Genomic DNA, 226,318 nt, shown 5'->3' with positions numbered 1-226,318 from the left:
CTGGGCGTTGCGCGCTGGGCTGAATACATGGGCGGGGAGAACGAGACACTGGCCTTTCCGTTCGTGCGGCGCGCCGGGCCCGTCGCGCTCGTGGGGTTGAATTCCGCCGTTCCGACGCCGCCCTTCGTCGCCAGTGGCCGGCTTGGCGCGCATCAGCTCGAGATCGCAGGCGAGCAGCTGGCCAAGCTCGGCGAGGAAGATACCGTCCGTGTCGTGCTCATCCATCATCCCCCGCTGCCGGGTCTCGCGCCGCCGCGCCGGGCGCTGAGCGATGCGGCCCACTTCGCGCATCTCTTGCAGCGTGGCGATGCTGAGCTCGTGCTCTACGGACACAATCACGTGTCGCGCGTGGATTGGGTGCAGTCGCGTAGCAAATCCATTCCTGTTGTGGGCGTTGCGTCCGCTTCAGCCGGCATCACGCATCGCGAGGAGCCGCTCGGATGCTACAATCTCTTCACGTTCTTCAAAAGCGAGACCGGGCTGCGCATCCGCCATGTCGTGCGGGGGATTGACGAAGCGAGCGGTGAGATAAAAAAAATCAGCGAGAGTGTTCTCACGCCGTCCTTGCCGTGATTGCGTCGCTGCTTCGGCGCCGTGCCGTTAGCGGCCAAATGCCACGCGCACGCTCATAGTAGCCGTGCTGCACGCTGACGCACGAACGCGAACAGCAATCACAATTGTGCATCTCGCGAGTTGACGCTTACACGCTGAGCACATCGGCGGCACTTAGCGCACAACCGTTGAGCAGAGATGCTTCAACAGGCACATGTAACATTTACACGCTAGTGACCGATCTTTGCGATTGCGTCAGGCGTTCTGCCGCGGCGTCTAGGTCACAAGCTTGCCTCGGGCGTTAATGATATGGAATCGCTGGCTGCTGGTTCAGAGCGGCCTCGCGGGGAGCAATGCAGTTTGCCAAAATCTGCCTACATCAATCTTGCCCTTCAGGGCGGTGGAGCGCATGGCGCCTTCACGTGGGGCGTTCTCGACCGCCTCTTGGAAGATGACACGCTTCAGTTCGGCTGGATCAGCGCGACGAGTGCTGGCGCCGTCAACGCCGTTGCACTTGCGGCAGGTCTCGCTGAGGGGTCGCGCGATAAGGCGCGCGAGAAGATGTACAAGATCTGGCACGCGATTCATAACGCGGCCATTCCCGACCTCACGCGGCTCAATCCCTTTCTCAATGGGCTCGTGCGGCCGTCGCAACTGACGACGCATTTCGCGACGATGCTGTCGCCCTATGAGTTCAATCCGCTGGGCTTCGATCCGCTGCGGCGGCTCCTCACCGAACATGTCGATTTCGAGCTGATCCGCGCCAAGTCGCCGGTCGATCTGCTGATTGCGGCAACGCATGTTGCGACGGGACGGGCGCGGCTTTTCCGCGAAGACGAAATTACGGTGGATGCGGTGCTCGCATCGGCCTGCTTGCCGGTCATGCATCACGCCGTGGAGATCGAGGGCGCGCCCTATTGGGACGGCGGATTTTCCGCCAATCCCGATCTCGTGACGCTCGCCACCGAAAGCCCGGTCAGTGACACGCTGCTCGTCATGGTCGCGCCGCGCGTGAACGAGAAGCTGCCGACGACGGCGCGCGATATTTCGAACCACGCCAATCGCCTGACGTTCAACGCGCCGCTGCTCCGAGATATCGAAGTCATCCTGGCTGCGCGCGAGACGTCGGGGCCGCTGCTCGCCAAGGGACGCTTGGCGCCCATTTGCAAGCACCGCTTTCATCTCATCGATGGCGGACCGGTGACGGGCTCGCTCAATCCCGAGACGACGGTGAAGCCCGACTGGGACATCATCACGTATCTGCACGGCGCAGGCCGCGAGTACGCGCAGAAGTGGCTCGAGGTTGCGCGCTCGGCTGTGGGACGGCTCGAGACGGTCGATCTCGCAAGCCACTTCTTCCCACCGGTTGAAGACGGCGTGAACTTTCGCTCGCCTCTCACGTCGAAGCGGCAGGTTCCCAAGCGGGGCGTCGGCGGGAAGCGGGCGAAGTAAAGCGCAGCGCGTCATCGGATGAAAATCGCAGAACCGGATTAGCTGACGAGCTTGGCGTAACCTTCGGCCACCGTCTCATCGAGCTGGCGCTTGTATTCGGCGTAGGCCGGGTTCTTCGGCGTGATCTCGCCGAAGGCATCGGCGTTGAAGCTTTCGCGCTGGGCGTAGAGGATGGGCGTCGCGACGGGAATGAACGTCGCGCGCTGCTTGTTCAGTGTCGTGATGATCCCGCGCATTTCTCCTGCGCGATCGAGCTGCGAGACGACGACCATCCGCATCGCGCCTTTCGTCAGCGAAACGAGATGGATGAAGCTCGATGACGCCGGAATATAGAGGCGGCCGCGGTGGGCGTAGGGTGCATCCGGGCGTTCGCGCTCCTGGAAGAGCAGGCTCGGCCATTCGGCGTCCCAGCTGATGTCGGTGCGATAGGCGATGATCGTGTCGGGAACGGAGAACGCGCGTCTCAGCGTCAGGTAGCTGCCGATGTAGTGATCGACAGCTGCGCGCGTGTAGGCGCCCATGTAGACGGGAGCAATGCCGCCGCCGTTCCCCTTCAGCTCCAGCGGTCCGCCCGCGCTTTCAAGCGCCACGGATTCGCCGTGCCAGGCATCGCGCAGACCGTGGAAGTCGAGCCCCAGCACCATGCAGACATCGAACAGCGTTTGATCGCGTACGGAGCGTCCGCCGAGCAGGTTCTGGATCGTCTTTTCGTGGCAATCGGCAGCGTCGGCGAGTTCCGCCTGCGTCAGCTTCTTCTCGACCATCGCCGTCTTGATGCGATCGAGCGCATCGGGACGGCTGGTGACGGGCGCAGGTTGGGCGACAGCTTTCTTCATTGGCCGCTTGATGCTGAAACCCGGTGACGAACGCCGCCGGTACCGGAAAATACCGATTTTTTCCGTTCGGACGCAATCGGAATTGAGAGGCAATAATCCGGCTGCGCACCATTACCGGGAGGTGACGCCCGACGGCCTCACGTTTCCTAACGGCTTTGCGCATTCTCAGCCCTGTCACCACGGGGTGGCGGGGCGCTGATGAAGAGCGCCGAGACTTTTCGGAGATGGGCACATGTCGGACACTGGAAGCATGAAATTGGCAGCAGGCGTGGCAGCTGGGTCATTGTTGGCGCTGGCTTTATTCGCAAGCGCGGTGCGCCCCGCCGCGGCGCAGGAATTCGACTGCCGCCGCGCGCAAACGACGTCGGAACGCATGATCTGCCGGAGCGACCGTCTGGCCGGGCTCGACGAGCGCATGAGCTCGCTCTATTCGGAACTCAAGTCTTCATATGGCAATCGCTCGCAGCGAAACGAGCTGAAGAACTACCAGCGGCGGTTCCTCGACGCGCGCGACAGCTGCGGCCGGGATACCGAATGTATCCGTGGCGCCTATCTCGATCAGATCAGCGTCTTGGAATCGCGGCTGGAGCGGTCTTACCGGGCCTCGGAGCGCTGAGCGACAGTTTCGGCGCGCTGAGCGTTCGCTTGGTCGAGGACCTCGAGCTTCACGGCGGCCAAACCCATGCCGGTCATGCGGAGGTCCTCGGCGGCCTTCGTCGAGAGGTCAATCACGCGGCCCGGCTTGAAGGGGCCGCGGTCGTTGATGCGGACGATGACGCTCTCGCCGCTATCGACCCTCGTCACGCGTACGCGGGTGCCGAAGGGCAGGGTTTTGTGGGCTGCCGTCAGGTCTCGGGGATTGAACGGCTCCCCGGTCGCGGTGCGGGCGCCCTTGCCATAGAACGAGGCGATGCCCTTCATCGCGTGGCCGTTCCCGGGTGAGGCGGGTCCATGCAAGGCGTAGGTTGGCTGCGGATGCGCCGCTTGGTTCGCGGCGACCTGCTTCGGAGCGGGAATTTTCGCCTTTGCGGCGACTGTCTTGGACTGCCAGTCTTTGGCGGGTACTGCCGGCGGCGCGATGGCGGTCGTCGTGCTCCAGCTGCCTTCGGTTGCCGCCCTGTTTGCGGGACCGGCTAGGGCTCCGGATAGAGACTGAGCTTCGGCTGCCGATTGAGCGCCGGAAACCGGCTCGGAGCCCGTTGAAGACGGGTCCGTGGCAACTGGCTGGTTCTTGGGAAGGGGCTTGGGGTCAGAGTAGGCCGCGGCGTCGGACAACGACTGAGCCCCGGCAGGACCGCTGACAATAGGCGCAAGCAAAGTGGCCGACACAGCCACGAAAGCGCAACTCAAGCTTCGGCGCACGCATATCCCCCCGGATACTCCCCAATCGCGAGGACTATGCCGATTCGCGATGGCGAAAAAACGTCGGGAGGTATTGGTATCCCCAACACCTCCCGAAGTTTGGTCGTCCGGCCTTCAGGCTTAGCTGCGGCCGAGAACCTCGAGCGAGACGCGGGCGAGACCGGCGCCGGTCATGTTGATCTTACGGGCAGCGCCGCGCGACAGGTCGATGACGCGGCCGCCGATGAAGGGACCCCGGTCATTGATGGTCACGACGACCGACTGGCCGTTCGACTGGTTGGTGACGCGAACGCGCGTTCCGAAGGGGAGGGAGCGGTGAGCAGCGGTCAGACCCTCGGGATTGAAGCGGGCGCCCGAGGCGGTCTTCTGGCCCTGCCAGTAGTAGGAGGCGATGCCGCCCGAAGCGCTGCCGCTGTGGGCAACCTTCGCGTGGGTCTTCTTCTTGTAAGCGGTCTTCTTGTAAGCAGCCTTCTTGTAGGCAGCCTTCTTGTAGTAGGTCTTCTTATACGCAGCTTTGTGGGCTTTGCTGCAGTGATACCCCGTGCCTGCGCATTTCGAGGCCGCGGTTGCGGGAACGGCTGCTGCCGTCATCCCAGCAAATGCTAGCGCGGCGATCGCGATCGTAGAACGCATTAGTGCACTCCTATCAAAGGAGCAGCAGTGGTCCGGATCGAATGAGCGGTTTCCCCCGCCCGCGGTCCGCATCGATGGCGACCACGGGGCAACCGCTTCGGAGCGGCACCGTCGTTAAGATTGGGAGAAAGTAGCTCGTAAGGCAGATGACCCCTATGACCCGTAACTGAACTCCAGAACCCAGTTCTTCCTGCTGCCCGGTATGACTGGGGTTCCCCCCGTCCTGGCGCGCCCAACCAGCATCCTGTGGATAGGAGGTCAACCCATTGCTGTTACCACCTTTTAACCATAATTTCTAAGATGCGGAAATTTCTAAGTTATTTTAAATGCATCTTTTGGTTGCGCGACGCCACGTCGCAGAAGTGAACGGCTATTAACGGAACAAAAATCCTGAGGCGAGCCGCGCCACAAAATGTTTACCGTTCAGTCCGTTAGCGCGCCGATAAAAAGATCCGTCCGCATACGCCCTTTTCAACGGAGCCCGCGATGTGGATCGCATAGCTTGCAGAGCGCGCGCGATCCGGCCAAGCGATGAACGCCCTGTCGTCCGATTGCGCTCTAGCGAGGTCCCATGACTGAAAGCAGGCCAGTGCCTGAATCGGCTGGCCGTTCGGCCGATCCGGCCTTCGGCGAGGCATTGCGGGTATGGGCGCAGATCGGGCTGATGTCGTTTGGCGGACCGGCCGGTCAGATCGCGCTGATGCACCGGGTGCTCGTCGAGCAGAAGAAGTGGTTGGACGAAGCGACCTATCTGCTCGCTCTCAACTTCTGCACGCTGCTGCCGGGACCCGAGGCCATGCAACTCGCGACGTACGCCGGTTGGAAGATGCATGGCACGCGCGGCGGTCTGGCGGCGGGCCTGTTGTTCGTCGCGCCGGGTGCGCTCGTCATCCTGGCGCTTGCGGCCCTTTATGCGTCCTTCGGGAATGTGCCTGTCGTCGCTGCCGTCTTCACCGGCATCAAGGCCGCCGTTCTGGCGATCGTGATCGAAGCGTTGATCCACATTGCCCGGCGCGCGCTCAAGGGGCGGGTCGACTGGGGAATCGCGGCGGCGTCCTTCCTCGCGATTTTCATTTTCAACGTGCCGTTCCCGCTGATCGTGCTTGCGGCCGGGCTCATCGGTTACTGGCGTGGGCGTTCGGCAGCCGATGACGGTGCGCTACAAACTGCAAGGACAGCACCGGTGCCGTTTGCCGAGACGGCGCAGACGATCGGCATCTGGCTCGCGGTCTGGCTCGTGCCACTCTTCGGCGTGGCCGCGGTCTTCGGGTTCGATCACGTGCTCACGCAGCTGGCGGTGTTCTTCTCCAAGCTCGCGGTCGTCACGTTCGGCGGGGCCTACGCGGTTCTTGCCTACATGGCGCAGCAGGCCGTTTCCGGCTACGGCTGGCTGACACCGAACGAGATGCTGGATGGCCTGGGCCTTGCCGAGACGACGCCGGGGCCTTTGATTTTGGTCACCGAGTTCGTCGGCTTTCTTGCGGGCGCGCGGCATGGCGGGGAGCCCGCGATGCTGTTCGGACTGCTCGGGGCCATCGTTACGCTGTGGGCGACCTTCGCGCCGTGCTTCCTCTACGTGTTCGCGGGCGCCCCTTACGTCGAATGGCTGAGATCGGTCCCGCGGCTGCAAGCCTCGCTATCGGCAATCACGGCAGCCGTGGTCGGCGTCATCTTCAACCTGTCGGTCTGGTTTGCGCTGCACGTGCTGTTCTCGGCACGTTCCGAGCTGGCGATCGGGCCGCTGCATTTTCAAGTGCCGGAGATCGCGAGCCTGGAGCCGGTGCCGCTCGCGCTCGGCATTCTCGCCGCGCTTCTCCTCTTCGTGTTGCACGCTGGGATTATCACCACGCTCGGCGTCGCGGCGGCCGCGTCATTGCTGCTGACGCTTCTGCATTGAGGCCGGCGGCGATCAGAGCCAGCCTTTCTTCTTGAAATAGAGGTAGGGAACGAGCGCCGCCACGAACATCATAATGATGGCCATGGGATAGCCGTAGGGCCAATCGAGCTCGGGCATGTGCCGGAAGTTCATGCCGTAGATGGAAGCGACGAGAGTCGGCGGCATCAGCATCACCGCCATGACCGAGAACAGTTTGATGATCTGGTTTTGCTCGTTGGAAATCATGCCGAGCGTCGCGTCGAGCAGGAAGCTCGTGCGCGCGGAGAGGAAGCGCATGCTTTCCATCAGCGAGAGGATGTCGTGGTTGGCCGCTTCGATGCGGGTTGTGATGCGCTCGTCGTCCTTGCGTTCGCGGGCGGCGTTGGCAAAAAACAGCGAGAGCCGGTGTAGCGACATGGCGCTTTCCTGCGCTCTCGCCGTGATGTCGCCTTCCTTGCCGACGGTTTTCAGAAGGACCTCGAGGCGGCGGCTGTGTGGCATGGTTGCCGTGCTTTTCTGACCGAAAACGAGCGGCGCGATACGCTCGACCTCGTCCTGGACGCGCTCGATGAGATCGGCTTCGCGCTCGATCAGCATTTCCAGAAGACCGATCATGACACCGGCGCCCGTGCCGCAACCGACATCGCCTTTGGACGCGCGGGCAACGTAGAGGGGAAACGCGCGCGGCGACGCGTAACGGACGGTCACCAGCTGGTTGCCGAACAGGATGAACGTCACCACGGACGTCAGGGGAACGTCCTGATCGGTGTTGTGCAGAATGATGCCGGTCATGTAGTAGGCGCCATTCTCCGTATAGAAACGGTTCGACGCCTCGATTTCGCGCATCTCGGAGCGCGTCGGCACCTCGATGCCAAGCGCCTCTTCGATGAACTTGTCCTCGTCCTCTTTGGGGTCGGTCAGATCGATCCAGACGGCGGTCGAGAGATCTCCGACGCTGCTCCGCTCGACCAGTTTGTCACCATCCGCATCATAGACCGTAATCATTGTAGGTGGACCTTCGGATTTGCTCGTCGCATCGGCCTCTCGCGTGTTGCGCCTCGAGGGCGCAGGCTGCAAGCGGCTCGACGCCGGCAGAGGGGGCAGGCCTCACGTTCAGGACGATACGGCCGGTCTGTTGCGAGGAGACGCGCGAAGTGTGACAATCGTTTCAGAGGAGATCACAGATGGCTTTAGCAACGAGGACCACTTTCGGAGCTGTCGTCACGCTGCTGGCTGCCGGCCTAGGCTTGCCGGCGGAAGCGGGCGTCGTCTGCAAAAAGGGCTTTCAGATGGTGCAGGGTGCGCCGCTGGCAACGCCCTATTGCCAGGATCAGTACGTTGCGCAGGTTGCCCGCGAGTACGGGTTCAAAGCGTCGCCCGAGCGCGGGCGCCAGGATCCTATCTACAAGCAGACGCTGTGCCGGTACATCGGCCAGGATATTCGCATCAAGGAGTCTTGCGACGAGGTGAACCCGTCGGGGCGTGGCATCTTCTAAAATCTGAAGGACCATCGGAGCGGTGCGGTGATGATCGCTGCGCTCGCGGCAGTCACCGGCATCGTTCGGAAAAGGTATTGCGGACGGCGGTGCCGCCGGCCGCGCTCTCGAGATTTCAGTTTCAGCTCGGAGCTCAGCCGAGGTCGGGAGTAACTTCGGCCGCGTCTTTGGCGCGGCGGACGCTACCGTCGAACTGCGCGCCTTCGTCGATGGACAGCGTCTGCTTGATGATGTCGCCGTCGACGCGCGAGGTGGCGTTCAGGTTCACCGAGGTGCCTTTGAGCGCGCCGCTGACTTCGCCTTGAACCGTAATCGTGCGCGCCGTGATGGTGCCTACAACGCTTCCCGTCTCGCCGACGGTCACGGACTCGCCATGCACGTCGCCCTGGATGTGTCCGGCGATAAGGAGGGAGCCCTTGGTTTTGATGACGAGCTGCTGGCCGGAAATCGTAATGTCCTGGCCGAGCACCGAGGTCGGCGCGTCAATCGCCTGAGCGGACTGCTGGACCGGTGAGCCGAAGAGCGGCGGTGCTGGCGTCTTCAATTGCGGCATTGCAGGCTGCTGTGGCGTGAGTGTCTTGACCGGCTCAGGGCCACGCGAATCCGGCGTCGCTACGCGGTTGAACATAATGACTTCCCCCAAAAAGAACTGCTATCGCCCGTCCCGCTGATGGCGATTTTAAGCAGTGTACTTTGGGTACATTATGGCCAAGTTGTCATAACTGCCAGTCTCTCCCCACCGCGATGCGACAAGGATTTTGGGGAAGATTGTTAATGCGCATCTGCTGCCCAAAAGCTGAGCGGTTCGCCCCATTGGGCGCCGCGCGCCGGGCCGCATCGCGCGCAGTGCACTACCTGTGGATATCGACGAACGGGGCCACGATGTGCTTGCCGCGACGGCCTTCATGGACGTGAACGAAGGGCGCATCGACGACCGTCCGGCGCCCGCTTTCCACCCGGGTGAACGGTGCGCGTACGACATTTTTGCGATGGCGGCGGTGATAGTGCCGATGCCCGTCGCGATCATGCCTGACTTTCGCGACGCTCGACGGTGTCTCGCTCACCGGCTTTGGCATCTGCAGCGCATTGGCCGAGGAGGCGATCATCGCACCCGCGCCCAGAACGGCGCCAATCGTTAGCGAGGAGCGGAAAAATGCCAGCATAAGATACTCTTTTCGTTTCCGTTTGTAGGGCATTGAAATGTCTAAGAGCTGGACCCGGTTTCGCAATGCCCGCTGCGGCATAGTGCGACTCATGCAAACTTATGCTGAGCAGGAGTTCGGCGCAGGTGACGCCGGAAAGCGACGTGTGCGCCGCAATTTCATGAGCCGGGCTGTTGATGCGACTGGAGTCTGCTAGGTTCGGTTAATAAGAAAAGGGAGGACAACATGCTGTTCGTTCGGCGGGTTGGTTTCGTGTTCGGTCTGACGGCCGTTCTTGCCGTCCCGGCTGCCCGCGCGCAAGACGAGCAGGCATGTCCTCGTGCCGGCACGCTCGGCGTCTCCCGCACCGTTGAGATCGACACCACCGGCGGCCCCGGTTTCGGCACGGCCAACTACAAGGCTTACGACTTCCTGCAGGACAAGGAAGTCATCCTCACGTTCGATGACGGTCCGCAACGGCAAACGACCGAGGCTGTGCTCAAGGCACTCGCAGACGAATGCGTAAAGGCGACGTTCTTCTCGGTGGGGAAGATGGCGCTCGAATATCCGCAGATCATTCGCGAGGTCTCAAGGGCAGGGCACACGGTTGGAACACACACATGGAACCACAAATCGATTCCTAAGCTGAAGACTCCCGAAGAAGCGCAGGATGAGATCGAGCGCGGCGTCAGCGCTGTCCATCGCGCCGTGGGCGGGCCGATTGCGCCGTTCTTCCGCTTTCCGACGCTTGCGGATTCACCCGAGGCTGTTGCCTATCTCGGCCAGCGCAACATCGCGATGTTTTCGACCGATATCGACAGCTTCGATTTCCGCCGGCAGACGGCCGAGCACCTCGCCAAGACGCTCATGCAGAAGGTCGACAAGCGCGGCAAGGGCATCCTGCTGATGCACGACATTCATAAGGTGACGGCGAAGGCCTTGCCGATGATCCTCGCTGATCTGAAGGCCAAGGGATACAAGGTCGTTCACATGACGGCGAAGGCCCCGGTGGTAACGCTGGAGAAATACGATCAGGAGATCGAGAAGGACACGAAGGGCCTGCCGCAAGTCGGCGCGGAGCGGCCGGTTTCCAGCATCGTGAAAACGATTGAGGGCGCCGAGCCGCCGAAGCCAGCTGCAGCGAGTGGCGGAGCGCCTCAAGATCTCGCGCCAGCGCGTCCCGATAGCTCGATGAATAAGGGTTCGGCCGCTGCTACGCCTCCCGCTGAAGCTGCACCCGCCCTTCCTACGTTCCCCTCATTGCCTTCGCGGGAACCTGCCGCGCATTCCGTGCCGGACAAGCAGTCCGCCGCGCCGCCGATGACCTCGGTTGCAGACAACGCAGCGCATTCGTCTCCGCCGCTTCCTCCAGCTCCGGCGGCTCCGGCAACGGGCAGCCTTGCCTCAGATTCCGCAGCACCGCCTTCGTCCGCCACTGCGCCGGAAGCTCCGTCGCCGGTGAAAACCGTTGGAGGGGAGGGAGATCAAATCGCCGCTGCGAATGCGCCGGCCGCGCCGATCATGCCGATCGAGACTGCCCCTGAGGCACCGCAGGCGCCGCCGAAATCGATTTCACAGCGGGTGAAGGAAGCCTGGCAATATTGGTTCGGCGAATAGCGCGTGTTCTCGAATTGCGTTGCCGACACTCCTTTCGTCGCGCCGGCCGGCAGCGCATGAGCGCTCACAAAAAAGAAATGGGCAGCGTATCCGCCACCCATTTCTTTTTGGACGCCCTGTTAGGCCCCCCCGGGCCCGCCGCAAACCAAGTTCACAGCCTTGAGCGCAATACAGCGCAGTGGCTTTTCCTTGGGCGTTCGCTACGGCCGACGATGCACATCGGCGTGTAGCGTTTCCGGCTTTAGGTGGGACTTTTGACTCCCCCAGTCGATCCCCCGATCGGCTGCCCACCTGACGCAAAGCTATGCGGGTTACCGCGCCTCTACCAGACAAAAGGAATCATCTTGCTCTGATTTCAGGCAGCTGTGGCGTCCCGGATACAACTCAGCGAATTATCAGCGTACGGTTTATAATGCTGTGGATAGGCTCACGTGCGTGCGATGCGGATGCCCAAGAAAAAGAAAAGGGCCGCTCGTGAGAGCGGCCCCGTGAGATCATCACGTTTAGCGGAGTGCAATGTCTACCGCTTCAGGTCTCAGCTGCGATCCAGGAGAGTTCCGGATGCATGCCCGAGCGACCTCGACATCGTCCACTTCAAGATCCCACTCGACATCGGATCACCTCCTTTCGGTTGTTGAAAGATGAACTCAAGCTGGCATCGTTGACCGGCTTTGAAAAGACCCTGCGCGCAGGTGTCTCAATCTGAGCGCTCTCAGCGAAGCTTGGCTGTAAATCCGCTGCGCTCGTCCGAGAACCTTCGCCCTAGCCGTGCTTGCCCGTTCGCATCTCCATCGCGCGGCCAAAGCCTGCGAGCAGCGATCCCACCGCAAACAACGCCAGCGTGATGAGCTGGAGGTAATCTTCAACCGGCTCTTTCGCCATCATGTAATCGGAAATGTTGGCGTCCGCCGTGCGGAAGCGTTCGATTGCCTTATCGCGCTCGGCTTCGGCTTCCTTGATCTTGTCGGCGGATGTGTTGAGCGCCTGGAGCAGCACGATCCGCGTTTCGAGCGTCGCCGTCGTTTGAACCTGCGCCGATTGCTGGATGCTGAATGCGGCCAGCCGCCATTCGATCTGGCGCTTCAGCGGGTCGAGGTAAAACATTTGCATCGCCGTCGCGCCGAGCAGAAGCACAATGCCGAACAGTTCGCCGAGCTGGTAAATTTTGAAGCGCATTCCCGTTCCCCCGTTTTGCGCACTCCCGTTTGTCTTTGATGCGATAAAAGCGAAAATCGAGCCAACGGTATTTTGGCTGACGATCCGTGTGCGTTGCTCGCGGATTGGCCACCGGCTGCGCAGCGGCAGGGAACTTGATCACCGGCCCCCGGTAGAAATCGTATCTCTGCGAGGAGCGCCAGGATAGGAGTTGTTCCAATGACCACGTGTGCGTGCTCGAATTGCCAGTACTTCGACACTCAAAGAACGGCTGCCGCAAAGCGCAAGGAGACCGACACCGGATTGTGCCGGTTCAATCCTCCGCTTCCGCAATCTGGGTCTCATGAGACTCGTGGGGCATGGCCCGTGGTCGAGAAGAACGACTGGTGCGGACACTTCGCGGCCACGATCGAGCGGATGGCCTCGATCGCGGCTTGAACATCCGCAAAGCAGCAGCTCAGTTCGCTAGAAAGGCGCGAGCTGCAGATCCGCTCCTTGACTCGCCTCAAAAATCCTGACGGCAATCGTGAGGCCGCGCTGCATCTTCGTGCGCGACGCGCCGGGGACCGGCAGGCGCCGAGAAGTCAGGGCTTCTTATTTGATAAGTTCTCGCGAATCACTCAGTGAAACTAACCATCGTTCACTGAGGGTTTCTTATCTCAATGAAGTCGACGTTCTTCGCCGCCGCGGCGCTCATTGTGACCGCGACACCTTCGTTTGCCGCCGATCTCGGAAAATTCGGCGCGACGCCGCCCATTTCGCCGCTTTACAACTGGTCGGGCACGTACGTCGGCTTGCAGGCTGGGTATTCCAAGAATCATCAGGACTACGCCTCTCTCGGATACGGCGAGGAAGCGGGCGACAATTACTTCATCCACGACAGCGTGTCCGCCTTCGTCGGTGGCGGCCATGCCGGCTACAACGTCCAGCGTGGGAGGTTTGTCTACGGCGTCGAAGGCGATATCGAATACGATAGCACCGACAACTCCGTTGAATTCCCGATGGACTTGTGGGGCTACCACGCGAAAACGGGCCTGCAGGGCTCTGCGCGCGTGCGGCTTGGCTATGCCTTCGACCGTTCGCTGATCTACGCTACTGCCGGTTTGGCGGTTGGCGAATTCTCGTTCAAAGAGTTTTGTGACTGGTGTTCGCCCCCGGAAGTCTCGCGTTCATGGGACCAAGTCCGCGTCGGCTGGACGGTCGGCGGTGGTCTGCAGTATGCGCTCAATGACAGGTGGTCGGTCAGAACCGAGTATCGCTACACAGATTTCGGAAAGCAGACTGAAGACGTTTCCGAGTTCTGGGACTCGAACTACAGAAGCACTTTCTCTTTGACATCACACGATGTTCGCTTCGGCGTCTCGTACGCGCTCGGCAAATAAGCGGCGCAAGCGCGATAGAGCTGAAATTGAAAAAGCCGGGCATGCGCCCGGCTTTTTTTGTTTTGCTCGGTGGATGGGGATTCAACCGTCCGTCGTCCTGGCGGCGTCCACGTAGAGCTGTTCGCCCATGGCTTTGAACTTCTCGCTCATCTCGGCCATGCCAACTTCCTTGTCGTTCAAGGTTGCCGCGTAGTCGCGGACGTCCTGCGTGATTTTCATCGAGCAGAACTTCGGGCCGCACATCGAGCAGAAGTGGGCAACCTTGTGCGCGTCCTTGGGCAGCGTCTCGTCATGATAGGCAACCGCCGTGTCGGGATCGAGGGAGAGGTTGAACTGATCTTCCCAACGGAAATCGAAGCGTGCGCGTGAGAGCGCGTCGTCACGCAGCTGCGCCGCCGGATGTCCCTTGGCGAGATCGGCCGCGTGTGCTGCGATCTTGTAGGTGATGACGCCGACCTTGACGTCGTCGCGGTTCGGCAAGCCTAGATGCTCCTTCGGCGTCACGTAGCAAAGCATGGACGTTCCGAACCAGCCGATCATCGCCGCGCCGATGCCGGACGTGATGTGGTCGTAGCCCGGCGCGATGTCGGTCGTCAGCGGTCCGAGCGTATAGAACGGCGCCTCTCCGCAGGATTTGAGCTGCTTCTCCATGTTGACCTTGATCTTGTGCATCGGCACGTGGCCGGGGCCTTCGATCATCACCTGGCAGCCCTTTTCCCAGGCGATCTTCGTCAACTCGCCGAGCGTTTCGAGCTCTGCGAACTGCGCGGCATCATTCGCATCGGCGATCGAGCCCGGCCGCAAGCCATCGCCCAGCGAGAACGAGACATCGTACTTGCGCATCAGATCGCAGATCTCGTCGAAGCGCTCGTAGAGGAAGCTTTCCTTGTGATGGGCGAGGCACCACTTCGCCATGATCGAGCCGCCGCGCGAGACGATGCCCGTCACGCGGTTCGCCGTGAGCGGCACGAACGGCAGGCGCACGCCGGCGTGGATGGTGAAGTAATCGACGCCTTGCTCGCACTGTTCGATCAGCGTGTCGCGATAGAGTTCCCAGGTCAGCTTGACGGGATCGCCGCCGCATTTCTCCAGCGCCTGATAGATCGGCACGGTACCGATGGGCACGGGGGCATTGCGGATGATCCATTCGCGCGTCGTATGAATATTGCGGCCCGTCGAGAGATCCATCACGGTGTCGGCCCCCCAGCGGATCGCCCAGACCATTTTTTCGACTTCCTCTTCGACGGAAGAGGTGACGGCCGAGTTGCCGATGTTGGCGTTGATCTTCACGAGGAAGTTGCGGCCGATGATCATCGGCTCCAATTCGCCGTGATTGATGTTGGCCGGAATGATGGCGCGGCCGCGCGCGATTTCGCTGCGCACGAATTCCGGCGTGATGTGCTCGGGCAGTTCCGCGCCGAAGCTTTGGCCATCCGCCAACGCTTCTTTCGCGCGCTCGAGCACGGCTTGGCGGCCGAGATTTTCGCGATGGGCAACGTAGATCATTTCTTTGGTGATGATGCCGGCGCGCGCGTATTCGAATTGCGTGAGCGGTTGCGAGGTGTCGCCGCGAATTTCCCCTCCCCCTTGCGGGGAGGGGTTAGGGGTGGGGGTAAGGGGCTGGCGCGATGCCTCGGCGTTTCCGCTTTGGTCCTCACCCCACCCCCGACCCCTCCCCGTCGAGGGGAGGGGAGAAGAGTGCGCCCGCATCGGGCGGTAAACGGTTGGGAAAACGCGGGCGGCGTGGGCGCCCGAGACGTTGCCGTTGTCTTCGGGCTTGATCGTGCGGCCATCGTAGCTCTCGATGCCGCCGCGTTCTGCGATCCAGGCATCGCGAATGCGCGGCAGCCCTTTCTCAACGTCGATCTTGGCGGCTGAATCTGTGTAGGGACCAGAGGGATCGTAGACGCGGAAGGCCTTCTCGTTGACGTCGCTCAGCGCGATTTCGCGGAAGGGCACGCGGATATCGCTGTGGCCTTCGGGCGAAGAATAGACCTTCGTTGAGGCTCGATGCGGTCCCGTCGTGACCTTCGGTGTTTTGATATCGGCAGCGCGCGTCAGCTCGTTCATGGCAGTTCTGCTCCTTTCCCGCCGCCCCCTTTTGGCAGGGAGAAGCTTTTTTAGCGTTGCAGCGCGCGCGAAAACGCGTGCTGAAAATTGCGTTGCCTGGAAAGGTGCGGAATGGTGGCGCTGTGATTGCCAACCGCGTGCTCCGTCCCTTCGCCGGCATAACCCGGATCAGGTTCGAAGGGTGCTCGCGCTTCATTACGCGATCTCAGCCGGACAACCGGCGCCCCTCGGAAACGCGATCATTGTCGCTCCGTTATGCGCGGATGGCAAGTCGTTTGGTGACGGCGATGCGCGGGCACACGTCAACGCGGCTTTGCCGCGTGTGCTCACGAACTTGTCTAGAAAGGCTTAAGCCGCGACCGCTTGTTTTGCGAAATCGACCCAGCTTTTGATTTTCTCAATGTCGGGCGGGCGGCCTTCGCGCAGTACGCGCTTTCCTTCCGATGTCATGGCGAAGCGCAACACGTCTGCTGACAGCGCAATCGGATCGGCGTCGGCAACCGCTTGAGCGGTGCGGTATCCGGCGCCGACGAGCAACTGTGCGTGCGTGCCTCTGAGGCCTGGCACGTCGATCACAAGGCGCGCCTGCTCCTGCCATTCGAGAAGCGTTTCGGCATCGAAATGCGGATCGTCGAGGACGTGGGCCAGTTCCTCGGGATTTTGCTCGAGGAAGTCGCCGACGGTGAAGATGCCGGCGGCAGCGATGCGCTCCGCGGTCTTGGCGCCAATGGATGGCGCGGCTTCCAGATCGTCGGTGCCACTGAGGTAGGGACGGGCTTCACGGGCGCGCACATCCCACTGGCGCGTTGGACTGGACGCGGTGACGCGCATCTGATCGGCTTGTGCTGCCATCGTCTCGGCACGCGGACGTGGCGGCGGAGGGGACTGAGGAAGAGCGGGCGGCTGCGCGGTCACGGATGTCAGCGCCGCTGCCGATTTGGCGACGGCAATTTCGAGCGGCGTATTGTCGTGGCCTTCAATGCGGGCGGCGCGCGCCTGGCTGCGTTGAGCCATTTGCGGGGCCAGAACTTCCGCGTAATGCAGGTCGCGAATGGTTTTGTCGTCTTCTGTCAGCGCGTGACGAACGGTGCCCGTCGCGCGGAGTTCGTCGTAAATGGCGGCGACGCGTTGTCTGTCCTCGGCGTTCGTCAGCCGCTTCTCGATGAACTTGCGCGGGATTTGGGTGAGGCTGAGGAATGTCTCCGACGTCAGATCGACGGCCGGCACAAGGACGTTCGCTTCCGCGATCGCGCGGTCGAGAACCTTGCCGAAGCCAACGGACGCATAGATCAAAAGCTCGGCAACGATGTTCCGGCCAATGGTGTCGAGCCCTTCTTCGGGCCGTGTCGCGCCCTTGTGAATGTCGTAATGCGCGATGAGCTTCTCGTAATAGCCATGGGCGAATTCGGCATTATTGCAGACGAATTCGGAGAGCCAGTGCGGACCTGTGGGAACGCGAATGGCGGGCGCTCCATAGCGCCGTTCGCCGATCGCGCGCAATTCATTGTACGAGCGGCTGATGCTCCACTCGGCTGCGCGATGCACGGCGTTCTCGGCTTCGGTCTGTCCGGTGTGGAAGGGCATGACCGGGTCGGTAAAGTAGTGGCTCAGGACACCCGCTGCGTAGACGGCTTGCGGCCAGTTGTTGGCTTTGAGTTCAAAGACCGTGCGGCCGTACCATTCGTTGACCTTCTCGAGCGCGCCGCCCCAGTAGTTCTCCGAGACGTGGAGAACGTGGTTCTTGAAATCCTTGAACGTCACGTCCGGCGCTTTCGCGCCGTCGAGATACAACTCGACGTGCTTCAGAAAGAGCCGCGTCCACTCTTCCCGGTCGTCGCGCGCCATGGCTTGCAGCGCATCGAGGGCGAGCTTGTGGTGCGTGCCATTCGCGTGTGTGGCGTAGACAATGCGATAAAGGAGCGACATGGGAGCCTCGGGGTGAGCAACCGCTCCCGCCGATCTACGTGAGTCGCACCTCCCACTCGATTGATTCGCTCCCCGGCAATGCCGGTCATCAACGATTTTCGCGATTGCGCGCGTGTTTTTCGGCCGCGAGATTGATGATTTCGGCGCTGCCGCTTGGGTGGCGGGACATCCGGCCGGCCATCGCGGCCCGCCGCGCCAGCTGAACCACATTCAAGTCGCGCGCTGCGCTTTCATCCGGGAGGACGCGCTTCAGTGCCTCCGGCGCCAAGCCGCAGGCTGCTCCAAGGGCGAGCGCTTCCTCGTGCGCGATGGTATGGGCGGTTTCGATGTAGCCCATCAGCGCGGCGGCTGAGTGCGCGCTGCCGAGCGGCCCGGTGCGCTCGACCGTTCCCAAAAGCGCGAGCACGCTTTCTGCGATTTCCACCGGCGCGGGCTCGCCGCCGAGCAAAATCTTGGCATGCCCGTGCATGGCCGCGCCGGCACCGCCGATCAGCGCGGCATCGACAAGCGCGACGTCCTGCTGTTCCAGAAGTTCAAACAGGCTTTGAGACTCGCGCGACGTTCGGGAGCCGAGATCGACGAGCACGGTGCTTCGCCGCGGTTCAGCCGTGCGGCGTACTTCGGCGCCGATCGCGAGCAGCTTCTTGAACGTATCGGTATCTTCGATGGCCGCGAGCACGACGGGGCATCTGATCGCGAGGCTCGTCTGGTCTGCCTGCTCCAGCATGTCGCCGTAGGGCACAGGCGGAGAGCCTTCGAGGCCTGCGTACATCGTGTGGAAGTGACACGCAGCGATACGCCGGGCGATCGCTGCGCCGAATTCATCGTTGCCGATTACGCCGATTGGCCGATTGTTGAATGCGTGACCCATGGCGCCGTGCCGTTCCTTATTCCGCTATTTCCTATCTTCCCTCACGCCACCAGGCCAAAGCGATCAGGGCGAGCAGCGCCGAGAGCGCCGCGAGGCCCGTGAACATCGGCGTCAACTTCACGCCGCGGGTCAGGAAGGCTTGCCGGTCCTTGAGGCCGAGCCAGCCGGACCCTGCCATCACTTTGGCTGCCGACATCATGGAGATACGCGGCACATCGATATCGGTTGCAGACGAGAGTGCGCCTGTCGCCTTCGTCCAGAAAACGCCACCGCCCGTCGCATCCGCAATCGGCTTCATTTTCTGATCCGTTGCGGTCACTTCGCTCATTTCGCGCGGATCTTCGACGCCGGCGTTGGCAACGGCGGTCAGTTCGCCATCGGGGCCAGCGGTTTCAATTTTATAGAGTCCGGGGAGCTTCACATCGATGGCCGAGCGCCAAACTCCCGGTTCAACGGGAACGGCATCGAGCGTAATCTCCGATGTGTCGCCGCCGGGACCAAGCACCTTCACCGGGCCGACCTTGTCTTCCATCGAGCGGCGCTCAATCGTGAGCTTCAAGCCTTTGGCCGACGCGAGAAGACGTTCCTCCTCGAGATCCGGTTCCTTCATCAGCCAGTGCGACAGACGGCGCAGGAGATCGGTGTGCGGGCCGCCACCGTCATAGCCGCGCGCCCAGAGCCACGCGTGATCAGACGTCAGCAGCGCGACGCGGCCCTTGCCTTTGCGGTCCAGAATGAGGAGCGGCTTGTCCTCCGATCCATTCATGACCACGCGGCCGCGCTGAGGGGTCACCTCGGCCTGACGGTACCATTTTCCCCATGAGGGCTCGGGAGCCGCATCGGCCACCTGCGCGGCGTTCCAGCCGGGAAGGTCCTTAGTGACGGGGTGCTTCTGCCCGTCGCCCGTGACCTTCGCCTTGAACGGCATCTCGAGCACGCGGCCTGTCGGCGTCGCGGGCAGTACGGGCGCGAGCGGCGTCTTGTAGATGGAGTAGGGGCTCGCGAAATCGTCGCCCGCCGCGACCAGCAGCGCGCCGCCGTGCTCGTTCACGTAGCGGGCGATGTTGTCGTAGTAGAGCAGCTGCAGGATGCCGCGATGCTCGTAGCGGTCGAAGATGATCAGGTCGAATTCGTTGATCTTCTCCGAGAACAGTTCGCGCGTCGGGAAGGCGATCAGCGACAGCTGATTGATTGGCGTGCCGTCCTGCTTCTCGGGCGGGCGCAAAATCGTGAAGTGCACAAGATCGACAGCGGCGTCGGATTTCAAAAGGTTGCGCCACGTGCGCTCGCCGGGATGCGGCTCGCCCGAGACGAGCAGCACGCGCAGGTTCTCGCGCACGCCTTCGGCGGCGACGACGGCGCGATTGTTGGCGGTCGTCAGCTCTCCGTCGACAGGCTGGAGTTCGATTTCGACGATGTTGGTGCCGGTGTGCGGGATCGGCATGTCGACTTTGACGGTGCGGTTGATCTCGGTGCGCACGGTCTCGTCGGGCTGGCCTTCGCGGCGGATGTTCAGGGTCGCTGCGCCGGAGTTTGCCGATGGCGAGCTTCCCGTCTCGCGCACGGCGACCTGGATCTCGCGCGACTGGCCGACGAGGCCATAGCGCGGTGCTTCGATCACTTCGATGCGGCGGTCGAATTCGGTGGGCTTGCCGGTCAGCAGCGTATGAACCGGCGCGTCGAAGCCGAGCGCGGCTGCGGATTTCGGCACATCGTGGACTTGGCCATCCGTCACGAAGAGAACGCCGGCGATGCGGTCGGGTGCGGTATCGTTCAGCGCGGCGTTTAGATCGGTGAAGAGGTTCGTTCCGGCTGCCGCGGAATCCGTCGGCACACCGCCCGTCACCCACTTGATGTCGAGGTTCGGGATCTTCGCAAACTTCGTTTCGAGATCCGAGCGGATCGCTTCCATCTGCTTGCTGCGGTCGGCGAGCTTCTGACTCGGGCTTTCATCGAGCACGACGATGGCGACGTTGGCGAGGCTCTCGCGCTGCTCTTCCTTCAGGATCGGATTGAAGAGCGCGCCGAGAAGCGCTGCGAGCGCCGCGGCGCGAATGATGGCTCCGCGCGAGCGGCGGAACAGCATCACCAGGATCAGCGCAACGGCCAGCACCGTCAGGCCGATGAGGACCGGCGTCGGCAGCAGGGGCGCGAATGTAATCGACCAGTTCAAAGACTATGCCTCTATTGACCCAGCCTCTCGAGGAGGGCGGGGACGTGAACCTGATCCGCTTTGTAGTTGCCGGTCAGCGCGTGCATCACGATGTTGATGCCGCCGCGGAACGCCATCTCGCGCTGCATCTCGCCGCCGGGCACCACGGGGTACGTCGGGCGGCCGCGCTCATCGAGCGCCCAGGCGGCTGCGAGATCGTTCGACGTGATCATGATCGACGTGACGCCGTCCGACACGCGGGCCTTGTGGGTATCGTTTTCGTTGTTCGACGAGGCCTCGACCCACAGCTGTCCGCCATCCCAACGGCCGGGGAACGAGCGCAGCAGGTAGAACGATTTCGTCACCACGTGATTTTCAGGAACGGGTTCAAGACGCGGCACGTCGAGCTTGCTCAAAAGGCGCTGCAACGCCGTGCCGCCGCGGCCTGCGAGCGGCAGCGTGTTGGCGCCGCCCTGGCCGTAGTCGCGCGTGTCGAAAATGATAAGGCCGCCTTCCTTCATGTAGGCGTCGATCTTGGCGATGACCGCGTCGGGCAGCGCTTCGGCGGATTCGAGCACCGGCCAATAGAGCACGGGATAGAACGCGATCTCGTCCTTGGTGATGTCGACGGCTGCGGGCTCGCCCGGCTCGACGGCGGTGCGCGTTTGCAGAACGCGGCCCAGGCCTTCGAGACCGGCGCGGCTCGTCTCGTCCGTTTCGCGGTCGCCGCTGACGACGTAGGCGAGCGTCACCTTGCTGGTGGCGTCGATGGCCGCTTTGTCGGCCGGTGTCGGCGCGGAGCGGACGATTTCGGGGCCCGACTGCTGCGTGCCGAGTGGGGCGAAATTGTCGAGCTGCGGGATATCGCGGAAGTCGGGTTGGAAGTCCTGCGCGCGTCCGTCGCCGGCTCCTGCGAAGGCGAAAGCCGACACAACGGCAAACACGATTGCCGCCGTTCCCGCGCCCGTGGCGCGTGGACGGCCTCCGGGGCGGCGGGAGAAGAGCCCGCGCAAGCCGCCGGCCTGCAGCAGCATCACGGCCAGAATATCGAGGAAGAGCAATGCCAATGCCGCACCGAGCAGGTCGGGCTTCAAGGCGGTGCTTGCAGCGTTCTCGTAGTTCAATCGTGTGACGCCTGCGGGCAGCGACGGGAAGGGCTTTAGCGTACTCTTCACGTCGAGCACGTTGAGGGCGCGCGGGCTTGCCGGCTGACCATAGTAGCCGGGCGGATGTTCGAAGCCGGGCTTTGCCGACTGCAGCTCGGAGGATTTCAGCGGCTCGGCGGTCGGCGGCGGGAAGCCGAGCGTGCCCGATCCGTTCAATGTCTTGAGCGGCGGGAGCACGCCTGCGGCGCTGTTTGCCGGGGCGGTGTCGGTCTTCGCGGATGTCGTCGTGGTGCCTTCTCCCTGGCCGGAGTTCGACGCGCCGACGACGCCCATGGTGGAGAGACGGCACAGCATCTCGACGAAGAGACCAGAGATCGGAAGATTCGACCAATCGGAATTCGCGGTCACATGAAAGAGCACCAAGCGGCCGTTGCCGCGTTTTGCCGACGTGACGAGCGGCGTGCCGTCCTTGAGGCGCGCCCAGATCTCGACGTCCGGCGTCAGTTCCGCCGGGTCGGCGAGCACCTGCCGGTTGACCGTGACGTCCTTCGGGATCGCGAGGCCCGCGAACGGGCTGCTCTCGTCGAAGGCCGCCAAAGGCTGCGGCGAGGACCACGAGAGCGCGCCGCCGAGCGAGCGTCCGCCAGAGCGGAGCGCGACGGGGAGGAGATCGTCACCGGCCTTTTCGAGCCGTGGGCCCGCGAAGCGGACGAGCAGGCCACCGCGCTTGATGAAGTCATCCACCTTCTCGGCGGCTTCGCCCGTCAGCGTGCCGATGTCGGCCAGCACGAGCACCGACACGTTCTGCTTCAGAACCGAGTTGAGGCCCTGCACGAGGTTTGAATCGCGCGTCACGACCACGTCGGCGTAAGGCTTGAGCGCTTTTTCCACGTAGTAGAGCGGCGCCAGAAGCGGCTGGGCTTCTTCGCGGCTTTCGCCGGAGAGCAGGCCGACGCGGTGCCATTGGGTCATCGCATCGATGAGACTGACGGCGCCGGCGGAGCGTTCGCCTGCGATCTCGATGCGGGCCACCTGGTTGCGCAATTCGAGCGGCAGTTCGAACGTCGCCTTGGCGGACGCGGCGCCGGGCCCTAGCGAGAAGGGTGCGTCGCCCAAACGTTCGCCGCGCGCGGAATAGGCGTTCACGGTGCCTTCACGCGCGGGGCCGCCCGGCGACAGGACGGTGGCTTCGAGCTTGCCCTTTTCGGCCAAGTTGGCGGTGAGGCCCAGCGGCTCGCGCCCGTTCGTCTCATCGAGCACGGCGAACGTGCCGTCGCCTGCCAAGTCTTGCAGCTTCTTCGCAACGCTTCCTGCGTGCCCTCTGTGATCGATGCCGTCGTGCAGCCAGACGATGCTCGGGTTCTTCACGCCCGCGTTGGAGAGGGCCGTCTGCAACGCGCCGAAGGCTGCTTCCCGATCGGGATCGAAGGGTTCGGGCGTCAGCGCGGCGGCGGTGCTGCGGGCTTCGCGCGGCGGTTCGATCTTGACGCTGTGGAGTTTGCTCGCGGCCGCCGTCGGCACGATGACGACGGGGCGTCCGGCGCTTTCGGCTTCGCCGATGATGCGGTCGATCATGCTGGCGCGTTCGGGCCAGCGCGAGGCCGCCGCCCAGCCGTTGTCGGCGAAAACGACGACGGGGCCGGTGCCGGCGAGGTTCGCGTTCTTCGACGGATTGAGAATGGGTTCGGCCAGCGCGATGATGACGAACGCTGCAGCGAGTAACCTGATGAGCGTCAGCCACCAGGGCGTTTTCTCGGCAGTCTTCTCGTCGTTCTCGAGACCCTGCAGAATCCGCGTCGGCGGAAATTCGACCTGCGTCGGGCGCGGCGGCACGGCGCGCAACAGCCAGTAGATGACGGGAAGCGTGATAAGCGCCGCGAGCAGCCAGGGATTGAGGAAGGCGAGCGGGCCGAAGCTCATCGGGCGCGCTCCTTGATGTCGGTCGAGACGGCGTCCGAACTCGACGACATCCAGCGATAGCCTTGCGCCGATCCATTGAGCCGCATCAGGAGCGACAGCAGCGGCTCGGAGGCCGGCCGGTCTGTGTGATGGGTCAGCAGCGACCAGCCGAAGCGTTTGGCCATTTCGGCTAGCTCGGCGCGGTGCGCTTGGAAGCGCTCCTGATACTTTGGCCGCAGGGCTTCGACGCGATCGGCGGTCCAGCGTTGATTGCCGGACGGCGTCATGAATTCAGTGCGGCCGTGATAGGGCAGCGTCTCTTCCGCGGGATCAATGATCTGCACGAGGTGTCCGCCGACGCCGTGGCCCGCGTACCCTTCAAGGCGTTCGCGCAGCGCATGCACGGGCGCCAGAAAATCGCTGAAGAGAATAAGCCCGGCGAAGCGGTTGAGCCCGGCATTCGGCGGCAGGCTCTTCTGCACATGCTCGGACTTGGCGTTGACGGCGATGGTCTCGGCGATGCGGGTCGCGGCGTTGCGGTTGGCCGTCGGCAGCGTCTGGCCGAGGAGGGCGACGCGTTCGCCGCCCCGCACCAGCATTTCGGCCGAAGCCAAGGCGAGGACCAGCGCGCGGTCGCGCTTCGTCACGTTCGACAGATGGCTTTTAAAATCCATCGAGGGCGAAATATCCGGCCAGAGATAGAGCGTGTGGGCGGCTTCCCATTCGCGTTCGCGGACGTAGAGATGGTCGGAGCTTGCCGAGCGGCGCCAATCGACGTTGCTCGCGTTCTCGCCGGGCTGATATTGCCGGAACTGCCAGAACGTTTCGCCGGGACCTGCGCGCCGCCGCCCGTGGATGCCCTGCGCGACCGTCGATGAGATGCGCGCGGCTTCCATCAGCAACTCAGGCATGCGGTCGACGAGCGATACGGCTTCGCGCTCAAGCGCAAGAACGCGCCGGCTCTCGGAGCCCGCGCCGTCGCTTCCGCCGCCTGCTCGCCCTTGAGGGCCTGCCATTCGCGCTCCTTATTCCACGGCCGCGGCGAGGCGCGCGATGATGTGCGTGAGATCTTCGCCTTCGGCGCGGGCTGCGAACGTCAACGCCATACGGTGCTTGAGGATCGGTTCGGCGAGCGCCACGACGTCATCGACCGAGGGTGCGAGGCGTCCGTCGATCAGGGCTTTGGCGCGCACGGCCAGCATCAGCGCTTGGCTGGCGCGCGGGCCTGGACCCCAGGCGACGAAGCGGTCGGTGTCGGCATTCTCGCCGGTGCCGGGACGCGCGGAGCGCACGAGCTTCAGGATGGCTTCGACGACCTTGTCGGGCACGGGGATCTGGCGCACGAGGCGCTGCGTCGCCATCAATTCCTGCGCGGAGATCACGGCTTCGAGCTTCGGCGTCTCGGTGCCGGTCGTCGCGTACAGCATACGGCGCTCGGCGACGAGATCGGGATAGCTGACGTCGATCTGCAAGAGGAAGCGGTCGAGCTGGGCTTCAGGCAGCGGATACGTCCCTTCCTGCTCCAGAGGGTTCTGCGTCGCCAGCACGTGGAAGGGCGAGGGCGTATCGTGGCGCTGGCCCGCAACCGTCACGTGATGCTCCTGCATCGCCTGCAGCAGCGCCGACTGCGTCTTGGGCGAGGCGCGGTTGATTTCGTCGGCCATCAGGAGCTGCGTGAAGATCGGACCCTTGATGAAGCGGAACGAGCGGCCGCGGCCCGGCTCGTCCTCCAAGACTTCCGAGCCAATAATGTCGGAGGGCATCAAGTCCGGCGTGAACTGAATACGCTTGGCGTCGAGCCCCAGCACCTTGCCCAGTGTTTCGACGAGCAGCGTTTTCGCCAGACCCGGCACGCCGATGAGCAGCGCGTGCCCGCCCGAGAGAATGGTGATGAGCGTGCGCTCGATCACCTGATCCTGCCCGAAGATGACGCTCGCGGCGGCCTTATGCGCGCGCTGCACGCGTTCGGCGGCGGCTTCGAGCCGCGGCACGATATCGGTGTGGGTTTCGACGACAGTGCTCATAAAGGAGGCCTCGCGCAGCAGCTTCTTGTCATTCTTGTTTGCGGAAACGCCATTGAAAACAATGGCCGAGCAGCGGTGTTCCCGGCAATGGAGTGAACCTAGACGATCCCGCCCGGCCCTCATAGGGTCAAGTGAACGTTACGTTAGGATATTGCAGTCTTTGAGGCTCCCTTTGGGAGCGATTGTAAATGGCGGATGAAAAACCAGCACTTGTGCAGCTTGACAGCAAAACTGACGCACATCCGCGCGCGCACGCCTCCGGTCTCGAAGCCCTGATGCGGGCGGCGTCCGAAGGCGGGCCGTCAGGCGCCAGGCCTGTGGACAAGTGGAACCCGCCGTACTGCGGCGACATCGGAATGGCGATCCGCCGCGACGGCACGTGGATCTATCAGGGCAGCCCGATCGGGCGCATGGCGCTTGTCAAGCTCTTCGCATCGATCCTGCGAAAGGACGACGACGGGCGCACCTATCTCGTGACGCCGGCCGAGAAGGTGGACGTCGCGGTGGAGGACGCGCCGTTCCTCGCCGTCGAGATGGCGGCGACGGGCGAGGGCCGCGAACGGACGATCACGCTGCGCACGAACGTCGACGACGTCGTGACGATCGACGCGGAGCATCCCCTGCGCTTTGCGGCGTCCGAGCCCGACGGCGGGTTGAAGCCTTACGTGCGCGTGCGCGGACGACTGGAAGCGCTCTGCACGCGTGCGGTCTACGCGGAGCTTGTCGAGCTTGCCGAGCCGCGCGACATCGACGGCGACGAGGTCGGCGTGTGGAGCGGCGGCGTCTGGTGGCGGATGGGGTGAGGGCGCGAGCGCGCTATCAACCTCGCCGCCAGAGGGTTTCGACGTTCCAGACTTGGCTCTCGGAATCGCGCGCGGTGGCTTGGCCCGGGGCGATGGCTGAGATCCAGGCGAGGTCCAGGCTTTGCCCTTCCAGCCATGGAAACGTCGAAAGCCCGATGGTGTACGCGCCGGACCCGCCATGGCGCACCGCGTACGAGAACTCGCAATCGAGCATCTCGCGAATGGTCTCGAGATCGTCGCCCAGTCCGCGCACTACCTCGACAAGCGGCAGCTTCTGCGCAATCGGGTGCTTGCGGTTGCGGGCGCGCACCGCGTGGTTGCCGGTTACGTAGAGGCATTCGGTGACACCATCCACGGTCCGCATGAGATGGATCGCGAACGCGGGGTTCGTCTCGAGCAGACGCCAATCCTCTACATACGCGCCGCTCGGTGCGTATTCGATCATCAGGCTGCCGTTGTCTCTCCACTCGAGCCAGCCGGGCTCGGGAAAGCTCACGACGGGCTGGAAGCGAAAGAGATCGAGCGAGATCGGCCAAATGGCGGTCGGGTACGGCGTCGTCGTGGGATCGAACAGCGTCGTCATGCAGAAGCAGTCCTGCCCGGCCAAGGCGAGCAGCTCATCGCGGCTGCATTCCGCGAGCCCTGTGCGATGGCTGAGATCCGGACGTTCCACTGAGATGCGCATGTCGGCGACGCCGGAGGCCGTCTGCAGCCAGATGACGCGCGTGGTGAGGTCCACCGTTCCGTCTTGCAAGGCGATGCTGTGCCTCTTCCAGCAGCCGATCAGCTGCTCCGGGACCGTCCGCGTGCCGGTTCCATTGTCTTCGACCAGTGACAGGCACGCCATTCAAGGGCTCTCCGTGGTGTTTGTTTTCGTGCACGCTCAGGATACGCGGGAGCCCCTCAACGCCGAATGCTGCGCGAGCATCGCGATGTGATCGCCTTCAGTGCTGGCCATCATTGCTGGATGGAGCGCACGTCCAAACTAAAGCCCAAGACTATGCGTGGACACAAGCATGGTTCGGCTTGCTTTGGCGATGGATTGCGGGGTTGTCCGCACGGGTGCGAGTTCGGGACGTCGTGCCTGCGGATGTGCGTGAGGGTGAGGGGGGATGGGGCGGATGGGGGGCATTGTTCCTACACGTAACATCGATGACGACATTGTATTAAATGAAATCGCAGCGTAAAGACGTGTCATTGGGTATCCATATGCGATTTGCTTCGGAATACATCAGTGGCCATTCGTCTTCCTTCCCGATATGAAGATCTCGATGTTGCCTTTAAGGGCGACCTCCGTCCCAATCAGAGCCTACTGGAACAGGTACAGCGCGCTTTCCGATCTATGTCGGTCAGTGGCGGGATTCGCTTTTTGCCGATCTATGGGAAGAGCGGAAGCGGTAAGTCGTCCGCTACCTTTGAATTGGGTACGCACCTACCCGAGGTTAAAGTCTTTGCTCTTTCTCGAGACTCTATAGAATCGCGCGACCGGTTGATTGACGAGATCCAGGACAGCACGCTGCAATATTCAGGGTCGCCACTTATTGCAGTCATCGACCAGTATGAGGAAGTAGCTGCTCACCAAAGCAGGATCCCAAAAGAGTTCGTAGAAAGTCTCGCCCTACTCGATCGGGGTAAGCTCAGGGACAATCCGGTACTATTCGTTTGGCTAACCACGGATCGAAGTTTTCAAGCCGATCTAGTGAATGCAACGTCGAGAAACAACCGTATTCTAGCAGCGCCCAATTTCGAGATTGAGGGCCCCCCGCTTTCTGAATGGCCTGCTATTATTGAGGAGACGTTTTCCTTCCACAACAAGGGGCAGGTTTTAGCTGACTACCAACTTCTCGCGCCTGACCTAGCTGCTTTAAGCAAGCAGGCGAAGACCCTCGGAGATGCGATAGAAGAGACAGGGCGTCGCCTTACAGACAAACAACCCGCACTTCAGGACATGTCGAAATATCAAGTGGTAATGCTATGGCCTGTCACCGATTCAACTCGCATTTCTCGGATCCAGCAATTTACAGATAGTCGACAGGGGTACAAACTTAATTGGTCCGCGTGGTTTCAAAGTCTAAATGGTGATGAGCAAAAATCCAGTGAGCTGCGGGAATTGAATCGGGCACGTCTTTACTTCGATGTGCGGCTTATACCGATCGCGGCTGCGGACCTGCGTATAATCTATCGCCCGACTGACACCAAGGAGATACCTCGCACGGTGTTGGATCGGTTTGGAAAAACCCACTTCTACACTATTTTGTCCGGCGCCTGGAATCCCGAGTCTTACGCTCCGCTACGCGAGCGTGACTCCAAACGCGCTGTCGAAGCGCGAGAGTGGTACGAGACTGTAACGCAGGATCCTACCGGGATAGGTAAAAGTATTGCCCAGGCACTTACAGCTCTGGGTCTTAAATCGCATTATGAAGCGAAGCTAAAAAGTCCCAATGGAAGTTTGCGTGCGGACGTATTGGTTGATCGCGGCGGCGGTCTACGGTCAGAGGTAATTGTTGAGATTAAGGCGTTTGCACCGGAGAATACGCGCCCATCCAGCATTTCAGAAGCAGTACGAGCGACGCTGCGGAAGCACGCAATATTTGCAGGTTTTCTGAAGCGGTAAGATTGCTGCAAGCCACCGCAACATTGATGGGCGAAAACGTGTGTATTTTCCACGCGCATCGGGGTTTGCGTTGGATTGGGCATGCCGAGTCGTCAGCTCTCCGCTCAACCTTCCTTCGTCATCCTCGAAGGCGTGAGCGCAGCGAGGCGCATTCGGGGATCCAGCGTTAGAAGCGCCGGAGGCTCGATATTGCGTCTGCGACGAGTCTCACGCTGGATCCCCGACCTTCGACGCGGTTTCCCCGCGCTCGGTCGAGGATGACGAAGGGGGAGTGCTCGCGTTCCGCGAGCCGGCCGCCAGCGCAGTCGCCGCGTTCGGTCGAGGATGACGTTAGGCGTCCCGCATCTGCGGTGTACTGCCTTCTCTGGGACGACGAGAACTTTGGGAGCAGCCATCTGCAATTTCAGCAACGTCATCCCCGCGCAGGCGGGGATCCGTCCAAGATGGATTTCATCGCAAATATCTGGTCTGGACAGATCCCGGTCTTCGCCAGGATGACGGGCTCAAAAAACTTATCCCCGCTCTTTCCGCGTACCCCATACTCCCTCGCATCCCGCCGCGCTTGCAAGGGCGCGCACCCAAGCATCGAGGTGTGCGTGCGGAGGGGAGCATGCCGGGCCGCCAGCGAGATCGGCGCGTTCTGGAGATGTCCTGCCGGCCGCGATCGGGCCTCTTAGGAGGCGTCGTAGTTCAACTCTCGCTCCGAACTCGGGATGCACGGGAGGATGGTGGGCTCAACGGCTCGAAAGGAAGTCCGCTTCCTTTCAGGTTGCGAGTGCCCCGGAATGCCGGTTCGGCCGCCGCTGGGTGCATGAACAAGACTTGGCACTGCACGGGGCGGCGATGGCTGCATCCGAAGCACATAGTTTTGAGAGCGAGGCCCCGCCGTCCCGGACCTTGTTTGTTGGCAATCGGCGACTCCCCTTCGGGGAGCCGGCCGCCGATTGCGCTTGCCGTATCGCGCCGGCCGCCGATTGCGTTTGCGGTTGCGTCGTTCGTGATCGTGGAGGGGGTGCGAGCGTCTAAATGGATCGCTGGTTGACGCGCTTGGAGAGTTCCTCGGCGGTTTCCTTGCGCTCGCTGTAGCGGTCGACGAGGTAGTCCGCGCGGCCGCGCAGGAGCAGCGTGAACTTCACGAGTTCCTCGGTCACGTCGACGACGCGGTCGTAGTAGGCGGAGGGCTTCATGCGTCCGGCTTCGTCGAACTCCTGGAACGCCTTCGCCACGGAGGACTGGTTCGGGATCGTGAACATGCGCATCCAGCGGCCGAGCACGCGCATCTGGTTCACCGCATTGAACGACTGCGAGCCGCCGGAGACCTGCATGACGGCCAGCGTTTTCCCCTGCGTCGGCCGCACCGCGCCGTCTGCGAGCGGTATCCAGTCGATCTGGGCCTTCATGATGCCGCTCATGGCGCCGTGGCGTTCGGGCGAGCACCAGACCTGGCCCTCGGACCAGAGCGCGAGTTGGCGAAGCTCGTGGACTTTCGGATGCGTCGCGGGTGCGCCGTCGGGCAGCGGCAGGTCGCGCGGGTCGAAGATCTGTGTTTCGGCGCCGAAGGCTTCGAGCAGGCGTTGCGCTTCGAGCGCGAGAAAGCGGCTGTAGGAGCGGTCGCGCAGTGAACCGTAGAGCAGCAGGATGCGCGGCTTGTGCGTGGAGAGCGATGGCTGTTCGAGCTTGGCCTGATCGGGGCGTTCGAACGCTGCTGCCGCGATGTTCGGCAAGTCGCACGCGAGATCGGATTTCCCGGCGGACATTATTTCACCTTCGGCGCTTTGACGACTTCGCCGTCTTCCTTGGTGAAGTCGCCGATGTTCGCGTTGGGCAGAATGTCGAGCACGGTCTCGGACGGGCGGCACAGCCGCGTGCCGAGCGGCGTTACGACGATGGGGCGGTTGATGAGGATCGGGTGCTGCAACATGAAGCCGATCAGCTCGGCGTCGGTCCATTTCGTATCGTCGAGGCCGAGCTCGGCGTAGGGCGTGCCCTTCTTGCGCAGGAGTTCGCGCGGGGTCAGCCCCATGTCGCGGATGAGCGTTTCGAGTTCGCTGCGCGTGGGGGGCGTTTTGAGGTACTCGACGACGCGCGGTTCCTCGCCGCTTTGGCGAATGATCGCGAGCGTGTTGCGCGAGGTTCCGCAGGCCGGGTTGTGATAGATCGTGATCGTCACGGCGTTATTCCGCGAGGCGCTGTCGCAAGACGCGCGTTATTTCCACAGTCCCAAATCTTCCCATTCGCTTTCGGGAATCTCGGGGCCGATTTCGAACTCGAACGACGTCGCCTTCATCTGGTCCTTGGTGACGGCGCAGGTGAACTTCACCTGATACCAGCGATCCTTGGCGCGTGCGGCGCCGCCCTTGGCGACAACGGTGGTGCCGTCGAACGTCGCGCGCGAGAGGATGCTCGTTTTCAGCCGGTCGACGCGCTTCAGCTTTTTCGAACGGTTGAGATCGTCGATGCCCTTCAGGATGCATACCTGATGCGCGCGCTCCTCCGGATCGAGCTTGAGGAGAGTCTGGTCGATCGACGCGGCGTTAGCCTGCGAGACCAGGCCCGCAAAAATCACAAAAAACCAGCGATACATTCCCCCTCCGTGGGCATTCTACATTGCATCCATCCTGCGGGAAAAAATCGGCTGGATGGAGGCTCTGTTTCTCGAATGCCCTTATGCCGAGAGAAGGTGGCAATTGCCACGCTGTTTTTCGGCGGCGCGCGCTTTCGTCTTGGGATTGCCGGGATTATTCGCGCGCACCGGCAGCTCCGCCTGAAAAAACGGAGCGCCGGTTGCGCTGCGAATGCGTGCTTATGCTTCGTCGCTGTTGACCGGCGCGTCGATGACGTCGTCGGTGCTGGGCTCGGTCTCGTCCTCTTCGATGAGGATATCGGCGGCGTCTGCGTCGTCGGCCACGTCCTCGACGTCGATACCGGCTTCGGCTGCTTCGTCTTGCTCAGCGGGGCCCTGCGTCAGCTTATAATCCTTGCCGCGCGTGCGCTTGCCGGCTTCCATAACGAATGTGTGGCGCGCGGTGACTGCGGCCGGGTCGAAGGTCTCACCGCAATAGGGGCAGTCCGTCGGCGAGCGGTTCAGATCGTAGAATCTCTCGCCGCAATCGTCGTTTCCGCACGTGTGCTTGGTGCCGCGTGCGGCATGCATGTGGGTTGCGCTGCTATACATCGTTTCAGTCCTCGCCGGGTTGATGGGTGCTTTCAAGCACCTGCAAAGCGAGATGCACACCGCGTGAAAAATTGGCCGTTCGCTCTGTCCAGTATTTCGGGACGGCTCTGTCAGCTGTCCGAAAGGGCGTTCCTTGCTGCCGCCGCGTTCCGCCTATGCCGATGCACAGCCGGTCCCTTCGAGGAACGGCCGCCCGTCGTGCGTCATTGATCGGTGTCGCAGCGGTATTTGATGCTGCAAGATGCTTGGCCATGCCTCGCGCGGATCAAGGCGAGGCGACAGAACTGCCGAACATTCGCACCCTATCGGAATTATCCCCGCAAAGCAAATTTAAGCTATTCAGTGCTAGCAGAGAGGTTGCCGAGCGCACCGGACCGCTGCGAGCGGCACATTTTGAACGAAGCGGGCGCAGTTGCGTTTCTCCGTCATGCAAAGGTGGATCTCCATAGTTCACCGAGCCGCTGCTGCCTCGCGGACAATCCCGGTCGGGCTGCGCTATCTTGTGACCGTCGCGCTGGTGTCTGGCGTCGTCTGGATCCAGCACAATTGGGCTCCGGAAGCGGCGCATCGCTATCCGTTCCTGGCGTTTTTTCCGATTATTTTCATTGCCGGCTCGTTCCTCGATCGCGGCAATGGTTTCTTCGCCACTGTCTTGAGCGCGTTGGCGGTCTCGTACTTCTTCCTGGAGCCGCGCTACTGGATCGAGAGCTTCAACCGCTCCGATCAAGTGGCGCTTGGCCTTTTCGTGCTGATCGGATTTGCGATTTCCTCGGTGGTCGAAGCGCTGCATCGTGGTCTCGTGTCGCTCGCCGTCGAGCATGAGCGCGTGAGCGAGGCGGTGCGGGACCGGGACGTGCTCCTCAACGAGCTGTCGCACCGCACGCGGAACGATTTCGCCAATGTCGTGACGCTTTTGAATTTGCAATCGCGTTCAGCGAACGCGGAGGCGCGGGAAGCGTTGGCTTCGGCTGCCGAGCGCGTGCAGACGATCGCGCGCGTTCACCGGCGCCTGGAGCTGCGCGACGAACACGTGTTCGTCGATACCAAATCGTACATCGAGGAGCTGTGCGCCGACTTACGGCTGTCGCGTCTCGCGATGCGGCCCATCGCGCTCGAATGCCGTGCGGAGAGCCATTCGATCAGCCTCGAAAAAGCAGTGCCGCTTGGACTGATCATCAACGAGTCCGTCACCAACGCCGCCAAGCATGCGTTCCCCGATCAGAAGCAGGGGACCATCCTCGTTCATTTCCAGAAAGTGGGCGAGGTCTACAAGCTCGTCGTCGCGGATGACGGCGTGGGGAGGAAAAAGGTCAGCGGTGAAGGCGGCGCGGCGCGGCCCGGGGGTGACGGTATCGGCAACCGCCTGATGGGCATGCTCGCCGCCCAGCTCGGCAGCAAACTGGAGGTTGAAGACCGTACGCCGGGCACGGCGATTGTCGTGACGATCCCCGAAAAGACCGTCAAATGAGGGAAATGGCGACACATAAAAAAGGCAGCGCTGGTGCGCTGCCTGCGAGTTTTAGGGGCCCTAGGCTACCCCAAGGGTTCCATAGACTAATGGCAATTCCGGCGCAGGCGGTACTTACAAATTCGTAAAGCCCTCCCTGATCGTCAAAGCCGTTTGGCGCGCTCAGAAAAGCGAAACCGCACTTATCCCCGTGCTGAAAATCGCTGCTAATGTACCTTCAGTTCGGCTCCCACAAGCCTCAGCTCCGCTGGGCGAATGAGTTTCGAATGCGTCACGGTCACTTTGTAGAGCTTGCCTTCGAGCTTGGCGGTCCAGAAATCGAGGAAGGACTTCAGCTTCGGAAAGCGAGGCGCTGAATCGTATTCTTGCCAGATGTAGCTTTGGAGAAGCGAGGGATGATCGGGCAGACGATAAAGGATCTCTGCGGTCGTCAAGCTAAAGCCGGCAAGCTGAGCTTTGAAGCCGTGGTCGTAAGACATTTCGCGTGCGGTCACGTAGCAATCTCCTTTCAACTAGGTGATTGGGCGCGCTCCCTTAACGACGATGATCCAGCGAGATTCGTTCCGTGTCCATATCGAATATTCGCCGAAAGCAATTGTTAGCAGCCGCATAAATCGAGTGCTTGCATTCGCGTTCTGGCAATGCGCTCCCTCGCTGCAGACGGCGGGGTTCCTCTGAGCTGACTTCAAAGGTGCACGACGCATGACGGAGATGGCGCTCAAAAGCTTCCTGACGTTTTTCGTGACCATCGGCCCGATCGAAGCGGCGGTGTTGTTTGCAGCTCTGACGCCGAAGATCTCCTACGAACTGCGCCGTTCGATCGCCATCCGTGCGACGGTGATTGCATCGGTGATTCTCGCTGTGTTCACGCTGTTCGGCGATCCGATCCTGGGCGAACTCGGGGTATCGCTCGCCGCCTTGCAGGTCGCCGGCGGGATCGTTCTGCTCGTTATTTCCCTCGACATGATTTTCGCGCGGCCGGGAGGCGCGATCAAACTCACGCCGCCTGAGGGCGCGGAAGCGCAATCCAAGGACGACATCGCAGTCTTCCCGCTCGCGACGCCGCTGCTTGCAGGCCCAGGTTCGATGAGCGCCGGCATTCTGCTCGCCGCCAATGCGCATGGCGAACCGCTCGGCCTCGCGGTCGTGATGGCGACGCTCGCCGCGGTGATGGTGATCACGCTGGTGCTGCTCCTGCTGGCTATCCCGCTCAACCATTTGCTCGGCATCACGGCGCAACGCGTGCTCATTCGCGTTTTCGGAATCTTGCTCGCCGCGATTGCGGTGCAGGCCGTTTTCAACGGCATCAAATCCTCGGGCCTGCTTCCCGAGGTGGTGGAAGCGCGCCGTCCGGCTAATTGAGCGTTAGCGCGGCCTTAACCCTTGGCTGTTTCAATCCCGCACAATTTGAAAGGTTCTGTTGTGTTTGTAGCGTAGGCTCAGGCGTTCCATGTTCGTGTTCCCCGGCGGCCGCTGGCCGCTTGAAGCGTTGCGCGCGAGGCTTGTGCCTTTGGCCGCGCCGGTTGCTGCTCTCGCGCTCGCCGGATGTGCGACGGACAATAACACCTACAACGCCGCTTATGCAGGCTCGCCCCCGCCGGCTTACGTCGCGCAGGGGCCCGCCGTCGAAATGGAAGCCGATGGCATGCCCGCTCAGGCGGCTCCGGCAGTGCGTATCCGCTCGTTGCCCGACGATCCCTCCGAGCCCTTCAGTCCCAACTACGGTGGGTCGAACCCGGCGAATGTGCGCGCGGAACCCGTAGCCCAGAGCGCATCGAACGAACCGGCTGCGCCTTCGTCGATTCCGGCGGATCTGCCGCCGGCGTTTCGACACCAACTCGTCGCCACGGTCGAGACGGCAGGATAAGGCGCGGTGCCTTCGGTCGCGTTTTCGTGCTACGTTGACGAATGCCAATAACCGCCGACATTTGCCGGTATCTCGAAGTCGATCTGACGCCCGAAATCGCGCGCGGGATCGACGCGATCTTTTATGAATCGAGCAACACGAAATCCTTCGAGACGGAGCGCTCGCGGCTGGCCTTCCGCGATCGCTGGCTCGGCCGCTATCTGCGGAACGATCCCGAATTCGCTTATCTTGCAATGAGGCCCGACGGTGCCGTCGCCGGATATCTGGTGGGCGCCGTCGACGATCCGGCTGCGCACTCGCGCTTCGCCGATATCGGGTTCTACGCAGACTTCAGTCTGCGGACGAAGCAATTCCCCGCGCATTTGCACATGAACGTCGCGGCGCAGTTTCGCGACAACGGCATCGGCCGGCGATTGGTCGAACGCTTCGCAACGGACGCGAAGGCGCATGGGGCAGCGGGCGTGCATGTCGTGACCAGCGCCGGCGCGCAGAACGTCCGGTTCTACAACCAAAACGGCTTCGAAGAGGCTGCCCGCACCGGGCCTGCCGGAGAGCTGGTGTTTCTGGCGCGGGTGCTCTGAGAAAACTTATCCACATGCCCGGGCGCCGTGGGATGATGCCCTGAACGTGACGGCCTTGAAGTTGACGGACGAAGCGGCGAAACCCTGGCCCATGACATTCCGCTTCATCCATTCTTCGGATTGGCACCTTGCAAAGCCGTTCCGCCGTTTTGCGCCTGGCCTTGCGGGTGAGCTGGCGGCGGCGCGGCTCGGCATTATCGAGCGGCTGGCCAAGATCGCGCGCGAGCGCGGCGCCCGGCACATCCTGGTTGCTGGGGACATTTTCGATTCCGAGTTGATCGCGACGAGTGAGATCCGGCGGGCGCTCGCGCAGCTGGCCGAAGAGAGCGATCTCGCGTGGCTGCTGCTGCCGGGCAATCACGATCCGTTACGGTTGAGCGGGGTGTGGGATCAGGTCTCGCGCCTCGGCGTGCCGCCCAATGTGACGGTGCTGTCGCAGGCCGCGCCGCTCGCGCTCGGGTCCGACGCCGTGCTGCTGCCCGCGCCGGTCACGTCGAAGGATCCGGGGCGCGATATCACCGAGTGGATGGACACGGCCGCGACACCGGCCAGCGCTGCCCGGATCGGACTGGCGCATGGGTCCATTCGCGGCTTCGGCAGCGACGACGATGCCTCGCTTTTGATGGCTCCGGATCGTGCGAAGCGGGCGGGGCTGCAATATCTGGCGCTGGGTGATTGGCACGGCGCGGCCCGTATTTCGGCAGACACTTGGTATTCGGGCACGCCCGAGCCCGATCAGTTTCCCGACAACGAGCCTGGATTTGCGCTCGCGGTGACGGTCGAGGGCACGCAGCTGGCGGGCGTCGAAAAGGTGCCGGCCGCAAATTTCACCTGGATGCGGCTCGAGCGGAACATCCATTCGCTTGCCGACCTCAGCGCCATCGAGCCCGATCTGCGGCCCGCCGGAGGGACGCTCGCGAAGACCCTCGTGCGTCTGTCTCTTGATGGCCACCTCTCGCTTGCTGATCGCGCCGCCCTCGATCTCTGGCAGGAGGATTGGAGTGCACGTCTGCGCGTGTTGGAGATCGACGACAAGCGGCTGACCATTACGTCGTGTTCGGGTGATTTCGAAAGTCTCGGTCTCAGCGGGCCGCTGCTTGAAGCTGCCAAGCATCTGTCCGCCATGAGTTCCGATCCGTCGAACGGTGAACGCGAGGCCGCCGCGACGGCGTTGCTGCGTCTCGCCGGCTTTACGGCGCAGGCCCGGAGCGAGGCGCCATGAAGATCCTCGCCGTGCGCCTCGCCGCCTTCCGGCGATTTGATGAGCCAGCCGCGATCGAAGATTTCGGCGACGGCGTGAACCTGCTCTGCGGGCCCAACGAGATGGGCAAGTCGACGATGTTCCAGGCGCTAGAGGCAGCCTTCCTCGTCCGGCACAAAGTGAGCGGTGGCGTGCTCGACGGCATGCGCCCTTATGCGGGTGGCGAGCCGCTGGTGGAGGTCGATTTCGAAGCGCAGGGCGGGCGCTGGCGAATCCGCAAACAGTTCGGACGCGGCAGCAGCGCAGTGCTCAGCGACCTGATTTCCGGCGGCGCCGTCGCGCGCAATGCGGAGGCTGAAGAGCGGCTTTCTGCGTTGACCGGCGCGAGCGGCGATCTCCCTGGCAGTCTCGGTCTGGTGTGGGTCCGCCAGCAGCGGACGCTGTCGCCGCCTGACCCCGATTTCGATCACGTCAGCGGCAAAACCAAAGCGCGCGGCGAGGGCGCCATTCTGCGCGACGTCATCAGCCGCGAGATCGAGACGGCAGCTTTCGACGCGACCTTCGAGGGCGTGCGGGATCGCACGAAGCGCGCGCTCGATCTTCTCGCCACGCCTTCGCGCAACGCCGCGAAGAAGGACGGGCCGCTCTACAACGCGGTGAAGCTTCGCGAGGAGTTAAAGGCCCGGCTGGATGAGACGCGGGCAATCGCGCAGGCCGCAGAGCAGCGGCTCAATCAGATCGCGGCGATGACCGCGCGGCTCGGCGAACTCGAGGCGCAAGCGCAGTCGCAGGTGACGGGTGAGGGCGTTGCCGAACTCGAAGCTCGGCGCGCGGCTGCCGTTGCCAATCGCACCGAGCGGGATCTGGCGCGGCAAGCGATGCTGAGGCACGAGGCGGAGCATGCCGCTGCGGCGGGTGCGCTCGCCGCGCGCAATAAGTCGGCGGAGGAACTGGCGGCAAAGCAATCGGCGTTCGCGGCGGCGTCCGAGATCGCTCAACGCATAGAAACATTGACGGCGGAGATCGCGCCCGATCTCGCCGCAGCGCGCGTCATCGACCGGCTGGGCGAACTCGAAAGGCAGCGAGCACTCGCCGAGGCTGAGCTTTCCGGTCATGCGGCGCACGTCGAGATCGCGCTTGAAGAGGGCGGGCGCGGGCGCGTCGAGGTCGGTGGCGAGGCCTTAAACGAAAGCCGCAGCTTTCAAGTCGTCGAGCCGGTGGAAATCCGCATCGCCGGCGTCGGCACGATCGGCATTTCGACGGCGCACGCGGTGCGTGGGGCAGAACTGCGCCGGGCGAGCGAAGCCGCGGGCGCTGAGATTGCACAAGTGCTCGCTGAAATCGGTGCTTCATCGATTGAGGAGGCTCGCGGGCGGAGCGCTACGGCGGCGAAAAAGCAGGTCGAGCTGTCAGGCGCCCGCGCGAAGCTTTCCGGGCTTGCTCCGCGTGGGCTGGATACGCTTGCCGACGACATCGCGCAGCTCGCGGCGTCGATCGCGGCTTCGGATGTGGGCGCCGTTTCCGAAATGGACGTCGAACGCTTGAGGTCGGCGGCTGTGGACGCGCGTCTGACGTTCAACGCGCTCAGCGCCCGGGCGATGAGCGACGATGATTTCCGCAAACTCGATGCCGAGATTGCAGCGGCGCGAAATGCGGAGGCTAGCCGCAAAAGCGAGATCGAGCGTCTGCGGCAGGAGCTTGCGCATACGAAGGGCGCGCAACAGGCGCTTGATGAGGAGGGGCGTGCGAGCGAGCTTGCCGCGCATCAGGGCGAGTTCGAGCGAGCGGATGCTGAGATGCAGCGCTGGCGGCATGAAGCGGAAGCGCTTCGTCTGCTCGAGCGAACGCTCGGTGAAATCGAAGCTCGTGCGAAAGCTGCTTATTCCGCTCCGATTTCGCGGCGCGTCGCGCGGCATTTGGAGCGGGTGTTCGGCGTATCGGAGCTGACGTTCCGGGATGATTTTGCGATCGATGCTTTGCGCCGCGGGGAGCGGCCAGAGACGGTCAGCGTGCTGTCGGACGGCACGCGCGAGCAGCTGTCGCTGCTGGTGCGGCTGGCGTTTGCGGAGATTCTTGCCGAGAGCGGCCGCGGTGTGCCGCTCGTCGTCGACGATCCCTTGGCTTATTCGGATGACGTTCGGCTTGCTGCCGTGTGCGGCGAGCTTGCGGCCGCGACGAGCGTTCCGCAGATCATCGTTCTGACGTGCCGGGAGAAAGCGTTCGAAATCCTTACCGGCCGTCGACTGAAGGTTACAAACTGGCGGCCGGAAAGGTGAGTTAGGCCCTCGGGGGGAAGGCCTGGGGCTTTTGGGCTGGGCTAGGGTTCAGGTGACTGAGGTGTTTGGGTGTGAGGTGTCAGGAGGCTAGTTCAAATTCGGCAAATCGGGTGGCAGCCGGGGCGGCACGACAAAGCCGATCGGCTCGGGCTTCGGTGCGGTGACCGTGCGCGGATCTTCCTTCGTGCGGCGCGACTTGCCTTCGAAGAGCGCGCCCTGTTCGATGGATAGCGACTGATGGAAAATGTCGCCTTCGACCTGGCTCGTCGTCTGCAGCATGACGCGGCGTCCACGGACCGATCCGACGACATGGCCACGAATGATGACTTCCTCGCCGGAGATGCTGCCCGTCACGGTGGCGTTCTCGCCGATGACGACGTTGCTGCCTTGGATGTCGCCCTCGACGATGCCGTCGACCTGGACTTCACCCTTGCAGATGAGATTGCCCGTGATCGTGAGGTCGGCGCCGATCACAGAGACCGATTTGGGGCCTTCGGTTGCAGCGGAACGCGGCATGCTGAGGAACGGGCGCGGCTGGAACGAGGGGGCCGGGCTCGCTTCGGCGGCGGAGCCGGTGGGCTGTGATTTCGTCTCAGCCTCGGAACGGCGGAAATTAGGCAACATGTCGGCTTCCCCTCTACACAACTTCAAGCAACGATCAGCACTCAGAGCGGTTCTAACGCATTACAACATACAAATCCGCGGCGACCACGTGTGATTCGGGTAGCACTTTTGGCGGGTCCGTCCATCGTAGTGGTGGACACTTTCCACCGGAAATTCGCTGCATCGCCACAGCCGGCGTGATTCTTCGTTGAGAAGTGTGGCGGAAGATCAACGGATGCCGGTCTTCGCGCCGGCTTGTTTAACTTTTGAGCGTTCGCACGGCTTCGAGGACCTCTTCGGCGTGTCCTGGAATGCGGACCTTGCGCCAGCTGCGGGCGACCTTCCCGGACTTGTCGATGAGGAAAGTGGAGCGTTCGACGCCCATGTATTTGCGGCCATACATCGATTTCTCGACCCAGACGCCGTAGGCCGTGGCGACCGTTTTTTCCTCGTCCGACAGGAGGCGCAACGCAAGATCGTGCTTGGTTTTGAACTTCTGATGGCTCTTCAGGCCGTCGGGAGAAATTCCGATGAGTTCGGCGCCCGCCGCCGCAAATTCGCCGGCCAAGCATGAGAAGTCTTTTGCCTCTTGTGTACAACCCGATGTGTCGTCTTTGGGGTAGAAGTAGAGGACGACGGGACGGCCTTTGAGCTTGGACAGGCGCACCTCGCCGCCGTTATCATCCGGCAGGACAAAATCAGGTGCTTTTTTTCCCTCGTAGATCATCTTGAATGTGCCTTTCTTTTGTCGTTTTTCGGCTCTGTAGCTGGCACGTTGGGAGGTCTGAGGCCAGAGGATTTAGACGTCCGTTTTGTGAAGGCATTTTCTGTCCGTTCCCGGCAACGGCACGGGGGACCGGGCCAGCTTGGCCCGCGGGGTTTTGAGGAGCGGAGTTGACGAAACTGGCAACCGGCGGGCGCCCTCCCTATCGGCGCGATGCCGACCACAGCGCGCAGCAAACCGGCGTGCGACGAACTGCGGTTTCGCAGCGCGTGGCCACGACACCGCCCGCACTCCCAATGCCCGACGAGGAAGACGGCGTGGCGGCCACCGGCCTGCGGCACTTCTTTGCCGGCTGCCGCGTGCTCTTTTATCTGATCGTGCCTCTGACGCTGCTCGCCATGATGGCGACCGGCCTTCTCTACGTGCGCCTGAGGCACGGCCCGATCGCGTTCGATTTCGTCGTCTCGCCGATCGAGCGTGGCATCAACGCGGAACTCGTGACGAGTGCGGTGAAGATCGACGGTGCCGAGCTTCGGCTTGGCGCAGAGGGCGAACTCGAGTTCCGGCTCAGGGACGTCAGCGTGCTGGAGCAGGGCGGGGATGTCGTGCTGTCGTCGCCGCTCGCCGCCGTCAGCCTTTCGTGGGGCGCACTGGCGCGCGGGCGCATCGTGCCTGCCCGGATCGAGTTGATCGATCCGATCATTGCTCTCGCCTATTCCGAGAAGTCCGGGTTCGTGTTCGAACGCGCGGTCCCGAAACCAACGCCCGTGCGTCCTGAAGGTGCCGGCCAGGCCCCGCCGCCCGTTGCTGCTGCTCCGGCCACGACGGTCGCGATGCCGCATTCCGTCGAAGATGGCACGAAGGTGAACCTCGCCAAAATGCTGAGCGACTCGTCGCGCCGGGCGCGCAAGCGCCTCGACGCGACGTCCTACCTGACGGAATTCGGCCTTTCGAATGCGACGGTCGTCGTCGACTACGAGGGGCAGCGCAGCTCCTGGCGCATCGACGAGGCGAGCGTCGATTTCAATCATGCTGCCCGGCGGAGCGTGATCTCGGGGCGCGCCAGCGTGGCCTCGCCGCGTGGTGCCTGGTCGTTGTCGTTCATGACGGATGAAAGTGTCCAGACCGGCAAGCTCGATGTGAAGGCGACGATCCGCGATCTCGTGCCCTCGACGCTTGCCGCCGCGGCGCCGCCGCTCGCCTTGCTCGGCAATTTCGAATTCCCGGTTTCGGGCGAGGCCACCGTTGAGCTTTCCAACGCTGGCGAGATCGAGAGCGGGGAGCTTGCCCTCGAAGTCGGCAGCGGCCGCGTGCGGCTTCCATATCTCGTCCAGCCCATGGATCTCACGGCCGGGCTCTTCAAGCTGACATTCGATGGCAAAGCCCGGCATTGGGAGCTGCAGCCGAGCCCGGTGAAATGGGCCGACGGCACGATGATGTTCACCGGCAGCATGCGGGACGTCGCGCAGGGATCGGACGCGCCGCAATGGCAGTTCGCGCTCGACGGCAAAAACGGTGTCTTCGAGGCCTCGGATTTCAACGTGCCGCCGGTTACGATCGACACGTGGACGGCGCGCGGCACCTTCATTCCGAGGCGAGGCTATATCGATCTTGCCGAATTCCGCCTTTCCGGCGGAGGCGGCGAGGCCACCATCAAGGCTTCGACGCAAGCGGGTCCGCACGGACAGAGCATGGCGGCGGAGTTCGCCGTTTCGCCGATGCCGCTCGCGACGCTGAAAGCGCTGTGGCCGCGTGCCGTGGCGACGGGAACGCGCGATTGGGTCGGCAAGAACGTGTCGGCCGTCAATTTCAAAGGCGGCACTTTGAAATTTTCCAACGAGGATGTCGGCGGCATCGAGCCCGGCACCGTGTCCACCGCGTTGGAGCGCGTCAGCGCGGCTTTCGAGGCAAGCGATGCCGTCTTTACGCCGCTGCCGGGAATGCAGGCCATTGCCGCGCCAAGCACATCAATTCACATCAACGATAACGCGCTCGAGATCATCGTTCCTCAGGGCGAGGTGGCGCTGCCCAGCGGGGGCCGGCTGCCGCTCAAGGACGGCCGACTGGCCGCCGACAACATCATGGCCGAGCGCCCTAATGGCGAGATCGGCTTTTCCGCCGCGGGTGAGCTTGCGCCGTTCCTGGAGGCCATGCAGCAATTGCCCGCCCGGGCGGTTCGGGATGCGTCGCCCTTGCCCAAGGCTGGCGAGGGCAAGATCGATGCACAGCTTCTGATCAAGCTGCCGTTCTTCCCCGGCGTCAGCGGTGACGACATGGCGATTACCGGCAAGGCGCGGGTGTCGGACGGGCGCTTCGGCAAGGTGGCGGGCCGCTTCGATATTCAGGGCTTCACGCTCGATCTCAATCTCACGGACACGTCGCTCGACGCGAAAGGTGACCTGCTCATCAACGGCGTTCCGGCGAAAGTCGTCGGCCAAAGGCTTCTGCGGCAGGATGCCGGCCAGCAGCAGCCTCCGCTCAAGATCGTGGCGAAGCTCGATGAGGCGGACCGCACACAGCTCGGCCTCGACATCAACGACATGGTTCGCGGCGTCGTGCCGATCGAAGTTTCCCTACAGAAGGGCGATCGGCCGGAGCCTGCGATCAAGCTTCACGCCGACCTGACGGACGCCGAACTGAATTTGGAGCACCTGCAATGGCGTAAGCCTTCGGGGCGCAAGGCGAGCCTTGATACCGAAATCGTGTCGAGCCCTGGCCGCGATACGGAACTGCAGAACTTCAAGGTGGTGAGCGACGACATTGCCGCCGACGGTCGCATCGTTTTCGGCACCGACAGCAAGATCAAAGAATTCAACTTCCCCGGACTGAACCTCAATGTCATTTCGCGGCTCGACATCAGCGGGCAGCGAAGCAAGGACGACTTCTGGACGGTAAAAATTTCGGGATCGAACTTCGACGGGCGCAATTTCTTCCGGTCGTTGTTCAACGTCGGCGATGGCCCGGGTCCGAAGACCAAGGATACGCCGGCTGGCGCGCACGTGACGGTCGATCTCGCCAACGTCATCGGCAGTTACGACGTGTCGCTGCGCAATCTGAAGATGGCGATCGAGAAGCGGAACGGAAACCTCTCGGCTCTTGACGCCAAGGGCACGCTCGACGGCGGCGGATCGCTCATCGCAAAGTTCGATCAAGGTCCCGGCGGACGGCGCTTGCTGGTCACGTCGAGCGATGCGGGCCAGCTGCTCAAGCTCGTGAACTTTTATCCGAACATGCAGGGCGGGCGCATGCAACTGGAAGTCGGGCTCGACGGGGCGGGACCGGCGGAGAAGACGGGCGTGCTCGTCGTCGACAATTTCCGGGTTCTCGGCGATCCGATCGTGATGGAAGTCGTCAGCAGCGCCGATGAGGGGCGTCCGGCGATTGGCGGCAATCGCAAGGTGACGCGCGAGGTTTTCGAATTCAACCGGATGCGCGCGCCGTTCTCGGTTGGATACGGGCAGTTCGTGCTGCAGGAGTCGTATTTGAAGGGACCGATGCTCGGCGCGACGCTTCGCGGCAAGGTCGATTTCCGGACGAAGCGCGTGAACATCGGCGGCACCTACATTCCGTTGCAGGGCCTCAACGGTGCGTTGGGCGATATTCCATTGCTGGGGCAGATTCTGTCGGGATCGCAGGGAGAAGGCATCGTCGGCATGACGTTCGCCGTGCAAGGGCCGACGTCCAACCCGCAGGTTATCGTGAACCCGTTCTCGCTGGTGGCGCCCGGCATCTTCCGGGACATCTTCCAGATGACGTCGATGGATCCGACCATTCAGGTCCGCGAGGACCGCACACCTCAAATTCCGATTGAAGATCGGGTCCGTGTGGCGCCCAGCGTGTCTGGCACGGGCGAGAAAGAGAAGAAGAAAGCTTCAACGCACAAGCCGAAGAAGGCAGCGCCGAAGCCGAGCGCGACGGCCATCGACGGCTGGTCTTCGACGACGACAAGTCAGTGAAGTTGCGAGCCGGCCGGGCATAAGGCCCCGCCGGTCGCCTCCATGATCAGACCGGTTTCAGAAGAACGTGCTTCTTCTTGCCGAGCGACAGCTTGATGACGCCGTTGGCATCGGCGTCGGCTTTGCTAAGCGTCGCCTTATCGTTCGTCACGGCTTGATCGTTGACCTTGAGGCCGCCGCCCTGCACTTGCCGCCGAGCCTCGCTGTTGGAGGCTACGAGCCCCGCTTTTACGAAGGCCGCCAGCACGCCGAGCCCGGCTTCAAGATCGTTGCTTGGAATTTCGACCGTCGGCAGATCGGCAGCAAGCGTTCCCTGCTCGAACGTCTTGCGAGCGGTCTCGGCTGCGGCTTCGGCCTTCTCACGGCCATGGAGAAGGGCTGTCGCCTCTGTCGCCAGAACCTTCTTGGCTTCGTTGATTTCGGAGCCCGACAAGCTTGCGAGTTTCGCAATTTCGTCCAGCGGCAGGAACGTGAAGAGCTTGAGGAAGCGGCCAACGTCGGCGTCTTCGGTGTTGCGCCAGAACTGCCAGTAATCGTAGGCGGAAAGCTGGGCCTCGTTCAGCCATACGGCGCCGGCCGCCGTCTTGCCCATCTTGGCGCCCGACGCCGTCGTCAGCAGCGGGCACGTCAATGCGTAAAGCTGTTCCTTGACGCCCATGCGGCGGCCGAGGTCGATGCCGGTGACGATGTTCCCCCACTGGTCCGAGCCGCCCATCTGCAAGTTGCAGCCATAGCGGCGGTTTAGTTCCACGAAGTCGTAGGCCTGCAGCAGCATGTAGTTGAATTCGATGAACGACAGTTCCTGGTCGCGCTCGAGCCGCAGCTTCGCGCTGTCCATCGTCAGCATGCGATTGACGGAGAAGTGACGTCCGACATCGCGCAGGAATTCGATGTAGTTCAATGGCGCGAGCCATTCGGCGTTGTCGACCATCAAGGCATCCGTCCGGCGTTCGCCGAAACGGAGGAATTTCGAGAAGACCTGCTTGATGCTGTCCTTGTTGGCTTCGATCTCCTCGACGGAGCGCATGACGCGCGTCTCGTCCTTGCCGGAGGGGTCGCCGATGCGCGTCGTGCCGCCGCCCATGAGCGCGATCGGCCGGCCGGCGCCGGATGATTGCAGCCACCGCAGCATCATGATCGACAGCAAGTGTCCGATATGGAGCGATGGCGCGGTGCAATCGTAGCCGACGTAGGCGACGATGCGGTTCTCGCACGCGAGCCTGTCGAGGCCTTCGATATCCGAGCCCTGGTGAATGAAGCCACGCTCGGTCATAATCTGGAGAAATTCGGATTTCGGTGTCGTCATCGCAGTTCTTGGCTTCCGCTTGGGTGGCCGCGGACATCACGTTGAGCCGTACCGCGGGCGGGCGGCACCATGCACGGGAAGGTGCTTATGAGCAAGTTGATGCGGGCGATTGGCCTCATGAGCGGCACATCGCTCGACGGCATCGACGCCGCGTTTCTGGAAACGGACGGGGAAGACATCGTCATCCGGGGCCCGGCGCGCACCTATCCTTACGACGATGGCATGCGGCGCCTGCTTCTGACGGCGATCGCCGATGCTGGCGGCCTTATATCGCGGGCTGAGCGTCCGCACGCGCTAGCCGAGGCCGAGCAGGCCTTAACCGAATATCATGCCCGTGCCGTTGCCCAGTATTTGGCGGATGTGGAGATTGACCCGGCCGCGATCGACGTCATCGGGTTTCACGGCCAGACCGTGCTCCATAGGCCGGAGGCGCGGCTCACCGTGCAATTGGGGCGCGGAGATTTGCTCGCGCATATGACGGGCTGTCCGGTCGTCTACGATCTGCGCGCGGCCGATGTCGCGGCGGGCGGGCAGGGCGCGCCGCTCGTTCCCGTTTATCATCGGGCGCTGACGGCCAAGCTGCCGCATCGGCCGGTCGCCGTCGTCAATATCGGCGGGGTTGCGAACGTCACCTGGATCGGCCGGGACGGCTCGCTGATTGCGTTCGATACGGGGCCGGGCAACGCAATGCTGGACGATTGGATGGCGCGGAAGACCGGCGCCTATCTCGATGCCGGTGGCGCGACGGCGGCTCAAGGCCTGGCCGATGAGGAGATCGTCCGGCGTTTCCTCAGCCACGCCTACTTCAACGCGCCGCCGCCGAAATCGCTCGACCGGAATATGTTCTCGTCTGACCTCATCGAGAATCTTTCCGCGGAAGACGGTGCGGCGACGCTTGCGGCGTTCACGGCGCGCGCGATCGCCAAGGCGCGCGAGCATATGCCTGTCGAGCCGGAGCTTTGGATTGTTGCGGGTGGGGGCCGGAAAAACCGCGCCATCATGCGCATGCTGGCCGAGCAGGTTCACAACGCGGTCGTGCCCGCGGAGACGGTGGAATTCGACGGCGATGCAATGGAGGCGGAAGCGTGGGCCTATCTGGCGGTCCGCTCCATTCGCGAACTGCCGATCACGTATCCGGGGACGACGGGCGTTCCGGCGCCGATGAGCGGCGGGGTGCATGCCGGCCCCACCGCGTATTTCGTTCGCTGAAGGCTTGTTCGCGAGCGCCGGCCAGCGGCGCGCCGCGAGATTATTCCTCTTCGCTGTCGTCCTCGCTGGCGGCGGCTGCCGCCGGGGCCTGCGATTCCATGCGCTCGAGTTCACGCTGGCGCTGACGTTCGCGCTCACGTTCCCGCTCGCGCTCCTTGTTGCGTTCGCGATCCTGCTCGAACTGGATCATGCGGTCGTCGAGGTACGAACCGACGATATCGGCCATTTCTTCGGTCTTGTTCTCGAAGAAGTGGTTGGCGCCCGGCACGACTTCGTGCGTGATCTTGATTCCCTTCTGGACCTTCACCTTCGCCGCCATTTCAACGACGGATGCCGTCGGCACGACGCGGTCCATGTCGCCGTTGATGATCAGGCCCGACGAGGGGCAGGGCGCAAGGAATGAGAAGTCATAAAGGTTGGACGGCGGCGCGACGCAGATGAAGCCATCGACTTCCGGGCGGCGCATCAGAAGCTGCATGGCAATCCAGGTGCCGAACGACACGCCGGCGATCCAGCACGTCTTGGCATCGGGCTTGACCTGCTGCAGCCAGTCGAGCGCGGATGCTGCGTCCGCGAGTTCGCCCGGTCCGCCGTCCCAGACGCCTTGGCTGCGGCCGACGCCGCGGAAGTTGAACCTCAGGACCGAAAAACCACGGGCCGCGAACGTATGGTAAAGAGAGTAGACCACCTGGTTGTTCATCGTGCCCCCGAACTGGGGGTGCGGATGCAGGATCAGCGCGATGGGGCTGTCGCTATTGCTCTCGTGGTGGTACCGGGCTTCCAGGCGACCGCCTGGGCCGTTGATAATGAGTTCGGGCATCGGAAACTACTCGGTCTTTCGGTAAATTGGCTTCAGGGCAGCAACGGAGGGCAATGGTGGATGGCCTCCGGGTGATCAAATCCTTGTGGGCTGAATCTCAATCCTTGACTCCGGCGCTCAGGATTTCCATAACTTTAGAACCGTTCGAAATGTAAGGTCCTGGCTCGTTTACAAGAGGCGTGGGATCAGGGCGGCTCTCTTAGCACAGTCCGGGGTGCCGGGCGCAAGGTTTGGATTCCGTCGCCACTTGAGGCGGCGATAGTCCGGAGATCGAAGACGTGGAATTGACGACCAAAGGCCGGTACGCGGTCATGGCCATGGCGGATCTCGCCGGTCATGCCGATGAAGGTGCCATCGCGCTGTCGGTCGTCGCTGAGCGGCAGAACCTGCCGCTGGCCTATTTAGAGCAGATTTTCGTTCCCTTACGCCGCGCCGGCCTCGTCGAGAGCGCGCGTGGCCGCTCTGGCGGCTACCGCCTTGCCAAGCCTGCCGCGGACATCTCGATCGCCGCGGTGATGGCCGCGGTTGAGGAAGACACGCGCTTCACCCGCTGCTCGCACAACGATCCGCGCTGCTCAGCCGCAACGCCATGCGTCACGCACTGGCTTTGGACGGCGCTGGGCGAATCGATGGGGCAGTTCCTGACGTCGGTGAACCTTTCCGACGTGATTGCGGGCGGGCGGTATTCGTCGGCTCCGGCGTTCGCGGCCGCAGCTGGCCGGATGACTGGCAAGCGGACCTATCTCGATTACAACGCCACGGCGCCGCTGAGGCCCGAGGCCAAGGCTGAGATGATTGCTGCGCTCGATGTCCCGGGTAATCCATCATCGGTGCATGCCGAAGGGCGCCGCGCGCGCTCCGTTGTCGAAAGCGCGCGCGAAAGCGTCGCGCGGCTGATCGGCGCCAAGCCGTCCGAAATCGTTTTCACGAGCGGTGCGACGGAAGCCAACAACTGGGCCATCGCGCAGCCGTGGGCGACGATTCTGACGAGCGGAACGGAGCACGATTCCATTCTCGCACCCGCTCGTGCGGCACGTGCCGAAGTCATCATGCTGCCGCTCGATCGGAACGGCGTGATCGACGTGCAGGAATTCACGGCGAGCATTTTGAGCCGCGAATTCGCGGGTTCTTCGCTGCTCGCGCTGCAGTTCGCCAATAACGAGACGGGCGTCGTTCAGCCGGTTGCGGAAATTGCAGCGCTTGCGCGTGAACGCGGCATCGCGGTGCATACCGACGCGGTTCAGGCCGCTGGACGCATGCCGATCGATTTTGCGGCGCTTGGTGTGGAGACGCTCGCGCTCTCCGCGCACAAGCTCGGCGGCCCGAAAGGTGTTGGCGCCTTGGTCATTCGTGACCATATAGACCTTGTGCCTTCGATTAGGGGCGGCGGACAGGAAAGACGGCGGCGCGCCGGCACAGAAAACGTCGCTGCCATCGCTGGTTTTGGTGCTGCTGCCGAAGCAGCGCTCCGCGATCTGGAAGCGGTTGCGGCCATCCAGGCGCTGCGGGATGAACTCGAGGCGGGCATCAAACGTATCAGCCCTGAAGCCGTGATCATCGGCGAAGGCGCGCAGCGTCTCGCCAATACGACGGCGGTAGCGTTGCCCGGCAAGCTCGCTGAAACGCTCGTCATCCGGCTCGATCTGGCTTGCATTGCGGTGAGCGCTGGGTCGGCTTGTTCGTCCGGCAAGGTCGGCGCGAGCCACGTTCTCGAAGCGATGGGGTTGGGTCACGATATTGCGGCTGGCACGATCCGCGTCAGCCTTGGACCCACGACGACGAAAGACGATATCGCGGCGTTTCTCACCGCGTGGACAGGAATTGCAGGAGCGCCCGCGCTCGCTGCTTGAGTGATGAATTTGGTTGTTAGGGCCGCCGGTTGGCGGCGTTGAAAGAGAGACGAGGAAATGGCTGCTGTTCAGGAGACGATCGATCAAGTCCGTAAGATCGATGTCGACCAGTACAAGTACGGTTTCGAGACGCTGATCGATAGTGTTCGGGCGCCGAAGGGCCTCGATGAATCGACCGTGCGCTTCATCTCGGCCAAGAAGGGCGAGCCGGAGTGGCTGTTGAATTGGCGCCTTGAAGCGTTCACGCGCTGGAAGGCGATGACCGAGCCCACTTGGGCGAAGGTCCACTATCCCAAAATCGATTTTCAGGATCTCTATTACTACTCGGCGCCGAAATCGACCGAGGGTCCAAAGAGCCTTGATGAAGTCGATCCGGAGCTGCTCGAGACCTATAAAAAGCTTGGCATCCCGCTCAAAGAGCAGGAGATCCTCGCCGGCGTGAAGAGCTCGAACGTGGCCGTCGATGCCGTGTTCGACAGCGTCTCCGTCGTCACGACGTTCAAGGACGAGCTGAAGAAGGCGGGCGTGATCTTCTGCTCAATCTCGGAAGCCGTCCGCGAGCATCCCGAACTCGTGAAGAAGTATCTCGGCTCGGTCGTGCCGCAGTCTGACAACTACTACGCGGCGCTGAACTCGGCTGTGTTCTCGGATGGCTCGTTCGTCTACGTGCCGGAAGGCGTGCGCTGCCCGATGGAGCTTTCGACCTACTTCCGCATCAACGCGAAGCAGACAGGGCAGTTCGAGCGCACGCTGATCATCGCTGATCGCGGTGCTTACGTCTCGTACCTCGAAGGCTGCACCGCGCCGATGCGCGATGAGAACCAGCTGCACGCGGCTGTCGTGGAACTCGTGGCGCTCGATGATGCCGAGATCAAATACTCGACGGTCCAGAACTGGTATCCGGGCGACAGCGAAGGCAAGGGTGGCATCTATAACTTCGTGACGAAGCGCGGCGACTGCCGTGGCCATCACTCGAAGATCTCGTGGACGCAGGTCGAGACGGGTTCCGCCATCACGTGGAAGTACCCGAGCTGCATTCTGCGCGGCGACTATTCGCGCGGCGAGTTCTACTCGATTGCGGTTTCGAACGGCTATCAGCAGGTCGACAGCGGCACGAAGATGATCCATCTCGGCAAGAACTCGTCGAGCCGCATCATCTCGAAGGGTATCGCTGCGGGGTTCTCGCAGAACACCTATCGCGGTCTCGTATCCGCGCACCGCAAGGCGACGGGCGTCCGGAACTTCACGAACTGCGACTCGTTGCTGATTGGTGACAAGTGCGGCGCGCACACCGTGCCCTACATCGAAGCCAAGAACTCAAGCGCGCATTTCGAGCACGAGGCAACGACGTCCAAGATCTCGGACGACATGCTGTTCTACTGCCGCCAGCGCGGACTCTCGGCGGAAGAGGCTGTGGCGCTCGTCGTCAACGGTTTCGTTCGCGATGTTCTGCAGCAGCTGCCGATGGAGTTCATGGCCGAATCCCAGAAGCTCATCGGCATCTCGCTCGAAGGCTCGGTCGGCTAATCAATTCGCGAATTCACATACAAAGGTTACGCAAGATGCTTGAGATCAAGAACCTGCACGTAAAGCTCGAAGACGAGGACCGGGAGATCCTCAAAGGGCTTTCGCTGACGGTGCCGAAAGGCGAAGTGCACGCCATCATGGGCCCCAACGGCTCGGGCAAGTCGACGCTCGCCTACGTGCTCGCAGGGCGCGATGGCTATGAAGTCACCGACGGCGACATTCTGTGGAACGGCGAGTCCATCATCGAGATGGAGCCCGATGAGCGCGCAGCAAAGGGCGTGTTTCTCGCATTCCAGTATCCGATGGAAATTCCGGGCGTCGCGGGCCTCACGTTCCTGCGCACCGCGCTCAACGCCGTCCGCAAGCAGCGGGGCGAAGAAGAGCTGACGACGCCGGTGTTCCTGAAGCTTGCGAAGGAGAAGGGCGCGAAGCTCAACATCGACATCGATATGTTGAAGCGTCCGGTCAACGTCGGATTCTCGGGTGGCGAAAAGAAACGCTCGGAAATTTTGCAGATGGGCCTTCTCGAGCCGACGCTGTGCGTGCTTGACGAGACGGACTCGGGCCTCGACATCGACGCGCTGAGGATCGTCTCTGAGGGCGTCAACGCGCTTCGCTCGCCCGATCGCGCCTTCCTCGTCATCACGCACTATCAGCGTCTGTTGAACTACATCGTGCCGGACAAGGTTCACGTCTTGGCGGACGGGCGCATTCAGAAGACGGGCGGAAAAGAACTCGCGCTTGAACTCGAGAAATCCGGATACGCGGAATATACGAACAAGGCAGCGTGAATATGAACGTAGCAGTCATGAAGACGAAGGCGGAGCAGGCCATCTCGGAGAGTTTCGAGGCGGCCGCCGCAAAGCTTCCGGGCAACGCCGCGGTGAAGGAACGCCGCGCGCAGGCGATCGGTGCGTTCAGCGGGCTCGGTCTTCCGCACCGCCGGATCGAAGAGTGGAAGTACACCGATCTGCGCGCCAACCTGAAGGACGTGCTTCCGGCCGCGGTTGAAGACAAGACGCCTCTGACGATCGCCGAGCTTCTCGTCGCTCTCGGACCGCTTGCTCACGTCGATGCGCATCGCATCGTATTCGTGAACGGGCACCATCGCGCGGATTTGAGCGACGTCTCGGAAGCCGCTGGAATGTCGGTTTCGACCATGGCTCTGGCGCTGTCGACCGCGTCGGATGAGAGCGTTGCCAGCCTCGCTTCGACGCCTGAAGGCGGTGATGCTGTCGAAGTTCTCAACACAGCTTTCATGACGGACGGCGCGATCGTTGACATCGCTGCCGGTGCTTCCGTCGCCAAGCCGCTGCTCATGGTTTTCGTGCGCGCCGGGTCGGAAGCAAACACTGTCACCGTCCGCAACCTGATCACCGCTGCGGAAGGTTCGAACGCAACTGTCATCGAAGCCAATGTCGTGCTGCCCGGCGCGGTGCGCGACGCGCACCTCAACACGCTGACCGAGGTTTCGGTCGGAAAAGGCGCGACGCTCAATCACGTCAAAGCGGCGGTCGATGAGGGCCGCTCGCTGCATTTGTCGAATTGGGACGTGAAGCTCGCAGCTGATGCGAACTATCGCGGTTTCCAGTTCTCGTCGGGCCTCGGCTTTGCGCGGCACGGCACGAACGTCCTTTACGAAGGCGAGGGCGGCAAGCTCGACCTTTCGGGCGCGTTTCTCGCGCGCAATTCGGAGCACGTGGACACGACGCTCGTCGTCGACCACGCGGTGCCGCATTGCGAGAGCCGCGAGCTCTTCAAGGGCGTTCTCGACGATCATGGCCGTGGCGTGTTCCAGGGCAAGATCATCGTGCGGCCCGACGCGCAGAAGACGGACGGCAAGCAGATGGCGCAGGCGCTGATGCTTTCGGAAGATGCCGAGTTCGATTCAAAGCCCGAGCTCGAGATCTACGCCGACGACGTCGTTTGCGGTCACGGCACGACAAGTGCGCAGCTCGACGAGGATCTTCTGTTCTATTGCCGCTCGCGCGGTATTCCCGAAAAGGAAGCGCGCGCGTTGATGATCGAATCGTTCATTGGTGAGGCGCTCGACAAGGTTGAGCACGAAGGCCTGCGAGAGGCGCTTGCATCGTACGCGATGCAGTGGCTCGGCCGCTCGCCGCGCGGATAGGAATACATGGGACGCGAAACGTCGATCGATGTAGCAAGAAGCACGGCATCGCAGGCGGGCCTGACCGGCGCGCCCTACGATGTCGAGCGCATTCGTGCGGATTTTCCGATCCTCTTTCGCGAGGTGAACGACCGTCCGCTCGTCTATCTCGATAACGGGGCCTCGGCGCAGAAGCCGCTCTCCGTCATCGAGGCGATGGATCATGCGTATCGCTTCGAATACGCGAACGTGCATCGCGGGCTGCACTACCTGTCGAACACCGCGACGGAGCATTATGAGCAGGCGCGCGAGACCGTGCGCCGGTTCCTCAATGCCGAGCATCAGGACGAGATCATTTTCACGCGCAACGCGACGGGGGCCATCAATCTCGTCGCGCGTTCGTTCGGCGAACCGCGGGTCGGTGAAGGGGACGAAATCCTCGTCACCATCATGGAGCATCACGCCAACATCGTGCCGTGGCACTTCCTGCGCGAGCGCAAAGGCGCCGTTCTGAAGTGGGCGCCGATGACGGATGCCGGCGAGCTGATGATCGACAAGCTCGACAGCTTGATCACGAAGCGGACGAAGCTCGTCGCCGTCACGCACATGTCGAACGTGCTCGGCACGATCAATCCGGTGAAGGAGATCATCCGCATCGCGCACGCGAAAGGCGTGCCCGTGCTCGTCGACGGCAGTCAGTCGGCCGTGCATATGGGCGTCGACGTTCGCGATCTCGATGCCGATTTCTACGTGTTCACGGGGCACAAGACTTACGGCCCATCGGGCATCGGCGTGCTCTATGCGAAGCGAGAGCATCTTGCCGCCATGCCGCCTTATGAGGGTGGCGGCGACATGATCGAGAGCGTGACGCTCGACAACGTCACCTACAACGATCCGCCGCACCGGTTTGAAGCCGGTACGCCGCCGATCGTCGAAGCGGTGGGTCTCAGCGCTGCGCTCAACTACATGATGCAGGTCGGCCGCGAGAAGATCTCACGCTACGAAGCGGAGCTTGGCGCTTACGCGGCGGAGCGGCTCGCCGAGCTGCCGTGGCTGAAGCTTTACGGAACGGCGCCCGGCAAAGGTGCGATTTTCTCGTTCACGATCGACGGCCTGCATCCGCATGACGTCTCGACCATTATCGACCGGTCGGGCGTTGCGATCCGGGCGGGGCACCACTGCGCGCAGCCGCTGATGGAGCGCCTTGGCGTTTCAGCAACCTGCCGCGCATCGTTTGCGTTGTACAACACCAAAGCCGAGGCTGATGCGCTCATTACCGCGCTCACCAAGGCGCATGATCTTTTCGCTTAAGGAGCTTCCGCATGGACGGGAAGCAGATTGAAGACCGGGCGGCCGTGAGGCAGGCGGTGGAAGCTCTCGATTCGCCCGAGCCCGCGTCGGAACTTGCGACGATGGATGAAGCCAAGACCCCTTCGTCCGGTTCGGCACTGCCGCCGGAAGAGGTCGAGCGGCTGACGAACGATATCGTCGCCGCGCTGAAGACGGTTTACGACCCCGAGATCCCGGCTGACATCTACGAGCTGGGGCTCATCTACAAGGTTGAGATCGACGACGACCGCAATGTCGCGATCGACATGACCTTGACGGCGCCCGGCTGCCCTGTGGCCGGCGAAATGCCGATCTGGGTCGAGAATGCCGTCAACGCGGTTCCGGGTGTCGCCCAGACGAAGGTTGCCATCGTGTTTGATCCGCCTTGGGATCAAAGCCGCATGTCGGACGAGGCGCGCCTCGCTGTCGGCATGTTTTGATGACACCCTCGCTTTTGGCAGCTGAATCCCCATATATTGGCTCTGCTGCCACCACTCGGATTTACGGAGGCTCGCGTGCCCTCGCTTAGAATGATGCCCAAGGTCATGACCCTGACGGACGCTGCCGCGTCCCGTGTTTCGACGCTCATTGCGCAGAAGCCCGGCGTCAAAGCGCTGAAGATCGGGGTGAAGAAGGGCGGCTGCGCGGGCATGGAATACACCATGACGTGGGCCAACGAGATCGGGAAGTTCGACGAAGTGGTCGAAGACAAGGGCGCGGTCGTTCTGATCGACCCGGCAGCGATCATGTATCTGCTCGGCACCGAGATGGACTACAAGACGGACAAGCTCTCCTCGCAGTTCGTATTCAACAACCCGAACCAGAAGAGTGCCTGTGGTTGCGGAGAGAGCGTCAATCTCGAGCCCGCGACGCCTGCTGGCGGCCTGGTTCCGGCCGACCACTGACCTTCTAAATCAGCGACGCCGCCGCACGTGGATGGATCATCACGTGCTTAGCGGCGTCTGAACTAGTTCTATCGGAACCTAGTATTTCCCGGGCTGATATTCATGCCGGCCGAGATGGCTTGCGGGCTGATACGGGCTCTCCTGCTCACGGTAGATATAGCGGGTGTGGTGGCGTTCGGCCCTCATCGACACGTCCTCCGGTGACGCGCCGTTGTGCTGCTCCTGATAGAAATCCCAGTTCTGCGGATCACCATTCGCATATCCGAGATAGCTGGCGCTCGCGGGGAGGCTCAACCCTCCTGCGAGGGCCATCACCGTTGCGCCTGCCAAAACCATGCCTTTTGTGGAAAGCACCATGGTGCTCCTCCTTTGCTTGAGTGACCTGTGAAGCTTGCGTCTTCCGACACGTCGCACAGGTATTCATTGCGAGGAGTGAGCCCAAGATAGTGCGGACGGTTGATCCGCTGGCTTAAGCCGAAACGCATCTGCATAAGCGAACGCCGCTCTGTTTGGAAAACAAAGCGGCGTTTGGTGTCGATCTCAGCGCTCGTCTGCTGATGTGGTCAGTTGCGGCGTTAACCGCGGCCGGGGACCTTCATCGGCCGCGACGGCTTGCGCATGAAGGCCGGCACGTTTTCGGCGAAGCCCAAGCGTTCCTCGCCCTTGTGGGGCTGCTGCTTGCCGCGTGAAGCTTCCTTTGCCGGTTCCCGCCGCTCGGAGCGCTCGTGGCGGGGACGGGGCGCGGGTGCTGGCTCGTCCGTCCACGAATCGGGCGCCGGAGCCGGGCGCGAACGCTGTGGCCGCCGTGCCTGCTCGGGTTGCCGCTCGGATCGCGTCTGCTTCGGCCGTGCCTGCTCGTGTTCGGCATGGCTCGCCCGTGGGTGATCCGTGCCCGGAAACTCAACGTGCGGCTGCTCGGCGTGCTGTGGATGCGGCGCGCGCTCGGGGCGCTGTGCACGTGGACGCTCCTGACGGGGGCGCTCGCCATGCTCAGCGTGCGGCTGACCGGGATGAGCGGCCCTGGGCTCCAGCTGGCGCTGCTTCGGCTTGGGCTGAGGAGCGGTCTGCTCAACAGGTTGCACCGAGGCTTCGGACGAACGGGCGCGATGCTCGGGGGCACCACGGCCGCCGCTACGGCTAGAACCCTGCTGAGCACCGCGTGACTTGTCCGCGCCTGCGCTTGCCCCACGTCCACCACGACCGCGGCGGCGTTTACCGGCGCCGGCAATGTCCTCTTCGGTTGGCGGCTCACCAAGCCAAACGGGTGTTTCGCTGGTGATTTTCTCGATGTCCTTGACGAACTTCAAGTCGTCGGGGCTTACGAGAGAAATGGCGTGGCCTTCGTGACCGGCGCGGCCCGTACGCCCGATGCGATGAACGTAATCATCGGCGGCCCACGGCAGGTCGAAATTGAAGACGTGCGACACTTCCGGGATATCCAGGCCACGCGCGGCGACGTCGGACGCAGCGAGCAGCATGATTTCACCGGCACGGAACTTGTCGAGCGTTTCCGTCCGGCTTCCCTGATCCATGTCGCCATGAAGCGCGCCGGCGTTGAAGCCGTGCTTTGTCAGCGACTTGTGGAGTACGGCGACGTCGCGTTTGCGATTGCAGAAGATGATCGCGTTCTTGACGTTGTTGCCGCGGATCAGCTCGCGCAGCACTTCACGCTTCGCCCAGTCTTCGCCATTCGGACAGTACACGAAGTTCTGCGTAATGGTCTTCGCCGTTGTCGCCGGCTTGGCGACTTCGATCCGTTCCGGATTGTTCAGGAACTGATTGACGAGGCGCGTGATCTCCGGCGGCATGGTCGCCGAGAAGAACAGCGTCTGGCGCCGCGGCGGCAGAAGTTTGCAGATTTTCTCAATGTCCGGGATGAAGCCCATGTCGAGCATGCGGTCGGCTTCGTCGATGACGAGAATTTCGACACCCATCAGCATGACGCGGCCGCGGCCGAAATGATCGAGCAACCGGCCAGGGGTGGCTATGAGAACGTCGACGCCGCGGTCGAGCTTCTTGACCTGATCGTCCATCGACACGCCGCCGATGAGCAGGGCGACCTGCAGCTTGTGATTGACGCCGTATTTTTCGAAGCTTTGTGCGACCTGGGCAGCGAGTTCGCGCGTCGGCGCCAGGATCAGCGAACGGGGCATTCGTGCCCGCGCGCGGCCCGTCTCCAGGCGCGCGATCATCGGAAGGACGAACGAGGCCGTTTTTCCGGTGCCCGTCTGGGCGATGCCGAGCACGTCTCTGCCGGTTACGGCAACCGGGATGGCGGCGGCTTGAATCGGAGTGGGGTTGACGTAACCCGCAGCCGTAATGGCTGCTTGGACCTTGGGTGATAGCCCGAGGTCAGCGAACGTCTTGGTTTCCAAAAGTCAGTATCTCCATCTGCACAGCTCGGATGGTCCGGCGCACCAGGCGTCCAGACAAGTCTTTCGAGAGCGCAGGGGCGGGTGCCGAAAGGACCTAAGCCGAATAGGAGTGCGGGATCAAAGGATTTAAAAAAAGCGCAAATAAATCCCCTGCGCTCCGGCACGTTCGGGTGCTCGCATACATCCTGGCCGAGCGCAAGGAAAACTCGCCAGTTCAGGCCTTTGCGACCGCGAGGTTGTGTCACAGGGCCATTCCTTGGCCGTATTCGCCGCGAATCGGGACCTCCCCCGTCGAATAGCCTGCCCCAGAATGCGGCTGGATTGTCTGGATCCCCCCAACGGTTAATCCAGCTCGCAGGGCCGTCCCGGCCGGGCCGGTCATCCTTGCTGACAATGCGATGCTCAGATTGCAGCTCATTTTTTACGCTGTACTCGGATCAATTTGCATCTCCCGGCGGATCGGCGAAAATCTGCAACGGTCGAAGTGCAAAATGTCCGCCTGATAATCTAACGGGCCGTCATTTGTGATAAGTTGGAATCGAGTTCCCGCCCGATATCAACGTCGTAGGCTATGCGGCGAAGCCTGATGCGTACATCGGATGGCCGAGTTGTGACCCCTGTTCGTGGGTCCCAGGTAATTGCAAATCGTAGCTCCGTTGATTCGCAAGGATCGCTAGATGACTGTGGATGCTGGTTCTGCTTTGAGTGGCTCGGGGCTTTCCGCACGTGAGATCGTGGGTACACCCGACAAGGGGGCCGATCGCCCACGAGGCGTCCGCCGTGGCGACGCCATCCGGGAACTCAAAAAGCGCGACAACTTCACGAATTTTGGCCCGATAGCGTTCGTCTACCTCGTCATCGTAGCGGCAATCTCGCTGACGATCCTCAGCTATGGCCTTGTTGCAGAAGTGGGCCTCGGCTGGTGGTGGAATATTCCGATGACGCTGTTATGCATCGCTGTGGTCGGCGCTTCGCAGCACCAGTTCGGCGGGGTTATTCACGAGGGTACGCACTTCATCTTGTTCGAGAACAAGACGCTGAATGAGCTGGCTTCCGATTGGCTGGCGGCGTTTCCGATTTTCACGTCAACCTTCCATTTCCGCCTGCACCATCTGGCGCATCATCAGTTCATCAACGATCCCGTCCGCGATCCCGATTGTGCGCAGCTGCATGACAGCGGGCATGATCTGGATTTTCCGATCACGCACGTTGAAATGCTTCGGGCGTTGGCGAAGCAGCTGTGGTTGCCAAACCTCTTTCGATACGTGATGGCGAGGGCCCGTTACAGCGCGCTCGGCGCTGTCAACAATCCGTATGTGGACAATCAGCGCCGGGGCGAGAAGCTGCCGACGGTCGCCATCATTCTCTATGCGATCGTGGCCTCGGCCGTGACCGTTCCGCTGCTGCAGACGGGACACGGATACTGGGCGCTCGGGGCACTCGCGGCGGTGACGGCAGCGACGATCGCGTATTTCTATTTTCTCGACGAAGAGAAGCTTCCCCATGCGCATGTCGATGCGGTGATTTCGCATCGCATCACCAACATCAGCCGCGTCGGCTATCTGGCCATCGTCTATTTCGCGCTGACCGGCATCGAACTTGCCGGCTGGGGGCCGGCTTGGATGTATTTCGGTCTGCTCTGGATGGTGCCGCTCTTCACGACGTTCCCGCTCTTCATGATCATGCGGCAGTGGGTGCAGCACGGAAACGGCGACCGCGGCCGATACACGAATACGCGGGTATTCCTGGTCAATCCGTTCATCAGGTACGCGGTGTTCCCGTTCGGCATGGATTACCATCTCCCGCATCACATCTACGCGTCGGTGCCGCACTACAAGCTGAAGGGCCTGCATGAACTGCTTCTGCAGGAGCCGGAGTACCGGGAGAAAGGCATCGTCGTCGAAGGCTACTTCAACTCGCCTTATGGCGACGTCGAGGGCCGCAATCCGACGGTCATCGAGGTTCTTGGTGAGAAGTATGCGCCGAAGGGCGACAGCGAGGTTTACGTCGACACCAATACGCTCGAGTACGCCAAGGTGCGGGATCCGGAGGCTATTGCGCGAGAGAATGCGGCGTCGGCTCGCGGCGAATAATCTGCATCGGACATGGATATAAGAAAGGGAGCGCCGGGCGCTCCCTTTTCATTTGGCTTGGCGGCTTCCCTAAGGGAGCACCGGCCGATCGGCTGGACTAGATGTCCAGATCCTTCGCGAATGCGGCGTGTTCCTGGATAAAGCGGAAGCGCGCTTCCGGCTTGGAGCCCATGAGCGCGTTGACGACCTCGCCCAATCCCTCGCGCTGGCCCTCGCCGATACCGACGCGCATCAGCATGCGGCGCGTCTTGTCCATGGTCGTCTCTTTGAGATCCTTGAAGTCCATCTCGCCGAGGCCTTTGAAGCGCGTCACCTTCGGCTTCTTGCCCTTGAAATGCGTTGCGATGAGTTCATCGCGATGGGCTTCAGTGCGCGCGTAGACGACGTCGCTCTTGTCCGAGATCTTGTAGAGCGGGGGGACGGCGAGGAAGAGATGGCCGTTCTCGATGAGCTCGGGCGTCTCCTGATAGAAGAACGTGATCAGCAGCGAGGCGATGTGCGCGCCGTCCACGTCGGCATCGGTCATGATGATCACGCGCTCGTAGCGCAGATCTTCGTCGCGATACCTGGAGCCGGTGCCGACGCCGAGCGCCTGAATGAGGTCGGCGAGCAGCTGGTTCTGCGAAAGCTTCGCGGAGGAGGCATTCGCAACGTTCAGGATCTTGCCGCGCAGCGGAAGCACAGCCTGGGTTTCGCGATCGCGCGCACTCTTGGCGCTGCCGCCGGCGGAGTCGCCTTCGACGATGAAGATTTCGGTGCCTGCCGCCTGCTGGATCGAGCAGTCGGCGAGCTTGCCGGGCAAGCGCAGTTTGCGCGTGGCTGACTGGCGCCCGACTTCCTTTTCGCGGCGGCGTTTCAGGCGTTCTTCGGACTGATCGATCGTCCATTCCAGAAGCTTGGTCGCCTGCTGCGGGCTGTCCGCGAGCCAATGGTCGAAGGCGTCGCGAACGGCCGTCTCGACGATTTTCGTCGCTTCGGCGGATGCGAGCTTGTCCTTCGTCTGGCCCTGGAATTCCGGCTCGCGGATGAATACCGACAGCATGGAGGCCGCCGTTCCCATCACGTCTTCCGACGTGATCTGGATGGCCTTCTTGGCGCCGACGAGTTCGCCGTAGGCCCTGAGGCCCTTATAAAGCGCCTGGCGCAAGCCGTTCTCGTGCGTGCCGCCTTCGGGCGTCGGGATGGTGTTGCAGTAGGAGGACGAGAAGCCGTCCTCGTTGGCGATCCAGGCGACGGCCCATTCGACGGAGCCGTGTCCGGCGTCCTTCTCGACGCGGCCGGAGAAGATGTCCTTCGTCACGCGCGTCTGGCCTTCGATGGAGGCCGTCAGGTAGTCGCTCAAGCCCCCGGGGAAGTGGAAGGTCGCCTCTGCCGGCGTGTCGTCCTTGATGAGTTCCGGCGCGCACTTCCAGCGGATTTCGACGCCGCCGAATAGGTAGGCTTTCGAGCGCGCCATCTTCATCAGGCGGGCAGGCTTGAACGCGCAGCCCTTGCCGAAGATCTGCTCGTCCGGCTTGAAGCGCACCTTCGTGCCGCGCCGGTTCATGATCGAGCCCATCTTCTCGAGCTTGGTCTGCGGCTCGCCGCGTGAGAAGACCATGCGATAGAGCTGCTGGTCGCGCGCGACCTGAACTTCCAGCGTCTCCGACAGGGCGTTGACGACGGAAACGCCGACACCGTGCAGACCGCCCGAGGTGTTGTAGGCCTTGGAATCGAACTTGCCGCCGGCGTGCAGGACCGTCAGCACGACTTCGAGCGCGCTCTTGTTCTTGAATTTGGGATGGGGGCCTACGGGAATGCCGCGGCCGTTGTCGGTGACCGTCAGAAAGCCGTCGGTCGAGAGTTCGACCTCGATCCAGGTGGCGTGGCCGGCGACGGCCTCGTCCATCGAGTTATCGATCACCTCGGCGAAGAGGTGGTGCATGGCCTTCTCGTCGGTGCCGCCGATGTACATGCCAGGGCGGCGCCGGACCGGCTCCAGCCCTTCGAGCACCTCGATCTGCTGCTCATTGTAAGCAGTCTCGACAGGCTTTCTTGCGCGCGACGATTTTTCGGTCATTTCGCTTTCGAATTCCGGAAAGAGGTCTGTTTGCGATCGGCTCATGTGCAGCTCCTCTTCGCGCTGGGGCGTGACCATGCCTTCGGAAAGAAGCAGCGGACACGCACGACAGCCAGGGCCGCTGAAGCGAATCTTGAGCGTTTCTTATAGCCCGAGCCGCTGCCCTGCCACCATCGCGTTTGCGGCTTGTGGCGGCGCGGCAACTCGGCAAGCGCCTTAGACTGCGACGTTATCGATCAAACGCGTCTTGCCGAGCCAAACGGCGGCGAGCACGCGCAGGTCCCGCCCGTCCGCCTCATTATCGGGTTGAGCCAGCGTCTGGGCGTCGCGAACTTCGAGGTAATCGATTTTCTGGAACCCTGCGGCGGTCAGCTTGCGCTTGGCCTTGGTAACGCCCGAGCGCACGTCGGCGCCGTTCGCCACGTCCTTGGCGAGCGCGGAAATAACCGCGTGCAGGGTAGGGGCAATCTTGCGTTCGTCCTCACTCAGATAGGCATTGCGCGAAGAAAGCGCCAGGCCATCCTTGTCCCGCTTGGTCGGGCCGCCGATCAGCTTCAACGGGATGTCGAGATCGCGTACGACCTGTCGCAGCACCGCGAGCTGCTGGTAGTCCTTTTCGCCGAAGATCGCGATGTCGGGCGTCACCTGGTTGAAGAGCTTGGTGCAGACGGTTGCCACGCCATCGAAATGGAAGGGGCGGAATTCGCCTTCGAGTTCCTTGGCGGCGCTCCCGGCGCGGACGCTGGCGGAAAAACCGTCCGGGTACATCTCTTCGACGCTTGGGGCCCAGACGAGATCGGCATGGACTGCGGTCAGCTTTGCCAGATCGCCGGCCTCATCGCGAGGATAACGCGACAGATCCTCCTTCGGCCCGAACTGGGTCGGGTTCACAAAGATCGAAACGACGGCCTTGTCGGCCTTCTTCTTCGCAAGCTTGACGAGGGCGAGGTGGCCGGCGTGAAGGGCGCCCATGGTGGGCACCAGGGCAATGCTCTCGCCGCGCTGCCGCCATTTCGACGTGGCTTTCCGGAGATCGCGAAGGTTGCGAACGACTTTGATGCTTTCGGACAAAGTTCGGACCCCGATTGGAATTTGGCCGGCAATGGTGGAGGGGATTACCGGCTGCCCGGCAAGTGGACAAGGGGCTTCTATTCGTTCAACGCCTAAGTGCTCAGGCCGCAATCTGGTAATATCGCCGCCTGGGCGAATCGTGGATGAATGACTTCATCAGCGGGAAAATCATGGTCGCGACATTACGGCGCGAGGATAGCGTGACACAGCGGGGCCTCCCCCCGAGGGACGAGTTCGCCGCCCAGTATCTCATGGACGAGCCGCGGCTCGTTGGTGCGCTGATCGAACGCGCGCTCTTCACCGAAGACGAGCGGCGGCAGACGGCGGATGTCGCACGCCGCCTCGTGCACGCGGTGCGCGCCGACAAGTCGAAGCATGCCGGCGTCGATGCCTTCATGCACGAGTATGGATTGGCGACCGACGAAGGCGTCATCCTGATGTGCCTCGCGGAGGCGCTGCTGCGCATTCCGGATGCTGAGACAGCGAACGCCTTCATCGCGGATAAGATTTCCGGCGGCGCTTGGGAAAAGCACCGAGGCCATTCCGATAGCCTCTTCGTCAACGCCTCGACGTGGGGCCTGATGCTGACGGGCCGCATCATGCGGCTCAGGGAAGCCAAGGGCGCGAACCCCTTCCAGGCGATGAAACGGCTTGTGGCACGCTCGGGCGAGGGGACGATCCGGCTCGCGATCCGTCAGGCCGTGCGATTGCTCGGCGAGCAGTTCGTGCTCGGATCGACGATCGAGGCCGCGCTGTCGCGCTCGCGCGCCTTTCGGGAAAAGGGCTACCGGTTCTCCTACGACATGCTGGGAGAGACGGCCCGTTCGCAGCAGGACGCGGAGCGCTATTTCCAGCGCTACATGATGGCGATCGACGCGGTGGGCGCCGATGCCGGGCCGCTGTTCACACCGCATGCGGATGCGATTTTCGAGCGGCCATCGATTTCGGTGAAGCTGTCGGCGCTGCACCCGCGGTTCGAGCCCGGCAAGGAAAACCGTCTGCGGGCCGAACTTGCGCCGCTGCTGCTGACGCTCGCCCGCGCGGCGCGCGCGAAGGGCCTGGGTCTGACGATCGATGCCGAAGAGCAGGACCGGCTCGACATCACAGCCGACCTCTTCGGCGAAACGCTGATCAACCCGCATCTCGAAGGCTGGAATGGCTTAGGCATTGCCGTACAGGCCTATGGCAAGCGGGCCATTCCGATGCTTCGCTGGTTGCGCCGTCTCAGCGAGAAGACCGGCAAACGTATTCCCGTGCGTCTCGTCAAAGGGGCGTACTGGGACAGCGAGATCAAGTGGGCGCAGGAGCGTGGGCTGGACGATTATCCGGTGTTCTCACGCAAGCTGCACACGGATGTTTCCTATCTCGCGGCGATGCGCCTGCTGATCTCCGATCCGGAGGCTTTCTATCCTCAGTTCGCCACGCACAACGCGCATACCATCGCAGCCGCTTCCATTGCGGGCGGCGCGGTCGAATTCGAATATCAGCGTCTGCACGGCATGGGCGAAGCGCTCTACGAGCAGGTCGTGGGCGAAGGCAAGTTTGGGCGGGCGTGCCGGATCTATGCGCCGGTCGGCGGGCATGAGGATCTGCTTGGCTACCTCGTGCGGCGCTTGCTGGAAAACGGCGCCAACACCTCGTTCGTCAACCGGCTCGGCGATGAGGAAATGTCCATTTCCGAGATCATCGCGGATCCGGTGGAGATTGCGGATCGGGAATTCACATCGAGCGAGCGCGTCAAGCTGATCACGCGGCCGCGTGATATTTACCTGCCCGAGCGCAAGAACAGCGCTGGCTTGGCCTTGATGCAAACGGGCGTCCGCGAGGGCCTGCAGGCCGACATCGCGAAGGTTCTGAAGTCCCCGTTTGCTGCCGGGCCGATCGTCAACGGCATGATTACGGCGGGCGGCGAGTCCGCGGCGGTCTCGTTGTCGCCGCATGATCATCGCGACAGGATCGGCACGGTGCGGCTGGCCACGCCGCAGCATCTCGAAGATGCGATTGCGTCGGCCGTGAACGGCGCGCCCGGCTGGGAGCGAACGGATGCGTCGGAACGTGCGCGCATTTTGGAAGCAGCGGCCGATCTCTTCGAGCGGGATCGTGCGGTTCTGATGGCAGCGCTCATTCGCGAAGCCGGCAAGACACTGGAAGCGGCGCATTCGGAGGTGCGCGAGGCGGTCGACTATCTGCGCTACTACGCGGTTGAGGCGCGGCGGCTCTTCTCCACTCCCGTCCTACTCAAAGGTCCGACGGGGGAGGAAAATACGCTCACCCTCCGAGGCCGCGGCGTGTTCGGCTGCATCTCGCCGTGGAATTTTCCAGTCGCGATCTTCGTCGGGCAGGTGGCTGCCGCGCTCGCGGCTGGAAACGCCGTCGTTGCCAAGCCCGCCGAGCAGACGCCGATCTCTGGCTTTCTTGCGGTGAAGCTGTTGCACGAGGCGGGCGTACCGCCGGATGCGCTGCATCTCGTGACGGGTGGCGGCAAGCTGGGCGAGGCCATCGTCAAGGACACGCGCATTCAGGGCGTGGCTTTCACCGGCTCGAATGAGACCGCCTGGGCCATCCAGCGAGCCCTTGCCGATCGCCGCGGCGCCATCGTGCCGTTCATCGCGGAGACGGGCGGCATCAACGCAATGATCGCGGACTCCTCGGCGCTGCCGGAGCAGGTCGTGCGCGACGCCGTGCGCTCGGCGTTCGACAGCGCTGGGCAGCGATGCTCGGCCGCTCGTGTGCTTTTCGTTCAGGACGATAACGCGCCGCGCATTCGCTCGATGCTGGCGGGTGCCATCGAAGCGCTCGATGTCGGCGATCCCTTCGATTACGCGACCGACATCGGGCCGATGATTGACGAAGCGGCGCAGGATGCTCTGGAAAGCCACAAGGTCCGTATGCAACGCGAAGGGCGCGAGATCGTCGACCTTCCGATGCCTGAGGCCTGCCGCGCCGGGACCTACGTCACGCCGGCGCTTTACGAGATCGACAGGCTGAGCAAGCTCGACCATGAGGTGTTCGGGCCAGTGCTGCATATGATCCGCTATGAGCGCGGAAATCTGGAGAAGGTCGTCGCCGCGCTCAATGCGACGGGGTACGGCCTGACGCTCGGGCTGCACAGCCGCATCGAGAGCGTGGCCGACTACGTCGCTGAGCATGCCCGGGTCGGGAATCTCTACGTCAATCGCAATCAGATCGGCGCGGTCGTCGGCGTGCAGCCGTTCGGAGGCGAAGGGCTTTCCGGCTCGGGTCCGAAGGCTGGGGGGCCGAACTATCTGACTCGGTTTGCGACCGAGCGCGTGCGGGCGACCGACATTACCGCGACGGGCGGCAATTACACGCTCCTGAGCGGGAAGGGGTAGAGTCTCTGTTGGCGCTTCCGACTGCTTCGCAGCCGGCCGGAAGCGCGAATTGATTACTCGTAAAACGCGTAAAATTTCTTGGCGGGCTCAACGATTTCCCAGGTGCCGGTGAAGCCAGACGGCGACAGGAAGGCATCGCCTGCGCGGAAGGTCGCCTCCGAGCCGTCATCGCCGCGGACGATAATCACGCCTTCGAGCAGGTGGCAGAATTCGCTTTCTGTGAAGACGACGCGCCAGGTCCCGCGTTCGGCCTTCCAGATGCCGCTGTTGAAGCGGCCGTCGGCGCTTTGAAACAGGTTTTGCGCGGACTGTACCGGATCGCCAGAGATGATGCGCTCGCTCGGCGGGCGGTAGACGTTGGGAGCGGGCAACTCGCCTTGGAAAACGACAAGCTTGGGAAAATCGGGTTTGACCGTCACGGTGAGCCTTCAAGGTGGTTAGTGCGATAGGCGAGCCTACCGGTAGCCCGGCTGTCAGTCGCTCGCCATCACGAAGCAATCGACCGACTGCTTGCGAAGCGCGTCGCAGGTGGACGTCGCGCGGTTCGCATCGAAGCCGGTGAAGCGGGCGCGATAGACCTGCCGTCCGTCCTTCATGGCCGGATTCGTGACTGTGGGCACGCCCGCCAGAAGCTGACCGGCGCGGCCTTGCACATTCGTCAGGGCGCGCTGGGCGTCGTTGATCGAGACATAGGCGCCAATCTGTACGGCATAGCGGCCGGAGGGCTTGCGCTGCTTGCTGGTCTTCGCGGGCGCGGCAACGGAGGGGCTATGGGTGGAGGTGAGATGCAGGGCGGCTGCCTGAGCGCCGAGCGTTGACGGCGGCGTTCCGCGGACCACCGGAGCGGGATGGGAAGCGTCGGTGCTCGCTATACTGTTCAGCTTAGCTGGAGCGCGTAACTCCCGCGTGTCATCCGCGGTGGAGCTTGCCGTAACGTCGGGGCTAGAAAACGCGACCTGCTGGAGGCCCGGCGACGGGACCGCATAGGGCGAACTTCCCGTGCCGTCGGACGCTCCGAGGTTCGCCGGAGCGAAGGGGCGAATGACGACATCGTCGGAGGCCGCCTCTTCAGCAGGAGCAACGTGTTCAGCAGAGATTTCGGCCAAGCGAGCCCGATCCCATTTCGACGGCATGCTAAGCGATGGCGGCGGCGCGCGATCTGGAGCGCTGTCGGGCGCACCGTTTGTTGCTTCCATATCCGTCGTTTCATCTGGAGACGCGGGAGCGGCTGCCTTCGTCATGATAGGGACGGGGCGGACCTTGAAAATGCGGACCGGCGTCTCGGGGTCAGCTGCGGAATTTTTTGCAGGCTCAGGCGCGCTGGCTTGACGAGGCGTTGCAACGGCTTTGGTCTCTGCAACCTGAAGAGGCTTCGGCCTGGCGGCCGGCCGTTCGGCTGACTTCTGCTCGCCCTTTGCCTTCACCAGCTGCGTGGGCTTGCGGGTTTTGACTGAGGAGGCGCGCGATGCCATGCGCGTCAGAAGAACGCGCATCTCGGTGTTTCGCTCGGCCGCGGTGTTGCCGCCGAAGACGACGCCGATCAGGTGCTGATTGCCGCGGCGCCACGAGGTCACGAGATTGAAGCCCGAGGCGCGGGTGTAGCCAGTCTTGATGCCATCGATGCCGGAGAAGCTCTTCAGCATTGTGTTGTGGTTGCGATAGCTTTTGCCGCCGTACTTGAAGTTCTGCGTGGCAAAAAGGGGGTAATACTTCGGGAAATCGTCCTGCAGGCGCAGAGCCAGCGTCGCCATATCGCGGGCGGTCGTGACCTGGTCGGGGTTCGGAAGGCCGGAGGCATTTTCGAAATTGGTCTTCGCCATCCCGATCTCGCGGGCGCGCGCATTCATCAGGCGCACGAAATTGGCTTCGGTGCCGCCGATCTTCTCAGCAAGCGCCACGGCGATGTCATTCGCCGATTTCGTGATGAGAGCCATGACGGCGTCGGAGACCGATATCGTGGCGCCGGGCTTCAAATCGAGCTTGGATGGTGCGACACTTGCGGCGGCTTGCGAGATCGTCAGCCGGTCGGACATCTTCAGGCGCCCGGACTCGAGCGTCTCGAAGGTCATATAAAGCGTCATCATTTTGGTGAGAGATGCCGGGTGGCGAGGCGTGTCCCCGTCCTTCTGGTGGAGGACGGCGCCCGTATTGGCATCCAGGATCAGGGCTGCGTGACGTTCTTTCCCGGCGCTCGCGCTGCCGAGGAACACACCAAACACAACTACAAAAGCCGGCGCATAGGCCAACGCTCGTCGAAACAAGAGCAATTTCCCTCTGCCCGCTCAAATTGGAGCGGTTGATTTAACAAAGACTCTGCTTGTCTGCCTTTTCGGGCCCCCTGTGAGTAGCCCTGCAGACGAATTCCGAAAGCTGAGCACTGTTTTTAGGCACCTTTGGGGCACGGAATTTCCAGCACCCGCGATGCTTTGCCAAGCCTAAGTTGTGAGGACTTCATTAGGGTTAAGCGGCAGGGTAAAAATAGGCTAAACGGATGTCTCATTTTGCTCGCCAAGCCGGCGCGGCCGGGGCAATCTTGGAGGGGCCAATTTCAATGGGTCGCCGGCTTGAGAATCGAGGATTGCGGGACAGGCCGCCGTAGCGCTTCGTATGCCGCCCGTGGAAAGAAGCGCCGGCCCCGGAACCTGAAAGGACTTTCGTCATTCATCTGTTGGGAATGCCAAATGCGTCACACGGCTCGTTCTATTTTTTCGCTCGTCAGCGTGCCTATATTAAGAACTTGAATGACACGGGTGTTAGCTTGAACATCTGGAGCGAAAGACAAGTGCCCCTCTGGGGTCGCATTTGGAGGAGCGGGCGTCACCTTTCTGCCTCCCACATGCCCCCGTTGCGGGATAACGTTGGAAGATCCGATGGATTCGGGTTTTCCCCGAGGCACGCGATGACTACTGCGCAGAGTATCCGCTCATTGGCGGTCACGAGCATGGCCGCAGGCAACGACCCGCCCGACGGGCCGCGTCGCAATGATGGCGACGGCGACGGGGAGTCGAAAACTGGTATCGTCACAAAGACCCGTCCAAAAACGAAGAAGCCGAACCTATATAAGGTTCTTCTGCTGAACGACGACTTCACGCCGATGGAGTTCGTGGTTCTGGTGCTGCAACGCTTCTTCAACAAGGGACAGGAGGATGCCACGCGCATCATGCTTCATGTCCACCACAAAGGCGTCGGTATTTGTGGCGTCTATACGTATGAGGTCGCCGAAACAAAGGTGACCCAGGTCATGGACTTTTCGCGGCAACATGACCACCCTCTACAATGCACCATGGAGAAAGAGTAGGACTCTATTGACATCGCTCTCCAAAAATCTTGAAGCCTCGCTGCACCGGGCCGTGCAGTATGCAAACGTTCGGCACCACGAGTTTGCAACGCTTGAGCATTTGCTGCTCGCGCTCGTCGACGATCGCGATGCCGCGGCGGTCATGCGGGCCTGTTCGGTCGACATCGAGCAGCTCAGAGCGCGGCTGATCGAATATCTCGACACCGAGCTCAAGCCCATCGTCTCGAAATCGGCGCGCGATGCTCACCCGACGAACTCGTTCCAACGGGTCGTGCAGAGGGCCATCGTTCACGTCCAGACGTCGGGCCGGGAAGAAGTCACGGGCGCCAATGTGCTCGTCGGCATTTTCTCGGAACGCGAAAGCCACGCAGCGTATTTCCTGCAAGAGCAGGAGATGACACGCTTCGATGCTGTTCAGTACATTGCTCATGGGATTGCAAAGCGCCCCGGCATGTTTGAGCCGCGGACGGTTCGTGGAGTCGATGACGACGTGAACGCAACCGAAGGTGAAGAGAAGAAGCCGGGCGATGCGCTGAACACGTATTGCGTGAACCTCAACAAGAAAGCTCGCGATGGCAAGATCGATCCGTTGATCGGCCGCGAGCAGGAGGTCATGCGCACGGTTCAGGTGCTCTGCCGCCGCCAGAAGAACAATCCGTTGTTCGTCGGCGATCCAGGTGTCGGCAAGACGGCCATTGCCGAAGGTTTGGCGCGCAAGATTGTTGCGGGCCAAGTGCCTGACGTCCTCAAGGGCGCAACGATCTTTGCGCTCGACATGGGTGCGCTGCTCGCCGGAACCCGCTATCGCGGCGATTTCGAAGAGCGGCTGAAAGCCGTGATGAAAGAAGTCGAGGCGTTCCCCGGCGCGGTTCTCTTCATTGACGAGATCCACACGGTGATCGGCGCGGGTGCGACGTCAGGCGGAGCTATGGACGCTTCGAACCTGTTGAAGCCCGCACTGCAGTCGGGAACGCTCCGCTGCATCGGTTCGACGACGTACAAGGAATACCGCCAGCACTTCGAGAAGGATCGGGCGCTCGTGCGCCGGTTCCAGAAGATCGATGTGAAGGAGCCGACCGTCGAGGACGCGATCGAAATTCTCAAGGGCCTGAAGTCGGTCTTCGAGGATTATCACAAGATCAAGTACACGAACGAAGCCATCAAGTCGGCCGTCGAGCTGTCGGCGCGCTACATCCACGACCGCAAGCTTCCCGACAAGGCGATCGACGTGATCGACGAGACGGGCGCGTCGCAGATGCTGCTGCCGGAAGGTAAGCGGAAGAAGAAGATCACCACGAAGGAGATCGAGGCGACCGTTGCCGTCATGGCGCGTGTCCCACCGAAGACCGTTACGAAGAGCGATGCCGATGTCATTGCGCACATCGATCGCGATTTGAAGCGGCTGGTGTTCGGTCAGGACAAGGCGATCGAGGCGCTCTCGAGCGCGATCAAGCTGGCACGTGCCGGTTTGCGCGAGCCCGAGAAGCCGATCGGCTGCTACCTGTTCTCAGGTCCAACCGGCGTCGGCAAAACCGAGGTCGCCAAGCAGCTCGCGAACCTGATGGGCGTGGAGCTTCTGCGCTTCGACATGTCGGAATACATGGAGAAGCACACGGTCTCGCGTCTGATCGGCGCGCCTCCGGGCTACGTCGGCTTCGATCAGGGCGGCCTTCTCACCGATGGAATCGATCAGCATCCGCACTCCGTGCTGCTGCTCGACGAAATCGAGAAGGCGCATCCCGATCTGTTCAACATCCTCTTGCAGGTGATGGACCACGGCAAGCTGACGGATCACAACGGCAAGTCGGTCGACTTCCGCAACGTCGTCCTCATCATGACGACGAACGCGGGCGCGTCCGACATGGCCAAGCCGCCGATGGGCTTCAACCGCGTCAAGCGGGAAGGAGAGGATTCGGAGGCCGTGACCAAGCTCTTCACGCCGGAGTTCCGCAACCGTCTCGATGCGATCGTGCCGTTCTCGGGCCTATCGCCCGAGATCATTTCGCAGGTCGTCGAGAAGTTCATCTTCCAGCTCGAAGCGCAGCTTGCAGATCGCGGCGTGACCATCGAGCTGTCGGATGAGGCGACGCGGTGGCTGGCGGAGAAGGGTTACGACGAGAAGTTCGGCGCACGGCCGCTGTCTCGCGTGATCCAGGAGCACATCAAGAAGCCGCTCGCCGAGGAACTCCTGTTTGGGCGCCTCGAGAATGGTGGAACGGTGAAGGTTCTCGTCTCGGGCAAGGGTCCCGACCGCGAGTTGGCCTTCGACTTCCTGCCGCTTGATCCTTCCAAGAAGGTCAAGACTCCGGAAGACGAAGAGGTCGACGACGAGGACGAGGATCTTCCGCAGCCGGTTCTGGCCGACGCGACGCCGAAGAAGGCGCTGCCGGGTCCGAAGGACAAGGGCGATAAGCCCAACGGCTCCGGTGCGGTGCCAAGCGTGCCGCGTAAGAAGAAAGACGAGTAGCAAGATTTCAAACGGCCCGGCGATTGTCGGGCCGTTTTTTTTATGGGGGCCGGTTGGCGGGGGAGGCCGGGTGATCTGGATAGCCGCTATGCTGCTCGGAGGCTTGTCCGGCTGGTTCGGCGCGGGCGTCAATGCGCCGGCCGCGATCGGCATTCTGGTGGGCCTCGTCATCGCGATCGACGTTATCGCCGCCAATGAATTCACGGCCGCTACGGCGCAGATGCTTCTGATCCTCATTGTAGTGATCTTCGCCGTCTGGGGCGCCAGCCGCGCCCTCAGGCGTTATCTCAAGCCTGCCGGATAGCTTTGCCGTTCAAGCGCCCAGTGCGGCCTTGAGCTTCTCGGCGTTCGCGGCGAGGACCGGGCCTTCTTCCATGTTCCGCGCGTGCGTTTTCAAGGGCTGGCCCTCGTAGCGGGGAATGACGTGGAAGTGCAGGTGGAAGACGGTCTGGCCGCCGGCCGGCTCGTTGAATTGCGCGATGCTGATGCCGTCAGCCGCGAATGCCGTCTTCGCGGCGACGGCTACTTTCTGGACGAGCGGAATGATCTTGGCGAGGACGGCAGGGTCGGCGTCCAGCAGATTGCGCGATGGGGCTTTGGGCAGGACCAGCGCGTGGCCCGGTGATTGGGGCATCACGTCCATGAAGACGATCGCATCGGCATCCTCGTAGACTTTGTGACACGGAATTTCGCCGCGCAGGATCTTTCCGAAGATGTTGTTTGGATCGTACGACATGATGTTTTTCCACCGGGCTCGACGGGCGGCCGCCGCCTGCCGGGCGCCGCTTCAGCTTCCGTCTTTGCGATAGGGGCCCATCTCGGTCAAGTCGGCATTGATCCGGGAAACGGCGGCGCGCTCCTGCTTCAGGAAACGCTCAACGGCGCGCTCCAGCGCCGGGTCGGCTAGCCAATGGGCGGAGTAGGTTTTGACGGGCAGGTAGCCGCGCGCCAGCTTGTGGTCGCCCTGTGCACCCGCCTCAACGCGCGGCAGACCGTGAGTGATCGCGTATTCAATCGCCTGATAGTAGCAGACCTCGAAATGTAGCGCCGGATGGTGCTCGATGGCGCCCCAGTAGCGGCCATAGAGGCAATCGCCGCCGATGAGGTTCAGGGCGCCGGCGATGTAGCGGCCTTCGCGCTTGGCGAAAACGAGGAGGCAGCGCTCGGGCATTGCCTGACCAAGCAGCGAAAAGAACGCGCGATTGAGGTAGGGCCGGCCCCACTTGCGGTTGCCGGTGTCCATGTAGAACTCGAACATCGCGTCCCAATGCGCTTCGCCGATGTCTTTGCCGGTGACGTGCTCGATCTCTATGCCGGCCGAAAGTGCCGCTTCCCGCTCTTTTCGGATCGCTTTGCGTTTGCGGGACGCCAAGCTCGCCAGGAAATCGTCGAACGAGGCGTAGCCCTGGTTGTGCCAATGGAACTGCTGTCCCACGCGGGTCAGGAAGCCCATTGCGCGGAGGCGGCCGGCGACCTCTTCGTCCAGAAACGTCATGTGTACTGATGATAGGCCGCTGATGCGCGCGGCCTCTATTGCGGCTGCCGCCATTACCTGCTCGTCGGCGTAGGCGGTCGCTCCCGGCTTCACGAGAAGGCGCGGGCCGGGGACCGGCGTAAAGGGCACGGCGATCTGGAGCTTCGGGTAATAGCGCCCGCCGGCCTGCTCGTAGGCTTCGGCCCAGCCGTGATCGAATACGTATTCGCCCTGACTATGGGACTTGAGATATGCGGGCGCGGCCGCGGTGATCTCGCCGTTGTCGTCTTCGAGAATGAGATGGCGCGGAAGCCAGCCGCTCCTGCCGCCTACGGCGCGGGAGTCTTCGAGCGCTTTCAGAAATGCGTGCGAGACGAAGGGATTATATCTCGCGGAATCCGGATTGGCGCATGCATCCCATTGCGCGGCATCGATCGCCGCGATGGAGGTGGCAAGCTTGACTTCGGTCTCGGGGAATATCGGCATCGGACCCGTAGCTACGAGAGGCTCAAGTCTACGCAACTCTTGGCCAAGCTCCAAATCGCCTCGGGCAGGGCAGATGCGCGGTCTTGGCGCCGATCAGGCTCAATGATCGGGACGGAAGCCCTCGAAGATCATGGCATCGGCGTAGCTTCCGGCACTGCGCTGCTGCTTGGCCGTTCTGACGGTCCAGGTGAAAAGCGGCAGCCGGCAGACTTGCCGCACGTATTCCGTGACCGGCGTCGGCAGGGCGTCGACCTGATAGGCATAGAAATCCGGTGCGATAGGGCCCGACTCGAGGAGATTGCGAAGTGCAGCCGCGCGCTTCCGGCTTATCTGGCGCGACCACCAGCCGGTGCCTATGAAGCTTCCCGAGACGATGCCGCGCGGAATGTCCGGAGCCAGGCTTCGCATGGCGATCATCACGGCCGGATCGAACGACATCAGGGCGATAGGGCCGCGATAATTTGAAACGAGCGCTGCAATCTTCGCGAGGAAATCGCGATCCGGCGGATTCCATTCGCTCTTGATTTCGATCAGGAGCGGCACGCGTCCTGCGACGAGTTCGAGAAGGTCAGCAAGCGTCATGATCGCGGCGCCGCCTACGCGATGTCGCTGGGATTTCAGATCCTGTTCGGTGACGCTCGCGAGTGGGCCGCGGCCCTCAACGAGGCGGTTCAGCGTCACGTCATGGAAGACGACGGGGACGCTGCCTTTGATGGGGCGCACGTCGCACTCGATGCCGTAGCCCGCATCAATCGCCGCCCGGAAGGCAGGCTCGGTATTTTCGATGATGCCGCGCATGGCATCGTGCAGCCCTCTGTGCGCTATCGGCCGGAGGAAGGCTGCACGATCGAGCATGGCTCAGCGGATTTTCAGGATCGCGTCTATTTCGACGCAGGTGCCGAGCGGAAGGCTCGAGACGCCGACGGCGGATCGCGTGTGGCGGCCGGCGTCGCCGAGAACTGCGACGAGGAGGTCGGAGGCGCCGTTGATGACCTTCGGATGATCAACAAAATCAGGCGTGGAGGCGACGAAGCCGGTCAGCTTCAACACCTGGACGACGCGTCCGAGGTCGCCCAGGGCGGCCTTCGCCTGCGCGAGAATGCTGAGCGCGGAAGCTTTTGCTGCGGCCTGTCCGTCCTCTACAGAGACGCCAGCGCCCAGAAGGCCGGTCAGGACGCGTCCATCGGCGTCCTTGGCGACCTGTCCGGAGATAAAGAGCTGATCGCCGGAGATGAAAAAGGGCACGTAATTGGCGACGGGTTGGGGCGCCTCGGGCAGTTTTAGGCCCAACTCGGATAGCCGCTGTTCGACAGTGGTCATGGTCATGATTACTCGTGGTTAGAATCCGGCGCAGCTTGTGCCGCGCTGCCGCCTCTTTGCAACGGTTTATCTGCGAACTAGACTGATGTAGCTGTAAGTATCCAGCCGGAGATCGAGTAAGCCAATGATCATGCGCAAAGGCTATGCCACGTTTGGGCTTCTCGTGTTTGGGGGTGTGGCGGCCGGTGCTTTGCCCATTCAAACCGCTGCTGCTGCTGATCTAATTCCCTTCACGCCGCATCGGGCGATCTACGAGCTATCGATGGGAGGCGCGTCCGCGGGTTCGGGCGTTACCGGCGTCACCGGCCGCATGGTCTACGAACTGACCGGTTCGGCCTGCGATGGCTACACGCAGAACATGCGTTTCGTGACGGTCATGACCAACCAGGAAGGGACGGAGACGCTCAGCGATCTCAGGAACTCGAGCTGGGAAGAAGCCGACGCGAAGAAGCTCAGATTTTCGACGACGCAATATCAGAACGACAAGCTCGCGGACACGAGCCAAGGCGATGCGGCGCGCTCCAAAGGCGCCACGCCCGTCGTTGGCGTCGATCTCGTGAAGCCCGCGAAAAAGCGCGTGTCCCTGCCGCAGGACATCTACTTCCCCATGCAACACGCATCGTCGCTGGTGCAGGCCGCCAAGAGCGGCGTGAAGATGTTTGCAGCGAACCTCTACGATGGGTCGGAGCAGGGCGAGAAGTACTACCTGACCAATACGGTCATCGGCAAAAAGTTCGATAAAGGCAGCGCGGCTGGGCCGGTCGCGTTCAAAGGCGCCGATGTTCTGGCGAATGTCGATTCCTGGCCGATGGCGATCGGTTACTTCGAAGCTGGCAAGGACAAGCAGGATCAGACGCCTGCCTATGAGCTGTCGTTCCGCTACTTCGAGAACGGCGTCACGAGCGATTTGAAGATCGACTACGGTGAGTTTTCGATCAAAGGCCAGTTGAAGGAGGTGACGTTGCTGCCTCCGGGCAAGTGCCCAGTCGCGAAGGCCGCTGCTCAATAACAGCGCAAGGGCCACCGCGGCCTTTTGCCGATCATTGCGGCATTTGGGCCCGGGGCTTACGAGAAGTCCACTCCGGACAATAATTGATGGGCAGGCGCCATGAGAGCCGGATCGACGCCTGCTTCCTGACAGAACGTCAGCAATAGTCCTTCGTCAGAAAGAATATAGTCGAAGGCGGCGGTTTGAATTTCAGAAGAACCGGCCCCATGTCGGAGATCGTCCGGCGTAATTCCCGTCAACGCGAGGAAACGCGAACTCTGCGTATCGTCTGCGAGTAGGAAAGCCAGCACCTGCAACGCGATGGCCTCGGCATCGTCCTTGGACTTGAGTTTTGTTGGTTTCGATCGCTGCCGAAGCATTACGACTCCTACAGGTAGCTGACATTAACGGTTGGTTACGGCTTTAGATGCAAAGATGACCCATGGTTTAGCCGAGAATCGGTGCACAACGGCCGCAGTGGAGAGTGGGCGGTTCTATGACGTATCAGGAATCCGGAATGGACGTCGAGCGTCGCGTGCCTGAAGCGCGGCCAGCGACGCGCTCTGTTCTGATCGTCGAGGACAACGAGCTCAATATGAAGCTCTTCAACGATCTCCTCGTGGCCCACGGCTACAAGACGCTGCAGACGAGGAATGGTTTCGACGCGCTGGAACTCGCGCGCAAGCATCGTCCCGACCTGATCTTGATGGACATCCAGCTGCCTGAGGTCTCGGGCCTCGAGGTGACCCGATGGCTGAAGGACGATGACACGCTTCGCGATATCCCGGTCGTTGCCGTCACGGCATTCGCGATGAAAGGTGACGAGGAGAGGATACGCTCCGGCGGCTGCGAGGCGTACATCTCCAAGCCCATTTCGGTGATGGCGTTTCTCGATACCGTTCGAAAATTCATCGGCCCGTCGAAGTCCTAGTTCGTCTCGCAGATTTGTGATCCATGACAGCCCGCGTACTCGTCGTCGACGACATCCTTGCCAATGTGAAGCTTCTCGAAGCGAGGCTGCAGGCTGAGTATTTCGATGTTCTAACTGCCAGCAGCGGACAGCAGGCACTCGACATTCTGGCGCGCGAAAGCGTGGACGTCGTGCTTCTGGACGTCATGATGCCGGGCATGGACGGATTTGAAGTCTGCCGCAGCATCAAAGGCAGCCACGCTACCCACCACATTCCCGTCGTGATGGTCACCGCGCTCGACCAGCCCTCCGACAAGGTGCTCGGTCTGGAAAGCGGCGCCGACGATTTTCTTACAAAACCCGTCGATGACATCGCGCTCGTTACGCGCGTGAAGAATCTCGCTCGTCTCAAAATGCTGAACGACGAGATGATCATGCGTGCCACGACCGGCAAGGACATGGGCATTCCGGACGACGGCTCGCTGGCCCGTGCGCTTTCGGCGCGTTCGGGACGGGTCATGCTCGTCGACGATCATCCAAGGTCGTCGGCGCGTCTTCTGGAAGTGCTGTCGAAGGCGAACGACACCTACGGCGAACGCGATGCGCAGGCGGCTCTGGTGCGGCTTGCGGAGGGCAATTTCGACCTGCTGATCGTAAGCCTTTCCTTGCAGGGCTCGGACGGCTTGCGGCTTTGTTCGCAGGTGCGTTCGCTCGAGCGCACGCGGCACTTGCCGGTCATCATGCTGGTTGAGCCCGGCGACGAGGCGCGATTGCTGCGCGGACTCGATATGGGCGTGAACGATTATCTAATGCGCCCCATCGACCGGCACGAACTGCTGGCGCGCGTGAAAACGCAGATCAAGCGCAAGCGCCATTCCGATTTCCTGCGCCATCGCTTGGCGGAAAGCGTGGAGCAGGCGATTACGGATTCGCTCACCGGGCTGCACAATCGCCGTTACATGGAAGGGCATATGAAGACGCTCGTGTCCGAGGCGATCCGCACCGGCCGCAGCTTGTCGATGCTCGTTGCGGACATCGATCACTTCAAGAACGTCAACGACACGTACGGCCATGACGTCGGCGACGCGGTGCTGCGGGAATTCTCAGTCCGGCTTCGGCGGAATACGCGCGGGATCGATCTTGCATGCCGGCTCGGCGGTGAAGAGTTCGTCATCATCATGCCGGACACCGATCTCACGCACGCCTATCAGGTCGGCGAGCGACTGCGCGCATGCGTGGCGTCCGACGAGTTCGCAATTGGCGAGGGCAAGCATATCCGCATTACCGCGAGCGTCGGCCTCGGCACGCTCGAGAATGCGGACGACACCCCGGAGTCGATTTTCAAGAGAGCCGATTGCGCGCTTTACGTCGCCAAGCGGCGAGGGCGCAACCGGGTCGTTGCGGACGCGGCTTAGGTGCGGCTTTGATGAAGGGTGATCGTGTCGCTTGAGCAATTGTGGCCATGCAACGCGTCTGCTCGTTGCAGATCCCAGACCGAATTATTCTGAATTGACTGCGGGTTAGGGAGTCACCGCCCGATCGTCGGCGAGGAGGAATCGTTGCGCTGACGACACAGTAAAGCAGTAGTTGCTTTCTGCATCGTATTCTGGCACCAATCGAGCACCTGAACGGGGACTTAAGAATTTACTTTAGGTTTGGAAGGGTCGCGCGCCGCCGGCATTTTGCTATGCGCCGTGACAATGGAATTCCCGCGCTATTGGGCTCGCCGCATTGCTCGATAGAGTGGGTTGATCGAACCGAGCGACCACACGAGTGGCCTCCTCGACGGTTGCAGAGGGTCGATCGCGAAGCTGGGTGGGGAACAACGCCCTCTTTGAACCCCGCCCGGTTGTGGCCAGGGTCGTGAAGCTGTCTCGGAACGATTTACCCCGCTGCCGAGTTTGCTCGCGTCCCTGGCCGCTTACAGCCAGGGTCGTTCCACACAATCAGATTTTGTCGAAAGCAAACCAGCTTAGGCCGCGCGAGTGCGCAGCCTACTTGATCTTGGTTTCTTTAAATTCGACGTGCTTGCGCGCGACGGGGTCGTACTTCTTGAAGACGAGCTTTTCCGTCGACGTGCGCGGGTTCTTCTTCGTCACGTAGAAGAAGCCGGTGCCGGCAGAGGAGAGCAATTTGATTTTTTGCGTAACCGGTTTCGCCATGGGTCCTGGCCTTAATTGAAATCGCCAATGCCTTGGCGGAGGAAGCGCGCAACATACGCGCGATGTTTGCCATGTCAAGGCAGCGGAGGTGCGACCTTACAGGATATAAGATCGCGGCGATAGGCCGTTCCGGCCGAATGATAAAATGGCAAAAGATCGTTCAGCCCACTGATTGACGGATCAGCCTTCAGAAGCGCCACGATATCTTCGAGAACGAGCTTCGTGATGTGGGGCAGGTCGAGTTCGGCAGCTTGCGAAAATGTAAACCAGCCGAGGTCGAGCAACTCGCCGTCGGGTGGCGCACCTTTCCCCGATACTGCGTCCGCCTTCGCCACGAAGAACCAGGTGTCGTAGCGGCGGATGCGACCCGGCGGCGTGACGGCACGTGCAAAGGGAAGTAGCGCGCCTGGGGCAGGCGCGTGGCCGGATGCCGCGAAGGCTCTCCAGGCTGCGCTCTGATCAATTAACGCACCATCTCTTCCGATGATGAGCCCGGTTTCTTCACACAGCTCCCGGATGGCCGCGAGTGCGAAGGGCCGGATCTCGTGCGCCAGGTCCGCCGGCTTGAAATCGCTGTCGAACCGGCTGGCGAGAACGCGGTCATCATCTTCCAGGCGACCGCCGGGGAAGACCCATTTATCGGGCAGAAAGATTTGCGACGCATGCCGCCGGCCCATCAGTACCGTTGGCTCGGATGCGGACGTATCGACGACGACGAGGCATGCTGCATCGCGTATCGGCGTTTCCGTCTCCTGGACGGTCGTTATTTCCCCCGTCGCCGGCATGATCAGTTGGCGTTGGGTGGGGGGAAGTCTTCCGGCGGATCATCCGTCTCGCCGCCGAAGCCGTGCATGCGCAGCGCCCACTGATAACCGATCAGCGTGCCCTTCACGCGCGGCAGCAGCCAGAGGCTCAGCAGCACCAATGCGGGCATCCAGATCGCCAGCTGCACCCACGTCGGGGGCGAAAACAGCTTCTCGAGAATGAGGATGCCTGCGACGATGACGTGCGCCGTGATCGTCATGACGAAGTAGGGCGGGGCATCGTCGGCGCGCTGATGGAAAAGTTCGGTCGCGCAGACCGGGCAGAGGTCGTTGACCTTCAGGTATTTGCCATAGAGCCGTCCGTCGCCGCACTGCGGGCACTTGCTGTGCCAGCCGCGGCCCATTGCCTGCCAGACGTTGCGATGCGCGCCATCGTCGGCGGCGGGAATTTTGTTGGCGGTGTCGAGCATGGGCATGTGATGGGCCGTCGAGACGCCGGGGTCAAGTTACGCGTTAGTCGGGCCGCGCGTTTCTATTGCGGCGTTAACGACCCCTGCCTCTGAACTTCTTGCCCGGCCGGCGCTGGCGGGCGTGGCTGCCAAGCTTCTTGGCGAAGTTGCCCTTGGAGGGCTCGGTCAGCATCTCAAACCTTAACGCGCCGGCGGAGGGGATGGCTTCGAGCAGGCGCACTTCCACCGTATCGCCGAGGCGGTAGCCGGTGCCGGTGCGGGCTCCGACAAGCGCGTGCGCCTCCTCGACGTGGTGGTAATAATCGTTGCCGAGGCTCGAGATCGGAATGTAGCCGTCGGCGCCGGTATCTTTCAGCTTCACGAAGAGGCCAGAGCGCGTGACGCCGGCGATGCGGCCAATGAAGGTCGCGCCGATCTTGTCGGCGAGGTGAGCGGCGATGAGCCGGTCGGTCGTTTCGCGCTCGGCCGACATCGCCCGGCGCTCGGTGTCGGAGATGGCTTTCGCAATTCTGGCGAGGTGCGGGATTTCGTCGTCGCTCAATCCATCCGGACCAAGGCCGAGTGCGCGGATCAAGGCGCGGTGCACGATCAGATCGGCGTAGCGGCGGATCGGCGAGGTGAAGTGCGCGTAGCGGACGAGGTTCAGGCCGAAGTGTCCGATGTTCTTCGGATTGTATTCGGCTTGCGACTGGGAACGCAGGATCACTTCGTTGATGAGATCGGGAACGGGCAGATCTTTCGCCTGCTCAAGCACCCGGTTGAAGGCTTCGGGTTTCAGTGCGCCGGCGTGCGGCACCTTCATGTCGAGCGTTTCCAGGAAGTCGCGTAGGCCCTTCAGCTTCTCCGGGCTCGGCGCATCGTGGATGCGATAGACGAGGGGGAGGCGTTTTTCTTCCAGCGTCTCGGCTGCCGCGACGTTGGCCTGGATCATGAACTCTTCGATCAAGCGGTGCGCTTCGAGGCGCTCCGGCGTGACCACGCGGTCGACCTTGCCTTCGGCGTTGAGCAGGATCTTGCGCTCGGGCAGATCGAGGTCGAGCGGCCCGCGCTTGTCGCGTGCGCTGGCAACCGCCTTGTAGGCCGCCCACAGAGGCTTCAGCGCGCTGTCCATCAGCGGCTGGCACTTGTCCGACACGTTGCCGTCAATGGCGGCCTGCGCTTCCTGATAGGAGAGCTTGGCCGCCGACTTCATCATGCCGCGAATGAACGTGTGGCTGCGCTTTTCGCCGTGCTTGTCGAACACCATGCGGACGGCGAGGCAGGGCCGCTCTTCCAGCTCGCGCAACGAACAGAGATCGTTCGAGATCTTCTCCGGCAGCATCGGCACGACGCGATCGGGGAAGTACACCGAGTTGCCGCGCAATTGCGCTTCCCGATCGAGCTTGGAGCCGGAGCGGATGTAATGCGCAACGTCGGCAATGGCGACGGTGACGATGAAGCCGCCAGAGTTCTTCGAATCCGTATCCGGCGTCGCGTGCACGGCATCGTCATGGTCGCGCGCGTCTATGGGATCGATCGTGAGCAGGGGAATGTCGCGAAGATCGGTGCGGCCCTTCATCGTGGGCGGCGGCAGCGTCTCGCATTCCTGGATGACGGACTCGGGGAAGTCCTCAGGGATGCCGTGCGCGTGAATTGAGATCAGCGAGATCTTGCGCTGATCGTCGGGATTGCCGAGGCTTTCGACGATTTCGGCGCGCGGCGCTGAGAAGCGTCCGCTGCGGCCCAAGCGGAAACGCACGAGGTCGCCGTCAGCGGCGCCGCCGGTGTCATCGGCGAGCACGTGCCAGCTTTTCAGTTCCTTGCGGTCGATCGGCTCGATGGTGCCGCCGCCGCGCTGGGACGCACGATAGATGCCGAGCAGCCGGCGCTTTTCGCGCGGGAGCTTCTTGATCGGCGTTGCTTCGTACTGTGCGTTGCCACTGCCGCGAGGCAGTTTCTGGACGCGCGCCAGCACGTGATCGCCAATGCCGATTTCGGCGTCGCGCTCCTGGCGGATCAGGACGCGAACGACCGGCGGCTTGCCGTCATCGGGTTCCCACTGAAGGGGCTTGGCCAGGAGATCGCCATCGCTATCGCGGCCGGTGATTTCGAGCGCGGTCGTCGGCGGGAGCTTGCCCTTCTCGCGCATGCGCTTCTTATCGCCTGCGAGGGTGCCCTCTTCGCCCATCTCGGCAAGCAGGCGCTTCAACGCGATGCGGGCGCCGCCCGAAATTCCGAACGCGCGCGCGATCTCACGCTTTCCCGCCTTGCCCTGAGCCGTATTCAGGAACTCGAGGATCTGCTCTTTGGTCGGAAGTCCGCCGTTTGCGGGAGCTCGCGTCACCTTCGATTTGCGGGCCACCTGGCGCCTCTCGTTTGCCGTCAGGCCTTGGCCCGAGCGAGCTTCTTTGCAGGAGTTGCGGCTTTCGCCGATTTCTTCGCAGCAGGTTTTGACGCCTTACGTTCAGCCGCCGCGGCAGTTCCGGCCTTGGCCGGCTTTTCTGCGGCTGCAGCTTTCGCGGGCTTCGCCGCCTTTGGCGCTTTGGCTGCTGCTTTCGGTTTGGCGGCGCGCCCCTTGGACTTCTTGCCGCCGCCGTTGGCGATGCGTTCGGCGATGAGCGCGACAGCTTCGTCCATCATCAGCGAGGCCGGATCTTTCCCGCGGGGAACCGTGGCGTTGACCTTGTTGTGCGTGACGTAGGGGCCGTAGCGGCCCTCCAGCACCTGCACGGGGCCGCCTTCGCTCGGGTGCGCGCCGAGGTCCTTCAGAACCTTGGGAGCGCTGCGCTGGAAACGGCTCTTGCCGCCGCCGGCGCGCTTCTCGGCAATGAGCGTCACCGCGCGGTTGAGGCCGATCGTCAGCACGTCCTCGACGCTTTCGACGTTGACGTAGGTTTTCACGTCACCGTTCTCGTGGACGATGAACGGTCCAAATCGGCCAAGACCCGCAGTGATCACGCCGCCTTCGGTCGGATGCTGACCCACTTCGCGCGGCAGCGAGAGCAGCTGCATTGCTTTTTCGAAATCGAGCGTCGCGGCGTCGATGCCTTTCGGGATGCTCGAGCGCTTCGGCTTCTCGTCGCCTGCCGCTTCACCCAACTGGATGTAAGGCCCGAACCGGCCGGTGCGCAGCGTGACCGCGACGCCGTCGTCGTTGTAGCCCAGGATCTTGCCGTCGAGCGCGTTGGCATCGCCGTCGGCCGACTGCGTGAGCTGGCGCGTATAGTTGCACTCCGGATAGTTTCCGCAGCCGATGAAGGCGCCGTACTTGCCGGAGATCTTGAGGCTCAGGCGTCCCGAACCGCACTTTGGGCACAGGCGCGGATCGCTGCCGTCTCCCTTGTCGGGGAAGACGTGCGGTCCGAGCATCTCGTTCAAGGCTTCGAGCACGTCGCCGACGCGGAGATCCTTGATCTCGCCGACCGCTGCCATGAAGTCGCGCCAGAAGTCGCGCAGCACGTCCTTGTAGGCCAATTCGTCGTTCGAGATCAGGTCGAGCTTTTCTTCGAGATCGGCCGTGAAGTCGTACTCGACGTATTTCTTGAAGAAGCTTTCGAGGAAGGCGATGACGAGGCGTCCCTTGTCTTCCGGGACGAGACGCTTCTTTTCGATGCGCACGTAATCGCGGTCGACGAGCACGGCCATTGTCGAGGCATACGTCGACGGGCGACCGATGCCGAGTTCTTCCATCCGCTTCACCAGCGTCGCTTCCGAGAAGCGCGGCGGGGGCTGCGTGAAATGCTGGTCGGCGTTGACTTCCTTGTCCTTCAGACGATCGCCGACGGCAAGCGGCGGCAGACGGCGATTTTCATCGTCCTCATCTGCATCGTCTTTGCCCTTCTCGATCGTGCGTACGCGGTCGTCGCGGCCTTCCTCGTAGACCTTGAGGAAGCCGTCGAACATCAGAACGGAGCCGTTGGCGCGCAGGCCGTAGGTCTTGCCGTCGGAACCCTTGGCCTCGATCTCGGCTGCCGTCTGCTCGATGTCGGCAGCGGCCATCTGGCTGGCGATCGTGCGCTTCCAGATGAGATCGTAGAGGGCAGCCTGATCCTTCTCGAGGTAGCGGCGCACCTGATCGGGCTTGCGGCGCGGGTCGGTCGGGCGGATGGCTTCGTGCGCCTCTTGGGCGTTTTTCGCCTTGGTTTTGTATTCGCGCGCGAACGGCGTGTAGTTTTTGCCGAACTCGGCAGAGATCACGTCGCGGATGTGGCTTACGGCTTCCGGAATGATCTGGACGCCGTCCGTTCGCATGTAGGTGATGAGACCGACCGTCTCGCCGCCGATATCGACGCCTTCATAGAGGCGCTGGGCGATCTGCATCGTCTGCTTGGCGGAGAAGCCGAGCTTGCGCGAGGCGTCCATCTGCAGCGTCGAGGTTGTGAACGGCGGATAGGGATTGCGCTTCGTCGCTTTCTTTTCGATCGAGCCGACGCGGAAATCCCGGCCGATCAGCGCCTCCCGGATGGCGGTCGCGGACGCTTCGTCCTTGATGTCGAGCTTCTTCAGAGTCGTGCCATCGATGGCCACGAGGCGGGATTTGACGTCCTCGCCCTTGGCTGTCGAGAGCAGGGCTTCGATCGTCCAGTATTCGTCGGTCTTGAAGGCTTCGATCTCGGCTTCGCGATCGCACACGAGGCGCAGGGCGACGGACTGGACGCGACCGGCCGAACGCGAGCCCGGCAGCTTGCGCCAGAGGACCGGCGAGAGCGTGAAGCCGACGAGATAGTCCAGCGCGCGGCGGGCGAGATAGGCGTCCACCAGCGGTTCATCGATCTGGCGCGGCTCTTTCAGCGCTGCCAGGATCGACTGCTTCGTGATCGCGTTGAACGCGACGCGCTCGATCTCAATGTCTTTCTTGAGCGCTTTCTTCTGATTGAGGACCTGCAGGATGTGCCAGGAGATGGCCTCGCCTTCGCGATCAGGGTCGGTCGCGAGGATCAGTTTGTCGGCCTTCTTCACCGCCTCGGCGATGTCGCGCATGATCTTCTGGGACTTGGTATCCACTTCCCAGGACATCTCGAAATCATGATCCGGCTGGACCGAGCCGTCTTTCGCAGGCAGGTCGCGCACGTGTCCGTAGGACGCGATGACCTTGTAGCCCGAGCCCAAATATTTGTTGATCGTCTTGGCCTTAGCGGCTGATTCGACGATGACGACGTTCATCTGGCGATTTCGCTCCTGGGCCGTGCTTGGCGCGTCAGGCTGACGGCTAAGCGGCCTTCATTCGCCGCGGCGCGGCGGGCCGGGAACATGGTTGATCGCCGCAGCACTGTCAAATCCCGGGCAACTGCAATCATAGATTGATAAATTATCAGTATTGCGACCATAAAGAGAATGATCTATGTTAAGCATAAGTAATGGTCAGCTTCTTTCTCAGGGATAGTCAAGAGTTGCAGGACAGTGGATGTTCCGGCCCGGACGGCGGACAAAAGCGCGAGCATTTGGAATATCTCGCTGATCTGCTCGGCGAACTCCAGCGCATGGCAGAGCGCGAGGGTTGCCGGAAGCTTTCCAGGCTCCTTGCAATATCACATGCCGAGGCACGGCGTGAAACGGGCCGCCGGGACAGCTAAACAACCTTCAACGCGACGAGGCTATAGCCTTGGCGCTCGATGCGGCCGCTGAGATCAAGTTCCAACAGCGCGCCCTGTACGGCCTGGACCGATATCCCGGACTGCCGGGCAATGGCGTCGATGGTCACCGGCGCGGGCCCAAGGGCCGCTAGAACGGCTTTCAAGACATCGTCAGGGGCAAGCTCAGGGACGGGGGATGGCGCCGCTTCGGGCTCCGCCGGGAGCGGCTCCTGGGAGGCGGCGTAATCATAACGGCGTTCATCGAGGCCCATGATGGGGCGCAGAACCTCGACAACGTCTGCGGCTTTCGTGACGAGCGTCGCGCCCTGCTTGATCAGTCCGTTTGTTCCTTCGGCGCGGGGATCGAGCGGGTGGCCGGGGACGGCGAAGACCTCACGGCCCAGGTCGTTCGCGCAGCGAGCGGTGACTAAAGTGCCTGAGCGCCCGGCTGCCTCGACGATGACGACGCCGTGGGCCAGCCCGGCGATGATGCGGTTGCGGCGGGGAAAATCCTTGCCCTGGGGCTTGAGGCCAGGGGGCCGTTCGGTGACCAGGCATCCTTCGGTGCCGATGCGCGCCTGCAGCTCGACGTGTTCGGGCGGATAGACCAAATCTATACCGCCGGCGATGACGCCGACCGTACCCGTCGGCAATGACGTCTCGTGGGCTGCCCGGTCGATCCCGCGCGCCAGTCCGGAAACGACGACGAAGCCGGCCTTGGCGAAATCGGCCGCGAAGATCCGCGTCAATTGCGCGCCAGCCGCCGAACATTGCCGCGAGCCGACGATGGCGACCGAAGGCGCGTTCAAAAGCTCCAGCCTGCCTTTGACGTAGAGCATCGGCGGCGGGGCCTCGGCGCGGGCGAGCAGGGCTGGATAGTTCGGCTCGATCGTGAAAAGGGCCGTGGCGCCAGCGCGCCGGGCGGCCTCCAACTCGCGCTCGGCATCAGCTCTGGGGCAAATCCGGATCGGGCGACCCGCCCCCGACCGGCGGGAGAGCGCGGGAAGGGCTTCGAGCGCTTTCGTCGCCCCGCCATAGTGATTGATGAGTTCGCGGAACGTCACCGGGCCGACGTTATCCGACCGGATCAGCCGCAAGCAGGCCAGCCGCTCTTCGTCCGAAAGCTCCGCCGTGGGAAGCGGTGCGGGGCGAAAAAGCTGCTGCTGCTCAGGTTTTGGAGCCAATCCTCGGCTCCTGTCCGGCAATCAGGCGTTCAATGTTGGCGCGATGTTTGATGAGAACGATGATGCTCATCAGGGCGACGACCCACGCGAGTTCGGGGTCTCCCATGAGCCAGGCGGCGATGGGCGCGCCTATAGTCGCGATGATCGCCGCGAGGGACGATATGCGCGTGATCGCGGCGACGGCGAGCCAAAGCACGGCGAACACGAGCGCGCATTGCCATGCGAGTGCGATCAAGACACCGAGGTATGTCGCGACGCCCTTGCCGCCTTTGAAGCCGAGCCAGACCGGAAAGATGTGTCCGATGAAGGCGGCGAGGCCGGCGAACATTGCCGGGATTTCGCCCAGATAGTACCGGGCGATGAGCACCGCGACCGCGCCCTTGGCCGCATCGAGAAGAAGCGTCGCCGCGGCGAGCTTCTTGTTGCCCGTCCGCAAAACATTGGTCGCGCCGATGTTGCCCGAGCCGATGCTGCGGATGTCGCCGAGGCCTGCCGCCCTTGTGAGCAGCAGGCCGAACGGGATCGAACCCAGCACATAGCCGAGGACGAGTGCCGCCGCGATCAGACCCACCGAGCCGCCGTCTGTCAGCACTGCCAAAGGTAACAGGGAGCTCATTGGTCGATTTCTTTTCTGCGGTCTGCGGCGGGAGTGGGCGCTGGTCTTAAGTTCGCTCGATGCCAGCGTATTCGTAGACCGTCTGTCCGGCAACCATCGTCCTCAGGACGCGGCCCTGCATCTTGGCTTCGTCGAAGGGCGTATTCTTTGAGCGAGAGCGCAGCAGGTCCTTGTTGACGACCCAAGGTTCGCCCGGATCGAACAGGACAAGATCGGCAATCGCTCCCTTCGCCAAGCGTCCGGAGTGGAGACCCAGAAGGCGCGCCGGATTGATCGTCAGCGCCTTCAGCATCGCGCTGAGCGTGATGTCACCCGCGTGGACGAGGCGAAGCGCTGCCGACAGCAGTGTTTCGAGGCCGACCGCGCCGTCTGCGGCTTCAGCGAAGGGGCGCCGCTTGGTGTCGGCGTCCTGCGGGTCGTGGCTCGACACGATGATGTCGATATCGCCGTTAGCGACGGCCTGGACCATCGCGGCGCGATCTTCTTCCTTGCGCAACGGCGGGCGCATTTTGAAGAACGTGCGGTAGGGCCCGATATCGTTTTCGTTGAGCGTCAGGTGATTGATCGAGACGCCGCATGTGACGGGCAGCTTCTTGGCCTTGGCGTTTTTGACGACGTCCAGGCTTTCCTGACAGCTGATGGTCGCCGCGTGGTATCGGCCGCCCGTCATTTCGACGAGGCGAACGTCGCGCTCGAGCATGATCGTCTCGGCCAATTTCGATATGCCGGGCAATCCGAGGCGTGCTGCGACTTCGCCCGAGTTCATCGAGCCGCTGGAGAGATAGGGGTCTTCGGTGTGGTGGACGACGAGGGCGTTGAAGTCCTTGGCGTAGCTCAGGATGTTGCGCATGACGCGCGTGTTGATGACGCTCGACTTGCCGTTCGAGAAGCCGATGGCGCCAGCGCGCTTCAGAAGACCGATTTCGGTCATTTCTTCGCCCTGCAGGCCCTTCGTCATGGCCGCCATGGTCTGGACGTGGACGAGGGCGTTGTCGCGGGCGCGGCGCTGGATGAAGTCAACGAGCGCGACTTGGTCGATCACCGGATTCGTATCCGGCATGACGACGATTGTTGTGACGCCGCCGGCAGCGGCGGCGTGGCTCGCGGTCTTCAGCGTTTCGCGGTGCTCGTAGCCTGGTTCGCCGGTGAAGACCTGCGCGTCGATGAGGCCCGGCGCCAGGACGTTGCCTTTGCAGTCGATGACGTGGGCGCCTTCGGGCGCGTTACGGCGCAGGTGCGCGCCCAGATCGGCGATCAGGCCATCCTTGACGAGCAGGCCACCCGGTTCATCGCGGTTCGATGCGGGGTCGATGAGGCGAGCGTTGATGAAGACGGTCGCCGTGCCAACGCTCTTTGGCTTTTCAATGGGCTTTCTCATTGGGCGTCCTCCGCAAAGCCGGGGAGGTGTGCCGATAACGCTTCTAGAACTGCCATTCTGACGGCAACGCCCATTTCAACTTGTTCGCGGATAACGCTTTTGGAATGGTCGGCGACGGTCGAGGCGATTTCGACGCCGCGGTTCATCGGACCTGGATGCATGACGAGGGCGTCGGGCTTGGCGCGCGCGAGCTTTTCGTGATCGAGCCCGAAGAAGTGGAAGAACTCACGGGTCGACGGGACGTAGGAGGCGTCCATGCGCTCGCGCTGGAGGCGGAGCATCATCACGATGTCGACGCCTTCGATGCCCTTCCACATATCGGTGAAGACTTCGCAGCCCAAGCGTTCGGGCGACGAGGGCAGCAACGTTGTCGGTGCGATGAGGCGGACGCGGGCGCCGAGCGCGTTCAGAACGTTGATGTTGGACCGGGCGACGCGGGAATGGACGATGTCGCCGCAGATTGCGACGGTGAGGCCCGCAACGCGGCCTTTCGCCCGGCGGATCGTCAGCGCGTCGAGCAGCGCCTGGGTCGGGTGCTGGTGCGCGCCGTCGCCGGCGTTGATGACGGAGCAATCGACCTTCTGGGACAGGAGTTCAACGGCGCCGGCGGCGTGGTGGCGGACGACGATGATGTCGGGCCGCATCGCATTCAGCGTCACGGCGGTGTCGACGAGCGTTTCGCCCTTCGTGACCGAGGAGGTGGCGACGTTCATGTTCATGACGTCGGCGCTCAGCCGTTTGCCCGCCATTTCGAACGAGGCTTGCGTGCGCGTGGAAGATTCAAAAAAGAGATTGATGATCGTCCGGCCCGTAAGCACGTCGCGCTTGCGGCCATTGTTGCGGATGTGATCGGCGTTCTTGTCGGCCAGATCGAGGAGGAAATTGATTTCCTGGGCCGACAGACCTTCGCAGGTCAGCAGGTGGCGGCGCGGAAAAACTTTCAGCGCATTGGTATTCGATTTCGATGTCATTAAAGGCGCTTCTATAGGGGGAGTCTTGCGGGGCCGCAAGGAGGGGAGCGCCATCAATCCCAAAGGGACTTAACGGCACGTGAAGCGCGATGCGCCTAGAGACATGAGGAAGCAGAGAATTCTCAGGCGCTATCCGCCGCGGGCCGCCGATCAAGGCGCGTTGTTCAGGCGGTCGAGCGCGCTCTGCAGAATGATGGTCGCGGCGAGCTTGTCGATCACCTCGGCGCGGCGTTTGCGCGTCTGGTCGGCGTCTATCAACATTCGCTGCGCTTCCGCCGTCGTCAGCCTCTCGTCCCAGAGGAGGATCGGAAGCGGCGACAATTTATTGAGATTGCGTGCGAACGCCCGGGTCGCCTGGGCGCGGGGGCCCTCGGAGCCGTCCATGTTGCGGGGCAGGCCCAGAACGAGACCGGTGACGTTGTGCTCGGCGGCCAGCGCCAACAGGCGAGCGGCATCGGCCGTAAACTTCGTTTTGCGGATCGTCTCGAGCGGGGAGGCGATCGTGCGCCTCACGTCCGATAGCGCGAGGCCCAGCGTCTTGGTGCCGGCGTCGATGCCGATGAGACGTCCGGCCGCGATGTCGCGGAAGGCCTGCTGATCTTCCGTGGTGTGGCCCGGTGGCGCTGGAACGGCCGGCTGATTCATTTAAGCGATGCCTGAGTATGTGGAAGGTGAGGATTGCGTTTGAGGCTCTATCAGCTTTGGCGGCAAATTGGCATCGTCCGGGCCTCGGGAGCCGGATTAAGCCTTTGAAGGTCTCGGGGATAGTACCGCCGGTTGCATTGATGAGGGGAGGGCGGGTAAGAGAGCTTCGCAACATCCCCCGAATTCCTTGAAGGGACATTTTCATGCAGGTCGACGAAGCGACCGTTCGCCGTATCGCGCGCCTCGCCCGGATAAAAATCAGCGACGACGAAGCCCGGGGCCTCGAGAAAGAGCTGTCTGGCATTCTCAACTGGGTGGAGCAACTCGACGAGGTCGATACCGCAAACGTCGAGCCGATGACGCGCGTCGTCGCGCAGGAGCTCAAGATGCGGGACGATGTCGTCACGGACGGCGAGATCGCAGATCAGGTGACGGCAAATGCGCCGCTTGCCGAGGACAATTTCTTCGTTGTGCCGAAGGTCGTGGAGTAGCCGGTGACCGATCTTACCAAATTGACGATGGCCGAAGCCCGCGACGGCTTGGCGAAAAAGACGTTCACGGCGCTCGAGCTGACGGACGCGTTCATCGGCGCGATCGAAAAGGCGAACCCGGCGATCAACGCCTATGTGCTGGCGACGCCGGAGCATGCCCGCGTGCAGGCGAAGGACAGCGACAAGCGCATCGCCGAAGGCAAGGCGCGGCCGCTCGAAGGCCTGCCGATCGGCAACAAGGATCTTTTCTGCACGCGCGGCATTCGCACGACGGCGTGCTCGAACATTCTCGGCGAGTTCACGCCGACGTATGAATCGACCGTCGGCCAGAACCTTTGGGATGCCGGCGCGGTGATGCTCGGCAAGCTCAACAACGACGAATTCGCGATGGGTTCGTCGAACGAGACGAGCGCGTTCGGCAACGTCGTCAGCCCTTGGCGGCGCAAGGGTAAGGACGGCCAGCTTTCGACCGACAAGCTCGTGCCTGGCGGTTCGTCCGGCGGATCATCGGCCGCCGTTGCGGCCAATCTCTGTCTCGCTGCCACCGCTACCGACACGGGCGGCTCGATCCGCCAGCCGGCCGCGCTCACCGGCACGGTCGGCATCAAGCCCACGTATGGCCGCTGCTCGCGCTGGGGCATCGTCGCGTTCGCGTCGTCGCTCGATCAGGCTGGCCCGATCGCCAAGACGGTGCGCGACAGCGCCATCATGCTCAAAGCCATGGCGAGCCATGACCCCAAGGATTCGACCTCCGTCGATGCGCCGGTGCCGGATTACGAAGCGGCGCTGGGCAAGGGCGTCAAAGGGCTGAGAGTCGGCATTCCCCGCGAATATCGCGTGGACGGCATGTCGCCCGAGATCCAGAAGCTTTGGGACAATGGGATCGCGTGGCTGAAGTCTGCAGGGGCGACGATCCACGACATCTCGCTGCCGCACACGAAGTATGCGCTTCCCGCTTACTACATCGTGGCGCCGGCAGAAGCGTCATCGAACCTCGCGCGCTACGACGGCATGCGCTACGGGTTGCGCGTGACGGGCGACAACCTGATCGACACCTACGAGAACACGCGCCATCAGGGCTTCGGCAAGGAAGTTCGCCGCCGTATCCTCATCGGAACGTATGTTCTGTCGGCGGGCTATTACGACGCCTATTATCTGAAAGCGCAGAAGGTCCGGACGCTGATCAAGCGCGATTTCGACGAGGCCTGGGGTAAGGTCGATGTCGTGCTGACGCCGACAACGCCGTCGCCCGCCTTTGCCTTTGGCGAGAAGTCGGGCGATCCGCTGGCCATGTACTTGGAAGACATCTTTACGGTCACCGTGAACATGGCGGGCTTGCCCGGCATGTCGGTTCCGGGCGGTCTTTCCTCCGAAGGTACGCCGCTTGGCCTGCAACTCATCGGCAAGCCGTTCGACGAAGAGACGCTCTTCCGAACGGCACAGGTTATCGAAGATGCCGCCGGCCGCCTGGCGGTTCCGGAAGCTTGGTGGATGAAGGGCTGACAGCATGGATCCGAAACGGCCGTGGGAATGCGCAGACATGTCCCAGGTGCGCACTGAAATCGACCGCATCGACGCCGCCATGGTGGAGCTCATCGCAGAGCGGTTCGGCTACGTCGATCGCGCCTGGCAGCTCAAGATGGAATCGCGGGAAGGCGCTGTCGTGCCCTGGCGCATCCAGCAGGTGATCGACCGGGTGAAGGGGCAGGCAGCCGAGAAGGGTTTGCCGCCCGAGATGGTCGAGATGGTGGGCGCGCAGTGGCGCAACATGATCGGCTGGTTCGTCCAGTTCGAAGAGGAAAAGCTGCGGCAGGTCCAGAACGACACGCAGAAGTCGGGAGTTGACGGTGCCTGATTATCAGCCCGACGTACCGCTGATTGAGGTCTTCCTTTATGGCGTCCTCAATCCCGCAACGATCGTCGTTGCCTTCATGCTCGGCCGCCGCGCGGACGACAAAACCAAGATCTTGATCGCAGGTTTCGCCGGAGCCATCGCGGGATCGGCATTGCTCTACATTGCAACTTTTCTTCGCCTTTGGGACGCGCCTACGCTCGGCAGAGCGATCGCCGGCGTTTTCACAATGTCGTTCATCGCCGGCTTCATTTATGCGGCTGTGGGTTACGCGACCAAAGGATGGTCTGGAGGCGGGAAATGAACGCTCAGAAAATCGCTGAAAAGCCCAAGTCCAAAAATCTGATCCAGGGCGGAACGGGTGACTGGGAAGTCATCATCGGCCTCGAAGTTCATGCGCAGGTCGCGTCGAATTCGAAGCTCTTTTCAGGCTCTTCGACGGGCTTTGGCGCGCCGCCCAACAGCCACGTCTCGCTCGTCGATGCGGCAATGCCGGGCATGCTGCCCGTCATCAACCGCGAGTGCGTGGCGCAGGCGATCCGCACGGGCCTTGGCCTCAAGGCGCAGATCAACACGAGAAGCGTTTTCGACCGGAAGAACTACTTCTATCCGGATCTGCCGCAGGGCTATCAGATCTCTCAGTACAAGCAGCCGATCGTCGGTGAAGGCTCGGTCGAGATCACGGTCGATGGCGAGACGCTGACCATTGGCGTCGAACGGCTGCATCTGGAGCAGGACGCGGGCAAGTCGCTGCACGATCAGCATCCCGATTATTCGTATGTCGATCTCAACCGTTCGGGCGTCGCCTTGATGGAGATCGTGTCGAAGCCGGATCTGCGCTCGTCGAAGCAGGCGCAGGCCTACGTGACGAAGCTGCGCAGCATCCTGCGTTACCTCGGCACGTCTGACGGCGACATGGACAAGGGCAACCTGCGCGCCGACGTCAACGTGTCGGTGCGGAAGCCCGGCGACAAGCTCGGCACGCGCTGCGAGATCAAGAACGTCAACTCGATCCGGTTCATCGGACAGGCGATCGAATATGAGGCGCGCCGGCAGATCGACATCCTCGAAGAGGGCGGCACGATCGATCAGGAAACGCGCCTCTTCGATGCTGCAAAGAATGAGACGCGTTCGATGCGTTCTAAGGAAGAAGCGCACGATTATCGCTACTTCCCCGATCCCGATCTGCTGCCGCTGGAGTTCACGGACGCCTACGTTGACGAACTCCGGTCCGGGCTTCCTGAACTGCCTGACGAAAAGCGTGCGCGCTTCATGACGAGCTTCGGGCTTTCCGCTTACGACGCCGACGTGCTCGTGGCGGAGCGTTCGTCGGCCGACTATTTCGAGAAGGTCGCCGAGGGCCGTGACGGCAAGGTTGCCGCCAACTGGGTCATCAACGAGCTTTTCGGACGCCTGAACAAGGAAGGCAAATCGATCGACGAAAGCCCCGTTTCGGCGGCTCAGCTCGGCGCGATCGTCGATCTCATCGGATCGAACGCCATTTCGGGCAAGATCGCCAAGGATCTCTTCGAGATCGTCTGGACCGAAGATGGCGATCCGGCGGAGATCGTTGAGAAGCGCGGCATGAAGCAGGTGACCGACACCGGCGCCATTGAAAAGGCCGTCGATGCGATCATCGCTGCGAACCCGGAGAAGGTCGAACAGGCGAAGGCCAAGCCGTCCATGCTCGGCTGGTTCGTCGGTCAGGTGATGAAATCGACGGGCGGCAAGGCGAACCCAGCCGCCGTCAACGACATCCTGAAATCGAAGCTCGGGATCTGACGGCGGGTAGCGTTTCGTCAGCGGACGGTCTGAAAGGCGAGGCGTCTCGCCTTTCGGTCACGCAAGCCTTGGAAGGCGACGTACGCAATGCCCGCGCACGCCAGTATGACCAAGCCGAACGGAACGATGGCTGCGACCACGTAAGTGAGTTTTGTCATTGTCATTGGCCTCTCCCTCGAGGCTGGCCCTATGATGTGACAAAACATACCAGGAAGTGCTTGCAGTCCCGCTCACGCACCCCTGACAAATGCCATGTGCATTTTTGCGATCCGGTAACTCGTGGTTAACGGGGCGTTAGGGTCTGTATCGCCCGGAGAAGGCGCTACAGAGGCTTTACGATGAGGGGCATCCCACCCTTAGGCCTGAGCGTAACTCGGCTCACGGGCTCAGGTGAGTGCCTTCCGTCCCATTCGAAACGCATACTCTGCAGGAGGGTGGCCAGGATGGCCGTCGCCTCGAGAATTGCGAAGGACATTCCTATGCAAACCCGCTGGCCGTAGCCGAACGGCATGAACTGGGTGCGGGGATAGCGGGCTTCGTTTTCGGGCAGAAACCGGTCCGGATCGAAGCGCTCAGGGTCCTGCCAAAGGGACTTGTGACGGTGGATGACGAAGATTGGCATCACGACGAGGGTCGAGGCGGGGATCGCCTTTCCGCCGAGCTCGACGTCCTTGGCTGCGATGCGCGTCATGACGGGCGCGGGCGGATAGAGCCGCATCACTTCTTTGAGGACGCGGTTCGTGACCGGCAGTTTGCCGACGGCTGCGGCATCGATACGGCCTGAGCCGATGACGGAGACGATCTCTTCGCGCACGCGCTCTTGCCATTCGGGTGCGCGAGCCAACACGTAGAGCGTCCACGTCAAGGCTTTGGCCGTCGTTTCATGTCCTGCGAAGAGGAACGTCGCCAAGTTGTCGGCGATCAATTCATCAGGCATCGGCTCGCCGGTGTCGGGATCCTTTGCCGTCATCATGCGCGCGACGAGGTCGGTGCCGACGGCGCCTTCCTGGCGGCGCTCAGCGACAAGCTTTCGCACGATCGACCGGAGTTCCGCTGCCGAGCGGCGCATGCGGCCTTTGCCCGGATGCCAGACGTAATCGGGCAGCCGCAGCATCGAGAACGCGACTTCCCATGAGATCGGATCGAGATAGGCGCGGCCAGCGCGTTTGATGACGTCGCCGTCCCGTTTGCTGACGCCCGCCAGAATCGTGCGCGCGATGATTGCGAAGGTCGTGTCCGTCAGGTCTTCTTCGACGTCGGTGACGAACGCCTGCGATCCGAGCGACCGCCAGCGCATCACGCAATCGACGGCCGCGTCGACCATTGCCGGGACGTAGCCAAGAAGTTCGGCGTGGCGGAAGGGCGGGCTCGCGAGCTTGCGCTGCCAGCGCCAGCTTTCGCCTTGCGCTGTCAGCAGGCCCTTGCCGACGATCGGCGTCAGCACACGGCGGTCGAGCTGAGTCTTGGGGAACTGCTCGGCGTTCTTGAGGAGGATGTTCTCGATGAGCGCCGGATCCGTCACCCAGGCGACAAGCGGGCGCTTGCTGCCGTAGGTGACGACGGGCTCGGTGTAGACGGCGCGCGGAATGGCCCGCAAAGGATTGCGGACGAAGCGCGCTAGGAAGGGAAGTAAGGGCAGGGCACGCGCGGACGGCGTGACCGTCGGCGGGTAGAACGCAGTCGTCGTCATTTTGGCTCTCACGTCACCATATTGCGCCGGCGAGCGAGAACGTAATGGGAGACTGCGCCGCTATCTAGGCCGACGCTTTTTTGGCGCGTGCCTGGCCAGCAAGCTTCTTCAGACGCGTGCGGACGCCGGCGGTGTTGCCCTGGATGCGGCTCTGAGCCGGACGAGGAATGGCGCGCTTGGCCTTTTTCTTCTGCTTTTGAACATTCTTGAGCGACGTCTTAGACATGAAACAGGCCTCGAAAGGTGGGAAGATGTGAATCGGGGCTGCGCCCTGACGCAGCATTGGGCCGATCCTCTACGGGATCGCGCTTGTTCGCGCAAGCATGGCGGTCAATTTGCGCTGAATCCCGGGCGCCCCTGGGCTAGTGCAGGAGAAAGCTCAGGCCGAAATAGGTGGGTGCGATGATGCCCGCTGCCCAAATGACTGCGGACAAGACATTCACCAACTGGAATTGCCATTGCGGCATTGCGTACATGCCCGCGACAACCGGGATGACCGCCCGGACCGGGCCGAAGAAGTGTCCGAAGAAAACGCCAAGCGCGCCCCACTTCGCAAAGAATTCTTCGCCGCGGCGGACCAAATCGGGATGGCGATTGAAGGGCCAGAGCTTGTGAATCTCGTCCTTGTAGTAGAGACCGATCCAGTAGGACATCGCGTAGCCGAGGCTGCCGCCGATGCTCGCAGCGATGATGGATGGCCAAAGAACGCCGAGACCCACGCCGCTTTGCGCGAGCAGGGCGGACACGCCGATCAAAATCGCGGTGCCGGGCCAGACAATGGAGAGGAAGCAGAAACTTTCCACGAACGCGACGGCGAAGGCTATGGGAGCGGCCCAATCCTCGTTTGCCCTCACAAACGTGACGACCGCATCGACGAAGTCCTGCACGCTCATTTCGCCACTTTCAATTGGGATTTATTTTCGCGTGCAAGCCGGAGTGGCCGACGGTCGTGTGCCCATTCGCCAGATAAGAAGCCGGTTTATCGGGTTCAAGACTACCGGCACCGGCGCGCCATTTCCTGTGCAAGTTCCTTAGAAACTTCGCGTGCCAGCATCGCCGCGCGTGCGATCTGGCCCGTCGTCAATCCAACGTACCCGCCGCCGCTCAGCGCCGAGGGACCGCGGTCGGCTTCGGCCTTGCCGCGCGCCAGCTCGTTGCAGTTCAGTTCCTTGCGCTTTTTGCTGAATGCCATCAGCCGCACGCCGGACGCGTATTCATGCGGGCCGGCGGGGTGGTTCACCCAGGCGCGCGCGGGGTCCGACATGTAGGAATCGAAGACCATCTTGCGCTGGCTGATGCAGACGTTGCTGTCATCGACGCACTTCAAGCCGCGCGCGGGATCTCCCAATGCTGCTTCGTTGCCCCCGCAACCGGCCGCAACAAAGGAGATGGCGATGAGAAGCGTCACTGCGGCGTCAGATTTTCGGATCCGCGATGCATTATCGAATTTAAGCAAGGTAATTTCCGTTTTCGTTTCCCTCTGGCGGTAGAAAGCCACCATGGCAGGCTCGTGACGAACGGGGGCCGAAGATGTGGCCCGTTGTCAACCCACTAGCCGGATTCGCCGCAGAACTGCATCTCTACGCCCTGAGATGATTCAGAGGAGCCTACGACATGCCATTTGCAGTGCGGGTGCACGCGACGGGGGGACCTGAGGCTCTGGTCTATGAGGACGTCACCGTTCCCGATCCGGGCCCGGGAGAGGTCCGCCTCGTGCAGCGCGCGATCGGCGTCAACTTCATCGACGTCTATCACCGCAACGGTCTCTACAAGTTGGCGAAGCTGCCGGCGATCATTGGGTCGGAAGGGGCGGGCGATGTCGTGGCGGTCGGCCCCGGAGTCGATCGTTTCAAGGTGGGTGATCGAGCGGCTTATGCCGGTCCGATCGGCGGCTATGTGCAAGAGCGGGTCGTACCCTCCGACCGGCTTGTGAAGTTGCCGGACGGCATCTCCTACGAGACGGCTGCGGCTGGCCTTCTGCAAGGCATGACGGCGCGCTTCCTACTGCGCCAGGTCTACCGCGTCGGCCCCGAGACGACGATGCTGCTGCACGCGGCCGCCGGGGGTGTCGGACTTATTGCGTGCCAGTGGGCGCATTCGCTCGGCGCCACGATCATCGGCACCGTGAGTTCGGATGAAAAAGCGGAACTCGCGCGGGAGCACGGCTGCACGTATGTCATCAATACGAAGCGCGATGATTTCGTCAGCGGCGTGCGGGAATACACGCAGGGCGAGGCCTGCGATGTCGTCTATGACTCCGTCGGCAAGGACACGTTTCCGCAATCACTCGATTGCCTGAAGCCAAAAGGTCTTTGGGTGTCTTTCGGCAACTCTTCCGGACCCGTTCCGCCATTTCCGCTCACGGCTTTGAAAGGGTCTCTTTTTGCCACGCGCCCGACGCTTTTTGCTTATACGGCAACAGCCCGAGAGCTTCAGGAGAACGCTTCTGAATTTTTTCAAATGGTGCTGAGTAATCAGATCCGGATTGAGATCAATCACCGATATCCGTTGACCAACGCCGCAGATGCGCATCGCGACCTGGAAGCCCGGCGCACGACAGGCTCGATCATTCTCATTCCCTAAGGAGCGATATGCACGACGACGGAGATGACGAGCCGATCGCACTGTATTTTTGGCCGACACCCAACGGCTTGAAGATCTCCATCATGCTCGAAGAGCTTGGCGTGCCGTACGAGGTCCGTTTCGTCGATATCGGCAAGGGGGAGCAGTTCGCGCCGGAGTTCCTGGCGATCTCGCCGAACAACAAGATCCCGGCAATCGTCGATCCGGAAGGGCCCGACGGCCAGCCGCTCGCGCTTTTTGAATCGGGCGCCATTCTGCAATACCTCGGCCGGAAGTTCGGTGCGTTCTATCCCTCGAGCGAACGCGCCAAGGCGGAGGTCGATCAGTGGCTGTTCTGGCAAGCGGGCGGGCTCGGGCCGATGTCCGGGCAAGCCAACCATTTCCGCATCCATGCGCGAGAAAAGATTCCTTACGCGATCGATCGCTATACGAAGGAGGTCGAGCGGCTGTTTGGGGTGCTGGACAAGCGGCTATCGGATCGCCCGTATCTCGCGGGCAAATATTCGATAGCGGATATCTCGTGTTTCACTTGGGTGCGGATATGGGAGATGCTGTCTCTCGATATCGGCAAGTTTCCGAACCTATCCCGGTGGCTCAGCGAGATCGGTCAACGGCCAGCTGTCATCCGGGGGCTGGCGGTTAAGAAAGCGTAAGCGGCCGAGTCCTACTGGGCGCGGCCAACGAGGCTTTCAGGGTCGACGGTGTTTCCGGTCACCTTCTGGAACGCCATGGCGCCCAGGACTTTGTTCGACTGTACATGACGAAGCGCTTCGGACGACGCGCCGCTTTGGGCGGCCGATGGGTTGTCCGTGGGGTCATCGCCGGAAAGATCGGCCAATCCGAGATAGGCAGGGTGTGAACCTTGCTGCGCACAGCCCGCAAGCAACAGAAACCCCGCAGCCGCTAACGAGCGGCGAACTACCGACTGAACCATATCCCTCAACTCAGGCCAGGCAGCCTGAACCCTCCTTAAGGCCTGTATGTCGGCCTATACCTATGGTTACCAGCACGCGGCTGAACCCCGGCTGAACACTCGAACCCCGTCGTTCGATCGAGCCGCCGCGGGACCCCTTTTTGAAGCATGGTTAGGAATTGGTGGCAACCCTCTTAAGCCCGGATCAACAACCGTCGCAGGGAGGACAAAATGTGCCGATTTCGGGCGGAAAGTAGCTGATCGTAAGCGCAGCTTAGCTTGCAGTTAAAGCGAATTTGCTGCGGTTTTTACGAGTTTTCATTCATCCCTTGCGATGGTTTGCGTGCGTTCATTGAATGAGAGCGCAGGGGTTTTTTGCCGCCCTCCGGGCATGAAGCGCGAGCCGGCGATTGGGAGTGTTTTCACATGGCACGCATGGATGTGTTGTCTCGTCAAATCGATTATTCCGCGCAGGGCGATCAGTCCGACGCATTTTTTGAGCTTGGCCTCAGCTTTTGCACGGGCCGCGATGGGGCGATCGACCTCATCCAGGCGCACAAGTGGTTCAACATTGCTGCGAGCCGCGGCAACGATGAAGCGAAGCGCTACCGTTCGGAAGTCGCGAGCGACATGAGCAAAGCCGAGATCATCAGGGCGCAGAGACTGGCCCGCGAGTGGCTCGGCTCGCTGCACTGAAGCCGTCGTTCAAAGCTGAATGGCGCGCCCCGGTTCTACGCGGCGTCAGCAGTTCGAGAAAAACGAGGCAAGGCACTTCCAAGAATTCTTGGCGGCGCCGCCAATTGCTTCTCCGGCCTTGCCGAGCGCGGTGCTCGCTGATTTTGCGGCTTCGCCAGCTGACTTCTGGGTGTCGCTCAATCCCGCGCCCGCGGACTTGGCGCTCTTCTCGACCATTTCCTGCACGGTCTTTGGCGGCGGCTCGTTCGCCACGGCTTCCTTCGGCTGATCGGGAGGCGGCATATCGTGGCCGGCCTCTTCGGGGCTCGCTGGCGCTCCGGCTGGCGCGGCTTGGCCTACGGCCGGTTCGGTCGCGGCGTGCTGTGGTTGATCCTGCGAGCCTGCGTCCTCCAGCATCGCTGGGACGGGAAGCTCTTTGCGTTCGCCGGGGCAGGGTGCCGTCATCGTCCGGTCGATCGAGCAGCTGGCGTGCGCTCCGGCCTTGGCGAGCGCCGTGATGCAATAAAGTTTGGGGACGGTGTCGACGGTCGCGCTCGACATGCCGTCGATGACGCAGGCGTAGCTCGCGTCGGGGCCGGTGCATTTGACGCACAGTTCAGCCGCGTTCGCACTTGCCGCGCCCGCGAGCGCCGCTGCGCCCATAACCAACTGCAATTTGAAGCAAGCGCGCACGGTTCGGCCCGTTTCCAATGGAGGCATACTGCTTGCAGGACACTAGGACGACTTTGGGGCAACTGCCAGCGGCGGCACAATCGCCGCTGTGCATTGTCCGGTCCCGTCTTGCATTGCGCTGGCGCCGCCTCTATAGGGGGCACTCGCCCATTGATTTGGGGAGACGTGGCCGAGTGGCTGAAGGCAACGGTTTGCTAAATCGTCATACGCTTTAAAGGCGTATCGAGGGTTCGAATCCCTCCGTCTCCGCCAGCGCCTTCGATAAACTCGCAAATGGTCTGAGCGGCTCGCCGAGCAGCGGGCACGCCCGATAGGGCTTCTGAGCTGTCCACAATAATCCGATCGATTTGAGCGCGCGGGCTTGGGCTCGCGAGATGCTCAATGCGCCGGGCGACTTCCGATCGGCATGCTTGCCGGCCAGCGATCACAGCTTAGTTCAGCATTACTCTCTGCTTGGTCCCGGCGGTGTCTCGTTGGACGATATCTCTATGAGATTGCCGTCCGGATCACGGCAATAGAAGGAGCAGATCTTGCCCATGGCGCCGAGTTTGCTGACCGGCCCGAGGACAATTTTGACGCCGCTCTCGGCTAGATGGTGCGAGACTTGTTCCGGTGAGTAATTGGTGAGGAAGCAAAGGTCGTTGCTGCCTGCCGCGGGGTGTTCTGCCGTGAACCATTCGGCCGGGCTCGCGTCGATCGGACGAAGGTTGATCTTCTCCGTGCCGAACCGGACGCTCGTTCGCGGCGTGCCGCCGGGGAGTGCATCGTGCTCGCGGGTCATGCCGAGTACCCGCTCATACCAATCCGCCGACTTTTCGACGTCGCGGACGTTCAGGACGAAATGATCGACAGAGATGACATTCAACATGGCGGTCTCCTGCAATCGATGATGCATCTGCCATTGCTTAGAAGTTCAAACAAATCTTGCCGAAGTGCCGGCCCGCTTCCTCAAAACGAAACGCGTCGGCGATTTCGGAAAGGCCAAAGCTTTTGTCGATCACCGGGCGTATTCCGGTCGCATCGAGTGCGCGAATGAACTCAATCTGGTTTTTCCGGCTGCCGACGATGAGGCCTTGAAGACGTGCCTGTTTCGCCATGAGCGCTGCGGTTGGCACGTCGCCGCCAAGGCCGGTGAGCACTCCAATCAAAGAGATGTGGCCGCCGATTGCCACCGAAGCGATCGATTCCGGTAGCGTGCCCGGGCCCCCGACTTCGACGATGTGATCGACGCCGCGTCCTGCCGTCAGTTCGCGGACGCGTTCGCTCCACAGTGGCACGGACTTGTAGTTGATGAGATGATCAGCGCCGAGCTTGCGCGCGCGTTCGAGCTTTTCATCGGACGAGGACGTGACGATCGCTTCTGCGCCCATCGCCTTGGCGAGCTGTAGCGCGAAAATCGATACGCCACCCGTGCCCTGAACTAGAACGCTATCGCCAGCTTTCAGATGGCCATCGACCACGAGCGCGCGCCAAGCGGTCAGGCCAGCTGTGGTGAGCGTTGCCGCCTCGACATCGCTGTAGCCTTTTGGCACGTGGGTGAACCACGTCGCCGGGCGCACGACGGCTTCGCGCGCGTAGCCATCGATGCCGTCGCCGGGGGTCGAGTCGAAATTGTCGACGTTCGGAGGCCCGTCTTGCCAAAAGGGGAAAAAGCAGGACACGACGTGGTCGCCTACTTTGAATTCGGCAACACGCTTCCCAACGTCTTCGACGACGCCCGCACCATCGGACATCGGAATTCGTCCCTCAGCTGTCTTCCATTTTCCGGAGGCCACGAGGTAGTCGTGAAAGTTCAGCGAATTTGCATGAAGGCGTACGCGGATCTCGCCGGCTCCCGCTTTGCCGGGATCTTCGATGTCGGCGACCGCGAGGTTATCCAGTCCCCCCGGAGCGGCTATTCGGATCGCTTTCATCTCGCTCATCCCGGTTCGGGAAACGGCATCTTGAATGCAACGCGGGAAGAAATGGATTTAAATGAAAACCCGTGCAGGGCAGATCGCTCAGGCCATCAACTTGGCGGATGGACCGCCAAGCATTCCAAAGATGCGCGTTGGCCGCTCGCGTGCGGCCCCGCCGATCAGGCCGCGCCAACGCCTAGCGCGATCGAGCCGGAGCGGGTCTCGACGCTGTAGATTCCGAGAAACGTTTCACCTTTGTGCACGCCCGTCGTCAGCCACCCGTTTATCTCGAAGGTGAAGCCCTCTGCCATTTCCTCGATGCGCGCGATCGATGCATCCGTCGCGTCGCCCTCGAGGATGAAGTGAACGTATTCGCTATCGGGATAAGCAAGCGCAGTCTGCAGAGCAGGTTTGTCGGGACCATCTACGATTTTCAGGATTTTTCTGGTCATGGCTAAACACTCCGCGAAAAAGCTGCTTCCGTTGAACTGCTTTTGCCGGGCGAGGTTCCTCTCCCTGGACGAGCTTTAAGCCTTCAGCCAGCTTCCGCCGTAGATGTTGTTTCAAGCTCTGCCGCGGTCGCAGGCGGCGGCCCGAAGAGGTTCTTCGCGCGCCGAACTTTGCCGGATTCCTCAGGCGGGATTCGGTCCACGATCTCAATGTCGAAGTGGATGACGTTGCCGAGCCCTTCCGCTGTCACCGACTGCTGCACGTATTGCCTGAGCCTCTCGACCGACAGCGTTTGGCCCGGCAGAGGCGCGGCGCGTAGAACGAAGCGGTTAACCCCTGTCTGCACGAACTGATGCTCTGCGAGGTTTGTCTCGTTGTGGAGGGCGAGCAAGAATACGTAGTAGGGCAGGTCCCGGATTTCGCCTTTGACGTTAACCCAGAACTGGTCCTTCGAACGGCCCTGGACGGATTGTACGAGCGGCAGCAGGCTTCCGCACTTGCACGGGGTCGCGCTCATCGTGACGATGTCGTCGATCTCATAGCGGATGAACGGCTGAGCGAGATTATAAAGGTTGGTCAACAGCACCTTGTTGCCGGGTGTGCCGTTCGGAACGGGATTGCCGTTGGAATCCACGACTTCGAGAAACGCGAGTTCGTCATTGAGGTGACTGCCGTGCGTCGCCTGGCATCCGCAGGTCAGCGCCATGCACTCGGCCATGCTGTAGACATTGGTGATGTGCACGCCGAAGGCTTTTTCGACACGTTCGGCGACGGGTTCAGGAAGCGGCTCGCTGATATTCGTCATCTGTTCGAGATCGCTGCTCGGCTTCAGCCGGCCCGCTTTCAATTCACGCGTGATCGTTTCGAGCGCGCTCGTGTAGCTGGTGATGAAGTTCGGCTGAAACTCGTTGAGCTTCTGGACGAGCACTTCGGGCGGATCGAATACGGAAAGCCGCTGTAGCTTGATGTAACGGCGCGCGCGCTCGGGAAAGTAATTGAAGAACGTGCTGCTCGGATAGAAGCCCGGCTTCTGTGTGATGATTGAAAAGCGCGCCGGATAGAGCAGCTGTTGAATGTAGGGAAGAAAGCGGCGGCTCAATTTCTTGCCGCGTGCGAACTGGGCGGCAAAAGTCGTCAGGATCGCGGGCTTGTCCTGGACGATGATGGCCGGTTGGCCCTGGCTCCCCGACGTGTGGCAGACGGCGAACTTGCCCTTGAAGTATGCGCCAACGTTGGCCGGATCACCCATGAAGCGCTCGAGTTCGGCGCGGGTGAGATCGCGATCGGTGAAGATATCGTCGAGGTTCGCCATCATGTCGGCTTTGGTCAACGTCGGAAGATCCGTGATCGCACAGGTCTTCAGATCGATGCCTTCGAACCGCTTCCGGTAGTACGGAGAATTGTCATAGGCATATTGGAGGAGCTTGCGGAAACGCTCTTCCTTGGCCTTCGCGCGCCGTTCCATGTCTTGGGGACGAGGCAGGAGAAGCGAGCGGATCGCGAGGGCCAGCTTCACCTGATCAACGACGGCGCCCAGAAATCCTCTCATGTGAGATATGCCTTCCAGATTGTTTCGCGGTTCATCGTGCCTTCGTTCGCTCGCTCATGCGGCGGTGTCAGTGTGCGGCTGGCGGTCTTCGCGCGCAACTCGCAACTGACATTGCGTGTGCTGCATGTGAAAGGGATCGCAAAAATGGCTTTTCCATTGTGCTCCGGTGGAGGCGTTTAGTCCGCGCGCGATCGTTCCCCCGGCGGGAAGCCAGGAAGAGGGCCGGGTAGAGAAGTCTCAGCCTCGGCTTGGAGTTCCGCTTCGTGCCGCTTCAGATAAATAAATATTGCGATTGCTGTCGCGACTGCGAGTGCAATTCCGATAGCTCCCGCGGGACCGTGAAGCTCATCAATACTGCGGCCCAAGGTGTAAGCCGCCATCCCCACCGCGCTTGCCCAGAGGACGCCACCGAGCGCATTGGCGAGGAGAAAGCGCGGCCAGGGCAGTTTGTTGATGCCCGCCAGAAGGGCGGCGAGGAAACGCAGTATCGCGAAGAAGCGGCCGATGAAGACGATCATCCCGCCGTACTTCTGAAACAGGTACTGACCGAGCTTTATGCGGCCCTCGGTTATGCCGACGTAGGGGCCAAAGCGGACGAGCAGCGGATATCCAAACTTGCGGCCGATGAGATAGCCTATGTTATCGCCAATGATGGCCCCAAGGGATGCCGCCGCGATGACAAGGGCGATGTTTCCGTCGTGTGTCGCCGCATAGACGGACGCGATGATCAGCACAGCTTCGCCCGGCAGGGGTATGCCTAAGCTCTCCAGACCGACCATTATGGCAACCGTCCAGATGCCATATGTCTCGAAGATGTGGTGAAGCTCGCCGGGCGTGATCAATGGCCAATCCTTTTTTTTCGGCCAAGTGAGTTTCCGAGATCGCGGACCCGCTAATGGGCGTTGATCGAGGCAATATTCAAGACGGCCAGACGCTTGAGAGAACTGCGTTTTCGGAATGGGGCCGCGCCCCGGTTAGTTACGAAGCAGTCAATATCATTGCCGAAATTCTATTCGCATCAGTCTGAAATATAGCCAAGTCCATTGCGCCGAGGCACGTGATCAGGCCGGAATACGGGTCGTTCAGCGGCTTTCTGTTGCGGGGCGGTTTCATATGCGTAATTACCGTCAACCATTGCGGCAAATAGGCCAACCGTCCAGCTTGCGAATTCGATATTCCCATTTCAAAAATGGGCAATGATCTGGTTGCCTAAAGATATCTGGTCTGGCCAATCTCTCTCGGGCTTACCCGCCGGCGCTGCCGGGGATGCCGCATTCCGGGTTTTCTGTACGCCGGAGCTGTCCCATTACCGCGCAAGCAATCACCCGGAATTGGCGGCGCGGGCGCGCTTTCATTTGCGCAGGGCAAATTGGGAGCGGATCGCGACGCCGGTGGCCGATATACAAACTTACGTCTTCGAACCAGATCAGCGCGAGGCAATCGGCAATGTGCTTGTCGTGCACGGGTGGACGGGTGAAGCATCCTTCATGACGGCCATTGCCGAGCCCATTCGGCGGGCGGGATATCGCGTCATCCTGTTCGATCTGCCGGCGCACGGATTAAGCGGTGCACGCTCGACCAATCTCATTGCGTGTGCGCGGGCAACGGCAATGATCGGCGCACATTTCGGGCCGCTCAGCGCCATCGTCGCGCATTCGTTCGGCGGGATGATTTCGCTTGTCGGCGTCGAGGGACATCCGCCGATGCCGCACGCGCTCGAGGCGCCGCGTATCGTGCTTGTGGCGAGCCCCAACAGTCTCACGGAGGTCACCGGAGAGTTTGCCGAGCGATGGAGGCTCGATGGCAAGGGCCGGCGCGCGTTCGAGGCGCGGCTGGAACGCATTGCGGGCCGCTCGCTCTCCTGCTTCACCGTCGTCAAGCTGCTGCGGGCGACGGGGTGCCGGGCCTTCGTGATCCACGATCGGGAAGACCACGAAGTCGCATTCCGTTGCGCCGAAGAGATTGCGTCGGGGGCCGAAGGCGCGGAACTGATGGCGTACTCGGGGTTCGGTCATCGCAATATTCTCTTCGCTCCTCCCGTCGCGCGGACGATCGTCTCGTATTTGTCGCGGACGGAAGCGAAGGCCGCGCAGCCGGCATATAGCGTCAGCGCGGCCTGAATAGCTCCAGAGCCTTGTTCTTCCAACGTGTGGCGGATAGGAACACCCTGCATCTACATGCGGCTGCATCCGGCTTGTCGTGGACCTCAATGGCGGACGAAGACTCGAGCATTTCGAAATCACCTGCTCACCGTATTGATGCGCTGGCAGTGTTGCCGGTGTTCTTCAAGCTGGATGGCAAGCGGGTCGTCTTGGCGGGCGGCGGAGAGCCGTCGCTCTGGAAAGCGGAGCTTCTGGCGGCATCAGGCGCGCGCGTTGAGGTTTTCTCCCAGAGCTTCGCCGAGGGCTTTCAGGAACTCGCGGCATCACCGCCCAATGGCAAGTTGGTTTTGACCGCGCGAGGGTGGACGCCAGAAGACCTTGCGTCCGCGGCCATGGCTATCGGCGCGTTCAGTGATGATGCGGAGGCGGCGCAGTTCGCGTCAGCGGCGCGCGCGGCCGGTGTTCCCGTCAACGTCGTCGACCGCCCGGCCTTCTGCGATTTTCAGTTTGGCGCCATCGTCAACCGTTCGCCGCTGGTGGTCGGGATTTCCACCGATGGGGCCGCGCCCGTGTTCGGGCAGGCGATCCGATCGCTCATCGAGAGTTTGTTGCCTGTCAGCTTCAAGCAATGGGCCGATGCCGCGCGCCGTTTGCGCGGCGAGGGCGAACAACTCGGGGGCACGATGGATGAGAAGAGGCGTTTCTGGCAGCGCTTCACGGATCTTGCGCTCCGCAGCCCCGGCCGCGGCCCGCGACCCGCCGAACTCGATGAGCTGATGCGTTCGCCTGAGGCCGTCACCCGGCATCCCATTATCATCATTGAGATCGGGGCCGGAGGAGCGGAAGGTTTGACGCTCGGCGCGGTCCGCACTCTGCGTTCGGCCGACGATATCTTCTTCGATGAAGCCGTTCCGGCGGAGGTGGCTGAGTTCGCCCGCCGCGAGGCCCGGCGGTATCCAGTCCGCAGAGATGCGGACAGCCGCGCGTTGGCGAACGACATGATAACGGCGGCGGAAAAGGGCGGCCGTATGGTGCGGCTCAGAATGCGCGCTGGCTCGGATGCCGGGCCGGACGACGAGGCGGACTTGCTTCGCGAAGCCCAGTTCTCGGTCGTGGTCGTGCCGCCAGGCTATACCTTTTAGCGGCGTCTTGCGTCGTCCAAACCCCCGTGGCGCGCTGAGCTTCGCTCACGCCGCTGAGCTGCCGCGATGACGGGGTAAGGGTTTTCTACCTAGCGGTAGTTCAGCCACAGGCTGTGATCGCTTCCGCATGGCCTCGAAATTTTCTCTGTGAATCAGCGAGTTAACGGCGCATCCCAGGGCCCGGCGCAGCTTGGAATGGCGTTGCCTCTTGTCTATACTTGGCCTGAGGGGATCCGTCCGGATCAGAGTTTGCCATGTTGGCGGGTTAGCGAGGCGCTTCCCACCAGGGGTGCTGCTCGTCCACTACAACTAGGCGTCATCAGGTATTCGGAGTCGCGTGCGCATGCGCTGCAATCCAGCATATTGGCTTTTGGGACTCGTCCCGATTGCAATAATGGCGTGGGTCGCGGTGCAGCTCGAGCATGAGGGCATCGAGAGCGAACTCGCGCATCGCTCCGGCGAAGTCTTGAAGCGGTCTGGGTTCGACTGGGCGAGCCTTCACTTTTCGGGCCGCGACGCCGTCCTGACGGGCAAGGCTCCGGATGAGCGCGATCCGGCCAAGGCGATGGCGTCGCTCGAGAACGTGTGGGGCGTTCGCGTTGCCGCCGACAGAGCCGAACTCATCGACAGAGTTGCCGACTATCGTTGGTCGGTCAGCTCGTCCGGCGGGGACCGCGTGCGGCTTACCGGATACGTTCCGTCAGAAGATGCGCGGCGCGCGCTCATCGAGGCCGCGTACAGCACATTTCGAGGGAGCGAAGTCACCGATGAGATGCGGCTCGCCCGCGGCGCCATCGATCGCGATGCCTGGCTCGCGGCCGCTGTCTTCAGCATGCAAAGCCTTTCGGGTCTGAAGCGCGGTGAGGCGGAGCTCGCCAACCTCAATCTCTCCATCAAGGGCGAGGCGAAGTCGTCGGAGGATTACCGGAAAGTCCGCTCGGCGCTGACCGAGCGGCGTCCGGCGGGAACGGCTTTGACGAAAGCTGACATTGCGCTGCCGGTGGCGCGGCCTTTCGTGTGGTCGATCAAGAAGAGCGGCTCGGGACTCGCGGTGTCCGGCTATGCGCCGTCCGATGACGAGCGCGAGAAGCTCGGTGCGCGGGTCAAGACGCTGTTCGGCACGATGTCGATCACGGACCGCATGGATATTGCGGCCGGTGCCCCGGATGGCTGGAGCAAAGCTGCGGGCGTCGCCGTCGAGCAGCTGGCGCAGCTGCGATTGGGCGAGGCTTCAATTTCCGATCGCGAAATGACGTTCTCGGGCGAGGCGTCAAGCGAGCAGATCGCGTCGGCCGTCAAGAAGACGTTGAAGCTGCAGGTGCCGCAGAATTTTCGCATCGTCGATCAAATCCGCTTTTCCAAGCCTGACGTCGTCGTGCCCGCCGGCGGGTACGTGATGGGCATCGTGAACGAAGGCGCGACGCTGAACCTCGTCGGCATGGTGCCAAGCGAGGCGGCGCGGGCGGCGCTCATCGACGCGATCAAGGCGCGGTTCCCGGGGCGTCAGCTCAACGACAAATCGCAAGTGGCGCCTGGCGCGCCGGATGGATGGCAGCAGTGCGTCGTCGCGGGGCTCGCGTCCCTGCCGCGATTGAAGAAGGGCAAGTCCATTCTGACCGACCGCAGCCTGGAGGTTTCGGGCGAGACGGACGACTATGCGGCGTCGCAAGCGGTGCCGGGTGACGTGAAGGCGGCGGCAGGCCAGACGTGCGAGACGCGCACGAACATTGCGTTCACCGGACAGCTGAAGACGGACCTCACATGGAAGGCGAGCCGTGAAGCCAACGGCATGGTGACCATCGAAGGCGAAGCGCCGGATGACGCCTCGCGCCTGCGCCTCGTCGACATCGCGCAGCAGATATTTTCGGGCTACAGCGTTACCGACAACATGAAGATCGTGGGAGCATCGGCGGAGCCCTGGTCGTCGGCGGCGCATCTCGGGCTCGAGGAGATGTCCCGCTTGAAGAACGGCGAAGTGACGATTTCCGGCAAGGAACTCGTCATCAAGGGCGCAGCCGAAAGCGAGCAAGTCGCCAGCGACATTCGCAGCGTGCTGTCGACCGATCTGCCGCCGGGCTTCAAGAGCCGCGACGAGATCACGGTCATGTCGGTTGAGGAGAAGGCGGCCGACAGCTGCCAGAGCCTGATGCGGCAGACGGCGAAGGGATCGATCAACTTCGAACGGGCGAAGGCGGATCTGACGCCGGATAGCATACAGACGCTCAAGGAGCTTGTTCAGATCGCCAACGAGTGCCCCCATTTCAGCATTCAGATAGACGGCCACACGGACGCGGAGGGGACGGATGAGCGCAACTCGCGTCTTGCCGATCGCCGGGCCCGTGCGGTTGCGGATTTCCTTTCGCAGAACGGCGTCGATGCGCGCCGCCTGACGACGGCCGGTTATGGGGCGACGCGGCCGATCGGCGACAATAATACCGAAGAGGGGCGGGCCAAAAACCGCCGCATCGAATTCACCGTGCGTGTCAACTGAAGGGCCCGGGAGCCACTTTATGGATTATCTGTTCCTGAAGTTGATCTGGTGGATGGCGGGAGCGTTCGCGCTGGGGCTCGTCGTCGGCTGGGTATCGTGCGGCGATAGAAAGAATTGAGTTCGGACTTTGGACGCCGGGGGCGAGCTGTTGTGTATCCGATTAGGTAGGAAATGACGTACCTGCTGTTACAGACATTCCTGCTTCTGCTCGCGTGCTATTTCTCGGGCGCGTTCGTGGCTTGCCTGCTCAAGCGCATGTTCGTTCGCGCGCCCGAAGAGATTGCGGAAGGCATGTCTCCGCCGATCCGGCTCGAAATCCCCGATCGCCCGCCGGTTATGGTGCCGCCGCCCGTCCGTGCGCATGCCGCGCCGCGCGTGCATCAACCGGTTCCGCCGAGAGCCATCGATCCTGTCCAGCCGAAAATCGAGGTGTTGCGCCGTCCCGAGCCACGGCCTGTGCCGAAGGCACTCGACCCATCGCGGTTTGAGCGCGCTCTTTTCGGGCCGGATCCCAACGAAGGTGTTCCGCGCCAGGCAATCGTCGAGGTCCGGCCGTCGGTGCTGAAGCCGGTGACCCCGCTTTATCAGCCTCCGCCGCCGCCCGAACCCGAGCCGCTGCAGGAGCCTGAGCCGCTGGCGGAACTCAAAGAGCCGACGGAGATCGAGGAGCCGGACGTCAATTGGGTGGATGCAGCGCCTGCTGACCTTCCTGAGGTTCAGCCGGAGCGCGAGACCGAGCCTGAGCCTGAGCCTGAACCGGAGCCCATCAGCAAGCCGTTGCGTCCTGGCGGTTTGGCGGCGCGGTTGCGCGACGCGACGACGGCTGCTGCGGCAGGTGCCGTTGCTGCTGCGAAGGCTGCCGCCGCTGCTTCCGTGATGATGCCGGGCGGGTTCGGGCAAAGACGTGCCGAAGAGAAGAAGGCTGAGGCGGAAGAAGCCGAGAGAGCTTCCGTTGCCGCTTCCGATGACGTGCCGCTGCAATCACCGGAGCCCGACGAGCCGATCGTGCCGGCGCCGGAACAGGAAATGGTGGCTGCTGCGCGCGAGCCTGAGCCAGAAACCGAGCCAGCGGCCAAGCCTGACATTTCGCCGGAGCCGGAAGCGGAGCCCGAGCCTGAGGCCGAGTCCGAACCCGAGCCTGATGCAGAACCCGAGCCGGAACTCGCGCCGGAGCCGGAAGCCGAGCCTGAATCAGGGCCGGAGCCCGAGGCAGAGCCTGTTGCTGAAGCTGAGCCCGAAGCGCAGGCCGAGCCGGAACCAGAACCAGAGCCCGAGCCAGAACCAGCTCCGCTGCCTGCTCCAGAAGTCGCAGCCCCGGTGGCCGCTCCGGCGATTATCGAGGGCGGTGATGACTTCCAGCGCATTCGAGCCATCGATTTCGAGATCGAGCAGAAGCTCAAGGCCGCGGGCATCAATTACTTTGAAGACATTGCCGCCTGGACGCCGGAAGACGTCAAACGGGTTGGGCAAGAATTGCAGATTCACGGCCGTATCGACCGCGAGCAATGGGTCGAGCAGGCGCAAATTCTGGCCAAGGGCGGCGAGACGTACTATTCGCGCAATCGCCTTGCGGCGCTGCGGGCAAATGCTGCCGCTTCGCCTCAGAAGCCGCCGGCGCCGGCTGGCGACCCGCCAAAGCCTGAAGCTGGTGCCACAGATTCAGCGCCGGCTGATCGCGACGAGCGGCCGGACTTGGCGGGTGTCATTGCCGCGAGCCATGGGCGTTCGGTCGCTGAAATGGCCGCTGCCGCGGCTGCCGCTATCGCGGCCGCGTCTGCGAGCGTGACGCGCGGGCGCAAGCCCATCGAGCCGATTTCGCCGCTCTCGAAAGTCGATCCAAAAATCTCGATCCCGGCCCGCATCACGGATGCGATCCGTGAGAAAAGTGAAATTGCGGCTCCAAGCGAAGGCGAGGAGGCGGAAGAAGCCGCCGCACCGCTTCAGAGCGGCAACGAAGGTCCGCGCGACGATCTCAAGCGCATTCGCGGCATCGGCGTGCTCATCGAGAAGCGGCTCAACGCTTTAGGCGTCAGCCGCTATGATCAGATCGCCAACTGGACGAGCGGAGACATCGATCGCATGAGCCGAGCCCTTGAATTCAAGGGCCGGATCGAACGCGAGAATTGGGTCGAGCAGGCGCGCATTCTCGCCAGCGGCGGTCACACGGAGTTTTCGCGCCGTGTGGACCGGGGCGAAGTCGATACCAGCCGCGAGACGTGACCGAAGTCGCTGCGCGATAGGGTGCCGTAGCGGGCGCCGTCGCGCGGCGCGTCGGTCTCGGCGAAAAATGCGTCGATGGCCGAGATCGTCGCTGCGTCTCTCAAGAACGGCGCATGGCCCTCATCGGGAACGGTGAGCGATCTGAGCTGCGGGTGACGCCGGCGCATTTCCTCGACGGTCTTCTCCGAGAGCAAATCGGAATTCGCTCCCCGCAGGACGAGCACGGGCATGCGCTTCATGGCTTCGAACTGCGGCCAGAGCTGCGGCACCGGCCCGTCCAGAACAGACAGGCACTTCGCGAGCTTGGGATCATAGCCGCGTGCGGGCTTGCCCTTGCGCTCGTTGAAGAGCTGGCGGGCGACGGCTTCGCAATCGGCGTCCGTCATTTTCGTGAATTCGTTGCTGGTGAGATCGCGCACAAGACGGCCAGCGTCGCTCCAGTTCTTGGGTAGCGGAATGCGGCCCACGTAGCCGGCAATGCGGGCGAGGCCGTCCATCTCGATGACAGGGCCGATGTCGTTCAGCACGACCGCGCCAACGAGCGACGGCTGCACGGCGGCAAGCACCATTGTGATTAGGCCGCCTCGCGAGGTGCCGATGATGCCCGCTTTGCGCAGGCCGAGCATCGTCAGGAAGTCCATGACATCCTGCATTTCGATCGGCACAGCGTAGTTCTTCCAGTCGCTATCGTGATCGGATAGCCCGCGCCCGCGTGTGTCGAGCGTGAAGACGTCGCGAGGCACGGAGCTCTGGCTCAGCGCCAACGCCACGTCGTGGAAGTCGCGGCTGTTTCGGGTGAGGCCAGCGAGGCAGAGCACTGGCCGCGCATAGGAGAGTGCGCGCGATCTGTAATGGCGTCCGTAGAGGCGCAGGCCATCGCGAGAGGTGAAGTAAATCTCTTCGAAGTCTTGATCGGTCGCCATGGGTCTCCGCCGGCCTTTATGAGTTTGGTCTCAACCGTCGCTGTTGTCTGCCACGCCTCCAGGAACTTTTGAATCTCCGCGATCCCGCAGAAGATCCTGCTTCAGGCGGAGCGGATTTTTCATACCGAGCCTGGCGCGGTAGATTTGAATGTTCGCCAAGACTTTGGTCACGTATTCGCGTGTCTCGGTGATTGGTATGCGTTCGATCCAGTCGAGTGCGTCGACCTTCGGGTCGCGCGGGTCGCCGTTTTCCCTGATCCATTGGCGCGCGCGTCCGGGACCGGCGTTATATCCGGCGATCCCTAGAACGTATGAGCCGCCAAAGTCGTCCATACGGTCGGCGACGTAGGCAGAGCCAATCATGACGTTATAGGGCGGATCAGAGAGAAGCCGCGGAATGGAGCACTTGATCTTGTAATCCTGGCAGACGTGGCGGGCCGTCCCCGGCATGACCTGCAGCAGGCCTTTGGCGCCTGCGCCTGAGACGATCTGGTGATCGAATTCGGTCTCCTGGCGCGCGATGGCGAGGAGCAGCGGCAGTTCAGGCGGGGCGCGCAGCGGCGTGTAACCGGGGAAGGGCTTCACCGGATAGCCGTAGGTCAGCAAGTTCTGGCCGTTGCCGATTGCGACCTTGGAAATGCGCAGCGACATTTGCGGGTCGCCGAGCGCGTCCGCGAGATAGGCCACCATTCCGACTTCCGCTTCGGTGTTCGCAGCATTGCGAAGGCCCGCAAGCAGCGTGCGCGTGATTTCGCGCGATAGCTTGGCTTTGCGCGCGATGACCAGCGCTTTCGCCGTCTCGGCGGACGCGAGCTTTTGAATTTGAGCTTGGGTCGGATAGGCAGGCGGCGAGATTTCCAGGCTCGTGCGGCCCGGATCGAGCATCTGCATCGCGAGCAGGCCGTGGAAGGTGTCTGAGTTTTTCGCGGCGAGCCGGTATTGCTTGGCTGCTTCCTGCGAGTCGCCCCGGGCATCCGCCACACGGCCAAGCCAATAGGCGGCCTTGGCGCGGCTCAACGGCCCATCGGCTGCTGCCGCCATATCCTTGAAGTGCCGCTGAGCCGTGTCGGGCTTCTTGAGTTCTCGGAAGGCGATGAAGCCGGCCAGGAATGTCTGCTCTTTGCGCGGATTGACGGAGATGGGGCCCGCATCTTTGACGAGGTCATAGGCGAGCGTCGGCTTGCCGATCTTCAATGCCCCGTAGGCGAGTTCGCGCCGTTCTGCCCACCATTCGTCGAGCCCCGCGATCTTATTGGGGTCCGGCGTAACGGCGAGAATGATCGCGGCTGCTTCCTCGACCTTTCCTGCCTTGCGCAACAGCTGCAGCTTGTGAAACGTGAGCCCGGTGTCGTCGCGGCTGCCCGGCGGCAGGGCGTTCATCAGTGCCTGTGCATTCTTCGCCTTGTTGAAGACGGCGAGGCGCGCTGCGGCGCGCTTTTGCTCATTCGGCGGCAGAAGGGGAATGAGGCGGCGCGCCAGTGCGACGCGGCCTTCACGGTTCCCGGCATAGCGAACGTCATCGGTCACCAATCGGTCGAAGCGCCACTTGTGGTCAGTGGGCGTCAACAGCGGGCCGAAGCGGTCGAGGAATCCGTTCTCGAGCTGAGGGGGAATGCTCATCTCGCGCCATGCGATGGCCGCGTATTTGCGGGCCGCTTCGGTATCGCCGTCAGCAAGATTGGCGGAGGCAAGGGCAGCGTAGCCCGCGCCGGTCTCAGGCTTCGAGTTCGTGAAGAAGCTTTTGATGGTTTTGGCGCTGCCGCCGTGCGTGAGAAGCGCTTCCTCGAAGCGCTGGGTCAGCGTCGGCCGGTCCGGCCAGGACGGATTGTCCCTGAGGAACGCCTGGAATTCCGCGGGCTCGCCAAGTCCCGCACGCAGCCGCATCCAGTCGGCGAGCTTGCGCGCGACGGGGTCGCTGATGCTGCTTTTCGCGCTCGCGAATTTATTGATGTCCTTGGCGCGGATGGCGGCGGCCGCGTCTCGTAGTGCATCGGCATCCTGTGAAGCGGGTGAACTCGCCAGGAGCGGCGCGAGCGCTGAGTCGAGTTTGCGTAGCTGTTCTTTTTCGGCCGCGAGGGGCGCGGGCGCCGGTACCGGCTTAAACGCCGATTCGGCGCTGGCAGATGTGCTCGCGACCGCGAGGGCAAGACAGGCGCAGGCTGCGGCCAATGGCGGTAGCGCGCGCGAGAGGAGGCCGATTAGTCTTCTGGGATCGAGGCTTAGATGCATCGCGTCCTGTGGGATGAAACGCCCAGGCCACCCGATCTTGCGGCGGGCTTTCCGAGCGCCTAATGTCGCGGCGCTTGCGTCGTCAGCAACGTTAAACCGTATTAAGCGGAGACATAGCTCGTGAAGCAAGCGGTTCGAGCCGGACGAGGTGGCACGCGCGTGCGGCGAGACAGTGGCCCGTGGCCGTAAAGGCGTGGGTCTTTCCACGTCGACTTTCCCGATTAAACCAGGGACGCAGCATCGAGCGGTGTTCGTCATGGTCTTTTCTAGCTAAGGCGAAGACATGTTCAAAGGTTCTATCACGGCACTCATCACGCCTTTTCGTAACGGGAAGGTGGATGAAGCCGCGTTCACGCGCTTCATCGATTGGCAGATCAGCGAAGGCACGCACGGTCTGGTTCCCGTGGGAACTACCGGAGAAAGCCCGACGCTCGATCACGATGAACATAAGCGCGTGATTGAGCTCGCCGTCGAAGCTGCCAAGAAGCGGGTACCCGTGATCGCCGGAACGGGTTCGAACTCGACGGAAGAGGCGGTCGAACTTTCGCAATATGCGGAGAAGGCCGGCGCCGACGCCGTGCTTGTTGTTACGCCCTATTACAATAAGCCGAGCCAGGAAGGTCTCTATCAGCATTTCAAGGCGATTAACGACGCCATTAACATTCCGATCATTATCTACAACATTCCGAGCCGTTCGATCGTCGACATGTCGGTGGCGACGATGGCGCGTTGTTACGAGCTGAAGAACATCGCCGGCGTGAAGGATGCGACGGCGAACCTTGCGCGCCCGTCGCAGACGCGCGCGGCGCTCGGCCCTGAGTTCTGCCAGCTGTCGGGCGAAGACGGCACGGCGCTTGGCTTCATGGCGCACGGCGGCGCCGGCTGCATTTCGGTGGCTTCGAACGTGGCGCCGCGGCTTTGCGCCGAGTTCCAGAACGCGTGCATGGCCGGCGACTTCAAGAAAGCGCTGGCGCTGCAGGACCGGCTGATGCCGTTGCATGAGGTTCTCTTCATCGAGACCAATCCTGCGCCGGTCAAATACGCCGTATCGCGGCTTGGTTTTGGAACAGCGGACATGCGTCTGCCCATGGTTCCCGTATCGGAGGCGAGCCGCAAGGCGATCGACGCCGTTCTGCTCGGTCTCGGTCTGATCGACGCCAAGGCCGCCGAGTAACGGCTGCTGCCGGAAAGCACTGACTGATGGCCTCTAAACGCGATGACGGCACGACGCTCGTCGCCGAGAACCGCAAGGCGCGGCACGAGTACTTCATAACCGACAGCTGGGAAGCCGGTATCGAGCTTCTGGGCTCGGAAGTGAAGTCGTTGCGCCGCGGGCAGTCGAATATTGCCGAGAGCTATGCTTCGGTTGAGGACGGCGGCATCTGGCTGATCAACAGCTATATCGCCGAATATCCGGGCGCTGCTCTTTTCCCGCACGAGCCGCGCCGCAAGCGGCGGCTGCTGATGCATGCGACCGAAATCCATAAGATCGGCATCGCCATCGAACGGAAGGGCATGACGCTCGTGCCGCTCGAGCTCTACTTCAATGAGAAGGGCCGCGCGAAGGTGAAGCTTGGGCTCGCTCAGGGTAAGAACCAGGGCGACAAGCGCCAGGATGCGGCCAAGCGCGATTGGAACCGCCAGAAAGCGCGGCTATTGCGAGAGAAGGGCTGATTAGTTGGCAGATAGCGCGCCACCATCCGGAGCGCCGAACTTCCCGGTTCCCGAGGACGATGGAGCCGCGAAGCATTTGATCGCGGGCACGCGTCTGCCGGATGTGGCGCTTGCAGCGACGCGCGGGGCCAGCGTCAATCTCGCCCGCTATCAGGAGCGGGCGATCATCTTCATCTATCCGATGACGGGCACTCCGGGCGTTCCCAATCCGCCCGATTGGGACATCATTCCGGGGGCGCATGGTTCGACGCCGGAAGCCGAGGGTTTCCGGGACGCTTACCCCGATTTCGAACTTCTGGGTTACGAGGTCTTCGGCCTCAGCTCCCAATCCGCCGACAGCCAGCTCGCTTTCGCGATGCGGGCGGGCATTCCCTATCTGCTGCTCAGCGACGCAACGTTCGCCTTTGCCGACGCGCTGAAGCTGCCGCGGTTTGGGACCGGCGGCGTCACGTATCTCAAGCGTCTGACGCTCATCGTCCGCAACGGCGTTATCTATCGCGTCGTCTATCCGGTGGTTTCGCCCCAGACGCACGCGGCGGAACTGCTCGCGGCGCTCAACCCAGCTCGCGCCTGATGGCTTCGAAGACGGATTGGAACATCTCAGGCGTCAGCCGGCGCGTGCTGGTGTTGTAACGCGAGCAGTGGAAGCTGTCGTAGAGGATGCGGCCGCCGCTCAGCTCGTGGCGCGCGCCGTGGGCGAAGGGGTAGAGGGCCTTCTTCTCACCGAGCGTTGCCAATGCTTGATCGTGAGCGATCCGTCCTAACGCCAAGATGATCTTGAGCTTGCTCAAGCTTGCCAGCCGCGCCTCGAAAAACGGGCGGCAGGTTGCGATTTCCTTGGGCTCGGGCTTGTTTTCAGGGGGCGCGCAGCGCACGGCGTTGGAAATCATGCAGTCGACGAGCTTCAAGCCGTCGTCGGGCCGGGCGTGGTACTCGCCCTTGGCAAAGCCGTAGCGGAGCAGAGTCTCATAGAGGAGAACACCGGCATAATCGCCGGTGAAGGGACGGCCGGTGCGGTTGGCGCCCATCCGTCCCGGCGCGAGGCCTACAATAAGCAGGCGCGCCTGGGTTGTTCCGAATGAGGGAACAGGGCCGTTGAACCAGTGAGGCTCTAGGCGCGCGTTTTCTTGACGGTAGGCTACGAGCCTCGGGCAACGCGGACAATCTTTGGGCGGCTCTGGCCCAAAGATTACATTGCCGTTCGCCCCGGCAGCCATGGTCGATACTCGTGCAGAAGAAGAATGTCGTCGTGCTTAGACTTCTTCTTCAGCGAGGTCATCATCACCGAGGTAATTGGTATCGCGGACCGGCGGCAGCGGAGCGCGAGGCGCATAGCCGCGTCCATCACGCGGAAGGCGGGCACCGCCGGCGCTGGCGCTCTGAGTGCGGCCGACTTGCTCTTCGAGATCGGCCAGGTCGACGAACTGGTCGGCCTGGCGGCGCAACTCGTCGGCAACCATCGGCGGCTGTGTCTGCAGGGTGGAAACGACGCTGACGCGCTTGCCCTTCTGCTGAAGCGCTGCAACGAGGCTGCGGAAATCGCCGTCGCCGGAGAAAATGACGATGTGGTCGAGATTGTCGGACAGACGCATGGCATCAACGGCCAGCTCGATGTCCATGTTGCCTTTGATCTTCCGGCGGCCGGTCGCGTCGGTGAATTCCTTCGTCGGCTTCGTCACCATCGAGAAGCCGTTGTAGTCGAGCCAATCAATGAGCGGGCGGATCGACGAATATTCCTGCTCTTCGGCAAGCGCCGTATAATAGAGCGCGCGAACCAGCTGACCCTTCTGCCGGAACAGCCCGAGCAGGCGCTTATAATCAATATCAAAGCCTAATGACTTCGCCGTCGCATAAAGGTTTGCGCCGTCGATAAAGAGAGCGAGCCGTTCGGCCGGATAAAAATGCATTTTTGTCGTTTCCTGAACCGGAATGAAAGTTAACTAAACAGCGTCCAGTACTCTCTCTGGAATGGGCGTGAAAACCCACTTCGCTAATGGTCTGAAGAGCTTAGACATTTACGGCAGCGACCCTAATCTACGGCGTAGAACACTGCTCCGCATGGGTTACCAGATGTGAATGCCAGTCAACAATTGTGACAATTAGTCTGTTTAACTGCGCTTGAGGCGGATTGCTATGGGGAGAGTAATTTTGCTTGTGCTTCTCCTCTGTACTGCTTGATTAAAACATCCAAACGTGGCAAAGAGGCATCAGCGTGGCGCTGGAAGGCGGTCCGATCGGCTGTTTGCGCCCTTTAATGCCTTACAACGTGCCAGTTTTTTCCAAGGGAAGGTTCTGCCCATGGCTCGCGTCACCGTCGAAGATTGCGTCGACAAGATTCCGAACAGATTCGAACTGGTGCTCCTCGCCGCGCATCGTGCGCGGTCGATTGCCAACGGCAGCGCCATCACCGTTCCGGCGGATGATGACAAGAATCCGGTTATTGCTTTGCGTGAGATCGCCGAGCGCACGCTGTCGCCCGACGACATGCGCGAGACGCTGATCTCGTCGATCCAGAAGAATACCGAAGTGGACGAGCCGGAGGCCGTTGCGGCGCCGTTGCTGCCGCCGGACCGCCGTGCGCCGATGCTCGGCCGCGACGATCTCTCGTCGGACACGCAGGTCGATGTCATGACCGAGGAGCAGCTGCTTCGTGGCCTGGAGAGCATGACGCCGCTGGAGCCTTCGGCGAACATCGGGTCGGGATCGGGTTCGGGCCGCGAACGGGACCGCGACCCGCGCGATCGTTCGCGCTAATTTTACATTAGCCCCTCTCGCGACACCAAGCTCGCGCCCACTCTCTTAATGTGTGCTGCGTCTTCGGTTACGCTTGCGCCGTGAAGGAGTGCGGCGGGTTATGATGCGGCAATACGAACTCGTCGAACGGGTTCTCAAGTACGATCCAAACGCGGACGAGGCGCTGCTCAATCGCGCCTACGTCTACGCCATGAAGGCGCACGGTCATCAGAAGCGTGCGTCTGGTGCGCCTTATTTTTCGCATCCTCTCGAAGTCGCGGCCATCCTCACCGATCTCAAGCTCGACGACGCAACCATTGCGACGGCTCTGCTTCATGACGTGATCGAGGATACGGACGCGACGCGCGCCGAAATCGATCAGATGTTCGGGCCGGAGATCGGCAGCCTCGTCGACGGTTTAACGAAGATCAAGCGGCTCGACCTCGTCTCCAAAAAGGCCGAGCAGGCGGAAAGCTTCCGCAAGCTGCTCATCGCGATCTCGACCGATATTCGCGTGCTGCTCGTCAAGCTCGCGGACCGCTTGCACAACATGCGGACGCTCGAGCACATGAAGCCCGAGAGCCGCCGGCGCAATTCAGAAGAGACGCTCGACATCTACGCCCCGCTTGCCGGCATGATGGGCATGCAGGCGCTGCGCGAGGAACTCGAGGATCTCGCGTTCCGCTGGCTGCGGCCCGAAGCCTATGACGCGCTTACCGAAAAACTCTCGGAAATGAGGGAGCGCAACCGCGGGCTCGTCGAGGAAATCCGGCAAGCCATCGCGAGGAAGTGTGCTGACGCCGGCATCAAGGCCGAGACCTTCGGGCGCGAGAAAAAGCCTTATGCCATCTGGCGGAAGATGGAGCATAAGCAGATCAGCCTCGAGCAGCTGTCCGACATCTACGGCTTCCGTGTCGTCGTGGATTCCATCGAAGACTGCTACCGGGTGCTCGGCATCGTCCACACGACCTGGAGCACGGTTCCCGGCCGCTTCAAGGATTACATATCGGCGCCGAAGCGGAACAATTATCAGTCGATTCACACGACCGTTTACGGGCCGCGCCATCAGCGCGTCGAGCTGCAGATCCGTACGTATGACATGCAGCATATCGCCGAGTTCGGTATTGCCGCGCATGCTCTCTATAAGGATCAGCAGCGGGGGCTCGCGAACGGCCACGATTTCGACCTTGGATTGGATGGGGACGACAGCCCGTATGGTCGTCTCCGCGCGATGATCTCGTCGCTGCTCGAAGCGGCGAACCCCGAAGAATTTCTCGAGCATACGAAGCTCGAGCTCTTCCACGATCAGGTGTTCTGCTTCACACCGAAAGGACGGCTCATCGCGCTGCCACGCGGGGCGACGCCGCTCGACTTTGCCTATGCGGTGCACACGGACATCGGCAACGAGGCGATTGCGGCCTACATCAATGGCCGCCACGTGCCGATCGACACGCATTTGCGCAACGGCGACGAGGTCGTGATCGAGACTTCGAAGTCGCATATCCGCCCGGCTGCGTGGGAAGCCTTCGCAGTAACGGGACGCGCACGCGCGGCGATCCGGAGAGCGGCCCGGGAAGCAGAGCGCCGGCGCTTCATCGAACTCGGCCGGCAGCTCGTCACTTCGACGCTTGCCGGTCTCGAAGTCGACTACTCGGAAGAGAAGGTCAAAGCGGCGGCGCCAAAGATCGGCTTCAAGACCGCTGACGATCTATTGGCGGCCGTCGGGCGGAACGACATTCCGCTGCAGGACGTGCTCGGCGCGATCCTGCCGCAAGGACAGACGCCGGGGGAAGAAGGCTACAAGCCGACCCGGCGTTTCGGACGCGCCCGGGAGCAGGATGGCTGGTTCAATATCGATAAGGTTACGAGCCTCAAATTCCGCACGTCGGAGATCGACAGCACGACGGCGGTGTCGATCGGCGGTCCGAGCCAGGATTTGCCGGTCGCGTTCGAGCCGGGCGGCGCCGTCCCCGGCGACCGGATCGTGGGGGTGATGGCGCCGGGCGAGGGGATCCGGGTCTTTCAGATCCATTCCCCGCGCTTGAAAGAATACGAGGAAGCCCACTGGATCGATGTGACCTGGGACGTTGATCCCGAGCGGCCGCAGCGTTTTCCGGCACGAATCAGCGTTACCGCCGTCAATGCCCCCGGTTCACTTGCCGAGATCGCCAAGGTAATCGGCGAGACGGGCGGCAATATCGACAATATCAAAATGGCCCGCCGTGCGGCAGACTTTACGGTGATGCACATCGAACTCGAGGTGTTCGATTTGGTGCATTTGAACCACATCGTTGCCGGTCTGAGAGCCAAATCGGCGGTTGCGAAGGTGGAACGGCTCTTCGAGTGAGCTATGTATGCGTTCTCTGGTTGGAGGCTTTTCGAAGCGTCGATGGGAACAGAACTGGTGAACGAAAAGCCTGAAGCATCTGGAGTGGGCGCCCGCTCGTGGCCCTTTAACTCGGTTGCTCTTCGCAACAAGCTTCGTGTCTTCTGGCGTCGGGTGCTGCTGCTGCGGGCGACACCGCATGAGGTGGCGCTGGGCTTTGCTATCGGCGTGTTCTGCGCGTGCACGCCCTTTCTCGGCATCCAGACGCTCCTGGCATTCGTGCTTGCCTTCGTTCTGCGCGTCAGCTTGCCGGCGGCGATACTCGGGACTTTTCTCAGCAATCCGTTGAGCTGGCCTGCCATTTGGAGCGGATCGTACGTGGCGGGTGCGCTCCTGCTCGGGCAAGATCCCGCTTACGCCGCTGATCATCTGACCGATACGGCCAATGCCCTTGGGGCAACCTTGAGTGCGCCTTCGCCGGAGGCGCTGAACAAAGCGGTCGGCTATCTGTCGCCCATCGTCGAGCCGATGGTTGTCGGCGGCCTTCTGGTCGGCTTGATAGCCGCGATATTTAGCTACTATCCTACGCGCCGGGCGGTACGGGTTTTTCAACGGCACCGCGGGCTTCGCTAAACTCAGAGCGGCGCAGGATCAAATCCCTCCTCTTCATTGGTGGCAAAGCACGTGGTTGCAAACCGCAAAATTTCCGAAGCCTATCAGGCGCCGACGCCGGTGCGCGCATTGCGATTGGGCGTCAACATCGATCACGTCGCAACGCTCAGAAACGCGCGAGGCGGGCTCCATCCCGATCCGCTGCGTGCGGCGCATCTCGCCATTGAAGGCGGTGCGGACGGGATCACCGCGCATTTGCGGGAAGACCGGCGCCACATTTCGGATACCGACATTACACGGCTCAAAAACGAGCTGACGCGTCCGCTCAATCTCGAGATGGCGGCCACCGACGAGATGCTGCAGATCGCGCTGCGGCATGTGCCAAATGCGTGCTGTCTCGTTCCCGAAAGGCGCGAGGAACGCACGACCGAGGGCGGGCTCGATGTGATCGGCTCGGCGGCGACGCTGAAGCCGTTCATTGCCAAGCTGAAGGACGCGGGGATTCGCGTTTCGCTCTTCATCGAGCCCGACATCAAGACAATCGAAGCGGCGGCGGATGCCGGCGCTGACATCGTCGAACTGCATACCGGCCGCTATTGCAATCTCGCGCTCGAGCATGACGCCGGAGGGGTCGCTTTCGAACTCCAGCGGCACAAGAAGGCGGCGAGCGCCGCTGCGTCGGCGGGGCTTGAAGTTCATGCCGGGCATGGCCTGACCTACAACACGGTGCAGCCCATTGCCCGTATCCCTGAGATCGTGGAACTCAACATCGGCCATTTCCTTATTGGAGAAGCGATCTTCGGCGGCCTTTCGATGGCGGTTCGCCGCATGCGCGTCCTGATGGACGAAGCTCGCGAGGCGCTATCGGCACAGAGAGGGTGATGATCATTGGCCTCGGCAACGATCTCTGCGACATCCGCAGGATCGAGCGGACAATCGAGCGCTACGGTGAACGGTTTCTCCAGCGCGTATTCACGGCGGAAGAGCGCCGGAAGGCCTTTTCGCGAGCGCATTATGCTCGAACCTTCGCCAAGCGTTTTGCTGCCAAGGAGGCGGCTTCAAAAGCGCTGGGGACCGGTTTCCGGTACGGTGTTTATCTGAAGGACATCGGCGTCGTGAATGCGCCGACGGGCCGTCCGACCCTGGCGCTCACTGGCGGCGCGGCGGAACGCCTCGCGAAAATGATACCTGACGGATTCAAGCCGCGCATCGATGTCACTCTGACCGACGAGTATCCGCTGGCCCAGGCAATCGTGATCATCTCGGCGATCCCGGCCGATGAAAAACAGCCCGGTTGACCATTTCGCCGCGGCGTAAAGCATCCCTTCGCCACTAACTTGCCGCAACGCAGGTAGAGCGCTGAGTTATTGTTATTCCTTACCGTTTTGTCAGGTTTGTGCCCGTCGTTGCGGCTCAGGAACAAACTCGCTATAGCGGACCGCCTAACATGAAGCGAGCCCCGGCCAGTGCCGCCTGGCGGCGCAGAGGAGCCTCTGGATGAGCGTTGGTATCAAGACGTCGAGATCGAGTTGGTCTGAAACACTCGTCATCGTCGTCGAAGCACTCGCCATTGCGATGTTCGTCCGCATCTTCTTCTATCAGCCATTCAACATTCCGTCCGGCTCCATGAAGGAGACGCTGCTGATCGGCGACTACCTGTTCGTCTCGAAGCTCTCCTACGGCTACAGCAAGTTCTCCTTCCCCTTCAGCCCGAACATTTTCGAAGGCCGCATCTTCGGCGCGGAGCCCAAGCGGGGCGACGTTGCCGTCTTCAAGCTGCCGAAGGACAACTCGACAGATTACATCAAGCGGGTCATCGGCCTGCCGGGCGACGAAGTTCAAATGAGGGACGGCCAGCTCTTCATTAATGGACAGGCGATCCCGAAGGTGCCAGCCGGCGACTTCACGACATTCGAGGATGGCCGGGAGCGGACGATTCCGGTATTTGAGGAAACGCTTCCCAATGGCGTGAAGTACAAGGTTCTCGATAGCGATCCGAACGGCCCCTACGACAACACCGGGGTCTACAAGGTTCCCGAGGGTCACTACTTCATGATGGGTGACAACCGCGATAACTCAACCGACAGCCGGGTGCGCAGCGCTGTCGGCTTCGTCCCATACGAGAACTTCATCGGTCGTGCCGAGATCATCTTCTTCTCCGCCAAAGTTGACGAGCCTGGTGCCTTCCGGTGGTATGCGCCCTGGAGCTGGCCATTTGACATCCGTTGGGACAGGTTCTTCAATCTGGTGCGATGACCGCAAAGCGGCATGTTTGCCATGCTGAGACCTCGAAAGTTCAAAGAACTCGAGACCAAACTGGGCTACAAGTTCAAGGATCCTGCGCTTCTGGAGCGGGCGCTGACGCACGCCAGCGTGCGTGGCGGCAAGGTTGCCCGGTTCGATAACGAGCGGCTGGAATTCATCGGCGACCGCGTTCTGGGGCTTGCGATCGCCGAGGCGCTCAACGGGCAATATCCGGACGCCAGCGAAGGTGAGCTTGCCCGGCGCTACAATCGCCTCGTTCGCGGCGAAGCCTGCGCCAAGGTCGCTCGCAATATCGGGCTTGGCGCGCATCTCATCCTGTCGGAAAGCGAAGCCGACAGCGGTGGGCGCAACAAGACGACGATCCTCGCCGATGCGACGGAGGCGCTTCTTGGTGCCGTGTTCATCGACGGCGGTTTCGAGAAGGCACGAGGCGTCGTTCACAGGCTTTGGCACGATCAAAGCGAACTCGTCCCCGAGGTCGCGGTTGATGCCAAGTCGGCGTTGCAGGAATGGGCGCAGGGCCAAGGCTTGGCGTTGCCCCGTTATACGGTCATCGCACGCAATGGGCCCGATCATGCGCCCCGCTTCACGGCCGAAGTTTTGATTACGGGTAAAGCGCCTGCGCAGGGCGAGGGGGCTTCGAAGCGTATTGCCGAGCAAGCCGCCGCAACTGCGCTTCTAACTCGAGAAGGCGTAGGAGCCCGGATAGGCGATGTCTGACAACAATACAGTTTCTTCGACGCCCGATGCCGCCGATCAGCGGTGCGGTTTCGTTGCTGTCATCGGGCCGACGAATGCGGGCAAGTCCACGCTCGTCAACGCGCTCGTCGGCGCCAAGGTCGCGATTGTTTCCCACAAGGTGCAGACGACGCGCGCACCCATTCGCGGCATCGCGATCGAGGGCAACAGCCAGATCGTCTTCATCGATACCGCTGGTATCTTCAACCCGAAGCGCCGGTTGGACCGGGCGATGATTGATGCCGCCTGGGGCGGGCTTGAAGATGCGGATGCCGCGCTGCTCGTCATCGACGCGGCCGCCGGGATTGATGATGATTTGAGAGGCATCATTGAGCGGCTGAAATCGGCTCGCATGCCGAAGATCGTCATTTTGAATAAAATCGACCGCGTGGACGACAAGCCGAGACTGCTGTCTCTCGCCAAGATGGTCGATGAGCTGCTGACGCCCGACCGCATTTTCATGATCTCGGCGACCGAAGGGCAGGGCATCAAGGACCTGCGGACGTTCCTCGCGAACCTGGTTCCACCCGGCCCCTGGCACTATTCGGAAGACGACGTCACCGACGTGCCGATGCGCACGCAGGCCGCCGAAATGACGCGTGAAAGCGTCTATCGCTTCCTGCACCAGGAACTGCCGTACACGACGACCGTTGAAACAACCGACTGGAAAACGCTGAAGGACGGCTCGGCCCGTGTCGAACAGACGATCTATGTCGAACGCGACAGCCAGAAAAAGATCGTGCTCGGCAAGGCCGGCGAAACGATCAAGAAGATCTCGAGTACGGCCCGGCACGCCATCGAAGAGATGGCGGGTCACAGGGTGCACCTCTTCCTCTTTGTCAAAGTGCGCGAGAACTGGGAAAGCGATCCCGAGCGTTACCGGGAAATGGGGCTTCCTTTCCCCAAATCCTGAGGCGCCTGTAGTTCTGCCATATGCAATGGTCCGATGAAGGCATCGTTCTTTCGGTAAAGGCACACGGCGAGACCGCCGCGATTGTTGACCTATGGACGAGGGCGCATGGCCGGCACATGGGGCTCGTGCATGGCGGCCGGTCCCGCCGATTGAGACCGATTCTCCAGCCCGGCAATCATGTCGATGCGGAATGGAAGGCGCGTCTGGCCGATCAGCTCGGCACGATGAGCGTCGAGATGCGCCGCGCCTTCGCCGCCGAGACGCTGGACGATCCGCAGGCGCTGATGGCGCTTTCCTCGATCACGGCGCTGACGCGGCTGCTGCCAGAACGCGATCCGCATCCCAATCTCTATGAGATCACGCTCTTCGTTTTGGGTTTTCTCAACGACGCGACGGTGTGGCCGGCGCTGCTCGTGCGCTGGGAGATGGCGCTTCTGGATGAGCTGGGCTTCGGGCTCGACCTCAGTCAATGCGCGGCGACGGGAAGCAACGACCAGCTCATTTACGTGTCTCCGAAGACGGGCCGTGCGGTGTCGGCCTCCGCTGGTGAGCCCTACCGGGACAAGCTTTTGCCCTTACCGCAGTTCCTGACGAAGCAGCGATCGGGTCCGGTGACGAGCCAGGACGTCAATCTCGGTTTCGCGCTGACGGGATTCTTCTTAGAGAAGCATCTTCTGAACCCGCGGGGGCAAACACTTCCGCCGTCGCGCTCACGGCTGCTGGCACAACTCGCAGCGTGATCGAGATCGTGTGTGGGCAACTCGCAAGCCGCGGAAGCCTTTCAGCAATCGTTCATTCTGAGGTGTAGATAACCTCGAGCAAGGCTTACCTGCCGTGCACGCGGGAGCATGGCAGGAAAGTTCATGGGGGTCGCAGCGGGGAGCTGCGGCCCTCCATCATTTCGGGTGCTGTGACGGCTAGGCCACATTATTCGCAATCGTGAGCCTTTCCGTGTTCATTTTTCGTGCGGCTTTTAAGGCGCAATTAAACATCGGCGACCTACCCTCCGGCGATAGTTAGTCTGGGTGTGGGGGCATTCGATGAGTGGGCTGCGGTCGCTGCCGATAGACGAAATTTTGGCGCGCGGAACGATCGGTCTGACCGATATCTTGCATTTGCGGCGCGTCTTCTATGAGGACGGCATTACTGCGTCCGAAGAAGCGGATCTCCTCTTTGCGCTGAACGATGCCTGCACGATGCGCCATCACGAATGGCCCGAATTCCTGATCGAAGCCATCACCGACTACATCGTTTTTCAGGAGGCGCCGCGCGGCTATCTCACGGCTGCCAACGCCAACTGGCTCATCAATCGTGTTGCGAAAGACGGAAAGGTCGAGCGCAAGAGCGAACTCGATCTGCTCGTCAACGTTCTCGACAAGGCGCGCTGGGCGCCGGTCAGTCTCGTCAAGTTTGCCCTGGAGCAGGTGAAGCGCGCTGTCGTCGAAGGCTCAGGGCCTCTGCGCGATGGCAAGGTGTTGCCCGCCGGCAGCATCAGCGAGGCCGAAGTCGATCTCATCCGGCGGATGCTTTACGCCTTCGCGGGCGACGGGGCCGTTGCCGTCACTCGGGCTGAGGCGGACGTCCTGTTCGAAATCGACGAGGCCATTTCGAATGGTGCGCCCAATCCCGCCTGGACCGATCTCTTCGTCAAAGCAGTCGCCAATGTGATGATGGCGGCGTCGGGCTACGCGGTTCCGTCCCGTGAGGAAGCCCTGAAGCAGGAAGCGTCGCTCGAATGTCCGGAAGAAGAGACATCGATGCTCACGGCACTGCTCGCCATGGTGCAGTCCAATCTCGCATCCGTGCAGGACGCCTACCTCGATCAGACGGCTGAGGAGCGCGCGCTCGCCCGGCTCGAGCACCAGCGCATCGAGATCATCACGCACGAGGAGATCACCCAGGCGGATGCCAGCTGGCTCGTCAGCCGCCTTGGGCGCAACGGCCGTTTGAGCCCGAGCGAGAAAGCGCTCGTGGCATACATGAATCGGGAAAGCCCCCGCATTCACCCGACCCTCACCGAGGCGGTCTGCCGGCTGGGCAACGCCGCCTGACCGCATCAAGGAAATCGTTAATTGAGCCTGGATTCGGCAGGCAAAGGCCGCCTGCCGACCATCTTTCACTGTGCGGCAGCGGATCGCACAGCGTGCGGCATCGGCCTCTCTCCTGGCGTGTTTACGCGGCCTCCCGCAGGCTCTAGAACGGCGTGCTGCCTTGCGACAGGGTGAGGCACTTGAAAGAGCTTACGGGAAGGACCGGGATCCGCCGATGTTCAAGAAAATTCTGATTGCCAACCGCGGTGAGATTGCCTGTCGCGTAATAAAAACGGCGCGCAAGATGGGCATCAAGACGGTCGCGGTTTATTCCGACGCGGACCGGGATGCCCTGCATGTCGAAATGGCGGATGAGGCCGTTCACATCGGTCCGGCACCGGCGGCCCAGTCTTACCTGCTCATGGATAAGATCATCGAGGCGTGCAAGGCGACGGGCGCCGAGGCGGTTCACCCGGGCTATGGGTTCCTATCGGAGCGTGAAGCGTTCCCCGTTGCCCTTCAGAAGAACGGCATCGTCTTCATCGGTCCCAATCCCAAAGCCATCGCCGCCATGGGCGACAAGATCGAGAGCAAGAAGGCGGCTGCGGCCGCCAAGGTCTCGACGGTTCCCGGCTACATGGGTGAGATCAAGGACGCCAAGCACGCGGTCGAGATCGCCAACCAGATCGGTTATCCGGTGATGATCAAGGCGTCGGCGGGCGGCGGCGGCAAGGGCATGCGTATTGCCTATGACGCCAAGGAGGCCGCCGAAGGCTTCGAGCTCGCGCGTTCGGAGGCCAAATCGTCGTTCGGAGACGATCGCTGCTTCGTCGAGAAGTTCATCGAAAATCCGCGCCACATCGAAATTCAGGTGCTCGGCGACAAGCACGGCAACGTCGTCTACCTCGGCGAGCGCGAATGCTCCATTCAGCGCCGCAACCAGAAAGTTCTGGAAGAAGCGCCGTCGCCGTTGCTCGACGAGAAGACCCGTAAGGCGATGGGTGAGCAGGCCGTCGCTCTCTCGAAGGCCGTCGGTTACGACAGCGCCGGCACGGTCGAATTCGTGGCCGGTCAGGACCGTTCGTTCTACTTCCTGGAAATGAACACCCGTCTGCAGGTCGAGCATCCGGTGACGGAGCTGGTCACGGGCATCGATCTCGTCGAGCAGATGATCCGGGTTGCGGCCGGCGAGAAGCTCCCGTTCAAGCAGTCGGATATCAAGCTCAAGGGCTGGGCCGTCGAAAGCCGCGTCTACGCTGAAGATCCGTTCCGCAACTTCCTGCCGTCGATCGGCCGCCTGGTGAAGTACCGGCCGCCGGCGGAGGGCGCCAAGGACGGCGTGACGGTGCGCAACGATACCGGCGTCTTCGAGGGCGGCGAGATCTCGATGTACTACGATCCGATGATCGCCAAGCTCGTCACGCATGGGCCGACCCGTGAGGCGGCCATCGACGCGCAGTCGGCGGCGCTTGACGCCTTCTACATCGACGGCATCCAGCACAACGTGCCGTTCGTCTCGGCGATCATGCAGCATCCGCGCTGGCGCTCGGGCAATATTTCGACGGGTTTCCTCAAGGAGGAGTACCCCGAAGGCTTCGTGCCGCGGGCGCCCGAGGGCAAGGATCTGATCACGCTTGCCGCCGTGGCGGGCACCATCGATCACCTCGGCAATACGCGCCGCCGCGATATTACGGACCAGATGCACGGGCATGGGGTCAGCTTCGCCAAGCGCCGTATCGTGAAGATGGGAACGGAGACCGTCGAACTCGAAGTGCTGGGCGTAATCCCGGGGCCGTACTACGTGTCGATCCTCGATGCGAACGGGCAGCCGTCGAAGACGATGGAGATCACGTCGGAGTGGTGGCCGGGTGAGCCGGTTTGGTTCGGCACGGTCGATGGGGCCGATGTTGCGGTTCAGGTGCGCACAATCCCCAACGGCATGACGCTGTCCTATCGCGGCATGCAGGTGCAGACCTACGTTTATACCCCGCGCGAGGCGGAGCTTGCGAGCCTGATGCCGGTCAAGGTCGCGGCTGACATGTCGAAGTTCCTGCTGTGCCCGATGCCGGGCTTGGTCAAGGCGGTGAACGTCACTGAGGGCCAAGAGGTCAAGGCAGGAGACAATCTGGCGGTCGTCGAAGCCATGAAGATGGAGAACATCTTGCGGGCAGAGCGCGACGGCAAGGTCAAGAAGGTCGCCGCGCAGCCCGGCGACAGCCTTGCAGTCGACGCGGTGATCCTCGAATTCGCTTGAGCGTGATCGCCTGAGCGGCTTCGCGTTACGATCAGAAACAATGCGTGAGGCGTGCGGCCACAAGCTATCAACCGAGCTTGGCGGCTGCGCGCCTCAATCCTCTTAAGATTGGCTCGTAAGCCTCTTCGTTCCGGGTTTCCGGGTAGACCATATAAACCGGGTAGACGAATTTCCGGGAGCGCTTGGGCTCTCTCACCCGGCCGCGTGCGATGAGCGTGCGGACCATCCGAGCCGGAAAATACCCCGAGCACTCGTTCGCCAGTAGATAATCAAGGCCCATGGGCCCGAGGTCGAGGCTGATCGCCGGGTTGGCGTGCTCGGGAAACGCTGCGGCGTGATCCTGCAGGAAATCCGTTCCCCAATCGATCAGCAGATAGTCGTTCGTACCGCGCCGCGCCGTCGATTTTGCCGACGAGACGAGAACAAATTCCTCATCGAACAGATGTTCGATCGTCAAGCCGGGCGGGGGCGAGGGACGGTACATGATCGCGAGGTCGAGCGTTCCTTCAATCAAGCGCTGGCTCAGCAGAGCTGAAGGTCCCGCCGTCGCCGAAACAGCGATGCCGGGGATCTGAACACGCAATCCTGCGGCCCATTTCAGCAGAAATCCGCCCCAAAGGCTCAATGGCGCGCCGACCGAGATGTGCTCGGGATGCTGATCGGCGAGCGAGACCTGCAGCTGGGCTTGTTGCCAGACGCGGACCATCGCGAGCGCGTGCTTCTGGAAGAGTTCGCCCGCACCCGTCAGTTCTGCGCCGGATTTCGAGCGCGTGAAAAGCGGCCTTCCAAGCAGGTCTTCAAGGCCTTTGATGCGTGCGGAGACGGTTGACTGGGTAATGTTCAGCTTGCGTGCAGTGTCGACGAAGCTTCCAGTCTCAGCGACGACGAGAAAAGTGCGAGCGAGATTGACGTCCATCGCGTGGCATCCTCATCGACGAGTGCAAAACTCATCTATCGAAATTTTCGATATCACCAAACGTCAAATTTCGTTTGTGCATTGACTTGAATCTCATCAATGTCAATGCGACCTGACTCAATGTCGGGTCGACAGACGTGCGTCTGTCAACGTTGCAAACGGAAGGACGATCTAAAATGGCTAAAGCTGCAAAGAAAGCCGCCAAGAAGGCTCCTGCCAAGAAGGCAGCTAAGAAGAAGAAGTAATGAATTTCTGCCGCGATCGAACGAGCGGCCGTTTTGACCTTCTGGCTCTTACGGTTCGCACGATCGCAGTTCTTCTTATGACCTCGGCTGCATCAGCAGCCACGATTACCAATCGGGGGGATAAGGAGGTCAAGCTCACGATCACCCAGGGCTCGTCTCCTCAAGACGTGGTTCTGCCACCAGGTAAGGTGATTGACGGGGTCTGTCAGAAGAGCTGCATCGTCCGCCTCAACGATAACGCGAATGATGAGTACGAACTTGAGGGTTCGGAAAACGTCTCGGTCGAAGAGGGATTTCTCTACTACGATTCTTCCGAAAAGGGGCTCGCGCCGCCCGCTGGCAGCGCCCCGAAGAAGGAGAGGGACAACAAGTAGAGAAAAGGTTGCGGCATCGCCTGTTTGGCGCTTGTGTCCCCCCTTGGATACAGGCGCCTTTTTCTTTTTGCGGCGGAGCTTGGCACCGCCACCCGCCAACTCATTTTTTCGGCTTAGATTTCAAGCTCGTTGCTTTCAATGGGCCGCGTCGGCCCGAATAGGCGCTCGAAGCTTCCACGCAGTGCGACGTCCACGTCGTAAAGCGTCACCGGCAGGCCTAGGTCGGCGAGGCTCGTGACGCCGTGTTCGCGGATACCGCAGGGTACGATCCCGCCGAACTGAGAGAGATCCGGATCGACGTTCAGGGCGATGCCGTGGCTCGACACCCATCGGCTGACGCGAAGCCCGATCGCAGCGATCTTGTCTTCGACCGCTTCGCCCTTCGACGGCCGGCGGACCCAAATGCCGACCCGGTCACGCCGCGTTTCGCCCGTGATGTTGAACGCGGCCAATGTGGCGATGAGCCATTGCTCCAGATTGGTGATGAGGCCACGGATATCGCGACCGCGCGTTTCGAGATCCAGCATAATGTAGGCCACGCGCTGGCCTGGGCCGTGATAGGTGAACTGACCGCCCCGGTTGGTTCGATAGACCGGCAGCGCTCCCGCGTTCAGGAGATCCTCTTCCTTCGCGCCGGTACCCGCCGTGTAGAGCGGAGGATGCTCGAGGAGCCAGATCAGTTCGTTTGCCCGGCCATCCCGAATCGCTTCGGTGCGGCGTGCCATCACATCGAGGGCGCGATCGTAATCGACGTAGGCGTTGCTGATGGCCCAATCGACGGCGGCAGGCGAGCTTGCAATCGATATTTTGGATGGCATCGGCATTTGATCTAGATGGTTTCCGCGAGCCGGGAGCAGCGTGAAATCGCGTTTTCAAGGCCATTTCCGGCCGTTTCAACCGCGGCAATGGTGACGCCCGCATTATATAGAGTGAGTCCGAGCCCAATGTTCATACGCCCCTGGCAAACTGCCGCTTGCGTTTGTGAGAACGCTCTGTTACGTGGGCGTTCTTCGCGGAAAGAGGCAGCGCCAAACGCCCTTTCGCGATCTCCGGATCCTTCGGGTCTGAACTGCGGTTGTGGCGGAATTGGTAGACGCACTACCTTGAGGTGGTAGCGCTGGAAACGGCGTGGAGGTTCGAGTCCTCTCAACCGCACCATCATCTTTCAAGTGCTTATGTACTTGATCACGGCTCAAAGAATTCGGAGCCGTCTGTCAGCTTTTGACAGGCGGCTCCTTTTTCTTTTCCAGCAACAAAACTCAGCTGCGCCTAGACGGTGGGGATTGCGACGTAGCGCGCGCCCCCTGCAGTCTTCAGCTGCATGAGTACGGCACGCTTGCTCTGCTTCTTCGCTTCGCTCAGCGCCTTAGTGACGTCCCGCGGGCCGGACACGGTCTTGCCACCGACCGACAGGATAATGTCGCCCTGTTGGATGCCCTTCTGGGCGGCCGCACCGTCCGGGTCCACGTTCACGACCACTACGCCCTCGGAGCCCGCGCCCTGCACCTGATCGGCGGGGGCGAGCGTCATGCCGAGCTTCGTATCGCCTCCAGCGGAACGCTTCAGCTGAGCCGTCCGCTCACGCGGAAACGTGCCAACCTTGAGATCGATCGTCTTGGCTTGTCCATCGCGGACAAGGCCGACCGAGATCGATTTGCCCGGCGATATCTCGGCGATCGTTCGTGCAAGATCGCGGCCGTCCTTGATCGGCTTTCCATCTACGGAAACGATGACGTCCTGCGGCTTGATGCCTGCGGCGATTGCCGGTCCGCCGGTCTGCGGCTCGTCAACCAGGGCGCCCTTGGCCTCTTTCAGTCCGAGGCTGTCGGCGATGTCGGGCGTCACGGGCTGAATCGAGACGCCAATCCAGCCGCGAACGATCTGGCCGGATGATTTCAGCTCATCGGAAACGCGCTTTGCTGTTTCGGCTGGAATGTCGAAGGCGATGCCGACCGAGCCGCCGGATGGAGAGAAGATGGCCGTGTTCACGCCGACGACTTCGCCCCTTTGGTTGAACGTCGGGCCGCCTGAGTTGCCTTTGTTGATCGGGGCGTCGATCTGAATGAAGTCGTCATAGGGGCCGGCGCCGATGTCGCGGCCGTTGGCCGAGACGATGCCGGCCGTGACGGTGCCGCCAAGTCCAAACGGGTTGCCCATGGCGACGACCCAATCGCCGACGCGGGGCGCGGCCTCGGCGAAGCGCACGAACGGAAACTCAGAGGGCCCCTCGACCTTCAGGAGGGCGAGGTCAGTCTTCGGATCGGTGCCAGCCACCCGCGCCGGATAGCGCTTGCCATCTTCCATCGCGATTTCGACGCTCTTGGCGTGGTCAACGACATGATTGTTCGTGATCAGATAGCCGTCGCCGGAGATGAAGAAGCCAGATCCCTGCGCCTCCAACATGCGATGGCGAGGCTTGGCGTTGCCATCGTCCGACTGCGGCATGAACTGGCGGAAGTCGAAGGGCAGGCTTTGGGGATCGTCTCCGGGAGTGTCCGAGGTGTCGCCCATGTCGTCGACCTGGTCTGCTCTGACATAGACTGAGACGACGGCCGGTTTTACGCTTTGGACAAGATTTGCGAAGCTCGGCTCACTGCCGCTTGCCTGGTGGGCGGTGCTGAGGTCGATCGCGGGCGTCACGGCGGGGGAGCCGGGACCCATATTATTGTTGGCGAAGACTGCGGTCGCGCCGAGCGCCGCAATAACGGCAGCGCAGGCCGCCAACTTTCGTTTATGCGAGGCGATGGGACCCTTTGCATGCGGGGGGCTTACCGTCGTGTCATCCATCTTCGTCGTTCCTGACAAAAGGGGCGTGTGCGCACGCGGCGCACCGGGGGATGGTAGGATCCTGCCTGCGCCAATCTTTCCGGAAGCCGTCCAACGCCTTAAAATTCAGAAAGCTAGGCGAATGCTCTGCCGCTTCGAGGGTGATGATTAACGCAACGGTGCTTCTCCACCTGCGTCTGCCAGCTGCTCCAATTTGATCGATTTCCTTGGCGATGAAGTTGGATCATCGGGCGCAAAATCGGTCCGGCCGTCCAAACGCTGGAGACAACGCCATGTCCGATCTCGTCGTCATCGTCTATCCGTCCGAGGCGAAAGCCGAGGAAATGCGCACGAAGCTTTTGGAGCTTCAAAACGAGTATCTCATCGACATCCGCGACGCCGTCATTGCGGTCCGGCGCGAAGACGGCAAGGTGAAGCTCAATCAGCTGATGAACACGACGGCTGCGGGCGCGATATCCGGCGGCTTCTGGGGGACGCTCGTTGGCTTGATCTTCCTGATGCCGCTCTTAGGCGCGGCCGTCGGCGTAGCCTCGGGTGCGCTGGGAGGAGCACTCGCCGACTTTGGCATCAACGATGACTTCATGAAGAAGCTTGCGACGAAGCTGACGCCGGGAAGCGCCGCGCTCTTCGTGGAGATCCGCAAAATGACTCAAGACAAGGTCTTGGAAGCTATCAAAGGGACGGGTGGGGAGCTTCTGCAAACGTCGCTCAATCATACGAAGGAGCAGGCCTTGCGCGAGGCGATCTCAGCGCACGTGCCGCCAGCCGCGGAGACGTCGACGCCGCCACCTAGTCCCAATCCTAGTCCATCGATTTGAGATTTAGCGGCCGTCCGCTCAATTGAAGAAGGAAGGCCAGATCGATTCCGGCTCCTTCGGCTTCACAGCCTTTTTGCCTTTCGCCGAATGCTCGCCTGACAAGCCCTCGATGATGGAAGGTTTCGTCGAGACCTTCTTATCGTGGCTGGCCTTGTGCCGGTTGGCCGGCACAGCCACAGCGGCGAGGTCGGTCTCGGGGTTTTTGGCCTGCTTGGCTGCCCTTGCGGCGAGAGCTTTGCGAGCGGCCTCGTCGTAGGAGGCGATCGTCTCCGTTTCGCCTTTGGGCACGAAGTGGACGACCTTGTAGCCGCGCTCATGAAGCTCGTTCAGCAGGCCGGGAAGCATCGCCGCTGTCGAGGCGTGAATATCGTGCAACAAAATGATGCCCTTCTTGGCCGCCGCGAGCTGGGTGAGAATACGCTGCTGCACGATCTTCGGGTTGCGCGACAGATAATCCTTGGAATCGACGTCGATCCAAATGGCAGCGATGTTCCGGCTCTTGAGATAGCTCTCCGTCTGCTTCGTCGAGTTCAGGTACGGAAAGCGGAAGAGCGGAGCGACGGGCGTTCCCTTCGCCTGCGATACGGCCGAGACCGACGCTTCAATCTCCTGCTCGGCCTTGGCCTGCGAGACCGCCTTCAGGTTTTTGTGTGACCAGGTATGGGAAGCGACGGTGTGGCCCCCCGCAGCAACTTCGCGCACCATCGCTGGATCGGAGAGCGCCATTTGGCCGACCATAAAGAAGGTCGCCTTCGTGCATTGGTCCGCGAGCGCTTTCAGAATGGGCTTCGTCACCGACCGGGCCGGGCCATCGTCAAACGTCAGGACGACTTCGCCGTCGTTGAGAAGGCGCTGGGCGCCACGCATGTCGCCGCCGACATTGATGCCGTTCGCGGGATCTATTTCGACCACACGCGACACGCCGAGGCGGCTTGTGTCGCCCGCGCAAGCGTCCAACTTGACGGCATCGCCGGCTTCGAACTCGGCTGAGACGGGATCGAGCGCTGCAAGCGCGATCAGCGGCACGAGTGCCGCGATACCAATGAAAAGCTGCCGCATATCCTCGCCCGTCCCCAATCCCTGGTGGCCTTGTACGGGTGAGCATATGAATGTTCAATAAATGGGCATAACCGCGCTTCGATCGGCTTAGTCCCTGTTACTGAATAGCCGCGATTAGGCGGAGCCAGCCTGGGCAAGGACTTCGCGCATGGCTGACATGGCGCGCTGGCTGCTCCATAGAGCGTGCGGGAAACTCATCGGAAAGGTGCAGAGGATGACGGTCAGCGTCCGGCCGGTTGTGGCGAGCGATGAAGAAGCGTGGCTGAAGCTCTTTCGCGATTACGTCGCCTTCTACAAGGCGAGCGTGCCTGAAGAGGTCATCGCTCAGACGTGGCGGCGTCTTCTGGCCCAAGAAGACAACATGATGGCGCTTATCGCTTGCGATAGTGGCGGGCGCGCGCTGGGGATCGCGGCTCTCGTCTTCCACCGGTCGACATGGTCGCCCACCTGGTACTGCTATCTGGAAGATCTGTTCGTAGCTCCAGAGGCGCGCGGGCAGAGCGTCGGGCGCGCGCTCATCGAAGCCACCTATGCGGAAGCCGACCGGCGCGGCGTGGACCGCACGTACTGGGCAACGCAGGACGACAACACGACGGCACGCCAGCTTTACGATCGCGTCGGCCGGCTGACGGAGTTCGTGCAGTACCGGCGATGACCGGCGTCAGACGAGGCTGTTGATGTGATCGAAGAGCTCGACGGCCTGCGGATAGGCGCCAAGGATCTGCGACATCTCACCCGATAGTTCGCGCAGCCGCGCTTTCTGCGCCGCGGTCGGGGTGCCCGCGCGCATAAGCAACTCGAGTTCGGACAGACGCTGTTCGAGATGCTGGGTGCCCGCCTGCCGCGCGTAGAAGCGGTGCATTTCGACAATGGCGGGCAGGACGCCCGTGTAATCGATGAACGAGTCCGCGGCGGGGGCCGAGCTGGCGGCGCCGTTCAGAGCCGATGCCAATGAAGGCTGGGCGCGTTGCGGCTGCTGCTGCGGGTGTTGCTGCGGTTGCGGTTGAGGCTGACGGGGCGCCGGGCCTGCGTGCTCCGCGGGCTGTCGCGGCCGTTGGCCCGCAGTTTGAGGATTGCGATCAAGCGTGTTGCCGCTGGCGCCCGGCTGCGCTCCGTGCCCTCCAGTCGTCACGTGTGGCTGGTTGGACTGATGGCCGCCACCTTGCGCGCCTCCGAGTTGATCTATCTGGCCGCGTTCGAAGTTGACGTTGAACGTCATGTTCTCGTCGTTGCGGTTGATCTTCTCGGTGAGGATGCTGCGCACTTCGTCGAGGATCGTGCGGTCGGGCGCGGCGAAGCGCGACAGCGTTCCATCGTTGGTCGAGATCAGCAGATAGTGCGTTTTGTCTTCAGGACGAATGGCCAAGCCGGCAAAGCCAAGAGCGATGAAACCCAGAACGACCGTTGCTCCTGTCGGAGCCAAGGGCCCCCAAGAGAAGTCGGGCCGCATCGAACCCAAGGTCATGACGAGAAACAAGGCCGCGAGCAGCCAGAAGAGACCTACCGGCCTCGGAATGACGTGCGCGCCGACACTCACCGTCGAAATGTTGGAAATTGCGATGGTGCGCGTCGGTGTCGACAGCACCCGTCTATCGATACGTAGCTGCGCGAAAGTCTTCGTCGCCGCTGCGCTCTCTCTAATTCTGCCGGAGAATGCCATTGCATGCCTGATCATGGGACTACGTAATAGTCCGAGCAGGAACATAGTCGATGCGGCACGGAAACAGAAGCCTCAGCCTCCGGTTACACAAGGTTTTCAGCTCGCCGGAACGTCGAGCTTGCGCGTCAAGTCTTCGAATTCCCTGCGCAACTCTTCGCTTTTGAAGATTTGGTCGAAACTCGGCGCCTCGAGCTTCTGGATGGCTTCAAAGGATGTCGAGCTTTCCCGAATCAGATTTCGGAGCTGCACGCTGGCTTCGACGGTCTCGTAGGTGTTGTCGGCGATCTTGAGATCGTGCGTCGCCTTGAGGCGCGCGCCGGCGATTTGTTCGCGCTGTTGCTGCAGATAGCGCCGGTAGGCCTTTGCCGCTTCGTCGGCGACCTGCTGGCTTGCGCGATTGGATTCCAAGGCTCGCTGCTGGTCCGGGCGGTTTTCGGCCTTCATCAGCTCAGCCGTTCGCGCTCGTGCCGCGGCTATGTCGGCGATGATGGCCTCGAGCTTGGGCAGGTACTGAGTGTCTATTTTGGTGATCGTGGCGTCCTGGGCCTGCACGAGCATCGCGAAAAGCGCGGCGTGCATGGCGAAGTAGCGCCGGGCCGCTTCCATGTTGTCGCCGGTCGTGCCGATGAGTTTTGCCAGCTGGGCGTCAATTGTCTTGGCCGCGTTGAACACGGCAACAAGCCGGACGAGGTCGCCTGAGAGGACGCTGTCGAGCAAGAGATCAAGCTGATCCGGAGCAAGCTCGATGCCGGAGTTTTTCAATGCGGCGGCGATTTCGGCTTTTTGATTCTTGATCTCGACGCGGTTGGCTTCGATGCGCTTTTTGTTCTCGGTGATCTGATCTTCGATCGAGGCGATCGTGTCATTCAGGATGCCGGGCAGCGTCGCCTCTGTCGGCGCGATGAGCTGCTTTTCCTTCAGCTTGACGTTGGCGTCCTCGAGTTCGCGGATGTTGTGGCGCAAGGTCTCGAGCCGCTTTTGCACGTCGACGACGGGCGCATCGGTGACGATGGCAAGCGCGGCGTCCAAGAGGTTACTGACCTTGGCGTTGCGATCTTCGCGCGTCTCCTTCCAGAAGGGCGGGATGATGTACTCGTCACGGCTTGGCAGTTTGCTTGCGCCCACGCGCGTCGTGGCCGCATCGCGCAGGATTGAGTCGATGGCTGCCATCAGCGCTTTGGCCTGCTCGTACTGCTGATCGCCGTCGCGCGGATCCGCAATTTCGGGGGGCGGCGGCTCAGCGGGCGTCGACGGCTTCTTGGTCGGATCGATCGCGTTTGCGGCAGCGTCTGCTGCGGGTTTGCCTTCGACCTTCTTCAGCCAATCGGCTATGGCATCGCGCTTGGCGGTCTGCGCCTGAGCACCGGCCGACAACGCCATCATCAAAATAACCGCGAGATATCGAGCCCCTGCGGGTCCCTGCTTTGCCGACATCGACGCCTCCACAGCCGCAATGGCGCGAAAATTCCGGCAAATCAATGGTGCCGTCCGTTCACGGTAGATGCAATCTAAACGGATGCGGTGATCCTAGCGCGCAGCCGCCGCCTGGATGAGCCGCAGAAAGTCCTCATCGATCAAGCGGACGTCATTCAACACCAGCATTTCGCGAAAGGGCGCGGCGGTCTTACTTGCGGGTTCGGCAGGTTTGCTGCGCTTGGCGCCAGCGGGGCCGAAGTTCGCGTAGAGCCGCAATTTCTGCGGGGCGGTATGCAGGGCCGCGAACGGATTTGGCGCCGACATCATGATGAAGACGCCACTTGCTGAGGTTTCCGTGCCGGGTACGGCACGCCTGATCTCGCGGATCACATGCTCGGCAAGGGGCCGCAAGCCTTTGGCTTCGCTCAGGAGATGTTGGATTGAATCACCGCCCGTGCCGCCCGCTTGAGGTGGCGGCGAAGCGGGTTGCTGCGGCTTCCAGTTGCTGAAGGGGCGAGCGCGCGCGGGCGGCTCGTCGCTCATGTCTCTCGGTGCGGGCCTGCGGCTCGAAGGGAGGGGCCGGCTGCTGTCCTCGGCATAGATGAGGCGGCCATCGTTGTGATGGATGCGCTCCAGCCACGAGGCCCACTGGAACTGGAAGCCCTGGTGGCGCAGCCAATCGATGATGTCGTTGCGTTGGCTGTGGCCGCTTTCCGCGATGGCCGCCATCCAGCCCGCAAGATCGCGGCCCGTGTCTTCGGCGAGACCCGCTATAAATTCACGTTCCTTTTCGGCGAGGTCGCTGCTCATGGCGGTGAAATATCAAATCCAGCGCCGGGTGCGGGATTTATAGTCTCTGTAGGCGTCGCCGAAGATCGCTTCCAGGCGGCGTTCCTCCGGAATGATCTGGAGCGCCGTCACGAGAACAGCGAATACGGCTGCCGCCGCTACAAACCAGAGCGATTTCGTGATCTCGGCTGCATAAAGGAGCAGCAGGACTTCGCCAAGATAGATAGGGTTGCGGAAGCGAACGTAGGGGCCCGTGGTCACGAGCGTTGTCGGTGTCTTGTTCGGCATAATCGTCGTTCGATGCTGAACAAGGGCTCTCATCGCGAAGACGATCAGCAGCAGACCGAGGATGCCAAAAGCCCAGCCCAGCCAGCGGGCCGGGGAGTCATCCGTTCCGGTCCACGGTAGCGGAGCCCAGACTGTCAGCGCCCAGGCCAGAACGGCCACGACTGCCAGCAGCAGGGGCGGCCAGGGAACGGTCGTTTCGGGCACGACAGAAGAAGCGGACGTGTTGGGCTCGGTCATGCGACTATCTTAACGGCTATTGCCGTCATGGTCAGCCGATCGCGACCGCACCCGGGCCGTTATGGCGCGGGTGTGGCGGTGGGGGATGCCGCAGCCGGTGTCTTCTTCTTTTTGGGAGCGGGGACGGTCGGTACCGGCGTCTGATGCGGGTCCTTCTCCTGCAGCTCTTTCTGCAGATCGTAGCTTTTGCAACCCATCGTCACGAGCCGTTGGTTGTGGGCCTGCAGCCACTGGATATCGGCCGCGTGGGCGCCTTGCGGGTCGATCCCGTGTGCCTGATTGCCGAAAGTCGCCGCCATACCGGCCTGTATGCCGCGCGCGAGGCCCGAGGCCTGATTGTTGCTGTCGAAATCGCGCAATTGCAGAATGCGCACTTGCATCCGCCCCGAAATCTGTTTGCAATTGAGTTTGTCGTCGGGCGTATCCGGCTTCGGCTTCTTTGCGAAGGCCGCTGAGGGCAGGGCAGCCGCCAAACAGAGCAGGGTGAATAGTGCTGTTGATCGCATCGCCAGTCGCCATAATGGTTCGTGTATCAGCCCATAACATATCCGCGGCAGTCTGAAGGCAAACCGCTGGTACAGGTGAGCGGGCCGCAGACCGGATCGCCGGTTCACGCCGGCTCGCGAGATCACGCGGTTGGGGGCCATCTTTGAAACGGGATTTTGAAATGCTGAATTGCCGGACGTGGGCAGCAATCGTGGCTCTTGCGGCCGTGCTGACGGCAAGTCCGCCGGCCGTCGCTCATGAAGAGGGCCAAGACAATGGACCAACCCATTTCATTTGCGATTTCGCCAAGGGTTACGCTTGGACCTATGAAGAGGGTAAGTACCGGTCAGAGCCGCCCTCGGAACTGAAGCTCGAAATCGGCAGCATCGATCTCGACCATCAGTCGGCATCGCTCATCATCGATGGGCAAGGGGGCGCCGATCTCAAAATCGTGCGTGCGATCAACGCCAACCATTTCCTCGAGGTGGTCAACGAAGGCTTTCTGAATCTCACGACTATTTATGACCGGGACGCCGCGACTGGCAAATATCCCGCCGTCCATTCCCGCCACTTCGGCCTATTTGGCCAGCCAGTCTTTGCTCAGTATGCCGGAAGCTGTGTCGCCCAGCCGTGATCTTCATGTGGAGAGCGGGTTGCCGTCGCGGCTGTGCTGATGCAAAACGCTGCGCATGACTCTGCACCTCGTCAAACTGTGCGTCGGCGCCCAATCGATCGAAGATCTGGCCGCCTGGCAGTCAGGTCATCGCCGCTATAAGGCGCGGGACGGCAACAGCTATGTTTATCATCGCACATTTCAATCGCCGAAACGCCAGGCTGAGCTGCTCGACGGCGGGTCGCTTTATTGGGTGATGAAGGGCGTGATCCTAGTCCGGCAGCAGCTTGCCGGATTTGAGGAGGGGACCAAGGACGACGGTTCTCCGTGCTGCCTTCTTCTTCTTGCGCCGGAACTCATTCCTGTGCGGCCGACGCCGCGGCGTGCGTTCCAGGGCTGGCGATATCTCGCGCACGACGATGCGCCTGCCGATATGGCCCAAGGCAAGGGCAATCAGATCGCGTCCATGCCGGCAGACATGCGCAAGAAGCTTGCCGACCTCGGTCTCATCTAAACGCCAAGCAGTGCAGGGTCCATCGATGTCACGTCCTCCTTTCACGCCCACGGTTGCAGGCCTGCCGAAACTTGTGCCTTTCGTCGGTCCGGAAGCGATGGAACGCGTGCGCGGGCGGCCGTTTCGGGCGCGGCTTGGCGCGAACGAAAGCGTGTTCGGCGCATCGCCTAGCGCCGTTGCCGTCATGCGGGATGCCGCAGCGGAAAACTGGCGATACTCCGATCCGGAAAATTATGAACTGCGTGCGGCTATCGCCGCACATCATAACGTGCCGATGGAGTGCGTGGTTGTCGGCGAAGGGATAGATGGTCTGTTGGGGCTTACGTGCTCGCTCTTTCTGACGCCCGGCAAGAGCGTCGTGACGACCGACGGCGCGTATCCCACTTTCAATTTCCATGTTCTGGCCCATGGCGGGAAGGTGCATGCGGTTCCGATGCGCGGCTTTCGCGAGGATGTGCCCCGTCTCATCGAGACGGCGAAGGAAACCGGCGCGCCGCTGATCTACGTATCCAATCCCAATAGCCCGATGGGAACGTGGTGGGGCGCGAGTGATGTTGAGGAATTCATTGCCGCGCTGCCGCCAGAGACGCTGCTCATTCTCGATGAGGCCTATTGCGACACGGCGCCCGAGCCGACATCTCCGGCCATCGACGTATCGAACAGCCAAGTGATCCGATACCGGACCTTCTCAAAGGCCTACGGCTTGGCGGGGGCGCGCATTGGCTACGCGCTCGGCGAGCGGAGCACGATCGAAGCCTTCGACAAAGTCCGCAATCACTACGGCATCAACCGCGTCGGTCAGCTTGGAGCCCGTGCGGCGCTGCTCGATCAGGCTTACCTGCGTCAGGCCGTGGCGCAGATTGCAATCGCGCGCACGCGGATTGCTGCGATCGCCGCTGCCAACGGTCTTTCGTCGCTTCCGTCGGCTGCAAGTTTCGTTGCGATCGATTGCGGAGCCGACGGCCCATTCGCTGCGCGTGTGCTGGCGGGCCTTCTGGAACGTGACATTTTCGTGAGAAAACCCGTCGTGAAGGGGCTAGAGCAGTTCATCCGCGTGTCGTGCGGGCGAAAAGAAGATCTCGACCTCTTCGCCTCAGCGCTGGCGGACGTGCTGGCCTCGGTTCACGCGTGATTAGCGAATGGGGCGGGGTTGGCGTGCACCTGCGCTTCGATGCCGGAGATCAGAATGTTGATCGCGGCCTCGAATACGTCGTCCTCGCCAAGGGTTGCGAACGTCGGCATCAGCTCTTTCGTGAGCGGCAGATCCGTCTGCTCTTCGACTTCTTTGATGACTTCGGCGCTGGGCTTGTCGAGCAAGCCGCCGGTTTCGCCCGCGCACACGCCGAGCACGGCGGCGTAGGTGGCGCATCCGACCGCCGGAATGTCGGCTTCCCGCAGGCCCGCATCGTAAAGCGCCTGATGCCAGGCTTCGGCGATCTGAAGGTCGCGCGGTCCCGTGGTCCAGAAGCGGAGCAATAGCGGGAAGGCATTGGGATAACGCTTGGCGACCTGACGGTAGGATTTCGCCATCGCCTGCAAACGGGCCTGCCACTTCACCTGCAACTCGGGAGGCGACACTTCCTCATGCAGGCGATCCGCGATGGCCCGTTCCAGACCCTCCTTGGAGCCGAAGCGATAGCTCAAAGTCGCCACGTCGCAGCCGATGGCGCGCGCGGCGCATCGAAGCCCGAAGCCCTCGAGGCCGTTGCGCTCGACTTCCAGAAGCGATGCGTGAACGAGGTCGGCTTCGATGAGACCTCTCTGCCCGCGGCTATGTTTCTTTTTCATCATTGTTGAAATTGCGCTTGCGCCCCGCTAAGTCAAGTCTTATTCCAACACTGTTGAAATACAAGGGAACCGCACGGAATGTCGTCAACCGTTGCCAGCCAATTCACCGCTCGCGAGAGAATGCTCAGTCTCGCGGCTGTATGCTCGACGTCCTTCGGCATCGGCATTTCGTTCGGCATCGGCTTTCCGCTCACCTCGCTCACGTTCGAACTCTGGGGGCAGCCCAGCTGGATGATCGGGCTCGCCGGTGCGGCGCCGCCACTGGCTATTCTTCTGGCTCTGCCAATTGCACCTTATTTGATCGACAAGCTTGGGTCGGTCCAGGCCATCGTCGTCGGGTGCATGGTCGGTGCCTTAGGCTTCCTTGCGCTCGGACTTTTCGAACAGCCCTGGGCTTGGCTTGTTATTCGCGTTCTGATGAGTGGCGGATTTGCCATTCCGTGGCTGGCCGGGGAGACGTGGATCAATCTGATCGCGCGTGAAGAATCCCGAGGCCGCGTCATTGCCCTCTACGCGGTCCTTTTCTTCTCCGGCTATGCGGTCGGCCCGATACTTCTCCAAGGTCTCGGAATTGTTTGGCCTTGGCCGTTTCTGGCCGCTGCCCTTGTGACAGCGCTGTCGGTGTTGCCCATCGTCTGGGGACGGCGGCTCGCACCACCCATGGCCCACAGCAAAACGGGTGGCGTTGCCGCCGCGATGCGGCTCTCTCCCGTGTCGATGATCGGCGCTTTCATCGGCGGATTTTCCGAAATCACCATTCTTTCGTTGATCCCCAATGTGGCGCTCGCCGGCGGATGGTCCGAACAAATGGCGCTCGCCATGCTCACCACCACAACGGTGGGCGGGGTCCTCCTTCAATATCCTCTCGGCTGGCTATCGGACGTCGTGTCCCGCTTCGCCGTGATGATAGGCTGCGTGGTCAGCTTCATTCTCTTGACGCTGGCGCTGCCCTTTGTGCTGAACAACACGTTCGCTGGATTGGCGACGGCGTTTCTCATCGGCGGCGTCATTCTGGGGTTCTATGCGGTGGGCCTTGCCATCATCGGCGAGCGCGTCACGGGTGCTGATCTCACCGCCGCCAACGCCGCCTTCATCATCCTCTACCAATGCGGCGGCCTCATCGGTCCGGTCTTTGCGGGTGTTGCGATGACGGATCACGCCGTCCACGGCTTCGTTGCCGTGGTTGTCGCAATCATGGTCCTGTCTGGTGCGGGGATGCTCTATTTCAACCGTGTGGAGCGCCGCCGCGAGCAGTGATGGCTCACATCATGGTTAATCGTTTATTTGCGTCTTAAGCGTTAGGCTCGGGCAAGGTTCAACGTAGCGGATCTTGTTTCCGAGCCGGCCATGATCGTGCGGTCCATCTTGTCGTTCTTCTCCGTGCTCGCGTTCGGCGCGATGACGGCGGCTGCTTTCTTTGCGCTGGCGCCCTGGTTCTCCGATCATCTTCCCGAGAGCGTGCGGTCGCTCATCCAGGCATTGGAGTTCAACTCGCTGATCATCGGGCTGGTGCTCGGCTTGTCGCTCGGCGCTGCCGGCCGCTGCAACTGGGCCGACATTCCGCGCCGTATCGTGACGTGGTTCCTCGTGCGCGAGCAGAAGTTTTTCTATTACACGCTGATCGCGGCCTGCGGCGCCGTGCTGTTCTTCTACTGAGCGGGCAGCAAAAAAGGCGGCCTTTGCAAGCCGCCTTCTCGTATTCGAAACCGATCTGTTGAACGTCAGACCGAGTAGTACATGTCGTACTCGACCGGATGCGGGGTCATCTCGTAGCGCATGTTCTCTTCCATGCGCAGCGCGATGTAGGCATCGATCATGTCGTCGTTCATGACGCCGCCTGCTTTGAGGAAGTCACGATCCTTGTCGAGGCTGTCGAGAGCTTCGCGCAGCGAAGCGGCGACCGTCGGGATCTTGGCAAGCTCGGCCGGCGGCAAGTCGTAGAGGTTCTTGTCCATCGCCGGGCCCGGATCGATCTTGTTCTGAATGCCGTCGAGGCCGGCCATCAGCATCGCCGTGAAGGCGAGGTAGGGGTTCGCACCCGGATCCGGGAAGCGGACTTCAATGCGCTTCGCCTTCGGGCTCGTGACGTGCGGAATACGGCACGATGCGGAGCGGTTACGCGCAGAGTAAGCCAGCAGAACCGGCGCTTCGAAGCCTGGCACCAAGCGCTTGTACGAGTTCGTCAGCGGGTTGGTGAAAGCGTTGATGGCCTTCGCGTGCTTCAGGATGCCGCCGATGTAGTACAGGCAGATCTGCGAGAGATCAGCGTACTTGTCGCCGGCGAACATCGGCGTGTTGCCCTTCCAGATCGACTGGTGGACGTGCATGCCGGAACCGTTGTCGCCATAGACGGGCTTGGGCATGAACGTTGCCGTTTTGCCGTAGGCCTGGGCGACGTTGTGCACGACGTACTTATAGACCTGCATGTGGTCGGCCATCGTGATCATCGGGCCGAACTTGACGCCGAGCTCGTGTTGAGCGGCGGCAACTTCGTGGTGATGCTTTTCGACGGCGACGCCCATTTCCGACAGAACGGACAGCATTTCAGAACGGATGTCCTGGGCGCTGTCGATCGGGGGAACGGGGAAGTAGCCACCTTTCACGCGGGGGCGGTGACCGAGGTTGCCCGTCTCGACGTCGGCGCCCGAGTTCGAGGGCAGTTCGCCGGAGTCGACCTCGAAGCCGACCGAGTACATGTCGGTCGAGAAGCGCACGTCATCGAAGATGAAGAATTCGGCTTCCGGTCCGAAGTACACTTTGTCGCCAATTCCAAGCGACATCATGTAGGCCTCGGCCTTCTTGGCGATCGAACGCGGGTCGCGCTCGTAGGGCTGGCCCGTGGAGGGTTCCAGCACGTCGCAGAAGATAGCAACCGTCGTCTGCGCGAAGAACGGATCGATATGGGCCGTTGCCGGGTCGGGCATCAGCGTCATGTCGGAGGCTTCGATCGACTTCCAGCCGGCGATCGAAGAACCGTCGAAGGCGTAACCGTCGGTGAACATGGCTTCGTCGACGCAGCTCACGTCGGCGGTGACGTGCTGCATCTTGCCTTTGGTGTCCGTGAACCGAAAGTCCACGAACTTGGCTTCCTTGTCCTTGATAAACTTCAGGACATCATTTGCGGTTTTCATAGACACTCCCCTGTCCAGATGTCTCGTTGGGGCTCACGCATGCCGGATCATTGGGCCAACAAAGGCCAGGTCAGGCGCGGCCAGCTTTTTTTATAGGTCTTTCTTATCAGATGGCATCACGGCCGGATTCACCGGTGCGGATGCGGATAGCGTCTTCGATGGACGAGATAAAGATCTTACCGTCGCCGATGCGGCCTGTCTTCGCGGCCTTTTGGATGGACTCGATGGCCTTGTCCAGCATGTCGTCGCTCAGAACGACTTCGATCTTCACCTTCGGCAGGAAGTCGACGACGTATTCGGCACCCCGGTAGAGCTCGGTGTGACCTTTTTGGCGTCCGAACCCCTTGGCTTCGATGACGGTGATGCCTTGCAAGCCGATTTCTTGTAGCGCTTCTTTTACTTCATCGAGCTTGAAGGGCTTTATAATCGCTTCGATCTTTTTCATTTTCGCCCCTTAAATCGCGGACAGCATGTCGTTTCAGAACCCACGCCCGCCCAGTGGCCCGAAGGCTAGCAGAGGCCGTGCCATCAGCGGCGTTTTTGAAAAACGCCTGTCCTCTCAGCTACTTAGCGTGTTATCGCGGCTTCGGAGGCCGTCGCCGTTTGCTTAATAAGCCTAAAATTCGTGCCCGTTGTGAAAATTTCCGGCGAGGTCTCTGCCCAATTCGATTGCAGGGCCTACATCGCTAGTCTCGCGGGTTGGTCATTACAACATCTTCCCTCCAGGAACACGCAATGAATGAGTTGTTGACGCCCGCCGAGACCGGGCAAGCAGATCGGCTCGCCGAGGCTCAAGGGATCGCGAGCCTCGACCTGATGGCGAAGGCCGGGAAGGCCGTCGCCGATGTCGCGACGCTGATGACGCGCGGTCCGGATACGCGCATCGCCGTTTTGTGCGGTCCGGGAAACAACGGCGGCGACGGCTTCGTTGCTGCACGACACCTGCGTGACCACGGCTTCGACGTGCGGGTTTTTCTGCTTGGCGATCGAGCTGCGCTGAAAGGCGATGCCGCCGAAATGGCGCGCCGCTGGCCGCTGCCGATCCGGCCGGCGACGCCCGATGCGCTGCAGAGCATGCATCTCGTCATCGATGCTCTTTTCGGAGCGGGGCTGTCGCGTGCGCTTGAAGGCGACGCTGCGGAGCTCGTCGAAGCCGTGAATGCCAGCGGTCTGCCGGTGCTCGCGGTGGACGTCCCGAGCGGCCTTGATGGGGCAAGCGGGGAGCCCCGCGGCGTGGCGATCAAAGCGCGCCGCACCGTTACGTTCTTCCGCAAGAAGCCCGGTCACCTTCTCATGCCGGGGCGAGAGCTTTGCGGCGAGGTTACGGTCGCCGACATCGGCATTCCCGAAAAGGTGCTCGAAACTTTGCAGCCGCGCCTGCACGAGAACGGGCCGGTGCTGTGGCTCTCCGACTTCAACTGGCCGAAGGATGGCGGTCATAAATATCTCCGCGGTCACGCGGTGATCGTCTCGGGCCCGGCGCTGCAGACGGGTGCCGCCCGGCTTGGCGCACGCGGCGCTCTAAGAGTAGGCGCCGGTGTCGTCACGATGGTCGGGAATGCGGCGGCCACGGCGATCATCGCCACGCAGATCACATCCATCATGGTGCGATCCGTGTCCGGTGCTGCCGCGTTGTCGGAATTCCTGCGCGATGAGCGCCGAAATGCGGTTCTCATCGGTCCCGGCGCATCGATTGGCCCGGAAACGGCTGCCGACGTTCTGGCTATTCTCAAATCTTCTGCCGCCACCGTGCTCGACGCAGACGCGCTGACCTCCTTTGCGGATCCTGAGGACAACGGCGATCGTGCCGAGGCGAGCATGGGTTTTCTGGCGCGAAACGGCGGTCGCGGCCCCTTGCGGCCGGCCACGCTGTTCGAAGCCATCAAAGCGCGGAAAGCGCCGGCCGTGATGACGCCGCATGAGGGCGAGTTCAAACGGCTGTTCGGCGAGCTTTCCGGCTCCAAGGTCGAACGTGCGCGGACGGCGGCGGCGCAATCCGGCGCGATCATCATTCTCAAGGGAACGGACACGGTCGTTGCGGCGCCGGACGGTCGCGCCGTCATCAATTCGAATGCGCCGCCATGGCTTGCAACTGCGGGTTCCGGCGATGTGCTCGCGGGCTTTGTGACGGGGCTCCTTGCTCAGCACATGCCGGCCTTCGAAGCGGCTGCAGCTGCGGTGTGGCTGCATGGGGAATGTGCGGACGCATTCGGCATCGGTCTCATCGCCGAAGATCTGCCGGATCTCCTGCCCGGCATTCTGCGGAAGCTGCATGAGGCCTCGGAGAGTGCTGCCCGGCGCTAGGTGGTCACGCGGCCGACCTGCTTCAGCCGATCATCGGCATGCAGGAAGGCTTCGACCTCGGGCGTGGACGGCGGGCTCACTTCGTATACGCCGAGGAGCGCCATCAAGCGGGAGACTTCGACGAACTTCTTTTCTTTGCGGTCATAGAGGCCGCCTTTGAATAACGCGCGTGCTGCGACCTGTCCGTCACGCTTGCCACCAACGATGACGAAGGTTTGCTCCATCACGACGAGCGCTTCGTCCCAGCAGAGGAGGCGGGTTTCGAGCCGGAACTTCTGAAACGGTCGCAGTTCGCGCTGGAAGCGTATGGTGACGGCGCTGGCGATCGGGGTCCAACGGTGGTTCAGCACTTGCCGCCACAGGCCAGAGCGCACCATGAAATCGAGGCGCCCGAGATCCATCATCGTCAGATAGCGGCCGTTGTTCATATGGATCGAGATGTCGAGATCGTGCGGCCAGACGCGGAAGAACAGCGAGGAGGCTTCCCGCGGTATATCAAGGTGGCCACGGCCCTTTGCCGTCAGCAGAACCCATATGAGCCTGAGCCAAAGGTTCATGGTGGGGGTCTCCGGAGCAATTTACTCTGGCCACGTTGAGCAGCATTTACGTATGCGTCAATTGGGCGGACAGCCGCTTGGCGGATTTGGCCGTTGTCTGCCCGAGGGTCACAATGGCACGCTAGGTTGTGTAAGATGTGAATGGCGATTCAAGGCTCCAACAGGGATCTCTTCACGGTAATGATAAGGGCTCTTTCCGTTGCACCGGTGCTTATCGCCTTGGCCTCGCCTATCGCCTTGGGGCCAGTTGCGACGCGCCCGGCGTTCGCCGCCGAGGGGCCCGCACCGATGTCGCCCGTCGAGGAAGCCGCGGCTCAACTCATGCGCGGTGACGTCTCGAAAGCGGTCGAAGCTTATAGCCAAGCGCTGAAGGACACGGGCCTCGCCAACGACCGGCGCGCGACCATTCTCAATGACCGCGGCGTCGCCAATGTACGGCTCGGCGAAACGAAGCTTGCGCTCGAAGACTACAATCGCGCCATCGAGCTTTTTCCCGAATATCCCGTCGCCTACAACAATCGCGGCAACCTGCTTCTGGCTCTTGGTCAGTACGGCGAGGCGATGAAGGATTTCGATCGCGCCATCGTCCTCGCGCCAGGCTATGCGGCGGCATATTCCAACCGCGCCAACGCGCGCATAAAAGCCGGCAAAACGCGCGAAGCGATCCTCGATTTCACCAAGGCCATCGAGCTGATGCCATCGAGCGCGCCGCCACTTTCGGGACGCGGCCTTGCTTATCTGTCGGCGGGCAAGCCGCACGCAGCAATTCGGGACTTCTCGCGGGCGGTGAATGCAGACGCGCGCTTCGCTTCCGCATATCGCAACCGGGCGGAAGCGCGAATGGCACTTGGGCAGCGTGAAGAGGCCATCGAAGATCTGTCCCGCGCCGTTGCCTTCGATGCTGGCAACAGCGAACTCTATATCGTTCGCGGCTATGCCTATCTGCTCGACGGCAATACGGCTTCGGCGATCAAGGATTTCACGCGCGCGATCGAACTCGATGCCAAATCGAGCGCTGCCTACGAGGGCCGCGGCCTTGCCAACGGCTTAGCTGAGGCGGCGGATGAGGCCTACGCCGATCTCAACCGGGCGATTGAACTCGATCCACGCTCGCCCGTTGCGTTCGCTTTCCGGGCGTTCGTCTACAAGCAGAACGGCCAGCCCGAGATCGGCGCCAAAGACGTGCAGACTGCCATCAAGCTCGATGCCAAGTCGCCCGAGGCGCTCTGGGCGCGCGGCGAGATCGAGGAAGCGACCGGGCAAGCCGACACGGCGATCACGGATTTACGCCGGGTTCTGCAGCTGCGGCCGAGCTGGCGCTTCGCAGCCGATGCCCTGAAGCGGCTCGGCGCTTCCGTTGAAGATGCCGAAGACAAGGCGGTGAAATCGCTGGATTTCGGGAAGTGGCACGTCGTCCAACGTGGGAAGGATTATTTCGCGACGAGCGACGAATATCCGCAAATCCGCGTTCCGCTTGAAATGGCGGGTGAGGGTCAGCCGCGGCTGCTGGCGTGGGACATCCAGAAACCGCCCTACGCGAGTTACGGCATTCTGCACTTTTCAGGCGGGCGTGTTCCGGTCAAGGGCGGCGGCTCTGAGGAGGTCGAGCTGGCGGCGATTATCGACATCCCTGCGGCGAAAGTCATAGCCATCGAGCCGCATAAGCAGGGCAGCCGGGTGGCGACTTGGACCTGGGACGGTGACAGCCTGATGGTGGCCAGCGTCGATGGCGCGACTGATCAGTATCAGCTCCGGCCTGTCAATGTTGCGGTTGCCGGACAGCGGCGGCCTTACGGTGCCAGTCAGACGGGTGAGGGCGCGTCTTGGGATCAGCCGTTCGGCATCGATGCGATGCCGCGAGCGGAGCAGAGACCGCAACGCCGGCCGAAGCAAAAGTCCATTTTCGAAATGCTGTTCGGTAATTGATGCAGGAGCCGCCGATACCGGCGGGATAGCGCGGCTTCAATGGGTGATGCACCTGTCATTGTCTGGTTTCGCAATGACTTTCGCCTGCGTGATCATCCAGCGCTCAAGGCCGCTGTTGCAACCGGCTCCCCCGTTATCCCGCTCTACATTTTGGATGAGGAGACGCCTGGGCCGTGGGCGCCCGGCGGCGCGTCCCGATGGTGGCTCGCGAAGAGCCTGGCCGCATTCGCCCATACTAGCGCTACCTGCGGCGGGCAGCTGATCCTGCGGCGCGGGGCCGTTCTCCGGGAGCTGCCACGGATCGTGGAGGAGAGCGGCGCGACAGCCGTCTATTTCACGCGCAGCTATGAGCCTTGGGCTGTCGCGCTCGAAAACGAACTCAAATCTCGCCTCGAAACGAGCGGCGTTGCCTTCAAGCGCTACGGCGGCCGGCTGCTTCGCGAACCTGAAGAGGTGCGCACGCATACGAACGGCGCCTATCAGGTCTTCACGCCATTCTGGCGTGCCTTCGTCAATGGCTTGGACGTGCCGCGGGCCTTGGCAGCGCCGGAGCAGATTGCTTCTCCATCACAACCTCCAAAATCCGATGATTTGCGCGACTGGGAGCTGTTGCCGGTCAAGCCCGACTGGTCAGGTGGTCTGGCGGAGGCTTGGCAGCCGGGCGAAAGCGGTGCGCACGCACGGCTTGCCGGATTCAAATCGCAGCTTGCGGGTTACAAAGAGGATCGCAACCGGTTGGATGCGACTGGAACCTCGCGATTGTCGCCGCATTTGGCGTTCGGGGAAATTTCACCTGCTGCATGCTGGAGAGCGGCAACGGGAGCGGCGAGGGGAAAGGGTGGTCTCGATCAATCCATCGAGACCTTCATGAGGGAACTCGCCTGGCGAGAATTCTCCTATTCGCTGCTCGTTCAATTTCCGCGGCTGCCCGAGGCGCCGCTCAAGTCTGAGTTTGCAGACATGCCGTGGCTCGATGATCCGGCGCAGCTTGCAGCCTGGCAGCGGGGCAAAACGGGTTATCCCGTCGTCGATGCCGGAATGCGGGAATTATGGGCGACCGGCTATATGCACAATCGGGCACGGATGATCACAGCGTCGTTTCTGATCAAGCATCTGCTCATTCCGTGGAGTAGGGGTGAAGCGTGGTTCTGGGATACGCTTGTCGATGCGGATCTCGCGAACAACTCGGCGAGCTGGCAGTGGGTCGCCGGGTGTGGCGCCGATGCGGCGCCTTATTTCCGGATTTTCAATCCCATCCTGCAGGGCCAAAAATTCGATCCGCACGGCAATTATGTCCGGAGATGGGTTCCAGAGCTTGCGCAATTGCCTGATGCCGTAATTCACGCGCCTTGGACTGCAAAAGCTCATGAATTGGCGCAGTATGGGGTTGTGCTCGGAACGACCTATCCGTTTCCCATCGTCGATCATGGCCGTGCGCGCGCCCGGGCACTCGATGCGTACAAAAAAATGAAGGCCACTTAAAAATCGGAAAAGCGGTCCTAGATAGAATTGTCTTCAATCCGTTGCGGGGGGAAAATCGGAGCATTACGCGCGAATGCTCGAGGCGATTGGGCAAGAATTTCGTAAGCATTGGAATTCGGTTGTGCCCATGCGGGCGTCCATTCGTAATTTTCTTAACAGTTCGGCATCATTCCGGATATTATCGTGGCGGGCAAAGCAGTCGTATTGCGTAGGGAGCCAAGATGTTGCGGGCATTTGCGTTGACGGCGATTTTCGCCGCCTTTTATTCCATTCCGGTGCTCGCTGCGCCGTCAGAAGACGAGACAAAGCCGGTTGCCGCGGCGCCTGCTACGACCGAGACCCCTTCGGGTACCACGACATTCTATGGGAATAAGGCTTCCGATGCGGATAAAGCCGCTTCGGAGACCAAGTCAGAGAACTCAGCGCCGGTCGCCGTTGCGCCGAAGCCATTGCCGCCACCGACGCTGATGGCTTCGATCGATCTGGCGCGCCAGAAGATGACCGTGTCGGTGAATGGCGAGCCTCGTTACAGCTGGCCGATTTCTTCCGGCACGGCGCGCTATGCGACGCCGACGGGGAATTTCCGTCCGCAGTGGACAGCGAAAATGTGGTACTCGCGTAAGTACGATAACGCACCGATGCCACACGCGGTCTTCATCAACGGCGGCGTTGCTGTGCATGGCACGGCGCACGTGTCTGCTCTCGGCAGACCGGCATCACACGGTTGCATCCGGCTTGCGCCGGCAAATGCCAAGACCTTCTACAATCTCGTTCAGCGGCACGGTTTGACGATGACGAAGGTCAGCGTCCATGGCCGCCCGAACTGGGGCTCCGAAGGCGCCGTTGCGAGCCGCCAGGAGCGGGAGCGCAAAAACAATGTTGCAAGCGGCGGCCAATTCAATTGGTTGTGGGGCAACAGCTGGGCGAGCGATGATTCCGCTTACGATACCCGGCCGATAAAAAAGCGGGATCACAAGGGCTACAGCTACGTCATGATCGATGGCGTGCCGACCAAGGTCTATCGCCGCAAGAACGGCGAGTATCTCTACAAGGCTCAACCGAAACCGAAAAAGTATTCCAATACTTACGGATACGCCTATTAGCCCTCGGATGACTTCCGCTGCGGCGTTGAGAAAACGAAAAGGCCCGGATTTCCGGGCCTTTTTTTATTGGGTCGCCGAGGTTTTCAGAATGGGTTCCACGTCGGGGTTTCCGTGAAGCCAAGGTAGCCCAGGCTCGCGCCCAAACGCATCCCGACGCCGGAACGGATTGGCGCCATGATGACGGGTCCACCCTTGAGAACCGTCAGTCCTACGCCGCCGACGAAATAGGCGGAGCCATCTATGCCGGTGAAATTGCGGAAGAGCGCTGAGGGTTCGTTCATATTGTAGATGAGGAAAAGCGTCCGCGAGCCCGATGCTCCGAGGTCCGTGCCAAGGGAGGGGCCGTGCCAATAGACTTTCTTGATGCCCGACTGCGAACGCATGAATAGGCTTCCCTGGCCGTAGCGAAGGCCAGCAAGAAAGGCGCCGCCACCTTCAATACCGAGAATGTAAGCGGTCGGGCGCCCGAACTCCTTGAAGGCATGTTCGATAACGCTGGCGAGGTTGGTCGATATCGTGCCGAAGAAGCCCTGCGTCGCGTCGCGGATTTCATCAATCGTGTAGCCCTGCTCAAGCGGCGGCGCCGTATTGGGCGGCAGGGGGTAGGCATCGGTCCCGTGGTCGGGTTGCTTCATCGCCACGACAGGCGGCGGGGGCGTCGCCTCGTGCTTCGTACTAGCGGCCCAGTCGTTCACTGGGGGCAGCGGCGCTTTCGTTACAGTCTGAGGTGCTTCGGGCTTTTTTGCCTTCGGCGTGGCCGGTATTGGGTTTTGGCTCGCGACGTCGGCCGGGGAAGGCGGCGGCGCTTGCGTCGCGGGCTTTGCCGGAGCGGCGGCTGATGCCGCTGGCTTGGGAGCTTGGCCGCTACGTTCTGCCTGGGCGATCTTCTCGTCCAGTCGTTTCAGCATGAGGTCGGATTTGCCCTTGATCACCCCATTGAGTTCTTCGGCGGCGGCCCGCATTTCCCGAAGCTTGGCGCAATCGGGTTGCACGCCTTCCGGGACGCGGCCTAGCGAATCCACTTTCAACAGCAGCGCGCTGCTCTTCTTATCGAACTCTTCGAGCGCCGGATCCTGAATGGCGTCGAGAGCCGCCTCTTCGTAGTCGGTCTCGCTGAGCTTCAGCGCGGCCCGGTAACGCTGCATGCGCTCCTGGAGTTTGGGCTGCGCTTCCAGCGTCAAAGCTCTGAGGCTCGCTCCGGACTGGTCGATTGCCGCCGCAAAATCCTTCGTGGTGCAAGTCTCGGCTGCTTCGGCGGATCCGGCGGCAGCCAGCGCGGCGGCGAGAATGATGAGAGCTGGCAGCAGTCGCATTAGCCTGTAACTCCGGTGGTGTTGCCGCTGGGCGAATAGAAATGCGGCGCATGACTCGACGCGACGAATGCTGAGCCTTCCTCTACGGTCGTGGCAGAGATTTGGCAGCCAGCCGCGCCATGAACCGGGGCGTGTCAACGACAATGCGAGTATGGACCCCCGATCCGATTTGCTCGGCCCCGTCGTTTGCAACGACATCAAATGTCAGTTTGCGTCCCTCAATCGCCTTCAGCGTTGCCTTTGCTGTGACGGTGAAGCCGATCGGCGTGGGCGCAGTATGCGCCACGTTGAGCTGCACGCCTAGGCTCTGATAATCCTCAGGCAGATGGCCCTCGAGGCAGTTGACGGCGGCTGCTTCCATCAGGGCGAGAAGCATGGGGCTGGCGAAGACGGGAACGTTGCCGCTGCCCACGTTTGTTGCGAGCCGCTCCTCAGTCACGAGCGCGCTTGCCGTGCCCTCCAAGCCCACTTTCAATGCTGATAAATCGGCCATTTTCGTCCTTCGTGTTTGTAGGCAGGCCTTAAGGCTCGGACTTCCTTTTATCAATGTGGCAAGGCTGGCCGCGGCAGGCGTTAACCTTGCTGCTGCGGCGCCAAGCATAGGACGCGGTCGAAGCGGGATCATCGGCGGCATCCGGCTAGCCAAGTTTGAAGCGGTGCTGCTTTTGAGGCGCCAAGGCTCAGGGTTTGGAAAATTCAATGAGTCCCGGGAAGGCCGTGCCTTTTGGCCCAATTTCCGTCAGGACCGCGGCGCAGCTTTCGTCGATGATGACCTTGCATTGGTTCGGGTCATCCTCGCGGACGCAATGCTTTACCCTCAGCCATGCATCGTAGATTTTCTTTTGCTGCACATTGAAGGCGTCGAGTTCCGCGCCTGAGTAGACGGCCGGGAGGGCGGAGGCCTTTTCCGTGATCTTGGCGCCGGTGCACAGTTCGACGGCACCCAGGGCTTGGCCGTAGCGCGAGCCCAGATCGCGCGGCGTCAGATTGGTGCTCGCGATATCAGCTTTGGTTTTAACGACGATGTCTTCGGCCGGTTCATCGGCCGCCACCGCTCCCCAGGAAAGGACCATTGCGATTGCCCCAACGGCGGGTCCAAGGGCGTCACGCCTCCCTAGGTTCATTGTTTTCTCCACATCAGGTGTATCGGCAATTGAAGGCTCCGGGGCCCGGTCGTCCGTCTCGTCTTCGTCCCAAGGCAAGCGCTGCCATACTTTTTAGTAAGTAGACCGGAATCCACGTTCTCGCAGCACCGGCGAAAGATTATACCCTAGCCGCGACGCTGGAAGCGCAAGCCACGTCTTTGTACTTGCTGCCGGCCGGGGATGCGGATTTGTTATGGACCGGAGTATTATCGCCGTCCAAGGAGACCTCAGATGACCTCACGCTTTCTGGTAGTGGCAGCTGTCTGTGCCGCCTTCGCGGCGGCGAGCGCCGGTCCGAGCTTTGCACTTTCGACGAAGGAATGCAGCGTGAAGTACCAGGCAGCGAAATCTGCCGGCACTTTGAACGGCCAGTCGTGGAACGAATTCCGCAAGAAAGAATGCGGCGCAGATGATCCTGCGGCCCCTGCCAGCACCGATGACAAGGCGGCAGTCAAGAGCACAACGACGGCACCGTCGGGTACGGTCTTCCCGAAGTCGATCGATCCGAAGTATTCGAAGGAGACGGCTGGCAAAGCTCGCATGCACACATGCCTCGACCAGTACAAGGCGAACAAGGCCTCGAACGCCAATGGCGGCCTGAAGTGGATCCAAAAAGGCGGCGGATACTACAGTCTGTGCAACGCCTCGCTGAAAGGCTGACGGCCTTTCGGGACTCTCTCTGGAAATGGCAACGGCGAGATCGGATCTCGCCGTTTTGTTTTTTTCGGAGCGTGATGGAAGCCTAGCGCTTGTTCAGCCGGTCCCGCTGCCACGTGAGATACATCACGGTAACAAGTGACGTCAGGAACATCGTTCCAAGGATTGCCGGCTGACGCATGAATGCGCGCCAGACATCGAAGCCCTCTAGCCATCCGCCGCGGTTGGTCAGCACGTTGTTCAAGACGAGAATGACGAATGCGACCAGCGACGTCAGCCCTGTGGCGATGACGGCTTCAACGAGCCGCTTCGTCATGCGAGGTACGGATATCGAATTGCGGCCAATCGCGAGTTGGGTCCGGTCCGACATGATGTGCTCCTCATTGTTTGGGCGAAGGGGCACGGCGATCGCCACGGAGCCCCGGATTTATTCTCCCTGTTTACCAGATTCGCCCCATCAACGTGGCATCGGCGAGGCGTGGGAGCAGATCAGGTTATGCAATTTCTGATTATTTCCGAGTGATAAGAACTCGCTCACCGTATTTCAGCTTGCTACAGCTAATGGTGGGCGCAGCGCGCTAGCTGGGTGTTTGCTGATCAACAGAGGGTGGAAAAGCCATGAAGAGCGCACTTTGTTTTGCCGCCGCGTTGGCGCTGGCCGGGTTGCTGCCGACCGCAGCGGGGGCAGGGGATTCCATCTTCGACGTCGAGCATGCCCGTGCCGAATACCGGGCGGGCCGGCTGACGCCCGAGAACGCTGAGCTGATGGACCGGTACGGATGGCCGAGCGGCTGCAACGGGCGTCCTTGCTACGCTCTGCAGCCTCCGCCCGAGCCCGTTCAGATCGATCTGCGAAGGCTCGATCGGCGCGCCCGCTGGTAAGGCTTGCCGCCGCTCGAGCGTATAGCTTGCACCTCAACTCCAGTTGGCGGACATAAAGCGAATGGAAAAGAAACAAGTCCCGATGGACGAGTCCGAGTGGCGCAAGCGGCTGACGCCCGAGCAGTATCGTGTGCTGCGCGAGAAGGGCACCGAGCCGCCATTCACGGGCGAATATCTCGAGGTTGACAGCGACGGCACATTCACGTGCGCGGCGTGCGGTAATCCGCTGTTCTCGTCCGATGCGAAGTTCGAGTCCGGGACGGGCTGGCCGTCGTTCGACGAAGCGCTGCCCGGCGCCGTCGAATATCACACCGATACCTCGCACGGCATGGTGCGCACTGAGATCACGTGTGCGCGCTGCGGGTCGCACCTCGGCCACGTTTTTGACGACGGCCCGACGGAAAGCGGCAAGCGCTATTGCATCAACTCGGTCTGCCTCAACCTCGACGAAGAGGCCAAGGGCTAGCATCGTGCGCTCGCAGGCAAGGCTTGCGAGCGCCCTAGTATCTTAGACGCGCTTCTGGAAAGCCATGGCCGCGGCCGGGGCGCGGACTTTGCCCTCATGGATAAAGTACACGAACACGTCACGCGGTGACGGTGCGGGCTTGGCGCCACTATCAATGATCGGAAGATCACTTGGCACGCCGCCCGCGGCCCACGCCTTGGCGCGCTCGGCCCACTTGTCGAGCGCTTTCGGCTTATAGGCGGTTGGGATGTTGTCATCGCCAGTCTGCAATCGCGCATAGACGAAGTCGCTCGTCACGTCGGCGATCGCCGGGTAGGTGGCGTGATCGGCGAACACGATGGCCACGGATTTCTTGCGCGCGAGTTCTATGAATTCGCGCGTGCAGAAGGATGGGTGACGCGGTTCGACGGCATGTTTCAGTTTGTGGCTGCCAGCCTTGGCTGGAAGGAGGTCCAGAAAGGCGCCGAAGTCCTCTTCGTCGAACTTCTTCGTCGGCGCGAATTGCCAGAGCAGGGGGCCGAGCTTGGGACCCAGTTCAGTAATCCCTGAATCGATAAACCGCTTGATCGATTCTTCCGCCTCAGCGAGCACGCGCCGGTTTGTCGTGTAACGGGGCCCTTTCAAGGAAAAGACAAAATTATCGGGACTTTCCTTGGCCCAGCTCGCGAAGGTCGAGGGCTTCTGGGTCCGGTAATAGGTGCCATTGACCTCGATCGTGGCGAGATGGTGGCTCGCGTATTCAAGCTCTTTTGCATGTGGAAGATCGTCCGGATAGAACACGCCGCGCCACGGCTCGAACGTCCAACCTCCGATGCCCGCTCGGATTTTTCCGGCAGGTCGGGTGCTTTTACGGGGCATGGGCCGCCTTCACGAATTGAGAGCTCCAACTTTCAGGGAGAGCGAATCGCTTAGTTTGGATGCAACGCTTTTCCCGCGACCTCAGGGCGCATCACGCATAATCGCCACCATGCGATCTCGGCGTTTTTCCGCCGTTCAGTTATCATCTCTGGTTCGGGCCGGGGCAAGCGATGTAATTTGCTACCGTGGGAATTGAACATAGAAACATGATCGCCGAAGACGTACAGCAAACGGCTGGTCTTTCTATTGCGGGCTTCTCGCGCTGGGGCGAGGGCGCGTCGAATCGCGAGCGAAATTTCTACATTGCTCTCGCAGTTGCCGCGCTGCTGCACGCCTCGTTCTTCATCGGTGCGGTCGCAACCGGTCATGCCAAGCGCCTGGGCAGCGAGACGGGCTCCGATGATGCGATCAGCGTGTCGCTCGTCACGGAAGCGGATCTCAAGAACCGCGCCATGGCCGATGAGCCGGTAACACCGCCGCCCGGTCCGATTGCGCCGACACAGGAGGCGCCGCCGCCTCAGCCTACTCAGCAGCCCAAACCTGAGCAGGCGCAGCCCGAAGCTCAGCCAGAGCCGCCGCCGCCGCAGGCGCAAGAAAAGCCTCAGCCCGAGACGCCGCCTACTCCTCCCGAGGAAATGGCGGAGCCTGACCCGGTGAAGCCGGAGCAGGAACTCGCCAAGCTCGATGATGCGAGCCCGGACAGCAATCCGCCCGACCTGTTCTCGCTTCAGGATGAAGATCCAACGAAGATGCAGAGTCAGACGGAGCCGAAGCCCAATCCCGAGGCTAAGCCTGAGAGCAAGCCGGAGCCCAAGACCGAGACGAAGAAGGCGGCCAAGACACCGCCCAAGCAGCCGTCCAAACAACCCTCGAAGCCGAAGAAAAATGAGATGGCGGCTCTCGATTTGTCGGCGCCGGCAATTCCCTCGTTCAGCGGCGGCGGTGGCGGGGCTGCGTTTCAGCGGCCGCCCGGCATTACCCGCTCGGGCCTCAATGACGCCTTCGCCCGGGCGGTGATCCGCGCGCTGCAGCAAACGATGCCGCAGCTGACGGATGCGCTCGGCCGCGTGACGGTGAGAATTCTGTTGTCCGAAACGGGCAATGTCGTCGAGGTGAAGCTGCTGTCGGGGTCCAAGAATCCGTCGCTCAATCAGGACGTCGTTTTCGCCGCCCAACAGACGAGCTATCCGATACCGCCGGCGGGATCCAACCTGGCCGACCGTACCTTCATGGTCACGTACATTTACGACTGAGTGCTCGACCGCTGAGCGAGGGGCGGAGTTCTCCCGCATAGGACCGCCAGTGTCGATCAGTTTACTGATGTCGCGAGTACGGCTTGTTCGGCATGCACGGCCGATGAAATGGCCAAGCCGACAATCGTCAGTATGAAGAGGGCGAGGGCAAAGATGGCGTCGGTCTTTTCCGTCATGGTCGCTCCAAATCGTTCAACCGATGCAGCAGCCAATCTGCCGTTCGATTTGCAACTTGAGCGTGACCTCGACGCGTTTCTTCTGATGTTGGAGCAAGGCTACGGGCGACTCAGCGTTCGTCTCAATAGCCAAAATGAAGCAGCGCCGGCGATACGCCAAACCAGTGGCGCCGGCGCTGCACTTCCTCACTCATTACGCGAACTGAATAAACGCAAAACTGAACGCGGAATTAGCGCTGAGGGGCATCCTGGGAAGCCGGAACGGGCCCACCAAGCTTCATGGGTACATATTCCGGCGTCTCACGACGGCAGGCTCCGAGCATCAACGCGACAATGCAAATTCCAAGAGCGGCGACTTTCATTGGTCAATTCTCCCGGTGGCTCACTCGAACTCAAGAAATGTATGAGCGCCTAACGTCTAGCCGATTAAGGTTGTTCCCAGGTTACCAAACCTCCCGCATTGAGCAGTGGACGCCTTTTATCCACCATTCTCCGGCCAATGTCGGGCGCTTTGATTGGCTTTGATCGCATCACCTCGAGTGCTCTGCCATGCCCGATCTCATCCGCCATCCAACCGTGTTTCTTGCAGCCTGCGGAGCGTTATCTGCCTGGCTCGGCCTTCAGTTCAATGATGGCAACTACGGCGAGGCCCCGCAGCCGGGCCTCTATATGGTTCTGACCGGCGTGTGGTTCGGGTTGGCCTTGGGCGTCGGGCTCTGGCGGTTTGGTCACGTCTCGCCCGCCGGGGTGATCATGGTCATGCTGGTGACGTGGATCGCATGGGAAGCGGCGGTCAATGTCGCGATTCAGATAGACGGTCCATTGCTCGCGGCGGCCGGTCCCAGTCTCATCAAGTCATGTCTCGCAGGGTTTGTGGCAGGTGCGGTGGGAGCGGCCATCACGTGGGCGGGCGCGGCGGCGTTCGTCCCATCATTGCGCAGACCGGTCGCTGTGAGCAGCATCGTCATGGCGGGCGCGCTACTTGGTGTGCTGTTGCCGGCGACGAACTATTTCGATGGCGGTGCTGTTCTTCTCGTCGCATGGCAGACGGCCGTCGCGGGCTTGATCGGTCTGAATATGCTAGGATCGGAGCGCCCCAGGTCGCGCGTGACGCTCGCTGCTGGCGGATGAACTTCTTCGCGGAGCCCATGCGATGCTTATACGGACGTGCGCCGCCGTCATTGCGGCTCTCTTGATTCCGGCGGCCGCAATCGGCGGCTCAACGATCGCCGATGATGATCCGGACCGCTCCGCCGGATCGATCTCGCAATTGATGAAATCGGGCTGGCAGATTGCGGGCTACGCCAGCAATTCGGACAATCGTTCGACCTTCATCCTCTTCAAGCATCCGAACGAGACCTATCTCGTCCAATGCATGGCGGGATACGACGTCACCCGGGCGCCGCGCGTCTTTCAGAATTGCTACCGGTTGCGGTGAGCCGCGCTTTCGGCCTAAGTCGCGCCGGGGTAAGGGGCGCGACGGGGAATGACAACAAAAGCGGGACGCATGGCATGGGCGATCGTCGGCTTGCTGTGGGCCGTCGCGCTGCTCAACTACCTCGATCGTCAGCTCGTCGTCACGATGCCCGGCCAAATCAAGGCGGACCTCCGCCTCGGTGACGAGAAGTTCGGCCTGCTGTCGTCGGTTTTCCTCTGGGTCTATGGCTTCTGTTCGCCTTTGGCCGGCTACGTTGCCGATCGCGCCGGCAAGAAGAAAGTCATTCTGGCGAGCCTCGTCGTCTGGTCGGCCGCCACTTTTGTCAGCGGCCTTGTGACCTCCTTCGAAGGCATGCTTCTCGCACGCGCTGTCCTCGGCGTCAGCGAGGCGTTCTACATGCCCGCCGCGGTCGCTCTGATCGTCGAATATCATCGCGGGCCGACACGGAGCCGGGCGACGGGTCTGCATCTGAGTGGAGTCTACGCGGGTTCCGTGCTCGGAGGCCTTGGCGGCTTCATGGCTGAAGCCTTTGGCTGGCGCGCGGTCTTTCTCGTCATCGGCGGCATCGGCGTCGCTTACGCGCTTCTGTTGACTGTCATCTTTCCATCCCGCCTCGAGGCGGGGGCTCAGTCTGCCCGAGAGGACGCAGAAGTTGGCGCAAGCGATGCGGCTTCGGCGGCATCGCTCTTGCTGGCGCCGGGATTTCTGCTGCTGCTGTTGATGAACGTGCTCGACGGCGCCGCCTATTGGCCTGTCCGCAATTGGCTGGCCGAATTCTTCCGGTCCGAGCTTGGCGTCGATCCCGCGTGGGCCGGCGTCTATGGCCCAATGACGTTCAATGGGGCCGCGTTTCTTGGAATGTTGATTGCGAGCAATGTTTCGGATTGGTGGGCGGGCTCAAACGTTCGGGCGCGCGCACTGGTGCCGGCCATCGGGTTTATCATCGCGGCGCCGTGCCTCTATCTGATGGGCGCGGTGGAGTACGTTCCCGTCATTCTTTGCTGCATTGTCGTTGCGGGCATGTCGCAAGGATTTCTCGACGCCAACCTGATGCCGGCTGTTTGCACAGTCGTCGATTTCCGCGTGCGGGCTACTGCCTATGGGCTGTTGAATTTTGCTGGGACGACCGCAGGGGGCGTCATGACCTACGCCGGCGGGCGGTTGAAAGAGCAGAACATCCCCTTCAGCACGCTATTTCAGATTGCGAGCGGGATGATCCTCTTAGCCGGGCTTCTGCTTCTCATGGTCAAGCCGGCGAGCCGCGTTCGAAAAAGCGGCGAAGACGCCTCAGCGCCCGTCGAGGCGGCTGCCGTTCCTGAATGACTTTAATCATCTCGCAAGCATTCTTCTAAAAGTTCGCTGCAGGATCCGGAACGCGCTTTGAAGTCCGTTAATTGAAGAAGAAGAGCGCGCGATGAGCGGTGCAAGGCCAGAAGCGACGAGGTAAGGCGCTGAAATTGCGCGTCTTTGTGACCTCGCCCCGCTGATGGCTGCAATCAGGTTCTGTCGTGGGCCGCTCGCGCGGGCGACGAATTGTGCCGTTGCGCGCCCGCCCACCATCTCGTCTGTGTACCTCCTATTAAGGCGGGTGGTCTTAACGTTGCTTTTGCTCACTCCGTGAACTGAGCAGAAGCACCTGTGATGGAACGAGTGTCCCACGAAAACATACCAGCCGGTGTCGACTCGAGGATCGTCGAGAGGACCATCCGTTCCGGATTTCCGTGGCTGAAATTCCCCCGGCGGCTCGAGGCTGCGTTCGAGGCAGAAGTCGGCGCCGACAGGTGCCGGCAGCTTGCGATCGGCGCTTTGTTCGGCGTCGTTCTCTACAATCTCTTCCTGATATCGGACTGGTTGACCGCGCCGGACACGTTTCATATTGCGCTCTGGGTACGTCTGGGCGTCGTTACGCCCATTGCCTTGCTGCTCATCGCGACATTGTATTTGAATCCGCCGGTCGGCGTACGCGAACTCATAGTGGCCGCGGGCGCCGTCGTTCTCGGGGCAGGCAGCAATCTCTATTTAATGCTGGCCGCGCATGGCCCGCATCACGATGCTCAGCACCAGATCATCATCCTGATCCTGCTCTTCATCACGATGGTTCAGCGGATCCGCTTTTGGTATGCGGTCGCGGCTTGCCTTGCCTGCTTTGCGATGCATGCCGTGGGGCTCGCGATGCTACCTCAGTATCCCCTCGACTTTCAGGTCTCTGCCAACGCCGTCTTCGGCTGCGCCGTCGTGCTGGCGATCTTTGCGTCTTATGTGCTCGAACGTGAAATGCGCATGAACTTCCTGTTGTCGCTTCGCGGGCGCCTGCAGCGGCGCGAACTCGACGTCGAGAGCCGAAGAGACCCGCTGACGGGGTTGCGCAACCGGCGCTCGCTCGACGAGGTGATCGAGGTTTGTAACCAGAACAAGGGCTGGAACCAGGAGCTGGCAATCGTTCTGCTCGACATCGACCACTTCAAGGCCTTCAACGATACGGCCGGTCATCAGGCCGGCGACGTCTGCCTGAAGCGGGTTGCGGGGATCATTCAAAGCGAATTGCGAGATCACGTCGATACGGCGTTCCGGTTCGGCGGCGAAGAGTTCATTCTCGTTCTGCGTGGCGTCGATCTTTCAACTGCCGTGAGGATATCGGAGCGGATCCGGCGCGCGATCGAGGATGCTGCCATTCCTCATCCGGCCTTGCCGATTGGCGATGTCGTGACGGTAAGCATGGGAGTGGCATCCGCCATCGTGAGCCGCGAGATCCGCGTCGGCGTTATCATTTCCGCCGCGGACTCGGCGCTCTACGCTGCCAAGCGCAATGGGCGCAATCAGGTCTCGCCACGTCCGCAGCCGTCGGACGTCGTCGACATGCAGGATCGGAAGCTTCGTCTTATGTGATGTTGCTTGAGCGGGAGCGTTCAAAGCCGCAATTCTGCATTCGAATAAATGAACGTGGGCGCGGTCGATCAGCGCACGGCGATTGAGGCCAATGTCTCGCCCACGGGTGTTGCCCTGCGTTGTGATGGTGAAGATTCGGGCCTAAGCATGGGCTTATCTCATACAAGATGGGTTGCCTGATCTGCGCGAGGCGCGTGAGTTTAGTTTGACATCTGCCTTGCGCTGTTGCGTTCGGGTTTGTCGCGCTTGACCGCGGAACAACGTCAGGTCATTTGCGTTGCTCCACGGAATGGCATTGAAGGAAAACTATCATGCAGAGGGTCGCAAGTCTGGCGGTGGTGATGCTCGCCTTGTCGTCGGGTTGTGCTTTCGCCGTCAGTCAGGCGGTCAAGGACGCGTGCTCTTCGGATTACGCCGCTTATTGCAGTCAGCATAAGGTCGGGACGCAAGCTGCAAGGCAGTGCATGCGTGAGCACCGCAAAATGCTGACGGACGGATGCATCCAGGCGCTCGGCAAATCGAGCGAAGTCACGCAAGCCGATATCGAGCAGTACAAGCGCGAACATAACCGGTAAGCGCCAGCTTTCAAAAAGCCGTCGCCTGCGGACGCAGGCGGCGGTTTGTGCTGTCTGCGTCGCGCCTCGTGGCTACCAGCGCACTTTATTCAACGAGAAAAATCGACTGAAGAGTTTGCGCACGACGGTGCTTGGAAGCTTGCCGCGTGTGAAGTGCATGAATTTCGCCGTCGGGCCCACGGCCGTCCGGAATTTCGGGTGAGGCGCTTCCAGAGCGCGGGCCACAGCGGTCGCAACTTCAATCGGATCGCGGGCGGCTTTTGCGACATGGGCATCGATCGTGAATTCGAGATGCCGCATCAGGGGATAGTAAGCGCTCGATTTCGGCAATACGCGCGGCGAGCTTTGCCAGATGTTCGTGCGATAGGCGCCGGGCTCGATCAAAATCATGTCGATGTTGAAGTGCTCGAGTTCGTAGGCGACGGCCTCCGCCCAGCCTTCGACCGCCCATTTCGCAGCGCTGTAAGGTGAGTTGCCTGGCTGGCCTGCGAAGGCCGCTTCGCTCGATATAATCACGATACGGCCGTGCTTCTGGGCGCGGAAGGCGGGAAGCAGGCGCTTCGTCAGTGCGAGAACGCCGAAGTAGTTCACCTCCATCACATGACGAATGTGTGCTTCATCGAGGTCCTCGAAGGCGCCGCCGACCGCTACGCCGGCGTTATGAATGACTGCATCAAGCCGCTGATTGCCGAGATCTAGCCTCGCGATGGCACGATCCATGGATACGGGGTCTGTCACGTCGAGCTGCTCAATGCGGACGTTGGCGCCGACGCCAGCGGCCTCCAAGGCGCGGTCGATCGCCTTTCGCTTCGTGAGGTCCCGCATCGTTGCGATGACGTGCCAGCCGCGTTTGGCAAGCTCGACTGCAATCACAAGGCCGAAGCCTGACGACGTTCCGGTTATGAGAACTGATGGCACCTTTGAGAACCTCTGGCTGCGCGCGTCTTTCCGCAATCCTACGTCAGCAATGTCTCAGGGGCGAGCTTGTGCTGTTCCCCAGGGAACAGGACGGTGGTCCTGCCCGTGCTTTGATCGCGGTGAGGCATCCGTCTCGCGGTGCCGGTCGCAAAGCATCTTGTCTGTGAACCCGCCGGCTCACAGGTTCGATACGATGCGGCCGGCTCCCCGAGCCGGAACGCCGTCATTCTGGCGGTGGTCAGGCAGCGACGATCAGCTCATGAACGTCACGCGGCCCGTGGCAACGTCGTGCATTGCCGGCACGATCATCAGCTTTCGATCGGCCACGAGTTCGGAGAGGACGGTGCTCTTCTTCGTCAGCATTTCAACACCAAGCTTGGCGTTATCAAGCGCCACAGCTTGTACGAAGCCGCCATTCTTGCTCGTGTGCTCGCCGGGCTCATTCTTGTTTGCTTCGATGGCGGGGTGGATCTTTGCGAGAAGTCCGGTCAGCTTGCCAAGCTCGGCGCCGTCGACGGCACCCTTCACAGCGCCACACTGGCTGTGCCCAAGCACAACGATGAGTTTCGCTCCCGCGAGTTTGGCTGCAAACTCGGCGCTGCCGACGATGTCGTCGTTGATGACGTTGCCCGCCACGCGCGCGCTGAAGATATCGCCGATGCGCTGGTCGAAAACGAATTCCGGCGGCACGCGGGAATCGATGCACCCAATGACGACGGCGAAGGGGTATTGACCATTCGCGGTTGCCTGCACTTGCGCCATGAGATCGCAATTGATCGACTTGCCGGAAACGAAGCGCTCGTTGCCTTCCTTGAGCCGCGCGAGCGCGTCATCCGGACTGATCGCAGACTGGGTCGCTTGCGTGAGTGCTTCGCACTGGCTGGCGGCGAAGGACTGGTCGACGGTCAGCAGGCTCGCAGCGATCGCTCCGCTGCAGCAGAATTGACGGCGTGAAAGCAAGATTTCCCCCCTTGGTTTCCGGGGGCATTGGCGTTTCTTCCCCCCGCTCCGCATATGTACGGGATTCGGCGGGGCACGCAGTCTTTGATGGACCTGCTGAACTAGAGCAGCCGCAGCGGTTCGGCGTGGCGGCGCGATTTGCCTTCGAAGAATGAGCCATCTTCCAGAAGAAGCCGCTTGTGCACGATATCGGCGTTGACTTGGCACGCGGCCTTGAGCGTCAGCCGATCGGCAAAAATTTCGCCCGTGACTTCGCCGAGGATGGTCACGTCCTCGGACTTGATCGTGCCTTCAACGACGCCTCGTTCTGCGACGAGGAGCGAGAGACAGTTAACGTCGCCAAGGATGGTGCCTTCGACGACTACGGGGCCGGGGTAGTCTACGCCGCCCTCGATTGTCGCCGTGCGCGGGATGGAAAGCGTCCGGCCTATGTTTGCCGGCTTTCGCTCGATCATGGCTCGCCCCAAAACTGATGCTCTCAATCCCCGCGGCATGCATCTTGTCAAATGTTGGTGGCGAATTTCGGGCCGCGATGCCTGTTTCGCGCGCTGGCCGCTCGCGCGCCTCGGCGCCGCGACCTCGCTGCGTGCTCCTCCTTGGCAGTGCGGGCTTGCATGGGCGGCGGCAATCGTATTAGGCAACGCGACATCGGCTGGAAGGAGTTTTTGGGATGGCGGACAGTATCGACACAAACCAGGCAATCGCGGACTTGAAGCGCGAGGTCGCCGAACTCTCTGGGCTGTCGCTTGCGACCGGCGTCATCCTCACGCAGCTCCTGCAGAAGATCGCCAGCCGCGAGATGAACCCGCAGGCGTCGGCCACGGCCATTGTCAACAATGCGCGCAACGCCATCGAGAGCTTCACTGAACGCGAGGGGTCGGATCCCGCGATGAAGTCGCGGGCGCTTGCGGCCGTGAAGCAGTACGAGGACCAGATCCGGTCGGTGCTGCGCGACTAGGACGTTGCACGAGCGGCGAGGGCCAATGATTGCGGGAGGGTTCGATCAGGACCCTCTCGGTCTGATCCGCTTCAGGAAGTCCCAAACAGGCAAAGCCGCCAGGCCGCCGATGACACCGCCGAGATAAATGGGCAGCGGGAAATCGAACAGCTGCTGCCATGCGAGGGAGATGAGATAGCTCGCCGCCAGCATCGCGATGATGGTGATGATCAGACGTTGCCAGAAAGGCAGAAGAAACATGGAGGTCGCCCCGACTTGATTCCGGATCTGCAATGGAGGCCTTGCATCCGGGCTGCCGCCGTTGTCCTCCGTCATTTTGAATACTTAGCATAAAGTGATTTCATTACTTCCAGCGTCGCGGGATCGGCGCGCGTGCCAGCGATGTTTGTGGCTACAACGATCGCCAGGTCACGATCCGGGTCGATCAGAATGGATGCGAAGTTCATACCGTTCGATCCGTTATGGGTAAGCAGCGGCTTGTCCGACCAATCGAATTTCGACAGCCCCCAGCCGAGCGCGTACGAGCCCGTTTTCATCGCGCCGGTTTTGGGGTCTTTGACCTGCATCTCGACCACGGGCTTGTGAAGGAGCTTGAGCGTCTCCGGCTTGAGAATGGCGGGCCCGCGCTTGCCTTCGCCCGCGTTCCAACCGGCCCACGCCGCGAAATCCTTGATGCTCATGTGCGCGAGGCCTGCGGGGCCCAAAGCTGCGGGCAGATCGGCGGCTTCGCCCCACGGATACGGGGTTACCTTGCCCTTGCTATCGATGCGGTGGCCGACGGCCGCATCGTAGATGCCGAACGTCGCCTGCGCGCCGAGGCCAGCCGTCTTCAGTCCGAGCGGCACGAAGATGCGTTCGTACATCAGCCGCTCCCACGGCTTGCCCGAGGCCTTTTCGATCATGGCGCCGGCGATGACGTAGCCGAGGTTGGCGTACTGAAACTTTCCGACATTCGCGATGCTGGGGTCATGCCGGCTTCCCCAATTCGAAATCATCTTTAGCCGCCAGTCTGACGGCGGATGATCGACGGCATCGGGACTGAAATAAAGCCTGCCGATCTCTTCGTTGTCAGGGGGCAGGCCGCTCGTATTGGAAAGAAGCTGGCGCAGCGTGATGTTCGCGAACCGCGGGCGCAGACCGGGAAGAAGCGGGCCGAGCACCTCTTGAATCGTCGAATTCCAGCGAAGCCTGCCTTCATCGACCATCATGCCCGCCAGTGTCGCCGTCATCGCCTTGGTGTCGGAGCCGAGGTGGAAACGGTCATCGACGCTCACCGGAAGGTCCCGCCCCGCGACCCGATTGCCGACGGCCCCCGCGGCGATGAGCTTTCCGTCCTTCACGACGGCCGCGGCGAGGGCAGGGACCTGATATTTCGTGCGGGTGAATTCGAGGATTGTCTTCAAATCATCCTCGGCGCGGGCGGCCCGCGGGCTATCCAGAAATGCGACGACCGCGAGGAAGATGCAGAGCACACGCATGGAACACCCGTTTTCCATAACGATAGCCCGGATTGCCGAGTGCTGTCCCAAATGACGCGCGATGCGCTCGTAGTTTGGTTGAGTGCTGGTTAAGCCGTCAGCACAGAGACGAGTATAAGCGCCGTCCGCTTGTGTTTTTTGAGTTGGAACGGCGGTGGTTAGATCGAGTTGGGCTTCGATATGCGAGGCGCGCGGCGGCTGATTAATCGCTGCCTGATGTGCGGTTTGGAGATGAGACAAGGGCTCGACCATGAAATGGAATTTGATTGCTGCGGCTGGCGCCGCATTGGCCATTGCAACTGTTGCGGTGCCGGTGGCGAACGCACAACGGCACCTGACGCCGCTCGAACGCGCGCGTATCAAGGCGCGCATTGGTGAGAATCTAACACCGCGGGAACGCGAGATGCTGCGCCGCCATGCCATGCGCCGCCGCATGGAGAACCGCGAGATGGGCTGGCGCTATCGGCACGGCATGTGAAGCATTTGCGAATGCGCAGTGCACGTCTCGAAATTGCGGCGCATTGCGATGAGTAGGCAGGCGGCGAGTTAAATTCTTCGTCTGCTCAATCGGGCGTCAAGAAATGCCCCCAATAAGAACCGTAGGGAGCAAACGCATGAATTCGAATTGGATGGCGGCCGCGGCCGCCGTGCTTGCGCTATCATTCATTGTCCCATTTGCCCAGGCGAAGCCGATCATCATCGCCGAGGGCGCGCACGGTAAAAGCAAGTCGCACTATCCCCGGTACAGGCAGTATCCGGATCGCCGGTACGAATACAGCAGCCAACACGAATCCTGGCGCGGCGGCGATCGCGATTACGAATACCGGCGGGCGCTTCGGCAAATGCGCTGACCGGCCCCGCCCCCGGTCCGGCCTGAACACCCGTTCGATCGGTAGATCGTAACGCGTTGCGAGACCGCGGGGATATCTTTGTTTCTCAGTCGTCTCGCGGACCTCGATCGCGGGCCAGCGAAGGGTGTGGCCTTCCGCCGCCCAGCGGGCTGGAACAGGCGGCTAGGCATGGCGTTGGCCATGCATGCAGGCGCACGTCTGTTTAACTCTGACTTTCAAGAGATGATTGGAGGTGTGATGATCAAGAGAACTGTGATGGCTGCGGCTGGCGCCGCGTTGATGGCGGCGTTCGTCGCGCCAACGGTCCAGGCCGATTCGATTTCCGGCGTTGAAGGCGCACGCGCGAAAGAGCGGCAAGGCCGCTATCTCAATCGCGGCGATCGCGAACAGCTTCGCCGGTATGGCGGCAACGACGATTACGGTTACGGCTATCGCTATCGCGGCTACGATGGGTACTACGATCGCGGACCAGGAGTCAGCGTCTACATCGGCCCAGGTGGCTATGGACCGTACGATTATTAATTGAGTCAAACACGATCTGGGAGAGAAGAGCAGCGGACTTCGGTCTGCTGCTTTTTTTTTGTTGGAACGGTCGCGATGCGTACTAGTTCGCAACGCTATGCCCGAGCACTCACGCCCAGGCACCGGGCCGATAAAGCCGAGGCTCGATTTGCGACAAGGAGTTCAGCAATGAAACGCAATTGGATTGCCGGGGCTGGTGCGGCGTTGATCTTGGCATCGTTCGTTGTGCCCGCGGCGCACGCGGTTTCGCCGGCCGGTCTCGAGGCCGCGCGCGCGAAGGCGCGAATGGGAGAGCGCTTGAACCCACGCGAGCGCGAGCTGTTGAACAAGTACGGCTATAGTTCGCATCCTCGCGGGCATATTCGCAGGGGTTATTAGTGGAAGCTTGCCGGTGATCACTCGGCAAACTGTCTTGCGACCGCGTCGCGGTCGATGAGCGAGCGGACTTCGCTGATGCGGCCGTCGCGCAGGCGGTAGAAGACGTGCTCGGAGAATGAGATCTTCTTGCCGTTAGGTTTGAGGCCGAGGAATTCCTTCACCGGCGTGCAGTTGAAGTCGAGCTTGCAGGCGATGTCGTTGCCTTCGACGACGAGCACGTCGATGTGGAAATAAAGATCCGGGATCGTGTCGTGGTCGTTCGCGAGCATGGCCTCGTCGTCGGCGCGCGTGAGCTTGCGGCCGTTATAAGTCAGCTCATCGGCGACGAAGGCCTTGAGATCGCGATAGCCGCCGGTGTTCAGCGCTTCGATGTAATTGCGGTAGTGCTGCGCCGTTTCTGCTGGCGTCATCAAGTGCTCCGTACTTGCGGGGGCGAGAATGTCTGCACGATCTCGTACATTCCCGGATCGAACTTCGCGATCGTCAGGGCTTTTTCGAGGAAGGGCCGGGGCCTCGCATCTTTTCGCATGGCCTCGTAGTCCTCGGGGCTCCGCCAGTGCGCGTACATCGTCACTTTCTTGCCGTCCAAGCTGCGATGGAGCGTCGACGATATGAAGCCCGGCGCGTGGGCGACGAACTGTTCGGTCGCCTGCGTGAGCAAATCTATGAGCTGCTGCTGGTTCGCTGGCTCGACGGTGAAGACGTTGATCAAAGCGATTTGCACGTTGGTGCTTTCTCTCTTTGTTTGCGCCGTTTTCTGATTGCATCCGGCGACTCTCCTTCGTCGAGCCGGCCGCCGGATGCGGACACGCGGTGAGCTGGCCGGAAGGCGTTACGCGCGGCGGACGATGGGCCAGGCGTTGATTGCGAACAGGATCATCGACGTCAACAGGCCGATCGAAGCGGCGGCGGCGAAGGGCGTGCCGGTGTCGGCACGTCCTGCGAAGATTTGCGCAAGTCCGACCACCATGGTGAGCAGGCTGATTTCTGCCAGCCAGAACTGCGCCGTGGCGAGGCGGCCTTTCTCGGCTGCGGGAAACAGATGATAGAAGAATCCGAAGAGCGCGAAGCTGACCCAGCCGATGACGAGCATGTGCGCGTGCGTCGGCATCTGCGCGTGATCTTCCGTGATGCCCATCGCGACGCCCAGGGCCATGCCGAGCACGGCGTAGATCAACGCGGATGCGAAGTAGCGGCTAGCAAGTCCGGTCATCGTGGTTCTCCCCCTGGTCCCCAAGCCTGCTTTTTCGCCGACGTCAGCTGCGCTCAGCAAACGGTGCGTGCAGACGATGCCGCCTGATTAGCCGTGTCCGGGAGATAGAACAAGAAGATGAGTGTGCAACACGCACGCGCACACGGCGGCCGGCTCCCCGGAGGGGAGTCGCCGTGTGCAAGCAATCAAGCACGAAGCGGACGGGTTCCGCGGCGTGGGCCTTCGCAAGGTTCGTCTCGGAACCGGTCCGCTCCGTGACAGCCAAAGAACAGGGTTCCGGCCAGGTCACTTAATGAAGCGGGATGCTCCGCACACGGGCTTCTCACCCCGTGCGGACGTGGCCTTCCGCCTTGTCCGCATCGCGCGCGTGCCGCGAGCGGGTGAGGCTGCCCCATCCGAGCGCCACGCGACGCCTCGCGTGATGCCCTTGCCGGATGGGTGAGAGGATTATGCGGTGTGCGCGGGCCGCGGGGATAAGTTTTTTTGTGGGGGACCCAGAAGGCGCTGAGTGCAAATAGAGAGCGCGCGCGGTTAAGCGTCTGCTTCGGGCCAAAAGTAGCCCAAAGCATCACGAGCCCACGTCTAACTCCGCGTTCAGAAGCAGAGCCAGGCGCCTAGGCAGGTTGCGGGCGTCCCGCCCTTGCAGGCCATCTGCGAGGAGTGACACTCAACCATCGCCGTCGATGATTTGCAGGTGGTTTTCACGGGCCCCTTGCCTATGAGTCCTCGCCCGGCGATCGTATTCTTAAGTGCGTTCGTGGAGAACAGCACCGCCAGATCGTGGGTGACGTTATCGCCAAGGGCTGCGACCCGGGTACAATTGGCCGCCTGAGCCATCGCCGAAAGTCCGGACACCATAATCGCGGCCATGAAGCCTAACTTGAAAACCTGCATAGCAACCCCCCGTGCGGACAAATCTACCCGAACGCTAGTCCAGTGCTTGGCAGTTGCCAAGTAAAGGACCGTTGCTGGTACACATATTTCCGCAATGCGATTTATGAGGCGCACCGCAACTTTTTGGTGCGCCGGGCGACTCCCGTTCCGGGAGCCGGCCGCCCGACGCGGAAGTGTTAGGCCGCGCAGCCGTCCGCCCGATTGAATACAAACGCCCGACGCGGAACGCGAAAAAAGTTCCGCGCGTGAGGCCAAATCTTTTCAGAAAAAACAGCGCCGAAACGGGCTTTTGATGCGAATTCGCGCGCCGGGTCTGCGCTGCCAGATCGTTGGCTAAAGGTGCGGTGGCGATCGCCGCCGCGCGCGTCCCATGCAGTCCGGTGGGTGACCGGGCTGCGTGCAATGACATACAAGTAAAAGGAGAGACCCTGAGATGAGAAATCTCGTAATCGTTGGTTTTCTGGCATTGGGCACGGCGTTCGGCGCCACCGTCCCGGCAACGGCTGCCCCTGCGCCGACGGCGCTCGGCGGCTTGAGCAACGGCCATAGCGGCATCGAGCTCGCCCAATACAAGCGCCATCGGCATTACAAGGGCCATCGCAAATTCAAGCGCGGCCACGCGCGGCATCATCATCGCCACTATCGGCGCGACCGCTATCGCGGATGGCACCGCTATCATTCGCGGCCGGCGCGCTGGCATGCGCGCGGATGCGTGGCTGTCGGGCCGGTTTGGATGTGCCCGTAAGTTGCTCGCTGCGCCTTCGGCCCGCGATGCGTGGGCTCAAGTGCGGAGCGCGAATTGAGAGTCCGGACAAGATCAGCCGGGTGGAGAAATCCGCCCGGCTTTTTTTTTGGGTGGATGCTGCGTGTGCGGACGGCGGGGATAGGTTTTTAGGCCCTTACAATATCCGTCAGGCCAAGAACGGACCCCTTTAGCGGGGACGATGGACGTTTTGGCTTGAGTGACCCCGAATGGAGGAATATGTGCTGCTGAATGAATGATTAAAATTTTCGGAGGTAGCAATGAGATTGCATTCCATCTCTTTAGAAAATTTCCGCTGCTTTCGAAGCGAGCAAATCCATCTTTCGCCTTACACCTGCATCATAGGGGCGAACAATAGCGGAAAGTCCACTGTCCTCAAGGCAGCGGACATCTTCTTTCGCAGTTCCCAGAAGATCAGCCCGCTTCATCAGTCTGACTTCAATGATCCTAAATCCGAGCTCGTGATTTCGCTGACATTCTCTGGTCTGCCCGACCAGCCGCTTCCGGGATTTGAACACTACCAAAGGCACGGCAAGTTAGAGTTCTTCATTCGCGGAAAAATAATTGATGGGGTGGTCGTATCGTCTATTCACGGCCGTCGAGAGGGAATAAAGGCGTTTGGCGGATTTTTTGAAGGAAAAGCTCCAGAGAAAAAGGCCTTCTATAATGGATTGCGTTCCGGCGAGTTCGAGGATCTGCCGTCCATTCCGACGTCCGCTGCGGTCAGTGTCTTTGAGTCGGCGCTTCAAAAGTACGAGCAAGATCACCCTGACCGACGCGAGATGATCGAAAGTGAAGATTTGGCTTTTGGCGCTTCCGGCGTCGCGGCGAGGCTACGGCAGTATGTTGATTGGGTTTATATTCCCGCCGTGAAGGACGCGGCGGACGAGGACGAAGAAGCTAAAAACACGGCTTTCGGGGTTCTTATCGATCGGATTATCCGAGCGAAGGTGCAAGTTGACCAAAAGATTGAATCCATACGCGCGACTGCACACGATCAGATCAAAGCACTTACTCAGGACTATAAAGTTGAGGTCTCTAAGCTCGAAGCTGTTCTCGATCAGGAATTCCGCAAAATAACGTCGACCGACGCTCACGTGCATCTCGATTGGACAGATTTAACTGACGAGAACGTGACGTTGAGAATGCCCCTTGTTCGCTCAATCTTGAGCGACGATTCCTTTCGAGGAGATGTATCGAGGTTTGGTCATGGCCTGCAAAGAAATTATTTGCTTACGTTGGTGCACCTGAATTCAAAATTCTCCGTCGAGAATCAGCCATCGATCATACTGGCGATCGAAGAGCCGGAATTATACCAACACCCTCCGCAGGCGCGTCATCTCAGTGTTTCGCTTCAGAAAATATCGGAAAGCGATCAAGTCCTAATTACAAGTCATAGTCCGCACTTTGTTTCTGCTCGGACGTTTGACAATTTGCGGGTCGTCAGAAAGGCGCCTGGAACCCTTTCGAAAACGTCTTTTTGGACGATTGATCAACACCGACAATTTCTCTCGAGTCTTGCTGGCGAAGAGGCCATCGGAGAGAGGGCAACGATGGCAAAGCTCGATCAATTCATCCAGCCAGAGCTGAGCGAAGCATTTTTCTGTAACAAGCTCGTCTTGGTGGAAGGCGCAGAAGATAAGGCCATTATTACAGCTTTGCTAGACCATATGGGTGCTCTGGAAGAATTCTTGAGGTGCGGTGGCCATGTTGTGGCGGCTGGTGGAAAGGCGAATCTAATAAATATGATTGCTCTCGCTCAGGGATTTAGCATTCCGAAGTACGTTATTTTTGATGCGGATACAGATTGCGATGCGCAGCAAACTGCAGAAAATAAAACGCTCAACGCAAAGTTGGTAAAATTGCTTGGGTTGCCCGAAGACCCAGAGAATAAGTGTATTTGGCCGGACGCCGACTACTCCGATGAGGCAGCTACAATATGGAAAGAAAATATTCAAAGCTCTATTGCATCGACGAATGATGGCTGGTTTGAGTCCGTTAAGGCTGTATGTGGGGAGTTTGGCTGGAACTATAGGCGACTTAAAAAGAATCCATCGGTTCTGTGTCACGCGTTGGCGTTGGCCCTGGATGCCGGGAAGGATCTTGCCTGCCTAACTAATTCGGTTGGGAAGATACGAGCGTTTGCCAAAGCGTAGATGCGGTCGATTTCAAATTAATCGGCAGACGACGAACAAGATCGTCGGCATCTCGGATGAAGACGCGGCGTATCTAAGTAGATTTTTCTAGTTAGCGCCCTGCGATAATCGAACGGAGGGGCCGGTGGGTGCGGACCCCCACCCCTAACCCCTCCCCGCAAGGGGGAGGGGAAGAGTTTTTAATTGGCGCCCGGCGACTCTCCTTCGTCGCGCCGGCCGCCGGGCGCGGAGGTTACTCAGCGGCTTGCTTCTTGGCTCTTTTGTTTGCGCCTTCCGACTCGCGTTCCGCGAGCCGGCCGGAAGGCGCGGGTTTGCGGGCGAGGACGGGCTTCAGGTACTGGCCCGTGTAGCTTTCTTTGACCTTGGCGACGTCTTCGGGGGTGCCGGCAGCGACGATGGTGCCGCCGCCGTCGCCGCCTTCGGGGCCGAGGTCGATGACCCAGTCTGCGGTCTTGATGACTTCGAGGTTGTGCTCGATGACGACGACGGTGTTGCCGGCGTCAGCAAGCTCATGCAGCACTTCGAGGAGCTTGGCGACGTCGTGGAAATGAAGTCCCGTCGTCGGCTCGTCGAGGATGTACAGCGTGCGTCCCGTCGCGCGGCGTGAGAGTTCCTTCGACAGCTTGATGCGCTGCGCTTCGCCGCCCGAGAGCGTCGTCGCCTGCTGGCCGATGTGGATGTAGCCGAGGCCGACGCGCGCGAGCGTTTCGAGCTTGTCGCGGATCGAGGGGACGGCCTTGAAGAACTCCGCGCCTTCCTCGACCGTCATGTCGAGCACGTCGGCGATGGACTTCTCCTTGAAGGTGACTGCGAGCGTCTCGCGATTGTAGCGCTTGCCCTTGCATTCCTCGCACGTGACGTAGACGTCCGGCAGGAAGTGCATCTCGATCTTGATGACGCCGTCGCCCTGGCAGACTTCGCAGCGTCCGCCTTTGACGTTGAAGGAGAAGCGGCCGGGCTCGTAGCCGCGCGTTTTTGCTTCGGGGAGGCCCGCGAACCATTCGCGGATGGGCGTGAAGGCGCCGGTGTAGGTTGCCGGGTTGGAGCGCGGCGTGCGTCCGATCGGCGACTGGTCGATGTCGATGATCTTGTCGAAGTGCTCGATGCCGGTGATCTTGTCGTGCTCGCCCGGGTGCTCCTTGGCGTTGTTGAGCTTGCGCGCGACCGCCTTGAAGAGCGTGTCGATGAGCAGCGTCGATTTTCCGCCGCCCGAGACGCCGGTGATGCAGGTGAAGAGGCCGACGGGGATGGAGGCCGAGACGTTCTTCAGATTGTTTGAGCGCGCGCCGGTGACGGTGAGCATTTTCGATTTGTCGGGGGCGCGGCGGTTTTTCGGGATCGGCACGTAGCGGACGCCCGAGAGGTATTCGCCGGTGAGGCTCGCCGGGTTCGCCATGATGTCTTGCGGCGTGCCCTGGGCGACGACGCGGCCGCCGTGGATGCCGGCGCCGGGGCCGACGTCCACCACGTGATCGGCGTGCATGATGGCGTCCTCGTCGTGCTCGACGACGATGACGGTGTTGCCGATGTCGCGCAGGTGCTTCAGCGTGTCGAGCAGGCGGTCGTTGTCGCGCTGGTGGAGGCCGATGGAGGGCTCGTCGAGCACGTAGAGCACGCCCGTCAGGCCGGAGCCGATTTGCGAGGCGAGGCGGATGCGCTGGCTTTCGCCGCCCGACAGGGTGCCGGACGCGCGGGACATCGTGAGGTAGGTGAGGCCGACGTCGTTCAAGAACTTCAGCCGGTCGCGGATTTCCTTCAGGATGCGCGTCGCGATTTCCGACTGCTGCTTGGTGAAGGTTTTCGGGATTTCCGCGAACCAGTCGTTGGCGGTCTTGATCGAGAGATCGCAGACCTCGCCGATGTGCTTGCCGCCGACTTTCACGGCGAGCGCCTGGGGCTTCAAGCGGTAGCCGTTGCAGCCTTCGCACGGGTGGGCAGCCTGGTAGCGGGAGAGTTCCTCGCGGACCCAGTCGCTGTCGGTTTCCTTGAAGCGGCGCGCGATGTTGCCGATGACGCCTTCGAAGGGCTTCTCGGTCGAGTAATTGCGGCTGCCGTCCCAGTAGGTGAAGACGATGTCCTCATCGTCCGAGCCGAAGAGAAGGGCGAGCTGCACGTGCTTGGGCAGGCGCTCCCACGGCGTCTTCATCGACACCTTGTAGTGCTTGGCAAGGCTTTCGAGCGTCTGCTCGTAGTAGGGGGAGGAAACGCCGGTTTTCGCCCACGGATAGATCGCGCCTTTCTCGAGGGAGAGCGAACCGTCGGGCACGACGAGGTCTGGCTCGAAGCGAAGTTCGGAGCCGAGGCCGTCGCATACCGGGCAGGCGCCGGCGGGGGCGTTGAAGGAGAAGAGGCGCGGCTCGATCTCGTCGATGGTGAAGCCCGAGACGGGGCAGGCGAAGCGCGACGAGAACAGGATGCGCTCGTGCGTGTCGTTCTTCGACTTGTTGGCGCCTTCGGTCTCGGCTTTCGACAAGGGTTTGTCGACGTATTCGGCGATGGCGAGGCCGTCGGACAGTTTCAGCGATTGCTCGAATGAGTCCGCGAGGCGAGTCCCTAAGTCTTTCTTCACGACGATACGATCGACGACGACGTCGATGTCGTGCTTGTATTTCTTGTCGAGCTTGGGGACGTCAGCGATGTCGTAGACGGTGCCGTTGACCTTGAGGCGCTGGTAGCCCTTCTTCTGCCACTCGGCGATTTCCTTGCGGTATTCGCCTTTGCGGCCGCGCACGACGGGCGCGAGGATCAGGAGCCGCGTGCCTTCGGGGAGATCGAGGACGCGATCGACCATCTGCGCCACGGTCTGGCTTTCGATCGGCAGGCCCGTCGCCGGCGAATAGGGGACGCCGACGCGGGCGAACAGCAGGCGGAGATAGTCGTAGATCTCCGTCACCGTGCCGACGGTGGAGCGCGGATTTTTCGAGGTCGTCTTCTGCTCGATCGAGATGGCGGGCGACAGGCCGTCGATGTGATCGACGTCCGGCTTCTGCATCATCTCGAGGAACTGGCGGGCGTAGGCGGAGAGGCTTTCGACGTAGCGGCGCTGGCCCTCGGCGTAGATCGTATCGAAGGCGAGGGAGGATTTGCCCGAGCCCGACAGGCCCGTGAACACGACGAGGGCGTCGCGCGGGATTTCGAGATCGACGTTTTTCAGATTGTGCTCACGCGCCCCGCGCACGTGGATGGTTTTCATCAGTTCGGACCCGGCGCGGGCGGCGGGCTTTTTCGCAGGTGATTTCATGAGGTAACGTCTACCCGAGGGGGGCTGGAGCGGCAATGCGACCGGAGCAAGCGCTCACAGATGATGCGCTGGCGCCGGTATTTCAAGGCTTTAGCGGGCCTTTTGGATCCCTTGGAGGGGCGAGCTGCAACCTTTTCCGGGGGCGGGGCCGGAGGCCGGCAGAGGCTTTGGGCTTCCTCGTTCACGGCACTGTCAGCAAGCCGTCAGCATTCAGCCTTGACGCCGAGATATGGCTCGCCCGAAATCAGCCGCGCCGCAATGACGGGCACTGCCAAGGGGAGGGCACAGCATGAGCCAGGCACCATCACTGCTCGATATCGGACATCCCGCGCATCCGGCGAGCCGGACCCTTTCGGCCGTCAAGCTCTTGGTGCTGGCGGTGTCGGTCGCCGCGGCCGTGCCGACGGCGCGCAATCTCTATTTCTCCTGGAAAAACGGCGTGCCGTTCAATCAGGTCGATCACCGGCTGACGCAGGCGAAGCTTCTGGAGAAGAACTTCGACTGCAAGATCGATTACCGCTCGCTGTCCACGCAAGGCAATGCGCGGGTCGATGTTGGCTCGTGTGCGAAGACGGGTGACATTTCGATCCGCGTGCGGAGCCCCGACGGGCAGGTCAATTACGAGTGGATTGCGTTCGAGCAGCTGCCGAAGCCGGCGTCGCGGTCGGGCGGGTTTGCGAGCCTCTTGATTTCGAGTGCGCTGGCGGATGAAGCGCTGGGCCGCCGTGATGAGCCGATCGTGGTCGCGCAGGATGCGTCCGTGCTGTGCCAGGGGAAGGCCGGCGACAACATCGTGCGCGTCGTGCAGTCGGGCGGGCAGTGCGTGAAGGAAACGGTGTCGATCTTCCGCGGCTCGGTTGAGAAGAGCGAGCCGGTTCCGTGCGATCAGGCGTGTCCGATCCGGTGACGAAGGGGCCGCGCTTCAGGCTTTAGGACGCCAGGAAACGTTTTTCGGGCAGCGCGCGTTGAGGGACAAAAAGGAACAAACCCTCATGGCAAACAAAACCCCTGAAGAGCAGCTTGCAGAAGCCAGCGCGCGTCTGGCGATCAGTCAGAAGTATATCGCCCGGGACGAGGTGATCGACCCCGATCCGTCGCGGCAGGAGCAGTTGGACAGGAACCGTATTCCCGGTCAGTTCGGCAGCGAGCAGCTGTCCGCCTATTCGGAGCTGGAGCCGCAGCAACGGCCGGGAGCGCAAATGGGAAGCCCGGCAGCTTCGCTGAACCTCGGATCGGGCATGGCGGAGGTCAGCGGAAATCTGTCCCGCGCCGTCGCGCAATCGCTTCGCGAGCAGCCGCGAACGACGCTGGTGCTAGCCGCCGCTGTTGGCTTCGCACTCGGCGCGATCTGGAAGGCCTAACGCAAAACGCCGGCGCCCTTCAGGCGCTGGCGCGACTCAATTTCAATTCCAGTTTCAGATGACCTGATTGTGGGTGCGGACAAGTCTCGTGTGATCGCGCCGTTGCAGACCGCTACCGCGCACGATCATCTCTCTTTGCTTGCGAGTTGCCCTTATTGGCGCTCGTTACACAGCGCGTTAAAGACAATGCGGCAGCTGCGCATTTGTTCCCAATTTTTTAACAAATCATAATCATTGCGACTTCGTGGCATTCTACGGTCTCAAACGGAGTCGCGAGCGCGACTTTGCTTGACATCGGAGCGCACAAAGCGCCTTGCTTGAAATCAACTTGATTGGAAAAGAAAATCACATGCGCGCGCGACACATTCTGCAAAGCGGCGCATTCACGCCGGAACACCTCGAACGGCTTCAATCGGCATTCGACGCAGCCTGGAAGAAAATAGCGCCTTCAATCGTGGAAGCAGATCACCACCGGTCACGGGAGCTTCTCGCCAGCGTCGTCGTTTCGGCGGGCAAGGTTTCTGACCTCGACGCCGGCGAACTCGCGATGACGGCCGAGCGGCTGTTCCAGGACGCCATGGCGGGCGAACGCTCCTAGTCTCATTCGGTTCTGATCTGCCTGTCTGTCATTGCAGACGGCCACCGCAGATCGACAGCTGCAGCAACTCGTCAATCGTCGGATTGAAGCCAAAGACCCAAAGCCGCCATACCGGCGCGGTCGCAAGTAGGGTGGCCAGCGCGAACGCCGCCCAGATCATCCCGTCCATGGCGCGCTTTGTCGTCATGGTGCGCGCCGCTTCTCGCTTTCGAGCTGGCCCTGCTTCATCAGATACCAGCCGGCGACCAGCATCGAGGCGCCCCAAACCAGAAAGCCGATATCCCAGTAGATGCGGTAGCGCTCGTCGACGCGTTCGTTGACGTGATGAATGCCGAGCAGCTGATGGTCGATGATGCCTTCCACGACATTGAAGGCGCCGAAGCCAATGAGCATGGTTCCGGCGAGCAGCTTCGTCGACCAGTAGAGATGCCTACGGTGCGCGGTGCGCCAGAGTACGAAGAGACCTGCAATGACGAACAGGTAGGTGGTGCTGTGGAAGATCCCATCCCATCGCGTGTTGAGTTCAAGGTTTTCGATGGAGTTGACCGGGAACCAGCTGCTCAGCATGTGGTGCCACTGGAGCACCTGGTGCAACACGATGCCGTCGAAGAAGCCGCCGAGCCCGAGGCCGAAGAGGATTCCCGCGGAGATCGGGAAATGCCTATCGGCAGCGTCGCGCTCCGTTACGGTCATGCAGATATGGCCTTTGGCTTCCGGGTGAGCAGACGGAATACGGGCCATGGCGAGGAATGTTCCATGGAGTGTTGTTCGTTCCTGTGGAGAACGGTACGGCCGAGGATGATCAGGAGGGGTGGCGTTGGGGCCAACTTGCCGCTGGTTTTAGCAAATTGTGAGCGCCGGGCGCAGGCGTCTCATAAGGAACGCGAGCCGATAATCTCCTGCAGGAGACGAAGTCTTCGTTTGAGACCGAGAGACCTTCCGGCTTGATGCCGGTTTTGCCGCCCGCAGAAGAGAGCGGCGCGCGCGGGTGCTGGCTGCGCCCCGCCATTGCATTGGCTGACAGCAGAGCCGCTCGAATGGGGGCAAAGCCTCCTTCCGGCATGCCGATATGAACCCGCCGATCGGACACGAAACGTCTCTCGATCGCCGGGCCGATGCCTTTTCCGGACAATGCTCCTTAGCGGTGTGGCGCCCTGGAGGGATGAATTCTTGAATGGCTGACGTAGACACGAAGACTCCAAAGGCGGCGCAGAAGGCGACCCCGGTCGCGGCCGACGACAGGCCGAAGCATCCGGTGCTGCGGCGTGCGCTGCTGCTCCTCGGACCCATCGTGGCGATCGCTGTCGGAATTTGGCTGTACTTGGGCGGCGGGACGTATGTGAGCGAAGACGACTCTTACGTGCATTCCGCGAACGTTGCGATCAACCCGCAGATTTCCGGGCAGGTAACGCGCGTGGCGGTGCAGCCGAACGAGGTGGTGAAGAAGGGGCAACTGCTGTTCGAGATCGATCCGCAGCCCTTCCAAATCACGCTCGATGAGGCCAAGGCGAATTTGGCGAGCGTCAGCGAGAAGCTGCGCGGCCTCGTTGCCACCTATAAGCAGGACCAAGCCGATATTGCGCAGGCGAATGCGAATGTCACTTACGCGAAGCAGGAGTTCGATCGCGTCAACACGCTCGTGCGCGATGGCGTGGACGATCCAGCGCAGCTCGACAAGGCCCGGCAACAGTTGCGCGATGCGCAGGCCTCCGTGCGTGCGGCGGAGTCCGTTGCAGCATCGGTATTGGCACAATTGGGCGGAAGTCTCGACGTCCCGATAGAACAGCATGCGACGTACCTGGCGGCGAAGGCGAAAGTCGCGCTTGCGGAACGCAACTTACGCTTGACGCGCATCCTTGCGCCATTTGCCGGCACTGCGGCGCGGGTCGAGAACATTCAACCCGGCAGCTATCTGACCGTCGGGCAGAATGCCTTCACCTTGATCGGCCTGGACACGTGGATCATCGCCAACATCAAGGAAACGGATCTGACCCATATCAAGGAGGGCGACCGGGCGACTGTCGTTCTGGATTCCTATCCCGATCAGACGCTGGAAGCGAAGGTGCAGAGCATCACGCCGGCGAGCGGATCGGTCTTTGCGTTGATCCCGGCGGAGAATGCGTCCGGAAACTGGGTCAAGGTCGTGCAGCGCATGCCGGTGCGGGTGATCGTCACCAAGCTTGATCCGAATGTCGTGATGCGTGATGGTGCGAGCGCAACGGTGACGGTCGATACGGGCTATCACCGGACGCTTCAGACGTTGTGGCGCGACATCAAGCGGACGGTGGGAATGACCTGATGGCCATCGCCGCCGGCAACGCCGATGCTGCTGCCACACCCATGGCCGGCTCGTCGCGCGCCATCGTCACCATTTGCGTGATGACCGCGGCGCTGATGGAGGCGCTCGACTCGACGATCGCCAACGTTGCGCTTCCCTACATGCGGGGCAGCCTGGCGACGACGAGCTATCAGATCGAATGGGTGCTGACGTCCTACATTGTCGCCGCTGCGATCATGACGCCGGCGACGGGATGGCTCGATGCGCGTTTCGGCCGGCGGCCGGTTTTTCTCGTCTGCGTCTTCGGCTTCCTCACCTTTTCGATGCTGTGCGGAACGGCGACGAACATTACGCAAATCGTTCTCTACCGGCTGATGCAAGGCATGTTCGGAGCGCCGCTCGTGCCGCTGTCGCAAGCCATTCTGCTCGACATCTATCCGCGCTCGCAACGCGGGCAGGCCATGGCGATTTTCGGTGTCGGCGTCATGCTCGGCCCTATTCTGGGGCCGCTGCTCGGGGGATATCTGACGCAATATTACGACTGGCGCTGGGTGTTCTACGTCAACGTGCCGTTTGGAATTTTCGCGTTCGTGCTCGGCTGGTTCTTCGTTTCGGAGGCCGACGAGGTCGCGTCCGAAAAGCTCGACTGGTTCGGGTTCGGCGTTCTTGCCATGGCAATCGGGGCGTTGCAGCTCTTCCTTGATCGCGGGCAGCAGCTCAATTGGTTCCAGTCGACCGAAATCAAGATCGAGTTCGCGCTGTTTCTCTTGGGCGTCTATCTCTTCATCGTGCATACGCTGACGGCGCGGCGCCCCTTCCTCGATAGCCGCCTGTTCGCCGACCGCAATTTCGTCGTCGGCCAAATTCTGATTTTCCTCGTGGGCGCGATCCTTTTCGCCACGCTCTCGTTGATGTCGCCGTATCTTGAGAACCTGATGAACTATCCGGTTTTCACCGCGGGCCTTGTGCTGGCGCCGCGGGGCCTCGGCACGATGGTCGCGATGTGGATGGTGGGGCAGTTGATCTCGCGCGTCGACGTCAAATGGCTGCTGCTCAGCGGCTTGGCGCTGACTGCCTATTCGCTCTACGAGATGAGCAAGTTCACGCAGGATATTTCGCAGTTCACGATCATCTGGACCGGCGTCGTGCAGGGGTTTGGCCTCGGGTTCGTTTTCGTGCCGCTCAGTACGGTGACCTTCGTGACGCTGCCGTCATCGCTCACGGCGCAGGCGACCGGCTGCTTTAATCTGATGCGCAATGTCGGCTCGAGCGTCGGCATTTCGGTGACGACGTTCCTGCTGACGCGCAACAGCGACATCATGCATTCCGCGCTGGCGAACCACATCTCGCCTTACAGCCGGGCGGTGCAGAGCCTGGATCCGGCGACGATCGATATCGCGACGGAGAAAGGCAAGGCGATCGTCAACGAGATGGTGACGGCGCAAGCGCAGAACATCGCATACGAAGATAATTACCGGCTGATGATGTATCTGACGCTGCTGACGATGCCGCTCGTGTTCCTGCTCCGCAATACGAAGCCGATTAAGCCCGGCGCGCCGCGTCCGGGTTGACGGGACCGGTGCGGCTTACCATTCGGCTTTTTGCGGCAGGCCATCCGTGATGTCGTAGTAGTCGGATTTGGACGTGACGTGGATGTGTTCGGCGATTTTCACGCCGACTGGTTGGTCGATCGTTCCCGCAGTGATGTAGATCTCCGGGCTGCGCCCGTCTTTCCAGAAGAGATTGCTGCCGCAGCGCGAGCAGAACCCGCGGTTGACGGTATCGGAGGATTGAAACCAGCGCAGCGTTTCGTCTGACAGCATCGTGACGTTGCTTGTGGCCGTGCTGGCCATGGCCGCGAAGTTGCCGCTCGTTTTGGCGCACTGCGAACAGTGGCATGCCACGATGGGATTGAGGGCGCCCGCGATTTCGAAGCGGACGCCTTGGCACAGGCAGCCGCCTGTCTTTTGAACCGTCATCACGATCTCTTTCGGTGCTGATTGCCGTCAAGCGCGGGTGGACGGCTCATAATAGATGAAACGCGAAGCGCCGATAATGTGATCGACTTCGTTGCCGTGACGGGTTGACGAGGGAGGTTTTGAGGCACACATTTCGATACGTGACGGTGCCGCTCTCGCTGACCGTTTCCGGTAAATGCGTCTCGCGCCGATGGGCCGATGAGCTGCGGATATGGAAAGTGAGCCGCATTCGTTCATAGCGCGTAATGGCCGTGAGCGGACGTGGAATGCGGCAGGTGTTACGGAGCAACCGAGCAGAGGAGAGTAGATGACTCCACCGGGTTATCACCCAGACCTCGGGACTTGTTCGCGAGGTCAGCAGCTTCATTGAGTGCTCTCGAGAACTTGGCCGCGCTCAATCAGCTGTCCAAACCACAACTTGAGATTTTTAGAGAGGGTGGCGGCCTAGCTGGCGCCACAGCCTCAATCAAGGTCCGGTTATAATCTGGGCCAACCATCCAAGGTCAGAACCCCGCGCGTGATCCGAGGATCCGGCGGGGTTCTTCATTTATGGCGCATGGCGACTCGCGCTCGCTTCTACGCTCCGCCGCTCCAGGCTATTCTGAAAGGAACTGGGGGAGAATTTGCAGCATGGCGAAGCTCGTCTTCGGGATGAATCAGTCCTTGGACGGATACGTTGACCACACGGCGTTTGCGACTGGGCCAACGCTTTTCCGTCATTTCATCGAGCAGGCGCGCGAGCAGGTGGGGAGCGTGTACGGACGCCGCTTGTACGAGATCATGCGCTATTGGGACGAGGATCATCCCGAGTGGGATGCGGCGCGGCGGGAGTTCGCCGCTGCGTGGCGGAATCAGACGAAGTGGGTCGTGTCGCGCTCTTTGGACTCGGCCGGACCCAACGCAAAACTCGTCGGCGATGATCTGGAGGCGGCGATACGCGGGCTCAAGGCTGAGCTCGCTGGGGAGATCCAAGTCGGCGGACCAGACTTGGCACGAAGCCTAACCGACCTGGGTTTGATCGATGAGTACCGCCTCTACCTGCACCCCGTCGTGCTCGGCCGCGGCAAGCCATTCTTCGCCGGTCCGCGGCCACGGCTCCGGCTCGTGGCCACGGATGTGATGGGCGAGGACGTCGTCAGGTTGACATACGTGCCTGCGTGCCCGCGCGCCGGCGTGGGCCGAGGCGATCAATCCTTGTGATTGGTGATGGCGGCGAACGACATGTCGTTCTGACAGCGGCGCTCGTGCATCAGGAAATCATAGTAGCCGCAGCGTCCTGGGCCGGGGTAATCGCGGCAGGCTGCGGGGCGCGCCTTATAGACCGTGCAGCAGCGCTTCTTCGTGTCGAAGAACTGGCAGATGCGGCCGTAGATCTTATCGCCCTTGCGGCGCATCAGATATTTGTGGCCGTGGCCTTCGCGCGTGAATTTCTGCTTCGCCGTCTCATATTTCAGCGTGAAATGCTTGGCTAAGCGTTCGACGTCGCGCTTGTTGAGCGCGATGACGGGATACGAACAGCAGTATCCCGGGCAGTTGAGGCATTTGTAGTGAGCCATCGGTGGCCATGTTGCTCCGGACCGGCGCGCGTTGCGCTATCACCTACAACGGCTAGACGATGCTGCTCGTCAGTCAAGAAGACAATCGAGGCTCTGCAACAGTAATCCCGGGAGCCGTGAACGGTGATGTTTTGCGGACCCACCTTTCGGGTGCTGTCAGGCTGCGTTTGGTACTGCCACTTGCGGGATCGGCCCCACGCGCGTATATAGAACAATTAGAGAACGACTAGCCCCTCGGGCGTTCGAAGTCCGCGCGGTCAAGGCTGTGTGGACAACGCTAAATCCCGATGGCGAAGCCGGGCGGCGAAGGCTTTAAGATCGCTTCGAGAGATTCCCGCCGTTTGAAGCGGCGGGTGGATGCAACTCAATGGGTGCCTGCGTGTAGAAACTCCGCCGGCACCGCGGGCGGGCCGACGGCGCATTCGCGTTCCGGCGGCAGCGCGGCTTTCAGTTAAGGAGATGATGAATGGCAGGGTCGGTCAATAAGGTCATCCTGGTCGGCAATGTCGGCAAGGACCCTGAAATCCGCCGCACGCAGGACGGACGTCCGATCGCCAACTTGAGCATCGCGACAAGCGACACGTGGCGTGACAAGCAAACCGGCGAGCGCAAGGAAAAGACCGAGTGGCACCGCGTCGTCGTTTTCAGCGAGCCGCTCTGCAAGATCATCGAGCAGTACATCAAGAAGGGCGCGAAGCTCTACATCGAAGGCGCGCTGCAGACGCGCAAATGGACCGATCAGAGCGGCGCTGAGAAGTATTCAACGGAAGTCGTCATTCAGGGCTACAACGGCACGCTGACGATGCTCGATGGTGCAGGCGGCGGACGCGGCCAGTCTGCCGGTATGCAGGAGAGCGGCGCTGACTACGGCGCATCGGACGGCGGCTTCGGCTCTTCTTCTGGTTACGGTGGCGAACAGCGCCGCGTGGCCAAGACCGGCGGTCCGAAGGGCGGCTTCGACAAGGCCATCGACGACGAGATTCCTTTCTGAGTTTGCGCTCGGCGACTCCCCTACGGGGAGCCGGCCGCCGAGCGCGGACCTAGTTCAGCCGGGCGCCAAGTGCGGAAGTGGATCCGCGAGCGGCTGTCATGCTCGGATGTTTCAAAAGGGTCGTCACGCAGGTTTGTTTTGAACTGCCTGCTGTGCGGGTCTTTAATTAGCCGTCTTCCATTCGCCATCGCGCACGGCGCGACGGGTGAAGGTCTCGGTTAGAGGGACGGTCGTTGGCGGTTTCGCTGAGCGTTCTGCGTATCAGTGGGCGGTGCTGCCAACGGCTTGAACAGGAAACGCGCTCCGGATCGCCGCGAACGTCTCTTTCGACTGCACCTCGATGAAAAGGTGGTTGATCTGCGCGTAACGCGCTTTGATCGCCGACTGCAGGCGGGCCGTGACTTCTTCGACGGTGCGGGCGCTGACCCAATCATCGAAATCAACGCTCGCCGTCACCAGGATGTCCTGGGGGCCGAGGTGCATCGTGCGAATGTCGTTGATGTGGCGAATGGATTTTCCGGCGCCCATCTCGCCTTCGATGATCGAGCGTATCCCGGCTTGAATGGTGCGCGAGGCCGACTCGCCGATGATGAGCGAGCGGATCTCGCTCGCCATGAAGATGGCGACGTAGGCCAGGACGCAGCCGATGAGGATCGAGGCTATGCCGTCGGCCCATTCGTAGCCGCCGAGATGTGCGGCCATCGTTCCCAGAAACGCAATCGACAGGCCGACCATGGCCGCTAGATCTTCGAGCACGATGGCGAAGAGCGCGGGGGCCTTCGAGGCGCGCAGCGCTGCAACGAAGCCGAGGCCGGATGCCCGGCGCCGGCCGTTGAATTCGGCGATGGCCTTCAGCAGCGAATAGCCTTCGAGCACCATCGCGACGATCAGAACGGCGTACAGCACGGCCACGTTCTCGAGCGGATGCGGGTGCAGCACCTTATCGATGCCTTCGTAAACCGCGACGCCGGCGCCGAGCGAAAAGAGCACCATCGCGACGATGAAGCTCCAGAAGTAGATTTCCCTGCTGTGTCCGAAGGGGTGCTGGGCGTCGGCGGGGATCTTCCCGCGCTTGATGCCGAGAAGCAGCAGCAGCTGGTTCGACGTGTCGACGAGAGAGTGGATGGCTTCGGAGAGCATCGCGGAGGATTGCGTCCAGGCCGCGGCCACGAATTTCGCGACCGCGATGCCGAGGTTGCACACAAAGGCAACGAAAATGACGCTCTTCGATCCGCCCGTATCCACTCGTCCTGTCCTCGCCTTCGCGGCTTCTTAAACGACGCCGCGAAGGTTTTGTTGCCAAGCGATGTGCGTTGGCACTCGAGGGCGCGAGTGGCCGCCACCTATTCGGTGACGACTTCGCCTGCTTCTTCTTCCTCGGGGATGCGCTCGACGGAGACGACCTTCTCGTCGGCGTCCGTCTTGAAGATGCGCACGCCCTGCGTGTTGCGTCCGGCGATGCGGACGTCGTGGACCGGGCAACGGATCAGCTGGCCGCCGTCAGTGACGAGCATGATCTGATCGTTGGCGCCGATCGGGAACGAGGCGCGCAGGCGGCCGTTGCGGTCGTTGGCGACCATGGCGACGATGCCCTTGCCGCCGCGTCCGGAGGTCCGGAACTCGTAGGACGAGGAGCGCTTGCCGAAGCCCTTGATCGAGACCGTCAGCACGAACTGCTCGGCCGCTTGCATTTGCGCGAAGCGATCGGGGCTGATCGTTACGGCATCGGCGTTCACGCCCTCGGCGTCGGCTTCGGCCTCCGCCGCCGTGCCGGCTTCGGCATCGTCGGCTTCTTCCGAACGGCGCAGCGCGCTGGCCTGCTTCAAGTAGGCGACGCGTTCTTCGGCGGTGGCGTCGAAGTGATTGAGGATTGCCATCGAGATCACTTCGTCATCGTCGGCGAGGCGGATGCCGCGAACGCCCGTCGAGTCGCGTCCCTTGAAGAGGCGGATTTCGTCACCGATGAGGAAGCGGATGCACTGGCCTTCCGCGGTCGTCAGCAGCACGTCCTGGCTCGGCGTGGCGATGGCGACCTGGACGATGCGATCGCCTTCGTCGAGCTTCATCGCGATCTTGCCGTTGCGGTTGATGTTCTCGAAGTCTGCGAGTGCGTTGCGGCGCACGTTGCCCGAGCGCGTGGCGAAGATCAGCTCGAGATCACCCCACGAGGAGGAATCCTCCGGCAGCGGGAGAATCGAGGTGATGACTTCGCCTTCGGCCAGCGGCAGCAGGTTGACGAGTGCTTTGCCCGTCGACTGCGGCGTGGCGGCCGGCAAGCGCCAGACCTTCATGCGGTAGCACATGCCGCGCGATGAGAAGAACAGCACTGGCGTGTGCGTGGACGCCACGAAGAGCTGCGTGACGAAATCCTCGTCGCGCGTCGACATGCCGGAGCGGCCCTTGCCGCCGCGGCGCTGGGCGCGATAGGTCGCGAGCGGAACGCGCTTGATGTAGCCCTTGTGGCTCACCGTCACGACGCAGTCTTCGCGCTGGATTAGGTCTTCGTCATCGACGTCGCCGTCGAAATCCATGATCTCGGTCCGGCGCGGCGTTGCGAACTCATCGCGGATCGAGGTCAGCTCGCCCTTGACGATGTCGACGACGCGGGCGCGGGAGGCCAGAATTTCCAGGTACTCGCGGATCTCGACGGCTATCTTGTTCAATTCGTCGGCGATCTCGTCGCGGCCGAGAGCGGTGAGGCGGGCGAGGCGCAATTCGAGGATGGCTTTCGCCTGCTCTTCGGAGAGGCGGTACGTGCCCTCAGGTCCCACGGTATGACGCGGGTCGGCGATGAGCAGGATGAGCGAGGTCATGTCGCGTGCCGGCCAATCGCGCGACATCAGCTGCTCTTTCGCTTCAGCGGGCGATGCCGAGTAGCGGATGAGGCGGATGACTTCGTCGATGTTGGCGACGGCGATGGCGAGGCCGACGAGGACGTGGGCGCGATCGCGCGCCTTGTTGAGCAGGTGCTTGATGCGCCGCGTCACGACTTCCTGGCGGAAGTGGGTGAAGGCGACGATGAAGTCCTTCAGATTGAGGCTTTCCGGGCGGCCGCCGTTGATCGCGAGCATGTTGGCGCCGAACGTCGTCTGCAGGTCGGAGTATTTATAGAGGTTGTTCAGCACGACATCGGCGACGGCATCGCGCTTCAGCTCGATGACGATGCGGATGCCTTCGCGGTTCGATTCATCCCAAAGATCGGAAATGCCTTCGATGCGCTTTTCGCGGACGAGATCGGCGATTTTCTCGATCAGCGTGCGCTTGTTGACCTGGTAGGGGATTTCCGTGACGACGAGGGCTTCGCGATCCTTGCGGATGTTCTCGACGGTCACGCGGGCGCGCATGATGATCGAGCCGCGGCCCTTGTGATAGGCGGAGAGAATGCCGCCGCGGCCGAGGATGATGCCGGCTGTCGGGAAGTCCGGTCCCTGGATGATCTGCGCCAGCTCGTCGATCGTGATCTCGGGATTTTCGAGTTCGGCGATGCAGGCGTCGATGACTTCGCCGAGGTTATGCGGCGGGATGTTCGTCGCCATGCCGACGGCGATGCCGCCCGCGCCGTTGACGAGGAGGTTGGGGAATTTCGCGGGAAGGACAGAGGGCTCCTTCAGCTGGCCGTCGTAGTTGTCCTTGAAGTCGATCGTATCGTTGTCGAGGTCGTCGAGAAGGTAGGTCGCGACCTTGGCGAGACGGGATTCGGTGTAGCGTTCGGCTGCGGGCGGATCGCCGTCGATCGAGCCGAAGTTGCCCTGGCCATCGACGAGGGGCACGCGCACGGAGAAATCCTGCGCGAGGCGGACAAGCGCGTCGTAAATCGCGAGGTTGCCGTGCGGATGGTATTTACCCATCACTTCGCCGACGATGCGCGCCGACTTCACGTATTTCTTGTTCCAGTCGAGACCGAGCTCGTTCATCGCGAAGAGGATGCGCCGGTGCACAGGCTTCAGGCCGTCGCGCACGTCGGGCAGCGCGCGGCTGATGATGACGCTCATCGCGTAGTCGAGATAGGAGCGCTTCATCTCGTCCGAAATCGAGACTGGACGGATGTCGCTCGGCCCGCGGCCAGCCGGTTGGTCGTCGTCGCTTGTGTCGGTCAAAGTGGGATCTTTCTAGGATGTGACGGGCGGGCGAGATGGCGCCCCAATCCCGTGTCGAAAACGGCAACTGCACTGTAGCAGAAATGAATCGGAAAAGCCACTTGCGCGGCACCGTGCCACGGGATGGAGAGCCTCAGAAAATCCCTTATAAAACAGCGTCTTGCCGGGGTTCTTGCGTGGGCCGATGTGAGCCTGTGGACGCGTTTTCCGTGGCAGTGCCAGGCGGCCTGAGCGGCGGGCCTAAAAAGGCACGCGATTCGCTGGCGCGGGGTGGTCGCGCGCGGGCTTTAAGGCAGCTTGCGGACCGAACTGTCTCTAAGCGGAACAGTAGCGCGGCGATGGGCGTTCGACGCCTAAGCTTATCAAAAGAACTGTCCCGCGAGAGCGCGGGTAGGGAGGTGAAATGCGCCGTCTTGCTATTGGATTGTTGGCATTACCCTTTGCATTTGCGCACGCGGCGTCGGCTGCGGACGAGGCGGGTCAAGAAGCATTCAATAATCACTGCCGGACATGCCATTCGTGGAAGCAGGGCGACAATCGCTTAGGGCCGAGCCTGCATGGCGTCTTCGGCCGGAAGGCGGGTTCAGCCGAGGGCTTCGGCTTTTCGGAAGCGCTGAAAAAATCGGGCGTGACGTGGGACGAGGGCTCGCTGGACAAGTTCATCGCCAACCCGGACGGTCTCATTCCCAACAACAACATGAAGCCGTTCACCGGCGTGGCCGATGCGGGAACGCGCAAGCAGATCATCGATTTTTTGAAGACGGCGAAGGACTAAGCCGCCGGCGCATCGCGGCGCGTTATTCATTCTAACCGATTGCCGCCGCGGGATACCCCTGGGCAAGCATCACAGCCGACGCTATCAAGTTGGCTGTGATTTGCGAGGGCGGCTCCCATAATGCGCATCGGCTTTTATTCCGGCTCTTTCGATCCCGTGACGCTCGGGCATACGGACGTGATCCGCCGCGCGGCGGGGCTGCTCGACAAGCTCGTCATCGGCATCGGCGTCAATCCCGGCAAAGCGCCGATGTTCGATGAAGCCGAACGCATCGCCATGCTGGAGGAAGAAGTTCTCCCCATTGTGAAGGCGAGCGGGACCGAGATTTCCGTGGTGAAATTCGCAGGTCTCGCGATCGATGCGGCGCGGGTCAATTCCGCGTCAATCATCATTCGCGGTCTGCGCGACGGCACCGATTTCGATTACGAAATGCAGATGGCGGGAATGAACGGCGAAATGGCGCCGGATATTCAGACGGTTTACGTCGCGGCATCGCCTTCGGTCCGGCATATCGCGGCGAACCTCGTCAGGGCCGTGGCGCAAATGGGTGGCGATCCTTCGCCGTTCGTGTCGAAAGCCGTGCTGAAGCGTCTCAAGGCGAAGGCCGCGAAATCGCGGTAACCCGCGTCTCATGGCGCAGCGATCGAAAGCGGAGCTTTTGGAACTCGTCCGGAAAATTCCGATCGGGCGCGTGACGACGGCTGAGAGCCTTGCGCGCGAAGTGGGCATTCCGGCGCCGCTTGCCGTCACGATGCTCGGCCAGCTCACCGAAGACGAGCGCGATCTCGTGCCGTGGCACCGCGTGGTGCAGAAGGGCGGTGGCATCGGCCGTGGGCCCCATCGCGATCAGCAGTTTGCGCGGCTCGTGCGCGAGGGCGTGATCGTTTCGCCGGCAGGCGTCGTGCAGGATTTGGCGCGGCATATGCTGGTTCAGCTCGATGAGGCATCTCTTAAAAGCGCTGAGCGCGTGGAGCCGCCAGTACCGGAAGGCAAGCCCGGGGGGCGTTCGCGCGGCATGAAGGACCGGCCATAGGATTGGCCGTGGATAGGCCCCCATGTCCGGGCCTCGGGTCCATGCGGTCTTGCGGGGCAGCCGTCAAATCGCCATAAGGGCGGCAACACTGCCCGCCGCAACGGCCCGGCGGCTCGATCGATCGACTTCGACGCCGGAAAAATCCATAAATCCTCGAGGAGCGCCATGGTCAGACTGCTTTCGGTTTTCGTCGCGTCGTTGCTTGCGATTGCGACGTTCGTCAATGTTCCGGCTCAGGCCGCGGGCGACAAGCTCGTGATCGAACTCAAGAACGGTAAGGTCGTCATTCAGCTTCGGCCAGACCTCGCGCCCAAGACGGTCGAGCAGATCAAGACGCTCGCCAATCAGGGCTTCTACAACGGCATCAAGTGGCATCGCGTCATGGACGACTTCATGGCGCAAACGGGCGATCCGACGGGTACGGGCGCGGGCGGCTCGAAGCTTCCGGACATTCCGGCGGAATTCTCCAATGAAGAGTTCAAGCGCGGCACCGTCGCCATGGCCCGAACCGCCGATCCCGATTCGGCCAACAGCCAGTTCTTCATCTGCTTCAACAGCATCGGCTGCGCGAGCCTGAAGGGCAGCTACACGATCTTCGGCCAGGTCGTGGAGGGCATGGAATTCGTAGATCTCATCAAACGCGGCGCACCGGGTTCGGGAACGGTTAACAACCCCGACACGATGCTGAAGGTTTACGTGCAATAGCTTCCGACCCTTCCCATCTTACGAGCGATCGGGGATGGGAAGACATTATGAAAGGATGGTCTGATGGCCGAATATAACGACCCCGAAAACACGCTCATCATGGAGACGAGCAAGGGTAACGTCGTGATCCAGCTGCGCCCCGATCTGGCGCCCCAGCACGTGGAACGCATCAAGACGCTCGCTCGCGAAGGCTTCTACGACGGCATCGTCTTTCATCGCGTTATCGACGGTTTCATGGCGCAGACCGGCTGCCCGCAGGGCCGTGGCACGGGTGGTTCGAAGCTGCCGAACCTGCCCGCAGAGTTCAACGCCGAACCGCATGTGCGCGGCGTCTGCTCGATGGCGCGCTCGGCCAATCCCAACTCGGCGAACAGCCAGTTCTTCATCTGCTTCGATGACGCAACGTTCCTGGACAAGCAGTACACGGTCTGGGGCAAGGTGATCGAAGGCATGGAAAACGTCGACAAGATCAACAGGGGCGAGCCGCCGCAGAACCCGGACAAGATGGTCAAGGTTCGCGTCGCGGCTGACGCGGCCTGATGCGCGACATGAGCAACAACGGACGAGGCGCGCCTTCGGGCGCGCCTTTCCTCGTTCTGGTGTGGGCGGGCCTTGCTGGCGCCGCCGGCGTCGGCCTTGCGGCAGCTGCTGCGCATAAGGTCGATAGTCCCGCGCTCGGCTCGGCTGCCGTGATGCTGACGCTGCACGCGGCGGCGGCTGTTGGAATTATTGCGATCGCGCTGCGCGCCGTTTGGCGCGGGATGTGGAGCGCCGTGGCGCTTCTCATGCTTCTCGGCGCCTCGATCTTTTCCGGCGTGATCGCCTATCGTGCCTTCTTGGACGACGCCTCGTTTCAGGGGATGGCGCCGGTGGGCGGCACCTTGATGATCGTCAGCTGGCTGATTATTGCCTGCCTCGGCATCGCGGAGGCGCTCGCCAAGCGCTGAGCGAGCCGGAACACACATGCGTACTGATCTTTTCGATTTCGTTTTGCCCGACAGCGCGATTGCGCTCTATCCAGCCGAGCCACGCGATTCTGCGCGAATGCTCGTCGTCCATCCTGTGAAGGGAAGCTGCGCGCGCGACGATGCCGATCTTGCGGACAAAACTGTGCGCGATCTGCCGGGGCTGCTTCAGCCGGGCGACGCGCTGGTCTTCAACGATACGAAAGTTATTCCGGCGGCGCTTTCCGGCGTGCGCGTGCGCGGCGAGACGCGGGCAAAAGTCGATTTCAATCTGACGAAGCGTGTTGCTGACAATTCGTGGCGGGCGTTCGCACGTCCGGCAAAGCGTCTGGAACCCGGTGATCGCGTGCAGTTCGGGCACGGCGGCGATACCTGCCTCTTAGGCGCGCTCGATGCGACGGTTGCGGCCAAGGGCGAGGCGGGCGAGGTGACGCTGGCGTTCGATCTTTCGGGCGCGGCGCTCGACGATGCGATCGCGGCCGTCGGGCTGATGCCGCTGCCGCCCTATATCGCGCTGAAGCGCGAAGCGGACGTGCGCGACCGCGAGAACTATCAGACGATTTATGCGCGTAAGGAAGGGGCCGTTGCGGCGCCGACGGCGGGCTTGCACTTCACGCCCGAACTGCTGGCGGCATTGGAAGCGCGCGGGATTTCGCGGCACTTCGTGACGCTGCATGTGGGCGCCGGCACGTTTCTGCCCGTCAAGGCGGACGATACGGACGCGCACGTGATGCATTCGGAGTGGGGCGAGGTCTCGGCGGAGACTGCGGCTGCGCTCAATGCGGTGAAGGCGCGCGGCGGGCGCATCGTGGCGGTTGGTACGACGTCGCTGCGGCTGCTTGAAAGCGCGGCGAAGGATGACGGTACTATCGTGCCGTGGTCGGGCGAGACGGCGATTTTCATCACGCCCGGCTATCGCTTCAAAGCGATCGACATTCTGATGACGAACTTCCATCTGCCGCGCTCGACGCTGTTCATGCTGGTCTCCGCCTTCGCGGGGCTCGGCACGATGCGTGCGGCATACGGGCATGCGATCCGCTGCGGCTATCGCTTTTATTCGTACGGAGACGCTTCGCTTCTATTCCGTGACCCCGGCTGATATAGCTCGGGCCGCCTTTTGCGAGCGCCCGCGCGACATACGCTTCCGCGGAGCAGCCATCATTTTGAATTGAGATCATGACAGTTACGACACCCGATCACGCGACCGAGACTTCCGCGCCGGCATTCGGATATCGCCTTCTGGCGCAAGACGGCAATGCACGCCGCGGCGAGGTCGTGACGCCGCGCGGGATCATCCGCACGCCGGCGTTCATGCCGGTCGGAACGGTGGCAACCGTGAAGGCGCTTTACCCCGAGCAGGTGCGCGATGCGGGTGCCGACATTCTTCTCGGCAATACGTATCACCTGATGCTGCGTCCGGGCGCGGAGCGCGTTGCCAAGCTCGGCGGGCTGCATAAGTTCATGCGCTGGGAGAAGCCGATCCTGACGGACTCGGGCGGCTTCCAGGTGATGAGCCTCGGCAAGATCCGCAAGATCACGGAAGAGGGCGTGACGTTCCAGTCGCACATCGACGGATCGCGGCACATGCTGTCGCCGGAGCGGTCGATCGAGATTCAATGCCTGCTCGGCTCCGACATTCAAATGCAGTTCGACGAATGCATCGAGCTTCCGGCGGAGCGCAAGGAAGTGGAACGGGCGATGCTGTTGTCGCTGCGCTGGGCCGAGCGGTCGAAGCGCGCCTTCGAGATGCAACTTACTTCAGGTGGCGCGGGACCGGGCCAAGCGCTGTTCGCCATCGTGCAGGGCGGCACGGACGTGGAGTTGCGGCGGCGTTCGGCGGAAGCGCTAGTGGCGATGGATTTCCCCGGTTATGCGGTCGGCGGGTTGGCGGTCGGCGAGGGGCATGAGGCGATGATCGCGACGCTCGGTGAGACGTTGCCGCATCTGCCTCAGAACAAGCCGCGCTATCTGATGGGCGTCGGCACGCCGCTCGATCTGATCGAGAGCGTGCGGCTCGGCGTCGACATGTTCGACTGCGTGATGCCGACACGGAACGGCCGCCATGGCTACGCCTTCACGTGGAATGGGCCGCTCAACCTGCGCAACGCGAAACACGCCGACGATCCGGCTCCGCTCGATCCGGAAAGTTCTTGCCCGGCGGCGCGCGAGTACTCCCGCGCGTATGTGCATCACCTGATCCGGTCGGGCGAGTATCTCGGCGCGATGATCCTGTCGTGGGTCAACACGGTGTTCTATCAGGACCTGATGGCCGCGATGCGTTCGGCCATCGAGCAGGGCCGGTTCCACGACTGGGCGGCGGAGACGAAGGCGCGGATTACCGCGGCTCCACAGGCTCAAGAGCCATAAGGCTTTCCTTATGCGCGATGCGTTCGCGATGGATCAGGTAGAGGCCTGAGGCCACGATGATGAGCGCGCCGGCGAGGCTCCAGTGATCCGGCCGATCGCCGAAGACGGCGTAGCTCAGCGTGATCATGCTGATGAGCTCGAAGTAGAGGAACGGCGTCACGGCGGACACGGGCGCGAACTTGTAGGCCTGGATGATCAGGTAGTGGCCGCCGCCGCCGAGGGCGCCGAGCGCCATCAGCAGCGCCCAAGTCCATAGGTTCTCAGGCCAGACCCAGACGGCGAGCGCGAAGGGCGCCGTCGCGATCGCACCAACGACGGTGCCGTAGAAGAGCGTCACGATGGAGCTATCGTGGCTCGCAAGCTGGCGCGTGACGATGATCAGCAGCGAATAGGCGAGCATCGACAGGAACGCGGCGATGAAGGCGGGATGCACGGCCGTCATGCCCGGGCGGACGACGACGAGCACGCCGATGAAGCCTACAAGAATCGCGGACGCGCGGTGCCAGCCGATGTGCTCGCCGAGAAGCGGAACGGCGAGCGCGGCGACGATGAGCGGCGTCAGGAACGTGATCGAGATGGTCTGGTCGAGCCGCAGATACTTCACGGCGATGAAGTTGAAGATGGTCGTTCCCAGCATCAGCGAAGAGCGCGTGAGCTGAAGTTTGAGATTGTTGGTTCTGATAAGCTTCGGCATCGCGGCGGGGCCGAGGACGGCCGCCATGCACAGGATCTGGCTCAGGAAGCGGACCCAGACGATCTCGGATGTCGGAACGCCCGTTTGCATGACGAGGTATTTGGCGGTCGTGTCGAGTGCGGCGAACAGCGTTACCGCCGTGCACATGAGGAGAATGGCCTTCAGCCGATCGGGCATGTTCGAGAAACTTCAAAGGTGATGCGCAGGGACGCGGCCGCATTTGGGATGAGGCGGCGCGGGCCGGGATGTGGAGGTTTAACGCGAGGCGAAAAGTCGAGTGGAGAGGCGGTCGGAGTCTGCGTTTGAGCTCTATCGCTTCAGCAGTTCGTCACGCTCTTTGAGGAGCGCGTCGAGTTGAGCTTGCTGGTTGGCGATGCGGTCGGAGTTCAGTTCTTCGTCTGCGGCGCCGGAGAAACCTGCCGCCTGTTCGACGAGCTCGCGAAGGTTGTCGCGGATGATGGCGATGCGCTGCTCGATTTCGGCGAGGGCTTCTTTGTCAGCCATGGTGGTTCCTGGACGTTCCTGACGGTTCTCGGGACGGTTTGGTGCTGCCGGCCGGAGCGCCGGAAGGCGGGGCGGCTTCAGCGCTGTTATTTCCTGCCATATACCGTGCCGGGCGGGCGCGAGCCACCCACGTTTCTGCAAGGCTGCGACCATCCGCCAGAAGAGCTGGTGGAATGAGGGTTGCGGGTTCGGAATCCCGTTTCTATAAGCTCGCTTCGGCGCGCGACGCGCCGCCTCCGGAATCGGGTGCGGCAAGGCATGGGCCGGGGATAGCCCGAGGCGGAACGGTTTTCGTCCAAGCTATTGATTTGGTGCGTTTTAGGGCCCGTAGCTCAGCGGTAGAGCATCTGACTTTTAATCAGAGGGTCGTTGGTTCGATCCCAACCGGGCTCACCACCAAAATCAAAGCTTGTGATCCAGGGGCGGGCCAGCGCGGCAGCTGATTGGCGCAGTGCCTCGGCGACCCGGCGGTAAGATCAGCACGATCGCCCCGCATGGTGTGCCTGTCGACGCTTTGTGCATTTGGAAGCGTTGAATGGTGGAACGCTTGAAGTGTGCCCCGAAGGTGGGCCGCCGTTTGCGCGACCTAGGAATACCCACCTTCGGCGTCGAGTTTCAGGCCCATTAGGTAAGTAACGACCATCCCCTCGACGTTTGCGATCCCCAAATTTCCCACACCTCAATGTCTCTAAGCGGACCTTACCGTCTGCTGCCGGAGACTGTGGGAACTCAATCGCCGGCGCGGCGATGCCCAGAGCCAGTCAGTCAATGAATGACCATAGGCTGATCCGTTACCGTGAACGGCATGGCTGACGGCCGATGCCGCACGTCGAGCACTCATTCGACCCGCGCCGCATCTGATTCAGTCTTTTGCATTGCCCTGTCCTGCTCGCGCACTGCCCAATAAACGCCCCCCAGAGCCAGTGTCGACGCCGCTAGGGCCAAGAGCAGGACCGCATCAGCGTCTTCGATCTCAATGACAATAAATTTGCGCAAGACGGCGAGTAAGGCGATCAAAACGACCGCGCGAACCTGGATGACGCTGCGGCCACGGTCGAGAACTGCCAGGATCGTGTGGTTGAACTCCAGCGCGATCAGCACAATCATGATCATGCCGAATATGGTCTGGAACACGTCCCGGCGTGAGGGGTCGAGCGAGCCAAGGCGAAGCAACTCGAACACCGTTTGGACCAAGTGGAGCAGAGCGACAGCGATGACGACCGAGACGAGGAAGCCCAGCAGCAAGACCACGACCTGCTCGAAACGCTGATACAGGTTAAGTCCAGCCCAGTTCTCACGGGTTTCGCCGAGGATCCGACCAATCATTTTTAGCCTCGTTTCCGTGACACGCTGTGTCCGCGGGCCGGATGGAGAATGATCCGCCGCTTGCGTAATCATCCGCCCGCTGTTCCACTTCTCAAGTGGTCACATTGAACACGTCTTCACCGCTTTGTGAACCGTATTCCCGGTATCCTATCGCTTCCACCGCCATTCATCTTGTGAGCCAAGGGCGGCGATGAGAGCCTGAGAACACTCGACGGGCCCGCTGTAGGATTGAAGAGAACTAACTTGTGTTGAGCCCAATCATGAAGCAGAAAATCGACGAGTACGAATGGCGCGTAACCTTGGATAATGTATCCAAGAGCTTGAGCGGCCAGCGGGCTGAGGTCGAGATCGCGTCTTTGAGCCTTGGTGATCAAATTGCCGCCGAATGGTTGCCAGTCTTGGGAATCACGTACGATTCAGGGGACGATATTGTCGAAGTCGCGCTGGAAGGAGTCGACCACATAATCTCCCGGCCCCGTGAGCTTCACCTTCAGCTTACAGACGGGCATGTGGCGGCTATCGAAATCATCGACGGCGATGGGATTCAGCACATTGTGAAATTCAAAGAGCCTCTGATGCTCGCGGGTCCCTAACGGAATCGTTCGCAGATGCGGAGGATCAGTTCATGGACGCGCAGAATCTCAACGCCGTCGCGTATCCGAAGCTCACGGAGGCCCAGATGGCGGCCCTCGGGGGTTGCAGCAGCGCGACGCTGAAGCGCTACCGGGATGGAGAACACCTCTTCCAGGCGGGCGACCGCGACTTCGGATTCTTCGTGGTCAAATCGGGCAGGGTCGAGATCCTTGATGAATCGTGCGACGTGCCCAAGACGCTTACGGTTTACGAGCCGGGCAATTTTACAGGCGAGATTGCGCACTTGACCGGCGGCCCCGCGCTCGTCAGCGCCGTCGCGCGCGGCGACACCGAGGTCTATGAAATCAATGCCGATGGCGTGCGCCAGATCATCAATCTCGTCCCCGAGCTTGGCGACACCATCCTTCAAGCCTTCATCGCCCGGCGGCAACTCCTGCGCGAGTCTGACGATTTCACAGGTATCCGCGTGATCGGATCATGCTATTCGAGCGATACCTTCCGCGTGCGCGAGTTCCTGGCCAAGAACCGGCTCCCCTTCACGTGGCTGGATCTTGAGACCAACCCGGGCGTCACGCAGCTCCTTAAGCAGTTTGGAGTGAGCGAAACCGACACGCCCGTTGTGACGTGGGGGCGCAAGCTGAGCTTGCGCAACCCTTCGGATAGGGAGCTCGCCGAGGCACTCGGCATACGCCGCCCGCTCACCCAGACGACATACGATCTGATCGTGGTGGGCGCCGGACCGGCTGGCCTCGCTGCGGCCGTCTATGCGGCCTCGGAAGGCCTGAACATGGTGGTGCTGGAAAGCGCGGGGTCGGGAGGCCAAGCCGGCCGCAGCATGCGCATTGAGAACTACCTCGGGTTCCCCACGGGAATTTCCGGTAGCGAACTCGCCGAACGCGCAGCGGTTCAAGCCACCAAATTTGGCGCACGCATCGCACTCCCGACACCGGTCACTCGCCTGACATTCGACGGCGCGTACCCGACGCTGCACGTCGACGGTGGTGAAACCCTCACCGCCAAATGCATTCTAATTGCCACTGGAGCGGACTATCGCAGGCTTCCCGCCGAAGGCTGCGAACGCTACGAGGGCTGCGGTGTCTACCACGCGGCCACGCTTAACGAGGCACCGTTGTGCCGCAACGCGGAGGCCGTGGTGATTGGCGGCGGCAACTCTGCCGGGCAGGCTGCGGTCTTCCTCTCCACCATCGCCCGCAAGGTCTATCTCATCATTCGCGGGAACAACCTCTATGCCGGCATGTCTGCCTACCTCGCTCGGCGCATCGAGCAGACGCCCAACATCGCGGTGCTCTTAAACACCACGGTCCGCGCGATGCGGGGCGGCGATCACCTGAGTGAAATCGAGATCGTGAACAACGAGACGGGGGCGGCGGAAACGATATCGACTGCAGCGGTTTTCAGCTTCATCGGGGCCGAACCGCGCACCAACTGGCTTCCGGCGGAAATCGAGAAGGACGCCAAGCAATTCGTAAGGACAGGAGAGGCCGTGGCACGCTCTTCCCATTGGGCCGCCAAGCGAGAGCCCTACCTGCTCGAGACTAGCCGGGCCGGAGTGTTCGCAGCTGGAGATGTCCGATCAGACTCGATCAAGCGGGTAGCCTCGGCGGTGGGCGAAGGGGCTATGGCAGTGAAGTATGTGCATGAGTACTTGAAGGGAATGTGATGCGCCGTGGCCAAGCACTTGTCGGGACATTGCCTGGCTGCCGCGCGCATGATCGAGTGCATCGCAATGCGATGCGGCCGGCAGCATTCAACCTAAGTGAACCCGCTTGAACAAACGCTTTGCGGACTTTGTTCTGGCGCGCTGCCTGGGCTTGCGAACGAAAGCGCCCGGGCGTAGCGATCCGCACGCTCCCATCACATCGGCTTCTGTTTGGCGTCGTCGCCGTTGGGGCGGAGGGGCAGCTCGTCCGTCCGCGTCGCCGGTTTATACATCGTCAGCGCCTCCTGTACGGTCGTCAGGAACTGCGCGGGGAAGATGATCGTCGAATTTCGCTCGGTGGAAATTTCAGCCATCGTCTGGAGCGTTCTAAGCTGCAGCGCGACGGGGTGCTGAGCGATGATGTCTGCCGCCTCGCCGAGTTTGACGGACGCCTGAAGTTCGCCTTCTGCGGCGACGATTTTGGCGCGGCGCTCGCGTTCGGCCTCCGCTTCCTTCGCCATTGCGCGCTGCATGTTCTCAGGCAGCACGATGTCCTTGATCTCAACCGCGGTGACTTGCGTGCCCCAGGGCTCGGTGTGGGTGTCGATGACGTTCTTGATCTGCTCGTTGATGTCAGACGTTTGCGCGAGCAGCTGGTCGAGCGAGAAACGGCCGACGACGTTGCGCACGGTCGTCTGGCTGATCTGATTGACGGCGTCGTAGACATTCTCGATCGCCATCACCGATTTTTCCGGATCGCGAATATGGTAATAGGCGACGGCCGCGATATCGATCGAGACGTTGTCCTTGGTAATGATTTTCTGAGATGCAATTTGCATCGTGACCGTGCGCAGCGAAACGCGCACCATCGTTTGAAACGGCGTGAGTAGGAAGATTAGTCCCGGTCCGCGCACGCCCGTGAATTTGCCGAGGGCGAAAATGACCGCGCGTTCGTATTGGCGAATAATTCTTATGCAGACAAAAACGTAAATCAGCAAAACGACGGCGAGGATTGGTCCGAGCATGTTCCCATCTCCTGCAATGCGGAGGCTCGCATCCTAAATACCGATTTTGTTTGCATGCGGATGGGCTTGAATTGTTTGCATCTGCTCCGACCTAACGTTGGATTTATGGAGGCAAAGCCATGTCGCGATTGCTCGCAGTAGCTGCCGCTTTGGTGCCGTTTGCAACCCTTATTCCGGCAACAGCACATGCCTTGGCCGAAGCCGCAGAGCTGGAGGCGGCGCGGGCGAACGCGCGGGCCGGCGGGCCCGTGAGCGAACGCGACGCTGAGCTGCTTCGGCGATACGGCTGCTCCAGCGGTACGGTCAACCCGGTGTGCCCCGGGCAGCGTTACCGGCCGTACAGGGGCAAGCGCTACCGGCCCTACCAACCGTACTGAGTGTTCAATTTGTTTTGCGACATGCGGCCGTTCCGGTTGCCAGGGACTTGGGGCGCGAAACTTCGCGTCCAATCACAGGGCTGCGCAATAACTCCGCGAAATGACGAACTGTCTGCTGCGTATTTCCAACATGAATGCCAGATGAATAAGCGGCGGTATTATCACCCGCAATTGGCGGCTTATAGCCTCTTACGATCATTCAATTCGCTCACCAACTTTAAACACGTCGGTGTTTTAAGAAACGTTGAAACCAAATCCGCACCTGAGGTGTTGGGTCGGTATCAGCGCGGCGGGAGTATCCCGCCAGAAACGGAGTACAGTAATGAGAAAATTCATCGGTCTTGCCGCGGCGCTGGCATCTGCTTTGCCGCTCGCAACGTTCGCAACCACTGCCGACGCCGGTCCTGGCCGCCATGCGCGCGGTGGACATGGCCATCATTATGCTCATGGCGGTTACGGGCGCCATCACGGCCGTCACCATGGCCGCGGCTACTGGCGTAACGGCCGCTGGATCGCGCTCGGCGTTGGCGCCGCGATCGCGGGTGCCGCTGCTGCAAGCGCTTACGACGACTGCTATTGGCGCCACGGCCGCCGCTACTGCTACTAAGCGGTATTCTGACCTCATCAGAAGGCCCGGTCTCGCAAGAGGCCGGGCTTTTTTTGCGCGCTTGCTTTTGCGCGAATGACAGCCGCACAAGCGAATTCCCGGACCCACGAGTTTTGCACAGGCCTGCTGTGGACACTTGCATTTATGTGGGAATCAGCTCCGCCACGGTGGTGGAGCCGGGCCGGCTATGCTGCTTTAGGGCCAGCTAGTTTGGAGCTTGTGTCATGTTCAGTTCGACGGCCCTAAAGATCCTTGGATCTGTTGTCCTTATCGCATGCGCCAGTAGCAGTTCCACGAGCTTGCCGGCAAAGCCCAGCCAAGCATACAGCGAAGACAATCCCGTCGCCCTCGACAGCACATCACTGCTGGTGGCAACGCTCCAGAACGGCGAGATCGAGACGCAGTGGATGCCGCGTGACGTCTGCGAGCATGTCGTTTCGGCCGTGCTCGCCGGCAATACGGTCGCGGGCGTGCGGGCGGACGGCGTGAAGGTCTATATTGCGCAGGCCAATTGCAGCACGCGGCGTGTGCCCGTCATGGCGGCGAAAACGGCGTCCAGCGTTCAGGCAAACCTGAACTAACGGACTGAACCAACTGACGGGCCTTCAGGCTGCATTCTGCTCCGCCGCCTGCGAAGCGCGGAAAATTTCGCGGACCGTTTCTGCCGGCTGTGGCCGGTGGAACAGGTAACCCTGCGTCAGGGTGCAACCGTAATCCTTGACGATCTCGAACTGCTCGACGGTCTCGACTCCCTCTGCCGTCGTGCGCATGCCGAGCGTGCGCGCCAGCTCAACAATGGTCGACAGGATGGCGCGCGCTTCCATCGAGACTGCGAGGTCGCGGACGAAAGAGCGGTCGATCTTGATCTTTTGGAACGGGACCTTCGTCAAAGAACTGAGCGAGGAGTAGCCGGTTCCGAAGTCGTCCATCGCGATCTCGACGCCCAGGTCGCAGACCTGGCGCAGGATGTGGGTTGCGAGCTGGACGTCCTTCATGATCGTCGATTCTGTGACCTCGATGATGAGGCGGTGGCTCGGCAAGCCGGATTCGGCGAGCGCCATTTTGACCGTATCGACGAAGCTTTCGGCCTCGAGCTCGATGGCGCTGACGTTGACCGAGATGCTCGTGTGCTCGGGCCAGTTCATTGCTTCCTTGCAGGCCTGGCGCAGAACTTTCGCGCCCAATTCGGCGATCATGCCGATCTCTTCGGCAATCGGGATGAAGTCCGCCGGGGAGGCGAGGCCGAGACGGGGATGCCGCCAGCGTAGCAAGGCTTCGGCCCCGACGGCTGCCATCGTCTTCACGCAAACGATCGGCTGATAGTAAAGCTCGAACTCGTTGTTGTTGATGGCGTCGCGCACCTCGGTTTCAAGCAGGTTGCGCGCCTTGACCTTGGCGTCGAGCTCGCGTTCGAAGAGGCGGTAGGTGCCGCGCTGATCTTCCTTCGCCGCGTAGAGCGCGAGGTCGGCGAGGCGGAAGAGTTCGATCGGATCGCAGCTGTGGTCAGGCGCCATGGCGATGCCGACGCTGCCGCCGCAGACGACATCCTTGCTGCCGATGCGGACGGGCTCGCTCAGGATGCCGATGAGACGTTGCGCAAGGCGCGTTGCGCTCGACGGGTGGTCGAGATCGACGATGAGGACCGCGAATTCGTCGCCGCCGAGGCGTGCGACGGTATCGGTTTCGCGCAGCGTCTTCTTCAGGCGGTCGGCCATGACCTGCAGCAGCTCGTCGCCGGCGGCGTGGCCGAGCGTGTCGTTCACGACCTTGAAGTTATCGAGATCGACGAGGAGGAGCGCCATGCGGTCGCCGCGCTTGGCGCGCGCCATCGCAAGCTGCATGCGCTCGGCGAGCAGGTGGCGGTTGGGAAGCGATGTCAGCGCGTCGTGGCGCGCCATGTAGGCGGCCTTGCGATCGGCTTTGCGCCGTTCAGTGACGTCGATGGCTGCGATCAGAAGCGCCTCGCGGCCTTCGTGGACGAGCGGCCTGACGTAGACTTCGACCTCCATCGAGCGGCCGTCGCGGCGATAGTGCTTGAAGAGTTGCGGCTCATCGGGCTGACCGGCCTGCTGGCCGTTGCTCTCGAATGGCAGCTGCAGTTCACCATTCTGGATTTCGCGCAGTGACAGTCGCGAGAAGTCGCGGCGGGTATAGCCATAGTGCGAGACGGCGGCGCTGTTGACGGCGAGGATGCCCATGTGATCGCGGCTGACGACGAACATCGGCAGCGGGTTGTTCTCGAACAGGAGCCGGATGGAGGCTTCGCGCTGCTTCATCTCGGTGATGTCGATGCGCAAGCTGATGAGGCCGCCTTCGCTCGTGCGGCATTCCTCGATCAAATAGCAGCGGCCGTCGTCGAGAAGCTGCTCGTGCGGCGCGGCGGGTGTGCGGAGATTTTTGATGCGTTCGGCGAGCCAGGCTTCTTCGCGGCCGAAGGCTTCCGGATACATCTGGCGTTTAAGGCCGATGCGCACGGCCTCTTCGAGGCTGCCGCCGACGACGATGGTGTCGATGGCGCGGTGGTAGATCTGGGCGTACTTCTTGTTCCAGGCAACGTAGCGATTGTCGGCGTCGAGGATCACGATGCCTTCGGGCAGGATCTCGATCGCCTCTTTGAGACGGCTGTGTGCCTTTTCGATTTCCGCCTTCTGGGCAGAAATGGCCTGCTCCTGAGATTGCAAGTGTTCGTTCAGCTGATCGCGCAGCGCGATTTCAGCCGAGAGGCGCTCTTGAAGGCGGGCCTGTGAATCGATCGTTTCAGCCAATGGCATGACGGTGAGAAAGGCGGTCAGGATCATCAGCTGCGTCAGCTGGAAGTCGTTGAAGATCGCGATCTCGGTAGGATGAATGTTGCCACCCAAGCCATAGGCCGAGCAGGCGAGAACGACGGCCGACATCAGCAGCACCGCAGCGGAGGTCACGTTCGGGCCCAAGCGGCAGGCGATCAGCACCAGGATCGGCATGATGAGAAATGTGAGGAAGGGCTGGGAGAGGCCGACGACCAGCACCATCGTGGCCGAAAGCGCGGAGAAGAGAACGTAGCCCTCCCAATCGGCGGCGCCCGATGACGGGGCCAGGCGTGTCTGACGCAAGCGCACGATGGCAGGCGTCACAGTGAGCAGGCCGAGCGTGTCGGAGAAGAGCCAGGACGTGAATACGCGCAGGGCTTGCGGCTCATACGTCATCGCAGCGACAAACGTGGCGACGGCGGCCCCCGAGGCTGCGCCTCCGACGGCGGCAATCGAAAACGATTTGAGGAAGCGGAGATTGCGGAATTCAAATGGCTCGGGCTCGAGCAGCTTTATGATGCTGTAGGCGACATAGACTTCGACGATATTCGAAATCGCGAAGCCGATGTTGGGGCCAATTCCCCGGTCGCATAAGAAATTCGCGATGATGCTGGCAATAAATGTCAGCGCGAGAATTTGATGACGGCGCCAGGGCCGGCGCGCAAGGAGAATGGCTGCAAGCACGATACCGCTGGCTGGCCAGACCGTCGCAATGCCGTCGGCGTTTTGCGTGAAAGCGATGGAGAAGTAGGAGACAACGCCGAAAATGATCGCCACGGAGACGGCCCGGGCGAGGCCATCGTTATCGGCAGCGTAGAAACGCTTCATCGCGGCAATTGAGCGAACGCGCGCCTCCCAAGTCAGCATATCTCGAAGCTTTCATTCCGTTCGGTCCGATGTCAGGACCGATATTCCCCATTTCGAACCTGGCCTCTGATCCGCTCAATTAATGTGCAGAAATGCCAATTAATTCAGCAGTCTGATGCTTTGGGCCGACCACGGAATAAGCTGAGGCTTTTTCATTAATTTTGGGTCAAGGTCGATATTGCGCGGCAATATGGATCCTCAAATTACCCCCCGAATTGTGGTTTTCGCGATTTTCGCCGGAGCCGCCTGCCAGATTGAGCGCTGGAGCGTCGCGCGCATTAAGCCTTCATTATGCATTCGCGGCCGGAAGGGTCAGGTTCGGGTACGCGATTGGCCGGCCGAGAAGTCTTGCGGGCGCGCGAGGTGGCGCACGCCTTGAGCTATGAGCGCATAGCATTTCGCATCTGCAAAAAAGCCTGGGGCTTTGTCGCCTCGTGGGAACAAATTCGCCAACTCGGGCCATTAGTTGTCTTCTGCGATCGCGTTGCCGCGATGCAGCGAAGCTCTACAGGAGAGGGACGTCATGGATGCACGCGTGGAGGCCACTGTTCTCGCGCGGAGAATGCCGGTTCGCCTAACGCCTAATCAGGTCAAGCTCGTGCATTTGGCGCTCGCGATGGGCGGCTTCGCGATCGGCACAACAGAATTCGCGGCCATGAGCCTGTTGCCGTACTACGCGGCAACCTTCGGCATTTCGGAGCCTGAGGGCGGCTATGCCATCAGCGCCTATGCACTGGGCGTCGTCATCGGCGCGCCGGTGATTGCGGTGCTCGCGGCGCGGTGGTCGCGGCGGACGTTGCTGCTGACGCTCATGACGGTCTTTGCGATCTTCAACGTGATGACGGCCTTGGCGCCGACGTTCGGTTCGATGGTCGCGTTCCGCTTTCTGAGCGGGTTGCCGCACGGCGCTTATTTCGGCGTCGCCATGCTCGTTGCCGCTTCTCTCGTTCCTTCCAATGCGCGGACGCAGGCGGTGGGCCGCGTGCTTATGGGATTGACCATTGCGACGGTCGTGGGCGTGCCGGTGGCGACCTGGATCGGGCAGTGGCTCGGCTGGCGTTCGGGATTTGCGATCGTCGGCATCCTCGCCGTGACGACGGTTGCGCTCATCTGGATGCTGGTGCCCCACGATCGGCCCGACAAGAAAGCGAGCATGGTGCGGGAGCTTGGCGCGCTGAAGCGGCCGCTCGTGTGGCTGACGCTCGCCATCGGCGCGATCGGCTATGGCGGTCTCTTTGCGGTCTACACCTATCTCGCCACGACGCTGACGGACGTGACGCACGTTCCCTCGTACGTGGTGCCGATCGTGTTCATGCTGTTCGGCATAGGCATGACGCTCGGCACCTACGTCACCGGCATACTCGCTGATCGGGCCCTGATGCCGACGGTGCTCGGGCTGTTGCTTTGGATCCTGCTCTGGCTGGCCATTTACCCGTTCTCGGTCGGCAACGGTTATGCGGTTGCCGTGGTGGTCTTCATGATCGGTATCGGCGGCGGGCTCGGTACGGCGCTGCAGACGCGGCTGATGGACGTCGCCGGCGATGCGCAGACGCTTGCCGCTGCGCTCAATCACAGCGCCTTCAACGTTGCCAATGCGCTGGGGCCGTGGCTCGGCGGCCTCGCGATTGCGGCCGGTTACGGCTGGAGTTCGACGGGATGGGTGGGCGTGGGCCTCACTATCGGCGGCCTCGTTTTCTGGGCCATTTCGATCGCGGCGGATCCCAAGAGCCTGACAACGACGCCGCCGCACGAACACTGAAAGCGAACAAGCAAGCTTGTTCGTCTTCAGTGCCCGGCGGCGGCCTCGGGGGGAAGCTCTTTCGGCTTGCTCATCAGCAGCGTGAAGAGGGCTGCGATCCCGAAAAGGACCGTCAGCGCGAGAAAGAGATCGGCAAAGGACAGGACGTTCGCCTGCACGCGAACGATTCTCGCGAGCTGCTTCAGGGCAGCGAGATCACCGTCGGCCTGCATGGCGTTGGTGAAGGTCTGCTGCATGGCTGCGAGCTGTTCCTCGGCGGCCTGGTGACCCCAGGCCACCTGCTCGTGCAGGCGCGCGAGATGGAGGTCGAGGCGCTTGTTCAGAAGCGTGTTGATCAGCGCGAGGCCAACGGCGCCGCCCAAGTTGCGCGTGAGATTGAAGAGGCCTGAGGCGTTCTTCAGCTGCTCGGGCGGCAGGGTGCCGAGCGAGAGATTGTTGATCGGCACCATGCACAGCATGAGCGAGGAGCCGCGCAGGATCTGCGGCAGCAGCAGCTCGTAGAAATCCCAATCGGACGTGATGCCGCTCGCAAGGTACGTCCCCAACGCGAAGCCGGTGAAGCCGATCAGCATCATGACGCGCGGATCGAGGACGCTCGACAGGCGGCCGCTCAACGGCGCGGTCAAGAACATCGCGACGCCGGTCACGAACATGGTCTCGCCGATCATCAGGGCATCGTAGCCGCGCACCTGGGCGAGATAGACGGGATAGACGTAGGTCAGCCCGTAGAGGCCGATACCCATCGTGAAGCTGAAAGCGGATCCGAACGCGAAGTTCCGGTCCTTGAAAGCGCGCAATTCGACTATGGGGTATCGCGCGGTCAGCACCCGCCAGAAGAAGACGATGGCGCCGACGACGGTGAGGACGGCGAAGGTTGCGATCGTCTGGTCGTCGAGCCAATCGTAGCGCGGGCCTTCCTCCAGCACGTATTCGAGGGAGCCCAGGAAGAGGGCCATCGAGAACAGACCGACGTAGTCGAAGCGGTTGAACAGCGAATAATCGGGCTTGTCGAAATCGACGAGGAAGTAGACGGCGACGGCGACGCAGATGCCGGGCACGACGTTGATGAGGAACAGCCAGTGCCATGAGAACGCGTCGGTCAGGTAACCGCCGACGGTCGGGCCAATCGTCGGGGCGAGCGTCGCCACCAGGCCGATGATCGGCGAGACGATGTTGCGCTTCGACGGCGGAAAGAGCGTGAAGGCGACGGCGAAGACGCTCGGGATCATGCCGCCGCCGATGAAGCCCTGGAGCGCGCGGAAGGCGATCATCTCGTCGATGCTGGTCGCGGTGGCACATAGCGCGCTTGCCGCCGTGAAGCCGACGGCGGCCGTGAAGAACAGAGTGCGGGTTGAAAGCGCGCGCGCGAGGAAGCCCGAGAGCGGGATCATCACCACCTCGGCGATGAGGTAGGACGTCTGCACCCAGGGGATTTCGTCGGAGCTTGCCGAGAGGCCGGCCTGGATTTCCTGCAGCGACGCGGAGACGATCTGGATGTCCAGGATCGCCATGAACATGCCGAAGACCATCGCAAGGAAGCCCGCGAGCTGGCGCGGCGTTACGCCGATCCACTCGAGCTTTCGGGCTTCATTGGGGGACTGACCGGCCATGCTTCGGGCGCCGCCTTACGGGTTGAACCTTAGTGCAGGGCGGCTTGATGTTGGCCAGCCTCGTGCGGTGTCGTGCGCGTATCGACGCTCACGACGACGGAGAGGCCGGGGCGCAGGCGGCTGTTTGCTTCGCCCGCAGGGATGGCGATGCGGACAGGAACGCGCTGCACGATCTTGGTGAAGTTGCCCGTGGCGTTTTCGGGCGGCAGCAGCGAGAACTGCGAGCCCGACGCCGGCGATACGCCTTCGACGGTGCCCTTCAACTCTTCGCCGTTCAAGGCGTCGACGCTGACGGTTGCCGTCTGGCCCGGAACGATGTTGGGCAGCTGGGTTTCCTTGAAGTTCGCGTCGACGAACACCTTGTCGAGCGGCACGACGGCGGCAAGGCGCTTGCCGGGCGTTACGTAGTCGCCGACCTGGACGCCGCGATTGCCGATGACGCCGTCGAAAGGCGCGCGAATGACGGTGAAGGACAGGTCGCGGGCAGCCTGGTCGACGGCGACCTGCAACTCCTTCGCAACCTTCTCGGCCTGATCGCGCTGGGCGTGGAGAAGGGCGACGTTGGCCTCGGCCGACTGGATTGCGGCGCTGTTGGATTTGACCTGGGCGGTGGCGGAATCGCGCGCGGCGATGGCCGCGTCGAGCGAGGCCTTTGTGGCGTAATCCTTGGCAGAGAGCGCTTCGGTGCGTTTGAAGTCGGCTTCGGTCTTGATGACGTTGGCTCTGGCTGCGTCGAGCTGAGCACGGGCCTGAGCGGCTGAGGCTTCGGCTGCCTTGATCTGGGCGTCGAATGTCTTGATCGCGGCGAGCTGAGTGGCGAGCTTCGACTGTGCCTGCTCCAGCGCGAGGCGGAAATCGCCGTCGTCGAGTTTGACGAGGACGTCGCCGGCTTTCACGGACTGGTTGTCGACGATGGGAACCTCATCGACGAAGGCGGAGACCTTCGGCGAGATGATCGACATGTAGGCGCCGACGTAGGCGTCGTCAGTCGAGACGAGGAAGCGCCCGACGGTGATGTACTGGTAGCCGAAGTAGGCCATGCCCATGAGGGCGAGGGCACCGACGCCCATGAAGACCGTCTTGCGGCGCGAGCCCGACTTCGGAGGGGCGGTGGCAGCGGGCGCCTCAGACTCCTGACGCGCTGTGGGCGCCTCCGATCGCGTTCCGGAATCGGCGCTGACCTGCCGGGCATCGCCTTCGCTCGGGACGGCGCGCGGGCGGTTCTCGCTCGGGAGAGCGCGTTCTTGGTTATCGGCCTGCTTGCGGCGAAGAGTGCTCAAGGTCCCTGGCATCGTTCGTATCCGGATATCCGTGGTAATCAAACCAACGGGTTCAGTTCGCCCCTTGACATACAACGTGGATGGGTAAATATCAAGATGAAACTGAACCGTTTGGTTCCATGTATTTTTCTGACTGAACTTGCAGTTCAGATTGTGTAAGGATGACCGACATGGATGCTGTTGCCGACGTGCGCCCCGAGAGCGCAAAGGAAGATCGCCGTGGCGGCCGGCCCGCGGCTGGTACCGACCCGGTAAAACGCCGACAGATTCTTGAAGGTGCGGGCCGCGTCTTTTCGACGACCGGGTTCGACGCTTCCAGCATGAGCGACGTCGCGCGTGAGGCGCGGGTGTCAAAGGCGACGCTCTACGTTTATTTCCAAGACAAGGAGCATCTCTTCACGGCCATTTGCGCCGAGCGCCGCGATCGCAACATCGCCGAGATCCTCTCGCTGCTCGACACCGAGAAGCCGTTCAAAGACGTGGTATCGCTGTTCGCCTGTGAGCTGCTGACGATCATGTCTCAGCCGTTCGTGGTTGCCGCAAACCGCATCGTCATCGGTGTCGCCGAACGCATGCCGGAAGTCGGAAGGGAATTTTTCGAGCGCGGCGCGCATCGCGTGACGACCGCATTTTCCGAATATCTCCAGCATCACGTTGAGAAGGGTGATCTGCAGATCTCCGACACCTACTTCGCGGCCACGCAATTCCTGGAATTGATCCAGGCCTCGATCATCCGCCCGCGCCTTTATGGCGTTGTCACCGAGGCGCCGGCGCGAGAAGAAATCGAGCGCAACGTGGGGTCGGCGCTCGCTATGTTTTTGGCGGCCTACGGGAAGCGCGAGACCAGCTGAGCTCTACACTCCGACTTGCCGGGATGAACTAGCAGGCCAAGCTTTCCTGCATCGTCCCGGCGAAGTCGAGATCGCGGGTTGCGGTGGGCACACCTGCGATCGTTCGCCAATCGGGAAGGTTGGCGAGCGTCGGGTCGATATAGGTGTGGTGCCAAAGTTGCGTCGCCAGCACCGCGACCAATCCCAGCTCGGCTGAGCTGCGCTGATAGCCCCAGGGCGACAGCCCCTGATATTTCCCGCGCCATTCGCGCACCGCGTCAGCATCGAAATATCCCGCCTTCTTAATCGAGGCATCGCTCAACAGTTCGTCCACATAGGGCAGGCGCTGTTGCAGGAAGAAGCCGTCGAGCGGGGCGCGGAACATGCCCTTGGGGCGCCAAGCGATCGACTCGGGCAACCATTTGGCGGCGACGCGGCGGAGCAGATACTTCTCGGTCAAGCCCTTAAACTTCCACTTCGGATCGATGCCAGCGAGGAAATCGAAGACGTTGTTGTCGAGGAACGGATAGCGCATCTCGACCGACTGGCTCATGGCGATGCGGTCGCCCTTGAGGCTCAGCAGCTGCCCGGGCAGATGAATTTTTCCGGCCCAGAAGACGGCGCGATTGATGGGATGCCAGTTTCTCGCGCGTGAAACGTCCGGCTGAAGGCTCGCATAGGGATCGTGTTCGCGGAGGCTGGCGAGCATGCCCGGCGTGTAGAAGCGGAACCGCGACGCGCCGAGGAGATCATAGAAGCGCTGAAACGCGTGCATGCCGCCGGCCGACTTGGCGCAGCCTTCGAGATAGGCGATGGCTTCGTCGCTGCAGCCGAGCCAGCGGTAGAAGGATTTCTGGAAGCGCGGCGGCGCAAAGCCCGCGGTGCCCTTGCCCACCCATTCGATGATGCGATCGAACTTGTACCAGGGATAGCCGGCAAGCCATTCGTCGGAGCCTTCGCCGGTCAGCGCAACTTTGAAGCCCGTTTCGTGCACTTTGCCGGCGAGCATCATCAGCGCCGTGCAGGACGTGTCGGTGACAGGCGCTTCAGTGGCGACGAGCAGCTTCTGGTAGTTGGCGACGATGTCGTCGGATCCGCACGGCACGATGTAGGGATCGGCGGAGAGGTGCCTGGAGATGATTGCGGCTTGCTCGGTCTCGTCGAGCTTGGGGTCGCGGATCTTGACTGTGAAGGTTGCGGGCGCGCGGCCCAGGATGTCCTTCGCCATCGCAACGACGGTGCTCGAATCGACGCCGCCCGAAAGGTATGATGCAACCGGCACGTCGGCACGCAGCCGCCGCTTCACCGCTTCGTAGAGAATGCCTTCGAACTCATCGACAAGCCGGGCCTCGCTCTGTCCGCGCGCTTCTTGTCCCCACTCGGGGAAATCCATCTCCCAATAGGTGCGCTCGTCGATCACCGCGTCTTCGCCGGTGCGGCCGCGCGCGATCGTCAAGAAACGGCCAGGGGGCAAGATGTTGATGCCCTCGAAGCAGCTCTCGGGGCCGGGGACGGCGAGGAAGTTGAAAACCTGGTCGATGCCACGCCGGTCGGGCTTGGGCTCGACCATGCCGGTCGCCAGGATCGTCTTGATCTCCGAGCCGAAGATCAGCCAGTCGTTTCCAAAACGCGTCGTGCGCGTCCAAAACAGGGGCGAGATGCCGAAGCGGTCGCGCGCGAGGATGAACCTCTGCTTGCGCTCATCGAACAAGGCGATGGCGAACTGGCCGTTGAGCTTTGCGAACATGTCTTCGGCATGTTCTTCCCACATGTGCGGAATGATTTCCGTGTCGCAGTGGGTCGTCAGCACGTGCCCGCGATTCTTCAGATCGCTGCGCCAGTCGTCGTGATCGTAAATCTCGCCGTTGAAGATCGCGGCGATCTGCTTGTCTTCGTTGAAGACGGGCTGTTGACCGTCGGCGAGGCCGACGATGCTGAGGCGGCGGGCGGCAAAGCCGAAACCGGGCCGCTGCAGATAACCGTCCTCGTCGGGCCCGCGATGCAGCATCGCATCTGCCGCACGCTGCAAAACGGAAAGCGGGACGGTCCGCCTGGCCTTAAGGTCGATTATTCCGAAAATACCGCACATTTGGCATCGTCCAACGGTTCTCGCAGGGCCGGTTGGTGGCGCTCAGCGATGGTGGCAACTGCTGTGCAGTCTCGTCCGCCGACGAGGAGTACGCGTGATGCTTCTCAGACTGCACCGATCGTTTGGCATATCGCGGAAACCTATATTGCCATGACGGTGCTCAATGGTGATGGCGGCTCGCGACAAATACGCGCGTAGCTAAAGCACATATCTATCATTCGGCTCAATTCATAGGGCCTTGAAAGTCGAAACTCGGAGTGTGGCTCCGGGCGTGCTGATGGCCAGTCAAAACCCTCAGCGGTCCCGGGGGAAATGACCGCTCGCGGACTCACGACCCGCGAGCGGGGCCCATTTATGGGGTTGTCTTTGGTGGTTCGTGCGCCTTGGCGTCTTCAGCGGCTTTGTCGGCTGCAGCTTTGTTCTCCGCTGCTGCCTTGTCGGCTGCGGCCTTGGTGTCGGCTGCGGCTTTATCGGCGGCGGCCTTATCCGCTGCGGCCTTCGTGTCGGCTGCCTTCTCGGCTTCGGTTTTTTGCTTGGAGTTGTCGCAGGCGGCAAGCCCAAGGCCGCCGATGAGGGCCAGGGCTATGAGAGCTGTCTTCATTTGCTTCTCCCTTTCACGCGCTGTTCTCTTATAGCAAGCATCTTCGTGCTTGCGCATTTCATTGGGCCGCAAGCGGAGAGAGAAAGCAAGGCAATAGAAAAGGTAGTAAATCCGCCTTTAAATGGCGATATTCAGTACAGCGATGTTTTGACGAGAAATAGCGGCACCCGGACCGCCGGGTGAGACGCCCGCGCTACTCATTGCGGCGGCGCGTCATGAACGCGAGGCGTTCCAAAAGGTGAGTGTCCTGCTCGTTCTTGATCAAGGCGCCGGCGAGCGGCGGCACGAGCTTGCGCGGATCGCTTTCGCGCAGGAGCGCGGGGTCGATGTCTTCATGGAGCAGAAGCTTCAGCCAATCGAGCAGCTCGGACGTGGAGGGCTTTTTCTTCAGCCCGGGGACATCGCGCAGTTCATAGAAGACGCGCAGCGCATCGTTGACGAGGCGGTTCTTCAGACCGGGAAAATGCACGTCCACGATCTGGCGCATCGTCTCGGCATCGGGGAATTTGATGAAGTGGAAAAAACAGCGCCGCAGAAACGCGTCGGGCAGCTCTTTCTCGTTGTTCGACGTGATGAGAACGACGGGGCGGGTCTTGGCCTTGATCGTTTCGCCGGTCTCGTAAACGAAGAATTCCATCCGATCTAGTTCTTGCAGCAGATCGTTCGGAAATTCGATGTCGGCCTTGTCGATCTCGTCGATCAGCAGAACGCTGCGCTGCGGCGCGTCGAAGGCTTCCCAGAGCTTCCCGCGCTTGATGTAATTGGCGATGTTCTTCACGCGCTCGTCGCCGAGCTGGCCATCGCGCAGGCGCGAGACGGCGTCGTATTCGTAAAGGCCTTGCTGAGCTTTTGTCGTCGACTTGATGTGCCACTCGATGAGCGGCGCATCGAGCGCGTTGGCGACTTCCTTTGCGAGCACCGATTTGCCGGTGCCCGGCTCGCCCTTGATGAGCAGGGGACGCTCGAGCCTGATGGCGGCGTTAACCGCGATCTTGAGGTCGGGCGTGGCGACGTAAGAGGAGGTACCTTCGAAGCTCATCATGGGTGTGTAGGGGGCCTGCGGAGCGTGGAGCAAGGTGACGGAAGCGCACTCCACACCCAAGGAACTGTGAAAGGCCGAGGGCTGAGGAATGTACCGTCTCAATATAACATATTGAAATTATTGGCGTAAAGCCCGATGAATCAAATTTAGCATGGCTTCGTAGCGAGCTTGACTCAGAGGGGTGCACCCATAGATAAGGATCGGCCGAACGAGGCCCTGAGTCGCTGTTCGACTTTTCGGCGGAGGACGATCGGCTCTAGCGAACGCAGCCTCCGAGAGGCGGACGATGAGCAAGGCAACCGGAACGAAGACGGCAAAGCCCAAGACCGTTTCCAAGAAGCCCGCCGCGAAAGCCGCTGGTTCGGCGAAGAATGACAAAGTTTTAACGAGCGCGGCGAAGGCTGCTCAGGGCAAAAAGCCGCCGCCGGCGAAAACCAAGGCGGCGAAGACCGTTCAAAAAGCGCCGACAAAGGCGGCGGGGAGCGCGGCGCCGGCCGTGAAAAAGCCGCCTGTTTCAAAGCCTAGTGCACCGGCTAGAACATTGGCCGCCGCAAAGCCGACGGCATCGAAGAAGTCAGAGGGTCCAAACAGCAAGATGGCTGCACGCGTAAAGATCGCAGATATCGTCCTTCCGCCAGGCTACAAGCCTTCGGAGGATGAGCCTTTCATGAATGACATGCACAAGGCTTATTTCCGCAAGCGCCTGCTCGACTGGAAAGACGAGATCCTTCGCCAGACGCGCGAAACGCTGGCGATCCTGCATGAAGATTCCACTCAGCATGCGGATCTTGCGGACCGGGCGACTTCGGAAACGGATCGCGCGACGGAACTCAGAACCCGCGACCGGCAACGCAAGCTCATCGCCAAGATCGAAGCGGCACTGGGCCGGATCGAAGACGGCTCATACGGCTACTGCGAAGATACGGGCGAGCCGATTGGCCTCAAGCGTCTCGACGCCCGGCCGATCGCGACGCTGTCGGTGGAAGCGCAGGAGCGCCACGAGCGCCGCGAGAAGGTCTACCGCGAGGAGTAAGCTTCGGGCTTGCTGCGTAGAAAGGCTTGCCATTCTGGTACGGCCTTTCACGTCCCGTTAAAGATTTCGGCTCACATTCAGCTTCCTCTTGCAGGCGTCTGATCGAGGTGAGCCGTGAGCGCTCGTTTACATTCTATCGTGTTCACCGCCGTCGCTGGCGCCGTTTGCATTGCTGCGCCGAGCCTTTCGGCGCAGGCCGAACCCATGAAGCCCATCAGCACGCACGCATCGCGCCATGCGGGTCACCATTGGAAATTGCCGGCGCCCGGCTTTGCCGCGCACGGCCTGAAAGCGCAGAGCGCGCAGGTGGCGAGCGCCACGCGCAAGCTCGATCTCAGCAAGCTGACGATGGCCGATTTCGGGGACGTCGATCCCTCGCGCTAGACGCTTTTCTTCTAGATTTCGGGTGGTGTGGCGAGCGAATTGCCGAGATCGGCGCTGCGCACGAATGCCGGTGCGCGGCGTAGCGGCGGCGAGGGCGTCGCTGCGACCGGGCTTTCGGCAGCGGCCCTTATTCCGGTCTCGATGACGACATCGACCGGGCCGCCAGTCATGATCAGATGTTCGACATCGTCGCGACGGACGAGGATGAGCTTGCGGCGGCCATCAACATTGGCATGATCTACAACTTCTAAGCGGCGATCACCTTTGGGCCGGAACAGAAGGGCCGAAGGCGCCGTTCCAGTGAGGTAGGCGCGGGCGAACACGGCCGCTGCGGCGACGAGCACGGCCAGGACGGCCAGCATGAGCGTCCATAAGATGTAATTTTCCATTTTCGCCTCGCCTTTGAGTGTCGCATCCGGTCCCTTGGGGCCGTGTCAAATTCTTTCGGAGATCAACGGTTCGATACCTCCGAGTTGACTGCATGTTAACTCTATTAAGCGAAGTCTTATGCAAGCGAAAAGCGCCGCATCGTTGCGGTACAGTTGCAGTTGCGTTCGAGTTCCACACCCATGCCCCAGTCCGACGCCTCGATTTTCGAGAATCAGCTAGATTCTCGGTCCATGAAGGATAGCGAGGCGTTGAGGATCGATGCCGCGCCGGTTGATCCGCTGAGTTCAGCGGAAGGATTCGGCGGTTTCCTCCCCCTAATCATCATCGCCACGGCTGGCGGCTCCATTCTGTTCGGCTTGCTCGCAAGCAGTTCGGGCGAGCCTTTGCTTTTGACCGTCATTGCGCTCTTGGCGATGTTCGGCACGTTCATGCTGTTCGGCATTGCCGCGGGCCACATCCGGCTTGGCGCTCGCGTATCGTCGAGCGACTTGCTGAAAGCGGCAATCGATGCGCAGGACGAGCCGCAGATTCTCGCCACCGCGGACGGCACGGTGCTTTACGCGAACGCTGCTGTCGAAGGGGTTCTTGGCCGGCACGAGGCCGGACCCTTCTCGGCGCTCGAAAGCCTGCTGACGCATGATGCGGCTGGGACCCAGGCCTTCTTCCGCCTGACGCGGGCCGCCGAACGCGGCGAAGCGCTGCGCGAGGATGTCCGGCTGCGTCCGGGGCTCGAAGGGCGTCCGGCTTGGCTTCGCGTCAGCGTGCGCCCATTCCCGGCGCCGGAGCACGGCGATGATGTTTCGGCGCGCCAGCGGCTGCTGTCGTGGCAGATCCTCGACGTCACGAGCGAGAAGAGCGAAGAGGCTCAGTACGTCGAGCGGCTCGAGGCATCGCTCGCGGCCTTCGACATCATGCCTGCAGGTTTCATGTGGGTGTCGGGCGATGGCGGCATTTTGCACGTCAACGCAGCGTTCGAGCAGTGGCTCGGCTATCAGGCCGGCGCGCTACGAGGCCGGAACATGGGCCTTGCCGAACTCGCAGGCTCGGAAGGCTTCCGTCTCCTCAAGGTGATGTCGGGGATCCCCGAGGCCGACCAGCGCATCATCGATCTCGATCTGACGCGGCAGGACGGGCGCATCGTCGCCTTGACGCTGCTCGTCGAGCCGATCGGCGATCAGGGCGCGCACGGGTTCACGATCACCGCGATCAACCGGCAGACGACGGGGCTCGTGGAGCGTGGACAGCAGGACGTGCGGGCTTCGCAGTTCTTCCAGTCGGCGCCGTTCGGCATCGCCGCGCTCGACGCGGAAGGCCGCATCGCCAACTGCAACACCGCTTTCATGCGAATGGTGCTCGACGGTGCGCCGGCGCAGGATGTGCTCGCCGCTGAAGCGCTTTGCCGGACGGCTGATCCCGAAGAGCGTCTTCGCATCGAGGCGGGGCTCGCCGAGGCTCTGACGGGCCGCGGCAACATTCAGCCCATCGAAATCACCGCCGGTGCGCAGCGGGAATTCACGCGCCGCATCTACATGTCGCCGCTGGCGGCCGTGCAGGGCGGGGCAGCTGCCGCGCTCTACGTGATGGACGCAACGGAGCAGAAGGCGCTCGAAGGCCGCGTCGCGCAGGCGCAGAAAATGGAAGCGGTCGGCAATCTCGCCGGCGGTATCGCGCACGACTTCAACAACGTGCTGACGGCGATCATCGGCTTCTCCGATCTTCTGCTGCAGACGCATCGTCCGAGCGATGCTGCCTATCGCGACATCAAGAACATTCAGTCGGCCGCGAACCGCGCTGCGAGCCTCGTCGCCGGGTTGTTGAGCTTCTCGCGCAAGCAGACGCAGCAGGTCACCGTCGTCGACGTGGGCGATGTGGTGTCTGAAATGATGCCGGTGCTGAAGACGCAGGTCGGCGAGAAGATCGATCTCAAGATTCAATCCGAGCGCGATCTCTGGTACGTCAAGGCCGACAGCAACCAGCTTTATCAGGTCATCCTGAACCTCGTGCGCAACGCCCGCGACGCGATGCCGAACGGCGGCAAGCTGACGATCAAGACGCGCAACGTCACCGAGCGCGAAAGCCAGAAAATGGCGGACGTTCCGGGCTTCACGACTGGCGAGTACGTGCAGATCGAAGTCGCCGATACGGGCACCGGCATGGCGCCCGAGGTGATGGAGAAGATCTTCGAGCCATTCTTCACGACAAAGGGCGTCGGCAAGGGCACAGGTCTTGGGCTCGCCTCCGTTTACGGCATCATCAAGCAGTCGGGCGGGTTCATTCTTCCCGAGAGCGAGATCGGCAAGGGCACGAAGTTCAAGGTGTTCCTGCCGCGCTACTTCGTCGAGGACGGCGAAGAGGTGGAAACGGTCCTGCCGCAGACGATCGCCGCCGCGAAGCGCGATCTCAATGCCACGGATCTCACGGGAACGGGACGTGTGCTGCTCGTCGAGGACGAAGTGGACGTCCGGCACTTTGCAACACGGGCGCTGCGCCGTCAGGGCTACCAGGTGATCGAAGCCGCCGACGGTGTGGAAGCGCTGGAGCTGATGGCCGCTAACGAAGGCCAGATCGACATCGTGGTGTCAGACGTCGTGATGCCGGAGATGGATGGTCCTGCGCTCTTCAAGGAACTCAGAAAGCGCAATCCGTCGATCAAGGTGATCTTCGTCTCGGGTTATCCCAACGAAGCGTTCCGCGAGACCATGGGCTCGGATGATTTCGCGTTCCTGCCGAAGCCGTTCTCGCTGCCGCAACTCGCCGCGAAGGTGAAGGAAGAGCTGGCGAAGTAGTTTTCCCGTCATTCTCGAACGGCTGAGCAAGGCGAAGTCGTTCGGGAATCCAGCGTAAGAAGCGCCGCAGGCCCAATAGAGCGTCTTCGACTGGCTTGGCGCTGGATCCCCGGCCATCGACGCGGTTTCACCGCGCTCGGCCGAGGATGACGA

Annotated in this window: 218 protein-coding genes, 3 tRNA genes and 1 riboswitch (1 of these 222 cut by a window edge); of the genes, 115 read left to right on the top strand and 106 right to left on the bottom strand. The window is 61.8% G+C overall.

Going from position 1 to position 226,318, the window contains the following annotated elements:
• Both VFG26_RS11785 and VFG26_RS11780 read left to right on the top strand, forming a co-directional pair.
• Positions 1-573, top strand: the 3' portion of a protein-coding gene (locus VFG26_RS11785; RefSeq protein WP_325025481.1) for a metallophosphoesterase. The gene continues 336 nt to the left of window position 1, outside the view; 573 of the gene's 909 nt are visible here — the last part of the coding sequence; its start codon lies beyond the left edge, outside the window; it ends in the stop codon at positions 571-573.
• Between the two features lie 339 nt (positions 574-912).
• Entirely contained in the window at positions 913-2,004 is a 1,092-nt protein-coding gene (locus VFG26_RS11780; protein WP_325025479.1) for a patatin-like phospholipase family protein, read from the top strand.
• A gap of 38 nt (positions 2,005-2,042) precedes the next feature.
• On the opposite strand, the gene VFG26_RS11775 is transcribed toward VFG26_RS11780, so the two are convergent.
• A complete protein-coding gene (locus VFG26_RS11775; RefSeq protein ID WP_325025477.1) occupies positions 2,043-2,840 on the bottom strand; it encodes a helix-turn-helix transcriptional regulator in 798 nt (265 codons plus the stop codon).
• A 232-nt stretch (positions 2,841-3,072) separates the two neighbouring features.
• On the opposite strand from VFG26_RS11775, the gene VFG26_RS11770 reads away from it, so the two are divergent.
• Complete coding sequence (locus VFG26_RS11770) at positions 3,073-3,456, top strand: lysozyme inhibitor LprI family protein (RefSeq protein ID WP_325025475.1); 384 nt, start codon at positions 3,073-3,075, stop codon at positions 3,454-3,456.
• Here VFG26_RS11770 and VFG26_RS11765 read toward each other — a convergent pair.
• Both VFG26_RS11765 and VFG26_RS11760 read right to left on the bottom strand, forming a co-directional pair.
• Positions 3,435-4,115: a septal ring lytic transglycosylase RlpA family protein gene (locus VFG26_RS11765; RefSeq protein WP_325025473.1), complete on the bottom strand. Its 681-nt coding sequence runs from the start codon at positions 4,113-4,115 to the stop codon at positions 3,435-3,437. The two genes, VFG26_RS11770 and VFG26_RS11765, sit on opposite strands and share 22 nt — an antisense overlap.
• 207 nt (positions 4,116-4,322) lie before the next feature.
• Positions 4,323-4,835: a septal ring lytic transglycosylase RlpA family protein gene (locus VFG26_RS11760; RefSeq protein ID WP_325025471.1), complete on the bottom strand. Its 513-nt coding sequence runs from the start codon at positions 4,833-4,835 to the stop codon at positions 4,323-4,325.
• Between the two features lie 571 nt (positions 4,836-5,406).
• Between VFG26_RS11760 and chrA the strand changes: the two genes are divergently transcribed.
• Complete coding sequence (gene chrA / locus VFG26_RS11755) at positions 5,407-6,732, top strand: chromate efflux transporter (protein ID WP_325025469.1); 1,326 nt, start codon at positions 5,407-5,409, stop codon at positions 6,730-6,732.
• A gap of 12 nt (positions 6,733-6,744) precedes the next feature.
• Here chrA and VFG26_RS11750 read toward each other — a convergent pair whose 3' ends face one another.
• Positions 6,745-7,716 (bottom strand): magnesium transporter CorA family protein, encoded by a 972-nt coding sequence (locus VFG26_RS11750; RefSeq protein ID WP_325025468.1) that lies wholly within the window; start codon positions 7,714-7,716, stop codon positions 6,745-6,747.
• A gap of 179 nt (positions 7,717-7,895) precedes the next feature.
• Here VFG26_RS11750 and VFG26_RS11745 point away from each other — a divergent pair, with 179 nt between their 5' ends.
• Complete coding sequence (locus tag VFG26_RS11745; protein WP_325025466.1) at positions 7,896-8,207, top strand: hypothetical protein; 312 nt, start codon at positions 7,896-7,898, stop codon at positions 8,205-8,207.
• A gap of 133 nt (positions 8,208-8,340) precedes the next feature.
• Here VFG26_RS11745 and VFG26_RS11740 read toward each other — a convergent pair whose 3' ends face one another.
• Entirely contained in the window at positions 8,341-8,835 is a 495-nt protein-coding gene (locus VFG26_RS11740) for a polymer-forming cytoskeletal protein (protein ID WP_325025464.1), read from the bottom strand.
• 223 nt (positions 8,836-9,058) lie between these two features.
• The gene (locus VFG26_RS11735; RefSeq protein WP_325025462.1) at positions 9,059-9,370 is read right to left on the bottom strand and encodes a hypothetical protein; all 312 of its coding nucleotides are present in this window, start codon (positions 9,368-9,370) and stop codon (positions 9,059-9,061) included.
• 225 nt (positions 9,371-9,595) lie between these two features.
• Here VFG26_RS11735 and VFG26_RS11730 point away from each other — a divergent pair, with 225 nt between their 5' ends.
• Complete coding sequence (locus VFG26_RS11730) at positions 9,596-10,966, top strand: polysaccharide deacetylase family protein (RefSeq protein WP_325025460.1); 1,371 nt, start codon at positions 9,596-9,598, stop codon at positions 10,964-10,966.
• A gap of 762 nt (positions 10,967-11,728) precedes the next feature.
• Here the strand turns inward: VFG26_RS11730 and VFG26_RS11725 are convergent.
• A complete protein-coding gene (locus VFG26_RS11725; protein ID WP_325025458.1) occupies positions 11,729-12,142 on the bottom strand; it encodes a hypothetical protein in 414 nt (137 codons plus the stop codon).
• Positions 12,143-12,340: 198 nt separating this feature from the next.
• On the opposite strand from VFG26_RS11725, the gene VFG26_RS11720 reads away from it, so the two are divergent.
• Together VFG26_RS11720 and VFG26_RS11715 are read left to right on the top strand one after the other, a co-directional pair.
• Positions 12,341-12,559, top strand: a complete 219-nt coding sequence (locus VFG26_RS11720) for a hypothetical protein (protein ID WP_325025457.1) — start codon at positions 12,341-12,343, stop codon at positions 12,557-12,559.
• 224 nt (positions 12,560-12,783) lie between these two features.
• Positions 12,784-13,503 (top strand): outer membrane protein, encoded by a 720-nt coding sequence (locus VFG26_RS11715; protein WP_325025455.1) that lies wholly within the window; start codon positions 12,784-12,786, stop codon positions 13,501-13,503.
• 81 nt (positions 13,504-13,584) lie between these two features.
• Here VFG26_RS11715 and thiC read toward each other — a convergent pair whose 3' ends face one another.
• The 7 genes from thiC to VFG26_RS11680 all read right to left on the bottom strand — a co-directional run bounded on the left by thiC (position 13,585) and on the right by VFG26_RS11680 (position 25,551).
• Positions 13,585-15,573, bottom strand: a complete 1,989-nt coding sequence (thiC, locus tag VFG26_RS11710; protein WP_325025454.1) for a phosphomethylpyrimidine synthase ThiC — start codon at positions 15,571-15,573, stop codon at positions 13,585-13,587.
• A 128-nt stretch (positions 15,574-15,701) separates the two neighbouring features.
• A riboswitch (TPP riboswitch) is annotated at positions 15,702-15,811 on the bottom strand.
• Positions 15,812-15,921: 110 nt separating this feature from the next.
• Positions 15,922-17,499 (bottom strand): DUF4332 domain-containing protein, encoded by a 1,578-nt coding sequence (locus VFG26_RS11705; protein ID WP_325025452.1) that lies wholly within the window; start codon positions 17,497-17,499, stop codon positions 15,922-15,924.
• An 88-nt stretch (positions 17,500-17,587) separates the two neighbouring features.
• The gene (locus tag VFG26_RS11700; RefSeq protein ID WP_325025450.1) at positions 17,588-18,370 is read right to left on the bottom strand and encodes an NAD(P)-binding domain-containing protein; all 783 of its coding nucleotides are present in this window, start codon (positions 18,368-18,370) and stop codon (positions 17,588-17,590) included.
• A gap of 31 nt (positions 18,371-18,401) precedes the next feature.
• On the bottom strand, positions 18,402-20,543 hold the full coding sequence (locus VFG26_RS11695; protein WP_325025448.1) for a hypothetical protein: 2,142 nt from the start codon (positions 20,541-20,543) through the stop codon (positions 18,402-18,404).
• Positions 20,544-20,554: 11 nt separating this feature from the next.
• Positions 20,555-23,548: a DUF4159 domain-containing protein gene (locus VFG26_RS11690; RefSeq protein ID WP_325025446.1), complete on the bottom strand. Its 2,994-nt coding sequence runs from the start codon at positions 23,546-23,548 to the stop codon at positions 20,555-20,557.
• On the bottom strand, positions 23,545-24,543 hold the full coding sequence (locus tag VFG26_RS11685; RefSeq protein WP_325025444.1) for a DUF58 domain-containing protein: 999 nt from the start codon (positions 24,541-24,543) through the stop codon (positions 23,545-23,547). The genes VFG26_RS11690 and VFG26_RS11685 overlap by 4 nt, the downstream gene beginning before the upstream one ends.
• Positions 24,544-24,552: 9 nt before the next feature.
• Positions 24,553-25,551, bottom strand: a complete 999-nt coding sequence (locus VFG26_RS11680; protein ID WP_325025442.1) for a MoxR family ATPase — start codon at positions 25,549-25,551, stop codon at positions 24,553-24,555.
• A gap of 188 nt (positions 25,552-25,739) precedes the next feature.
• On the opposite strand from VFG26_RS11680, the gene VFG26_RS11675 reads away from it, so the two are divergent.
• Positions 25,740-26,354: a DUF1285 domain-containing protein gene (locus VFG26_RS11675; RefSeq protein WP_414653286.1), complete on the top strand. Its 615-nt coding sequence runs from the start codon at positions 25,740-25,742 to the stop codon at positions 26,352-26,354.
• A gap of 16 nt (positions 26,355-26,370) precedes the next feature.
• On the opposite strand, the gene VFG26_RS11670 is transcribed toward VFG26_RS11675, so the two are convergent.
• Positions 26,371-27,201, bottom strand: a complete 831-nt coding sequence (locus tag VFG26_RS11670) for a hypothetical protein (RefSeq protein WP_325025440.1) — start codon at positions 27,199-27,201, stop codon at positions 26,371-26,373.
• Positions 27,202-27,588: 387 nt separating this feature from the next.
• Here VFG26_RS11670 and VFG26_RS11665 point away from each other — a divergent pair, with 387 nt between their 5' ends.
• A complete protein-coding gene (locus tag VFG26_RS11665) occupies positions 27,589-28,968 on the top strand; it encodes a hypothetical protein (protein ID WP_325025438.1) in 1,380 nt (459 codons plus the stop codon).
• A 1,022-nt stretch (positions 28,969-29,990) separates the two neighbouring features.
• Here the strand turns inward: VFG26_RS11665 and arsH are convergent.
• The 4 genes from arsH to VFG26_RS11645 all read right to left on the bottom strand — a co-directional run bounded on the left by arsH (position 29,991) and on the right by VFG26_RS11645 (position 32,143).
• Entirely contained in the window at positions 29,991-30,725 is a 735-nt protein-coding gene (arsH, locus tag VFG26_RS11660; RefSeq protein WP_325025436.1) for an arsenical resistance protein ArsH, read from the bottom strand.
• A complete protein-coding gene (arsC, locus tag VFG26_RS11655) occupies positions 30,725-31,138 on the bottom strand; it encodes an arsenate reductase (glutaredoxin) (RefSeq protein WP_325025434.1) in 414 nt (137 codons plus the stop codon). The genes arsH and arsC overlap by 1 nt, the downstream gene beginning before the upstream one ends.
• 36 nt (positions 31,139-31,174) lie before the next feature.
• The gene (locus VFG26_RS11650; protein WP_325025432.1) at positions 31,175-31,552 is read right to left on the bottom strand and encodes a DUF930 domain-containing protein; all 378 of its coding nucleotides are present in this window, start codon (positions 31,550-31,552) and stop codon (positions 31,175-31,177) included.
• 219 nt (positions 31,553-31,771) lie between these two features.
• Entirely contained in the window at positions 31,772-32,143 is a 372-nt protein-coding gene (locus VFG26_RS11645; protein WP_325025430.1) for a TIGR02300 family protein, read from the bottom strand.
• A gap of 502 nt (positions 32,144-32,645) precedes the next feature.
• Between VFG26_RS11645 and VFG26_RS11640 the strand changes: the two genes are divergently transcribed.
• On the top strand, positions 32,646-33,611 hold the full coding sequence (locus VFG26_RS11640) for a sensor histidine kinase (RefSeq protein WP_325025428.1): 966 nt from the start codon (positions 32,646-32,648) through the stop codon (positions 33,609-33,611).
• 206 nt (positions 33,612-33,817) lie between these two features.
• On the opposite strand, the gene VFG26_RS11635 is transcribed toward VFG26_RS11640, so the two are convergent.
• On the bottom strand, positions 33,818-34,090 hold the full coding sequence (locus VFG26_RS11635; protein WP_325026096.1) for an usg protein: 273 nt from the start codon (positions 34,088-34,090) through the stop codon (positions 33,818-33,820).
• 223 nt (positions 34,091-34,313) lie between these two features.
• Here VFG26_RS11635 and VFG26_RS11630 point away from each other — a divergent pair, with 223 nt between their 5' ends.
• The 5 genes from VFG26_RS11630 (at position 34,314) to VFG26_RS11610 (ending at position 39,536) form a co-directional block, all read left to right on the top strand.
• Positions 34,314-34,973: a MarC family protein gene (locus VFG26_RS11630; protein WP_325025426.1), complete on the top strand. Its 660-nt coding sequence runs from the start codon at positions 34,314-34,316 to the stop codon at positions 34,971-34,973.
• A gap of 88 nt (positions 34,974-35,061) precedes the next feature.
• Positions 35,062-35,478, top strand: coding sequence for an adhesin (locus VFG26_RS11625; RefSeq protein WP_325025425.1), 417 nt, complete (start codon positions 35,062-35,064; stop codon positions 35,476-35,478).
• A 41-nt stretch (positions 35,479-35,519) separates the two neighbouring features.
• The gene (locus tag VFG26_RS11620) at positions 35,520-36,059 is read left to right on the top strand and encodes a GNAT family N-acetyltransferase (RefSeq protein ID WP_325025423.1); all 540 of its coding nucleotides are present in this window, start codon (positions 35,520-35,522) and stop codon (positions 36,057-36,059) included.
• A 46-nt stretch (positions 36,060-36,105) separates the two neighbouring features.
• Positions 36,106-37,281 (top strand): DNA repair exonuclease, encoded by a 1,176-nt coding sequence (locus tag VFG26_RS11615; protein ID WP_325025421.1) that lies wholly within the window; start codon positions 36,106-36,108, stop codon positions 37,279-37,281.
• The gene (locus tag VFG26_RS11610; protein ID WP_325025419.1) at positions 37,278-39,536 is read left to right on the top strand and encodes an AAA family ATPase; all 2,259 of its coding nucleotides are present in this window, start codon (positions 37,278-37,280) and stop codon (positions 39,534-39,536) included. Before VFG26_RS11615 ends, VFG26_RS11610 begins: the two co-directional genes overlap by 4 nt.
• Before the next feature lie 87 nt (positions 39,537-39,623).
• Here VFG26_RS11610 and VFG26_RS11605 read toward each other — a convergent pair whose 3' ends face one another.
• Positions 39,624-40,160 (bottom strand): polymer-forming cytoskeletal protein, encoded by a 537-nt coding sequence (locus VFG26_RS11605; protein WP_325025417.1) that lies wholly within the window; start codon positions 40,158-40,160, stop codon positions 39,624-39,626.
• Between the two features lie 238 nt (positions 40,161-40,398).
• Positions 40,399-40,866, bottom strand: coding sequence for a peroxiredoxin (locus VFG26_RS11600; protein WP_325025415.1), 468 nt, complete (start codon positions 40,864-40,866; stop codon positions 40,399-40,401).
• Positions 40,867-41,033: 167 nt separating this feature from the next.
• Here VFG26_RS11600 and VFG26_RS11595 point away from each other — a divergent pair, with 167 nt between their 5' ends.
• Positions 41,034-44,819 (top strand): AsmA-like C-terminal region-containing protein, encoded by a 3,786-nt coding sequence (locus VFG26_RS11595; RefSeq protein WP_325025413.1) that lies wholly within the window; start codon positions 41,034-41,036, stop codon positions 44,817-44,819.
• Between the two features lie 46 nt (positions 44,820-44,865).
• Here the strand turns inward: VFG26_RS11595 and tyrS are convergent, their stop codons facing one another.
• A complete protein-coding gene (gene tyrS / locus VFG26_RS11590) occupies positions 44,866-46,125 on the bottom strand; it encodes a tyrosine--tRNA ligase (protein WP_325025411.1) in 1,260 nt (419 codons plus the stop codon).
• Between the two features lie 87 nt (positions 46,126-46,212).
• Between tyrS and VFG26_RS11585 the strand changes: the two genes are divergently transcribed.
• Positions 46,213-47,334, top strand: coding sequence for an anhydro-N-acetylmuramic acid kinase (locus tag VFG26_RS11585; protein ID WP_325025409.1), 1,122 nt, complete (start codon positions 46,213-46,215; stop codon positions 47,332-47,334).
• Positions 47,335-47,374: 40 nt separating this feature from the next.
• On the opposite strand, the gene VFG26_RS11580 is transcribed toward VFG26_RS11585, so the two are convergent.
• Positions 47,375-48,154, bottom strand: a complete 780-nt coding sequence (locus tag VFG26_RS11580) for an alpha/beta hydrolase (RefSeq protein WP_325025407.1) — start codon at positions 48,152-48,154, stop codon at positions 47,375-47,377.
• 278 nt (positions 48,155-48,432) lie between these two features.
• On the opposite strand from VFG26_RS11580, the gene VFG26_RS11575 reads away from it, so the two are divergent.
• From VFG26_RS11575 to VFG26_RS11545, 7 genes are all read left to right on the top strand, one after another.
• On the top strand, positions 48,433-50,004 hold the full coding sequence (locus VFG26_RS11575) for an aminotransferase class V-fold PLP-dependent enzyme (protein ID WP_325025405.1): 1,572 nt from the start codon (positions 48,433-48,435) through the stop codon (positions 50,002-50,004).
• Between the two features lie 57 nt (positions 50,005-50,061).
• Positions 50,062-51,531 (top strand): Fe-S cluster assembly protein SufB, encoded by a 1,470-nt coding sequence (gene sufB, locus VFG26_RS11570; RefSeq protein WP_325025403.1) that lies wholly within the window; start codon positions 50,062-50,064, stop codon positions 51,529-51,531.
• Positions 51,532-51,566: 35 nt separating this feature from the next.
• Entirely contained in the window at positions 51,567-52,322 is a 756-nt protein-coding gene (gene sufC, locus VFG26_RS11565) for a Fe-S cluster assembly ATPase SufC (protein ID WP_325025401.1), read from the top strand.
• Between the two features lie 2 nt (positions 52,323-52,324).
• Entirely contained in the window at positions 52,325-53,662 is a 1,338-nt protein-coding gene (sufD, locus tag VFG26_RS11560; RefSeq protein ID WP_325025399.1) for a Fe-S cluster assembly protein SufD, read from the top strand.
• Between the two features lie 6 nt (positions 53,663-53,668).
• On the top strand, positions 53,669-54,952 hold the full coding sequence (locus VFG26_RS11555; RefSeq protein WP_325025397.1) for a cysteine desulfurase: 1,284 nt from the start codon (positions 53,669-53,671) through the stop codon (positions 54,950-54,952).
• Between the two features lie 11 nt (positions 54,953-54,963).
• Complete coding sequence (locus VFG26_RS11550) at positions 54,964-55,410, top strand: SUF system Fe-S cluster assembly protein (RefSeq protein ID WP_414653284.1); 447 nt, start codon at positions 54,964-54,966, stop codon at positions 55,408-55,410.
• A 105-nt stretch (positions 55,411-55,515) separates the two neighbouring features.
• A complete protein-coding gene (locus VFG26_RS11545) occupies positions 55,516-55,875 on the top strand; it encodes an iron-sulfur cluster assembly accessory protein (protein WP_325026092.1) in 360 nt (119 codons plus the stop codon).
• Positions 55,876-55,953: 78 nt separating this feature from the next.
• Here VFG26_RS11545 and VFG26_RS11540 read toward each other — a convergent pair whose 3' ends face one another.
• Positions 55,954-56,232: a hypothetical protein gene (locus VFG26_RS11540; protein ID WP_325025395.1), complete on the bottom strand. Its 279-nt coding sequence runs from the start codon at positions 56,230-56,232 to the stop codon at positions 55,954-55,956.
• A gap of 218 nt (positions 56,233-56,450) precedes the next feature.
• On the bottom strand, positions 56,451-58,250 hold the full coding sequence (locus VFG26_RS11535; RefSeq protein ID WP_325025393.1) for a DEAD/DEAH box helicase: 1,800 nt from the start codon (positions 58,248-58,250) through the stop codon (positions 56,451-56,453).
• Positions 58,251-58,927: 677 nt separating this feature from the next.
• Here VFG26_RS11535 and VFG26_RS11530 point away from each other — a divergent pair.
• Positions 58,928-60,343: a fatty acid desaturase family protein gene (locus VFG26_RS11530; protein WP_325025391.1), complete on the top strand. Its 1,416-nt coding sequence runs from the start codon at positions 58,928-58,930 to the stop codon at positions 60,341-60,343.
• 97 nt (positions 60,344-60,440) lie between these two features.
• Here VFG26_RS11530 and parE read toward each other — a convergent pair whose 3' ends face one another.
• Complete coding sequence (gene parE, locus VFG26_RS11525) at positions 60,441-62,447, bottom strand: DNA topoisomerase IV subunit B (RefSeq protein WP_414653283.1); 2,007 nt, start codon at positions 62,445-62,447, stop codon at positions 60,441-60,443.
• Positions 62,448-62,618: 171 nt separating this feature from the next.
• Positions 62,619-63,473, bottom strand: a complete 855-nt coding sequence (gene panC / locus VFG26_RS11520; RefSeq protein WP_325025389.1) for a pantoate--beta-alanine ligase — start codon at positions 63,471-63,473, stop codon at positions 62,619-62,621.
• 170 nt (positions 63,474-63,643) lie between these two features.
• Here panC and putA point away from each other — a divergent pair, with 170 nt between their 5' ends.
• Entirely contained in the window at positions 63,644-66,826 is a 3,183-nt protein-coding gene (putA, locus tag VFG26_RS11515) for a bifunctional proline dehydrogenase/L-glutamate gamma-semialdehyde dehydrogenase PutA (RefSeq protein WP_414653297.1), read from the top strand.
• Between the two features lie 53 nt (positions 66,827-66,879).
• On the opposite strand, the gene VFG26_RS11510 is transcribed toward putA, so the two are convergent.
• Positions 66,880-67,245 (bottom strand): cupin domain-containing protein, encoded by a 366-nt coding sequence (locus tag VFG26_RS11510; RefSeq protein WP_325025385.1) that lies wholly within the window; start codon positions 67,243-67,245, stop codon positions 66,880-66,882.
• Positions 67,246-67,299: 54 nt separating this feature from the next.
• A complete protein-coding gene (locus VFG26_RS11505) occupies positions 67,300-69,087 on the bottom strand; it encodes a serine hydrolase (protein WP_325025382.1) in 1,788 nt (595 codons plus the stop codon).
• 680 nt (positions 69,088-69,767) lie between these two features.
• Here VFG26_RS11505 and clpS point away from each other — a divergent pair.
• From clpS to VFG26_RS11490, 3 genes are all read left to right on the top strand, one after another.
• A complete protein-coding gene (gene clpS / locus VFG26_RS11500) occupies positions 69,768-70,124 on the top strand; it encodes an ATP-dependent Clp protease adapter ClpS (RefSeq protein WP_325026089.1) in 357 nt (118 codons plus the stop codon).
• A 7-nt stretch (positions 70,125-70,131) separates the two neighbouring features.
• Complete coding sequence (gene clpA, locus VFG26_RS11495) at positions 70,132-72,591, top strand: ATP-dependent Clp protease ATP-binding subunit ClpA (RefSeq protein ID WP_325025380.1); 2,460 nt, start codon at positions 70,132-70,134, stop codon at positions 72,589-72,591.
• Between the two features lie 70 nt (positions 72,592-72,661).
• The gene (locus VFG26_RS11490) at positions 72,662-72,895 is read left to right on the top strand and encodes a hypothetical protein (protein WP_325025379.1); all 234 of its coding nucleotides are present in this window, start codon (positions 72,662-72,664) and stop codon (positions 72,893-72,895) included.
• A 9-nt stretch (positions 72,896-72,904) separates the two neighbouring features.
• Here VFG26_RS11490 and VFG26_RS11485 read toward each other — a convergent pair whose 3' ends face one another.
• The 4 genes from VFG26_RS11485 to VFG26_RS11470 all read right to left on the bottom strand — a co-directional run bounded on the left by VFG26_RS11485 (position 72,905) and on the right by VFG26_RS11470 (position 75,871).
• Positions 72,905-73,327 carry an HIT family protein gene (locus VFG26_RS11485; protein ID WP_325025377.1) on the bottom strand — a complete coding sequence of 141 codons (423 nt, stop codon included), beginning with the start codon at positions 73,325-73,327 and terminating at the stop codon, positions 72,905-72,907.
• Positions 73,328-73,378: 51 nt separating this feature from the next.
• Positions 73,379-74,551, bottom strand: a complete 1,173-nt coding sequence (locus VFG26_RS11480) for a GNAT family N-acetyltransferase (RefSeq protein WP_325026087.1) — start codon at positions 74,549-74,551, stop codon at positions 73,379-73,381.
• A 99-nt stretch (positions 74,552-74,650) separates the two neighbouring features.
• Complete coding sequence (locus VFG26_RS11475; protein WP_325025375.1) at positions 74,651-75,406, bottom strand: glycerophosphodiester phosphodiesterase family protein; 756 nt, start codon at positions 75,404-75,406, stop codon at positions 74,651-74,653.
• Between the two features lie 3 nt (positions 75,407-75,409).
• Positions 75,410-75,871, bottom strand: coding sequence for a RidA family protein (locus tag VFG26_RS11470; RefSeq protein WP_325026085.1), 462 nt, complete (start codon positions 75,869-75,871; stop codon positions 75,410-75,412).
• Between the two features lie 124 nt (positions 75,872-75,995).
• Between VFG26_RS11470 and VFG26_RS11465 the strand changes: the two genes are divergently transcribed.
• Positions 75,996-76,880, top strand: a complete 885-nt coding sequence (locus VFG26_RS11465; protein ID WP_325025373.1) for a cell envelope integrity EipB family protein — start codon at positions 75,996-75,998, stop codon at positions 76,878-76,880.
• A 56-nt stretch (positions 76,881-76,936) separates the two neighbouring features.
• On the opposite strand, the gene VFG26_RS11460 is transcribed toward VFG26_RS11465, so the two are convergent.
• Entirely contained in the window at positions 76,937-77,239 is a 303-nt protein-coding gene (locus tag VFG26_RS11460) for a DUF3572 domain-containing protein (protein WP_325025371.1), read from the bottom strand.
• Between the two features lie 137 nt (positions 77,240-77,376).
• On the opposite strand from VFG26_RS11460, the gene VFG26_RS11455 reads away from it, so the two are divergent.
• The gene (locus tag VFG26_RS11455) at positions 77,377-77,790 is read left to right on the top strand and encodes a response regulator (RefSeq protein WP_325026083.1); all 414 of its coding nucleotides are present in this window, start codon (positions 77,377-77,379) and stop codon (positions 77,788-77,790) included.
• Between the two features lie 23 nt (positions 77,791-77,813).
• The gene (locus tag VFG26_RS11450) at positions 77,814-79,184 is read left to right on the top strand and encodes a PleD family two-component system response regulator (protein ID WP_325025369.1); all 1,371 of its coding nucleotides are present in this window, start codon (positions 77,814-77,816) and stop codon (positions 79,182-79,184) included.
• A gap of 579 nt (positions 79,185-79,763) precedes the next feature.
• Here VFG26_RS11450 and rpmG read toward each other — a convergent pair.
• From rpmG to ruvX, 10 genes are all read right to left on the bottom strand, one after another.
• Entirely contained in the window at positions 79,764-79,931 is a 168-nt protein-coding gene (rpmG, locus tag VFG26_RS11445) for a 50S ribosomal protein L33 (RefSeq protein WP_013214665.1), read from the bottom strand.
• A gap of 74 nt (positions 79,932-80,005) precedes the next feature.
• On the bottom strand, positions 80,006-80,716 hold the full coding sequence (locus VFG26_RS11440) for an NUDIX hydrolase (protein WP_325025364.1): 711 nt from the start codon (positions 80,714-80,716) through the stop codon (positions 80,006-80,008).
• A gap of 2 nt (positions 80,717-80,718) precedes the next feature.
• Positions 80,719-81,171: a DUF983 domain-containing protein gene (locus tag VFG26_RS11435; protein ID WP_325025362.1), complete on the bottom strand. Its 453-nt coding sequence runs from the start codon at positions 81,169-81,171 to the stop codon at positions 80,719-80,721.
• Positions 81,172-81,238: 67 nt separating this feature from the next.
• A complete protein-coding gene (gene rnr / locus VFG26_RS11430; RefSeq protein ID WP_325025360.1) occupies positions 81,239-83,506 on the bottom strand; it encodes a ribonuclease R in 2,268 nt (755 codons plus the stop codon).
• Positions 83,507-83,526: 20 nt separating this feature from the next.
• Positions 83,527-86,307, bottom strand: coding sequence for a type I DNA topoisomerase (gene topA, locus VFG26_RS11425; RefSeq protein WP_325025358.1), 2,781 nt, complete (start codon positions 86,305-86,307; stop codon positions 83,527-83,529).
• A 406-nt stretch (positions 86,308-86,713) separates the two neighbouring features.
• Entirely contained in the window at positions 86,714-87,901 is a 1,188-nt protein-coding gene (gene dprA / locus VFG26_RS11420; RefSeq protein ID WP_325025356.1) for a DNA-processing protein DprA, read from the bottom strand.
• A complete protein-coding gene (gene plsY, locus VFG26_RS11415; RefSeq protein ID WP_325025354.1) occupies positions 87,885-88,517 on the bottom strand; it encodes a glycerol-3-phosphate 1-O-acyltransferase PlsY in 633 nt (210 codons plus the stop codon). The genes dprA and plsY overlap by 17 nt, the downstream gene beginning before the upstream one ends.
• A gap of 46 nt (positions 88,518-88,563) precedes the next feature.
• Complete coding sequence (locus VFG26_RS11410; RefSeq protein ID WP_325025352.1) at positions 88,564-89,895, bottom strand: dihydroorotase; 1,332 nt, start codon at positions 89,893-89,895, stop codon at positions 88,564-88,566.
• A complete protein-coding gene (locus VFG26_RS11405; RefSeq protein ID WP_325025350.1) occupies positions 89,892-90,866 on the bottom strand; it encodes an aspartate carbamoyltransferase catalytic subunit in 975 nt (324 codons plus the stop codon). The genes VFG26_RS11410 and VFG26_RS11405 overlap by 4 nt, the downstream gene beginning before the upstream one ends.
• Before the next feature lie 150 nt (positions 90,867-91,016).
• Positions 91,017-91,511, bottom strand: a complete 495-nt coding sequence (gene ruvX, locus VFG26_RS11400; RefSeq protein WP_325025348.1) for a Holliday junction resolvase RuvX — start codon at positions 91,509-91,511, stop codon at positions 91,017-91,019.
• A gap of 203 nt (positions 91,512-91,714) precedes the next feature.
• On the opposite strand from ruvX, the gene gatC reads away from it, so the two are divergent.
• The 5 genes from gatC to gatB are packed head-to-tail and all read left to right on the top strand — an operon-like array spanning position 91,715 to position 95,636.
• Entirely contained in the window at positions 91,715-92,002 is a 288-nt protein-coding gene (gene gatC, locus VFG26_RS11395) for an Asp-tRNA(Asn)/Glu-tRNA(Gln) amidotransferase subunit GatC (RefSeq protein ID WP_325025346.1), read from the top strand.
• Positions 92,003-92,005: 3 nt separating this feature from the next.
• Positions 92,006-93,505, top strand: a complete 1,500-nt coding sequence (gene gatA, locus VFG26_RS11390) for an Asp-tRNA(Asn)/Glu-tRNA(Gln) amidotransferase subunit GatA (RefSeq protein ID WP_325025345.1) — start codon at positions 92,006-92,008, stop codon at positions 93,503-93,505.
• 37 nt (positions 93,506-93,542) lie between these two features.
• Positions 93,543-93,857, top strand: coding sequence for a chorismate mutase (locus VFG26_RS11385; protein ID WP_325025343.1), 315 nt, complete (start codon positions 93,543-93,545; stop codon positions 93,855-93,857).
• Entirely contained in the window at positions 93,850-94,158 is a 309-nt protein-coding gene (locus VFG26_RS11380; RefSeq protein WP_325025342.1) for a hypothetical protein, read from the top strand. The genes VFG26_RS11385 and VFG26_RS11380 overlap by 8 nt, the downstream gene beginning before the upstream one ends.
• Positions 94,155-95,636, top strand: coding sequence for an Asp-tRNA(Asn)/Glu-tRNA(Gln) amidotransferase subunit GatB (gene gatB / locus VFG26_RS11375; RefSeq protein WP_325025341.1), 1,482 nt, complete (start codon positions 94,155-94,157; stop codon positions 95,634-95,636). The genes VFG26_RS11380 and gatB overlap by 4 nt, the downstream gene beginning before the upstream one ends.
• 17 nt (positions 95,637-95,653) lie before the next feature.
• On the opposite strand, the gene VFG26_RS11370 is transcribed toward gatB, so the two are convergent.
• The 5 genes from VFG26_RS11370 to VFG26_RS11350 form a co-directional block, all read right to left on the bottom strand.
• On the bottom strand, positions 95,654-95,794 hold the full coding sequence (locus VFG26_RS11370; protein WP_325025340.1) for a hypothetical protein: 141 nt from the start codon (positions 95,792-95,794) through the stop codon (positions 95,654-95,656).
• 164 nt (positions 95,795-95,958) lie between these two features.
• Complete coding sequence (locus tag VFG26_RS11365) at positions 95,959-97,326, bottom strand: cytochrome P450 (protein ID WP_325025338.1); 1,368 nt, start codon at positions 97,324-97,326, stop codon at positions 95,959-95,961.
• 64 nt (positions 97,327-97,390) lie between these two features.
• Positions 97,391-97,552, bottom strand: a complete 162-nt coding sequence (locus tag VFG26_RS11360) for a hypothetical protein (protein WP_325025337.1) — start codon at positions 97,550-97,552, stop codon at positions 97,391-97,393.
• 136 nt (positions 97,553-97,688) lie between these two features.
• Positions 97,689-98,219 carry a DedA family protein gene (locus tag VFG26_RS11355; protein ID WP_325025335.1) on the bottom strand — a complete coding sequence of 177 codons (531 nt, stop codon included), beginning with the start codon at positions 98,217-98,219 and terminating at the stop codon, positions 97,689-97,691.
• Positions 98,220-98,320: 101 nt separating this feature from the next.
• The gene (locus VFG26_RS11350; RefSeq protein ID WP_325025332.1) at positions 98,321-98,782 is read right to left on the bottom strand and encodes a hypothetical protein; all 462 of its coding nucleotides are present in this window, start codon (positions 98,780-98,782) and stop codon (positions 98,321-98,323) included.
• Positions 98,783-98,940: 158 nt separating this feature from the next.
• Here VFG26_RS11350 and VFG26_RS11345 point away from each other — a divergent pair, with 158 nt between their 5' ends.
• Positions 98,941-99,909, top strand: coding sequence for a quinone oxidoreductase (locus tag VFG26_RS11345; RefSeq protein ID WP_325025330.1), 969 nt, complete (start codon positions 98,941-98,943; stop codon positions 99,907-99,909).
• An 8-nt stretch (positions 99,910-99,917) separates the two neighbouring features.
• Entirely contained in the window at positions 99,918-100,562 is a 645-nt protein-coding gene (locus tag VFG26_RS11340; RefSeq protein WP_325025328.1) for a glutathione S-transferase N-terminal domain-containing protein, read from the top strand.
• Between the two features lie 11 nt (positions 100,563-100,573).
• On the opposite strand, the gene VFG26_RS11335 is transcribed toward VFG26_RS11340, so the two are convergent.
• On the bottom strand, positions 100,574-100,843 hold the full coding sequence (locus VFG26_RS11335) for a hypothetical protein (protein ID WP_325025326.1): 270 nt from the start codon (positions 100,841-100,843) through the stop codon (positions 100,574-100,576).
• 405 nt (positions 100,844-101,248) lie between these two features.
• Between VFG26_RS11335 and VFG26_RS11330 the strand changes: the two genes are divergently transcribed.
• Positions 101,249-101,518, top strand: a complete 270-nt coding sequence (locus VFG26_RS11330) for a sel1 repeat family protein (RefSeq protein WP_325025324.1) — start codon at positions 101,249-101,251, stop codon at positions 101,516-101,518.
• 45 nt (positions 101,519-101,563) lie between these two features.
• On the opposite strand, the gene VFG26_RS11325 is transcribed toward VFG26_RS11330, so the two are convergent.
• On the bottom strand, positions 101,564-102,160 hold the full coding sequence (locus tag VFG26_RS11325; RefSeq protein ID WP_325025322.1) for a hypothetical protein: 597 nt from the start codon (positions 102,158-102,160) through the stop codon (positions 101,564-101,566).
• Positions 102,161-102,349: 189 nt separating this feature from the next.
• Here VFG26_RS11325 and VFG26_RS11320 point away from each other — a divergent pair.
• Positions 102,350-102,442 (top strand) — tRNA-Ser (locus tag VFG26_RS11320).
• Positions 102,443-102,632: 190 nt separating this feature from the next.
• On the opposite strand, the gene VFG26_RS11315 is transcribed toward VFG26_RS11320, so the two are convergent.
• The 5 genes from VFG26_RS11315 to VFG26_RS11295 form a co-directional block, all read right to left on the bottom strand.
• On the bottom strand, positions 102,633-103,058 hold the full coding sequence (locus tag VFG26_RS11315) for a VOC family protein (protein WP_325025320.1): 426 nt from the start codon (positions 103,056-103,058) through the stop codon (positions 102,633-102,635).
• A gap of 37 nt (positions 103,059-103,095) precedes the next feature.
• Positions 103,096-104,103, bottom strand: coding sequence for an NAD(P)-dependent alcohol dehydrogenase (locus VFG26_RS11310; protein WP_325025318.1), 1,008 nt, complete (start codon positions 104,101-104,103; stop codon positions 103,096-103,098).
• 164 nt (positions 104,104-104,267) lie between these two features.
• A complete protein-coding gene (locus VFG26_RS11305; RefSeq protein WP_325025316.1) occupies positions 104,268-104,540 on the bottom strand; it encodes a hypothetical protein in 273 nt (90 codons plus the stop codon).
• Between the two features lie 83 nt (positions 104,541-104,623).
• Positions 104,624-106,087: a phenylacetate--CoA ligase family protein gene (locus tag VFG26_RS11300; RefSeq protein ID WP_325025314.1), complete on the bottom strand. Its 1,464-nt coding sequence runs from the start codon at positions 106,085-106,087 to the stop codon at positions 104,624-104,626.
• A 176-nt stretch (positions 106,088-106,263) separates the two neighbouring features.
• Positions 106,264-106,929, bottom strand: a complete 666-nt coding sequence (locus VFG26_RS11295; protein ID WP_325025312.1) for a DedA family protein — start codon at positions 106,927-106,929, stop codon at positions 106,264-106,266.
• 549 nt (positions 106,930-107,478) lie between these two features.
• Here VFG26_RS11295 and VFG26_RS11290 point away from each other — a divergent pair.
• The 4 genes from VFG26_RS11290 (at position 107,479) to VFG26_RS11275 (ending at position 114,042) form a co-directional block, all read left to right on the top strand.
• Positions 107,479-108,207 (top strand): alpha/beta fold hydrolase, encoded by a 729-nt coding sequence (locus tag VFG26_RS11290; protein WP_325025310.1) that lies wholly within the window; start codon positions 107,479-107,481, stop codon positions 108,205-108,207.
• A gap of 89 nt (positions 108,208-108,296) precedes the next feature.
• The gene (locus VFG26_RS11285) at positions 108,297-109,331 is read left to right on the top strand and encodes a siroheme synthase (protein WP_325025308.1); all 1,035 of its coding nucleotides are present in this window, start codon (positions 108,297-108,299) and stop codon (positions 109,329-109,331) included.
• Positions 109,332-109,725: 394 nt separating this feature from the next.
• Entirely contained in the window at positions 109,726-111,822 is a 2,097-nt protein-coding gene (locus VFG26_RS11280) for an OmpA family protein (protein ID WP_325025306.1), read from the top strand.
• Positions 111,823-111,993: 171 nt separating this feature from the next.
• A complete protein-coding gene (locus tag VFG26_RS11275; RefSeq protein WP_325025304.1) occupies positions 111,994-114,042 on the top strand; it encodes a hypothetical protein in 2,049 nt (682 codons plus the stop codon).
• On the opposite strand, the gene VFG26_RS11270 is transcribed toward VFG26_RS11275, so the two are convergent.
• Together VFG26_RS11270 and VFG26_RS11265 are read right to left on the bottom strand one after the other, a co-directional pair.
• Positions 113,982-114,965 (bottom strand): alpha/beta hydrolase, encoded by a 984-nt coding sequence (locus VFG26_RS11270; RefSeq protein WP_325025302.1) that lies wholly within the window; start codon positions 114,963-114,965, stop codon positions 113,982-113,984. The two genes, VFG26_RS11275 and VFG26_RS11270, sit on opposite strands and share 61 nt — an antisense overlap.
• Before the next feature lie 30 nt (positions 114,966-114,995).
• Positions 114,996-117,194: a lytic transglycosylase domain-containing protein gene (locus VFG26_RS11265; RefSeq protein ID WP_325025300.1), complete on the bottom strand. Its 2,199-nt coding sequence runs from the start codon at positions 117,192-117,194 to the stop codon at positions 114,996-114,998.
• A gap of 283 nt (positions 117,195-117,477) precedes the next feature.
• Between VFG26_RS11265 and dapA the strand changes: the two genes are divergently transcribed.
• From dapA to VFG26_RS11250, 3 genes are read left to right on the top strand one after another with little or no spacing between them, the layout of a single operon-like run.
• The gene (dapA, locus tag VFG26_RS11260) at positions 117,478-118,368 is read left to right on the top strand and encodes a 4-hydroxy-tetrahydrodipicolinate synthase (protein ID WP_325025298.1); all 891 of its coding nucleotides are present in this window, start codon (positions 117,478-117,480) and stop codon (positions 118,366-118,368) included.
• Between the two features lie 26 nt (positions 118,369-118,394).
• A complete protein-coding gene (gene smpB, locus VFG26_RS11255) occupies positions 118,395-118,868 on the top strand; it encodes an SsrA-binding protein SmpB (protein WP_325025296.1) in 474 nt (157 codons plus the stop codon).
• A gap of 4 nt (positions 118,869-118,872) precedes the next feature.
• On the top strand, positions 118,873-119,442 hold the full coding sequence (locus VFG26_RS11250) for a peroxiredoxin (RefSeq protein ID WP_325025294.1): 570 nt from the start codon (positions 118,873-118,875) through the stop codon (positions 119,440-119,442).
• On the opposite strand, the gene VFG26_RS11245 is transcribed toward VFG26_RS11250, so the two are convergent.
• Both VFG26_RS11245 and VFG26_RS11240 read right to left on the bottom strand, forming a co-directional pair.
• The gene (locus tag VFG26_RS11245; protein ID WP_325025292.1) at positions 119,423-120,085 is read right to left on the bottom strand and encodes a uracil-DNA glycosylase; all 663 of its coding nucleotides are present in this window, start codon (positions 120,083-120,085) and stop codon (positions 119,423-119,425) included. The two genes, VFG26_RS11250 and VFG26_RS11245, sit on opposite strands and share 20 nt — an antisense overlap.
• 36 nt (positions 120,086-120,121) lie before the next feature.
• Positions 120,122-120,775 carry an NYN domain-containing protein gene (locus VFG26_RS11240; protein ID WP_325025290.1) on the bottom strand — a complete coding sequence of 218 codons (654 nt, stop codon included), beginning with the start codon at positions 120,773-120,775 and terminating at the stop codon, positions 120,122-120,124.
• Positions 120,776-121,166: 391 nt separating this feature from the next.
• On the opposite strand from VFG26_RS11240, the gene rpoZ reads away from it, so the two are divergent.
• The 11 genes from rpoZ (at position 121,167) to VFG26_RS11185 (ending at position 132,739) form a co-directional block, all read left to right on the top strand.
• On the top strand, positions 121,167-121,622 hold the full coding sequence (gene rpoZ / locus VFG26_RS11235) for a DNA-directed RNA polymerase subunit omega (RefSeq protein WP_325025288.1): 456 nt from the start codon (positions 121,167-121,169) through the stop codon (positions 121,620-121,622).
• 100 nt (positions 121,623-121,722) lie between these two features.
• Positions 121,723-123,948, top strand: a complete 2,226-nt coding sequence (locus tag VFG26_RS11230) for a bifunctional (p)ppGpp synthetase/guanosine-3',5'-bis(diphosphate) 3'-pyrophosphohydrolase (protein ID WP_325025286.1) — start codon at positions 121,723-121,725, stop codon at positions 123,946-123,948.
• 42 nt (positions 123,949-123,990) lie between these two features.
• Positions 123,991-124,560 (top strand): DUF2062 domain-containing protein, encoded by a 570-nt coding sequence (locus VFG26_RS11225; RefSeq protein WP_325025283.1) that lies wholly within the window; start codon positions 123,991-123,993, stop codon positions 124,558-124,560.
• Positions 124,561-124,611: 51 nt separating this feature from the next.
• The gene (locus VFG26_RS11220; RefSeq protein WP_325025281.1) at positions 124,612-125,421 is read left to right on the top strand and encodes a pyridoxine 5'-phosphate synthase; all 810 of its coding nucleotides are present in this window, start codon (positions 124,612-124,614) and stop codon (positions 125,419-125,421) included.
• Positions 125,421-125,837, top strand: a complete 417-nt coding sequence (acpS, locus tag VFG26_RS11215; protein ID WP_325025279.1) for a holo-ACP synthase — start codon at positions 125,421-125,423, stop codon at positions 125,835-125,837. The genes VFG26_RS11220 and acpS overlap by 1 nt, the downstream gene beginning before the upstream one ends.
• A 199-nt stretch (positions 125,838-126,036) precedes the next feature.
• Positions 126,037-126,795, top strand: coding sequence for a signal peptidase I (gene lepB / locus VFG26_RS11210; protein ID WP_325025277.1), 759 nt, complete (start codon positions 126,037-126,039; stop codon positions 126,793-126,795).
• Between the two features lie 21 nt (positions 126,796-126,816).
• Positions 126,817-127,524, top strand: coding sequence for a ribonuclease III (rnc, locus tag VFG26_RS11205; RefSeq protein ID WP_325025275.1), 708 nt, complete (start codon positions 126,817-126,819; stop codon positions 127,522-127,524).
• On the top strand, positions 127,517-128,455 hold the full coding sequence (gene era / locus VFG26_RS11200; RefSeq protein ID WP_325025273.1) for a GTPase Era: 939 nt from the start codon (positions 127,517-127,519) through the stop codon (positions 128,453-128,455). Before rnc ends, era begins: the two co-directional genes overlap by 8 nt.
• 20 nt (positions 128,456-128,475) lie before the next feature.
• Complete coding sequence (recO, locus tag VFG26_RS11195; protein WP_325025271.1) at positions 128,476-129,195, top strand: DNA repair protein RecO; 720 nt, start codon at positions 128,476-128,478, stop codon at positions 129,193-129,195.
• Between the two features lie 300 nt (positions 129,196-129,495).
• A complete protein-coding gene (locus VFG26_RS11190) occupies positions 129,496-130,506 on the top strand; it encodes a hypothetical protein (protein ID WP_325025269.1) in 1,011 nt (336 codons plus the stop codon).
• 214 nt (positions 130,507-130,720) lie between these two features.
• A complete protein-coding gene (locus tag VFG26_RS11185) occupies positions 130,721-132,739 on the top strand; it encodes an acetyl/propionyl/methylcrotonyl-CoA carboxylase subunit alpha (protein ID WP_325025267.1) in 2,019 nt (672 codons plus the stop codon).
• A 67-nt stretch (positions 132,740-132,806) separates the two neighbouring features.
• Here the strand turns inward: VFG26_RS11185 and VFG26_RS11180 are convergent, their stop codons facing one another.
• On the bottom strand, positions 132,807-133,655 hold the full coding sequence (locus VFG26_RS11180) for a LysR family transcriptional regulator (protein ID WP_325025265.1): 849 nt from the start codon (positions 133,653-133,655) through the stop codon (positions 132,807-132,809).
• A 244-nt stretch (positions 133,656-133,899) separates the two neighbouring features.
• Between VFG26_RS11180 and VFG26_RS11175 the strand changes: the two genes are divergently transcribed.
• A complete protein-coding gene (locus tag VFG26_RS11175) occupies positions 133,900-134,274 on the top strand; it encodes a hypothetical protein (protein WP_325025263.1) in 375 nt (124 codons plus the stop codon).
• 113 nt (positions 134,275-134,387) lie between these two features.
• On the opposite strand, the gene lipB is transcribed toward VFG26_RS11175, so the two are convergent.
• On the bottom strand, positions 134,388-135,092 hold the full coding sequence (gene lipB, locus VFG26_RS11170) for a lipoyl(octanoyl) transferase LipB (RefSeq protein ID WP_325025261.1): 705 nt from the start codon (positions 135,090-135,092) through the stop codon (positions 134,388-134,390).
• Between the two features lie 253 nt (positions 135,093-135,345).
• Here lipB and VFG26_RS11165 point away from each other — a divergent pair.
• Positions 135,346-135,432, top strand: a tRNA-Leu gene (locus VFG26_RS11165).
• Positions 135,433-135,543: 111 nt separating this feature from the next.
• On the opposite strand, the gene VFG26_RS11160 is transcribed toward VFG26_RS11165, so the two are convergent.
• Positions 135,544-137,061 (bottom strand): Do family serine endopeptidase, encoded by a 1,518-nt coding sequence (locus tag VFG26_RS11160; protein WP_325025259.1) that lies wholly within the window; start codon positions 137,059-137,061, stop codon positions 135,544-135,546.
• 272 nt (positions 137,062-137,333) lie between these two features.
• Between VFG26_RS11160 and VFG26_RS11155 the strand changes: the two genes are divergently transcribed.
• Entirely contained in the window at positions 137,334-137,879 is a 546-nt protein-coding gene (locus VFG26_RS11155; protein ID WP_325025257.1) for a DUF1269 domain-containing protein, read from the top strand.
• A gap of 18 nt (positions 137,880-137,897) precedes the next feature.
• On the opposite strand, the gene VFG26_RS11150 is transcribed toward VFG26_RS11155, so the two are convergent.
• On the bottom strand, positions 137,898-138,938 hold the full coding sequence (locus VFG26_RS11150; RefSeq protein ID WP_325025255.1) for a polysaccharide deacetylase family protein: 1,041 nt from the start codon (positions 138,936-138,938) through the stop codon (positions 137,898-137,900).
• A gap of 214 nt (positions 138,939-139,152) precedes the next feature.
• On the opposite strand from VFG26_RS11150, the gene VFG26_RS11145 reads away from it, so the two are divergent.
• Positions 139,153-139,593 carry a GNAT family N-acetyltransferase gene (locus tag VFG26_RS11145; RefSeq protein ID WP_325025254.1) on the top strand — a complete coding sequence of 147 codons (441 nt, stop codon included), beginning with the start codon at positions 139,153-139,155 and terminating at the stop codon, positions 139,591-139,593.
• Between the two features lie 6 nt (positions 139,594-139,599).
• Here the strand turns inward: VFG26_RS11145 and VFG26_RS11140 are convergent, their stop codons facing one another.
• From VFG26_RS11140 to VFG26_RS11120, 5 genes are all read right to left on the bottom strand, one after another.
• Positions 139,600-140,523: a hypothetical protein gene (locus tag VFG26_RS11140; RefSeq protein ID WP_414653281.1), complete on the bottom strand. Its 924-nt coding sequence runs from the start codon at positions 140,521-140,523 to the stop codon at positions 139,600-139,602.
• A 171-nt stretch (positions 140,524-140,694) separates the two neighbouring features.
• Positions 140,695-142,032, bottom strand: coding sequence for a hypothetical protein (locus tag VFG26_RS11135; protein ID WP_325025251.1), 1,338 nt, complete (start codon positions 142,030-142,032; stop codon positions 140,695-140,697).
• A 93-nt stretch (positions 142,033-142,125) separates the two neighbouring features.
• Complete coding sequence (locus VFG26_RS11130) at positions 142,126-142,824, bottom strand: hypothetical protein (protein ID WP_325025249.1); 699 nt, start codon at positions 142,822-142,824, stop codon at positions 142,126-142,128.
• A gap of 12 nt (positions 142,825-142,836) precedes the next feature.
• A complete protein-coding gene (locus VFG26_RS11125; RefSeq protein ID WP_325025247.1) occupies positions 142,837-143,328 on the bottom strand; it encodes an isoprenylcysteine carboxylmethyltransferase family protein in 492 nt (163 codons plus the stop codon).
• A gap of 59 nt (positions 143,329-143,387) precedes the next feature.
• Positions 143,388-143,834 (bottom strand): hypothetical protein, encoded by a 447-nt coding sequence (locus VFG26_RS11120; RefSeq protein ID WP_325025245.1) that lies wholly within the window; start codon positions 143,832-143,834, stop codon positions 143,388-143,390.
• 143 nt (positions 143,835-143,977) lie between these two features.
• Here VFG26_RS11120 and VFG26_RS11115 point away from each other — a divergent pair, with 143 nt between their 5' ends.
• From VFG26_RS11115 to VFG26_RS11105, 3 genes are read left to right on the top strand one after another with little or no spacing between them, the layout of a single operon-like run.
• On the top strand, positions 143,978-144,448 hold the full coding sequence (locus tag VFG26_RS11115) for a hypothetical protein (protein ID WP_325025243.1): 471 nt from the start codon (positions 143,978-143,980) through the stop codon (positions 144,446-144,448).
• Between the two features lie 55 nt (positions 144,449-144,503).
• A complete protein-coding gene (locus VFG26_RS11110) occupies positions 144,504-144,941 on the top strand; it encodes a DUF1489 domain-containing protein (RefSeq protein WP_325025241.1) in 438 nt (145 codons plus the stop codon).
• 25 nt (positions 144,942-144,966) lie between these two features.
• Complete coding sequence (locus VFG26_RS11105) at positions 144,967-146,073, top strand: pyridoxal phosphate-dependent aminotransferase (RefSeq protein ID WP_325025239.1); 1,107 nt, start codon at positions 144,967-144,969, stop codon at positions 146,071-146,073.
• Here the strand turns inward: VFG26_RS11105 and VFG26_RS11100 are convergent.
• Positions 146,064-146,732, bottom strand: a complete 669-nt coding sequence (locus tag VFG26_RS11100; protein ID WP_325025237.1) for a TetR/AcrR family transcriptional regulator C-terminal domain-containing protein — start codon at positions 146,730-146,732, stop codon at positions 146,064-146,066. The two genes, VFG26_RS11105 and VFG26_RS11100, sit on opposite strands and share 10 nt — an antisense overlap.
• Before the next feature lie 75 nt (positions 146,733-146,807).
• On the opposite strand from VFG26_RS11100, the gene VFG26_RS11095 reads away from it, so the two are divergent.
• Together VFG26_RS11095 and VFG26_RS11090 are read left to right on the top strand one after the other, a co-directional pair.
• Positions 146,808-147,986 carry an MFS transporter gene (locus VFG26_RS11095; protein ID WP_325025235.1) on the top strand — a complete coding sequence of 393 codons (1,179 nt, stop codon included), beginning with the start codon at positions 146,808-146,810 and terminating at the stop codon, positions 147,984-147,986.
• Positions 147,987-148,076: 90 nt separating this feature from the next.
• Positions 148,077-148,385: a hypothetical protein gene (locus VFG26_RS11090; protein ID WP_325025233.1), complete on the top strand. Its 309-nt coding sequence runs from the start codon at positions 148,077-148,079 to the stop codon at positions 148,383-148,385.
• 65 nt (positions 148,386-148,450) lie between these two features.
• Here the strand turns inward: VFG26_RS11090 and glnA are convergent, their stop codons facing one another.
• A complete protein-coding gene (glnA, locus tag VFG26_RS11085) occupies positions 148,451-149,860 on the bottom strand; it encodes a type I glutamate--ammonia ligase (RefSeq protein WP_325025231.1) in 1,410 nt (469 codons plus the stop codon).
• A gap of 106 nt (positions 149,861-149,966) precedes the next feature.
• On the bottom strand, positions 149,967-150,305 hold the full coding sequence (locus tag VFG26_RS11080) for a P-II family nitrogen regulator (RefSeq protein WP_290978897.1): 339 nt from the start codon (positions 150,303-150,305) through the stop codon (positions 149,967-149,969).
• Between the two features lie 290 nt (positions 150,306-150,595).
• Here VFG26_RS11080 and VFG26_RS11075 point away from each other — a divergent pair, with 290 nt between their 5' ends.
• Positions 150,596-152,164, top strand: a complete 1,569-nt coding sequence (locus VFG26_RS11075) for an NAD(P)H-hydrate dehydratase (protein WP_325025225.1) — start codon at positions 150,596-150,598, stop codon at positions 152,162-152,164.
• Here VFG26_RS11075 and VFG26_RS11070 read toward each other — a convergent pair.
• Positions 152,161-152,721, bottom strand: coding sequence for a thioesterase family protein (locus VFG26_RS11070; protein WP_325025223.1), 561 nt, complete (start codon positions 152,719-152,721; stop codon positions 152,161-152,163). The genes VFG26_RS11075 and VFG26_RS11070 overlap by 4 nt on opposite strands.
• A gap of 141 nt (positions 152,722-152,862) precedes the next feature.
• Between VFG26_RS11070 and VFG26_RS11065 the strand changes: the two genes are divergently transcribed.
• From VFG26_RS11065 to VFG26_RS11055, 3 genes are all read left to right on the top strand, one after another.
• Positions 152,863-154,647, top strand: coding sequence for a tetratricopeptide repeat protein (locus VFG26_RS11065; protein WP_325025221.1), 1,785 nt, complete (start codon positions 152,863-152,865; stop codon positions 154,645-154,647).
• A 39-nt stretch (positions 154,648-154,686) separates the two neighbouring features.
• Positions 154,687-156,129, top strand: a complete 1,443-nt coding sequence (locus VFG26_RS11060; protein ID WP_325025219.1) for a deoxyribodipyrimidine photo-lyase — start codon at positions 154,687-154,689, stop codon at positions 156,127-156,129.
• 221 nt (positions 156,130-156,350) lie between these two features.
• Complete coding sequence (locus VFG26_RS11055) at positions 156,351-157,232, top strand: L,D-transpeptidase (protein ID WP_325025218.1); 882 nt, start codon at positions 156,351-156,353, stop codon at positions 157,230-157,232.
• A gap of 83 nt (positions 157,233-157,315) precedes the next feature.
• Here VFG26_RS11055 and VFG26_RS11050 read toward each other — a convergent pair whose 3' ends face one another.
• From VFG26_RS11050 to VFG26_RS11040, 3 genes are all read right to left on the bottom strand, one after another.
• Positions 157,316-158,545, bottom strand: a complete 1,230-nt coding sequence (locus tag VFG26_RS11050) for a DUF1134 domain-containing protein (RefSeq protein WP_325025216.1) — start codon at positions 158,543-158,545, stop codon at positions 157,316-157,318.
• A gap of 82 nt (positions 158,546-158,627) precedes the next feature.
• On the bottom strand, positions 158,628-159,038 hold the full coding sequence (locus tag VFG26_RS11045; RefSeq protein ID WP_325025214.1) for a thioesterase family protein: 411 nt from the start codon (positions 159,036-159,038) through the stop codon (positions 158,628-158,630).
• 187 nt (positions 159,039-159,225) lie between these two features.
• The gene (locus VFG26_RS11040) at positions 159,226-159,669 is read right to left on the bottom strand and encodes a hypothetical protein (RefSeq protein WP_325025212.1); all 444 of its coding nucleotides are present in this window, start codon (positions 159,667-159,669) and stop codon (positions 159,226-159,228) included.
• Positions 159,670-159,921: 252 nt separating this feature from the next.
• On the opposite strand from VFG26_RS11040, the gene VFG26_RS11035 reads away from it, so the two are divergent.
• Entirely contained in the window at positions 159,922-160,350 is a 429-nt protein-coding gene (locus VFG26_RS11035) for a hypothetical protein (RefSeq protein ID WP_325025210.1), read from the top strand.
• Positions 160,351-160,432: 82 nt separating this feature from the next.
• Here VFG26_RS11035 and VFG26_RS11030 read toward each other — a convergent pair whose 3' ends face one another.
• Positions 160,433-160,717, bottom strand: coding sequence for a hypothetical protein (locus VFG26_RS11030; protein ID WP_325025208.1), 285 nt, complete (start codon positions 160,715-160,717; stop codon positions 160,433-160,435).
• A gap of 248 nt (positions 160,718-160,965) precedes the next feature.
• On the opposite strand from VFG26_RS11030, the gene VFG26_RS11025 reads away from it, so the two are divergent.
• Together VFG26_RS11025 and msrB are read left to right on the top strand one after the other, a co-directional pair.
• On the top strand, positions 160,966-161,229 hold the full coding sequence (locus VFG26_RS11025; protein ID WP_325025206.1) for a hypothetical protein: 264 nt from the start codon (positions 160,966-160,968) through the stop codon (positions 161,227-161,229).
• A gap of 61 nt (positions 161,230-161,290) precedes the next feature.
• Entirely contained in the window at positions 161,291-161,695 is a 405-nt protein-coding gene (msrB, locus tag VFG26_RS11020) for a peptide-methionine (R)-S-oxide reductase MsrB (protein ID WP_325025204.1), read from the top strand.
• 42 nt (positions 161,696-161,737) lie between these two features.
• Here the strand turns inward: msrB and VFG26_RS11015 are convergent, their stop codons facing one another.
• On the bottom strand, positions 161,738-162,553 hold the full coding sequence (locus VFG26_RS11015; protein ID WP_325025202.1) for a DUF72 domain-containing protein: 816 nt from the start codon (positions 162,551-162,553) through the stop codon (positions 161,738-161,740).
• Between the two features lie 206 nt (positions 162,554-162,759).
• Here VFG26_RS11015 and VFG26_RS11010 point away from each other — a divergent pair, with 206 nt between their 5' ends.
• The 6 genes from VFG26_RS11010 (at position 162,760) to VFG26_RS10985 (ending at position 168,881) form a co-directional block, all read left to right on the top strand.
• On the top strand, positions 162,760-163,806 hold the full coding sequence (locus tag VFG26_RS11010; RefSeq protein WP_325025200.1) for a TonB family protein: 1,047 nt from the start codon (positions 162,760-162,762) through the stop codon (positions 163,804-163,806).
• Positions 163,807-164,531: 725 nt separating this feature from the next.
• Complete coding sequence (locus VFG26_RS11005) at positions 164,532-165,113, top strand: hypothetical protein (RefSeq protein WP_325025198.1); 582 nt, start codon at positions 164,532-164,534, stop codon at positions 165,111-165,113.
• 22 nt (positions 165,114-165,135) lie between these two features.
• Positions 165,136-165,420: a hypothetical protein gene (locus VFG26_RS11000; RefSeq protein WP_325025196.1), complete on the top strand. Its 285-nt coding sequence runs from the start codon at positions 165,136-165,138 to the stop codon at positions 165,418-165,420.
• A gap of 48 nt (positions 165,421-165,468) precedes the next feature.
• On the top strand, positions 165,469-166,743 hold the full coding sequence (locus tag VFG26_RS10995; RefSeq protein ID WP_325025194.1) for an MFS transporter: 1,275 nt from the start codon (positions 165,469-165,471) through the stop codon (positions 166,741-166,743).
• A 318-nt stretch (positions 166,744-167,061) separates the two neighbouring features.
• Complete coding sequence (locus VFG26_RS10990; protein ID WP_325025192.1) at positions 167,062-168,306, top strand: diguanylate cyclase; 1,245 nt, start codon at positions 167,062-167,064, stop codon at positions 168,304-168,306.
• 311 nt (positions 168,307-168,617) lie between these two features.
• Complete coding sequence (locus VFG26_RS10985) at positions 168,618-168,881, top strand: hypothetical protein (protein ID WP_325025190.1); 264 nt, start codon at positions 168,618-168,620, stop codon at positions 168,879-168,881.
• Positions 168,882-168,953: 72 nt separating this feature from the next.
• Here VFG26_RS10985 and VFG26_RS10980 read toward each other — a convergent pair whose 3' ends face one another.
• From VFG26_RS10980 to VFG26_RS10970, 3 genes are all read right to left on the bottom strand, one after another.
• Positions 168,954-169,799: an SDR family oxidoreductase gene (locus VFG26_RS10980; RefSeq protein WP_325025188.1), complete on the bottom strand. Its 846-nt coding sequence runs from the start codon at positions 169,797-169,799 to the stop codon at positions 168,954-168,956.
• 252 nt (positions 169,800-170,051) lie between these two features.
• Positions 170,052-170,759 (bottom strand): carbonic anhydrase family protein, encoded by a 708-nt coding sequence (locus tag VFG26_RS10975; protein WP_325025186.1) that lies wholly within the window; start codon positions 170,757-170,759, stop codon positions 170,052-170,054.
• 101 nt (positions 170,760-170,860) lie between these two features.
• Positions 170,861-171,214: a polymer-forming cytoskeletal protein gene (locus VFG26_RS10970; protein WP_325025184.1), complete on the bottom strand. Its 354-nt coding sequence runs from the start codon at positions 171,212-171,214 to the stop codon at positions 170,861-170,863.
• A gap of 215 nt (positions 171,215-171,429) precedes the next feature.
• Here VFG26_RS10970 and VFG26_RS10965 point away from each other — a divergent pair, with 215 nt between their 5' ends.
• Complete coding sequence (locus VFG26_RS10965; RefSeq protein WP_325025182.1) at positions 171,430-171,717, top strand: hypothetical protein; 288 nt, start codon at positions 171,430-171,432, stop codon at positions 171,715-171,717.
• Between the two features lie 45 nt (positions 171,718-171,762).
• Here the strand turns inward: VFG26_RS10965 and VFG26_RS10960 are convergent, their stop codons facing one another.
• Positions 171,763-171,957 (bottom strand): hypothetical protein, encoded by a 195-nt coding sequence (locus tag VFG26_RS10960; protein WP_325025180.1) that lies wholly within the window; start codon positions 171,955-171,957, stop codon positions 171,763-171,765.
• A 71-nt stretch (positions 171,958-172,028) separates the two neighbouring features.
• Entirely contained in the window at positions 172,029-173,195 is a 1,167-nt protein-coding gene (locus VFG26_RS10955) for a serine hydrolase domain-containing protein (protein WP_325025178.1), read from the bottom strand.
• Between the two features lie 250 nt (positions 173,196-173,445).
• Here VFG26_RS10955 and VFG26_RS10950 point away from each other — a divergent pair, with 250 nt between their 5' ends.
• From VFG26_RS10950 to VFG26_RS10935, 4 genes are all read left to right on the top strand, one after another.
• Positions 173,446-173,673: a hypothetical protein gene (locus VFG26_RS10950; RefSeq protein ID WP_325025176.1), complete on the top strand. Its 228-nt coding sequence runs from the start codon at positions 173,446-173,448 to the stop codon at positions 173,671-173,673.
• A 136-nt stretch (positions 173,674-173,809) separates the two neighbouring features.
• Positions 173,810-174,046, top strand: a complete 237-nt coding sequence (locus VFG26_RS10945) for a hypothetical protein (protein WP_325025174.1) — start codon at positions 173,810-173,812, stop codon at positions 174,044-174,046.
• 237 nt (positions 174,047-174,283) lie between these two features.
• Positions 174,284-174,568 carry a hypothetical protein gene (locus tag VFG26_RS10940; RefSeq protein ID WP_325025172.1) on the top strand — a complete coding sequence of 95 codons (285 nt, stop codon included), beginning with the start codon at positions 174,284-174,286 and terminating at the stop codon, positions 174,566-174,568.
• Positions 174,569-174,736: 168 nt separating this feature from the next.
• On the top strand, positions 174,737-174,946 hold the full coding sequence (locus VFG26_RS10935; protein ID WP_325025170.1) for a hypothetical protein: 210 nt from the start codon (positions 174,737-174,739) through the stop codon (positions 174,944-174,946).
• Positions 174,947-174,963: 17 nt separating this feature from the next.
• Here the strand turns inward: VFG26_RS10935 and VFG26_RS10930 are convergent, their stop codons facing one another.
• The 4 genes from VFG26_RS10930 to VFG26_RS10915 form a co-directional block, all read right to left on the bottom strand.
• Complete coding sequence (locus VFG26_RS10930; protein ID WP_325025168.1) at positions 174,964-175,356, bottom strand: ester cyclase; 393 nt, start codon at positions 175,354-175,356, stop codon at positions 174,964-174,966.
• On the bottom strand, positions 175,356-175,670 hold the full coding sequence (locus tag VFG26_RS10925) for an antibiotic biosynthesis monooxygenase family protein (protein WP_325025166.1): 315 nt from the start codon (positions 175,668-175,670) through the stop codon (positions 175,356-175,358). The genes VFG26_RS10930 and VFG26_RS10925 overlap by 1 nt, the downstream gene beginning before the upstream one ends.
• Before the next feature lie 108 nt (positions 175,671-175,778).
• The gene (locus tag VFG26_RS10920; RefSeq protein ID WP_325025165.1) at positions 175,779-176,159 is read right to left on the bottom strand and encodes a hypothetical protein; all 381 of its coding nucleotides are present in this window, start codon (positions 176,157-176,159) and stop codon (positions 175,779-175,781) included.
• 594 nt (positions 176,160-176,753) lie between these two features.
• The gene (locus tag VFG26_RS10915) at positions 176,754-177,053 is read right to left on the bottom strand and encodes a hypothetical protein (protein WP_325025163.1); all 300 of its coding nucleotides are present in this window, start codon (positions 177,051-177,053) and stop codon (positions 176,754-176,756) included.
• Positions 177,054-177,486: 433 nt separating this feature from the next.
• On the opposite strand from VFG26_RS10915, the gene VFG26_RS10910 reads away from it, so the two are divergent.
• On the top strand, positions 177,487-177,798 hold the full coding sequence (locus tag VFG26_RS10910) for a hypothetical protein (RefSeq protein WP_325025161.1): 312 nt from the start codon (positions 177,487-177,489) through the stop codon (positions 177,796-177,798).
• 278 nt (positions 177,799-178,076) lie between these two features.
• Positions 178,077-179,972 (top strand): ATP-dependent nuclease, encoded by a 1,896-nt coding sequence (locus VFG26_RS10905; RefSeq protein WP_325025159.1) that lies wholly within the window; start codon positions 178,077-178,079, stop codon positions 179,970-179,972.
• Between the two features lie 232 nt (positions 179,973-180,204).
• Here VFG26_RS10905 and uvrA read toward each other — a convergent pair whose 3' ends face one another.
• Positions 180,205-183,165 (bottom strand): excinuclease ABC subunit UvrA, encoded by a 2,961-nt coding sequence (uvrA, locus tag VFG26_RS10900; RefSeq protein WP_325026080.1) that lies wholly within the window; start codon positions 183,163-183,165, stop codon positions 180,205-180,207.
• A 337-nt stretch (positions 183,166-183,502) separates the two neighbouring features.
• On the opposite strand from uvrA, the gene VFG26_RS10895 reads away from it, so the two are divergent.
• The 3 genes from VFG26_RS10895 (at position 183,503) to VFG26_RS10885 (ending at position 185,172) form a co-directional block, all read left to right on the top strand.
• A complete protein-coding gene (locus tag VFG26_RS10895; protein ID WP_325025157.1) occupies positions 183,503-184,120 on the top strand; it encodes a hypothetical protein in 618 nt (205 codons plus the stop codon).
• An 85-nt stretch (positions 184,121-184,205) separates the two neighbouring features.
• The gene (locus VFG26_RS10890; protein WP_325025155.1) at positions 184,206-184,574 is read left to right on the top strand and encodes a hypothetical protein; all 369 of its coding nucleotides are present in this window, start codon (positions 184,206-184,208) and stop codon (positions 184,572-184,574) included.
• Positions 184,575-184,923: 349 nt separating this feature from the next.
• Positions 184,924-185,172: a hypothetical protein gene (locus VFG26_RS10885; RefSeq protein WP_325025153.1), complete on the top strand. Its 249-nt coding sequence runs from the start codon at positions 184,924-184,926 to the stop codon at positions 185,170-185,172.
• 28 nt (positions 185,173-185,200) lie between these two features.
• Here the strand turns inward: VFG26_RS10885 and VFG26_RS10880 are convergent, their stop codons facing one another.
• Positions 185,201-185,359, bottom strand: coding sequence for a hypothetical protein (locus tag VFG26_RS10880; protein ID WP_325025151.1), 159 nt, complete (start codon positions 185,357-185,359; stop codon positions 185,201-185,203).
• A complete protein-coding gene (locus VFG26_RS10875; RefSeq protein ID WP_325026078.1) occupies positions 185,356-185,865 on the bottom strand; it encodes a DUF2243 domain-containing protein in 510 nt (169 codons plus the stop codon). Before VFG26_RS10875 ends, VFG26_RS10880 begins: the two co-directional genes overlap by 4 nt.
• Before the next feature lie 481 nt (positions 185,866-186,346).
• Here VFG26_RS10875 and VFG26_RS10870 point away from each other — a divergent pair, with 481 nt between their 5' ends.
• On the top strand, positions 186,347-187,471 hold the full coding sequence (locus tag VFG26_RS10870) for an HlyD family secretion protein (RefSeq protein ID WP_325025149.1): 1,125 nt from the start codon (positions 186,347-186,349) through the stop codon (positions 187,469-187,471).
• The gene (locus VFG26_RS10865; protein ID WP_325025147.1) at positions 187,471-189,021 is read left to right on the top strand and encodes a DHA2 family efflux MFS transporter permease subunit; all 1,551 of its coding nucleotides are present in this window, start codon (positions 187,471-187,473) and stop codon (positions 189,019-189,021) included. Before VFG26_RS10870 ends, VFG26_RS10865 begins: the two co-directional genes overlap by 1 nt.
• A gap of 15 nt (positions 189,022-189,036) precedes the next feature.
• Here the strand turns inward: VFG26_RS10865 and VFG26_RS10860 are convergent, their stop codons facing one another.
• Positions 189,037-189,429, bottom strand: a complete 393-nt coding sequence (locus VFG26_RS10860) for a GFA family protein (protein ID WP_325025145.1) — start codon at positions 189,427-189,429, stop codon at positions 189,037-189,039.
• 630 nt (positions 189,430-190,059) lie between these two features.
• Here VFG26_RS10860 and VFG26_RS10855 point away from each other — a divergent pair.
• On the top strand, positions 190,060-190,629 hold the full coding sequence (locus tag VFG26_RS10855) for a dihydrofolate reductase family protein (protein WP_325025144.1): 570 nt from the start codon (positions 190,060-190,062) through the stop codon (positions 190,627-190,629).
• On the opposite strand, the gene VFG26_RS10850 is transcribed toward VFG26_RS10855, so the two are convergent.
• Positions 190,617-190,985 carry a YkgJ family cysteine cluster protein gene (locus tag VFG26_RS10850; protein ID WP_325025141.1) on the bottom strand — a complete coding sequence of 123 codons (369 nt, stop codon included), beginning with the start codon at positions 190,983-190,985 and terminating at the stop codon, positions 190,617-190,619. The genes VFG26_RS10855 and VFG26_RS10850 overlap by 13 nt on opposite strands.
• Before the next feature lie 466 nt (positions 190,986-191,451).
• On the opposite strand from VFG26_RS10850, the gene VFG26_RS10845 reads away from it, so the two are divergent.
• On the top strand, positions 191,452-191,976 hold the full coding sequence (locus VFG26_RS10845) for a single-stranded DNA-binding protein (RefSeq protein ID WP_325025139.1): 525 nt from the start codon (positions 191,452-191,454) through the stop codon (positions 191,974-191,976).
• Between the two features lie 261 nt (positions 191,977-192,237).
• On the opposite strand, the gene VFG26_RS10840 is transcribed toward VFG26_RS10845, so the two are convergent.
• Together VFG26_RS10840 and gyrA are read right to left on the bottom strand one after the other, a co-directional pair.
• Positions 192,238-193,221: a cation diffusion facilitator family transporter gene (locus tag VFG26_RS10840; RefSeq protein ID WP_325025137.1), complete on the bottom strand. Its 984-nt coding sequence runs from the start codon at positions 193,219-193,221 to the stop codon at positions 192,238-192,240.
• 98 nt (positions 193,222-193,319) lie between these two features.
• Positions 193,320-196,073: a DNA gyrase subunit A gene (gyrA, locus tag VFG26_RS10835; RefSeq protein ID WP_325025134.1), complete on the bottom strand. Its 2,754-nt coding sequence runs from the start codon at positions 196,071-196,073 to the stop codon at positions 193,320-193,322.
• Positions 196,074-196,476: 403 nt separating this feature from the next.
• On the opposite strand from gyrA, the gene VFG26_RS10830 reads away from it, so the two are divergent.
• From VFG26_RS10830 to tgt, 8 genes are all read left to right on the top strand, one after another.
• Positions 196,477-196,848, top strand: a complete 372-nt coding sequence (locus VFG26_RS10830) for a c-type cytochrome (RefSeq protein ID WP_325025132.1) — start codon at positions 196,477-196,479, stop codon at positions 196,846-196,848.
• 117 nt (positions 196,849-196,965) lie between these two features.
• Positions 196,966-197,469, top strand: a complete 504-nt coding sequence (gene coaD / locus VFG26_RS10825; RefSeq protein WP_414653295.1) for a pantetheine-phosphate adenylyltransferase — start codon at positions 196,966-196,968, stop codon at positions 197,467-197,469.
• A 10-nt stretch (positions 197,470-197,479) separates the two neighbouring features.
• The gene (locus VFG26_RS10820) at positions 197,480-197,881 is read left to right on the top strand and encodes an MGMT family protein (RefSeq protein WP_325025128.1); all 402 of its coding nucleotides are present in this window, start codon (positions 197,480-197,482) and stop codon (positions 197,879-197,881) included.
• Between the two features lie 165 nt (positions 197,882-198,046).
• Positions 198,047-198,586 carry a peptidylprolyl isomerase gene (locus VFG26_RS10815; protein WP_325025126.1) on the top strand — a complete coding sequence of 180 codons (540 nt, stop codon included), beginning with the start codon at positions 198,047-198,049 and terminating at the stop codon, positions 198,584-198,586.
• 63 nt (positions 198,587-198,649) lie between these two features.
• Complete coding sequence (locus VFG26_RS10810; protein ID WP_325025124.1) at positions 198,650-199,126, top strand: peptidylprolyl isomerase; 477 nt, start codon at positions 198,650-198,652, stop codon at positions 199,124-199,126.
• Positions 199,127-199,134: 8 nt separating this feature from the next.
• Positions 199,135-199,533 (top strand): DUF423 domain-containing protein, encoded by a 399-nt coding sequence (locus tag VFG26_RS10805; RefSeq protein WP_325025122.1) that lies wholly within the window; start codon positions 199,135-199,137, stop codon positions 199,531-199,533.
• A gap of 16 nt (positions 199,534-199,549) precedes the next feature.
• The gene (gene queA, locus VFG26_RS10800; protein WP_325025120.1) at positions 199,550-200,650 is read left to right on the top strand and encodes a tRNA preQ1(34) S-adenosylmethionine ribosyltransferase-isomerase QueA; all 1,101 of its coding nucleotides are present in this window, start codon (positions 199,550-199,552) and stop codon (positions 200,648-200,650) included.
• Between the two features lie 77 nt (positions 200,651-200,727).
• A complete protein-coding gene (gene tgt, locus VFG26_RS10795; protein ID WP_325025118.1) occupies positions 200,728-201,918 on the top strand; it encodes a tRNA guanosine(34) transglycosylase Tgt in 1,191 nt (396 codons plus the stop codon).
• Here the strand turns inward: tgt and VFG26_RS10790 are convergent.
• A complete protein-coding gene (locus tag VFG26_RS10790) occupies positions 201,887-202,789 on the bottom strand; it encodes a DMT family transporter (RefSeq protein ID WP_325025116.1) in 903 nt (300 codons plus the stop codon). The two genes, tgt and VFG26_RS10790, sit on opposite strands and share 32 nt — an antisense overlap.
• A 132-nt stretch (positions 202,790-202,921) precedes the next feature.
• Positions 202,922-203,116 (bottom strand): hypothetical protein, encoded by a 195-nt coding sequence (locus VFG26_RS10785; RefSeq protein ID WP_325025114.1) that lies wholly within the window; start codon positions 203,114-203,116, stop codon positions 202,922-202,924.
• A gap of 321 nt (positions 203,117-203,437) precedes the next feature.
• Between VFG26_RS10785 and VFG26_RS10780 the strand changes: the two genes are divergently transcribed.
• Positions 203,438-203,512: transfer RNA gene (locus tag VFG26_RS10780), tRNA-Lys, on the top strand.
• Positions 203,513-203,953: 441 nt separating this feature from the next.
• On the opposite strand, the gene VFG26_RS10775 is transcribed toward VFG26_RS10780, so the two are convergent.
• Positions 203,954-204,442, bottom strand: coding sequence for a phosphate-starvation-inducible PsiE family protein (locus VFG26_RS10775; protein WP_325025113.1), 489 nt, complete (start codon positions 204,440-204,442; stop codon positions 203,954-203,956).
• A 260-nt stretch (positions 204,443-204,702) separates the two neighbouring features.
• On the opposite strand from VFG26_RS10775, the gene VFG26_RS10770 reads away from it, so the two are divergent.
• On the top strand, positions 204,703-205,035 hold the full coding sequence (locus tag VFG26_RS10770; protein WP_325025110.1) for a DUF5335 family protein: 333 nt from the start codon (positions 204,703-204,705) through the stop codon (positions 205,033-205,035).
• A 32-nt stretch (positions 205,036-205,067) separates the two neighbouring features.
• Positions 205,068-206,717 (top strand): FAD-dependent oxidoreductase, encoded by a 1,650-nt coding sequence (locus VFG26_RS10765; RefSeq protein ID WP_325025109.1) that lies wholly within the window; start codon positions 205,068-205,070, stop codon positions 206,715-206,717.
• Positions 206,718-206,911: 194 nt separating this feature from the next.
• Here VFG26_RS10765 and VFG26_RS10760 read toward each other — a convergent pair whose 3' ends face one another.
• Positions 206,912-207,721, bottom strand: coding sequence for an SPFH domain-containing protein (locus VFG26_RS10760; RefSeq protein WP_325025108.1), 810 nt, complete (start codon positions 207,719-207,721; stop codon positions 206,912-206,914).
• 119 nt (positions 207,722-207,840) lie between these two features.
• Between VFG26_RS10760 and VFG26_RS10755 the strand changes: the two genes are divergently transcribed.
• From VFG26_RS10755 to VFG26_RS10745, 3 genes are all read left to right on the top strand, one after another.
• A complete protein-coding gene (locus VFG26_RS10755) occupies positions 207,841-208,098 on the top strand; it encodes a hypothetical protein (RefSeq protein WP_325025107.1) in 258 nt (85 codons plus the stop codon).
• A gap of 322 nt (positions 208,099-208,420) precedes the next feature.
• On the top strand, positions 208,421-208,705 hold the full coding sequence (locus VFG26_RS10750) for a hypothetical protein (RefSeq protein ID WP_325025106.1): 285 nt from the start codon (positions 208,421-208,423) through the stop codon (positions 208,703-208,705).
• A gap of 224 nt (positions 208,706-208,929) precedes the next feature.
• Complete coding sequence (locus tag VFG26_RS10745) at positions 208,930-209,286, top strand: hypothetical protein (protein ID WP_325025104.1); 357 nt, start codon at positions 208,930-208,932, stop codon at positions 209,284-209,286.
• Between the two features lie 24 nt (positions 209,287-209,310).
• Here the strand turns inward: VFG26_RS10745 and VFG26_RS10740 are convergent, their stop codons facing one another.
• Positions 209,311-212,361, bottom strand: coding sequence for a bifunctional diguanylate cyclase/phosphodiesterase (locus VFG26_RS10740; RefSeq protein ID WP_325025102.1), 3,051 nt, complete (start codon positions 212,359-212,361; stop codon positions 209,311-209,313).
• A gap of 523 nt (positions 212,362-212,884) precedes the next feature.
• Here VFG26_RS10740 and VFG26_RS10735 point away from each other — a divergent pair.
• Positions 212,885-214,120: an MFS transporter gene (locus VFG26_RS10735; protein ID WP_414653279.1), complete on the top strand. Its 1,236-nt coding sequence runs from the start codon at positions 212,885-212,887 to the stop codon at positions 214,118-214,120.
• A gap of 26 nt (positions 214,121-214,146) precedes the next feature.
• Here the strand turns inward: VFG26_RS10735 and VFG26_RS10730 are convergent, their stop codons facing one another.
• Both VFG26_RS10730 and VFG26_RS10725 read right to left on the bottom strand, forming a co-directional pair.
• Entirely contained in the window at positions 214,147-215,730 is a 1,584-nt protein-coding gene (locus VFG26_RS10730; RefSeq protein ID WP_325025100.1) for a DHA2 family efflux MFS transporter permease subunit, read from the bottom strand.
• Between the two features lie 29 nt (positions 215,731-215,759).
• The gene (locus VFG26_RS10725; RefSeq protein WP_325025098.1) at positions 215,760-217,022 is read right to left on the bottom strand and encodes an HlyD family secretion protein; all 1,263 of its coding nucleotides are present in this window, start codon (positions 217,020-217,022) and stop codon (positions 215,760-215,762) included.
• A 149-nt stretch (positions 217,023-217,171) separates the two neighbouring features.
• Here VFG26_RS10725 and VFG26_RS10720 point away from each other — a divergent pair, with 149 nt between their 5' ends.
• On the top strand, positions 217,172-217,861 hold the full coding sequence (locus VFG26_RS10720; RefSeq protein WP_325025097.1) for a TetR/AcrR family transcriptional regulator: 690 nt from the start codon (positions 217,172-217,174) through the stop codon (positions 217,859-217,861).
• A gap of 28 nt (positions 217,862-217,889) precedes the next feature.
• Here VFG26_RS10720 and asnB read toward each other — a convergent pair whose 3' ends face one another.
• The 3 genes from asnB to VFG26_RS10705 form a co-directional block, all read right to left on the bottom strand.
• The gene (gene asnB, locus VFG26_RS10715) at positions 217,890-219,929 is read right to left on the bottom strand and encodes an asparagine synthase (glutamine-hydrolyzing) (protein WP_325025095.1); all 2,040 of its coding nucleotides are present in this window, start codon (positions 219,927-219,929) and stop codon (positions 217,890-217,892) included.
• A 352-nt stretch (positions 219,930-220,281) separates the two neighbouring features.
• The gene (locus VFG26_RS10710) at positions 220,282-220,530 is read right to left on the bottom strand and encodes a hypothetical protein (RefSeq protein WP_325025093.1); all 249 of its coding nucleotides are present in this window, start codon (positions 220,528-220,530) and stop codon (positions 220,282-220,284) included.
• Between the two features lie 193 nt (positions 220,531-220,723).
• Positions 220,724-221,569: a MoxR family ATPase gene (locus tag VFG26_RS10705; RefSeq protein WP_325026074.1), complete on the bottom strand. Its 846-nt coding sequence runs from the start codon at positions 221,567-221,569 to the stop codon at positions 220,724-220,726.
• A 289-nt stretch (positions 221,570-221,858) separates the two neighbouring features.
• Between VFG26_RS10705 and dksA the strand changes: the two genes are divergently transcribed.
• The gene (gene dksA / locus VFG26_RS10700; protein WP_325025092.1) at positions 221,859-222,605 is read left to right on the top strand and encodes an RNA polymerase-binding protein DksA; all 747 of its coding nucleotides are present in this window, start codon (positions 221,859-221,861) and stop codon (positions 222,603-222,605) included.
• 114 nt (positions 222,606-222,719) lie between these two features.
• Complete coding sequence (locus VFG26_RS10695; protein ID WP_325025091.1) at positions 222,720-222,989, top strand: hypothetical protein; 270 nt, start codon at positions 222,720-222,722, stop codon at positions 222,987-222,989.
• An 11-nt stretch (positions 222,990-223,000) separates the two neighbouring features.
• On the opposite strand, the gene VFG26_RS10690 is transcribed toward VFG26_RS10695, so the two are convergent.
• Positions 223,001-223,378 (bottom strand): hypothetical protein, encoded by a 378-nt coding sequence (locus VFG26_RS10690; protein ID WP_325025090.1) that lies wholly within the window; start codon positions 223,376-223,378, stop codon positions 223,001-223,003.
• Between the two features lie 231 nt (positions 223,379-223,609).
• On the opposite strand from VFG26_RS10690, the gene VFG26_RS10685 reads away from it, so the two are divergent.
• Positions 223,610-226,165, top strand: a complete 2,556-nt coding sequence (locus tag VFG26_RS10685) for a response regulator (protein WP_325025089.1) — start codon at positions 223,610-223,612, stop codon at positions 226,163-226,165.
• Positions 226,166-226,318 lie beyond the last annotated feature (153 nt).

The organism is Hyphomicrobium sp. (assembly GCF_035687085.1).
GTDB lineage: Bacteria > Pseudomonadota > Alphaproteobacteria > Rhizobiales > Hyphomicrobiaceae > Hyphomicrobium_B.
Note: the sequence above shows the minus strand (reverse complement) of the source record. Positions and strands in the feature narration are given on the sequence as shown.

Coding starts and splice junctions, on each gene's coding strand:
- VFG26_RS11775 (WP_325025477.1), bottom strand. CDS start 2,840: ATGAAGAAAGCTGTCGCCCAACCTGCGCCCGTCACCAGCCGTCCCGAT.
- VFG26_RS11770 (WP_325025475.1), top strand. CDS start 3,073: ATGTCGGACACTGGAAGCATGAAATTGGCAGCAGGCGTGGCAGCTGGG.
- VFG26_RS11760 (WP_325025471.1), bottom strand. CDS start 4,835: ATGCGTTCTACGATCGCGATCGCCGCGCTAGCATTTGCTGGGATGACG.
- chrA (WP_325025469.1), top strand. CDS start 5,407: ATGACTGAAAGCAGGCCAGTGCCTGAATCGGCTGGCCGTTCGGCCGAT.
- VFG26_RS11750 (WP_325025468.1), bottom strand. CDS start 7,716: ATGATTACGGTCTATGATGCGGATGGTGACAAACTGGTCGAGCGGAGC.
- VFG26_RS11745 (WP_325025466.1), top strand. CDS start 7,896: ATGGCTTTAGCAACGAGGACCACTTTCGGAGCTGTCGTCACGCTGCTG.
- VFG26_RS11740 (WP_325025464.1), bottom strand. CDS start 8,835: ATGTTCAACCGCGTAGCGACGCCGGATTCGCGTGGCCCTGAGCCGGTC.
- VFG26_RS11735 (WP_325025462.1), bottom strand. CDS start 9,370: ATGCTGGCATTTTTCCGCTCCTCGCTAACGATTGGCGCCGTTCTGGGC.
- VFG26_RS11730 (WP_325025460.1), top strand. CDS start 9,596: ATGCTGTTCGTTCGGCGGGTTGGTTTCGTGTTCGGTCTGACGGCCGTT.
- VFG26_RS11725 (WP_325025458.1), bottom strand. CDS start 12,142: ATGCGCTTCAAAATTTACCAGCTCGGCGAACTGTTCGGCATTGTGCTT.
- VFG26_RS11720 (WP_325025457.1), top strand. CDS start 12,341: ATGACCACGTGTGCGTGCTCGAATTGCCAGTACTTCGACACTCAAAGA.
- VFG26_RS11715 (WP_325025455.1), top strand. CDS start 12,784: ATGAAGTCGACGTTCTTCGCCGCCGCGGCGCTCATTGTGACCGCGACA.
- thiC (WP_325025454.1), bottom strand. CDS start 15,573: ATGAACGAGCTGACGCGCGCTGCCGATATCAAAACACCGAAGGTCACG.
- VFG26_RS11705 (WP_325025452.1), bottom strand. CDS start 17,499: ATGTCGCTCCTTTATCGCATTGTCTACGCCACACACGCGAATGGCACG.
- VFG26_RS11700 (WP_325025450.1), bottom strand. CDS start 18,370: ATGGGTCACGCATTCAACAATCGGCCAATCGGCGTAATCGGCAACGAT.
- VFG26_RS11690 (WP_325025446.1), bottom strand. CDS start 23,548: ATGAGCTTCGGCCCGCTCGCCTTCCTCAATCCCTGGCTGCTCGCGGCG.
- VFG26_RS11685 (WP_325025444.1), bottom strand. CDS start 24,543: ATGGCAGGCCCTCAAGGGCGAGCAGGCGGCGGAAGCGACGGCGCGGGC.
- VFG26_RS11680 (WP_325025442.1), bottom strand. CDS start 25,551: ATGAGCACTGTCGTCGAAACCCACACCGATATCGTGCCGCGGCTCGAA.
- VFG26_RS11675 (WP_414653286.1), top strand. CDS start 25,740: ATGGCGGATGAAAAACCAGCACTTGTGCAGCTTGACAGCAAAACTGAC.
- VFG26_RS11670 (WP_325025440.1), bottom strand. CDS start 27,201: ATGGCGTGCCTGTCACTGGTCGAAGACAATGGAACCGGCACGCGGACG.
- arsH (WP_325025436.1), bottom strand. CDS start 30,725: ATGTCCGCCGGGAAATCCGATCTCGCGTGCGACTTGCCGAACATCGCG.
- VFG26_RS11650 (WP_325025432.1), bottom strand. CDS start 31,552: ATGTATCGCTGGTTTTTTGTGATTTTTGCGGGCCTGGTCTCGCAGGCT.
- VFG26_RS11645 (WP_325025430.1), bottom strand. CDS start 32,143: ATGTATAGCAGCGCAACCCACATGCATGCCGCACGCGGCACCAAGCAC.
- VFG26_RS11635 (WP_325026096.1), bottom strand. CDS start 34,090: ATGTCTTACGACCACGGCTTCAAAGCTCAGCTTGCCGGCTTTAGCTTG.
- VFG26_RS11630 (WP_325025426.1), top strand. CDS start 34,314: ATGACGGAGATGGCGCTCAAAAGCTTCCTGACGTTTTTCGTGACCATC.
- VFG26_RS11625 (WP_325025425.1), top strand. CDS start 35,062: ATGTTCGTGTTCCCCGGCGGCCGCTGGCCGCTTGAAGCGTTGCGCGCG.
- VFG26_RS11620 (WP_325025423.1), top strand. CDS start 35,520: ATGCCAATAACCGCCGACATTTGCCGGTATCTCGAAGTCGATCTGACG.
- VFG26_RS11610 (WP_325025419.1), top strand. CDS start 37,278: ATGAAGATCCTCGCCGTGCGCCTCGCCGCCTTCCGGCGATTTGATGAG.
- VFG26_RS11605 (WP_325025417.1), bottom strand. CDS start 40,160: ATGTTGCCTAATTTCCGCCGTTCCGAGGCTGAGACGAAATCACAGCCC.
- VFG26_RS11600 (WP_325025415.1), bottom strand. CDS start 40,866: ATGATCTACGAGGGAAAAAAAGCACCTGATTTTGTCCTGCCGGATGAT.
- tyrS (WP_325025411.1), bottom strand. CDS start 46,125: ATGACGACACCGAAATCCGAATTTCTCCAGATTATGACCGAGCGTGGC.
- VFG26_RS11585 (WP_325025409.1), top strand. CDS start 46,213: ATGAGCAAGTTGATGCGGGCGATTGGCCTCATGAGCGGCACATCGCTC.
- VFG26_RS11580 (WP_325025407.1), bottom strand. CDS start 48,154: ATGCCCGAACTCATTATCAACGGCCCAGGCGGTCGCCTGGAAGCCCGG.
- sufB (WP_325025403.1), top strand. CDS start 50,062: ATGGCTGCTGTTCAGGAGACGATCGATCAAGTCCGTAAGATCGATGTC.
- sufC (WP_325025401.1), top strand. CDS start 51,567: ATGCTTGAGATCAAGAACCTGCACGTAAAGCTCGAAGACGAGGACCGG.
- sufD (WP_325025399.1), top strand. CDS start 52,325: ATGAACGTAGCAGTCATGAAGACGAAGGCGGAGCAGGCCATCTCGGAG.
- VFG26_RS11555 (WP_325025397.1), top strand. CDS start 53,669: ATGGGACGCGAAACGTCGATCGATGTAGCAAGAAGCACGGCATCGCAG.
- VFG26_RS11550 (WP_414653284.1), top strand. CDS start 54,964: ATGGACGGGAAGCAGATTGAAGACCGGGCGGCCGTGAGGCAGGCGGTG.
- VFG26_RS11545 (WP_325026092.1), top strand. CDS start 55,516: ATGACCCTGACGGACGCTGCCGCGTCCCGTGTTTCGACGCTCATTGCG.
- VFG26_RS11540 (WP_325025395.1), bottom strand. CDS start 56,232: ATGGTGCTTTCCACAAAAGGCATGGTTTTGGCAGGCGCAACGGTGATG.
- VFG26_RS11530 (WP_325025391.1), top strand. CDS start 58,928: ATGACTGTGGATGCTGGTTCTGCTTTGAGTGGCTCGGGGCTTTCCGCA.
- parE (WP_414653283.1), bottom strand. CDS start 62,447: ATGAGCCGATCGCAAACAGACCTCTTTCCGGAATTCGAAAGCGAAATG.
- putA (WP_414653297.1), top strand. CDS start 63,644: ATGGTCGCGACATTACGGCGCGAGGATAGCGTGACACAGCGGGGCCTC.
- clpS (WP_325026089.1), top strand. CDS start 69,768: ATGGCCGCAGGCAACGACCCGCCCGACGGGCCGCGTCGCAATGATGGC.
- VFG26_RS11485 (WP_325025377.1), bottom strand. CDS start 73,327: ATGTCGTACGATCCAAACAACATCTTCGGAAAGATCCTGCGCGGCGAA.
- VFG26_RS11480 (WP_325026087.1), bottom strand. CDS start 74,551: ATGCCGATATTCCCCGAGACCGAAGTCAAGCTTGCCACCTCCATCGCG.
- VFG26_RS11475 (WP_325025375.1), bottom strand. CDS start 75,406: ATGCTCGATCGTGCAGCCTTCCTCCGGCCGATAGCGCACAGAGGGCTG.
- VFG26_RS11470 (WP_325026085.1), bottom strand. CDS start 75,871: ATGACCACTGTCGAACAGCGGCTATCCGAGTTGGGCCTAAAACTGCCC.
- VFG26_RS11465 (WP_325025373.1), top strand. CDS start 75,996: ATGATCATGCGCAAAGGCTATGCCACGTTTGGGCTTCTCGTGTTTGGG.
- VFG26_RS11460 (WP_325025371.1), bottom strand. CDS start 77,239: ATGCTTCGGCAGCGATCGAAACCAACAAAACTCAAGTCCAAGGACGAT.
- VFG26_RS11455 (WP_325026083.1), top strand. CDS start 77,377: ATGGACGTCGAGCGTCGCGTGCCTGAAGCGCGGCCAGCGACGCGCTCT.
- VFG26_RS11450 (WP_325025369.1), top strand. CDS start 77,814: ATGACAGCCCGCGTACTCGTCGTCGACGACATCCTTGCCAATGTGAAG.
- rpmG (WP_013214665.1), bottom strand. CDS start 79,931: ATGGCGAAACCGGTTACGCAAAAAATCAAATTGCTCTCCTCTGCCGGC.
- VFG26_RS11440 (WP_325025364.1), bottom strand. CDS start 80,716: ATGCCGGCGACGGGGGAAATAACGACCGTCCAGGAGACGGAAACGCCG.
- VFG26_RS11435 (WP_325025362.1), bottom strand. CDS start 81,171: ATGCCCATGCTCGACACCGCCAACAAAATTCCCGCCGCCGACGATGGC.
- topA (WP_325025358.1), bottom strand. CDS start 86,307: ATGAACGTCGTCATCGTCGAATCAGCCGCTAAGGCCAAGACGATCAAC.
- plsY (WP_325025354.1), bottom strand. CDS start 88,517: ATGAGCTCCCTGTTACCTTTGGCAGTGCTGACAGACGGCGGCTCGGTG.
- VFG26_RS11410 (WP_325025352.1), bottom strand. CDS start 89,895: ATGAGAAAGCCCATTGAAAAGCCAAAGAGCGTTGGCACGGCGACCGTC.
- VFG26_RS11405 (WP_325025350.1), bottom strand. CDS start 90,866: ATGACATCGAAATCGAATACCAATGCGCTGAAAGTTTTTCCGCGCCGC.
- ruvX (WP_325025348.1), bottom strand. CDS start 91,511: ATGAATCAGCCGGCCGTTCCAGCGCCACCGGGCCACACCACGGAAGAT.
- gatC (WP_325025346.1), top strand. CDS start 91,715: ATGCAGGTCGACGAAGCGACCGTTCGCCGTATCGCGCGCCTCGCCCGG.
- VFG26_RS11385 (WP_325025343.1), top strand. CDS start 93,543: ATGTCCCAGGTGCGCACTGAAATCGACCGCATCGACGCCGCCATGGTG.
- gatB (WP_325025341.1), top strand. CDS start 94,155: ATGAACGCTCAGAAAATCGCTGAAAAGCCCAAGTCCAAAAATCTGATC.
- VFG26_RS11370 (WP_325025340.1), bottom strand. CDS start 95,794: ATGACAAAACTCACTTACGTGGTCGCAGCCATCGTTCCGTTCGGCTTG.
- VFG26_RS11365 (WP_325025338.1), bottom strand. CDS start 97,326: ATGACGACGACTGCGTTCTACCCGCCGACGGTCACGCCGTCCGCGCGT.
- VFG26_RS11360 (WP_325025337.1), bottom strand. CDS start 97,552: ATGTCTAAGACGTCGCTCAAGAATGTTCAAAAGCAGAAGAAAAAGGCC.
- VFG26_RS11355 (WP_325025335.1), bottom strand. CDS start 98,219: ATGAGCGTGCAGGACTTCGTCGATGCGGTCGTCACGTTTGTGAGGGCA.
- VFG26_RS11345 (WP_325025330.1), top strand. CDS start 98,941: ATGCCATTTGCAGTGCGGGTGCACGCGACGGGGGGACCTGAGGCTCTG.
- VFG26_RS11340 (WP_325025328.1), top strand. CDS start 99,918: ATGCACGACGACGGAGATGACGAGCCGATCGCACTGTATTTTTGGCCG.
- VFG26_RS11335 (WP_325025326.1), bottom strand. CDS start 100,843: ATGGTTCAGTCGGTAGTTCGCCGCTCGTTAGCGGCTGCGGGGTTTCTG.
- VFG26_RS11330 (WP_325025324.1), top strand. CDS start 101,249: ATGGCACGCATGGATGTGTTGTCTCGTCAAATCGATTATTCCGCGCAG.
- VFG26_RS11325 (WP_325025322.1), bottom strand. CDS start 102,160: ATGGGCGCAGCGGCGCTCGCGGGCGCGGCAAGTGCGAACGCGGCTGAA.
- VFG26_RS11315 (WP_325025320.1), bottom strand. CDS start 103,058: ATGTTGAATGTCATCTCTGTCGATCATTTCGTCCTGAACGTCCGCGAC.
- VFG26_RS11310 (WP_325025318.1), bottom strand. CDS start 104,103: ATGAAAGCGATCCGAATAGCCGCTCCGGGGGGACTGGATAACCTCGCG.
- VFG26_RS11305 (WP_325025316.1), bottom strand. CDS start 104,540: ATGACCAGAAAAATCCTGAAAATCGTAGATGGTCCCGACAAACCTGCT.
- VFG26_RS11300 (WP_325025314.1), bottom strand. CDS start 106,087: ATGAGAGGATTTCTGGGCGCCGTCGTTGATCAGGTGAAGCTGGCCCTC.
- VFG26_RS11285 (WP_325025308.1), top strand. CDS start 108,297: ATGGCGGACGAAGACTCGAGCATTTCGAAATCACCTGCTCACCGTATT.
- VFG26_RS11280 (WP_325025306.1), top strand. CDS start 109,726: ATGGCGTGGGTCGCGGTGCAGCTCGAGCATGAGGGCATCGAGAGCGAA.
- VFG26_RS11275 (WP_325025304.1), top strand. CDS start 111,994: ATGACGTACCTGCTGTTACAGACATTCCTGCTTCTGCTCGCGTGCTAT.
- VFG26_RS11270 (WP_325025302.1), bottom strand. CDS start 114,965: ATGGCGACCGATCAAGACTTCGAAGAGATTTACTTCACCTCTCGCGAT.
- VFG26_RS11265 (WP_325025300.1), bottom strand. CDS start 117,194: ATGCATCTAAGCCTCGATCCCAGAAGACTAATCGGCCTCCTCTCGCGC.
- dapA (WP_325025298.1), top strand. CDS start 117,478: ATGTTCAAAGGTTCTATCACGGCACTCATCACGCCTTTTCGTAACGGG.
- smpB (WP_325025296.1), top strand. CDS start 118,395: ATGGCCTCTAAACGCGATGACGGCACGACGCTCGTCGCCGAGAACCGC.
- VFG26_RS11245 (WP_325025292.1), bottom strand. CDS start 120,085: ATGGCTGCCGGGGCGAACGGCAATGTAATCTTTGGGCCAGAGCCGCCC.
- VFG26_RS11240 (WP_325025290.1), bottom strand. CDS start 120,775: ATGCATTTTTATCCGGCCGAACGGCTCGCTCTCTTTATCGACGGCGCA.
- rpoZ (WP_325025288.1), top strand. CDS start 121,167: ATGGCTCGCGTCACCGTCGAAGATTGCGTCGACAAGATTCCGAACAGA.
- VFG26_RS11230 (WP_325025286.1), top strand. CDS start 121,723: ATGATGCGGCAATACGAACTCGTCGAACGGGTTCTCAAGTACGATCCA.
- VFG26_RS11225 (WP_325025283.1), top strand. CDS start 123,991: ATGGGAACAGAACTGGTGAACGAAAAGCCTGAAGCATCTGGAGTGGGC.
- acpS (WP_325025279.1), top strand. CDS start 125,421: ATGATCATTGGCCTCGGCAACGATCTCTGCGACATCCGCAGGATCGAG.
- lepB (WP_325025277.1), top strand. CDS start 126,037: ATGAGCGTTGGTATCAAGACGTCGAGATCGAGTTGGTCTGAAACACTC.
- rnc (WP_325025275.1), top strand. CDS start 126,817: ATGCTGAGACCTCGAAAGTTCAAAGAACTCGAGACCAAACTGGGCTAC.
- era (WP_325025273.1), top strand. CDS start 127,517: ATGTCTGACAACAATACAGTTTCTTCGACGCCCGATGCCGCCGATCAG.
- recO (WP_325025271.1), top strand. CDS start 128,476: ATGCAATGGTCCGATGAAGGCATCGTTCTTTCGGTAAAGGCACACGGC.
- VFG26_RS11190 (WP_325025269.1), top strand. CDS start 129,496: ATGAGTGGGCTGCGGTCGCTGCCGATAGACGAAATTTTGGCGCGCGGA.
- VFG26_RS11185 (WP_325025267.1), top strand. CDS start 130,721: ATGTTCAAGAAAATTCTGATTGCCAACCGCGGTGAGATTGCCTGTCGC.
- VFG26_RS11180 (WP_325025265.1), bottom strand. CDS start 133,655: ATGGACGTCAATCTCGCTCGCACTTTTCTCGTCGTCGCTGAGACTGGA.
- VFG26_RS11175 (WP_325025263.1), top strand. CDS start 133,900: ATGAATTTCTGCCGCGATCGAACGAGCGGCCGTTTTGACCTTCTGGCT.
- lipB (WP_325025261.1), bottom strand. CDS start 135,092: ATGCCATCCAAAATATCGATTGCAAGCTCGCCTGCCGCCGTCGATTGG.
- VFG26_RS11160 (WP_325025259.1), bottom strand. CDS start 137,061: ATGGATGACACGACGGTAAGCCCCCCGCATGCAAAGGGTCCCATCGCC.
- VFG26_RS11155 (WP_325025257.1), top strand. CDS start 137,334: ATGTCCGATCTCGTCGTCATCGTCTATCCGTCCGAGGCGAAAGCCGAG.
- VFG26_RS11150 (WP_325025255.1), bottom strand. CDS start 138,938: ATGCGGCAGCTTTTCATTGGTATCGCGGCACTCGTGCCGCTGATCGCG.
- VFG26_RS11145 (WP_325025254.1), top strand. CDS start 139,153: ATGACGGTCAGCGTCCGGCCGGTTGTGGCGAGCGATGAAGAAGCGTGG.
- VFG26_RS11135 (WP_325025251.1), bottom strand. CDS start 142,032: ATGTCGGCAAAGCAGGGACCCGCAGGGGCTCGATATCTCGCGGTTATT.
- VFG26_RS11130 (WP_325025249.1), bottom strand. CDS start 142,824: ATGAGCAGCGACCTCGCCGAAAAGGAACGTGAATTTATAGCGGGTCTC.
- VFG26_RS11125 (WP_325025247.1), bottom strand. CDS start 143,328: ATGACCGAGCCCAACACGTCCGCTTCTTCTGTCGTGCCCGAAACGACC.
- VFG26_RS11120 (WP_325025245.1), bottom strand. CDS start 143,834: ATGCGATCAACAGCACTATTCACCCTGCTCTGTTTGGCGGCTGCCCTG.
- VFG26_RS11110 (WP_325025241.1), top strand. CDS start 144,504: ATGACTCTGCACCTCGTCAAACTGTGCGTCGGCGCCCAATCGATCGAA.
- VFG26_RS11105 (WP_325025239.1), top strand. CDS start 144,967: ATGTCACGTCCTCCTTTCACGCCCACGGTTGCAGGCCTGCCGAAACTT.
- VFG26_RS11100 (WP_325025237.1), bottom strand. CDS start 146,732: ATGATGAAAAAGAAACATAGCCGCGGGCAGAGAGGTCTCATCGAAGCC.
- VFG26_RS11095 (WP_325025235.1), top strand. CDS start 146,808: ATGTCGTCAACCGTTGCCAGCCAATTCACCGCTCGCGAGAGAATGCTC.
- VFG26_RS11090 (WP_325025233.1), top strand. CDS start 148,077: ATGATCGTGCGGTCCATCTTGTCGTTCTTCTCCGTGCTCGCGTTCGGC.
- glnA (WP_325025231.1), bottom strand. CDS start 149,860: ATGAAAACCGCAAATGATGTCCTGAAGTTTATCAAGGACAAGGAAGCC.
- VFG26_RS11080 (WP_290978897.1), bottom strand. CDS start 150,305: ATGAAAAAGATCGAAGCGATTATAAAGCCCTTCAAGCTCGATGAAGTA.
- VFG26_RS11075 (WP_325025225.1), top strand. CDS start 150,596: ATGAATGAGTTGTTGACGCCCGCCGAGACCGGGCAAGCAGATCGGCTC.
- VFG26_RS11070 (WP_325025223.1), bottom strand. CDS start 152,721: ATGAACCTTTGGCTCAGGCTCATATGGGTTCTGCTGACGGCAAAGGGC.
- VFG26_RS11065 (WP_325025221.1), top strand. CDS start 152,863: ATGGCGATTCAAGGCTCCAACAGGGATCTCTTCACGGTAATGATAAGG.
- VFG26_RS11060 (WP_325025219.1), top strand. CDS start 154,687: ATGGGTGATGCACCTGTCATTGTCTGGTTTCGCAATGACTTTCGCCTG.
- VFG26_RS11055 (WP_325025218.1), top strand. CDS start 156,351: ATGTTGCGGGCATTTGCGTTGACGGCGATTTTCGCCGCCTTTTATTCC.
- VFG26_RS11050 (WP_325025216.1), bottom strand. CDS start 158,545: ATGCGACTGCTGCCAGCTCTCATCATTCTCGCCGCCGCGCTGGCTGCC.
- VFG26_RS11045 (WP_325025214.1), bottom strand. CDS start 159,038: ATGGCCGATTTATCAGCATTGAAAGTGGGCTTGGAGGGCACGGCAAGC.
- VFG26_RS11040 (WP_325025212.1), bottom strand. CDS start 159,669: ATGAACCTAGGGAGGCGTGACGCCCTTGGACCCGCCGTTGGGGCAATC.
- VFG26_RS11035 (WP_325025210.1), top strand. CDS start 159,922: ATGACCTCACGCTTTCTGGTAGTGGCAGCTGTCTGTGCCGCCTTCGCG.
- VFG26_RS11030 (WP_325025208.1), bottom strand. CDS start 160,717: ATGTCGGACCGGACCCAACTCGCGATTGGCCGCAATTCGATATCCGTA.
- VFG26_RS11025 (WP_325025206.1), top strand. CDS start 160,966: ATGAAGAGCGCACTTTGTTTTGCCGCCGCGTTGGCGCTGGCCGGGTTG.
- msrB (WP_325025204.1), top strand. CDS start 161,291: ATGGAAAAGAAACAAGTCCCGATGGACGAGTCCGAGTGGCGCAAGCGG.
- VFG26_RS11015 (WP_325025202.1), bottom strand. CDS start 162,553: ATGCCCCGTAAAAGCACCCGACCTGCCGGAAAAATCCGAGCGGGCATC.
- VFG26_RS11010 (WP_325025200.1), top strand. CDS start 162,760: ATGATCGCCGAAGACGTACAGCAAACGGCTGGTCTTTCTATTGCGGGC.
- VFG26_RS11005 (WP_325025198.1), top strand. CDS start 164,532: ATGCCCGATCTCATCCGCCATCCAACCGTGTTTCTTGCAGCCTGCGGA.
- VFG26_RS11000 (WP_325025196.1), top strand. CDS start 165,136: ATGCTTATACGGACGTGCGCCGCCGTCATTGCGGCTCTCTTGATTCCG.
- VFG26_RS10995 (WP_325025194.1), top strand. CDS start 165,469: ATGACAACAAAAGCGGGACGCATGGCATGGGCGATCGTCGGCTTGCTG.
- VFG26_RS10990 (WP_325025192.1), top strand. CDS start 167,062: ATGGAACGAGTGTCCCACGAAAACATACCAGCCGGTGTCGACTCGAGG.
- VFG26_RS10985 (WP_325025190.1), top strand. CDS start 168,618: ATGCAGAGGGTCGCAAGTCTGGCGGTGGTGATGCTCGCCTTGTCGTCG.
- VFG26_RS10970 (WP_325025184.1), bottom strand. CDS start 171,214: ATGATCGAGCGAAAGCCGGCAAACATAGGCCGGACGCTTTCCATCCCG.
- VFG26_RS10965 (WP_325025182.1), top strand. CDS start 171,430: ATGGCGGACAGTATCGACACAAACCAGGCAATCGCGGACTTGAAGCGC.
- VFG26_RS10960 (WP_325025180.1), bottom strand. CDS start 171,957: ATGTTTCTTCTGCCTTTCTGGCAACGTCTGATCATCACCATCATCGCG.
- VFG26_RS10955 (WP_325025178.1), bottom strand. CDS start 173,195: ATGCGTGTGCTCTGCATCTTCCTCGCGGTCGTCGCATTTCTGGATAGC.
- VFG26_RS10950 (WP_325025176.1), top strand. CDS start 173,446: ATGAAATGGAATTTGATTGCTGCGGCTGGCGCCGCATTGGCCATTGCA.
- VFG26_RS10945 (WP_325025174.1), top strand. CDS start 173,810: ATGAATTCGAATTGGATGGCGGCCGCGGCCGCCGTGCTTGCGCTATCA.
- VFG26_RS10940 (WP_325025172.1), top strand. CDS start 174,284: ATGATCAAGAGAACTGTGATGGCTGCGGCTGGCGCCGCGTTGATGGCG.
- VFG26_RS10935 (WP_325025170.1), top strand. CDS start 174,737: ATGAAACGCAATTGGATTGCCGGGGCTGGTGCGGCGTTGATCTTGGCA.
- VFG26_RS10930 (WP_325025168.1), bottom strand. CDS start 175,356: ATGACGCCAGCAGAAACGGCGCAGCACTACCGCAATTACATCGAAGCG.
- VFG26_RS10920 (WP_325025165.1), bottom strand. CDS start 176,159: ATGACCGGACTTGCTAGCCGCTACTTCGCATCCGCGTTGATCTACGCC.
- VFG26_RS10915 (WP_325025163.1), bottom strand. CDS start 177,053: ATGCAGGTTTTCAAGTTAGGCTTCATGGCCGCGATTATGGTGTCCGGA.
- VFG26_RS10910 (WP_325025161.1), top strand. CDS start 177,487: ATGAGAAATCTCGTAATCGTTGGTTTTCTGGCATTGGGCACGGCGTTC.
- VFG26_RS10905 (WP_325025159.1), top strand. CDS start 178,077: ATGAGATTGCATTCCATCTCTTTAGAAAATTTCCGCTGCTTTCGAAGC.
- uvrA (WP_325026080.1), bottom strand. CDS start 183,165: ATGAAAACCATCCACGTGCGCGGGGCGCGTGAGCACAATCTGAAAAAC.
- VFG26_RS10895 (WP_325025157.1), top strand. CDS start 183,503: ATGAGCCAGGCACCATCACTGCTCGATATCGGACATCCCGCGCATCCG.
- VFG26_RS10890 (WP_325025155.1), top strand. CDS start 184,206: ATGGCAAACAAAACCCCTGAAGAGCAGCTTGCAGAAGCCAGCGCGCGT.
- VFG26_RS10885 (WP_325025153.1), top strand. CDS start 184,924: ATGCGCGCGCGACACATTCTGCAAAGCGGCGCATTCACGCCGGAACAC.
- VFG26_RS10880 (WP_325025151.1), bottom strand. CDS start 185,359: ATGACGACAAAGCGCGCCATGGACGGGATGATCTGGGCGGCGTTCGCG.
- VFG26_RS10875 (WP_325026078.1), bottom strand. CDS start 185,865: ATGACCGTAACGGAGCGCGACGCTGCCGATAGGCATTTCCCGATCTCC.
- VFG26_RS10870 (WP_325025149.1), top strand. CDS start 186,347: ATGGCTGACGTAGACACGAAGACTCCAAAGGCGGCGCAGAAGGCGACC.
- VFG26_RS10865 (WP_325025147.1), top strand. CDS start 187,471: ATGGCCATCGCCGCCGGCAACGCCGATGCTGCTGCCACACCCATGGCC.
- VFG26_RS10860 (WP_325025145.1), bottom strand. CDS start 189,429: ATGACGGTTCAAAAGACAGGCGGCTGCCTGTGCCAAGGCGTCCGCTTC.
- VFG26_RS10855 (WP_325025144.1), top strand. CDS start 190,060: ATGGCGAAGCTCGTCTTCGGGATGAATCAGTCCTTGGACGGATACGTT.
- VFG26_RS10850 (WP_325025141.1), bottom strand. CDS start 190,985: ATGGCTCACTACAAATGCCTCAACTGCCCGGGATACTGCTGTTCGTAT.
- VFG26_RS10845 (WP_325025139.1), top strand. CDS start 191,452: ATGGCAGGGTCGGTCAATAAGGTCATCCTGGTCGGCAATGTCGGCAAG.
- VFG26_RS10830 (WP_325025132.1), top strand. CDS start 196,477: ATGCGCCGTCTTGCTATTGGATTGTTGGCATTACCCTTTGCATTTGCG.
- VFG26_RS10820 (WP_325025128.1), top strand. CDS start 197,480: ATGGCGCAGCGATCGAAAGCGGAGCTTTTGGAACTCGTCCGGAAAATT.
- VFG26_RS10815 (WP_325025126.1), top strand. CDS start 198,047: ATGGTCAGACTGCTTTCGGTTTTCGTCGCGTCGTTGCTTGCGATTGCG.
- VFG26_RS10810 (WP_325025124.1), top strand. CDS start 198,650: ATGGCCGAATATAACGACCCCGAAAACACGCTCATCATGGAGACGAGC.
- VFG26_RS10805 (WP_325025122.1), top strand. CDS start 199,135: ATGAGCAACAACGGACGAGGCGCGCCTTCGGGCGCGCCTTTCCTCGTT.
- queA (WP_325025120.1), top strand. CDS start 199,550: ATGCGTACTGATCTTTTCGATTTCGTTTTGCCCGACAGCGCGATTGCG.
- tgt (WP_325025118.1), top strand. CDS start 200,728: ATGACAGTTACGACACCCGATCACGCGACCGAGACTTCCGCGCCGGCA.
- VFG26_RS10790 (WP_325025116.1), bottom strand. CDS start 202,789: ATGCCCGATCGGCTGAAGGCCATTCTCCTCATGTGCACGGCGGTAACG.
- VFG26_RS10785 (WP_325025114.1), bottom strand. CDS start 203,116: ATGGCTGACAAAGAAGCCCTCGCCGAAATCGAGCAGCGCATCGCCATC.
- VFG26_RS10775 (WP_325025113.1), bottom strand. CDS start 204,442: ATGATTGGTCGGATCCTCGGCGAAACCCGTGAGAACTGGGCTGGACTT.
- VFG26_RS10770 (WP_325025110.1), top strand. CDS start 204,703: ATGAAGCAGAAAATCGACGAGTACGAATGGCGCGTAACCTTGGATAAT.
- VFG26_RS10765 (WP_325025109.1), top strand. CDS start 205,068: ATGGACGCGCAGAATCTCAACGCCGTCGCGTATCCGAAGCTCACGGAG.
- VFG26_RS10760 (WP_325025108.1), bottom strand. CDS start 207,721: ATGCTCGGACCAATCCTCGCCGTCGTTTTGCTGATTTACGTTTTTGTC.
- VFG26_RS10755 (WP_325025107.1), top strand. CDS start 207,841: ATGTCGCGATTGCTCGCAGTAGCTGCCGCTTTGGTGCCGTTTGCAACC.
- VFG26_RS10750 (WP_325025106.1), top strand. CDS start 208,421: ATGAGAAAATTCATCGGTCTTGCCGCGGCGCTGGCATCTGCTTTGCCG.
- VFG26_RS10745 (WP_325025104.1), top strand. CDS start 208,930: ATGTTCAGTTCGACGGCCCTAAAGATCCTTGGATCTGTTGTCCTTATC.
- VFG26_RS10740 (WP_325025102.1), bottom strand. CDS start 212,361: ATGCTGACTTGGGAGGCGCGCGTTCGCTCAATTGCCGCGATGAAGCGT.
- VFG26_RS10735 (WP_414653279.1), top strand. CDS start 212,885: ATGGATGCACGCGTGGAGGCCACTGTTCTCGCGCGGAGAATGCCGGTT.
- VFG26_RS10730 (WP_325025100.1), bottom strand. CDS start 215,730: ATGGCCGGTCAGTCCCCCAATGAAGCCCGAAAGCTCGAGTGGATCGGC.
- VFG26_RS10725 (WP_325025098.1), bottom strand. CDS start 217,022: ATGCCAGGGACCTTGAGCACTCTTCGCCGCAAGCAGGCCGATAACCAA.
- VFG26_RS10720 (WP_325025097.1), top strand. CDS start 217,172: ATGACCGACATGGATGCTGTTGCCGACGTGCGCCCCGAGAGCGCAAAG.
- asnB (WP_325025095.1), bottom strand. CDS start 219,929: ATGTGCGGTATTTTCGGAATAATCGACCTTAAGGCCAGGCGGACCGTC.
- VFG26_RS10710 (WP_325025093.1), bottom strand. CDS start 220,530: ATGAAGACAGCTCTCATAGCCCTGGCCCTCATCGGCGGCCTTGGGCTT.
- VFG26_RS10705 (WP_325026074.1), bottom strand. CDS start 221,569: ATGAGCTTCGAAGGTACCTCCTCTTACGTCGCCACGCCCGACCTCAAG.
- dksA (WP_325025092.1), top strand. CDS start 221,859: ATGAGCAAGGCAACCGGAACGAAGACGGCAAAGCCCAAGACCGTTTCC.
- VFG26_RS10690 (WP_325025090.1), bottom strand. CDS start 223,378: ATGGAAAATTACATCTTATGGACGCTCATGCTGGCCGTCCTGGCCGTG.
- VFG26_RS10685 (WP_325025089.1), top strand. CDS start 223,610: ATGAAGGATAGCGAGGCGTTGAGGATCGATGCCGCGCCGGTTGATCCG.